194 protein-coding genes, 5 tRNA genes, 3 pseudogenes and 1 riboswitch (1 of these 203 only partly in view) are annotated in these 229,029 nt (G+C 71.5%); of the genes and pseudogenes, 67 read left to right on the top strand and 135 right to left on the bottom strand.

Features of this window, described 5'->3' with window-relative positions; translation table 11 throughout:
• Window positions 1-1,367: the 5' portion of a type VII secretion protein EccB gene (eccB, locus tag AB0E85_RS08620; protein WP_361924022.1), read on the bottom strand. Its footprint begins 160 nt before the window's first position; only the first 1,367 of its 1,527 coding nucleotides appear in the window; its start codon is at window positions 1,365-1,367; its stop codon lies off the left edge, out of view.
• 200 nt (window positions 1,368-1,567) lie between these two features.
• On the opposite strand from eccB, the gene eccE reads away from it, so the two are divergent.
• The 8 genes from eccE to AB0E85_RS08580 all read left to right on the top strand — a co-directional run bounded on the left by eccE (window position 1,568) and on the right by AB0E85_RS08580 (window position 14,046).
• Window positions 1,568-2,884, top strand: a complete 1,317-nt coding sequence (gene eccE / locus AB0E85_RS08615) for a type VII secretion protein EccE (RefSeq protein ID WP_361924020.1) — start codon at window positions 1,568-1,570, stop codon at window positions 2,882-2,884.
• A 5-nt stretch (window positions 2,885-2,889) separates the two neighbouring features.
• Window positions 2,890-3,669: a hypothetical protein gene (locus AB0E85_RS08610; RefSeq protein WP_361924018.1), complete on the top strand. Its 780-nt coding sequence runs from the start codon at window positions 2,890-2,892 to the stop codon at window positions 3,667-3,669.
• Between the two features lie 335 nt (window positions 3,670-4,004).
• Window positions 4,005-7,832 carry an SCO5717 family growth-regulating ATPase gene (locus AB0E85_RS08605; protein WP_361924016.1) on the top strand — a complete coding sequence of 1,276 codons (3,828 nt, stop codon included), beginning with the start codon at window positions 4,005-4,007 and terminating at the stop codon, window positions 7,830-7,832.
• A 295-nt stretch (window positions 7,833-8,127) separates the two neighbouring features.
• Window positions 8,128-9,981, top strand: a complete 1,854-nt coding sequence (locus AB0E85_RS08600) for an ABC transporter substrate-binding protein (protein ID WP_361924014.1) — start codon at window positions 8,128-8,130, stop codon at window positions 9,979-9,981.
• Window positions 9,982-9,999: 18 nt separating this feature from the next.
• Window positions 10,000-11,049, top strand: coding sequence for an ABC transporter permease (locus tag AB0E85_RS08595; RefSeq protein WP_361924012.1), 1,050 nt, complete (start codon window positions 10,000-10,002; stop codon window positions 11,047-11,049).
• Window positions 11,046-11,960 (top strand): ABC transporter permease, encoded by a 915-nt coding sequence (locus AB0E85_RS08590; protein WP_361924010.1) that lies wholly within the window; start codon window positions 11,046-11,048, stop codon window positions 11,958-11,960. The genes AB0E85_RS08595 and AB0E85_RS08590 overlap by 4 nt, the downstream gene beginning before the upstream one ends.
• Window positions 11,957-12,976, top strand: a complete 1,020-nt coding sequence (locus tag AB0E85_RS08585; protein ID WP_361924008.1) for an ABC transporter ATP-binding protein — start codon at window positions 11,957-11,959, stop codon at window positions 12,974-12,976. Before AB0E85_RS08590 ends, AB0E85_RS08585 begins: the two co-directional genes overlap by 4 nt.
• Window positions 12,973-14,046 (top strand): ABC transporter ATP-binding protein, encoded by a 1,074-nt coding sequence (locus AB0E85_RS08580; protein WP_361924006.1) that lies wholly within the window; start codon window positions 12,973-12,975, stop codon window positions 14,044-14,046. The genes AB0E85_RS08585 and AB0E85_RS08580 overlap by 4 nt, the downstream gene beginning before the upstream one ends.
• On the opposite strand, the gene AB0E85_RS08575 is transcribed toward AB0E85_RS08580, so the two are convergent.
• The 9 genes from AB0E85_RS08575 to rimP form a co-directional block, all read right to left on the bottom strand.
• Window positions 14,043-14,999, bottom strand: a complete 957-nt coding sequence (locus AB0E85_RS08575; protein ID WP_361924004.1) for a bifunctional riboflavin kinase/FAD synthetase — start codon at window positions 14,997-14,999, stop codon at window positions 14,043-14,045. The two genes, AB0E85_RS08580 and AB0E85_RS08575, sit on opposite strands and share 4 nt — an antisense overlap.
• A gap of 168 nt (window positions 15,000-15,167) precedes the next feature.
• Window positions 15,168-18,569, bottom strand: coding sequence for a trypsin-like peptidase domain-containing protein (locus tag AB0E85_RS08570; protein ID WP_361924002.1), 3,402 nt, complete (start codon window positions 18,567-18,569; stop codon window positions 15,168-15,170).
• A 261-nt stretch (window positions 18,570-18,830) separates the two neighbouring features.
• Complete coding sequence (truB, locus tag AB0E85_RS08565) at window positions 18,831-19,736, bottom strand: tRNA pseudouridine(55) synthase TruB (RefSeq protein WP_361924000.1); 906 nt, start codon at window positions 19,734-19,736, stop codon at window positions 18,831-18,833.
• On the bottom strand, window positions 19,733-20,185 hold the full coding sequence (gene rbfA / locus AB0E85_RS08560; RefSeq protein WP_033313042.1) for a 30S ribosome-binding factor RbfA: 453 nt from the start codon (window positions 20,183-20,185) through the stop codon (window positions 19,733-19,735). Before rbfA ends, truB begins: the two co-directional genes overlap by 4 nt.
• A 32-nt stretch (window positions 20,186-20,217) precedes the next feature.
• Window positions 20,218-20,511 carry a DUF503 domain-containing protein gene (locus tag AB0E85_RS08555; RefSeq protein WP_030853207.1) on the bottom strand — a complete coding sequence of 98 codons (294 nt, stop codon included), beginning with the start codon at window positions 20,509-20,511 and terminating at the stop codon, window positions 20,218-20,220.
• A 132-nt stretch (window positions 20,512-20,643) separates the two neighbouring features.
• Complete coding sequence (gene infB / locus AB0E85_RS08550) at window positions 20,644-23,757, bottom strand: translation initiation factor IF-2 (RefSeq protein ID WP_361923997.1); 3,114 nt, start codon at window positions 23,755-23,757, stop codon at window positions 20,644-20,646.
• Window positions 23,758-23,902: 145 nt separating this feature from the next.
• Entirely contained in the window at window positions 23,903-24,199 is a 297-nt protein-coding gene (locus AB0E85_RS08545) for a YlxR family protein (RefSeq protein ID WP_107459168.1), read from the bottom strand.
• A 102-nt stretch (window positions 24,200-24,301) separates the two neighbouring features.
• Window positions 24,302-25,300 carry a transcription termination factor NusA gene (nusA, locus tag AB0E85_RS08540; RefSeq protein ID WP_361923995.1) on the bottom strand — a complete coding sequence of 333 codons (999 nt, stop codon included), beginning with the start codon at window positions 25,298-25,300 and terminating at the stop codon, window positions 24,302-24,304.
• A gap of 2 nt (window positions 25,301-25,302) precedes the next feature.
• Complete coding sequence (gene rimP, locus AB0E85_RS08535) at window positions 25,303-25,803, bottom strand: ribosome maturation factor RimP (protein ID WP_361923993.1); 501 nt, start codon at window positions 25,801-25,803, stop codon at window positions 25,303-25,305.
• A gap of 217 nt (window positions 25,804-26,020) precedes the next feature.
• Between rimP and AB0E85_RS08530 the strand changes: the two genes are divergently transcribed.
• Genes AB0E85_RS08530 through AB0E85_RS08520 form a run of 3 tightly spaced genes read left to right on the top strand, consistent with a single transcriptional unit; the run spans window position 26,021 to window position 27,963 of the window.
• A complete protein-coding gene (locus AB0E85_RS08530) occupies window positions 26,021-26,554 on the top strand; it encodes a hypothetical protein (RefSeq protein WP_361923991.1) in 534 nt (177 codons plus the stop codon).
• A complete protein-coding gene (locus AB0E85_RS08525; protein WP_361923989.1) occupies window positions 26,551-27,015 on the top strand; it encodes a ferritin-like domain-containing protein in 465 nt (154 codons plus the stop codon). The genes AB0E85_RS08530 and AB0E85_RS08525 overlap by 4 nt, the downstream gene beginning before the upstream one ends.
• 48 nt (window positions 27,016-27,063) lie before the next feature.
• Entirely contained in the window at window positions 27,064-27,963 is a 900-nt protein-coding gene (locus AB0E85_RS08520) for an aminoglycoside phosphotransferase family protein (RefSeq protein ID WP_361923987.1), read from the top strand.
• 79 nt (window positions 27,964-28,042) lie between these two features.
• Here AB0E85_RS08520 and AB0E85_RS08515 read toward each other — a convergent pair whose 3' ends face one another.
• The 7 genes from AB0E85_RS08515 to AB0E85_RS08485 form a co-directional block, all read right to left on the bottom strand.
• The gene (locus AB0E85_RS08515; RefSeq protein WP_361923985.1) at window positions 28,043-29,743 is read right to left on the bottom strand and encodes a proline--tRNA ligase; all 1,701 of its coding nucleotides are present in this window, start codon (window positions 29,741-29,743) and stop codon (window positions 28,043-28,045) included.
• A 69-nt stretch (window positions 29,744-29,812) separates the two neighbouring features.
• Window positions 29,813-30,343 (bottom strand): GNAT family N-acetyltransferase, encoded by a 531-nt coding sequence (locus AB0E85_RS08510; RefSeq protein WP_361923983.1) that lies wholly within the window; start codon window positions 30,341-30,343, stop codon window positions 29,813-29,815.
• Between the two features lie 114 nt (window positions 30,344-30,457).
• The gene (locus AB0E85_RS08505; protein ID WP_361923981.1) at window positions 30,458-31,306 is read right to left on the bottom strand and encodes a GNAT family N-acetyltransferase; all 849 of its coding nucleotides are present in this window, start codon (window positions 31,304-31,306) and stop codon (window positions 30,458-30,460) included.
• Window positions 31,307-31,484: 178 nt separating this feature from the next.
• A complete protein-coding gene (gene ispG, locus AB0E85_RS08500) occupies window positions 31,485-32,642 on the bottom strand; it encodes a flavodoxin-dependent (E)-4-hydroxy-3-methylbut-2-enyl-diphosphate synthase (RefSeq protein ID WP_352096987.1) in 1,158 nt (385 codons plus the stop codon).
• A gap of 168 nt (window positions 32,643-32,810) precedes the next feature.
• The gene (locus AB0E85_RS08495) at window positions 32,811-34,103 is read right to left on the bottom strand and encodes a site-2 protease family protein (protein WP_361924068.1); all 1,293 of its coding nucleotides are present in this window, start codon (window positions 34,101-34,103) and stop codon (window positions 32,811-32,813) included.
• Between the two features lie 8 nt (window positions 34,104-34,111).
• Complete coding sequence (gene dxr, locus AB0E85_RS08490) at window positions 34,112-35,368, bottom strand: 1-deoxy-D-xylulose-5-phosphate reductoisomerase (protein WP_361923978.1); 1,257 nt, start codon at window positions 35,366-35,368, stop codon at window positions 34,112-34,114.
• A gap of 95 nt (window positions 35,369-35,463) precedes the next feature.
• Window positions 35,464-37,404, bottom strand: coding sequence for an acyl-CoA dehydrogenase family protein (locus tag AB0E85_RS08485; RefSeq protein WP_361923976.1), 1,941 nt, complete (start codon window positions 37,402-37,404; stop codon window positions 35,464-35,466).
• A gap of 349 nt (window positions 37,405-37,753) precedes the next feature.
• Here AB0E85_RS08485 and AB0E85_RS08480 point away from each other — a divergent pair, with 349 nt between their 5' ends.
• The 3 genes from AB0E85_RS08480 (at window position 37,754) to AB0E85_RS08470 (ending at window position 42,192) form a co-directional block, all read left to right on the top strand.
• Window positions 37,754-38,767: a LacI family DNA-binding transcriptional regulator gene (locus tag AB0E85_RS08480; protein ID WP_361923974.1), complete on the top strand. Its 1,014-nt coding sequence runs from the start codon at window positions 37,754-37,756 to the stop codon at window positions 38,765-38,767.
• A 94-nt stretch (window positions 38,768-38,861) separates the two neighbouring features.
• A complete protein-coding gene (locus AB0E85_RS08475; protein ID WP_361923972.1) occupies window positions 38,862-40,904 on the top strand; it encodes a glycoside hydrolase family 31 protein in 2,043 nt (680 codons plus the stop codon).
• A 100-nt stretch (window positions 40,905-41,004) separates the two neighbouring features.
• The gene (locus tag AB0E85_RS08470) at window positions 41,005-42,192 is read left to right on the top strand and encodes a sulfotransferase (protein ID WP_361923970.1); all 1,188 of its coding nucleotides are present in this window, start codon (window positions 41,005-41,007) and stop codon (window positions 42,190-42,192) included.
• Window positions 42,193-42,224: 32 nt separating this feature from the next.
• Here AB0E85_RS08470 and AB0E85_RS08465 read toward each other — a convergent pair whose 3' ends face one another.
• The 7 genes from AB0E85_RS08465 to AB0E85_RS08435 form a co-directional block, all read right to left on the bottom strand.
• The gene (locus AB0E85_RS08465) at window positions 42,225-42,938 is read right to left on the bottom strand and encodes a hypothetical protein (protein ID WP_361923968.1); all 714 of its coding nucleotides are present in this window, start codon (window positions 42,936-42,938) and stop codon (window positions 42,225-42,227) included.
• Window positions 42,939-42,973: 35 nt separating this feature from the next.
• A complete protein-coding gene (locus tag AB0E85_RS08460; protein WP_361923966.1) occupies window positions 42,974-43,201 on the bottom strand; it encodes a hypothetical protein in 228 nt (75 codons plus the stop codon).
• Complete coding sequence (locus tag AB0E85_RS08455) at window positions 43,198-45,165, bottom strand: beta-galactosidase (protein WP_361923964.1); 1,968 nt, start codon at window positions 45,163-45,165, stop codon at window positions 43,198-43,200. The genes AB0E85_RS08460 and AB0E85_RS08455 overlap by 4 nt, the downstream gene beginning before the upstream one ends.
• Window positions 45,165-47,363 (bottom strand): 1,4-beta-glucanase, encoded by a 2,199-nt coding sequence (locus AB0E85_RS08450; RefSeq protein ID WP_361923962.1) that lies wholly within the window; start codon window positions 47,361-47,363, stop codon window positions 45,165-45,167. The genes AB0E85_RS08455 and AB0E85_RS08450 overlap by 1 nt, the downstream gene beginning before the upstream one ends.
• A 110-nt stretch (window positions 47,364-47,473) precedes the next feature.
• The gene (locus AB0E85_RS08445; RefSeq protein WP_361923960.1) at window positions 47,474-48,424 is read right to left on the bottom strand and encodes a carbohydrate ABC transporter permease; all 951 of its coding nucleotides are present in this window, start codon (window positions 48,422-48,424) and stop codon (window positions 47,474-47,476) included.
• The gene (locus tag AB0E85_RS08440) at window positions 48,421-49,458 is read right to left on the bottom strand and encodes an ABC transporter permease subunit (RefSeq protein ID WP_361923958.1); all 1,038 of its coding nucleotides are present in this window, start codon (window positions 49,456-49,458) and stop codon (window positions 48,421-48,423) included. Before AB0E85_RS08440 ends, AB0E85_RS08445 begins: the two co-directional genes overlap by 4 nt.
• A 26-nt stretch (window positions 49,459-49,484) precedes the next feature.
• The gene (locus AB0E85_RS08435; RefSeq protein ID WP_361923956.1) at window positions 49,485-51,167 is read right to left on the bottom strand and encodes an extracellular solute-binding protein; all 1,683 of its coding nucleotides are present in this window, start codon (window positions 51,165-51,167) and stop codon (window positions 49,485-49,487) included.
• A 323-nt stretch (window positions 51,168-51,490) separates the two neighbouring features.
• Here AB0E85_RS08435 and AB0E85_RS08430 point away from each other — a divergent pair, with 323 nt between their 5' ends.
• Window positions 51,491-54,328 (top strand): glycoside hydrolase family 3 C-terminal domain-containing protein, encoded by a 2,838-nt coding sequence (locus AB0E85_RS08430; protein ID WP_361923954.1) that lies wholly within the window; start codon window positions 51,491-51,493, stop codon window positions 54,326-54,328.
• A gap of 97 nt (window positions 54,329-54,425) precedes the next feature.
• Here AB0E85_RS08430 and AB0E85_RS08425 read toward each other — a convergent pair whose 3' ends face one another.
• From AB0E85_RS08425 to AB0E85_RS08415, 3 genes are all read right to left on the bottom strand, one after another.
• On the bottom strand, window positions 54,426-55,871 hold the full coding sequence (locus tag AB0E85_RS08425; protein WP_361923952.1) for an aldehyde dehydrogenase family protein: 1,446 nt from the start codon (window positions 55,869-55,871) through the stop codon (window positions 54,426-54,428).
• Window positions 55,872-55,993: 122 nt separating this feature from the next.
• On the bottom strand, window positions 55,994-57,667 hold the full coding sequence (locus AB0E85_RS08420) for a PucR family transcriptional regulator (protein ID WP_361923950.1): 1,674 nt from the start codon (window positions 57,665-57,667) through the stop codon (window positions 55,994-55,996).
• Between the two features lie 118 nt (window positions 57,668-57,785).
• The gene (locus AB0E85_RS08415; RefSeq protein ID WP_361923948.1) at window positions 57,786-59,918 is read right to left on the bottom strand and encodes an ATP-binding protein; all 2,133 of its coding nucleotides are present in this window, start codon (window positions 59,916-59,918) and stop codon (window positions 57,786-57,788) included.
• A gap of 252 nt (window positions 59,919-60,170) precedes the next feature.
• Between AB0E85_RS08415 and gabT the strand changes: the two genes are divergently transcribed.
• Window positions 60,171-61,505 (top strand): 4-aminobutyrate--2-oxoglutarate transaminase, encoded by a 1,335-nt coding sequence (gabT, locus tag AB0E85_RS08410; RefSeq protein ID WP_361923946.1) that lies wholly within the window; start codon window positions 60,171-60,173, stop codon window positions 61,503-61,505.
• 328 nt (window positions 61,506-61,833) lie between these two features.
• Window positions 61,834-62,049 (top strand): annotated as a pseudogene (locus tag AB0E85_RS08405) (phosphoesterase); the annotation flags it as partial.
• Between the two features lie 8 nt (window positions 62,050-62,057).
• Here AB0E85_RS08405 and AB0E85_RS08400 read toward each other — a convergent pair.
• Window positions 62,058-62,231 (bottom strand): hypothetical protein, encoded by a 174-nt coding sequence (locus AB0E85_RS08400; protein ID WP_361924066.1) that lies wholly within the window; start codon window positions 62,229-62,231, stop codon window positions 62,058-62,060.
• Between the two features lie 147 nt (window positions 62,232-62,378).
• Between AB0E85_RS08400 and AB0E85_RS08395 the strand changes: the two genes are divergently transcribed.
• On the top strand, window positions 62,379-63,050 hold the full coding sequence (locus AB0E85_RS08395; protein ID WP_361923944.1) for a phosphatase PAP2 family protein: 672 nt from the start codon (window positions 62,379-62,381) through the stop codon (window positions 63,048-63,050).
• Here the strand turns inward: AB0E85_RS08395 and AB0E85_RS08390 are convergent.
• The 7 genes from AB0E85_RS08390 to AB0E85_RS08360 form a co-directional block, all read right to left on the bottom strand.
• Entirely contained in the window at window positions 63,032-63,502 is a 471-nt protein-coding gene (locus AB0E85_RS08390) for a hypothetical protein (protein ID WP_062929348.1), read from the bottom strand. The two genes, AB0E85_RS08395 and AB0E85_RS08390, sit on opposite strands and share 19 nt — an antisense overlap.
• A gap of 142 nt (window positions 63,503-63,644) precedes the next feature.
• Window positions 63,645-65,063, bottom strand: a complete 1,419-nt coding sequence (locus tag AB0E85_RS08385) for an FAD-dependent oxidoreductase (RefSeq protein WP_361923942.1) — start codon at window positions 65,061-65,063, stop codon at window positions 63,645-63,647.
• 20 nt (window positions 65,064-65,083) lie between these two features.
• Window positions 65,084-65,884 carry an ABC transporter permease gene (locus tag AB0E85_RS08380; protein ID WP_107459217.1) on the bottom strand — a complete coding sequence of 267 codons (801 nt, stop codon included), beginning with the start codon at window positions 65,882-65,884 and terminating at the stop codon, window positions 65,084-65,086.
• Window positions 65,885-66,814, bottom strand: a complete 930-nt coding sequence (locus tag AB0E85_RS08375) for an ABC transporter permease (protein ID WP_361923939.1) — start codon at window positions 66,812-66,814, stop codon at window positions 65,885-65,887.
• A complete protein-coding gene (locus AB0E85_RS08370) occupies window positions 66,814-67,959 on the bottom strand; it encodes an ABC transporter ATP-binding protein (RefSeq protein WP_361924064.1) in 1,146 nt (381 codons plus the stop codon). The genes AB0E85_RS08375 and AB0E85_RS08370 overlap by 1 nt, the downstream gene beginning before the upstream one ends.
• Window positions 67,960-67,964: 5 nt before the next feature.
• Complete coding sequence (locus AB0E85_RS08365; RefSeq protein ID WP_361923937.1) at window positions 67,965-69,212, bottom strand: spermidine/putrescine ABC transporter substrate-binding protein; 1,248 nt, start codon at window positions 69,210-69,212, stop codon at window positions 67,965-67,967.
• Between the two features lie 57 nt (window positions 69,213-69,269).
• The gene (locus tag AB0E85_RS08360) at window positions 69,270-70,805 is read right to left on the bottom strand and encodes a gamma-aminobutyraldehyde dehydrogenase (RefSeq protein WP_361923935.1); all 1,536 of its coding nucleotides are present in this window, start codon (window positions 70,803-70,805) and stop codon (window positions 69,270-69,272) included.
• A gap of 199 nt (window positions 70,806-71,004) precedes the next feature.
• Between AB0E85_RS08360 and AB0E85_RS08355 the strand changes: the two genes are divergently transcribed.
• Complete coding sequence (locus AB0E85_RS08355; protein WP_361923933.1) at window positions 71,005-71,580, top strand: NADAR family protein; 576 nt, start codon at window positions 71,005-71,007, stop codon at window positions 71,578-71,580.
• A 52-nt stretch (window positions 71,581-71,632) separates the two neighbouring features.
• Here AB0E85_RS08355 and AB0E85_RS08350 read toward each other — a convergent pair whose 3' ends face one another.
• Together AB0E85_RS08350 and AB0E85_RS08345 are read right to left on the bottom strand one after the other, a co-directional pair.
• A complete protein-coding gene (locus tag AB0E85_RS08350; protein ID WP_361923931.1) occupies window positions 71,633-72,097 on the bottom strand; it encodes a DUF4190 domain-containing protein in 465 nt (154 codons plus the stop codon).
• Window positions 72,098-72,166: 69 nt separating this feature from the next.
• The gene (locus tag AB0E85_RS08345; RefSeq protein WP_361923929.1) at window positions 72,167-72,802 is read right to left on the bottom strand and encodes a DUF4190 domain-containing protein; all 636 of its coding nucleotides are present in this window, start codon (window positions 72,800-72,802) and stop codon (window positions 72,167-72,169) included.
• 112 nt (window positions 72,803-72,914) lie between these two features.
• Here AB0E85_RS08345 and AB0E85_RS08340 point away from each other — a divergent pair, with 112 nt between their 5' ends.
• A complete protein-coding gene (locus AB0E85_RS08340) occupies window positions 72,915-74,105 on the top strand; it encodes an adenosine deaminase (RefSeq protein WP_361924062.1) in 1,191 nt (396 codons plus the stop codon).
• On the top strand, window positions 74,102-74,827 hold the full coding sequence (locus tag AB0E85_RS08335) for a glycerophosphodiester phosphodiesterase (RefSeq protein WP_361923927.1): 726 nt from the start codon (window positions 74,102-74,104) through the stop codon (window positions 74,825-74,827). The genes AB0E85_RS08340 and AB0E85_RS08335 overlap by 4 nt, the downstream gene beginning before the upstream one ends.
• On the opposite strand, the gene AB0E85_RS08330 is transcribed toward AB0E85_RS08335, so the two are convergent.
• From AB0E85_RS08330 to AB0E85_RS08320, 3 genes are all read right to left on the bottom strand, one after another.
• Complete coding sequence (locus tag AB0E85_RS08330; RefSeq protein WP_361923925.1) at window positions 74,772-76,445, bottom strand: sigma-70 family RNA polymerase sigma factor; 1,674 nt, start codon at window positions 76,443-76,445, stop codon at window positions 74,772-74,774. The two genes, AB0E85_RS08335 and AB0E85_RS08330, sit on opposite strands and share 56 nt — an antisense overlap.
• Before the next feature lie 128 nt (window positions 76,446-76,573).
• A complete protein-coding gene (locus AB0E85_RS08325) occupies window positions 76,574-77,110 on the bottom strand; it encodes a hypothetical protein (protein WP_361923923.1) in 537 nt (178 codons plus the stop codon).
• Window positions 77,111-77,213: 103 nt separating this feature from the next.
• Entirely contained in the window at window positions 77,214-78,653 is a 1,440-nt protein-coding gene (locus AB0E85_RS08320; protein ID WP_361923921.1) for a gamma-aminobutyraldehyde dehydrogenase, read from the bottom strand.
• 164 nt (window positions 78,654-78,817) lie between these two features.
• Here AB0E85_RS08320 and AB0E85_RS08315 point away from each other — a divergent pair, with 164 nt between their 5' ends.
• From AB0E85_RS08315 to AB0E85_RS08285, 7 genes are all read left to right on the top strand, one after another.
• On the top strand, window positions 78,818-79,357 hold the full coding sequence (locus AB0E85_RS08315) for an Lrp/AsnC family transcriptional regulator (protein ID WP_361923919.1): 540 nt from the start codon (window positions 78,818-78,820) through the stop codon (window positions 79,355-79,357).
• A 13-nt stretch (window positions 79,358-79,370) separates the two neighbouring features.
• On the top strand, window positions 79,371-80,738 hold the full coding sequence (locus AB0E85_RS08310; protein ID WP_361924060.1) for an aspartate aminotransferase family protein: 1,368 nt from the start codon (window positions 79,371-79,373) through the stop codon (window positions 80,736-80,738).
• A 206-nt stretch (window positions 80,739-80,944) separates the two neighbouring features.
• Window positions 80,945-81,694 (top strand): ATP-binding cassette domain-containing protein, encoded by a 750-nt coding sequence (locus AB0E85_RS08305; RefSeq protein WP_361923916.1) that lies wholly within the window; start codon window positions 80,945-80,947, stop codon window positions 81,692-81,694.
• Window positions 81,676-83,265, top strand: coding sequence for a hypothetical protein (locus AB0E85_RS08300; RefSeq protein ID WP_361923914.1), 1,590 nt, complete (start codon window positions 81,676-81,678; stop codon window positions 83,263-83,265). Before AB0E85_RS08305 ends, AB0E85_RS08300 begins: the two co-directional genes overlap by 19 nt.
• Before the next feature lie 129 nt (window positions 83,266-83,394).
• Window positions 83,395-83,802 carry a VOC family protein gene (locus tag AB0E85_RS08295; RefSeq protein ID WP_361923912.1) on the top strand — a complete coding sequence of 136 codons (408 nt, stop codon included), beginning with the start codon at window positions 83,395-83,397 and terminating at the stop codon, window positions 83,800-83,802.
• A gap of 24 nt (window positions 83,803-83,826) precedes the next feature.
• Window positions 83,827-84,948 carry an LOG family protein gene (locus AB0E85_RS08290; RefSeq protein ID WP_361923910.1) on the top strand — a complete coding sequence of 374 codons (1,122 nt, stop codon included), beginning with the start codon at window positions 83,827-83,829 and terminating at the stop codon, window positions 84,946-84,948.
• A 155-nt stretch (window positions 84,949-85,103) separates the two neighbouring features.
• Window positions 85,104-85,796, top strand: a complete 693-nt coding sequence (locus AB0E85_RS08285; protein ID WP_361924058.1) for an LAETG motif-containing sortase-dependent surface protein — start codon at window positions 85,104-85,106, stop codon at window positions 85,794-85,796.
• A gap of 61 nt (window positions 85,797-85,857) precedes the next feature.
• Here the strand turns inward: AB0E85_RS08285 and AB0E85_RS08280 are convergent, their stop codons facing one another.
• The 5 genes from AB0E85_RS08280 to rlmN form a co-directional block, all read right to left on the bottom strand.
• Complete coding sequence (locus tag AB0E85_RS08280; RefSeq protein ID WP_361923908.1) at window positions 85,858-86,655, bottom strand: maleylpyruvate isomerase family mycothiol-dependent enzyme; 798 nt, start codon at window positions 86,653-86,655, stop codon at window positions 85,858-85,860.
• Between the two features lie 24 nt (window positions 86,656-86,679).
• Window positions 86,680-87,699, bottom strand: coding sequence for an ABC transporter ATP-binding protein (locus AB0E85_RS08275; protein WP_361923906.1), 1,020 nt, complete (start codon window positions 87,697-87,699; stop codon window positions 86,680-86,682).
• Window positions 87,699-89,363, bottom strand: coding sequence for an iron ABC transporter permease (locus AB0E85_RS08270; protein WP_361923904.1), 1,665 nt, complete (start codon window positions 89,361-89,363; stop codon window positions 87,699-87,701). Before AB0E85_RS08270 ends, AB0E85_RS08275 begins: the two co-directional genes overlap by 1 nt.
• On the bottom strand, window positions 89,339-90,376 hold the full coding sequence (locus AB0E85_RS08265) for a thiamine ABC transporter substrate-binding protein (protein ID WP_361924056.1): 1,038 nt from the start codon (window positions 90,374-90,376) through the stop codon (window positions 89,339-89,341). The genes AB0E85_RS08270 and AB0E85_RS08265 overlap by 25 nt, the downstream gene beginning before the upstream one ends.
• A 124-nt stretch (window positions 90,377-90,500) precedes the next feature.
• Window positions 90,501-90,607: riboswitch (TPP riboswitch) on the bottom strand.
• Between the two features lie 24 nt (window positions 90,608-90,631).
• Window positions 90,632-91,738, bottom strand: a complete 1,107-nt coding sequence (gene rlmN / locus AB0E85_RS08260; protein ID WP_361923902.1) for a 23S rRNA (adenine(2503)-C(2))-methyltransferase RlmN — start codon at window positions 91,736-91,738, stop codon at window positions 90,632-90,634.
• A gap of 168 nt (window positions 91,739-91,906) precedes the next feature.
• Here rlmN and AB0E85_RS08255 point away from each other — a divergent pair, with 168 nt between their 5' ends.
• Entirely contained in the window at window positions 91,907-92,095 is a 189-nt protein-coding gene (locus tag AB0E85_RS08255) for a hypothetical protein (RefSeq protein ID WP_361923900.1), read from the top strand.
• Between the two features lie 15 nt (window positions 92,096-92,110).
• On the opposite strand, the pseudogene AB0E85_RS08250 reads toward AB0E85_RS08255, so the two are convergent.
• The 3 genes and pseudogenes from AB0E85_RS08250 to AB0E85_RS08240 all read right to left on the bottom strand — a co-directional run bounded on the left by AB0E85_RS08250 (window position 92,111) and on the right by AB0E85_RS08240 (window position 94,047).
• Window positions 92,111-93,039: pseudogene (locus AB0E85_RS08250) on the bottom strand (IS5 family transposase).
• A 49-nt stretch (window positions 93,040-93,088) separates the two neighbouring features.
• Window positions 93,089-93,673, bottom strand: a complete 585-nt coding sequence (locus AB0E85_RS08245) for a hypothetical protein (protein ID WP_361923898.1) — start codon at window positions 93,671-93,673, stop codon at window positions 93,089-93,091.
• A complete protein-coding gene (locus tag AB0E85_RS08240) occupies window positions 93,670-94,047 on the bottom strand; it encodes a PadR family transcriptional regulator (RefSeq protein ID WP_086854660.1) in 378 nt (125 codons plus the stop codon). Before AB0E85_RS08240 ends, AB0E85_RS08245 begins: the two co-directional genes overlap by 4 nt.
• Before the next feature lie 220 nt (window positions 94,048-94,267).
• Here AB0E85_RS08240 and AB0E85_RS08235 point away from each other — a divergent pair, with 220 nt between their 5' ends.
• The gene (locus AB0E85_RS08235; protein WP_361923895.1) at window positions 94,268-94,441 is read left to right on the top strand and encodes a hypothetical protein; all 174 of its coding nucleotides are present in this window, start codon (window positions 94,268-94,270) and stop codon (window positions 94,439-94,441) included.
• Between the two features lie 23 nt (window positions 94,442-94,464).
• On the opposite strand, the gene AB0E85_RS08230 is transcribed toward AB0E85_RS08235, so the two are convergent.
• The 6 genes from AB0E85_RS08230 to rpsB all read right to left on the bottom strand — a co-directional run bounded on the left by AB0E85_RS08230 (window position 94,465) and on the right by rpsB (window position 99,741).
• Window positions 94,465-94,914 carry an SRPBCC family protein gene (locus AB0E85_RS08230; protein WP_361923893.1) on the bottom strand — a complete coding sequence of 150 codons (450 nt, stop codon included), beginning with the start codon at window positions 94,912-94,914 and terminating at the stop codon, window positions 94,465-94,467.
• 124 nt (window positions 94,915-95,038) lie between these two features.
• Window positions 95,039-96,166, bottom strand: coding sequence for a phosphatidate cytidylyltransferase (locus AB0E85_RS08225; RefSeq protein WP_361923891.1), 1,128 nt, complete (start codon window positions 96,164-96,166; stop codon window positions 95,039-95,041).
• Complete coding sequence (frr, locus tag AB0E85_RS08220; protein ID WP_006136598.1) at window positions 96,166-96,723, bottom strand: ribosome recycling factor; 558 nt, start codon at window positions 96,721-96,723, stop codon at window positions 96,166-96,168. The genes AB0E85_RS08225 and frr overlap by 1 nt, the downstream gene beginning before the upstream one ends.
• Window positions 96,724-96,886: 163 nt before the next feature.
• Entirely contained in the window at window positions 96,887-97,645 is a 759-nt protein-coding gene (pyrH, locus tag AB0E85_RS08215; protein ID WP_003993277.1) for a UMP kinase, read from the bottom strand.
• A gap of 184 nt (window positions 97,646-97,829) precedes the next feature.
• The gene (gene tsf / locus AB0E85_RS08210) at window positions 97,830-98,666 is read right to left on the bottom strand and encodes a translation elongation factor Ts (RefSeq protein WP_351631616.1); all 837 of its coding nucleotides are present in this window, start codon (window positions 98,664-98,666) and stop codon (window positions 97,830-97,832) included.
• Between the two features lie 184 nt (window positions 98,667-98,850).
• Window positions 98,851-99,741 (bottom strand): 30S ribosomal protein S2, encoded by an 891-nt coding sequence (gene rpsB, locus AB0E85_RS08205; RefSeq protein ID WP_361923888.1) that lies wholly within the window; start codon window positions 99,739-99,741, stop codon window positions 98,851-98,853.
• Window positions 99,742-100,014: 273 nt separating this feature from the next.
• Between rpsB and AB0E85_RS08200 the strand changes: the two genes are divergently transcribed.
• Window positions 100,015-100,605 carry a M23 family metallopeptidase gene (locus AB0E85_RS08200; protein WP_361923886.1) on the top strand — a complete coding sequence of 197 codons (591 nt, stop codon included), beginning with the start codon at window positions 100,015-100,017 and terminating at the stop codon, window positions 100,603-100,605.
• 60 nt (window positions 100,606-100,665) lie between these two features.
• Here the strand turns inward: AB0E85_RS08200 and AB0E85_RS08195 are convergent, their stop codons facing one another.
• The 18 genes from AB0E85_RS08195 to proS form a co-directional block, all read right to left on the bottom strand.
• Window positions 100,666-101,223, bottom strand: a complete 558-nt coding sequence (locus tag AB0E85_RS08195; RefSeq protein ID WP_107459265.1) for a TetR/AcrR family transcriptional regulator — start codon at window positions 101,221-101,223, stop codon at window positions 100,666-100,668.
• Between the two features lie 93 nt (window positions 101,224-101,316).
• Window positions 101,317-102,159, bottom strand: coding sequence for an RNA polymerase sigma factor WhiG (gene whiG / locus AB0E85_RS08190; RefSeq protein ID WP_361923884.1), 843 nt, complete (start codon window positions 102,157-102,159; stop codon window positions 101,317-101,319).
• Between the two features lie 272 nt (window positions 102,160-102,431).
• Window positions 102,432-103,592 carry a DNA-processing protein DprA gene (gene dprA, locus AB0E85_RS08185; RefSeq protein ID WP_361923882.1) on the bottom strand — a complete coding sequence of 387 codons (1,161 nt, stop codon included), beginning with the start codon at window positions 103,590-103,592 and terminating at the stop codon, window positions 102,432-102,434.
• Entirely contained in the window at window positions 103,589-105,208 is a 1,620-nt protein-coding gene (locus AB0E85_RS08180; protein WP_361923880.1) for a YifB family Mg chelatase-like AAA ATPase, read from the bottom strand. The genes dprA and AB0E85_RS08180 overlap by 4 nt, the downstream gene beginning before the upstream one ends.
• Window positions 105,209-105,610, bottom strand: coding sequence for a YraN family protein (locus AB0E85_RS08175; protein WP_361923878.1), 402 nt, complete (start codon window positions 105,608-105,610; stop codon window positions 105,209-105,211).
• A 58-nt stretch (window positions 105,611-105,668) separates the two neighbouring features.
• Window positions 105,669-105,977 (bottom strand): DUF2469 domain-containing protein, encoded by a 309-nt coding sequence (locus AB0E85_RS08170; protein WP_161368193.1) that lies wholly within the window; start codon window positions 105,975-105,977, stop codon window positions 105,669-105,671.
• Window positions 105,978-106,033: 56 nt separating this feature from the next.
• On the bottom strand, window positions 106,034-106,558 hold the full coding sequence (locus AB0E85_RS08165) for an NUDIX hydrolase (RefSeq protein ID WP_361923875.1): 525 nt from the start codon (window positions 106,556-106,558) through the stop codon (window positions 106,034-106,036).
• Window positions 106,548-107,327, bottom strand: coding sequence for a signal peptidase I (lepB, locus tag AB0E85_RS08160; protein WP_361923873.1), 780 nt, complete (start codon window positions 107,325-107,327; stop codon window positions 106,548-106,550). The genes AB0E85_RS08165 and lepB (AB0E85_RS08160) overlap by 11 nt, the downstream gene beginning before the upstream one ends.
• Window positions 107,328-107,378: 51 nt before the next feature.
• The gene (gene lepB, locus AB0E85_RS08155) at window positions 107,379-108,341 is read right to left on the bottom strand and encodes a signal peptidase I (RefSeq protein ID WP_361923871.1); all 963 of its coding nucleotides are present in this window, start codon (window positions 108,339-108,341) and stop codon (window positions 107,379-107,381) included.
• Window positions 108,229-109,320, bottom strand: coding sequence for a signal peptidase I (gene lepB, locus AB0E85_RS08150; protein WP_361923869.1), 1,092 nt, complete (start codon window positions 109,318-109,320; stop codon window positions 108,229-108,231). The genes lepB (AB0E85_RS08155) and lepB (AB0E85_RS08150) overlap by 113 nt, the downstream gene beginning before the upstream one ends.
• Window positions 109,313-110,038, bottom strand: a complete 726-nt coding sequence (lepB, locus tag AB0E85_RS08145) for a signal peptidase I (protein WP_361923867.1) — start codon at window positions 110,036-110,038, stop codon at window positions 109,313-109,315. The genes lepB (AB0E85_RS08150) and lepB (AB0E85_RS08145) overlap by 8 nt, the downstream gene beginning before the upstream one ends.
• 45 nt (window positions 110,039-110,083) lie before the next feature.
• Window positions 110,084-110,434, bottom strand: coding sequence for a 50S ribosomal protein L19 (gene rplS / locus AB0E85_RS08140; protein WP_053668736.1), 351 nt, complete (start codon window positions 110,432-110,434; stop codon window positions 110,084-110,086).
• Window positions 110,435-110,568: 134 nt separating this feature from the next.
• Window positions 110,569-111,402: a tRNA (guanosine(37)-N1)-methyltransferase TrmD gene (gene trmD, locus AB0E85_RS08135; protein WP_361923865.1), complete on the bottom strand. Its 834-nt coding sequence runs from the start codon at window positions 111,400-111,402 to the stop codon at window positions 110,569-110,571.
• A complete protein-coding gene (gene rimM / locus AB0E85_RS08130) occupies window positions 111,402-111,944 on the bottom strand; it encodes a ribosome maturation factor RimM (RefSeq protein WP_184564768.1) in 543 nt (180 codons plus the stop codon). Before rimM ends, trmD begins: the two co-directional genes overlap by 1 nt.
• 84 nt (window positions 111,945-112,028) lie before the next feature.
• Window positions 112,029-112,268, bottom strand: coding sequence for an RNA-binding protein (locus tag AB0E85_RS08125; protein ID WP_003973401.1), 240 nt, complete (start codon window positions 112,266-112,268; stop codon window positions 112,029-112,031).
• A gap of 2 nt (window positions 112,269-112,270) precedes the next feature.
• On the bottom strand, window positions 112,271-112,690 hold the full coding sequence (rpsP, locus tag AB0E85_RS08120) for a 30S ribosomal protein S16 (RefSeq protein WP_184850422.1): 420 nt from the start codon (window positions 112,688-112,690) through the stop codon (window positions 112,271-112,273).
• Between the two features lie 292 nt (window positions 112,691-112,982).
• On the bottom strand, window positions 112,983-113,585 hold the full coding sequence (locus AB0E85_RS08115) for a hypothetical protein (RefSeq protein ID WP_031107038.1): 603 nt from the start codon (window positions 113,583-113,585) through the stop codon (window positions 112,983-112,985).
• A 250-nt stretch (window positions 113,586-113,835) separates the two neighbouring features.
• Window positions 113,836-115,251, bottom strand: a complete 1,416-nt coding sequence (gene proS / locus AB0E85_RS08110; protein ID WP_361923862.1) for a proline--tRNA ligase — start codon at window positions 115,249-115,251, stop codon at window positions 113,836-113,838.
• A gap of 199 nt (window positions 115,252-115,450) precedes the next feature.
• On the opposite strand from proS, the gene AB0E85_RS08105 reads away from it, so the two are divergent.
• Together AB0E85_RS08105 and AB0E85_RS08100 are read left to right on the top strand one after the other, a co-directional pair.
• Window positions 115,451-116,305: a methyltransferase domain-containing protein gene (locus AB0E85_RS08105; RefSeq protein ID WP_361923860.1), complete on the top strand. Its 855-nt coding sequence runs from the start codon at window positions 115,451-115,453 to the stop codon at window positions 116,303-116,305.
• Between the two features lie 136 nt (window positions 116,306-116,441).
• Complete coding sequence (locus tag AB0E85_RS08100; RefSeq protein ID WP_361923858.1) at window positions 116,442-117,044, top strand: hypothetical protein; 603 nt, start codon at window positions 116,442-116,444, stop codon at window positions 117,042-117,044.
• Between the two features lie 76 nt (window positions 117,045-117,120).
• Here AB0E85_RS08100 and ffh read toward each other — a convergent pair whose 3' ends face one another.
• The 5 genes from ffh to AB0E85_RS08075 all read right to left on the bottom strand — a co-directional run bounded on the left by ffh (window position 117,121) and on the right by AB0E85_RS08075 (window position 124,747).
• On the bottom strand, window positions 117,121-118,671 hold the full coding sequence (gene ffh, locus AB0E85_RS08095) for a signal recognition particle protein (protein ID WP_361923856.1): 1,551 nt from the start codon (window positions 118,669-118,671) through the stop codon (window positions 117,121-117,123).
• 81 nt (window positions 118,672-118,752) lie between these two features.
• On the bottom strand, window positions 118,753-121,200 hold the full coding sequence (locus AB0E85_RS08090; RefSeq protein ID WP_361923854.1) for a [protein-PII] uridylyltransferase: 2,448 nt from the start codon (window positions 121,198-121,200) through the stop codon (window positions 118,753-118,755).
• 38 nt (window positions 121,201-121,238) lie between these two features.
• On the bottom strand, window positions 121,239-121,577 hold the full coding sequence (locus tag AB0E85_RS08085) for a P-II family nitrogen regulator (protein ID WP_003993253.1): 339 nt from the start codon (window positions 121,575-121,577) through the stop codon (window positions 121,239-121,241).
• Window positions 121,574-122,914 (bottom strand): ammonium transporter, encoded by a 1,341-nt coding sequence (locus AB0E85_RS08080; protein WP_361923852.1) that lies wholly within the window; start codon window positions 122,912-122,914, stop codon window positions 121,574-121,576. Before AB0E85_RS08080 ends, AB0E85_RS08085 begins: the two co-directional genes overlap by 4 nt.
• 336 nt (window positions 122,915-123,250) lie before the next feature.
• On the bottom strand, window positions 123,251-124,747 hold the full coding sequence (locus tag AB0E85_RS08075) for a hypothetical protein (RefSeq protein WP_361923850.1): 1,497 nt from the start codon (window positions 124,745-124,747) through the stop codon (window positions 123,251-123,253).
• A gap of 445 nt (window positions 124,748-125,192) precedes the next feature.
• Between AB0E85_RS08075 and AB0E85_RS08070 the strand changes: the two genes are divergently transcribed.
• The gene (locus tag AB0E85_RS08070) at window positions 125,193-125,858 is read left to right on the top strand and encodes a bifunctional DNA primase/polymerase (RefSeq protein ID WP_361923848.1); all 666 of its coding nucleotides are present in this window, start codon (window positions 125,193-125,195) and stop codon (window positions 125,856-125,858) included.
• A 132-nt stretch (window positions 125,859-125,990) separates the two neighbouring features.
• Here the strand turns inward: AB0E85_RS08070 and ftsY are convergent, their stop codons facing one another.
• Entirely contained in the window at window positions 125,991-127,190 is a 1,200-nt protein-coding gene (gene ftsY, locus AB0E85_RS08065) for a signal recognition particle-docking protein FtsY (protein ID WP_361924054.1), read from the bottom strand.
• A 151-nt stretch (window positions 127,191-127,341) separates the two neighbouring features.
• Here ftsY and AB0E85_RS08060 point away from each other — a divergent pair.
• Window positions 127,342-128,298 (top strand): annotated as a pseudogene (locus tag AB0E85_RS08060) (LLM class flavin-dependent oxidoreductase); the annotation flags it as partial.
• 197 nt (window positions 128,299-128,495) lie between these two features.
• Here the strand turns inward: AB0E85_RS08060 and AB0E85_RS08055 are convergent.
• The 4 genes from AB0E85_RS08055 to AB0E85_RS08040 all read right to left on the bottom strand — a co-directional run bounded on the left by AB0E85_RS08055 (window position 128,496) and on the right by AB0E85_RS08040 (window position 134,827).
• Window positions 128,496-129,914 carry a sugar porter family MFS transporter gene (locus AB0E85_RS08055; protein ID WP_361923846.1) on the bottom strand — a complete coding sequence of 473 codons (1,419 nt, stop codon included), beginning with the start codon at window positions 129,912-129,914 and terminating at the stop codon, window positions 128,496-128,498.
• Window positions 129,915-130,136: 222 nt separating this feature from the next.
• Window positions 130,137-133,742: a chromosome segregation protein SMC gene (smc, locus tag AB0E85_RS08050; RefSeq protein WP_361923844.1), complete on the bottom strand. Its 3,606-nt coding sequence runs from the start codon at window positions 133,740-133,742 to the stop codon at window positions 130,137-130,139.
• A 221-nt stretch (window positions 133,743-133,963) separates the two neighbouring features.
• Window positions 133,964-134,167 (bottom strand): hypothetical protein, encoded by a 204-nt coding sequence (locus AB0E85_RS08045; protein WP_030852030.1) that lies wholly within the window; start codon window positions 134,165-134,167, stop codon window positions 133,964-133,966.
• A gap of 378 nt (window positions 134,168-134,545) precedes the next feature.
• Window positions 134,546-134,827, bottom strand: coding sequence for an acylphosphatase (locus AB0E85_RS08040; RefSeq protein ID WP_031138144.1), 282 nt, complete (start codon window positions 134,825-134,827; stop codon window positions 134,546-134,548).
• 161 nt (window positions 134,828-134,988) lie between these two features.
• Here AB0E85_RS08040 and AB0E85_RS08035 point away from each other — a divergent pair, with 161 nt between their 5' ends.
• Together AB0E85_RS08035 and AB0E85_RS08030 are read left to right on the top strand one after the other, a co-directional pair.
• Window positions 134,989-136,128 (top strand): CAP domain-containing protein, encoded by a 1,140-nt coding sequence (locus tag AB0E85_RS08035; RefSeq protein ID WP_361923841.1) that lies wholly within the window; start codon window positions 134,989-134,991, stop codon window positions 136,126-136,128.
• A gap of 84 nt (window positions 136,129-136,212) precedes the next feature.
• Window positions 136,213-136,611 carry a helix-turn-helix domain-containing protein gene (locus tag AB0E85_RS08030; RefSeq protein WP_361923839.1) on the top strand — a complete coding sequence of 133 codons (399 nt, stop codon included), beginning with the start codon at window positions 136,213-136,215 and terminating at the stop codon, window positions 136,609-136,611.
• On the opposite strand, the gene mutM is transcribed toward AB0E85_RS08030, so the two are convergent.
• The 8 genes from mutM to AB0E85_RS07990 all read right to left on the bottom strand — a co-directional run bounded on the left by mutM (window position 136,601) and on the right by AB0E85_RS07990 (window position 145,051).
• Window positions 136,601-137,461, bottom strand: coding sequence for a bifunctional DNA-formamidopyrimidine glycosylase/DNA-(apurinic or apyrimidinic site) lyase (gene mutM / locus AB0E85_RS08025; protein ID WP_361923837.1), 861 nt, complete (start codon window positions 137,459-137,461; stop codon window positions 136,601-136,603). The genes AB0E85_RS08030 and mutM overlap by 11 nt on opposite strands.
• Before the next feature lie 105 nt (window positions 137,462-137,566).
• Window positions 137,567-138,415, bottom strand: coding sequence for a ribonuclease III (gene rnc, locus AB0E85_RS08020; protein ID WP_033313178.1), 849 nt, complete (start codon window positions 138,413-138,415; stop codon window positions 137,567-137,569).
• 7 nt (window positions 138,416-138,422) lie between these two features.
• Window positions 138,423-138,596 (bottom strand): 50S ribosomal protein L32, encoded by a 174-nt coding sequence (rpmF, locus tag AB0E85_RS08015; RefSeq protein WP_003951102.1) that lies wholly within the window; start codon window positions 138,594-138,596, stop codon window positions 138,423-138,425.
• A 2-nt stretch (window positions 138,597-138,598) separates the two neighbouring features.
• Window positions 138,599-139,249: a YceD family protein gene (locus AB0E85_RS08010; RefSeq protein WP_359637518.1), complete on the bottom strand. Its 651-nt coding sequence runs from the start codon at window positions 139,247-139,249 to the stop codon at window positions 138,599-138,601.
• A gap of 124 nt (window positions 139,250-139,373) precedes the next feature.
• Window positions 139,374-140,486 carry a cell division initiation protein gene (locus tag AB0E85_RS08005; RefSeq protein WP_361923834.1) on the bottom strand — a complete coding sequence of 371 codons (1,113 nt, stop codon included), beginning with the start codon at window positions 140,484-140,486 and terminating at the stop codon, window positions 139,374-139,376.
• A gap of 120 nt (window positions 140,487-140,606) precedes the next feature.
• The gene (gene coaD / locus AB0E85_RS08000) at window positions 140,607-141,086 is read right to left on the bottom strand and encodes a pantetheine-phosphate adenylyltransferase (protein WP_361924052.1); all 480 of its coding nucleotides are present in this window, start codon (window positions 141,084-141,086) and stop codon (window positions 140,607-140,609) included.
• 26 nt (window positions 141,087-141,112) lie between these two features.
• A complete protein-coding gene (gene rsmD, locus AB0E85_RS07995) occupies window positions 141,113-141,700 on the bottom strand; it encodes a 16S rRNA (guanine(966)-N(2))-methyltransferase RsmD (protein ID WP_361923832.1) in 588 nt (195 codons plus the stop codon).
• 111 nt (window positions 141,701-141,811) lie between these two features.
• Entirely contained in the window at window positions 141,812-145,051 is a 3,240-nt protein-coding gene (locus tag AB0E85_RS07990; protein ID WP_361923830.1) for a helicase-related protein, read from the bottom strand.
• 187 nt (window positions 145,052-145,238) lie between these two features.
• Here AB0E85_RS07990 and AB0E85_RS07985 point away from each other — a divergent pair, with 187 nt between their 5' ends.
• Complete coding sequence (locus tag AB0E85_RS07985; protein WP_361923828.1) at window positions 145,239-147,077, top strand: HSP90 family protein; 1,839 nt, start codon at window positions 145,239-145,241, stop codon at window positions 147,075-147,077.
• The gene (locus AB0E85_RS07980; RefSeq protein ID WP_361923826.1) at window positions 147,074-150,031 is read left to right on the top strand and encodes a tetratricopeptide repeat protein; all 2,958 of its coding nucleotides are present in this window, start codon (window positions 147,074-147,076) and stop codon (window positions 150,029-150,031) included. The genes AB0E85_RS07985 and AB0E85_RS07980 overlap by 4 nt, the downstream gene beginning before the upstream one ends.
• Window positions 150,032-150,566: 535 nt before the next feature.
• Here AB0E85_RS07980 and AB0E85_RS07975 read toward each other — a convergent pair.
• Entirely contained in the window at window positions 150,567-152,279 is a 1,713-nt protein-coding gene (locus tag AB0E85_RS07975) for a DAK2 domain-containing protein (protein ID WP_361923824.1), read from the bottom strand.
• Between the two features lie 267 nt (window positions 152,280-152,546).
• On the opposite strand from AB0E85_RS07975, the gene rpmB reads away from it, so the two are divergent.
• Window positions 152,547-152,732 carry a 50S ribosomal protein L28 gene (gene rpmB, locus AB0E85_RS07970; RefSeq protein WP_003993230.1) on the top strand — a complete coding sequence of 62 codons (186 nt, stop codon included), beginning with the start codon at window positions 152,547-152,549 and terminating at the stop codon, window positions 152,730-152,732.
• A 123-nt stretch (window positions 152,733-152,855) separates the two neighbouring features.
• Here the strand turns inward: rpmB and thiD are convergent, their stop codons facing one another.
• Window positions 152,856-153,653, bottom strand: a complete 798-nt coding sequence (gene thiD, locus AB0E85_RS07965) for a bifunctional hydroxymethylpyrimidine kinase/phosphomethylpyrimidine kinase (RefSeq protein ID WP_361923822.1) — start codon at window positions 153,651-153,653, stop codon at window positions 152,856-152,858.
• On the bottom strand, window positions 153,650-154,615 hold the full coding sequence (locus tag AB0E85_RS07960; RefSeq protein WP_361923820.1) for a thiamine-phosphate kinase: 966 nt from the start codon (window positions 154,613-154,615) through the stop codon (window positions 153,650-153,652). Before AB0E85_RS07960 ends, thiD begins: the two co-directional genes overlap by 4 nt.
• 206 nt (window positions 154,616-154,821) lie before the next feature.
• Between AB0E85_RS07960 and AB0E85_RS07955 the strand changes: the two genes are divergently transcribed.
• On the top strand, window positions 154,822-155,055 hold the full coding sequence (locus tag AB0E85_RS07955) for an Lrp/AsnC ligand binding domain-containing protein (protein ID WP_031106939.1): 234 nt from the start codon (window positions 154,822-154,824) through the stop codon (window positions 155,053-155,055).
• Between the two features lie 20 nt (window positions 155,056-155,075).
• A complete protein-coding gene (locus tag AB0E85_RS07950) occupies window positions 155,076-155,594 on the top strand; it encodes a DUF3515 domain-containing protein (RefSeq protein WP_361923818.1) in 519 nt (172 codons plus the stop codon).
• A 17-nt stretch (window positions 155,595-155,611) separates the two neighbouring features.
• Here the strand turns inward: AB0E85_RS07950 and AB0E85_RS07945 are convergent, their stop codons facing one another.
• From AB0E85_RS07945 to AB0E85_RS07935, 3 genes are read right to left on the bottom strand one after another with little or no spacing between them, the layout of a single operon-like run.
• The gene (locus AB0E85_RS07945) at window positions 155,612-156,769 is read right to left on the bottom strand and encodes a D-alanine--D-alanine ligase family protein (protein ID WP_361923816.1); all 1,158 of its coding nucleotides are present in this window, start codon (window positions 156,767-156,769) and stop codon (window positions 155,612-155,614) included.
• Between the two features lie 59 nt (window positions 156,770-156,828).
• Window positions 156,829-157,839 (bottom strand): NAD(P)H-dependent glycerol-3-phosphate dehydrogenase, encoded by a 1,011-nt coding sequence (locus AB0E85_RS07940; RefSeq protein ID WP_361923814.1) that lies wholly within the window; start codon window positions 157,837-157,839, stop codon window positions 156,829-156,831.
• On the bottom strand, window positions 157,836-158,627 hold the full coding sequence (locus AB0E85_RS07935) for a lysophospholipid acyltransferase family protein (protein WP_361923812.1): 792 nt from the start codon (window positions 158,625-158,627) through the stop codon (window positions 157,836-157,838). The genes AB0E85_RS07940 and AB0E85_RS07935 overlap by 4 nt, the downstream gene beginning before the upstream one ends.
• Window positions 158,628-158,786: 159 nt before the next feature.
• On the opposite strand from AB0E85_RS07935, the gene cofC reads away from it, so the two are divergent.
• Both cofC and AB0E85_RS07925 read left to right on the top strand, forming a co-directional pair.
• Window positions 158,787-159,425, top strand: coding sequence for a 2-phospho-L-lactate guanylyltransferase (gene cofC / locus AB0E85_RS07930; RefSeq protein WP_361923810.1), 639 nt, complete (start codon window positions 158,787-158,789; stop codon window positions 159,423-159,425).
• A 9-nt stretch (window positions 159,426-159,434) separates the two neighbouring features.
• The gene (locus tag AB0E85_RS07925) at window positions 159,435-159,638 is read left to right on the top strand and encodes a hypothetical protein (protein ID WP_361923808.1); all 204 of its coding nucleotides are present in this window, start codon (window positions 159,435-159,437) and stop codon (window positions 159,636-159,638) included.
• A 72-nt stretch (window positions 159,639-159,710) separates the two neighbouring features.
• On the opposite strand, the gene AB0E85_RS07920 is transcribed toward AB0E85_RS07925, so the two are convergent.
• From AB0E85_RS07920 to leuC, 4 genes are all read right to left on the bottom strand, one after another.
• Window positions 159,711-160,352 carry an HU family DNA-binding protein gene (locus AB0E85_RS07920; protein ID WP_361923806.1) on the bottom strand — a complete coding sequence of 214 codons (642 nt, stop codon included), beginning with the start codon at window positions 160,350-160,352 and terminating at the stop codon, window positions 159,711-159,713.
• A gap of 136 nt (window positions 160,353-160,488) precedes the next feature.
• Window positions 160,489-160,719, bottom strand: a complete 231-nt coding sequence (locus tag AB0E85_RS07915) for a hypothetical protein (RefSeq protein WP_361923804.1) — start codon at window positions 160,717-160,719, stop codon at window positions 160,489-160,491.
• 277 nt (window positions 160,720-160,996) lie between these two features.
• Window positions 160,997-161,590 (bottom strand): 3-isopropylmalate dehydratase small subunit, encoded by a 594-nt coding sequence (leuD, locus tag AB0E85_RS07910; protein ID WP_361923802.1) that lies wholly within the window; start codon window positions 161,588-161,590, stop codon window positions 160,997-160,999.
• A 6-nt stretch (window positions 161,591-161,596) separates the two neighbouring features.
• Entirely contained in the window at window positions 161,597-163,027 is a 1,431-nt protein-coding gene (gene leuC, locus AB0E85_RS07905) for a 3-isopropylmalate dehydratase large subunit (RefSeq protein WP_361923800.1), read from the bottom strand.
• Window positions 163,028-163,222: 195 nt separating this feature from the next.
• Between leuC and ndgR the strand changes: the two genes are divergently transcribed.
• Window positions 163,223-163,939 (top strand): IclR family transcriptional regulator NdgR, encoded by a 717-nt coding sequence (gene ndgR / locus AB0E85_RS07900; RefSeq protein ID WP_003993203.1) that lies wholly within the window; start codon window positions 163,223-163,225, stop codon window positions 163,937-163,939.
• 178 nt (window positions 163,940-164,117) lie between these two features.
• Here ndgR and AB0E85_RS07895 read toward each other — a convergent pair.
• The 9 genes from AB0E85_RS07895 to AB0E85_RS07855 all read right to left on the bottom strand — a co-directional run bounded on the left by AB0E85_RS07895 (window position 164,118) and on the right by AB0E85_RS07855 (window position 168,268).
• Window positions 164,118-164,190, bottom strand: a tRNA-Glu gene (locus AB0E85_RS07895).
• A gap of 44 nt (window positions 164,191-164,234) precedes the next feature.
• Window positions 164,235-164,306: transfer RNA gene (locus AB0E85_RS07890), tRNA-Gln, on the bottom strand.
• 20 nt (window positions 164,307-164,326) lie between these two features.
• A tRNA-Glu gene (locus tag AB0E85_RS07885) sits at window positions 164,327-164,399 on the bottom strand.
• Window positions 164,400-164,439: 40 nt separating this feature from the next.
• Window positions 164,440-164,512: transfer RNA gene (locus AB0E85_RS07880), tRNA-Glu, on the bottom strand.
• Between the two features lie 21 nt (window positions 164,513-164,533).
• Window positions 164,534-164,605, bottom strand: a tRNA-Gln gene (locus AB0E85_RS07875).
• 89 nt (window positions 164,606-164,694) lie between these two features.
• A complete protein-coding gene (locus AB0E85_RS07870) occupies window positions 164,695-165,426 on the bottom strand; it encodes an HAD family hydrolase (RefSeq protein ID WP_361923798.1) in 732 nt (243 codons plus the stop codon).
• 226 nt (window positions 165,427-165,652) lie between these two features.
• Entirely contained in the window at window positions 165,653-167,137 is a 1,485-nt protein-coding gene (gltX, locus tag AB0E85_RS07865; protein WP_361923796.1) for a glutamate--tRNA ligase, read from the bottom strand.
• The gene (locus tag AB0E85_RS07860; protein WP_361923793.1) at window positions 167,130-167,906 is read right to left on the bottom strand and encodes a fumarylacetoacetate hydrolase family protein; all 777 of its coding nucleotides are present in this window, start codon (window positions 167,904-167,906) and stop codon (window positions 167,130-167,132) included. Before AB0E85_RS07860 ends, gltX begins: the two co-directional genes overlap by 8 nt.
• 170 nt (window positions 167,907-168,076) lie before the next feature.
• Window positions 168,077-168,268: a hypothetical protein gene (locus tag AB0E85_RS07855; RefSeq protein ID WP_184564998.1), complete on the bottom strand. Its 192-nt coding sequence runs from the start codon at window positions 168,266-168,268 to the stop codon at window positions 168,077-168,079.
• A 603-nt stretch (window positions 168,269-168,871) separates the two neighbouring features.
• On the opposite strand from AB0E85_RS07855, the gene AB0E85_RS07850 reads away from it, so the two are divergent.
• From AB0E85_RS07850 to AB0E85_RS07815, 8 genes are all read left to right on the top strand, one after another.
• Window positions 168,872-172,717, top strand: coding sequence for a nitrate- and nitrite sensing domain-containing protein (locus AB0E85_RS07850; RefSeq protein ID WP_361923791.1), 3,846 nt, complete (start codon window positions 168,872-168,874; stop codon window positions 172,715-172,717).
• Window positions 172,718-172,726: 9 nt separating this feature from the next.
• Window positions 172,727-173,140: a roadblock/LC7 domain-containing protein gene (locus tag AB0E85_RS07845; protein WP_031138073.1), complete on the top strand. Its 414-nt coding sequence runs from the start codon at window positions 172,727-172,729 to the stop codon at window positions 173,138-173,140.
• 110 nt (window positions 173,141-173,250) lie between these two features.
• A complete protein-coding gene (locus tag AB0E85_RS07840; protein WP_361923789.1) occupies window positions 173,251-173,646 on the top strand; it encodes a DUF742 domain-containing protein in 396 nt (131 codons plus the stop codon).
• On the top strand, window positions 173,627-174,202 hold the full coding sequence (locus tag AB0E85_RS07835; protein WP_104781463.1) for an ATP/GTP-binding protein: 576 nt from the start codon (window positions 173,627-173,629) through the stop codon (window positions 174,200-174,202). Before AB0E85_RS07840 ends, AB0E85_RS07835 begins: the two co-directional genes overlap by 20 nt.
• 375 nt (window positions 174,203-174,577) lie before the next feature.
• Complete coding sequence (locus AB0E85_RS07830; protein ID WP_361923787.1) at window positions 174,578-177,910, top strand: nitrate- and nitrite sensing domain-containing protein; 3,333 nt, start codon at window positions 174,578-174,580, stop codon at window positions 177,908-177,910.
• Between the two features lie 10 nt (window positions 177,911-177,920).
• Window positions 177,921-178,334, top strand: a complete 414-nt coding sequence (locus tag AB0E85_RS07825; RefSeq protein ID WP_004983065.1) for a roadblock/LC7 domain-containing protein — start codon at window positions 177,921-177,923, stop codon at window positions 178,332-178,334.
• 94 nt (window positions 178,335-178,428) lie between these two features.
• Window positions 178,429-179,007, top strand: coding sequence for a DUF742 domain-containing protein (locus AB0E85_RS07820; RefSeq protein ID WP_029181511.1), 579 nt, complete (start codon window positions 178,429-178,431; stop codon window positions 179,005-179,007).
• Entirely contained in the window at window positions 178,988-179,569 is a 582-nt protein-coding gene (locus AB0E85_RS07815) for an ATP/GTP-binding protein (protein ID WP_014675207.1), read from the top strand. The genes AB0E85_RS07820 and AB0E85_RS07815 overlap by 20 nt, the downstream gene beginning before the upstream one ends.
• A gap of 215 nt (window positions 179,570-179,784) precedes the next feature.
• Here AB0E85_RS07815 and AB0E85_RS07810 read toward each other — a convergent pair whose 3' ends face one another.
• From AB0E85_RS07810 to AB0E85_RS07795, 4 genes are all read right to left on the bottom strand, one after another.
• Window positions 179,785-179,979, bottom strand: coding sequence for an acyl-CoA carboxylase subunit epsilon (locus AB0E85_RS07810; protein ID WP_361923784.1), 195 nt, complete (start codon window positions 179,977-179,979; stop codon window positions 179,785-179,787).
• Window positions 179,980-180,014: 35 nt separating this feature from the next.
• The gene (locus AB0E85_RS07805) at window positions 180,015-181,598 is read right to left on the bottom strand and encodes an acyl-CoA carboxylase subunit beta (RefSeq protein WP_361923782.1); all 1,584 of its coding nucleotides are present in this window, start codon (window positions 181,596-181,598) and stop codon (window positions 180,015-180,017) included.
• Between the two features lie 154 nt (window positions 181,599-181,752).
• Window positions 181,753-184,152 carry a polysaccharide lyase 8 family protein gene (locus AB0E85_RS07800; RefSeq protein WP_361923780.1) on the bottom strand — a complete coding sequence of 800 codons (2,400 nt, stop codon included), beginning with the start codon at window positions 184,150-184,152 and terminating at the stop codon, window positions 181,753-181,755.
• A 550-nt stretch (window positions 184,153-184,702) separates the two neighbouring features.
• Window positions 184,703-185,560: an SDR family NAD(P)-dependent oxidoreductase gene (locus AB0E85_RS07795; RefSeq protein WP_107459353.1), complete on the bottom strand. Its 858-nt coding sequence runs from the start codon at window positions 185,558-185,560 to the stop codon at window positions 184,703-184,705.
• 401 nt (window positions 185,561-185,961) lie between these two features.
• On the opposite strand from AB0E85_RS07795, the gene AB0E85_RS07790 reads away from it, so the two are divergent.
• The gene (locus AB0E85_RS07790) at window positions 185,962-186,570 is read left to right on the top strand and encodes a YceI family protein (RefSeq protein ID WP_361923778.1); all 609 of its coding nucleotides are present in this window, start codon (window positions 185,962-185,964) and stop codon (window positions 186,568-186,570) included.
• 218 nt (window positions 186,571-186,788) lie between these two features.
• Window positions 186,789-187,574, top strand: a complete 786-nt coding sequence (locus AB0E85_RS07785; RefSeq protein ID WP_107459356.1) for a serine protease — start codon at window positions 186,789-186,791, stop codon at window positions 187,572-187,574.
• Between the two features lie 110 nt (window positions 187,575-187,684).
• Here AB0E85_RS07785 and AB0E85_RS07780 read toward each other — a convergent pair whose 3' ends face one another.
• Both AB0E85_RS07780 and AB0E85_RS07775 read right to left on the bottom strand, forming a co-directional pair.
• Window positions 187,685-188,260, bottom strand: a complete 576-nt coding sequence (locus tag AB0E85_RS07780; protein ID WP_361923776.1) for a YdeI/OmpD-associated family protein — start codon at window positions 188,258-188,260, stop codon at window positions 187,685-187,687.
• 39 nt (window positions 188,261-188,299) lie between these two features.
• Entirely contained in the window at window positions 188,300-188,884 is a 585-nt protein-coding gene (locus AB0E85_RS07775; protein WP_361923774.1) for a TetR/AcrR family transcriptional regulator, read from the bottom strand.
• Between the two features lie 72 nt (window positions 188,885-188,956).
• Between AB0E85_RS07775 and AB0E85_RS07770 the strand changes: the two genes are divergently transcribed.
• A complete protein-coding gene (locus AB0E85_RS07770; protein ID WP_361923772.1) occupies window positions 188,957-189,895 on the top strand; it encodes a DMT family transporter in 939 nt (312 codons plus the stop codon).
• A 172-nt stretch (window positions 189,896-190,067) separates the two neighbouring features.
• Window positions 190,068-191,240, top strand: a complete 1,173-nt coding sequence (locus AB0E85_RS07765; RefSeq protein WP_361923770.1) for a Cmx/CmrA family chloramphenicol efflux MFS transporter — start codon at window positions 190,068-190,070, stop codon at window positions 191,238-191,240.
• A 352-nt stretch (window positions 191,241-191,592) separates the two neighbouring features.
• Here the strand turns inward: AB0E85_RS07765 and AB0E85_RS07760 are convergent, their stop codons facing one another.
• Window positions 191,593-192,948: a hypothetical protein gene (locus AB0E85_RS07760; RefSeq protein ID WP_361923768.1), complete on the bottom strand. Its 1,356-nt coding sequence runs from the start codon at window positions 192,946-192,948 to the stop codon at window positions 191,593-191,595.
• Between the two features lie 141 nt (window positions 192,949-193,089).
• On the opposite strand from AB0E85_RS07760, the gene AB0E85_RS07755 reads away from it, so the two are divergent.
• Window positions 193,090-193,749, top strand: a complete 660-nt coding sequence (locus AB0E85_RS07755) for an SLATT domain-containing protein (protein WP_361923766.1) — start codon at window positions 193,090-193,092, stop codon at window positions 193,747-193,749.
• A gap of 31 nt (window positions 193,750-193,780) precedes the next feature.
• Here AB0E85_RS07755 and cimA read toward each other — a convergent pair whose 3' ends face one another.
• From cimA to ureA, 6 genes are all read right to left on the bottom strand, one after another.
• A complete protein-coding gene (cimA, locus tag AB0E85_RS07750) occupies window positions 193,781-195,385 on the bottom strand; it encodes a citramalate synthase (RefSeq protein WP_361923764.1) in 1,605 nt (534 codons plus the stop codon).
• A 301-nt stretch (window positions 195,386-195,686) separates the two neighbouring features.
• Entirely contained in the window at window positions 195,687-196,934 is a 1,248-nt protein-coding gene (locus AB0E85_RS07745) for a hypothetical protein (protein WP_361923762.1), read from the bottom strand.
• A 144-nt stretch (window positions 196,935-197,078) separates the two neighbouring features.
• Window positions 197,079-197,678, bottom strand: coding sequence for a TetR/AcrR family transcriptional regulator (locus tag AB0E85_RS07740; protein ID WP_361923760.1), 600 nt, complete (start codon window positions 197,676-197,678; stop codon window positions 197,079-197,081).
• 8 nt (window positions 197,679-197,686) lie between these two features.
• Complete coding sequence (locus AB0E85_RS07735; RefSeq protein ID WP_361923758.1) at window positions 197,687-198,724, bottom strand: agmatine deiminase family protein; 1,038 nt, start codon at window positions 198,722-198,724, stop codon at window positions 197,687-197,689.
• A 9-nt stretch (window positions 198,725-198,733) separates the two neighbouring features.
• Window positions 198,734-200,443, bottom strand: a complete 1,710-nt coding sequence (locus AB0E85_RS07730) for an urease subunit alpha (RefSeq protein ID WP_361923756.1) — start codon at window positions 200,441-200,443, stop codon at window positions 198,734-198,736.
• Window positions 200,440-201,147, bottom strand: coding sequence for an urease subunit gamma (gene ureA / locus AB0E85_RS07725; RefSeq protein ID WP_361923754.1), 708 nt, complete (start codon window positions 201,145-201,147; stop codon window positions 200,440-200,442). Before ureA ends, AB0E85_RS07730 begins: the two co-directional genes overlap by 4 nt.
• 114 nt (window positions 201,148-201,261) lie before the next feature.
• Here ureA and AB0E85_RS07720 point away from each other — a divergent pair, with 114 nt between their 5' ends.
• The gene (locus tag AB0E85_RS07720; RefSeq protein ID WP_361923752.1) at window positions 201,262-202,713 is read left to right on the top strand and encodes a cytosine permease; all 1,452 of its coding nucleotides are present in this window, start codon (window positions 201,262-201,264) and stop codon (window positions 202,711-202,713) included.
• Between the two features lie 49 nt (window positions 202,714-202,762).
• Here the strand turns inward: AB0E85_RS07720 and AB0E85_RS07715 are convergent, their stop codons facing one another.
• Both AB0E85_RS07715 and AB0E85_RS07710 read right to left on the bottom strand, forming a co-directional pair.
• Window positions 202,763-203,851: a branched-chain amino acid aminotransferase gene (locus tag AB0E85_RS07715; protein ID WP_361923750.1), complete on the bottom strand. Its 1,089-nt coding sequence runs from the start codon at window positions 203,849-203,851 to the stop codon at window positions 202,763-202,765.
• A gap of 242 nt (window positions 203,852-204,093) precedes the next feature.
• Window positions 204,094-205,137, bottom strand: a complete 1,044-nt coding sequence (locus AB0E85_RS07710) for a 3-isopropylmalate dehydrogenase (RefSeq protein ID WP_184564653.1) — start codon at window positions 205,135-205,137, stop codon at window positions 204,094-204,096.
• Between the two features lie 154 nt (window positions 205,138-205,291).
• Between AB0E85_RS07710 and AB0E85_RS07705 the strand changes: the two genes are divergently transcribed.
• On the top strand, window positions 205,292-206,872 hold the full coding sequence (locus AB0E85_RS07705) for a metallophosphoesterase family protein (RefSeq protein ID WP_361923747.1): 1,581 nt from the start codon (window positions 205,292-205,294) through the stop codon (window positions 206,870-206,872).
• A 55-nt stretch (window positions 206,873-206,927) separates the two neighbouring features.
• On the opposite strand, the gene AB0E85_RS07700 is transcribed toward AB0E85_RS07705, so the two are convergent.
• The 4 genes from AB0E85_RS07700 to AB0E85_RS07685 all read right to left on the bottom strand — a co-directional run bounded on the left by AB0E85_RS07700 (window position 206,928) and on the right by AB0E85_RS07685 (window position 210,536).
• The gene (locus tag AB0E85_RS07700) at window positions 206,928-207,059 is read right to left on the bottom strand and encodes a hypothetical protein (protein ID WP_104781486.1); all 132 of its coding nucleotides are present in this window, start codon (window positions 207,057-207,059) and stop codon (window positions 206,928-206,930) included.
• A gap of 248 nt (window positions 207,060-207,307) precedes the next feature.
• A complete protein-coding gene (locus AB0E85_RS07695) occupies window positions 207,308-207,850 on the bottom strand; it encodes a GNAT family N-acetyltransferase (RefSeq protein ID WP_361923745.1) in 543 nt (180 codons plus the stop codon).
• A gap of 73 nt (window positions 207,851-207,923) precedes the next feature.
• Window positions 207,924-209,555 carry an L-glutamate gamma-semialdehyde dehydrogenase gene (gene pruA, locus AB0E85_RS07690; protein ID WP_361923743.1) on the bottom strand — a complete coding sequence of 544 codons (1,632 nt, stop codon included), beginning with the start codon at window positions 209,553-209,555 and terminating at the stop codon, window positions 207,924-207,926.
• Window positions 209,556-209,609: 54 nt separating this feature from the next.
• Entirely contained in the window at window positions 209,610-210,536 is a 927-nt protein-coding gene (locus AB0E85_RS07685) for a proline dehydrogenase family protein (RefSeq protein WP_361923741.1), read from the bottom strand.
• 191 nt (window positions 210,537-210,727) lie between these two features.
• On the opposite strand from AB0E85_RS07685, the gene AB0E85_RS07680 reads away from it, so the two are divergent.
• The 4 genes from AB0E85_RS07680 (at window position 210,728) to AB0E85_RS07665 (ending at window position 214,219) form a co-directional block, all read left to right on the top strand.
• On the top strand, window positions 210,728-212,050 hold the full coding sequence (locus AB0E85_RS07680; protein ID WP_361923739.1) for a helix-turn-helix domain-containing protein: 1,323 nt from the start codon (window positions 210,728-210,730) through the stop codon (window positions 212,048-212,050).
• A 14-nt stretch (window positions 212,051-212,064) separates the two neighbouring features.
• Window positions 212,065-212,709: an HAD family hydrolase gene (locus tag AB0E85_RS07675; protein WP_361923737.1), complete on the top strand. Its 645-nt coding sequence runs from the start codon at window positions 212,065-212,067 to the stop codon at window positions 212,707-212,709.
• A gap of 74 nt (window positions 212,710-212,783) precedes the next feature.
• On the top strand, window positions 212,784-213,437 hold the full coding sequence (locus AB0E85_RS07670) for an oligopeptide/dipeptide ABC transporter ATP-binding protein (protein WP_361923735.1): 654 nt from the start codon (window positions 212,784-212,786) through the stop codon (window positions 213,435-213,437).
• The gene (locus AB0E85_RS07665; RefSeq protein WP_361923733.1) at window positions 213,434-214,219 is read left to right on the top strand and encodes a dipeptide/oligopeptide/nickel ABC transporter ATP-binding protein; all 786 of its coding nucleotides are present in this window, start codon (window positions 213,434-213,436) and stop codon (window positions 214,217-214,219) included. The genes AB0E85_RS07670 and AB0E85_RS07665 overlap by 4 nt, the downstream gene beginning before the upstream one ends.
• Here the strand turns inward: AB0E85_RS07665 and AB0E85_RS07660 are convergent.
• Window positions 214,104-214,682 (bottom strand): TetR/AcrR family transcriptional regulator, encoded by a 579-nt coding sequence (locus AB0E85_RS07660; protein WP_361923731.1) that lies wholly within the window; start codon window positions 214,680-214,682, stop codon window positions 214,104-214,106. The two genes, AB0E85_RS07665 and AB0E85_RS07660, sit on opposite strands and share 116 nt — an antisense overlap.
• 86 nt (window positions 214,683-214,768) lie before the next feature.
• Between AB0E85_RS07660 and AB0E85_RS07655 the strand changes: the two genes are divergently transcribed.
• Window positions 214,769-216,310: an MFS transporter gene (locus AB0E85_RS07655; protein WP_361923729.1), complete on the top strand. Its 1,542-nt coding sequence runs from the start codon at window positions 214,769-214,771 to the stop codon at window positions 216,308-216,310.
• Window positions 216,311-216,336: 26 nt separating this feature from the next.
• Here the strand turns inward: AB0E85_RS07655 and serA are convergent, their stop codons facing one another.
• The 6 genes from serA to AB0E85_RS07625 all read right to left on the bottom strand — a co-directional run bounded on the left by serA (window position 216,337) and on the right by AB0E85_RS07625 (window position 226,516).
• Window positions 216,337-217,926 carry a phosphoglycerate dehydrogenase gene (gene serA / locus AB0E85_RS07650; RefSeq protein ID WP_033313244.1) on the bottom strand — a complete coding sequence of 530 codons (1,590 nt, stop codon included), beginning with the start codon at window positions 217,924-217,926 and terminating at the stop codon, window positions 216,337-216,339.
• A gap of 434 nt (window positions 217,927-218,360) precedes the next feature.
• The gene (gene ilvC, locus AB0E85_RS07645) at window positions 218,361-219,359 is read right to left on the bottom strand and encodes a ketol-acid reductoisomerase (RefSeq protein ID WP_184564627.1); all 999 of its coding nucleotides are present in this window, start codon (window positions 219,357-219,359) and stop codon (window positions 218,361-218,363) included.
• Window positions 219,360-219,480: 121 nt separating this feature from the next.
• Window positions 219,481-220,005: an acetolactate synthase small subunit gene (gene ilvN / locus AB0E85_RS07640; protein ID WP_361923727.1), complete on the bottom strand. Its 525-nt coding sequence runs from the start codon at window positions 220,003-220,005 to the stop codon at window positions 219,481-219,483.
• 36 nt (window positions 220,006-220,041) lie between these two features.
• Window positions 220,042-221,892 carry an acetolactate synthase large subunit gene (locus AB0E85_RS07635; protein WP_361923725.1) on the bottom strand — a complete coding sequence of 617 codons (1,851 nt, stop codon included), beginning with the start codon at window positions 221,890-221,892 and terminating at the stop codon, window positions 220,042-220,044.
• Between the two features lie 224 nt (window positions 221,893-222,116).
• The gene (locus AB0E85_RS07630) at window positions 222,117-225,128 is read right to left on the bottom strand and encodes an EAL domain-containing protein (RefSeq protein ID WP_361923723.1); all 3,012 of its coding nucleotides are present in this window, start codon (window positions 225,126-225,128) and stop codon (window positions 222,117-222,119) included.
• A 437-nt stretch (window positions 225,129-225,565) separates the two neighbouring features.
• Window positions 225,566-226,516, bottom strand: coding sequence for a 2-hydroxyacid dehydrogenase (locus AB0E85_RS07625; protein ID WP_361923721.1), 951 nt, complete (start codon window positions 226,514-226,516; stop codon window positions 225,566-225,568).
• Window positions 226,517-226,593: 77 nt separating this feature from the next.
• On the opposite strand from AB0E85_RS07625, the gene AB0E85_RS07620 reads away from it, so the two are divergent.
• Together AB0E85_RS07620 and AB0E85_RS07615 are read left to right on the top strand one after the other, a co-directional pair.
• Window positions 226,594-227,592 (top strand): aldo/keto reductase, encoded by a 999-nt coding sequence (locus tag AB0E85_RS07620; protein ID WP_361923719.1) that lies wholly within the window; start codon window positions 226,594-226,596, stop codon window positions 227,590-227,592.
• A gap of 124 nt (window positions 227,593-227,716) precedes the next feature.
• A complete protein-coding gene (locus tag AB0E85_RS07615) occupies window positions 227,717-228,889 on the top strand; it encodes a PQQ-dependent sugar dehydrogenase (RefSeq protein WP_361923717.1) in 1,173 nt (390 codons plus the stop codon).
• Window positions 228,890-229,029: the final 140 nt, after the last annotated feature.

Here is a 229,029-nt window from a genome sequence, read left to right as displayed (position 1 = left end):
GCCGTCGTACCGATGCCGGCGTCGTCCGCGCCGCTGTCGGCGTTGGACTGCAGGACGTAGCGCAGGCCGGTGTCGGTGACGAGGAAGACGGGGCCGGCCTTCGTCTCCCTGCCCTGGAACTGGCGGTAGAGCTGGCCGGAGCCGGGCGTGACGTAGGCGCTGGAGGAGCCGGTGGGGAGCTTGGCCGGGAAGTCCGTGCCGGCCCAGGTGCTCAGGGTCGTGGCCCCCGAGCCGGCGTCGACGCCGCGCAGGACGTTGCAGACGGTGCCGCGGCTTCCTGCGGTTCCGGAGGCATCGTTGACGGGCTGGGGGTCCTCGGTCGGCCAGCGGTACTCGGTGCCGAACGGCTTGCCGGGGACGATCGCACCGGGGCTCATGCCCTTGGCTTGGCCGGCCTGGCCGAGGGCGGCCAGGTCCTCGCTGAACAGCAGGAGTTGGGCGACGAAGGCCGAGACGGGGGCGACCCGGCCGGGCAACACCACGTAGTACTGGTCGCTGTTGAGGTCGGACGCCTTGAGGACCATGCCGACCCTGTCGGTCTTGTCGTCCAGTTGACCGGGGGCGTCGGCCGCGGCACCGATCTGGGCGGGGATCTTCGGGAAGGAGATCGGGTCGCCGGTGTGCAGGGTCTCCAGCCACTCGTCGGAGACTTTCTGGGGCTTGCGTCCGGAGCCGACGACGGCGCGCAGCAGCAGTTCGTTGCTCTTGTCGACGAGGTAGGAGCGTCCCCTCGCGTCCACCACGTGGTGCTTCCCGTCCGGGGCCACGACGTAGAGCAGTTGCCCGCCCGTCAGTTTCTCGCCGTTGCCCTCGGTCGCTTTCAGGTCGCGGGAGGCCAGGACCAGGGCCGCCTTCTGGATGGACTCGCCGCCCGCGCTGGGGCGTTCGCAGACCGCCCAGCGCTTCTCGCCGCCCGCCTCGGACGCCGAGGGGAGACGGTCGGGCGCGTACGGGATGCCGATGGTGGCCCCGTGGGGGATCTTGCCGTTGTCGAGGACGGACTCGGCGACGGTCACCACATCGCCCTGGCCCTCGTTGAGGAGCAGCTTCGCGGACGCCATGTTGAGGACCGGGTGCAGCTGGACCTGTTTGCCGGTCTTCAGGACGACGTAGCGCGTGGTCGAGTCGCTGGCGACGATCACTTTGGCGTTGGGCTCGTCCCAGCCCTTGGGCGCGGTGGGCTTGAACATGCCCCAGGCCCCGAACACGGCCATGACGATCACACCCACGATGACGCCGGGGACGACCGCGCGCAGTGGACGAGGTGCCCCCTCCTCCGAACCGTCGGGCGACGACTGCAGGAAGGCCGCGAGCATGCGGCGCTTCGCGAAGGTGTAGGCATTGAGCTGGTCGCGCCGAGATGCCATCTCTGCTTGTCTCTCCCCGTGTTCACATGTGCCGCGCTCGCCTGGTGTGACATGGCCGCCCGCCCCCGGTGTCAGAGCGGCCCCCTACTATGCCTGGTATCCGTGGGGAGTTGTGGAGCGGGTAGGGTGCCCAGGCCTTCACGGCCAGGGTGCGGTGCTGAAACACCGGCGAGTTGTCAGCAGAACGGGGGGATGGAGTGATGGCTTCCGGAACGCGCGTCCGGTCTCGTGACCGATCGCGGGCACGGGGCGCGTCGGCGTCCCGGCAGGGGCAGGCGCAGCGATCGGCTTCGCGGGGCACACTCCACTCCAAGGTGCGTTCGGGTCATGCCGGGGCATTCCGGTTGCAACGCCTGGTCCTGATCGAGGTCGCGGCGGCCATCCTGCTCGTCGGGTGGATGATCGATCCCGTGGCCGTGGTGCCCGCGGCTGTCCTCGCGGGCTGTCTGGTGCTGCTCTCCTTCCTCCGTCGCCGCGGGCGTTCCCTGCCCGAGTGGCTGGCCACGGCTCAGGCGTTGCGTGCACGGCAGCGGCGGGCCGCGAGTACGCCGATACCGGAGGGCACGGAGCCAGGGCTGGCGCCGGCCGTGGAGTGCGACCCGAGTCTGCGGACGTACACGTACACCGGCCGTGACCGCCGACCCGTCGGAATCGTCGGGGACGGTACGTTCGTCACCGCCGTCCTGCTGGTCGAGGCCGACGCCACCGCGCTGCGGGCCGAGCGGAACCAACAGCCGTTGCCGCTCTCCTTGGTGTACGACGCCCTGGAGGTGGACGGTATCCGGCTGGAGTCGGCGCAAGTCGTGCTCCACACGCAGCCCGCGCCGGCGATCCATCTGCCCCGGCAGTCCGTGGCGGTCGCCAACTACGCGCCCTTGCAGGAGCAGACGGGTGCGCCGGCCGTACGCATCACGTGGATCGCGTTGAAGCTCGATCCGGAACTGTGCGCGGAAGCGGTGGCCGCACGCGGGGGCGGTCTGGTCGGGGCGCAGAAGTGCGTCGTGCGCGCCGCAGATCACCTCGCGAGCCGACTCAGCGGATCCGGATTCCGGGCGACCCTCCTCGACGAGGAGCAGCTGACCTCCGCCATCGCCACGTCGGCCTGTGCCAACCCGCTGGTGACGGCGGAGGCCGGGCGGACGGACACGCGGGAGCGCCGGACCGAGGAGTCAGGCCGGAACTGGCGCTGCGACAACCGCAGACACACCACGTACTGGATCCGTCGGTGGCCCGCCCTGGGTGGGGAGAGGGCGCCGTCACTGCCGCAGCTCGTCGCTCTGGTCACGGCCGTCCCCACCCTCGCCACCACCTTCAGCCTCACGCTCAGACGGGGGGAGCGCAAGGAGGTGTCCGTCTGCGGGCACCTTCGGGTGACGGGGCGCAGCGACGACGAACTCGTCGCCGCCCGGCGCGCGGTGCAGGCCGCGGCCCGGCACACGGGCATGGCCCTGGCCCGCCTCGACCGGGAACAGGTACCGGGCATGCTCGCCACTCTGCCGCTCGGAGGTGTCCGATGACGGCGATGTCCCCGCGCGTAGGACAGGCGGCGGCCTCCGGGCGGGGGGAGCCGCAGACCTCCGCCCCCGAGCGGGCGCGTGAACTACTGCGCCGCGGCTTCGGACTGATCGGCCCGAGACACCCGCGGCACTCCGTGACCGTCGACCAACTGGACTCCCTCGCCCTTCCCGTGGCCGACGACGGCGTCGTCATCGGCGTGGACGCGGAGAACCGGCCCGCGGTACTCGGGCTCAATCGGCCGCTGCCGTACGACGTCGTACTCATCGGCGGTCTGTGGACCGTGCAGGTCATCGCGCTCAGGGCGGCGGCGACGGGGACACGGGTCGCGGTGGAGACGGGGCGGGCTCAGGCCTGGATGCCGATGGTGCACGCCATGGGGGGCGGTCAGAACGGGATGGCCGTGTACGACGTCGGGCGGGTGCCGCCGCTGGGCGCCTCGGCCGGTACACCCGTACTGGTGGTACGGGACTGCGGGATGCGGCCGCCTCGCGGTCGCGTGGTCTCCGGGCCCTGGCAGTCGGTGTTGACCCTGTTGCCTTACGTCAGCCCGGTCGCTCCGCGGCTCGTGCGGCAGGCGCGGCTGGTCGGGATCCAGCGGGTATCACCGGACGAGGCCACGGAACTGGGCCGCACGATGGCGCTCACCCGGGCCGAAGTGGACTCCCTGCCGGGGCTCTCCGACGGCCTCACCCTGTGGTGTACCGACCGCGATCGGCAGTACGTGATGGCGCAGCCCACGGATGCGGAGACCGGGTTGTTGGGTACGCCACGTCGGATGGACTGACGGTCCTCGCGGCCAAAACCGCTCGTAGCACCCGGTTTGGCGACTGTTGCGCCGGAAATTACATCACTTTTGCCTGGTTTTCGAGGTCCAGCGTTGCAGTGGAGGGGCAGACGGGCCTGCCGGGTCGGGGCGTGTGGTGATTAGGCTGGGACAGGGCTCGACGTCAGACCCCGTGGAGTAGGCGTCGGCGTCCCAGGGGGAAGCGGGGGAGCCTGTGGAGCGGACGACCTCGGACGACCCCTGTACGCCTCAAACGACTTCGCACGACGTCGGACGACAAGCAAGGGTCGCCCCAGCACGGCATGAGGGTGCTCGACCACACCAGGAGGAACACTGTGAGCAGCGATCGGGACGGGAACCGCGGGGGCTGGGCGACACCCGGCGATGACCAGCCCGACGCGGAGTCCGCAGCGGAGATGACGGGCGAGTTCACCATCGACTACGCCCCGCCCGCCTGGTACACGCAGAACGCCTCGGGGAGCTCGTCCTCGGGGCAGGGGGCGGCGGGGGCCGGGGCCGGTGCGTCCCAGGATTCCAGTGCCTCCTCGGGTACGCCCGGGGCTTCCGGGGTCAACTCGAGTTCCGGGACTCCGGGGGCTGCCGGCCCGCCCGGGGGCCCCGGCAGGCCGAAGGGGCCGGTGCCGCCGCTGCCGGGCCTGACTCCGCCGCCGCACGCCAACCCTTCCGGTGGGCCGTCGTCCCTGCCGACGTCGCTGCCGGGACAGGCCTCCGCTCCCGCTCCGGCCCCCGGGGCGCCCTTCAGCCCGCCCGCGCCGGCGCCCGCGCCGGGCGCTCCGTTCACGCCTCCCGCTCCCGCGCCCGGGACGCCCTTCACGCCGCCGGCGCCGCCCGCGTCGTCTTCCGGGGGTCCCTCGGCCGTGCCCAGGCTTCCGATGGGGAGCGGGTTCGAACCGCAGGGCTCGCAGCCGGAGGGCCGGCCTCAGGGGCAGACCGAGACGCCCTCGGCTGACGCGGCCTCTCCCGGGGCCGTCCCGAACATCCCCGTCGGCGGCTACCAGTCGTGGACACCGCCGGCTCCGCCGGAGGCACCGCCCGTTCCCGAGGCTCCGGCGACTCCGCCCGCCGCTCCGGAGGCTCCGGCCACTCCGGAGGCTCCGGCCGTCGCGGCTCCCGTCGATGCCGCGGAGCCGGAGAACGGCGATCTGGAGAGCGGTGCCACCATGCGCTTCTCCGCCGTCGCCCTGAAGCGGGAGATCGAGGAGCGCGCCGCGGAGGCGGCTTCCGCGCCCGAGGGGCCCGAAGCCACCGGGACGGAGGACACGGACGGGGACGGCGCTGCCCGTGCCGATGCCCTGCCGGAGGACGAAGACCCCGGTGTGGAGGGCGACGACTCCGCCACGGTTTCGGAGTACGCGCTGGACGCGGACGCCTTCACCGATCTGCCGCCGGCCGAGAAGGCCGAGCCGGAGGACACCCGGGCGGAATCCGAGGACGCGGCACCCGAGGCGCTTGAGCCGCAGGCCGCAGCGGCCGAGGACACCGGGGCCCAGGACACCGGGGCTCAGGACACCCAGCCCGAGGACACCGAGATCCAGGACGCCGGCCCGGAAGACCCCGAGTCCAAGGACGTCGAGGCCGACGACGCCGACGACGCCGACGCCGAGACCGAGCAGGCACAGCCCGAGGACGCCCAGTCCGAGAACGCGCTGCCCGAAGCCGACGAGCCCGCGGACGCGGTGCAGGCCGGAGCCGACCAGGAGCCCGAGGACTCGGTGGCGCCTGCTGCCGGGCCGGCCGACGCGCCCCCCTCCGGCGGCACGCCCGCGCAGGACGAGCCGGAGGGCGCCGTACCGGCCGTACCGGTCTCGCCCGATGCCCGGCAGAGCACGCCGTCCGACTCCACTCCCCCGCCCCCGCCGGGCGTGCCGCCGCTGCCGCCGTCGTACCAGCCGGCCGCTCCGGCTCCCGCGAGCGAGTGGCCCGCCCCGCCGCCGCAGCAGCCCCCGGCGCAGCCCTCGGACGCGAACCCGCCCGCCCAGCCGCAGCCGACGGCCGCCCAGGGACAGCCTCCGGTGCCGCCGCAGCCCTACGTGCCGGCCCAGCAGCCGCCGTTCCAGCCTCAGGCGCCGCAGCCCGCGCCTGCCGCGTGGAACCAGCAGCCCGCACCGACGCCGCCCGCCCAGCCCGCACCGCAGCCCGGGGGCTACGGTTTCCCGCACCCGGGAGCCCCGGCCGCGCCGAACGCGCAGGACGGCTACGGCTTCCCGCACCCCGGTGCCCCCGCCCCGGCCGCACAGCCCCCGGCCCAGCAGCCGGGCGGCCCGCACGCGCCCCACGCGCAGGACGGCTACGGCTTCCCGCACCCCGGTGCCCCCGCCCCGGCCGCCCAGCAGCCCCCGGCCCAGCACCCCGCCGCTCCGCCCGTTCCCGCACCGACCCCGCAGGACGGCTACGGCTTCCCGCAGCCGGGCGCCCCCGCCCCGGCCGCGTCCGCCCCCCAGGACGGTTACGGCTTCCCGCAGCCCGGCGTCCCCGACGCCCAGGGCGGGTACGGCTTCCCCCAGCCGCCGGTGCAGCAGCCGCAGCCCCAGGCGCAGCCCGGTGTACCCCCGCAGGTCCAGCCGCAGCCCGAGGCCCGGCCCCCGCACGCCGGGCAGCCCGCCCCGTCGGGACAGCCGCACCCGGGGCAGCAGCCCCCGCAGCAGCCCGTGGATCCCCGTACCGGTGCCGCCTGGCCGCAGCCCATGCAGCACGACCAGCGGCAGCCGACCAACCCCGGGGCGGCGCCGCTCGGTTACACCGCTGCCGTGGAGCTGTCGTCCGACCGGCTGCTCAACAGCAAGAAGCAGAAGGCGAAGAGCAGCCGTCCGGCGGCCGGTGGCGGCCGTTTCAAGATCGGCGGGAAGAAGGAGGAGGCCGAGCGGCAGCGGAAGCTGGACCTGATCCGCACGCCCGTGCTGTCCTGCTACCGGATCGCCGTGATCAGCCTCAAGGGCGGTGTCGGCAAGACGACCACCACCACCGCGCTGGGCTCCACGCTCGCCACCGAGCGGCAGGACAAGATCCTCGCGATCGACGCCAACCCGGACGCGGGCACCCTCGGGCGCCGCGTGCGGCGCGAGACCGGGGCGACCATCCGTGACCTGGTCCAGGCGATCCCGTACCTCAACTCGTACATGGACATCCGGCGGTTCACGTCGCAGGCGCCCTCCGGTCTGGAGATCATCGCCAACGACGTCGACCCGGCCGTGTCCACGACGTTCAACGACGAGGACTACCGGCGCGCGATCGACGTGCTGGGCAAGCAGTACCCGGTGATCCTCACCGACTCCGGTACCGGCCTGCTGTACAGCGCCATGCGCGGTGTGCTGGACCTCGCCGACCAGCTCATCATCATCTCGACGCCGTCCGTGGACGGGGCGAGCAGTGCGAGCACGACGCTGGACTGGCTGTCCGCGCACGGGTACGCCGACCTCGTCTCGCGGTCCATCACCGTCATCTCCGGGGTGCGCGAGACCGGCAAGATGATCAAGGTCGAGGACATCGTGTCGCACTTCGAGACGCGCTGCCGTGGCGTCGTCGTCGTGCCCTTCGACGAGCACCTGGCCGCCGGCGCCGAGGTCGACCTCGACATGATGCGGCCGAAGGTGCGGGAGGCGTACTTCAACCTCACGGCGATGGTCGCCGAGGACTTCATCCGCCACCAGCAGGCGCACGGCCTGTGGACGTCCGACGGCAACCCGCCGCCGGTCGCGGCCCCGCCGCTGCCCGGCCAGGCCGTGCCGGGTCAGCCCGTGCCCGGTCAGCCCTACGCCCAGCCGGGGCAGCCGCCGTACCCCGGACAGCAGCAGCCGGCTCCCGGTCAGCCGGGCCCGTACCCGCAGCAGCCGCAAGCCGGGCAGCCGGCCCCGTACCCGCAGCAGCCGCAGCCCGGCCAGCCGTACGCCCAGCCCGGTCAGCCCTACGCCCAGCCGGAGCAGCCGCAGCAGCAGCCGTACCAGCAGGCCGCGGGTCAGCCGCCCTACCCCCAGCCGGGCCAGCCTGGCCAACCGGGGCAGCCCGGGCCCGGGCAACCGGCGGCCCACCCCGGCCAGCCGTACCCGCAGCCGGGGCAGCAGCCCCCCGCCGCTCCCCCGCAGCCCGGCTACGGCTACCCGCAGCCCGACGGGCAGACCCCGCCGCCCCCGCCTCCGACGCAGTAATCGCCTCACCCGATCGGCCCCTTCTCAGAGGCTGGTCCCGCCCGGCCCGCGCCGTTCCGACTCGGCGCGGGCCTCGGCGCGTTCAGGGGCCGATTCCGTTGCCAGGCCCTGGCCAGGAGCGCTTCAGTGGTCTCGACCAATGAGTGCGAAAAGCTCGCCAATTCGTTATTTCCGCAGGCCACAAGGGGTGAACACGCCGTTGACGGGCGGAGACGGCCGCTGGTACACACACATCACGCATCTGACACCTGATCAACCCGTCCTTCCCGTCCGAGCGATGACGCGAGGTCCGACCATGGGCACGAACGATCAGAAACGCAGCCTCCCGCACGGCCTCCGCCTCGTCGCCCTGGCCGGGGTCGCCGCGCTCACCCTCACCGCCGGTCTCGCGACCCCGCTCGACCCGGCACCCCAGCAGGCCCGGGCGGCCGACGACGGCAAGAAGGTGCTGACCGTCGCCGTGGCGCAGAGCGTGGACTCGCTCAGCCCGTTCCTGGCGGTCCGGCTGCTCAGCACGAGCGTCCACCGGCTGATGTACGAGTACCTGACGAACTACGACCCCAAGGACAACCACGCCATCGCGGGCCTGGCCACCAAGTGGGAGCCGTCGGCGGACAAGCTGACGTGGACGTACACGATCCGCGACAACTCGAAGTGGTCGGACGGCGAGCAGGCCACCGCCGAGGACGCGGCGTGGACCTTCAACAAGATGATGACCGACTCCGGCGCGGCCACGGCGAACGGCAGCTACGTCGGGAACTTCAAGAAGGTGACGGCCCCGAGCCCCACCAAGCTGGTCATCGAGCTGAAGAAGCCGCAGGCCACGATGGCCGCGCTGGACGTGCCGATCGTGCCGAAGCACGTGTGGGAGAAGGTCTCGGACTTCTCCGAGTTCAACAACGACAAGAGCTTCCCCGTCGTGGGGAACGGCCCGTTCGTGCTGAGCGGCTACAAGGCCGACCGCTACGTCCGGCTCAAGGCCAACAAGGACTTCTGGCGCGGGTCGCCGAAGTTCGACGAGCTGGTCTTCCGCTACTACAAGGACCAGGACGCGGCCGTCTCCGCGCTGCGCAAGGGCGAGGTCTCCTTCGTCGCCGGGTCCCCGTCCCTGACGCCCGCTCAGGCGGAGTCGTTGAAGGGCGCCGACAACATCCAGGTCAACGACGCCCCGGGCCGCCGCTTCTACGCCCTCGCCACCAACCCGGGGGCCAGGGCCAAGAACGGCGAGAAGTTCGGCGACGGCCACCCCTCCCTGCTGGACCAGCGGGTGCGCAACGCGCTGTTCCGGGCCGTGGACCGCGAGGCCATCATCGACAAGGTGTTCCGGGGCCACGCCGTCGAAGGCGAGGGCTACATCCCGCCGCGCTTCCAGGACTACTTCTGGAAGCCGTCCGCGAGCCAGAAGCTGTCCTACGACCCGGCCGAGGCGGCCCGGCTGCTCGACGAGGCGGGGTACAAGAAGAACGGCGACGGCAAGCGCGTCGGCAAGGACGGCAAGCCGATCACCTACCGCGTGCTGTGCCACGCCACCGACCCGAACGACAAGGCCGTCGGCAAGTACCTCCAGGAGTGGTGGGGCGAGCTCGGCATCGGCGTCCGGCTCAACTGCCTCGACAACGTGACCGACCCGTGGCTGGCAGGCAAGTACGACCTGGCGTTCGACGGTTGGTCGGTCAACCCCGACCCCGACTTCGTACTGTCCATCCACACCTGCGGGGCTCTTCCGGCAACCCCCGAGGAGACGGGCGCGACGGACAACTTCATCTGCGACAAGAAGTACGACGAGCTCTACGCCCGCCAGCTCACCGAGTACGACCCCGCCAAACGGGCGGACATCGTCCAGCAGATGGAGTCGCGGCTGTACGACCTCGGGTACATGAACGTCATGGCGTATCCGAACGCGGTCGAGGCCTTCCGGACGGACCAGATCAAGTCGATCACGACCATGCCGGCCAAGGCGGGCAACATCTACGGCCAGGACGGCTACTGGAGCTGGTGGTCGGCGGTCCCCGCGGACTCCGACGGCTCCTCCGACAACGCCTCGTCGACGGGGGTCGTGGTCGGGATCGTCGCGGGTGTCGTGATCCTCGGCGGGCTCGCGGCCTTCGCGGCGATGCGGCGGCGGGCCACCGCCGAGGAACGCGAGTGAAGCGGCGAGCGGGTACTCATGACCGCTGACGCGACCCCCGCGCTGGTCGAGGACAAGCAGCCGGCGGCGGCTGGGCCGCGGGTACGCGGGAGTTCCGCGTACCCGCGGTACCTGGCGGGCAAGGTGGCCGGTGCCGCCGTGTCGCTGCTGGCCGTCCTCGTAACCAGCTTCTTCCTCTTCCGGCTGATCCCCGGCGACCCGGTGAAGACCATGACGGGCGGCCGTCAGGTGTCGGCGGAGCAGCTGGCCGCCTACCGCGAGGAGTTCGGGCTCGACCTGCCGTTGTGGCGGCAGTTCACCGATTACTGCGGCAAGGCCCTCACCGGTGACTTCGGGACGTCGTACCAGTTCCGTGCCCCGGTCGTGGACAAGATCACCGAGGCGCTGCCCAACACCCTGCTGCTCACCGGTACCGCCTTCGTCCTCTACACGGCGCTGGGCATCTTCCTCGGCACGCGCTCGGCGTGGCGGCACGGCAGGCTGGGCGACCGCCTCAACACGGGCCTCGCGCTGACGCTGTACTCCATCCCGTCCTTCTGGCTCGGACTGCTGCTGATCATCGTGCTGTCCGTGGGCATCGGCCCACTGCCCGGCATGTTCCCGACCGGCGGCATGGAATCGGGCGGCGAGCAGGGCTTCGCGTACGTGCTCGACGTGGCGCACCATCTGGTGCTGCCGGTGGTGACGCTGGTGGCGGTGGAGTACGGGCAGACGCTGCTGGTCACGCGTTCGGCGCTGCTGGACGAGATGGGCAGCGACTATCTGACGACCGCGCGGGCCAAGGGGCTGCGCGACGACCTCGTACGCCGCCGCCACGCCGTGCCGAACGCCATGCTGCCCACCGTGACGCTGATCTTCATCAACCTCGGCCGGACGGTGGCGGGCGTGATCCTGGTGGAGACGGTGTTCTCCTGGCCGGGGCTGGGCGGGCTGTTCTACCAGGCGCTGAGCGTGCCCGATCTGCCGCTCGTGCAAGGGCTGTTCTTCGTGTTCGCCGCCGCGGTGATCCTGATGAACACCCTCGCCGACCTGGTCTATCCGCTGCTGGACCCCCGGGTGGCCCGATGACGACGACGACCGAACCGGCCCCGAGCCCGCGCGCCCTCGCCCGGCAGCGGCGCCGGGCCTCCGTCGCCCGCTTCTGGCGCCAGTACCGCTCGGAACGGGCGGGGCTGTACGGGCTGACCGCGCTGTCGCTGTGCGCGCTGCTGGCCCTGTTCGCCCCGCTGTTCGTCGGCTCCGACGTGAGCAGCGTGACCGACGCGCCAGGACGTCCGATGCAGAGCCCGAGCGCAGAGTTCCCGCTCGGCACCGACCAGTTCGGGCGGGACCTGCTGGGCCTGGTGATCTGGGGCTCGCGGGTGTCGCTGCTGGTCGGGCTGCTCGCCGCCGTGCTGTCGGTCGCGATCGGAACCCTGATCGGGGTGACGGCGGGGCACTTCAAGGGCTGGTACGCGACGGTGATGATGCGGGTCACCGACTGGTTCCTGGTGATGCCGACGCTGGTGCTGGCGATCGCCCTGGCGACCGTGATGTCCCGTTCCCTGACCACGACCGTCGTCGCGATCGGCGTCACCACCTGGCCGACCACGGCCCGGCTGGTGCGCGCCCAGACCCTCGCCGTGGAGACCCGGCCGTACATCGAGCGGGCGCAGGCGCTGGGCGGCGGGCACTGGCACATCATGTCCCGGCACGTGCTGCCCAACGTGATGCCGCTGGTGCTGGCCCAGACCACCCTGATCATCTCCTCGGCCATCCTCGCGGAGGCGACCCTCGCCTTCCTGGGCCTCGGCGACCCGACGGTCGTGTCGTGGGGCGGGCTGCTCCAGGACGCGCGGGAGGCGGGCGCGGTCAGTGCCGGGGACTGGTGGTACCTGGTGCCGCCGGGCATCGCCATCGCCGTGGTGGCGCTGGCGTTCACGCTGTGCGGGCGGGCCGTGGAGTCCGTCCTCAACCCCAGGCTGGGGGTGTCGCGTTGAGCCTGCTCGACGTCAGGAACCTGACCGTGACGTACGCGGGCGGGGCGGCCGCCGTGCGCGGGGTCGATCTGCGCCTGGAGGCGGGCCACAAGCTCGGCCTCGCCGGGGAGTCCGGTTGCGGCAAGTCCACGCTGGCGCTGGCGCTGCTGCGGCTGCTGCCGGCGGGCGCCCGGATCACCGGGGAGGTGCTCCTCGACGGCGAGGACGTGCTGGCCATGAAGTGGGGCCGGGTCCGGGCGGTCCGCTGGGCCGGGGCCTCCGTCGTCTTCCAGGGCGCGATGCACTCCCTCAACGCGGTGCACCGCATCGGCGACCAGATCGCCGAGCCGATCCTGCTGCACAAGAAGGCCACCGCGGCCGGGGCGAAGAGGAAGACGGGTGAACTGCTGGAGCAGGTCGGTCTCCCGGCGGCCCGCGCCGACGCCTATCCGCACGAGCTGTCCGGCGGCCAGCGCCAGCGCGTCATGATCGCGATGGCCCTGGCCTGCGATCCCCGGCTGATCATCGCCGACGAGCCGACGACCGCGCTCGATGTGATGATCCAGGCCCAGATCCTCCGGCTCATCGAGCAGCTCGTCGCGGACCAGGACCTCGGCCTGATCATGATCAGCCATGACCTGGCGGTCCTCGCCGACACCTGCGACCGGCTCGCGGTGATGTACGCGGGCCGGGTGGTCGAGGAAGGCCCGGCCGCCCAGGTGTACGAGGACGCCCGGCACCCCTACGCCCGGGCCCTGTCGGCCGCGTTCCCGCGCATCGGCGACCCGGCGTCCCGGTTCGCGCCGCAGGGCCTGGCGGGCGACCCGCCGGACCCTGCCGCGCTCCCGTCCGGATGCACCTTCCATCCGCGCTGCCCGGTGGCGCTGGAGTCGTGCCCCGAGCAGGACCCGCTGCTGCGGACCGCGGGACCCGAACGCCGGGCGGCGTGCGTGCTGGCAGGACCACCGGTGGATACGCCCCTCGGCGCCCGAGAGGAACCAGAGCCCCTGGAGGAAGCGAGGCCCGGCACACCATGACCACATCGCCCACGGCCCCCGAGGTCACCACGGCCCCCCTGCTGAGCGCCCAGGGCCTCTACGTCACCTTCCCCGGACGGCACGGCGGCCCCCGGGCCCGCGCGGTGGACGGCGTCGACCTCGACATCCGCCCCGGCGAGATCGTCGCGCTGGTCGGCGAGTCCGGCTGCGGCAAGACGACCCTGGCCCGCAGCCTGCTCGGGCTGGTCGAGCCGACGGCGGGCCGGGTCACGTTCGACGGCCGCCCCCTGGACTACTCCGGCCGGTCCCTGAAGGCCTACCGCAAACGCGTCCAGCTGGTCCTCCAGGACCCGAGCGGCTCGCTCAACCCCAGGCACACGGTGTACGACGCGGTCGCCGAGGGCCTGCGCATCCACGGCTGCGGCGGCGACGAACGCACAGCGGTCGCCGAGGCGCTGTCCCGGGCCGGACTGCGCCCCCCGGAGCGCTTCTTCCTGCGCTACCCGCACGAACTGTCCGGCGGGCAGCGCCAGCGTGTCGTGATCGCCGGGGCGCTCGTCCTGGAACCCGAACTCCTCGTCGCCGACGAGCCGGTGGCTTCCCTCGACGCCTCGGTACGCGGCGAGATCCTCGCCCTGCTGCTCCGGCTGCGCGCCGAGCTGGGCCTGTCCGCCCTGGTCGTCACGCACGACCTGGGCCTGGCGTGGAACATCGCGGACCGGGTCGCCGTGATGTACCTGGGCCGGATCGTGGAAACGGGCCCGGTGGAACAGGTCCTGACGGCCCCACGGCATCCCTACACGCAGGCGCTGCTGTCCGTGCTCCCGGAGGCCCCGGGCACCCCGGTGGTCCTCACCGGCGAGCCCCCGGACCCGTCCCGCGTCCCGAGCGGCTGCCGCTTCCACGCCCGCTGCCAGATCCTCGCCAGTGGTGAGGCGGAGGCAGCGGGAGTGGCGGACACGTGCAGGGGCCAGGACGTGCCGGTGCTGAGCGGGGGCGGTCAATCACAGGTGGCCTGCCACTGGGCAGCTCCGCAGGCGCCCCTCAGGGGCGCGGGGAACTGCGCGACCAGCCACAACCCACCCGCAGACGGCCCACAAGGAGACTAGGCAGACCGCTCTGCCGCCGCCACCAACGCCGTGCACTTCTCGACGTCCTGCCCCATCTGAACCAGCAGCGCGTCCAACGTGTCGAACTTCGCCTGCCCCCGCACGAACGCCAGGAAGTCGACCGCGACATGCAACCCGTACAGATCGAGCCCCACCCGGTCGATGGCATACGCCTCCACCGTCCGCTCGGTCCCCTCGAACTGCGGATTCGTGCCCACGGAGATCGCGGCCGGCATCGCCTCGCCCTGGGCGTGCAGCCAGCCCGCGTACACACCGTCGGCCGGGATGGCCGTGTGCGGCAGCGTCTCGACGTTGGCCGTAGGGAAGCCCAGTTCGCGCCCGCGCTGGGCACCCCGGACGACGACGCCCTCCACCCGGTGCGGCCGGCCGAGGATCTCCGCCGCACCCTCGACGTCGCCCTCGGCGACCAGCCGCCGCGTCAGCGTGGAGGAGAACGGCTCGCCGCCGCCCGCCGCACCGGTCACGTACAGGTCGACGACCTCGACCTCGAAGTCGTAGGTCTTGCCCTGCGTGGCGAGGAACTCCACGTTCCCGGCGGCCTTGTGGCCGAAGCGGAAGTTGGGGCCCTCGACGACCGCCTTGGCGTGCAGCTTGTCGACCAGGACCTTGACGACGAAGTCGGCCGGGGACAGCTTCGAGAAGTCGGTCGTGAAGGGGAGGATGAGCACCGCGTCCACGCCCAGGTCGGCCATGAGTTCGGCGCGGCGGTGGTGCGGGGCGAGCAGCGGCGGGTGGCTGCCGGGGCGGACGACCTCGCTGGGGTGCGGGTCGAAGGTGACGACGACGGCGGGCACGCCCAGTTCCCGGGCGCGGTCCACGGCATGCCGGATGATCAGCTGGTGCCCGCGGTGCACTCCGTCGTAGGAGCCGATGGTGACGACGCTGCGCCCCCAGTCCTGGGGGATGTCCTCCAAGCCACGCCAGCGCTGCACTGTGCCTGCTCCTTGTCGAAAGCTCGTCGAACCCGTGTCCGGTCGGTTGTCCGTGATTGCCTCGTGCGCAGGTCTAAGGGTGCCATGCCGGGTGCCTCCTGCCCGCATCGGCATGGGGGTGTGACAGGGCGCACGGCACCGTACTGCGGCCCGGCGCCCTGCGGCCGGTCACACGGGGACGCCCTCGCCGGCGAGGTTCTCGATCATCCGGTGGGAGCTCGGCCCGACCAGCGCCGCCCACTCCTCGGGCGCCTCGGCCAGCCAGGCGGCCGCGCGGGCGGCGAAGCCGGGCACGTGCCGGCCCAGGTCGACCAGGGCGCGGTCGAAGCGGGTCGCGCCCTCCGGGGTGCGCACGAGGAGCAGTGCGATGCGGTGGACGAGGTCGCGCAGGTCGTCCCCGCCGTTGCGGGCGGCGGCGTGCAGCAGCGCGTCCAGGACGTCGGTGTCGTGCTCGCGGGCGAGGAGCGCGTCGCGCAGTTCACGGCGCAGCGGACGTGAGGCGGGGATGCCGGGCGGGGTGAGGACGGCGGCCAGGGCACAGCGCAGCCGCACCGGGCCGTCCTCCAGCAGGGCCGTGACCAGCGGCAGGAGCACGGGCCGGGCGGCGGGGCCCCGGTCGAGCCGCTGGTCGGCGTATGCGGCCGTGGGCCCGGCGAGCTCCGGCCGCTGCCGTGCCGCCCGGCACAGCACGGCGGCGACCCGCCGGGCCAGGCCGGGCGGGGCGGCGTCGGCGAGTGCGCGCAGGGCCTCCTCCGCGTCGGGTCGCTCCAGCCGGGCTGCGAAGGCCGTGAGAACCGGCTCGGGGTCGGTCAGGAGGGCTCCGGCCAGCGCGTCCGGTGAGAATCGCGGGTCGCCCGCGGCGAAGTGTTCCAGCGCCCGCGGGAGGTAGCGGGCGCGGGTGTGGGGGTCCTGGACGAGCAGGGCGAGGGCGCCGCCGTGCAGGGCCCGGTCGGCGGGACGGGCGAGCAGGGTGAGGGCCGCGTAGCGCAGGAGGGCGCGGTCGCCTCCGGTGCTCACGTGCGGCGCGACGCGCAGTCCGTGCGCGACCGCGGCGTTCCGGCGCGCGGGCCGCTCGTCGCGCGCCCAGCGGTCGACGGCCCGGCACACCCCCGACGGCTCCTCCTCGGCCAGCACGGCGAGCAGTTCGTCGGCCCGCCGGTGCGCACAGTCGACGAGCACGTCCGTCAGCCCGTCCAGGGCGCCGTGGCGGTGGGTGTGCAGCAGCGCCTGGGCGGCCGTGGCCACGGTCGCGTGCGGGGTCGCGGGCAGTGGCTCCTCGTCGTCGAACCAGCGGGCGAGCTGTGGCTGCACGGCGGCGGGGCCGGCGGCGAGGAGTGCGGCGACGGCGTCGAGGAAGCGGGGTCCGGCCTCGCACGGCGGCCCGTCGGCGTGGACCAGCCGCCGCAGCAGGGCGCAGCGGACCTCCTCCGGGAGCCTGACGCCGGTCCAGAAGGCGGGCCCGAGCTCCCCGGGGACGGGCCGTCCCTGCCGCCGCCAGGCCACGATCCGGTCGGCGAGCAGCCGCAGCACCTCCGTGTACGGCGCCGCGTCGGGGAGGGCCGACAGCGTCCCGGCGAGCAGGCGGGGGGCCCACCAGGAGCGCGGATCCGCGTCCAGGGCGTGGACCAGGTCGGCCAGGCGGGAGGCCAGCCGACAAGGGCCGTGCTGGCGGCCGAGGTACAGCAGGGCCTGGACGACCGGCCCGATGCGGTGGTGCGGCACGGGCTCGGACGGGGCGTCCTCGGCGCGGTGGACGAGGGCGTGCAGGGCTTCGTCGAGGTCGAGGTGCATGCCCTGGAGCCAGTCGGCGAGCCCTTCGTGTGCGAAGCGGTAGCCGGGTCCGGCGGGTACGAGCAGGCCCTCGGCGAGCACGGCCGACGCCCAGCCGCTGCCGCCGCCGAGCCGCTCCGGGGCGGTCCCCCACGCGAACACGTCCGCGAAGACCTCCGGGTCCAGGTCTCCCGGCCCCGGCCCGAGGCTGCGCCGGGCGGCCTCGTGCACCTGCCCGGCGACCTTCGCGGCCAGGCGGCGTACGGCCGTGCCGTGCAGGCCGTCGCCGGCGGCCAGGCGCTGGGCGATCCGCAGGGACATCAGGTCGAGGTAGGCCGCGAAGACGTCGTTCCGGTCGATCTCGGTCGCCTCGGGGGGGTCGGTGAGGGCCGCCCGGACCTCGGCGAGCAAACCGAGGGTGAGGGGGTGCCGGGCGTCGGCCGGGGCGAGGGCGTGACCGGCGAGGCCGTGGCGCCGGTACGCCTCCCGCGCCTCGTCGTCGGTGAGGTCGCCGAGAACCACGCGCGGCTCCGCGGGGAAGGGCGCGGTCTCCCAGTACTCCGCCCGGCAGGCCACCACCAGCCGGGCTCCCGTCTCCCACAGCCACCGCGTGGTCCCGTCCGCCCAGTCCTTCGGACGGCGGGCCAGGGCCGGGGGCATCTCCTCGGGGCCGTCGAGCAGGAGGAGCAGCGGGCGGCCCTCGGACCGGGCGAGGTGGGCCAGGCGCTCGGGCGTGATGTCACCCGGGCCGGCCGGGGCGGAGGTGGTCACGACGGAGGCGGCCCGGTTCAGCGCCCGGTGTGCCGCGTCCGCCACCGACGCGTCGCCGTCCCGCAGTTCGCTGCCGCGCAGCCAGAGCGTGGGCTGCCCGTCCCGCCGGCGCCGCGCGGCGAGCGCCGCGAGTTCCGTCGTACGACCGCTGCCCGGGGGGCCGACGAGGCCGAGTACGGCCGCCGGGCCGCCGGTGAACGCGTTGATCTCGGCCGCCACGGCCGCCCGTTCGACCGGTTGCGGGAGACCGGGGCCGCCGGGCGGGTCCTCCAGGGCCACCGAGGCGGCGGTCAGGTCCAGCACCCCGGCCAGATTGAGGTCCGCGCCGTACGCGGGAACCGTCGCCGCGTTCTCCGCGAGCACGTCGGCCAGCGGCTGCGCGGCACAGGCGAGCCGGGAACGCAGCGGTACGGCGAACCCGACATCGCGGTGATCGGAGCTGAGGGCGGTGCCCAGCACCCCCACCACGGCGCCGGTCCCGGCGTCGAGGACCGGGCCGCCGGCTGCCCCGCCGCCCAGCCGCAGCGCGTCCCGCCCTGCCGTGCCGACCGCCAGTTCCAGCGCGTCGTCGAGGCGGTGGAGGCGGTCCGTGGCCGCGTACGTCACGGAGGCCGAGCCCAGCAGCCGTGCCTCGCGCCAGACGCCGGCGGCGATCCGCACGTAGGTGCCGGTCCTGGCCCCCTCCCGCACGGTGACGGGCAGCGGCGGCACACCGAGCCCCTCGGTCCGTACGAGGGCCAGGTCCAGCGCGGGCAGCGGGGTGACCGCCTCGGCGGACACGACCCGGCGGCGGCCCCCGGCGCCGTACAGGACGAGCCGGGGCAGACCGTCGACGGCCTCGTGGCTGGTGATCAGTGTGCCGCGGTGGTCGGCCAGGAAGCCGGTGCCGCGGGGGCGGCCGGCCAGGTCGTGGATGCGGACGAGGGCGTCGCCCGGGACCGCCCCGTCCTCGTGCCGTGCTGGTCCGGGGAGGTCCGGGGAGCCTTGTGGGCTGTCGTCCGTCTCCCGGGACCGGTTCCGCGACGCCATCGTCGAGCCTCCCCGCCGTACACCCGTGCCCTTGTGTTCGACAGTAGGGGCGGGATGATCAGCGGGACAGATCGCTCTGCGAAAGCGCCCCCTTCCGCTCCCCCGGTTCACTCCGAGCGCCCGCACGGACGGGTGAAGGATCGGGGGCGGCTGGATACACCCTAGGGGTGGGGGAACCGAGGGGGACCGTGGAGCGGTGGCAGTGGAGGTACCCCGTGGCTGCCGCTCCACGGGCGGACACCGGGCCCCCTGGTTCCTCCGTCAGGCGAAGACGGCCAGGCTCTTGGCCTTGCCCCGGTGCTCCTCCACGAGCGCGAGGAAGCGGCCCTCCGGGTCGAAGACGGCGACCGGGCCGGAGCCCGCGTACGTCTCGGGCATGTCCAGCCGCACGCCGTTGGTGAGCAGCTTGGCCCGCCGGGCGTCGACGTCCCAGCGGGGGAACGCGGCCGTGGCGGCCTCGGCGATCGGCATCACGGTCAGCTCCTGCTGGAGCTGGTCGAGGGTGCGGGCCGCGTCCAGCTTGTAGGGGCCGACACGGGTGCGGCGCAGGGCGGTGAGGTGACCGCCGACGCCCAGGCCGGTGCCCAGGTCCCGGGCCAGGGCGCGGATGTAGGTGCCCGAGGAGCAGACGACCGAGACGACCAGGTCGAGGACGGCCGTGCCGTCGTCGGCGACGGCGTCCCGGACGTCGTACACGCCGAAGGAGGAGACCGTCACGGGCCGGGCCGGGATCTCGAACTCCTCGCCTTCCCGGGCCCGCTTGTACGACCGCACGCCGTTGATCTTGATGGCGCTGACCTTGGACGGCACCTGCATGATGTCGCCGGTCAGCGCGGCGATGCCGGCGTCGATGGCGTCGCGGGTGACCTTCGAGGCGTCCGTGGAGGAGGTGATCTCCCCCTCGGCGTCGTCCGTGAGGGTGTTCTGCCCGAGCCGGATGGTGCCCAGGTACTCCTTCTCGGTCAGCGCGAGGTGGCCGAGGAGCTTGGTGGCCTTCTCGACGCCGAGGACGAGGACGCCCGTGGCCATCGGGTCGAGGGTGCCCGCGTGCCCGACGCGTCGCGTTCTGGTGATGCCGCGCATCTTGGCGACGACGTCGTGCGAAGTGAAGCCCGACGGCTTGTCGACGATGACAAGGCCGTCGGGCGTGGTGTGCTTCTGGGTCATTCTGCGCCGGTGTCCGTCTCGTCGTCCTCGTCGGGCTTGCGGTACGGGTCGGCGTCGCCGGCGTACTTCGCGCCCGCGGACGCCTCGCGCACCTTCTCGTCGGACTGGCGCGCCTTGTCGAGGAGGTCCTCGATGGTGCGGGCGTTGTCCGGGAGGGCGTCCATGACGAAGGCCAGGGTCGGCGTGAACTTCACACCGGCGGCCCGGCCCACCTCGGAGCGCAGGATGCCCTTGGCGCTCTCCAGGCCGGCGGCGGCCGCCGCGCGCTCCTCGTCGTCCCCGTACACCGTGTAGAAGACGGTCGCTTCCCTGAGGTCGCCCGTGACCCGGGTGTCCGTGATGGTGACGTGCGAGCCGAGCCGCGGGTCCTTGATCCCACGCTGCAGCTTCTGGGCCACCACCTCTCGGATGAGGTCCGCCAGCCTCTTGGCACGCGCGTTGTCGGCCACTGGTCCGTCTCCTTAAGTGCTTACTTGTTGCTTCAGTCTTCGTCGCTGTGGAGCCTGCGTCGAACCGAGAGCAGTTCGACTTCGGGCCGCCCCGCGACGAGCCGCTCACAGCGGTCCAGGACGTCGGTGAGGTGTCCCGTCTCCCCCGAGACCACCGCGAGCCCGATCTCGGCCCTGCGATGGAGGTCCTGGTTCCCCGTCTCGGCCGCGCTCACCCCGTACTTGCGCTGGAGCTCGGCGACGATCGGGCGGACCAGAGAGCGTTTCTCCTTGAGCGAGTGGACGTCGCCGAGGAGCAGATCGAAGGACAGAGTCCCCACGTACATGTGTGATCCGGATGTCCCGCCGGTTCGGGGTACGGGCGCCACGCTTCGACGCCGATACGGGAACCGTACACGCAACGGCCGGGGCCGATCGACGGAATAAGTCCCGCCGATCGGCCCCGATCGTGACTCAGGTCAGACGCGCGGCTTCTCGCGCATCTCGTACGTCGCGATGACGTCGTCGACCTTGATGTCGTTGAAGTTGCCGAGGTTGATACCGCCCTCGAACCCTTCGCGGATCTCGGTGACGTCGTCCTTGAAGCGACGCAGGCCCTCGATGTTGAGGTTCTCCGCGACCACCTTGCCGTCGCGGATGAGGCGCGCCTTGGTGTTGCGCTTGACCTCGCCGGAGCGGATGAGAACACCCGCGATGTTGCCCAGCTTGGACGACTTGAAGACCTCGCGGATCTCCGCCGTGCCGAGCTCGACCTCTTCGTACTCCGGCTTGAGCATGCCCTTGAGGGCCGCCTCGATCTCCTCGATCGCCTGGTAGATGACCGAGTAGTACCGGACGTCGACACCCTCGCGCTCGGCCATCTGCTGCGCACGCCCGGCGGCGCGCACGTTGAAGCCGATGACGATGGCGTCGGAGCCCATGGCCAGGTCGATGTCGGACTCCGTGACCGCACCGACGCCGCGGTGCAGGACGCGGATGTCGACCTCTTCGCCGACGTCCAGCTGGAGCAGCGAGGACTCCAGGGCCTCGACCGATCCGGAAGCGTCACCCTTGATGATCAGGTTCAGCTGCTGGACCTCGCCGGCCTTGAGCACCTTGTCCAGGTCCTCCAGCGACACGCGGCGCGTGCGCTTGGCGAACGCGGCGTTGCGCTCACGGGCGGCGCGCTTCTCGGCGATCTGACGGGCCGTACGGTCCTCGTCGACCACCAGGAAGTTGTCGCCCGCACCCGGGACGTTGGTCAGGCCCAGGACCTGAACCGGCGTCGAGGGACCGGCCTCGGCGACGCTGTTGCCGTTGTCGTCGTGCATCGCCCGGACGCGGCCGTACGCGTCGCCGACCACCATGGTGTCGCCGACCCGCAGGGTGCCGCGCTGGACGAGGACCGTCGACACGGCACCGCGGCCGCGGTCGAGGCGGGACTCGATCGAGATGCCCTGCGCGTCCTGGTGCGGGTTGGCCCGCAGGTCGAGCGAGGCGTCGGCCGTGAGGATCACGGCCTCCAGCAGGGAGTCGATGTGCAGACCCTGCTTGGCGGAGATGTCGACGAACATGGTGTCGCCGCCGTACTCCTCGGCCACCAGGCCGTACTCGGTCAGCTGACCGCGCACCTTGGTCGGGTCGGCGCCCTCGACGTCGATCTTGTTGACCGCGACGACGATCGGGACCTCGGCCGCCTTGGCGTGGTTGAGCGCCTCGACCGTCTGCGGCATGACGCCGTCGTTGGCCGCGACGACGAGGATCGCGATGTCCGTCGACCGGGCACCACGGGCACGCATGGCGGTGAACGCCTCGTGACCCGGGGTGTCGATGAAGGTGATCTTGCGCTCTTCCTCGTTGACCTCGGTCGCGACCTGGTAGGCACCGATGTGCTGGGTGATGCCGCCGGCCTCGCCCGCGATGACGTTCGTCTTGCGGATGGCGTCGAGGAGCCGGGTCTTACCGTGGTCGACGTGACCCATGACGGTGACGACGGGCGGGCGGACCATCAGGTCCTCCTCGTCGCCCTCGTCCTCGCCGAACTCGATGTCGAAGGACTCCAGGAGCTCGCGGTCCTCCTCCTCGGGGCTGACGATCTGAACCGTGTAGTTCATCTCGTCGGCGAGGAGCTGGAGCGTCTCGTCGGAGACGGACTGCGTGGCCGTGACCATCTCGCCGAGGTTCATCATGACCGCGACGAGCGACGCCGGGTTGGCGTTGATCTTCTCCGCGAAGTCGGTGAGGGAGGCACCGCGCGACAGGCGAACGGTCTCGCCGTTGCCGCGAGGCAGCATCACACCGCCGACCGACGGGGCCTGCATGGCCTCGTACTCCTGGCGCCTCTGCCGCTTCGACTTGCGACCGCGACGCGCGGGACCACCGGGACGGCCGAAGGCACCCTGCGTGCCACCACGGCCACCGGGACCGCCGGGACGACCGCCGAAGCCGGGACGGCCACCGCCGCCGGGACCACCGGGACGGCCGGCGAAACCGCCGCCACCGCCACCGGGACCACCGGGACGGCCGGCGAAACCGCCACCGCCGCCACCGGGACGGCCGGCGAAGCCGCCGCCACCCGGACGACCGCCGCCGCCACCGGGACGACCGCCGCCACCGGGACCGCGGCCGCCGGGGCCACCGCCGCCGGGACGCGGGCCGGCAGCAGGACGCTGCGGCATCATGCCGGGGTTCGGACGCGGGCCACCGGGACCGCCGCCGGGACGCGGGCCACCGCCCTGCGGGCGGGGCATGCCGCCCGGGGTCGGACGCGCGCCGCCCGGAGCCTGCGGACGAGGACCGCCGCCGGCGCCCTGCGGACGGGGGCCGCCCTGGCCCTGGCCCTGCGGACGCGGGGCGCCACCGGGCGCACCGGGGCCGCCCGGACGCGGGGCACCGCCCGGACGGGGCGCCTGCGGGCGCGCCATGCCGGTGGAGCCACCAGAGGTGAAGGGGTTGTTGCCCGGGCGGGGACCCGCCGGACGGGCACCGGGGCGTGGGGCGCCGCCACCCGGACGCGGGGCGCCGGGACGGTCACCGCGGTCACCACGGCCCTGGCCTCCCTGGCCGGGACCGCCCTGGCGCGGAGCACCCGGACGCGGCGCCTGGCCGGCCGGACGCGGGGCGCCCGGACGCGGGCCGGAGCCCTGACCCTGGCCCTGCGAGGCGGCCGGTGCGGCGGGAGCCGCCGGGGGTGCCGTGAACTCGGGCGTGGTCGGAGCCGGGGACGCCGGGGCGGGCCGCGGCGCGGGCTTCGGGCCCGGGGTGGGACGGGGGCCGGGAGTGGCCGGCGCGGCCGGAGCCGCGGGCTTCTCTGCGGCGGCCGGCTTGGGGGCCGGCGGGCGCGGGGCGGCCGGACGGGCAGCCTGCGCGGGAGAGGGGGCGCCCGGCTTCGCCGGGGCAGCCTTGCGGGCAGGGGCGGGCTTGCCGCCACCGCTGCCCTGCTGGAGGGCGTCCGTCAGCTTGCGTACAACAGGCGCTTCGATCGTCGAAGACGCCGAACGGACGAATTCACCGAGTTCCTGGAGCTTGGCCATGACGACCTTGCTCTCGACGCCGAACTCCTTGGCGAGTTCGTAGACCCGGACCTTAGCCACTTCGCTCCTTTGAGGTCCGGGTTGCGTCCGGACCGTCGCTAGTTCATGGGCGTACTCATCGCGTACTCATCGAGTGCTCATCGCAATCTCGACCTGCTTTCGACTCGCGAGGTACCTAGCCGTACGGGGTTCCGCACGGCACGTCTTACGGTGTTGCCTGCTCGGCAACTGTTGTCTGCTCGACGTATCGACGCAACGCCTTTGTGTCGAGCGGCCCCGGGACGCGCAGTGCCCGCGGGAACGCCCGGCGGCGTACCGCCTGGTCGAGACAGACCGGTGCGGGGTGAACGTACGCACCCCGGCCGGGCAGCGTACCGCGTGGATCAGGGACGCACTCGTCCTTGATCGCTACGATCCGCAGCAGTTCGGCCTTGGCCGCTCGCTCCCGACACCCCACACAGGTGCGTTCAGGGCATGCGCGGGCGCGCGTCCGGCCAGACACTGTTAAGTCTACCTCCCCGTACGCCCCTCACCCCTTTGGGGCAGGGATCGAACAGTTGCCGCGCGGGAACCTGTCGCGTTCTGAACGACGCGCGGCTTGGATCTATTCCTCGGAGCCGTTCCCGGCCTGCTCGGTGTCCGGACGGATGTCGATCCGCCAGCCGGTCAGGCGGGCCGCGAGGCGGGCGTTCTGCCCTTCCTTGCCGATGGCCAGCGACAGCTGGTAGTCGGGCACGGTCACCCGGGCCGACCGGGTCGCCATGTCCACGATCTCCACCTTGGAGACCCGGGCCGGCGACAGCGCGTTCGCCACCATGTCGCCCGGGTCCTCCGACCAGTCGACGATGTCGATCTTCTCACCGTTCAGCTCGCCCATGACGTTGCGCACGCGGCCGCCCATGGGGCCGATGCAGGCGCCCTTGGCGTTCAGGCCGGAGCGGGTGGAGCGGACGGCGATCTTCGTGCGGTGACCGGCCTCACGGGCGATCGCGGCGATCTCCACCGAGCCGTCGGCGATCTCCGGCACCTCCAGGGCGAAGAGCTTCTTCACCAGGTTCGGGTGCGTGCGCGACAGCGTCACGGACGGGCCGCGGACGCCCTTGGCGACCCGGACGACGTAGCTGCGCAGGCGCATGCCGTGCGGGTAGGTCTCCCCCGGAACCTGCTCCTGCACGGGCAGGATGGCCTCCAGCTTGCCGATGTCGACCAACACGTTCTTCGGGTCGCGGCCCTGCTGGACCACGCCGGTGACGATGTCACCCTCGCGGCCGGCGTACTCGCCGAGCGTCGCGTCGTCCTCGGCGTCGCGCAGGCGCTGGAGGATGACCTGCTTGGCCGTGGTGGCGGCGATACGACCGAAGCCGGACGGGGTGTCGTCGAACTCGCGGGGCTCCTGGCCCTCCTCGAGGTCGTCGGGGTCCTCCTTCGCCCACACGGTCACATGGCCGGTCTCCCGGTTGAGCTCCACGCGCGCGTGGCGGCGGCTTCCCTCGGTGCGGTGGTAGGCGATGAGGAGGGCCGACTCGATCGCCTCGACCAGCAGGGGAAAGGAGATCTCCTTCTCCCGAACCAAGCCCCGCAGGGCGCTCATGTCGATGTCCACGGCTACGCCTCCTCTTCCTTCTTGTTGTCCTTGCGGCTGAATTCGACCTGGACACGTGCCCGGACGATGTCGTCGAAGGCGAGTCTGCGGGCGGTGGCCTTGCGGCCCTTCACCCCCGGCACCTCGGTGTCGACACCCTCGTCATCGACCTTCAGGATCCTGGCGACCAGCTCGCCGCCCTCGGCCAGCTGGAACTTCACCAGCCGCTCGGTGGCGCGGACGTAGTGCCGGTGTTCCGTGAGGAGGCGCTCCGCGCCCGGGGTGCCCACTTCGAGGGTGTACTCGCCCTCGCCCATCGCGTCCGTCTCGTCGAGCTTCGCCGAGAGCACGCGGCTCACATCGGCGATCTGGTCCAGGTCGGCGCCCGTGTCCGAGTCGACGACGACGCGCAGCACACGCTTGCGTCCGACGGAGTCCACCTCGATCTCTTCGAGATCCAGGCCCTGGGAGCTGACGAGCGGTTCCAGTAGCTCTCGCAGCCTCTCGCTCTGGGTGGTGCTCATCCGGGTGACTCCTCGGCCGCGTGTGCTGTTGTGGGATGGGTCGCGTGTCTGGTCAAAGGGTATCCGGTCGCGGGGAGTGTTGCCGTCCACCCGGTCACGAACGGTGCCGCTGAGTGATGCGGGGCGGGGGCCCGGGTACCGTGATCACGGGCGTGCCGCCCTTCGCAGTCCCTTCTTTCTCGAATGTTTCTCGAAACGAGCCCCGAGGACGTCTGACGTGCCGTTCCCCCCATCGCCGCGTGCCCGCTCGGGTCCGCGCAGAAGGAGCCTGCTCGCCGTCGCCCCGGCGGCTCTCGCCCTGACGGGCTGCACGGGCGGGCATTCCGGTGACCCGGCCGGGGACGGCCAGCCGGCCGCCGACCGGGCACGCGCGCGTGCGGCCCGGGACAGCGAGGCGCTGGTGGAGCGCTACGACGCGGTGATCGCCGCCCGGCCGGGACTCGCGGGCCGGTTGCGGCCGCTGCGCGAGGAGGTCGTCCGGCACGCACGAGCCCTCGGCGGTGGCCGGAAAGCATCGCCCTCGGCGTCCCCTTCGGCACCGGTGTCCTCGTCGGCCCCGGCCTCACCGTCCGCGGCCGTGCCGGACAACGACAAGGACGCCCTCGCCGGGCTCGCCGCGGCGGAGAAGGAACTCGCCGACCGGCGGGCCAAGGCGCTGGGCGGGGTGCCGGGTGAGCTGGCGCGACTGCTGGCGTCGGTGGCGGCGGCCGGAGCGGTGCACGTGTACCTGCTGACGGAGGAGGCCGCGTGAGCGAGGAGAAGGACCGGGAGCTGCGGGCCCTTCAGACGGCGCTGGCGGCCGAGCACGCGGCGGTGTACGGCTACGGCGTGGTCGGCGGGAGGATCGCTGACGGCCGCCGCACCGAGGCACTCACGGCGTACGACGCGCACCGGGCACGCCGGGATGCGCTGGTGCGTGAGGTGAAGGACCTGGGGGGCAGGCCGGTGGCCGCGTCCGCCGGTTACGCGCTGCCGTTCCAGGTGCCGGACTCGGCGGCGGCCGTGCGGCTCGCCGCCGAGCTGGAGGACCGGGTGGCCGGGGTGTACGCCGACCTGGTGCGCGCGGCGGGCGGGGGGCGGCGGGCCCTGGCCGCGGAGGCGCTGCGGGAGGCGGCGGTACGTGCGGTGCGCTGGCGCGGCGAGAGCGTAGCCTTCCCTGGGCTCGCGGAGCGGGCCGGAACGGCCCCGCCCTCGGCGGCGCCGACGGCGTGACCCGCGCGGGGCACGCACCGAGGACGGCACGAAGGGAACGACTCGCTCATGGTTTTCGAACCGCCGAAGCGCCTGGTCAGGGCGCTCGGTGAGACGGCACCGGACGGTGACGACTGGCTGGAGAAGCTGCCCGGGGCGGCGCAGCGGGCCGTCGCGCTACGCGAGTTGACCGTGGAGCGGGTGCAGGTGCCCGGCGGGCGCAGCAGCCTGGTCGTGCTGGTGCGGGCGGCGGACGGGACGCCGGCCGTGCTCAAGCTGGCGCCGGGCCGGGCCCGCCCGGAGGCGGAGCGGGCCGCGCTGGCGCACTGGGCCGGGCGGGGTGCGGTGCAGCTGCTCGAGGAGTCCTCCACCGAGGGCGTGCTGCTGCTGGAGCGGCTGCATCCGGACGTGTCGGTGCGGTCGCTGCCGGAGGCGAAGGCGCTGCTGGAGGCGGCGGGGACGTTGCGGCGGCTGTGGGTGGAGCCGCCCGCCGGCGTCCCCTTCGAGACCGTGGCCGAGCGGACCGGGCGGCAGGCGGAGGCGATGCGGGCGCGCGCACAGGCCGCTCCCGAGGTGGCGCCCCTGGTCGACGTGGCGCTCGCGGCGCGCGCGGAGCTGCTGGCCGCGCCGCCCGAACAGCGGTTGCTGCACGGCACGTTCCGGCAGAGCAAGGTGCTCGCCGGGGAGCGGATGCCGTGGCTGGCCGTGGGGCCCGACCCGGTGGTGGGCGAGTGCGCCTTCGATCTGGCCCGGCTGGTCCGGGACCGGGTGGAGGACCTGATCGCCCAGCCGTCCGGCGCGGCCACGACCCGGCGCCGGGTGAAGCGGCTCGCCGAGTCCCTGGACGTGGACCAGGAGCGGCTGCGGGGCTGGACGCTGTTCAGGGCCGTGGAGTCGGGCGTGCGGGCGGGACGGGTCGGCCGCCCGCGCGACGCGGAGCTGTTGCTGGAGTTCGCGAGCTGGCTGTAGGGCTTCGGGCCGCCGACTCGGTCTTTGTCGTCGAGCACCGGGCGGACTGTTTCGGCCAGTCCGCCCGGTCCTGTCGGTGCTACGCCGTGAGGCGGGCGACGGCTTCCTCGACCGTCAGTTCCTCGCGCTCGCCGGTGCGGCGGTCCTTCAGTTCCACCACGCCGTCGGCCGCGCGCCGGCCGGCCACCAGGATCTGCGGTACGCCGATCAGCTCGGAGTCCGTGAACTTGACGCCCGGCGAGACGCCGGGGCGGTCGTCGACCAGGACGCGGACACCGGCGGCGGCCAGCTTCTGGGAGATGTCCAGGGCCAGTTCGGTCTGGAGGGCCTTGCCCGCGGCGACCACGTGGACGTCGGCCGGGGCGACCTCGGCGGGCCAGCACAGGCCCTTGTCGTCGGCGCTCTGCTCGGCCAGGGCGGCGACCGCGCGGGAGACGCCGATGCCGTAGGAGCCCATGGTGACGCGGACCGGCTTGCCGTTCTGGCCGAGGACGTCGAGCTTGAGGGCGTCGGCGTACTTGCGGCCCAGCTGGAAGATGTGGCCGATCTCGATGGCGCGGTCGAGGACGAGGCCCGTGCCGCACTTCGGGCAGGGGTCGCCCTCCTGCACGACGACGACGTCGACGTACTCGCCGACCTCGAAGTCGCGGCCCGCGACCACGTTCTTCGTGTGCGTGCCGGCCTTGTTCGCGCCCGTGATCCAGGACGTGCCGGGGGCCACGCGCGGGTCGGCGATGTAGGTGACCTTCTCCAGGCCCCGCGGTCCGACGTAGCCCCGGACCAGGTCGGGGCGGGCCGCGAAGTCCGTCTCGGTGACCAGTTCGACGGCGGCCGGGGCGAAGTGCGCCTCGACCTTGTCCATGTCGACCTCGCGGTCCCCGGGGACGCCCACGGCGACGATCTCGCCGTCGACCTTCACGAGGAGGTTCTTCAGCGTGGCCGAGGCGGGGACGCCGAGGGAGGCCGCGAGGGTCTCGATGGTCGGGGTGTCGGGGGTGGGGATGTCCTCGGCGGCCGGCACGTCCGAGCCGTCGACGGACTTCAACTCGTACGTGATCGCCTCGGTGTTCGCGGCGAAGTCGCAGGTGGGGCAGTCGGCGAAGGTGTCCTCGCCGGCCTCGGCCGGGGCCAGGAACTCCTCGGACTTGGAACCGCCCATCGCACCGGCCGTCGCGGCGCAGATGCGGTAGTCGAGGCCGAGGCGCGCGAAGATCTTCTGGTAGGCCTCGCGGTGCAGGGCGTAGGACTTCGCGAGGCCCTCGTCCTCGGTGTCGAAGGAGTAGGAGTCCTTCATCAGGAACTCGCGGCCGCGCAGGATGCCGGCACGGGGCCGGGCCTCGTCGCGGTACTTGTTCTGGATCTGGTAGAGGATGACCGGCAGGTCCTTGTAGGAGGACGCCTGGTCCTTCACCAGGAGGGTGAAGATCTCCTCGTGGGTGGGGCCGAGGAGGTAGTCGCCGCCCTTGCGGTCCTGGAGGCGGAACAGCTCGGGGCCGTACTCCTCCCAGCGGCCGGTGGCCTCGTAGGGCTCGCGGGGCAGGATCGCGGGGAGCAGGACCTCCTGGGCGCCGACGGCGTCCATCTCCTCACGGACGATCCGCTCGACGTTGGCCAGCACCTTCTTGCCCAGCGGCAGCCAGCTCCAGATGCCGGCGGCGGTGCGGCGCACGTAGCCGGCCCGCACGAGGAGCTTGTGGCTGAGGACCTCGGCGTCCGCCGGGTCGTCGCGCAACGTCTTCGCCAACAACTGGGACATGCGCTGGACCGGTACGTTCGCCATGGTTCCTCTGCTCCTGCGTGTAGGTGATGGCAGGAGGTTAGCCGGGGGGTGCGGGGCGGTGGAAATCGGTTAGCGGCGCAGGAGCGGGAGCGGGGCTCCCATCACCGCGTACGGCTTCGGGGCGCTCGGGAAGAGGACCTGGCGGGCGAGGTCCTGGTAGCCGAGGGAGCGGTAGAGGGCGCGGGCGGGGCTCTCGGTGTCGATCGCGGACAGGATCGAGCGGGGTTCGGCGGCGCCGTCGGTGATCGTGGTGATCAGGGAGCGTCCGAGGCCGCGGTTCTGGTACGCGGGGTGGACGTGCAGTTCGGTGATCACGAAGCTGTCGTCGAGCCAGTGGTCGTTGTCCTGGGCGCGGAGGTAGGGCTCGACGACGGTGGACCACCAGTGGGTGCGGTCGTTGGGCATGCCGTAGACGAAGCCGACGAGGCTGCCGTCGGCTGTGGCGCCGAGGGCGCGGGCCCCCGGGTACGTCATGTGACGCAGGACGATCTGGCGTCGGACGGCCACCTCGTCCGGGCCCAGGCCGAAGGCCACGGCTTGGACGGCCAGCGCCTCGTCTACGTGGGCGGAGAGGTCGAGTGGGCCGATCACCAGGTCCATGCGGGGAGCCTACAGGGGGCTTTCGGTTGTCACCCGGGTCATGGTGGTCTTCGGCTGAGCGCGCCCACGCGGCGGAGCCGCACATGGACAAGGCCCCGCGCCCCGAGGGGCACTTCAGAACAGGACGCTCATGAAAGCTCCCACTTCCTGGAAGCCCACCCTCTGATAGGCCTTCCTGGCCGCCGTGTTGAAGTCGTTGACGTAGAGGCTGACCACGGGGGCGACGTCGGCCAGGGCGTAGCGCAGCACGGCCGCCATGCCGGGGGCCGCCAGGCCGGTGCCCCGGTACTCGGGGGCCACCCACACGCCCTGGATCTGGCAGGCGCGGTCCGTCGCGGCGCCGATCTCGGCTTTGAAGACGACCTTGCCGTCCGCGTCGAAGCGGGCGAAGGCGCGGCCGGAGCCGACGAGTTCGGCGACGCGGGCCTGGTAGAGCAGGCCGCCGTCGCCGGCCAGCGGGGAGACGCCGACCTCCTCGGTGAACATCGCGACGCACGCCGGCATGATCGTCTCCATCTCGTCCTTGCGGACGCGACGGACGTAGGGATCCGGGGTGATGCCGGCCGGGAGGCGGTCGGTGACCATGAGGGGCTGGTGCCGGCGGACCTCGCGGGCCGGGCCCCACTGGGGTTCCAGCAACCGCCACAGGTCGGAGGTGGCGCCGGAGGGGCCGACGATGGAGGAGCAGCGGCGGCCGGCCCGGCGGGCACGGTCGGCGAAGGCGCGGACGGCGCGCGGGCCTGCGCAGATCGGGACCAGGTTGGCGCCCGCGTAGCACAGGGAGGTGAGTATGCCGTCCTCGTACCAGCCCCACATCTCGCCGCCGAGCCGCCACGGGTCGAGTCCGGCGACCTGTACGCGGGACGTCACGAAGGCGTTCGCGACCGGCTCGCGGTCGAGGACGGCGAGCGCCGCGTCCAGGTCGCTCGGTTCGAGGACCCGTGAGGTGGTCTGCGTCAACACGTGCGGGCCTCACGAACTGGGGTTGCTGGTCTCCGCACTATAGCTGCGCTGCTTGGGTGGGGCGCCTGGGAGCCCGCGGGGAACGGTTCGGCGGCGTGTGCGGGTCCGATGTGGCTGGGCGCGCGGTTCCCCGCGCCCCTGAAAGACGGGGCACCGGGGAACCGCCGATCGAAGGGGCTCAGCCCGCGACCGCCACCGACGGCTCGCCCGAGATCACGCCGTCCTTCTCCATCTGCTCGGCCAGCTTCATGGCCTCTTCGATGAGGGTCTCCACGATCTTGGACTCGGGGACGGTCTTGATGACCTCGCCCTTGACGAAGATCTGACCCTTGCCGTTGCCGGAGGCGACGCCGAGGTCGGCCTCGCGGGCCTCGCCGGGGCCGTTCACCACGCAGCCCATGACGGCGACGCGGAGCGGGACCTCCATGCCGGTGAGGCCGGCGGTGACCTCTTCGGCCAGCTTGTAGACGTCGACCTGGGCGCGGCCGCAGGACGGGCAGGAGACGATCTCCAGGCCGCGCTCCTTGAGGTTCAGCGACTCCAGGATCTGGATGCCGACCTTGACCTCCTCGGCCGGCGGCGCGCTCAAGGACACCCGGATCGTGTCGCCGATGCCCTGGCTCAGCAGCGCGCCGAAGGCCACCGCCGACTTGATGGTGCCCTGGAAGGCCGGGCCCGCCTCGGTGACGCCGAGGTGCAGCGGGTAGTCGCACTGGGCGGCGAGCTGCTTGTACGCCTCGATCATGACGACCGGGTCGTTGTGCTTGACGGAGATCTTGATGTCCCGGAAGTCGTGCTCCTCGAAGAGGGACGCCTCCCACAGGGCCGACTCGACGAGGGCCTCGGGGGTCGCCTTGCCGTACTTCTGGAGGAGGCGGCGGTCGAGGGAGCCCGCGTTGACGCCGATGCGGATCGGGGTGCCGTGGTCCCGGGCCGCCTTGGCGATCTCCTTGACCTTGTCGTCGAACTGCTTGATGTTGCCGGGGTTGACGCGGACCGCCGCGCAGCCGGCCTCGATGGCGGCGAAGACGTACTTCGGCTGGAAGTGGATGTCCGCGATCACCGGGATCTGCGACTTGCGCGCGATGGTCGCCAGGGCGTCGGCGTCGTCCTGCGTGGGACAGGCGACCCGGACGATCTGGCAGCCGGAGGCCGTCAGTTCGGCGATCTGCTGGAGCGTCGCGCCGATGTCGGAGGTGCGGGTCGTGGTCATCGACTGCACCGAGACGGGGGCGTCTCCGCCGACGGCCACGGATCCGACCTGGATCTTGCGGCTCTTCCGGCGCTCGGCGAGCTTGGTCGGAACGGACGGCATGCCGAGAGAAATCGCAGTCATCTGCTGTGCAACCCCAAGTCGTGGATCAAGGTCCGGTCCCGTGAGCAGCGGGCTCCGAGCTCCGAGATTACGGCACATGCCTCGGGGCGGGCACATCCCACCCACCGTGCCACCCAATGGGAGGCGGCCCGGCGAAAAGCATGCCGGGCCGCCACGAACGCCGTATGACTAGGAGATTCTCACCGGGTTAACCACGTCGGCGATCAGGACCAGGATGGTGAAGCAGATGAAGATCCCGGCGACCACGTAGGCGACGGGCATGAGCTTCGCCACGTCGAAGGGGCCCGGGTCCGGCCGGCGCAGCACCTTGGCCGTGTTGCGGCGCAGCGACTCCCACAGGGCGCCCGCGATGTGACCGCCGTCGAGCGGCAGCAGCGGGAGCATGTTGAACAGGAACAGGGAGAGGTTGAAGCCGGCGACCAGCATGAGGGCCATGGCCAGCTGCTGGGTGGGCGGGATGTCGAGGGTGAAGATCTCGCCGCCGACGCGGGCCGCGCCGACCACGCCCATCGGGGAGTCGGCCTCGCGCTCGGCGCCGTCGAAGGCCGCGTTCCACAGCGCCGGCACCTTGCCCGGGAGGGCGGCGAGGGAGTCGACGGCCTCACCGATGCGGTCGCCCATCCAGGTCACCGAGTCGCCGAAGTCCTGCTTGACCACGCCGGTGGCGGCGCTGAAGCCGAGGAAGCCGGCCTGGACGTACTGGCCCTCGACGATCTGGCCGGAGGCGTCCTTCTTGGCGACCTGGTTCGTGGCGATCTTCGCGTGCAGGGTGACGTCCTGGCCGCTCCGCTCGACGACGATCGGCACCTCCTTGCCGGGGGTGGCGCGGATGAGGTCGGACAGCTTGTTCCAGTCGTCGGTCTTCACACCGTTGAAGGAGACGATCTTGTCGCCCGCCTTGAGGCCGGCGGCGGCGGCCGGGGCGGCCGGGTCGCCCTTCTCGCACTTGTCGCGGTTCTCGTTCTGCGCGATGACGCACTGGGAGACCGAGCTGACCGTGGTGGTCTGCTGGGTGATGCCGAAGCCCATCAGGACGGTGAGGAACAGCGCCACCGCGAGGACCAGGTTCATGAAGGGGCCCGCGAACATCACGATCACGCGCTTCCAGGGGGCGCGCGTGTAGAACATGCGGTTCTCGTCGCCCGGCTTGAGCTCCTCGTAGGCGGCGGTGCGGGCGTCCTCGATCATGCCGCGCCAGGGGGAGGTGGAGCGGGCTTCCATCCGGCCGTCGGGGCCCGGCGGGAACATGCCGATCATGCGGATGTAGCCGCCGAACGGGATGGCCTTGATGCCGTACTCCGTCTCGCCCCTGTTGCGCGAGAAGAGGGTGGGGCCGAAACCGACCATGTACTGCGGCACGCGGATGCCGAAGAGCTTGGCGGTGGACAGGTGCCCCAGCTCGTGCCACGCGATCGAGAACAGCAGGCCGACCGCGAAGAGGAGTATGCCGAGGATGAACATCAGGGTCGTCATGCACGGGCCTCCGCCGTCTGTGCCGCCAGTTGCCGGGCCCGGGTCCGCGCCCAGGTCTCCGCTTCGAGGACGTCCGACACCGTGAGTGAGGTTCCCGTACCCGGGGTGCCGTGCTCCTCGACGACCCGGGTGACGGTGTCCATGATCCCGTCGAAGGGCAGCGCGCCCTGACGGAACGCCTCCACGCACTCCTCGTTGGCCGCATTGAACACCGCCGGGGCGGTGCCCGCGAGCTCACCGACGTGCCGGGCGAGGTTCACCGAAGGGAAGGCCTCGTTGTCGAGCGGGAAGAACTCCCAGGTCGAGGCCTTGCTCCAGTCGAAGGTGGGCGCCGCGTCGGGGACGCGCTCGGGCCAGCCGAGGCCGATAGCGATGGGCCCGCGCATGTCGGGCGGGGTCGCCTGGGCCAGTGTCGATCCATCCGTGAACTCAACCATCGAGTGGACATACGACTGGGGATGCACGACGACCTCAATGCGGTCGAAGGGAATGTCGTAGAGGAGGTGTGCCTCGATGACCTCCAGGCCCTTGTTGACGAGGGTCGCGGAGTTGATCGTGATGACCGGGCCCATGGCCCAGGTGGGGTGGGCGAGGGCGTCCTCGACGGTGACGTCCGCCAGCTCGGCCTTCGTGCGGCCGCGGAAGGGGCCGCCGGAGGCGGTGACGACCAGCTTGCGGACGTCGGCGCGGGTGCCGGCGGCCAGGGCCTGGAAGAGGGCGGCGTGCTCGGAGTCGACCGGGATGATCTGCCCGGGCTTGGCGAGGGCCTTGACCAGCGGGCCGCCCACGATGAGCGACTCCTTGTTGGCGAGCGCGAGGGTGCGCCCCGCCTCCAGGGCGGCCAGGGTCGGGGCGAGTCCGATGGAGCCGGTGATGCCGTTCAGGACCGTGTGGCAGTCGGAGGCTGCGACCTGGGACGCCGCGTCCGGGCCGGCGAGGATCTCGGGGAGCGGCTCGCCCGTGCCGTACTGCGCGGTGAGCGCCGCGCGCAGGGCCGGTACGACGTCCTCGCGGGCCACGGCGACCGTCCGCACCCGCAGCCGGTACGCCTGCTCGGCGAGGAGGGCGACCCGCCCGCCGTTGGCCGAGAGGCCGGTGACCCGGAACCGGCCGGGGTTGCGCAGCACGAGGTCGATGGCCTGGGTGCCGATGGACCCGGTGGAGCCGAGGATCACCACGTCCTTGGGGCCGTCGCCCGCTACGGGGTCGTAGACGAGGTGCGGGTCGGCGAGGGGGGCTGGACTGTCGCTCATTGCTCCATTGTTGCCGTAAGGCCGGTGTGTGAGGACAGCGCATCCCCTTCCCGGGGGCGCGCGCCACCTCCTTGCGCGCCCCCGGGAGGCCGGGGCTACCGGATCGGCCGGTGGACGTTCTCCTTCCGGCTCGGGCCCGGTGTCGCGTCCGCGATCCAGGGGCCGTCGCCCGACGGGTCGACGATGCCCTGCTCCAGCCATGTGTACGTGCCGGACAGGACGCCCTTGACGACCTTGCGGTCGAGGTCGTCGGTGTTGGTCCACAGACGGGTGAAGAGCTCCTCGACGCGGATCCTGGACTGGCGGCAGAAGACGTCGGCGAGCTGGTAGGCCTCGCGGCCGTGGTCGCCCTGGCCGCGCAGGAGTTCGGCCCGGACGCAGGACGCGCTCATGGCGAACAGCTCGGCGCCGATGTCGACGATCCGGCCGAGGAAGCCCTGCTTGGACTCCATGCGGCCCTGCCAGCGGGACATGGCGTAGAAGGTGGAGCGGGCGAGCTTGCGGGCGGTGCGCTCGACGTAGCGCAGGTGCCCGGAGAGGTCCACCTCGTGCTTGAACTCACCGTAGGAGGCCGGCAGCTGGCCGGGTCCCGCGACCAGTTTCGGCAGCCACTTGGCGTAGAACACGCCCGCGTTGGCGCCGGCCCTGGCCTTGTCTCCGAGGGTCTTCTCGGGGTCGATGAGGTCGCCGGCGACCGACAGGTGGGCGTCGACGGCCTCGCGCGCGATCAGCAGGTGCATGATCTCGGTGGAGCCCTCGAAGATGCGGTTGATCCGCAGGTCCCGCAGGAGCTGCTCGGCGGGGACGCCGCGCTCACCGCGGGCCCTCAGCGACTCGGCCGTCTCGAAGCCGCGGCCGCCGCGGATCTGGACGAGTTCGTCGGCCATCGTCCAGGCCATCTCGGAGGCGTAGAGCTTGGCGAGGGCGCCTTCGATGCGGATGTCGTTGCGGTCCTCGTCGGCCATCTGCGAGGCCAGGTCCGTCACGGCCTCCAGGGCGAAGGTGGTCGCCGCGATGAAGGAGATCTTGGAGCCGACCGCCTCGTGGTGCGCGACGGGCTTGCCCCACTGCTCGCGTGCCGCCGACCACTCCCGGGCGATCTTCAGGCACCACTTGCCGGCCGCGACGCAGGACGCGGGCAGGGAGAGCCGTCCGGTGTTGAGCGTGGTCAGGGCGATCTTGAGGCCCTGACCCTCCTCGCCGACGCGGTTGGCGGCGGGGACGCGGACCTGGTGGAAGCGCGTGACGCCGTTCTCGATGCCGCGCAGGCCCATGAAGGCGTTGCGGTTCTCGACGGTGACGCCCGGCGCGTTCGTCTCCACGACGAAGGCCGTGATGCCGCCGCGGTGGCCCTCGCTCTTCGGCACCCGGGCCATCACGACCAGCAGGTCGGCGACCACGCCGTTGGTGGTCCACAGCTTCACGCCGTCGAGGACGTACTCGTCGCCGTCGGGGATCGCGGTGGTGGCGAGGCGGGCCGGGTCGGAGCCGACGTCGGGCTCGGTGAGCAGGAAGGCGCTGATGTCCGTGCGGGCGCAGCGCGGCAGGAAGCGCTCGCGCTGCTCCTGGGTGCCGAACAGCTTGAGCGGCTGGGGCACGCCGATCGACTGGTGCGCGGAGAGCAGCACGCCGATCGCGGGACTGGCGGAGCCGGCCAGGGTGAGCGCCTTGTTGTAGTAGACCTGCCCGAGGCCGAGCCCGCCGTACTTGGTGTCGATCTTCATGCCGAAGGCGCCGAGTTCCTTCAGCCCGTCGATCACGTCGTCGGGGATCCGGGCCTCGCGCTCGATGAGGGCACCGTCGACCTTGGTCTCGACGAAGTCGCGGAGCTTGGCGAGGAACTCCTCGCCGCGCTGGGACGCCTCGTCGTCCGGGAGGGGGTGGGGATGGATGAGGTCGAGCCGGAAGCGGCCGAGGAACAGCTCCTTGGCGAAGCTGGGCTTGCGCCAGTGCTGTTCCCGGGCGGCCTCCGCCACCTCACGGGCCTCCCGCTCGGTGACGGCGGGACGGGAAGAAGGGGTGGTGGAAGCGGACATGAGGGGCACCTCGCCGCAACTAGAAGATGGAGGACCGTTTCGTTACCGACCAGTGCTACTGGATCGTTGGTACCCGAATCCGGACGCTCCCACCAGTCCTCGCGCGTCCGTTCAGCCGAAGGGGGGCGGGGCGGCCCCGGCACTTGTCGCGCGTCCGACGACGGTGTTGCATCGAGGTGCCGTCCCGGCGGCCGCTCCGGGCTCTGAGAGCGCTCCGGGAAATACGCGTCGAAGCGCTTCGATAACCTATGGACACCCACTCCTGCTGGGGCTACTGTCGAACCACCCCCACCCACCGTTATCAGCTACGCGCACTGTCGAAGCGCTTCACAAGAGCTTGGAGAGCTGGATGGTCACCCTTGCCGAGGTCGCCCAGCACGCCGGAGTCTCGGCGAGCACGGTGAGCTATGTCCTCAGCGGCAAGCGGTCCATCTCCGCGAACACCCGGCAGCGGGTCGAGCGGAGCATCCGCGAGCTCGGCTACCACCCGAACGCCGGGGCCCGTGCCCTGGCCAGCAGCAAGTCGAACATCATCGCGCTGATGGTCCCGCTGCGCACGGACATGTACGTGCCCGTGATGATGGAGATCGCCATCGCCGTGGCGACCTCCGCCCGCGCCCACGGGTACGACGTGCTGCTGCTCACCGGCGAGGAGGGCCCCGACGCGGTGCGCCGCGTGGCGGGCAGCGGCATCGCCGACGGGATGATCCTGATGGACGTCGAACTCGAAGACGAGCGGCTGCCGTTGCTGCGGGAGACGGACCAGCCGTCCGTGCTGATCGGACTGCCCGCCGACACCTCGGGCCTGACCTGCGTCGATCTGGACTTCCGGGCGACGGGCGCCCTGTGCGTGGAGCACCTGGCCAAGCAGGGCCACCAGGACATCGCCGTCATCGGGGAGGCTCCGGCCGTCTACGAGCGGCACACCGGCTTCGCCGAACGCACCCTGGACGGACTCAGGTCCCGTTCCCGGGAGCTGGGGGTCCGGCTGCTGCACCGGCCGTGCGAGGGCGGCTACGACGCGATGGCGGTGACCCTCGCCCGGATCCTCGACGAGCGCCCGGACACCTCGGGGCTCATCGTGCAGAACGAGTCGGCGGTCGAGCCGCTGCTCGCGCTGCTGCGACAGCAGGGCCGGGCCGTGCCGGAGGACGTGTCGGTGGTCGCGATCTGCCCGGACCAGGTCGCGATGCAGGCCTCCGTGCGGCTCACGTCGGTCGCCATCCCCGCGCAGGAGATGGGGCGGCACGCCGTGGACCACCTGGTGGCCAAGCTCGACGGGCGCGGCAGCGACGAGGTCGTGCTGATCGCGCCCGAGCTGACGGCACGGGGGAGCACGGGACCGGCGCCGAGCCGGTCGTAGTCACTCCCCGTCATTGAGTCTCCGTCACTCCCGGCATTGAACAGCGCCCCTTCCGGGGCACCCCCATGTCTGCTTCCGCACAGGAGCCCACCCCGTGAATCAGCCTGCTGAAACCCAGCCCCAGGTGAGCCTGGCGCAGTCCTCCCCGACCGTCGGCACGTTCCGCGAGCGGGACGGCGCGCTGGAGTGGAGCGGCCGCCAGGAGACCGTACGGATCGAGCCATGGGGTCCGGACGCGGTCCGGGTCCGTGCCCGGCTCGGCGGCCCCGTCCTCGAAGGGCTGCCGGGCGCCCTGCTCGACGAGGCTCCCGCGACACCGTCCACGGTGAAGACCGAGGACGGCCGGGGACTGCTGACCGTCGGCGCGCTCACCGTCGAGGTGAGCGCCGAGGGCCTGATCCGCTTCCTGCGCACGGACGACTCAACCGAGATCCTCGCCGAGGACCGCGCCCACTTCTGGTGGCCCGGCTCCCGCCTCTACACGGCCGTCGGCAACGGCCACCACCGCCTGGAGCAGCGCTTCGCCGCCTACGACGACGAGAAGCTGTACGGCCTCGGCCAGCACCAGCACGGGCGCCTGGACCAGAAGGGCCTGGTGCTGGACCTGGTCCAGCGCAACGCCGAGGTCGGCATCCCGGTGCTCAGCTCCAGCCGGGGCTACACCCTGCTGTGGAACAACCCGGCGATCGGCCGCGTGGAGCTGGCACACAACGGCACCCGCTGGGTCGCCGACTCGGCCCGGCAGATCGACTACTGGATCACGGCGGGCGACCCGGCCGACGGACAGCGCCGCTACAGTGCGGTGACCGGCCGGCCCCCGATGCTGCCGGAGTGGGCGGCGGGCTTCTGGCAGTGCAAGCTGCGCTACCGCACCCAGGACGAGCTGATGGCGGTGGCCCGGGAGTACAAGCGGCGGGGACTGCCGATCTCGGCGATCGTCTGCGACTTCTTCCACTGGACGCACCTCGGCGACTGGAAGTTCGACCCGAAGGAGTGGCCGGACCCGGCGGCGATGGTGCGGGAGCTGGAGGAGCTCGGCATCAAGCTGGTGGTGAGCGTCTGGCCGTCGGTGTCGCCCCTGAGCGAGAACCATCCGGTCCTGGAGCAGCGCGGCTGGTTCATCGGCACCCAGTACGGCCCGATGGCGCACGCCGACTGGCCCGACAAGGAGGTCGCCTCCACGGTCCAGGTGGCCTTCTACGACGCCACGAACCCCGAGGCCCGGGAGTTCGTGTGGTCGAAGGTGAAGGAGAACTACCTCGACCCGTACGGCATCACGGCGTTCTGGCTGGACGCCTGCGAGCCGGAGCTCAAGCCCGGCTTCCAGGAGAACCTGCGCTATTGGGCGGGCCCGGGCCTGGAGGTCGGCAACGCCTACCCCGCGGAGAACGCCCGCACGTTCTACGAGGGTCTGCTCGCCACCGGCGAGGAGGAGATCGTCACCCTCAACCGCTCGGCCTGGGCGGGCAGTCAGCGCTACGGCGCCGCCCTGTGGTCCGGTGACATCGGCACGGACTTCCCGACCCTGCGCCGCCAGATCGCGGCGGGCCTCAACACGGCCCTGTCGGGCATCCCGTGGTGGAACACCGACATCGGCGGCTTCCACGGCGGCGACCCGGACGACCCGGCGTACCGGGAGGTGATGGTCCGCTGGTTCCAGTTCGGCGCGCTGTCCCCGCTGATGCGGCTGCACGGCTTCCGCGACCCGGGCATGCCGCTGGGCCCGGAGATGACGGGCGGCCCGAACGAGGTGTGGTCGTACGGCGAGGAGGCCGGGGCGATCCTGGAGCGGTACCTGCGGCTGCGCGAGCGGCTGAAGCCGTACGTGCTGGACGTGATGCGGGCGGCCCACGAGGAGGGCCTGCCGGTGATGCGGCCGCTGTTCCTGGAGTTCCCCGACGACCGGGCGGCCTGGTCGGTCGACGACTCCTACCTGTTCGGCCCCGACCTGCTGGTCGCCCCGGTGCTGACGGCCGGCGCCACCGCCCGTACGGCGTACCTGCCGGCCGGGGCGTCCTGGACGGACGCGTGGACGGGTGAGGCGTACGAGGGCGGCCGGTCCGTGACGGTCGACGCCCCGCTGGACCGCATCCCGCTGTTCCTGCGGGACGGGGCACGGCTGCCTGTGGCGGAGTAGCCGTGGCCGTGGGGCGGCCGGTGCGTGACGTGCCGGTCGGATTCCGGCCGTCCCTCGGCATGCGTGCGACATGGGGCAGTTCGGTCGATAGGGTCTTGTCGTGTCCTCTTCACCGCTTGCCCTCACCGTGGCCGGTCTGCTGCTGCGGCCGGCCTTCGGGTCCCGTCGTGATCCCGGCCGGATCTTCGACCGCATCGTGGTGGAGGCCGGCGAGGCCCCGGGAGACCGGGAGTTCGTCGACGGCTTCCGGGACCTGCTGGGCTGGTGGGCGAAGGCGGAGCACCTCACCCCGGTCGGCTGGCAGGCCGCGCAGGGGCACGTCCGGCGGCACCTCGCCAACCGGGCGCGGGTGCGGCGGCTGATCGCCGAGCACCCGGAGATCGAACGGGAACCCGTCGAGAAGCCGGTGTTCGTCGTCGGGCTGCCCCGCACCGCGACCACCGTCACCCACTCGGTGCTGTCGGTCTCCGCGGAGCACCGCAGCCCTCTGCTGTGGGAACTGCTCGCGCCGGACCTGGAGTTGCCGCCCCGTGAGCGGCGCAGGGCGATCGCGGCCGGGCGGCGGATGGTCCGGGGCACGGACCTGTTCGCGCCGCGCTTCCGCGACATCCACGCGATGGCGGCCGAGGGCCCGGAGGAGTGCACCTTCGCGCTGCCGCACGCCCTGATGCCGTTCTCCCAGGCGCGCATCCCCGAGTACCAGGCCTGGCACTGCGCGCGGGACTTCACCGCCGACTACCGGTACCTCAAGCAGGTCTACCAGGTGCTCCAGTACGGCCGTCCGCGGCGGCGCTGGATGCTCAAGTCCCCCATGCACCTGGAGAATCTGGACGCGCTGCTGACGGTGTTCCCCGATGCCACGATCGTGTGGTGCCACCGCGATCCGGTGACCGCCGTGGCGTCCTTCTGCTCCCTGATCGAGCACGGCATGGCCGTCAGCACCCGCCCCGTCGACCCGGCCGGCATCGGAGCCACCTGGCTGGAGCTGCTGAGCCGGGCCATGACCCGCGGTCTCGCGGCCCGGGCCGCCATCCCCCCGCAGCAGTTGGTGGACGTCCCTTACTCCTGGCTCGGTTCCGACCCGGCGTCCGGCGCGCCGAAGCTGTACGCCGCCGTCGGCGCCCGGTGGACCGAGGCCGAAGCGTCCCGGCTCGCCGCGGCCGTCGCCCGTCCGAAGGGCACCCGCAAGCACACCTACGACCTGTCCCGTTACGGTCTGACCCGCGGCGAGGTCGAGTCGGCCTTCGCGGAGTACGACGCGCTGCGGGCCGGGGTCGAGCGCACCTGACGGCACGACCCGGCCCCGGCCCCCGGGACGGATCAGCTGCTGCTGACCGTCAGGTTGTTGGTGGTGAAGTTCAGCCCGCCGGACGACGAGGTGACCTCGTAGCCGAACTGCACGTCACCGATCGTCTCGTTGCCCATCCACTTCTTGGTGTCCTTGATCCACTTCAGGATCGGCAGGATGTTCACGGTGCCGGAGCTGGAGTTGGAGGTGCGGATGAACGAGAACACCTCGTTGGCTCCGTTGGTGCCCTTGAAGACGTTCCAGGAGTGGCCGCCCAGGCTGACGGTGCCCTGCGAGCTGCCGAGCGGGCCGACGGGTCCGGTCTTGTTGACCCAGAGCATGATCTCGTAGTCGTGGTCCGTGTCCCAGATGTCGTACGACGTGTTGTACGCGCCGGACGACGGGACGCTGACGTTGTAGCTGCTGGAGAGCGAGCCCAGCGAGGTGATCGACTTGTTGATCGCCTTCGTCTGGTTGGGGTACGACTTGATGCCGCCGGTGTTGGGGTGGTTGGCCCAGACACCCCAGTTGGTGCCGGAGTTGGCCCAGATGCACTGGCTGCCTGCGCCGGAGCCCCAGATGTTGTTGTAGAGCGTGTAGCCGTTCAGGTTCGTGTTGCCCCACTGATCGCAGGAGTTCCAGACGGCGGCGGAGGCGGGGGCGGAGGCGAGGCCGATCGTGGCGCCGAGTGCCAGGGTGGGGGCCAGCAGGGCCTTGGTGACCCGGCGCAGCGTGCTTGATGCCATGGTGTCCCTTCCATGGGTGGGGGGGGTGGGGGGAACTACCACGTCCTCAGGGTGAGGACGTGGCCCTCTCCGGCGACCAGGTGGAGGGATTCTGTGCCGGAGGGAGCGCGGAGTTCGACGCGGCGGGTGACGACGGCCCGCTCGGCGTGCGGATCGCCGCAGACCAGGGCGCCGTGCCGGCCGTCGCCGGTGGGGAAGGCGCCCTCCCAGCGGGCGGCCGGCTGCGGTTCCCGGGTGCCGTGGACGGGAGCGGAGGCGGTCATGGCCGGAGCACCGCCGCCTCGTAGCGGCCGAGGGTGACCCGGTCGGTGACGTCGGTACCGGTCAGCAGGTCGCGGTGGGTGCCGGGCACATCGACGGTCACCGGCTCGCGGCCGTGATTGAGCACGAACAGCACCTCGCCCCGGCGTACGGCCTCGACCTGCTCGGGGAGACCGTCGAGCACCGGCCGGACGCCCACGCCGTCGGCGATCGCGGCCAGCAGGCCGCGCAGCGCCCCGGGCTCGGGGAGCGTGGAGACGTACCAGGCCCGGCCCTTGCGCAGGACGGCGGGCAGCCCGTCGAGTTCACCGCCCTGGTAGGGGATGGTCTCCTCGGCGGTGCCGTCCCCCTCCAGTTCCTCGGACCACAGCGTGCCGCCGAAGCCCTCGCAGGCGACGGTCTCCCCCTCGTCCAGGGGCCACCATTCGTGCAGCGTGCGGATGCCGAACAGTGCGCGCAGCCGGGCGTCCATGCCGCCGGGGCGGACCCGGTCGTCCTCGTCGGCGACACCGGTCTGGAACCCGCAGACGAGGGTGCCGCCCTGCCGTACGTAGGCGAGGAGGTTGTCGGTCGCGGTGTCGGTGAGGGCGTACAGCTGCGGCGCGACGACCAGCGAGTACGGCGTCAGGTCGTGCTCGGGATGGGCGAAGTCGGTGGTGAGGTGCGCCTGCCACAGGGCCCGGTGCCAGGCGCGCAGGACGTCCGGGTACTCCACCCGGCTGGACAGGCGGCCGTCCTGGGCGCCGGCCCACCAGGCGTGCCAGTCGTGCAGGACGGCGACGTGCGCGGCGAGGTTCCGGCCGGTCACCTCGGGCGCGATCCGCTCCAGGTCGGCGCCGAGCCGCTTGACCTCCTGGTACGTCCGCCCCTCCTCCCCCGCGTGGCTGACCATGCCGGAGTGGAACTTCTCCGCGCCCTGCCGGGACTGGCGCCACTGGAAGTAGCAGACGGCGTCGGCGCCGCGGGCCACGGCCTGGAGGGACCACAGCCGGTTGAGGCCGCGGGGCTTGGGGTGGTTCACGCCCCGCCAGTTGACCGGCCCGGCCGCCTGTTCCATGAGCATCCACGGGCCGCGCGCCTGGGAGCGGGTCATGTCCTGGACCAGGGCGCCGTGCTGGGCGCCGAGCGGGTCGCGCGGGTCCGGGTAGAGGTCGACGGAGACGACGTCCTCCTCCTCGGCCCAGCGCCAGGCGTCCTGCCCGAACCACAGCGGCATGAAGTTGCTGGTGACCGGCAGGTGCGGGGTGTGCCGCCGGACGATGTCCCGCTCGGCGGTGCAGCACTCCAGGAGCATGTCGGAGGTGAAGCGGCGGAAGTCCAGGACCTGGCCGGGGTTGCGCAGGTAGTGCGGCAGGCGGGGCGGCAGGATGCCGTCCCAGGTGTCGTAGCCCTGGCTCCAGAAGGCGGTTCCCCAGGCCTCGTTGAGGGCGTCGAGCGTGCCGTACTTCGCGCGCAGCCACCGCCGGAAGGCGGCTGCGGCCTCGTCGCCGTAGTCGTAGGTGCAGTACTCGTTGTTGATGTGCCACATGGTGAGGGCCGGGTGGCCGCCGTAGCGGGCGGCCAGGTCCTCTGTGATGGCGGCGGCGTAGCGCCGGTAGGTGGCGCTGGAGTGCGAGAAATGCTGCCGGCCGCCCCACCACTCGGTGCGGCCGTCCTCGGTGACGGGCAGGGTGTCGGGGTGCAGCCGGCCCATCCAGGGCGGCGGCGAGGAGGTCGGGGTGGCGAGGACGACCCCGATGCCGTTCTCGTGCATCAGGTCCATCAGGGTGTCGAGCCGGCCGAACTCCCTGGCTCCCGGCTCTGGTTCGAGTGTCGACCAGGAGAAGACACCGAGGGTGACCGAGTTGACGCGGGCGGCCTTCATCAGCCGCACGTCCTCGTGCCAGGTCTCCTCGGGCCACTGCTCGGGGTTGTAATCCCCGCCGAACAGCAACCGGCCCCCGGTCACCTCACTCAGGTCGGGCATCAGACGGGCTCTCCGTACTGCACGCCGCGTCCGTTGGTGGCGACGTAGACCCGTCCGTACACGCGGGGGTCGCCGGTGACGGCGGCTCCTGTCCAGCCCCACTGGTGGCGGTCGTCGTTGATCCGGGTCCAGGTCTTCGCCTCGTCGTCGGAGCGGTACACGGCGGTGACGGTGTGCGTGGCGCCGACCATGTAGAGCGCCGGGTAGGAGGCGCCCCTGGCCGCCTTGCCGAAGCCCAGGGTGTGTGAGGCGTGGCAGCTGCCGACCTTGGTGACGGTCGCGCCGCCGTCGGTGGAGCGGTAGAGCCCGTTGCCCTTGAGGCTGAGCCACAGGTCGCCGGTGCGGCCGGGTGCCGCGACCAGCTGGTACTCGGTGTCGCCCGAGCTGAGGCCGGTGGCCCGCGCGGTGAAGGTCTGTCCGCTGTCGGTGCTGGCGAAGAGTGTGCCGGTGGTGGTGTCGAAGGCGTAGCAGCGGGTGGGGTCGAGGGGGTCGGCGACGGGTGCCGCTCCCTTGGGGAAGGTGGGGATCTCGGTCCAGGTGGCGCCGTTGTCGGTCGAGCGGTGGGCGGGGTTGGCGGTGCCGAAGGACCACAGGAGCGCGCTGCCGTCGGCGTTGGTGGCGATCGGGCCGGGTGCACTCCTGGCGGGGTCCGGCTGGGTCTTGAAGGGGGTCCAGGTCTTTCCGCCGTCGTTCGACCAGGCGCCGTTGCCGTGGTCCCCCCAGCCGGCCCGGACCACGTAGGAGGGCTTGGCGGTGGCGAGGGACAGGCCGGTGCTGGTGCCGAAGACGGGGTTCGACGCCATGCCGCGCGAGGGTGAGGCCGTGAGCCGCTCGTGGTACATCACGCCGATGTCGCCGGAACCGCTGAGCAGGTGGGCCTGCCCGGTGGGGGGCGAGATCAGCTGGCGGACGGACGCCTCCTCCACACCACGGATCTGCGGGGCCCAGCGCTTGAGGTCGCGGGTGCCGTAGAGGGTGGCGCCGGTGCCGTAGACCACGTGCCGGGAGTCGAACGGGTCCAGTCCGACGGCCTGGATCCACCAGCCGAACTTCGGCTTGTCCGCGCCCCACTTGAGGTACGGCGTCTCGGACACGTCGAGGACGGCCCTGTCCTTCAGGGACGTCCAGGTGCGGCCGCCGTCGGTGGAGCGGAAGACGGTGTCGATGTCGGCCCAGCGGTTGTTGGTGGAGACGACGAGCGTGCCGGGCCGGCGGGCGTCGACGGCGACACCGCCGTAGCCGAAGGAGTCGGCGGAGCCGTCGGCCGTCGTGCCCCCGGGCTTCACCGGGGTGACGTCACTCCACTTCCCGCCGCTGACACGCAGTTTGTGCACGCTGCCGTCGGACTGCCCGTTCGGGCCCGGGGCGTTGGCGTAGGTGACGTACAGCTCGCGGGTGAGCCGGTCGTAGGCGGCCCGGATCGGGACCTTGGCGGCGGTGCCGGTCGGCTGCCCCGGGACGGCCTCCCAGGTGGCGCCGTCGGACGTGCGGTAGAGGTTCGCGGAGGTGCCGTCGGAGTCGCCCCAGCCGGCGTAGACGCTGCGGCCCACGGCGACCAGGAGCGTTACCCCCTGGCCGGTGGCGCTCGGGACGGCCGGAAAGCTCACGGCCTTCCAACTGGCGCCCCGGTCGGTCGACTTGAGCAGTCCGTCGTGCCGGGTGCCCAACCACAGGGTGTCGCTGTCCCGGGGATCGACCAGCAGCCGCTCGCCGCAGCCGCGCCCGTCCTCGTTGGCCCCGAGCTGCACGGTGAGATCGGTGCGCTTCCAGGTCGCGCCGCGGTCCTCCGAGCGCAGCACGGCCCCGTTGCCGGCCCAGGACTGCGCGTACGTGCCGAGGGCGAGGTAGACCCGGTCCGGATGCGCCGGGTCGACGGCCATGGCCTCCACGCCGAGCAGGTTCCAGTCGTCCCAGCCGATGTGGTCGGTCAGCGGGATCCAGCGGTCCCTGCGATCGTCCCAGCGGTAGGCGCCGCCGATGTCGGTGCGGAGGTAGGCGAGCCCCTTGACGGAGGGGTGGAACAGCACCCCGGTGATGAAGCCCGTGCCGCCCTGGACGGCGTTGCGCCAGCGGTAGCCGCTCTGCGCGGGGGCCTGGGCAGCCTGCGCCACCCCTTGTGCCAAAGGAAGGGAGACGGCCGCTGCGGCGGCAGCGGTCCCGGCCAGGACGGCTCTTCTGCTGAGGCGGGACGCGTGCATGACACATACCTCGATCTACGAGAAGGGGTGGGGGAGACATACCTCAGGGGCGCGGGGAACTGCGCGATCGGCCACGACGCCGCCGCAGTGACCTTCCGGCCGGAGGGCGTTCAGCCCTTGACGGCCCCCGTGAGCATGCCCTTCTTGAAGTGCTTCTGGACGAACGGGGAGATCACGGCCACCGGCAGCAACGCCATCACCATCACGGCCATCTGGATCGCCAGCGCGGAGATCTGCCCGGTCTTGATCGCCTGACTCACCCCGACCGGTGCTTCCTGCTTCTGCACCAGCTGGATCATGACGTTCTGGAGCGGCATCATGCTCTGGTCGCTGAGGTAGATCGACGCGTTGAACCAGGCACTCCAGTACCCCACCGCGTAGAACAGCGTGATCACCGCGATGACGGCCCGTGAGAGCGGCATGACGATCTGCCAGAGGATCCGCCAGTCCCCCGCCCCGTCGATACGCGCACTGTCGATGAGCTCCGGCGAGATGCCCATGAAGAACGCCCGCAGCACGAGGATGTTGAAGACACTCACGGCACTCGGCAGGATCAGCGCGAGATACGTGTCGGTCAGGCCGAGGGACTGCACCAGCAGATAGGTCGGGATGAGCCCGGCCCCGAAGAACATCGTGGCGAGCAGCGTCATCAGCAGCCAGCGGTGCCCCAGCGACCCGCTGCGGGACAGACCGTAGGCGGCCAGCACCGACACCGCCATGGAGAACGCCGTGCCGGCCAGTGTGACGCACACGCTGACGATGGCGGCCCGGGTCACCTGCCCGCCGCTCAGCAGTTCCTGGTAGGCGACGAAGGTGATGTCCTTCGGGATGACCACCAGCCCGCCGGCCGCGTTGATCGTCTGCTTCGAGGACAGGCTGGTGACGATGACGATCCACAGCGGGAAGAGGACGGCGAGGCAGGCGGCGGCCAGGACGATGCCCTTGCCCGCGACTCCGGCCTTGCTCGGCTCGTCCTCCCAGACGGGCCTCGGCGGAGCCTCCCACCAGCGGGGCTCGCGCGCCGCCTCGTCGAGGGCGGCCTTGTCGATGACGGCGGTCACTTCTTGTACACCCCCTGCTCGCCCATGAAGTGGGCCACCTTGTTCGCGGCGAGGACGAGCGCCACGCTCACCAGACCCTTGATGAGTCCGGCCGCCGCCGCGTAGCTGAAGTCCTGGTTGCGGACGCCGTTCCACCACACGTAGGTGTCGAGGACCTCCGCCGCCCCCGGCCCCACGGCGTCGCGTTGCAGCAGGATCTGCTCGAAGCCGACCGTGAGCGCGTCACCGACCCGCAGCACCAGCAGCAGGGCGATCACGGGGCGCAGCGCGGGCAGCGTGACGTGCCACATCCGGCGCCAGCGCCCGGCCCCGTCCATGGCCGCCGCCTCGTACAGGTCGGGGCTCACGGAGGCCAGCGCGGCGAGGAAGACGATGATGCCCCAGCCCGCGTCCTTCCAGACTCCCTCCGCCGTCACCAGGAACTTGAAGATCCCCGGGTCGGTCATGAGGTCGAAGCCCTCGTAACCGTGCCGGCGCAGGGTCTGCGCGATGATGCCCGCCCCGCCGAAGATCTGCTGGAAGACGGTGATCACCAGCACCCAGGAGAAGAAGTGCGGCAGGTACAGGATCGCCTGCGACACCGCCCGGATCCGGGGCCGGATCACGCTGTTGATGAGCAGCGCGAGCACGATCGGGATGGGGAAGAACAGCACCAGCTGGAGGCCGAACAGCACGAGCGTGTTCCGTACGGCGTCCCAGAACGCCGAGTCCGCGAAGATGCGCTGGAACTGCTCGACGCCCACCCAGGGGCTCTCCAGCATGGCGACGAAGCCGTTGTCGCTGACGTACGGGTCGTACTCCTGGAAGGCGACGACGTTGCCCAGGATCGGTATGTAGTTGAAGACCAGGACCAGCACGACGGCCGGCAGGGTCATGAGGATCAGCGTGCGGTCGCGGCGGAGCCGCAGCCGGAGGCTCAGTCTGCCGGAGAGTTTCCTCTTGCCCGGCTGCTCCCCGGTGGCGTCCGCCGCCCGGGAAGCCGTCTCGGTGGTCTCCGCCTCGGCCCTGCTGCGAGGCACCGTGCTGTTGGACACGGATTCCTCCTTGCCTCAGCGCCGGGTCACTGTGCCGAACCGTTGGTGTCGTGCAGCTTCTGGTACCAGTCCCGCAGCTTGTCGCCGCCCTGCTTCTTCCAGTCGGAAACGGCTTGCTGCATGTCGCTGATCTTCTTGCGGCCGCGGACGATGTCGTCCTCCAACTGCTCGAAGTCGTTCGAGAGGTTGGTGTAGCGGGCCGGTTCGGTGATCTGCATGCCCCAGAAGGTGGACTTCTTGGTGAAGGCGCCCATCCGCTGCTGCCACTCCACCTGCTCCTTCGCGATCTCCGGAAGGTCCGGGTGCGCGATGGTCGGGGCGGGGCTGGCGAGCATCACATAGGCGTTGATGACCTCCTGATTGCCCTTGTCGTTCTTGGTGGGCACCCCGTCCTTGACGGTGTAGTGCGTGCCCTCCACCCCGTAGTTGGTGAGCATGTACTCCTTGGTGCCGTACGGGGCGGCGGTGACGTTGGCGGCGGCGAGGACGTCCTCGACCACGGCCTTGGAGGCCTTCTTGTTGACGAAGGCGAAGATGCCCGCGGGGGATCCGGCCCACAGCTGGGGGTCGCCGCCGTCGGCGCCGAAGATGTCCATGCCGGAGATGCGCAATGCGGAGTTCCGGCCCGCCTGCTCGGCCATCTTGCCCCACCAGTCCGAGATGTTGCCGTTGTAGATCAGCACCTGCCCCGCGGTGAACCGGTCACCGGGCGTGCCCTGGACCGCCTTGGCGTCCGGGTGGACCACACCGGCCGCGTAGAGCTTGCGCGTCCACTCCAGGGCCTCCAGGAACTCCTCGGTTTCCACCCGGTAGATCATCTTGCCGTCGGTCAGGTTCCAGCCGAGCGGCTTCTCGCTGCCTGAGAGCACGCCGAAGAACTGGAAGGCGGACCACTTCATGTCGTCACAGGCCCACACCTTGGACTTGGGCCGGCTGATCTCCTTGGCGAGAGTGAGGAACTCGTCCGGGGACTTGGGGAGCTCGTAGCCCTCCTTGTCGAAGACGTCCTTGCGGTAGAAGGGCACGATGCCGGTGACGGAGGGGGCGGGCTGGGGCAGGCCGCGCAGCTTGCCGCCGAAGATGGAGTACTGCCAGGCGCCGCTAGGGATGGCCGCGAGGTTGGGGTACTTCTTGATCGCGTCCCCGGACAGATACGGGCCCAGGTCGGCGAACTTGCTGATGATGGCGCTGGGTATCTTGCCGCCCATGTTCCAGCTCGGGATGACCACGACGTCCGGCAGGTCGCTGGAGGCGAGTACCGCGCCCAGCTTCTCGTCGTAGGTGTTGCCGTCCTGGTTCTGCCACGTGATGTCGACGCCGATCAGGTCGTTCATCGTCGTGTAGTAGGGGTTGGTGCCCTTCGGCGGTGTGCCCCAGAACGGCGACATGATCTTGATGCGGCTGCCCTTGCCGAGCTTCTTCGGCACCGAGGTCTTGAGGCCGGCCAGGTCGAGCTTGGCGGTGAAGCCCATGGCCGAGCCGTTCTTGGACGGGATGTCCGGCGAGACCACGTTGCTCGCGACGTAGGCCGGCAGCAGCTTCTTGGCGCTCTTGCCGGACGTCGTGCCGTCCTTCGACCCACCCTCCGACCCGCCGCACGCGGCGAGCAGCGGCATCCCGCCCGCCACGGCCGCGGTGGCCACTGCCGTGGAGGCGAGGAAACTTCTCCGGCTCGGTCCGGAGGAGGCGGAGGCGGCGTTCGGCGTCATTGCGTCAACCCTTCATGGCGCACCAGGACACCCGGCGGAAGGCCGTCGGCTGCGGTGTCTCGAGTGGAACTGGCTGAGCAGAAGCGACACTTCGACCAGAGGGGCTTCATCAGTCGAAGCGCTTCGATGTTGCTGTGAGGTTAAGTGAACACCCCAGGGCGCACAAGGGTCGTCCCCAAACTTCCTCGCAGGCGCGGGAAGGGACCGTTCCTCATGCCCGACTTGAAGTGACGGCGCCTGCTCTTGACACCCACCCCGTCGTCGACCCAGCATCGAAGCGCTTCGAAAGCGCCTCGCCGATCCATCGCAGGGGGGACCCCCACGTGACCGCACACCCGCCGCCCACCGAACCGTTCCGCGATCCGCAGCTGCCGTTCGCGAAGCGCGTCGACGATCTGCTGGGGCGGCTCACCCTCGACGAGAAGACGTCCTTCCTGCACCAGTTCGCCCCCGCCGTCGAGCGGCTCGGCCTCGCCGCCTTCCGCACCGGCCAGGAGGCCCTGCACGGCGTGGCGTGGATGGGCCCGGCGACGGTGTTCCCGCAGGCGGTCGGTCTCGGCGCCACCTGGAACCCGGACCTGGTGCGGCGCGTCGGCGACGCGGTGTCCAAGGAGATCCGCGCGATGCGCGCCCAGGACGACCGGGTCGGCCTCAACGTCTGGTCCCCGACGGTCAACCTGCTGCGCCATCCCTTGTGGGGCCGCAACGAGGAGGGCTACTCGGAGGATCCGAAGCTCACCTCGGCGATCGCCACCGCCTACACCCACGGGCTGCGCGGCGACCACCCCACCTACTGGCGCACGGCGCCCGTGCTGAAGCACTGGCTGGCCCACAACAACGAGACGGACCGCTCCACGACGTCGAGCTCGGTGCGCCCGCGCGTGCTGCACGAGTACGACCTGCGGGCCTTCCGCGACACCGTCGAGGCGGGCGCGGTGGCCGGGGTGATGCCGGCGTACAACCTGGTCAACGGCCGCCCGAACCACGTGTCGCCGTACCTGCGCGAGCACTTGCGCGCCTGGACGGACGAGGAGCTGCTGGTCTGTTCGGACGCGGGCGCGCCGAGCAACCTGGTCGACTCGGAGCACTACTTCGACACCCACGAGGAGGCCACCGCCGCCTCCCTCGTCGCGGGGGTCGACAGCTTCACCGACCACGGCACGGACTCCTCGCAGATGACCGGGCGGCTGCGCGGTGCCCTGGAGCGCGGTCTGCTGACCGAGGCCGATGTCGACACGGCCGTCCGCCGGCAGCTCTCGGTCCGTTTCCGGCTCGGCGAGTTCGACCCGGGCCACGACCCGCACGACGCCACCGGCGCGTTCGACACCCCGGCGCACCGCGCCCTCGCCCAGGAGGCCGCCGAGCAGGCGATCGTGCTGCTCGAGAACGACGGGGTGCTGCCGCTCGCCCCGGACACCCGCGTGGCGGTGGTCGGGCTGCTCGCCGACGAGTGCAAGCTCGACTGGTACAGCGGCACGCTCATCCACCGCTCGACCCCGCTGGAGGGCCTGTACGAGCGGTTCGGCGCGCAGCGGGTGGAGTTCGCGGAGGGCGTGGACCGCGTCCGGCTGAAGACCTCCACCGGTGCGTTCCTGCACGTGCCGGTGACCGAGGGGGCGGCCGCCGAGGCGCGCGGGGCCGAGGGCGCACTCGACCCGGCCCTGCTCACGGGCCGCACCGACCTGCCCGCGCTCACGACCGACGCCGAGGGCACCGAACTGGCGCTCGCCGAGTGGGGGCAGGGCGTCCTGACTCTGCGCGCCCCCGACGGCCGCTACCTCTCGGTCGCCGAAGACGGCTTCCTCCGGGCCTCCGCCGACCAGCCGGGCGGCTGGATCGTGCAGGAGACGTTCCGTCTGGAACCGCACGGGAACGGGCACCTCCTCAAGCACCTGGGGACAGGTCGCCACGTGTGTGTCTCCGCCGACGGCGTGAAGGTTGCCGACGCGGACCCCGAGGTCTTCGAGCTGGTCGTCGCCGAGCGCGGCGAGGAGGCGGCGGCGCGTGCCGCCGCGGCGGCCGACGTGGTCGTGGTGGTCGCGGGCAACGACCCGTACATCAACGGCCGGGAGACCGAGGACCGCACGACCCTGCGCCTGCCGGACCACCAGGAACGGCTGCTGCGGGCGGCCCGCGCGGCGAACCCGGCCACTGTGCTGGCGCTGGTCTCCGCCTACCCCTACGCCGTCGACACCGCCGCGCTCCCCGCGGTGCTGTGGACCGCGCACGGCGGCCAGGCGGCCGGCACCGCCCTGGCCCGCGTCCTGGCCGGTGACGTCTCCCCCGCCGGCCGCCTCCCGCAGACCTGGTACGCCGACGACGCCGACCTGCCCGGCCTCCTCGACTACGACGTGATCGGCTCCGGCCAGACGTACCTCTACTTCGGGGGGACACCCCTGTACCCCTTCGGGCACGGCCTGTCGTACGCGTCGTTCACGTACGGCGCCCTGACGGCCCGGGTCGAGGACGGGGCGGTGCGCGCCTCCTTCTCGGTCACCAACACCGGTGACGTCACCGCCGACGAGGTGGCCCAGCTCTACGGACGGGCCGTCGACCCGTCCGTGCCGCGTCCGCGCCGCGAGCTGCTGGACCACCGGCGCGTCACCCTCGCCCCGGGGGCGAAGGCGGAGCTGAGCTTCGAGATCCCGCAGAACGCCTTCGCGTTCTGGGACGTCGCCCAGGACCGGTGGCGGGTGGAGCCCGGCACGTACGAGCTGCTGGCGGGGGCGTCCAGCGAGGACGTCCGGCTGCGCGCGACGGTCACGCTCGACGGCGAGCCGGCCCTGCCCCGCGCGGTCGTCGCGCACGGCCTCCCGGCGGCCGGGTTCGACGAGTACAGCGGCATCGAGATCGTGGACCGTACGAAGGTGTCGGGGGACGCGGTGACGGCGGCGGGCGAGGCTCCCGGTGAACTGGTCTACCGGCGCTGCGACTTCGGGCGAGGTGTCACCGGGGTGAGGGTGGAGGTGGCGGGCGAGGGCTCGGTCGAGCTGTCCCTGGACGGCGGTCCGGTGCTCGCGGTGCTGTCGACCCCGGCTCCCACCCCGGGCCCGTACGACTACGTCCTCCTCGACGCCCCCGTCGTCGCGGCGGGCGTCCACGACGTGCGCCTCAGGCTGCGCGGCCCGCTGCGGCTCGCGCACGTCGGCTTCTCCGGTTGAGGGTCCGGAGCGGGCCGGCGTAAAGAAGGGGCCCGGCACCGGAAGGCATCGGTGCCGGGCCTCTTCACGGAGCTTACATGAAAATGGTTCTCATGAGCTAGAGGTTGATGCCGGTGAGGACCAGCACCCGCTCGTACGTGTAGTCCTCCATGGCGAACCGCACGCCCTCACGGCCCACGCCGGACTGCTTGACGCCGCCGTACGGCATCTGGTCGGCGCGGTAGGACGGCACGTCGCCGATGACGACACCGCCGACCTCCAGGGCCCGGTGCGCGCGGAAGGCGGTCTGGAGGTCGTGGGTGAACACGCCCGCCTGGAGGCCGTACTTGGAGTCGTTGACGGCGTCGAAGGCCGCGGCCTCGCCGTCCGCCTTCTGCACGGTGAGGACCGGCCCGAAGACCTCCTCGCAGGAGATCGTGACGTCGGCCGGGACCTCGGCCAGGACGGTGGGCGCGTAGGAGGCGCCGTCGCGCTTGCCACCGGTGAGCAGCTGCGCCCCGGCGTCCACGGCCTCCTGGACCCACGTCTCGACGCGCTGGGCGGCCTCCTCGCTGACCAGCGGGCCGACGTCGGTGGCGTCGTCCTCCGGGTCGCCGGTGACCTGGGCCTCGACGGCGGCGACGATGCGCGGCAGCAGCCGGTCGTACACCGAGGCGTCGGCGATGACCCGCTGCACGGAGATGCAGGACTGGCCGCCCTGGTAGTTGGAGAAGGTGGCGATGCGGTTCGCCGCCCACTCCAGGTCCTCGTCGCTCGCCCAGTCGGCGAGGACGACGGCCGCGCCGTTGCCGCCCAGCTCCAGGGTGCAGTGCTTGCGCGGCACCGAGTCCATGATCGCGTAGCCGACCTTCTCGGACCCGGTGAAGGAGATGACGGGCAGCCGCTCGTCCTGCACCAGGGCCGGCATCTTGTCGTTGGCGACCGGCAGGATGCTCCAGGAGCCCGCGGGCAGCTCGGTCTCGGCGAGCAGTTCGCCGATGACCAGGCCGGACAGCGGGGTCGCCGGGGCCGGCTTGAGGATGATCGGGGCGCCGGCGGCGATGGCCGGGGCGACCTTGTGGGCGCAGAGGTTCAGCGGGAAGTTGAAGGGCGCGATGCCGAGCACGACGCCCTTGGGGAAGCGGCGGGTGAGGGCGAGCCGGCCCTGGCCGCCGAGGTCGGTGTCGAGCCGCTGGGCCTCGCCGCCGTTGAACCGACGGGCCTCCTCGGCGGCGAAGCGGAACACCGACACGGCCCGGCCGACCTCGCCGCGCGCCCACTTCATCGGCTTGCCGTTCTCGGCGGAGATCAGCCGGGCGATCTCCTCGGTGCGCTCGACGAGGCGCTTGCTGACGTGGTCGAGCGCGGCGGCCCGGATGTGGGCGGGGGTGGCGGCGAACTCGTCCAGAACGGCGTGCGCGGCGGCCACGGCCTCCTCGACCTGTGCGTCCGTCGGCACGCTCACCGTGCCGACCGGCCGCCCGTCCCAGGGGGAGGTGACGTCGAAGGTGTCCTCGCCGGTGGCCTGGCGGCCGGCGAGCCAGAAGGCGTGGGTGGAGGTCATGTGGGTTCCGGCCCTTCGGCGTTGGGGGTGATCCTGTGCTACGGGATCAACGGTAGGCGCGAGGGGGCCGAACGGCGTTTGTCCGAGCCGTAGCAGTGGGGGACGCGGACACTCCGGTTTGGCTACTCGGTGGTGGCCGCCTTCAGGGCGAGCCACAGCTCCATCCGGACGTCCGGGTCGTCCAGGGACCGGCCGAGGATCTCCTCGACCCGGCGCATGCGGTAGCGCAGGGTGTGCCGGTGCACGCCGAGGTCGGCCGCCGCCGCGTCCCACTGGCCGTGCTTGGACAGCCAGGCGCGCAAGGAGGCGACGAGGTCGCCGCGGCCCGTGGCGTCGTGCTCGTACAGCGGCCGCAGCATGCCGTCGGCGAAGGCCCGCACCGCGTCGTCCGCCAGCAGCGGCAGCACCGATCCGGCCGCCATCCGCTCGTGCTCCACGAGGACGCGCCCGCGCCGCCGCGCCACCGACAGCGCCTGCTCGGCCTGCTTGTACGCGGCGGACGCGGCGATGGGCCCCGCCGGTGCCGACAGGCCCACGACCAGTTCGTCCTCCTCACCGCCCGGCACCTTCTCGCGTATCCCCGCCCGGGCCGCCTCCAGGGCGGCCGCGTACTCCCCGCAGGCCGCCGCGGCGGCGCCGCCGTCCGCGGCCAGCACCACCAGCCGCTCCCCCTCCGGCACCACCAGCACGGCCTCGCCGGCCCGGGCCGCCGCGGACTCCACGACGTCGGCGAGGGCCGCGAGGGGGTCGCCTCCGGGGTCGGCCGCGGCGAGCGCGGCGGCCGAGTGCCGCTCGGCGGGGGCAGCGCCCTTGCGCGCCTCGGCGCGGGCCAGCGCGGCGGACGCCGACACCGGCACCCGCTCCGCGACCATCATCCGGAACGGCGCGTCCAGCAGCTCGCCGTACAGGTCACCGGCGACCGCGCGGGCGTGGTCCGGCTCCCCGGCCAGCAGCATGCGCAGCACCGCCGCACCGACCCGCTGCTCGGCGGCCTGGAGGGACCGGGAGCGTTCCGTGGTCAGGGTCAGCAGCGCGATGGCCGAGTGGACGGCGTAGCGCTCGGCGGTGCCCGGTGCGGCGGCCGTGCCGACGGCGAGGGCCGCCCGGGGGCGGCGGCCGGTGCCGAGGGTGTGCAGCTCGACCCGGTCCTCGTTCTCCGGGCCGCCGACCACGGAGGAGGCGGGCGCGGGACGGTCCCGCAGCTTCTGCACGTCGCCGGTGAGCCGCGCGGCACGCCGCCCCGCCCACTCCGGTGCCGTGGCGACGACCGCGCCCGAGGCGTCGTACAGCGCCGCCCAGCCGTCGACCTGCGCGGCCAGCGCGGCCAGCAGCCCCTCCGGCCCGCCGGTCTGGGCCTGCCGGGTCAGCTCCCGCTGGGCGGCGAACCCGGCGGTGACGGCCCGGTACTGGTCGGCGGCGATCGCGGCGGAGACGGCCTTGCTGATGGCGAGGAACGGGGTGCGGCGAGGGACCTCCAGCAGCGGCAGGCCCTCCTTTTCGGCCGCGTCGACGAGCGCGGCGGGGATCTCCTCGTAGTTGACGCCGACGGCGAAGCCGAGCCCGGCCACTCCGGCCCCGGCCAGCCGCCGCACGTAACGGCGCATGGCCTCCGGGTCCTCGGCGTCCAGCTTGAGCGCGGTGATCAGCAGCAGTTCCCCGCCCTCCATGTAGGGGACGGGGTCGGCGAGCTCGCTGGGGTGCGCCCAACGGACCGGCACGTCGAGGCGGTCCCGGCCCGCCCGCACGGTCAGCTTCAGCGCGGAGTGGTGGACGAGCGAGGCGAGCGTCGGGGGCATGAGGCCTTCTGCGTCAGGGCGGTGTGATCACTGTGTCTTTTGGCCGCCGCGTATGAACGACCTGTGACGATTCTGCCTCACCGTACGGTCCCTTCGCGCCCTCGCGGGTGGGAAGGGGTCAGCCCCGCAGGTCCACCAGCAGCGGAGGCGCGTGCTCACCCTTGACGTCGGTCAGTGACAGCACCGCGTGCCCCGCCGGTACGCCGTGCGCCAGCTCGGAGGCGGACCAGCGTTCCCGCTCGACCTGCCGCACGGTCACCGCCCGTGCGGTCGGGGCCTTGCCGGTGATCACCCGGCGCAGCATGTGCACGGCCTTGCCGGCCGGGGTCTCCGCGATGATCTGCCGGTCGGTGACATCGCGGGCCTCGGTCCACTCCTTGCCCCACACCTCGGCGAAGTCCTGCCCGTCCCAGGGGGTGAGTCCCGACAGCGCCATCCGGCAGCCGGTCGCGCCGAGCAGCGGGCCGCGCAGCGGCCGGGCCACGTCGTCCAGGGTCCGCAGGGTGAGCACGACCCCGGCGTTGCCGGACCGCAGTCGCTGGATGCCGCGCACGGCCTCGGGCGTCACCACCCCGGTCGCGTCGTCCAGCAGGAGGCAGGCGAACAGCGACCGGTCCTCGCGCACGGCGACACTCGCCGTGAACTGCGCGAGCACGAGCCGCGCCAGCATCCTGGAGGCGTCCGCGTGGCCGCGCTGCGGCAGGTCGATGCGCACCCGCACGGGATGGTCGAGGGCCTTGAGCGTGAAGGGCCGGGACTGCCCGGAGGTGTCGAAGAACCCGGCGAAGGCGGGCCGGTCGAGCAGCGCGACGCGATCGCCGAGCACCCCGCCGACATCCCCGGGCTGCCCCATCTGCCGCTCCCGGGCGTCGAGCTCCCGCAGCAGCGACTCCTGCCCGGCGTCCTGGAGCCCCTGGCGCAGCGCGGCGAACGGCCCGGGCGCGCCGTCGAGCAGCTGCCGCAGCTCAGGTACGGAGGGGAAACGCCCGTGCACGGCCCGGAAGGGCCCGAGCAGCTGGGCGAGGACGGTGGTGGACCGGCGGCTGTCGCTGCCGGGGTGCGGATCGGCCAGGTCGCCTACGAGCGCCTCGGCGAGCACGGCGGCGGCCTCGTCCGGGTCGGTGCTGCCGCCGTAGAGATCGAGGTCGTACTCGGAGTCCTGGTTCCCGATCCGCACGACCACGTCGTACGCGTCGGCCGGTCCGAGCCCCGCGCCGGCCGCCCCGACGACGACCACGGCGGCGCGCCCGGCGAGGGCGTGCAGACAGAGCGACTCGGCGAGGGGGCGGACGACGGTGCCGGTCTTGCCGGATCCGGCGGGGCCGACGGCGACGAGCGAGGTGCCGAGGAGGTCGGGCCCGAGGGCGAGCCCGGTGCCGCGGTAGGCGTACGGGTTGCGGGCGTCGTCCACGGTGGTGCCGAGCCGCACCTGCCCGGTGACGAGGTCGTGCCGGGCGAGCCGGGCGGGCAGGTCGCGCTCCCCGGAGGGGTGCAGGCACGCGGCGGCACCGTCCTTGAGCACGGCGCCGCTGAACGTGGCGAGGCTGTGCCGCCCCGTACGCACGCCCTGCCAGGCACGGAGGATCCGGGCGTGGTCGACGTCCCGCATCAGCCCGGTGCGGGCCTCGGCGGCGAGCCGCTCGGCGGCGTCGGCGGCCCCGGCGGCGCGCAGCTCGTTCCACTGGGCCGGGTCGTCCTCGGGCGTCGTACGGCTCTCCTGCGCCGCCGGCCGGCGGAAGCGGGGGGTGACGAAACGGCGCCACACCTCGCCCCAGCGGCCGAGCCGGGCCGCCCCCACCATGATCGCCAGGGCGACGAGCAGCTCGTAGCCCTGGTAGACGACGAACGTCCCGGTCTCCCCGAGATCGCTGTCGCCGCCGCGCCAGGCGTCGGGGACGATGAGGTCGAACGGCACCCACCACCAGGTGCCGAGGTAGCCGTTCTGCAGCAGCGACCAGATCAGCCACCCCACGAGGAAGGCGATCAGCGCCCCGCTCAGCAGCTGCCGGTTCGGGATCTCCTCCGGTTCCTCGGCGGGCCGCGGCCGGTGCCCGAACCGCCACACGCCCGGCGCGGCGTCGGGGCGCGGCGCGCGCAGCCAGGTGAGGAACGCCGACCCGTCCGGCAGCGGCGGTGTCCCCGGCGCCCGGGGCGGCAGGGGAGGCATCGCGGGCACCTGAGGAGGTCCCGCCGGGCGCGGCACGGGACTCGCATGCGTACCCCGCGCGTCCTGCGTCCCGTCGCTGTCCATCGCCCTTGCCCCCTGACCAGCCGCTCCGTCCACCATCAGCGAGCCAATCTAACGCCCTCTCCTGGGGAGTTCACCGCTTACACGGCCGGGTCGTGGGCACCGGTCCGTCAGAGTGCCATGTCCACCCCGGACAAGGCGCTCCGCCGACAACGCCCACATGGAGCATGCCCACCCCCCTTCCCCCGCCCTAGCCTGCGAGAAAAGAAGCCAAGCGTCCGTCGAGACCATCCGCACCACCCCCAGGAGCCCCGCATGACCGCACTTCCGCAGGAGCGCCGCGTCGTCACCGCCATTCCCGGTCCGAAGTCGCAGGAGCTTCAGGCCCGCCGTACCGCCGCGGTCGCGCAGGGCGTGGGGTCCGTGCTGCCCGTGTTCACGGCGCGTGCCGGTGGCGGGATCATCGAGGACGTCGACGGGAACCGGCTGATCGACTTCGGGTCGGGCATCGCCGTGACGTCCGTGGGCGCCTCCGCCGAGGCCGTCGTACGGCGGGCGTCGGCGCAGCTGGCCGACTTCACCCACACCTGTTTCATGGTCACGCCCTACGAGGGGTACGTCGAGGTCGCCGAGGCGCTCGCCGAGCTGACCCCCGGTGACCACGCCAAGAAGAGCGCCCTGTTCAACTCGGGCGCCGAGGCCGTCGAGAACGCCGTGAAGATCGCGCGGGCGTACACCAAGCGGCAGGCCGTCGTGGTGTTCGACCACGGCTACCACGGGCGCACCAACCTCACCATGGCGCTGACCGCGAAGAACATGCCGTACAAGCACGGCTTCGGCCCGTTCGCCCCCGAGGTGTACCGGGTGCCGGTCGCGTACGGCTACCGCTGGCCGACCGGGCCCGAGAACGCCGGCCCCGAGGCCGCCGCGCAGGCCATCGACCAGATCAGCAAGCAGGTCGGCGCCGAGAACGTCGCCGCGGTCATCATCGAGCCGGTGCTCGGCGAGGGCGGCTTCATCGAGCCGGCCATGGGCTTCCTGCCGGCCATCCGCAAGTTCACCGAGGACAACGGCATCGTCTTCGTCGCCGACGAGATCCAGTCCGGCTTCTGCCGCACGGGTCAGTGGTTCGCGTGTGAGGACGAGGGCATCGTCCCGGACCTGATCACGACGGCCAAGGGCATCGCCGGCGGTCTGCCGCTCGCGGCCGTCACCGGACGCGCCGAGATCATGGACGCCGCGCACGCCGGCGGCCTGGGCGGCACCTACGGCGGCAACCCCGTCGCCTGCGCCGGTGCGCTCGGCTCGATCGAGACGATGAAGGAGCTCGACCTCAACGCCAAGGCGAAGAACATCGAGGCGGTCATGAAGGCCCGCCTCGGTGCCATGGCCGAGAAGTTCGACATCATCGGCGACGTGCGCGGCCGCGGCGCGATGATCGCCATCGAGCTGGTGAAGGACCGCGCCACCAAGGAGCCGAACCCGGAGGCGACCGGCGCGCTCGCCAAGGCCTGCCACGCTGAGGGCCTGCTGGTCCTGACCTGTGGTACCTACGGCAACGTGCTCCGCTTCCTGCCCCCGCTGGTGATCGGCGAGGACCTGCTGAACGAGGGCCTCGACATCATCGAGCAGGCGTTCTCCCGCATCTGAGCCGCCGACGCGCGCATCCGAGCCCTCGTCGGGGCGGGTGAGCCGCCCCGGTTCCGCTACCGGGGCGGCTAGGGGGCTTCTGATGGATCTACGTGGAAGAAGGAGCGGCGTCCGGTGCGTGCGATCGGCGTGCGCCGTGAACGGTCATGTGGCGGAGCCACCTGTCCGTTCGCGGCGTGCGGCGAGCGTGCGTGCCGGACGTCGTGACGCCGCGGAGATCCATCAGAAGCCCCCCAACGGCAGAGGGTGTGAAGAAGGTGTGCGAGGTGGATGACAGGGTGCCCTACGGCCTGTCCTGCGCCCCGCCCCTGTCGTAGGTTCTACCCAGATGAGAGATACACCCCGCCCACAGGGGACTGTGGGTGACATCAGGCCGGGGCCTCCCCAGCTTCGACCTGGTCGTGCCCTCGCGCACACAACCGGAGCCTGAGGCTCTGGATCTCCTCACCGATCGGACGGTCGCCCGCCCCAAACCCCCCGGGGCGCGCGACGTTCCGGTCCGGACGGCCGCCCCGGAACCACCCCCCCTGTTCCGGGGCGGCCGACCTCCCTCTACGCCCCCTTCCTGAGCATCTCGGTGAGTGCCGAGACGCTGAGCGGGCCGTGACCCGCCTCGGCCGCCCGCCGCAACAGGTCGGTCAGGGGAGCCGGCCAGGCGGTGTCGACGTTCGCTTCCTGCGCGAGGTCCGCGCCATGGGCCGCGCCCGCGAGCCTCGATGCCGCGATGGCGCCGCCCGGGCGTTGGTCCGAGGCCGGTCCGGCGAAGAGCCACCGGCAGTGCTCGAAAGTGGCCGTCGTCGAGTGCCGGGTGGTTCACGTGATCCTCCGCAGGGGCCGCGAGTGGACGTCGGTGCTCGTGCCAAGCTGTGCCCCATGCCGATCACCGCGAACCAGGAACGCGCCGCGCTCCCGGGCTCCGCCGCCCTCCTGCTCTCCCTTCCGGCGCTCCTCTTCGCCCTGATCACCTGGCAGGTCGTCGCCGACGGCCCGCTCGTCCGGCTCGACGAACGGCTCAGCCGCGTCCTGGTGAACCCGGACCGCTGCTCCGAACTCCTCTCCGACCTGGGCAACGTCCCGGTCGCGGTGCCGGTCCTCGCCGTCGCGGCCGGGTACGTCGCCGTGCGCAACCGCCGCGCGGGCGTGGACCAGTGGTGGCTGCCCGGCGCCGCGGCGGCCCTCCTCCTGGCCCTGGTCCCGGCGCTGGTCGTCCCGCTGAAGGTACTCACCGACCGCCCGGGCACCCCGGCCGTCCCGCCCGGCACCGGCTACTACCCCTCGGGCCACACCGCCACCGCCGCCATCGCCTACGGCTGCGCGACCCTGCTGCTGCTCCCCTGGCTCCGCACGGCCCCGGCCCGCCGCACCCTGATCACCCTCTGCGTCGCCCTGGTCCTCGGCACGGGCTACGGCCTGGTCCGGCGCGGCTACCACTGGCCCCTGGACGTGGTGGGCAGTTGGTGTCTGTGCGCGGTGCTGCTGACGTCGCTGTGGCTGTTCCTCCGGACGGTGACGACGCCCGGCCGGTCTCAACCACCGGGGCCCTGACCGTCGTTCTCCGTCGCCAGCCCCGCCGCCGCCTCGTGCATGGCCAGTTCCAGCAGGGCCGGGTCGGTCAGCAGGCCCGAACCGTCGGGCGGTACCAGCCAGCGGACGCCACCGGGCGAGGAGCGGCCCGGGTACGGCACGACGATCCAGGTGCCGGCGCCGGCCGTGCGGATGCCTGTGCCGAGCCAGCGGGCCGCGGTGCCCGGGGGCACGAAGAAGCCCATGCGTGCGTCGCCGAAGTCGACGAGCACGGGCCCCTGCCGGTCGAGGACGCGGCTCAGGACGTCCAGCGTGGCGTAGCCGAGTTCGCCGGGCAGGATGAGCACGTCCCAGGCGCTGCCGGCCGGCAGCAGCGCCACCCCGAGCGGGTTGCGCTCCCACTCCCAGCGGCAGGCCTCGGGATCGGGTGCGACGGATGCGAGCCACTCGACCGCCGTCTTCGCACCGGTCATCGTCAAAGACCCCCTTCTCTCTCGCGAACCTCACGCACGCGCGGGGCGTCCGGAGGGCATCACGAGGGAGAAGGGGGTGTCCCCCCGGCCATTACGCGGGTTCCGGCACCCCTTTGGAGTGAACCGGATCACACCCGGTCGGTCAGCTGTCGAATCCCAGCCCCAACCGGTCCATCGTGCGCAGCCACAGGTTGCGACGGCCGCCCTGGGCGTCCGCGCGGGCCAGGGACCACTTGGTGAGGGCGATGCCCGTCCAGGCGAACGGCTCGGGCGGGAACGGCAGCGGCTTCCTGCGGACCATCTCCAGCTCGGTGAGCTCGGTGCGCTCCCCCGCCAGCAGGTCCAGCATCACCTCGGCGCCGAAGCGGGTGGCACCGACCCCGAGGCCGGTGTACCCGGCCGCGTAGGCCACCTTGCCCTGGTGGGCGCTGCCGAAGAACGCCGAGAAGCGGGAGCAGGTGTCGATCGCGCCGCCCCAGGCGTGGCTGAAGCGGACGCCCTCCAGCTGCGGGAAGCAGGTGAAGAAGTGCCCGGCGAGTTTGGCGTAGGTCTCGGGGCGGTCGTCGTACTCGGCGCGGACGCGGCCGCCGTAGGGGTAGATCGCGTCGTAGCCGCCCCACAGGATCCGGTTGTCGGCGGAGAGGCGGAAGTAGTGGAACTGGTTGGCGCTGTCGCCGAGGCCCTGGCGGTTCTTCCAGCCGATCGCGTCGAGCTGCCCGGGCGTGAGCGGCTCGGTCATCAGGGCGTAGTCGTAGACCGGAACGGTGTACGAGCGGACGCGTCTGACCAGGTTCGGGAAGATGTTCGTGCCGAGGGCGACCCGGCGGGCGCGGATCCGGCCGTAGGGGGTGCGGACGGCCATGCCGGGGCCGTACGGCTTCAGGGTCAGGGCGGGGGTGTGCTCGTAGACGCGCACGCCCAGTTCCACGCAGGCCCGCTTCAAGCCCCAGGCGAGCTTCGCGGGGTTGAGCATGGCGACGCCCCTGCGGTCCCACAGGCCCGCCTGGAAGGTGGGTGAGTTCACCTGTTCCCGTACGGCGTCGGCGTCCAGGAACTCGACGCCGTCGGCCAGGCCCCGCCGGGCGGTCTCCTCGTGCCACTCCCGCAGTTCGCGCGCCTGGTAGGGCTCGGTGGCGACGTCGATCTCACCGGTGCGTTCGAAGTCGCAGTCGATGCCGTGCCGGGCGACGGCGGCCTCGATCCCGTCGAGGTTGCGGTCGCCCAGTTCCTGGAGCCTGTGGATCTCGTCGGGCCAGCGGGTGAGGCCGTTGGGCAGGCCGTGGGTGAGGGAGGCGGCACAGAAGCCGCCGTTGCGGCCGGAGGCGGCCCAGCCCACCTCGCGGCCCTCCACCAGCACCACGTCCCGCTGCGGGTCGCGCTCCTTGGCGATCAGCGCCGTCCACAGCCCGCTGTAGCCGCCGCCGACGACCAGCAGGTCGCAGGTCTCGGAGGTGGTGAGGGCGGGTTCGGGCCGGGGCCGGCCGGGGTCGTCCAGCCAGTACGGGACCGGCTGGGCGTCGGAAAGCGAACGGGTCCACTGATTCATGGCGCTCGGGGCCATGATTTCAACTCCCTACGGGGTTATGCCTTCTGCCTGTTGCGGCGGTTTCCGGCAACCATGGAAACCAGGACGAACAGTACGGCGACGACGAACATGGTCGTGCCGATGACATTGATCTGAACGGGCGTTCCGCGCTGCGCCGAGCCCCACACGAACATGGGGAACGTGACGGTCGAGCCGGCGTTGAAATTCGTGATGATGAAGTCGTCGAAGGAGAGCGCGAAAGCGAGCAGCGCGCCCGCCGCGATTCCCGGTGCCGCGATCGGCAGGGTGACCCGGACGAAGGTCTGGAACGGGCCCGCGTACAGGTCCCGTGCCGCCTCCTCCAGTTTCGGGTCCATCGACATCACACGCGCCTTGACGGCCGTGACCACGAAACTCAGGCAGAACATGATGTGGGCGATGAGGATCGTCCAGAAGCCCAGCTGCGCGCCCATGTTGAGGAACAGGGTGAGCAGTGAGGCGGCCATGACGACCTCGGGCATCGCCATCGGCAGGAAGATCAGCGAGTTCACGGCACCACGGGCGCGGAACCGGTAGCGGACCAGGGCGAAGGCGATCAGGGTGCCCAGCAGCGTGGCGCCGAGCGTCGCCCAGAACGCTATCTGGAGGCTGAGGGACAGCGACCCGCACAGCCCGGAGACCCCGCACGGGTCCTTCCAGGCGTCCAGGGAGAACTGCTGCCATTCGTAGTTGAAGCGCCCCTTCGGTTTGTTGAAGGAGAACACCGTCACGACGACGTTCGGCAGGAGCAGATAGCCGAGGGTCAGCAGTCCCGCCAGGACGACGAGATTTCTCTTGAGCCAGTTGACGAAGGGCATTTAGACCAGATCCTCCGTCCCGGACCTGCGGATGTAGAGGGTGACCATGAGCAGGATGGCCGCCATGAGGATGAAGGAGAGTGCCGCGGCCGTCGGATAGTCGAGGACTCTCAGGAACTGTGTCTGGATGACGTTTCCGACCATGCGGGTGTCGGTGGAGCCGAGCAGATCGGCGTTCACGTAGTCACCGGCCGCCGGAATGAAGGTGAGCAGGGTTCCGGAGACGACGCCCGGCATCGACAGCGGGAAGGTGACCTTGCGGAAGGTCGTCCAGGGCCGGGCGTACAGGTCGCCTGCCGCCTCGTGGAGCCGTCCGTCGATGCGCTCCAGCGAGGTGTAGAGCGGCAGGATCATGAACGGCAGGAAGTTGTACGTGAGACCGCACACCACCGCGAGCGGGGTGGCGAGGACGCGGTCGCCTGCGGTCATGCCGAGCCAGTCGGTGACGTCCAGGACGTGCAGCGTGTTGAGCGCGCCGACGACCGGTCCGCCGTCGGCGAGGATCGTCTTCCAGGCCAGGGTGCGGATCAGGAAGCTGGTGAAGAACGGCGCGATCACCAGGATCATGATCAGGTTCTTCCAGCGGCCGGCGCGGAAGGCGATCAGATAGGCCAGCGGGTAGCCGAGCAGCAGGCACAGGACCGTCGCCGTGCCCGCGTAGAGCACCGAACGGACGAACTGCGGCCAGTAGGCGGACAGCGCGTCCCAGTAGGTGGCGAAGTGCCAGGTGACCTTGTAGCCCTCCTCCAGGGAGCCCGTCTGCACGGACGTGGAGGCCTGGTAGATCATCGGCAGCGCGAAGAACACCAGCAGCCAGAGGATGCCGGGGAGCAGCAGCCAGTACGGCGTGAAGCGGCCCCGGCGCTGGGGAGGCTTCCGCTCGGGAGCCTGCGGCGCGAGGGGCGGTGGCGCCTCGGTGAGTGTCGACATCAGGCCGCCTCTTCCACTCCGGCCTCGGCGTCCTGCGTGGCGTCCAGACCGAAGGTGTGGGCCGGATTCCAGTGCAGGACGACCTCGGCGCCGGGCACCAGGCGGGGGTCGCGGTCGATGTTCTGGGCGTAGACCTCGAAGTCGGAGCAGACCGGGCTGTCGACGACGTACTGGGTGGAGACGCCGATGAAGCTGGAGTCGGCGATCCGGCCCGTGATGCGGTTGCGGCCCTCCGGTATCTCGCCGGCGTCGTCGGCGTGGCTGAGGGAGATCTTCTCCGGGCGGACGCCGGCCAGCACCCTGCCGCCGGTCGCGGTGGGCGCGGAGCAGCGCGCCTCGGGCAGGACGAGCTTGCCGCCGCCCGCCTTCAGCACGATCTCCTCGCCGCTCCGGGAGTCGACCTCGGCCTCGATGAAGTTGGAGGTGCCGAGGAAGTTCGCGACGAACGTCGTGCGCGGGTTCTCGTAGAGGTCGGTGGGTGCGCCCAGTTGCTCGACGCGGCCGGCGTTCATCACGGCGACCGTGTCGGCCATGGTCATGGCCTCCTCCTGGTCGTGCGTGACGTGGATGAAGGTGATGCCGACCTCGGTCTGGATGCGCTTGAGCTCCAGCTGCATCTGGCGGCGCAGCTTGAGGTCGAGGGCGCCGAGCGGCTCGTCGAGCAGGAGCACCTTCGGGTGGTTGATCAGCGCGCGGGCCACGGCGACGCGCTGCTGCTGGCCGCCGGAGAGCTGGTGCGGCTTCTTGCGGGCCTGCTCGCCGAGCTGGACGAGGTCGAGCATCTCGTCGACCTGCTTCTTCACCGACTTGAGGCCGCGCCGGCGCAGGCCGAAGGCGACGTTCTCGAAGATGTCGAGGTGCGGGAAGAGGGCGTAGGACTGGAAGACCGTGTTCACGGGCCGCTTGTACGGCGGGAGGGCGGTCACGTCCTGGTCACCCAGGTGCACGGTGCCGGCGGAAGGTTCCTCCAGGCCGGCGATCATGCGCAGGGTGGTGGTCTTGCCGCAGCCGGAGGCGCCGAGCAGGGCGAAGAAGGAGCCCTGCGGCACGGTCAGGTCGAGGGGGTGGACGGCGGTGAAGGAGCCGTAGGACTTGGCTATGCCCGTGAGGCGGACGTCGCCGCCGGGGCCGGTCTGGTTCGTCATGGTGGTCACGCCCCCGTCAGCTTCGCGAACTTCGCTTCGAACTCGGTCTCTTCCTTCGAGCTCAGCGAGCGGAAGGCGTGCGACTTGGCGGCCATGGCCTTGTCGGGAAGGATCAGCGGGTTGTTCGCCGCGTCCTTGTCGATCTTCTCCAGCTCGGCCTTCACGCCGTCGACGGGACACACGTAGTTGATGTACGCGGCGAGTTCGGCGGCGGCCTTCGGCTCGTAGTAGAAGTCGATGAGCCGCTCGGCGTTGGTCTTGTGCCGGGCCTTGTTGGGGATCAGCAGGTTGTCGGTGGACGTCACGTAGCCGCTGTCCGGGATGAGGAAGTCGATGTCGGGGCTGTCCGCCTTGAGCTGGACGACGTCACCGGCCCAGGCGACACAGGCCGCGAAGTCGCCGCTGGTCAGGTCCGAGGTGTAGTCGTTGCCGGTGAAGCGGCGGATCTGACCCTTGTCGACGGCCTTCTGGAGCCGCGCGATGGCCGCGTCGTAGTCGTCGGCGGTGAAGTCCGCCGGGTCCTTGCCCATGTCGAGCAGGGTCATGCCGATGCTGTCGCGCATCTCCGACAGGAAGCCGACCCGGCCCTTGAGCCTGGGGTTGTCCAGCAGGTCGGACACCGACTTCACCTCGACGCCGTCGAGGGCCTTCTTGTTGTACGCGATGACGGTCGAGATGCCCTGCCAGACGTACGAGTAGGCGCGGCCCGGGTCCCAGTCGGGGCTGCGGAACTGGGCCGACAGGTTGGCGTAGGCGTGCGGCAGGTTGCTCGGGTCCAGCTTCTGCACCCAGCCGAGGCGGATGAGGCGGGCGGCCAGCCAGTCGGTGAGGACGATCAGGTCGCGGCCGGTGTCCTGGCCCGCGGCGAGCTGCGGCTTGATCTTGCCGAAGAACTCGTTGTTGTCGTTGATGTCCTCGGTGTACTTGACCTTGATGCCGGTCCGCTTCGCGAACTGGTCCAGCGTGGGGTGGTGCTTGCCGCTGTCGTCGACGTCCATGTACTCGGTCCAGTTGGAGAAGTTCACCGTCTTCTCCTTGGCCGAGTGGTCCTCTGCCGAGACGCCGCCCTTCGACTGGCCGGCCGCCGGGATGCCGCAGGCGCTCAGCGTCCCCAGTCCGGCGGCCGCGAGCGCCCCGCCCGCGGAGGCGCGCAGCAGGGACCGCCGGGTGAGGGCGGCCCTGCCGTTCCTGAAACTGCGCCGCATGGCGGCCACTTGGGCCGTGGACAGGCGGTCGGGCTCGTACTGCTCCATGCGCGTGGTGCCCTTTCGGAGGGTGGACGGCCGTTGGTCAGGCGGCCTGCATAGCGGCTATCGGTCCCCGAACACGGTGCGGTGCCAGTCCTTGGCGGCCACCCCGGTGTTGTCGAACATGACGTGCTTGATCTGGGTGTACTCCTCGAACGAGTACGAGGACATGTCCTTGCCGTAGCCGGAGGACTTGTGGCCGCCGTGCGGCATCTCGCTGATGATCGGGATGTGGTCGTTGATCCAGACGCAGCCGGCCTTGATCTCGCGGGTGGCCCGGTTGGCCCGGTAGACGTCCCGGCTCCACGCAGACGCGGCCAGGCCGTACGGGGTGTCGTTGGCGAGCGCGAGGCCCTCGTCGTCGGTGTCGAACGGCAGCACGACCAGGACCGGCCCGAAGATCTCCGACTGGACGACCTCGCTGTCCTGGGCCGCGTCGGCGATCAAGGTGGGCTGGTAGTAGGCGCCCTTGGCGAGCTCCCCCTCGGGTGCCTCACCGCCGGTCACCACGCGCGCGTAGGCCCGCGCGCGGTCCACGAACCCGGCGACCCGGTCCCGCTGCACGTGGGAGATCAGCGGGCCGAGGTCGGTGCCGGCGGCGAAGGGGTCGCCGAGCCGGACCGTCTCCATGAGCGCCGCGGTCCGCTCCACGAAGGCCTCGTACAGCGGCCGCTGCACGTACGCGCGCGTGGCGGCCGTGCAGTCCTGCCCGGTGTTGATCAGGGAGCCCGCGACCGCGCCGTGCGCGGCGGCCTCCAGGTCGGCGTCGTCGAAGACCACGAAGGGCGCCTTGCCGCCGAGCTCCAGGTGGAGCCGCTTGACGGTGGCGGTGGCGACCTCGGCGACGCGCTTGCCGACCGCGGTGGAGCCGGTGAAGGACGTCATGGCCACGTCGGGGTGGCCGACGAGGTGCTCCCCGGCCTCCCTTCCGGTGCCGGTGACGATGTTGATCACGCCGTCCGGGATGCCGGCGTCGGTGGCCGCCTGGGCGAAGAGCAGCGAGGTCAGCGGGGTGAGCTCGGCGGGCTTCAGGACGATGGTGTTGCCCGCCGCGATCGCCGGGAGGATCTTCCAGGCGGCCATCTGGAGGGGGTAGTTCCAGGGCGCGATCGATCCGACGACGCCGATGGGCTCGCGCCGGACGTAGGAGGTGTGGTCGCCGGAGTACTCACCGGCGGACTGCCCCTGGAGATGCCGTGCGGCACCGGCGAAGAACGCGGTGTTGTCGATGGTCCCGGGGACGTCGAACTCGCGGGTCAGCTTCAGCGGCTTGCCGCACTGGAGCGACTCCGCGCGGGCGAAGTCCTCGGCCCGGTCGGCGAGGACCGCCGCGAACCGGTGCAGGGCGTCGGACCGCTCGCCGGGGGTGGCTCCCGCCCAGCCGGGGAAGGCCGCGCGGGCGGCGGCGACGGCCCGGTCGACGTCGGCCGGGCCGGCCAGCTCGTAGGTGAGGACCTCCTCGCCGGACGCCGGGTCGACGACGGCGTGCGTACGGCCGGAGGTGCCCCTGGTCAGGTGGCCCGCGATGTACTGCGCGCCCTGCGCGAAGCGCTCCTCCGCCGGGAATCGGTCCGGGATGGCAGTGCCCGGGTTGTGCATGTCGCTCTCCTCCGTGTCCCCTGATGGGGCCGGCGTGGCTCAGGCTCGATTTGAGTGCCGATCCTGACAGAGGTATGGCATGCCAACAAGTGATTCCGTTGTTGATTTTTGGTTACGCGACGGAATCTGTCGACCAGGTGTCGAGTTCACCGCGAAAAGGCAGGACGCTGTGTCAGTGGTGCGTGCCACACTCGCGTGCATGGAGAAGATCACGGGGGCGGTCGGCTCGAGGGAGGCCCTGATCAGGGCGGTCCGCGCGGGGGCCAGGGTCGGGTATCTGCACTTCTGGGGGCACCGGCCGCGGCCGGACGGCCGGATCGGGGCGAGCTGTCTGAGCCAGTGGTGGCCCTCGCCGTTCACGGTGGACGGCGAGGCCTACGCGACGGCCGAGCACTGGATGATGGCCGGGAAGGCCCGGCTCTTCGAGGACCCGGCGGCGGAGCATGCCGCGCTGGCCGCGGGGCATCCCGCCGAGGCGAAGAAGGCCGGGCGGCTGGTGCGCGGGTTCGACGAGACGACCTGGGCCCGGGAGCGGTTCCGGATCGTCGTCGAGGGCAGCGTCCACAAGTTCGGCGCGCATCCCGAACTCATGGCGTACCTGCTGGGCACGGGTGACCGGGTGCTCGTCGAGGCGAGCCCCGTGGACCGGGTGTGGGGCATCGGGCTGGCCGCGGACGACGCGGCGGCGATGGATCCGGAGCGGTGGCGGGGGCCGAACCTGCTGGGGTTCGCCCTGATGGAGGCGCGGGAGCGACTGCGGACGGCGAGAGCATGAGTGAGGGGCCGGTCCCCCTGGACCGGCCCCTGCCGCACTCCACGCGTCCCGCTCAGGACGCCGCGCCGAGCCCGCCCATGATGCCGGCGAACAGCAGGAAGCCCAGCAGCGGCAGGATCACGGTGGCGATGATGCCGCAGACCAGGCCCGCGGTCGCCGCGCCCTTGTTGGTGGCCTCACCGCGGGTGGCCTTGCCGCGGCCGATGGCACCGAAGATGATCGCGAGGATGCCCAGGATCACGCCGAAGAACCACATGATGAACGTCAGGCTGCACACCACGCCGATGATGCCCAGCACCAGGCCCGTGGTTCCCATGCCGTTGCTGGGCTGGGCGGGCATCCCGTAGCCGGGCGCCTGCGGGTAGCCCACGGGCGGCGCGGCCGGGTAACCGGGGCCGCCCTGGGGGTAGCCGTAGCCCGGGCCGGACTGCTGCGGATAGCCGTAGCCCGGGGCCGGCTGCTGCGGCGGCTGGGCCGGCGGACCGAAACCACCCGGGGGCGGGTTGATGTTGGACATGGACGCTCTCCCCTCCGTTGTCAGACCAGGGCATCGTAGTGGCCAAGTCGGCGGCGGGGGGCGGCTGTTTCAGCGGTGGGACAGGGCGGTGGCCACCGGACCGGCGGCGCCGTAGTACGGGTCGTCGTTGCGGTCGCTGTTGATCGCGGCCGTGATGCCGACGGCGATCAGGACGATCACCGTGATGCCGAGGATGATCCCGATGATGCCCATGATCAGCCCGGCCTGCGCCTGCCCGTGGTTGGTGGCCACCCCGGCCTCGGCGCGCTTGCGGCCCTTGATGCCGAAGACGACGGCGAGGATGCCGGTGACCAGGGAGACCACGCCGTACATGCAGAAGAGGGTGCAGGAGATGATGCCGAGCACCATCGCGGCGACGCCCATGCCGTTCTGCGGGGCCATGGGCATGCCCGGCCAGCCGTAGCCGCTCTGGGGGTAGCTCCCCGGGTATCCGTAACCGCCCGGCGCCGCTCCCGGTCCGGTGGGAGCCACGGGCGGGGGCGGCACGGCGCCGGTGCCCGAGGGGTCGAACTGCGGGGTGCCGGCGGGCGGGGTGAAGCCCGGCATGGAGGTGACCGTGGCCTGGTCGTGCACGGACGGCTGCTGCGGCCTCTGGTTCTTGTCGAGCGAGGGCTTGTTCTCCGGGGGCGCCCACGGGTCGTGGCCGGCGCCTCCGCCTCCGTCGGGCTGCGTCGCGTCCGTCATCCTGTTCCCCCCTGGGTCGATCGTGTGGTCATGCTACGGGGCGGTTCGGTGCGTGCCACAGTGCGGGTGCGTGAGGGCCGGTCGCGCCCGCGCGGTGGAGCCGCACCTCGACATGGCCCGCGCCCCGGGAGGAAGGGCGTTGCACCGCACCGCATACGATGAATTCGCGTCAATCGATCAGCCGATCACCCGCGCCCCGCCCGCCTCAGGCCTGCGGCGGCGCCGTTCCGGGGAGGAACCCTTGACCGAGCATCTTGTCGACCCCCGCGCCCCACGCGACGTGAAGGCCTTCATCGCCGGACTGCCCAAGGCCGAACTGCATGTGCACCACGTGGGATCCGCCTCCCCCCGGATCGTCTCCGAACTGGCCGCGCGGCACCCCGACTCGAAGGTGCCGACCGATCCCGAGGCCCTGGCCGACTACTTCACGTTCACCGACTTCGCGCACTTCATCGACGTGTACCTGTCGGTCGTCGACCTGATCCGCACCCCGGAGGACGTCCGGCTGCTGACGTACGAGGTGGCCCGGGACCTGGCCCGGCAGCAGGTGCGCTACGCCGAGCTGACCATCACCCCCTTCTCGTCCACCCGGCGCGGCATCGACGAGCGGGCCTTCATGGACGCGATCGAGGACGCCCGCAAGGCCGCCGAGGCAGAGTTCGGGACCGTGCTGCGCTGGTGCTTCGACATCCCCGGCGAGGCGGGTCTGGAGGCCGCCGAGGAGACGGCCCGGCTCGCCACCGACGACCGGCTGCGCCCGGAGGGCCTGGTCTCCTTCGGTCTCGGCGGCCCCGAGGTCGGCGTGGAGCGGCCGCAGTTCAAGCCGTACTTCGACCGGGCGATCGCCGCCGGGCTGCACTCCGTGCCGCACGCCGGTGAGACGACCGGACCGCAGACGGTGTGGGACGCGCTGACCCACCTGCGGGCCGAGCGCATCGGGCACGGCACCAGCTCCGCGCAGGACCCGAAGCTGCTCGCGCACCTCGCCGAGCACCGGATCCCGCTGGAGGTGTGCCCGACCTCCAACATCGCCACCCGCGCGGTGCGCACGCTCGACGAGCACCCGATCAAGGAGTTCGTGCGCGCCGGGGTCGTCGTCACCGTCAACTCCGACGACCCGCCGATGTTCGGCACCGACCTCGACAACGAGTACGCGGTCGCCGCCCGGCTCCTCGACCTCGACGAGCGGGGCCTGGCCGCACTGGCGAAGAACGCCGTCGAGGCGTCCTTCCTGGACGCGGCGGGCAAGGCCCGCATCGCCGGCGAGATCGACACCTACACCGCTCAGTGGCTCTCCCGGTGACGCCCGCCCCGGTCGCGGTGGCCCACCGCGGCGACCCCTACCGCGTCCGGGAGAACACCGTCGCCTCACTGCGTTCCGCGCTGCGCCGGGGCGCGGACGCGGTGGAGATCGACGTGCGGCTCACCCGGGACGGCGTGCCGGTGCTGCTGCACGACGCGACGCTGAAGCGGCTCTGGGAGCACGAGCGGCCCCTGCGAGCGCTGTCGGCCGAGGAGGTGCGCGGGCTGACCGGCGGCGGTGTGCCGACGCTGGCCGAGGCCCTCGCCGCGACCGACGGGCACCGGGTGATGATCGACCTGCCCGCGTCGCCCGATGTCCGGGCGGTGCGCCGGATCATGGGCGTCGTGGCGGAGGCCGGGGCGACGGAGCGGGTCTACTACTGCGCGGGCGCCGATGCCATGCTCGCCGTACGGGCGGCGGACCCGGCCGCCGAGATCGCCCTCACCTGGACGACCCTGGCCCCGCCCCGGCCCGTACTGCTGGAGGCGGTCCGCCCGCGCTGGCTCAACTACCGCTTCTCGCTGGTGGACCGCCCGCTCATCGAGCGCGTGCACGCGGGCGGCCACCTCGTCTCCGTCTGGACCCCGGACACCCGCCGCTCCATGCGGCGGCTGCTGGAGGCGGGGGTGGACTCGATCACGACGAACCGCGTCGACGTGCTGTGCGCTACACGCGCGAGCGCTGCGGCACCGTCGCCGGATCGGCCGGGGTCTCACGCGTGACGTACTGCGGCACCGGCGCGCTGTCCGTGCCGGTGTCGCGGACGAGCCCGTAGCGGATGGCGCCCTGCGGTGGGCCCTGATCGATGTCCTCGACCACGGCGTCCCGGTCCGACGGGAAGACGATGAGGCCGTAGTCGCAGCCCCGTTCGTTCTGGGTGAGGGTGACGGTGCCGTCGAGGTAGAAGTACTCGTTCTGCCACATCTGCTGGGTGCCGGGCGGGAGGACCGCGTAGCCGATGTCCGGGCCGCCCATGCCGGTGGCGTAGCCGTTCGGGGCGCCGGGCAGCGGGTCGTCCATCCGCCGCGAGCCACCGGACGCCACATGGAACAGCCTGCCCTTCAGGCCGGTCCAGGACGGCATGACCAGCGCGCCGGGCCGGGACCCGGGTGAGATCTGCCAGCGGACCAGGACGTATCCCCGGCCGGTGAGCGTCACCCGGTCGCCGCGGTGCTGCATGACCGCCTTCGGGCCGCCGGTGCTGGTGATGCCGGACTCGGGGCGGCGCGACAGCGCGGCGGGCCGAGTGTCCGGGTCGGGGGCGCGGTCGACGGCGTCGACGACGGTGCCGTACGAGTCGGTCCTCTTCGTCACCGACGGCGGGGACGTGCGGGTGACGGTCGGCGTGGGAGCGGGGGCCTGGGCGGGCGGTGCGGATGGCCGCGGCGGTTCGGAAGCAGCCGTGGCCGTGGGCGCCACGGCGGCCCGGGGCGGCGGGGCGCCCGGCGGCTGGGTGACGACGTAGGCGCCGCCCGCGACGATCGTCGCGCCCGCCGTCACCGCGACGGCCGGCTTGGTGAGCGCGCCGAGCAGCTTGGCGGACCAGCCGGCGGAGGTGGCCGAGGCGGTGGCCACGGCCGTCTTGCCGCCGAAGGCGAGCGACAGGGTGAACCCGACGGGCAGCGGGACCAGGGCGATGCCGACCAGGAGGCGTTCGGCCGGTACGACGGCCTCTCGGGTGCCGCCGCAGGAGCGGCAGCCGCGGATGTGCCGGGCCAGCCGCTTGCGCCACACCGAGTCGGGCCGGCCGTCCCAGCGGCCGCTCAGCTCGCGCAGGCCGGGGCAGGCACCGTCGAGGGCGCGCACGATGCCGCGCGAGGTCTCCAGGCGCTCCTTCATCCGCTGGACGCGCACGGCGGCGTGCTGCCGGGTGATGCCGACGGCGGCGGCCAGTTCGCGCCGGGTCAGTTCGCCCGCGACCTCCAGCCACCACAGCGACAGCAGCTGCCGGTCCTCGTCGTCGAGCCACCGCACGGCCTCGGCGACCTCGCGCCGCTGCCCTTCCAGCTGGAGCCGCAGCACGGTCAGGTCGGCGAAGTCGCAGGCCGGTACCTCCTCCAGCCGGTCCGGGGTCGTGCGCCGGGCCCGGTCGCGGATCTGCCGCACGGCGATCGCCACCAGCCAGGACCGGAAGCTGTCGGGGTCGCGCAGCGAACCCAGGTTGCCGACGGCGCGCAGCATGGTCTCCTGCACGACGTCGTCGACGTCGGCGTGGCCGTTCAGGGCCCGGCCCACGATGTTGTAGACCAGCGGCAGCCAGCCCGCGACCAGCTCGTCCAGCGCCCGGCGGTCGCCGGCCTGCGCGGCCGTGATGACGGCGCGCCAGTGCTCACTGTCCACGGGAGCCCCTCACCGGCCGGGATCGGTACGTCTGCGCACGCACCCTCTCAGGCGGGACGGGGGTTTTGGCTATGTGGGGGATCACATGCGGGGAGACGGCGTGAAGGTTCCCCGGATAACAGTTTTCCTCAGCCGCCGAACACCGGGGCGGACGCGGAGGCGGACGCGGGCGCGGTCAGCGCCTCCAGCCGCTTGATCCGCTGCCGGACGACATACAGCGGGATCACTCCGAACACCCCGAAGGCCATGTCGATCACCGACCACCAGAACGGGATCCCGCGGAGCGGTCCGCAGATCAGGGCGAGCGGGATGATCCCCGCGCAGGCGATCATGCCGAACTCGACGACCCAGATGTTGCGGACGGGGTCGCGGTAGGGCCCGTAGAAGGCGACCGCGATCACCAGGTGCGCGAAGGCCAGCCAGTCCGTGCCGTAGAGGAGGAAGGGGTACTCGGCGTCGGCCTGGTCCAGGCCGGCCCGGACCCGCCCGATCCACTCCGTCAGCCCGGGCAGGTGGTCGCCGACGGAGAGCGCGCGCAACAGATCCTCGGTCCAGCGCAGTTCGTGCACCAGGGGAAAGGCCGTGGCGCCGCTGAGCACCAGGCACACGACGAAGACGACCAACCAGGCGCGGATGCCCTTCACCAGGGCGGCTCTGTCGTTCATGGAGGCACTCTACGCCCATGTTGAACATGTTCAAAAAAGGGGGCCGGGGTAGCGGAACGGCCCCGGGCGGCAGCGCCCGGGGCCGTCACGGCCGAACGTGTGGTTACGCGTCCAGCGACGTCATCACGTGCTTGATCCGCGTGTAGTCGTCGAAGCCGTAGCCCGAGAGGTCCTTGCCGTAGCCGGACTTCTTGAAGCCGCCGTGCGGCATCTCGGCGACCAGCGGGATGTGCGTGTTGATCCACACGCAGCCGAAGTCCAGCTTCTTGGACATCCGCATGGCGCGGCCGTGGTCCTTGGTCCACACGGAGGAGGCGAGCGCGTACTCGACGCCGTTGGCCCACTCCACGGCCTGCTCCTCGTCGGAGAAGGACTGCACGGTGATGACCGGGCCGAAGACCTCCTTCTGGATGATCTCGTCGGTCTGCTTCAGGCCCGAGACGACGGTCGGCGCGTAGAAGTAGCCCTTGTCGCCCACCCGCTTGCCGCCGGCCTCCACGCGCGCGTGCGCGGGCAGCCGGTCGATGAAGCCCTCGACCTGCTTGAGCTGGTTGGGGTTGTTGAGCGGGCCGAACAGCACGTCCTCGTCGTCCGGCTGCCCGGTCTTCGTCTCGGAGGCGGCCTTGGCCAGCGCGGAGACGAACTCGTCGTGGATGGACTCGTGGACGAGCACGCGCGTGGCGGCGGTGCAGTCCTGACCGGCGTTGAAGTAGCCGGCGACCGAGATGTCCTCGACGGCCTTGGCGATGTCGGTGTCCTCGAAGACCACGACCGGCGCCTTGCCGCCCAGCTCCAGGTGGACGCGCTTGACGTCCTTGGAGGCGGACTCGGCGACCTGGATGCCGGCGCGGACGGAGCCGGTGATGGAGGCCATCGCCGGGGTCTCGTGCTCGACCATCAGGCGGCCGGTGTCGCGGTCGCCGCAGATGACGTTGAAGACGCCCTTGGGGACGATCGAGCCGATGATCTCGGCCATGAGGACCGTCGAGGCCGGGGTGGTGTCGGACGGCTTCAGCACGACGGTGTTGCCCGCCGCGATCGCCGGGGCGAACTTCCACACGGCCATCATCATCGGGTAGTTCCACGGCGCGACCTGCGCGCAGACGCCGACCGGCTCCCGGCGCACGATGGAGGTCAGGCCCTCCATGTACTCACCGGCCGAGCGGCCCTCGAGCATCCGCGCCGCGCCCGCGAAGAAGCGGATCTGGTCGACCATCGGCGGGATCTCCTCGGAGCGGGTCAGCCCGACGGGCTTGCCCGTGTTCTCCACCTCGGCCGCGATCAGCTCCTCGGCGCGCTCCTCGAAGGCGTCCGCGATCTTCAGCAGGGCCTTCTGGCGCTCGGCGGGCGTGGTGTCGCGCCAGCCGGGAAAGGCCTCGGCGGCCGCCGCCATCGCGGCGTCCACGTCCGCCTGCCCGGACAGCGGAGCGGTCGCGTACGCCTCGCCCGTCGCGGGATTGACCACCTCGGTGGTCCGTCCGTCGGCGGCGTCCTTGAACTCACCGCCGATGTAGTTGCGCAGACGACGCAGCTCGGTGCTCACTGCCGGCCCTCCAGTTCGGATGTCCAGTACTTGAGACACCCACCCTAGTCGGCCGACCCACGTTTTCAACACCCCCGCTCCCTTCGATCGTGCGGAATCCGCAGGAGTAGACGACTCAAACAACGGATTTCATCGATCCAGGCTTGCGGAAGTGTCGAGACCTCGTGCACAGTGACCTCGTGGCCAGTCGAAGCGCAGAACAGAAGGGCCCGCGGGAGTCCCGCGAGCCCTCCCGCGAGTCCAGGAACGGCAGCTCGCCGCAGCTGGACGCCGTCTCCCTCGCCATCATCGAGCAGCTCCAGGAGGACGGCCGCCGGCCGTACGCCGCCATCGGCAAGGCCGTCGGCCTGTCGGAGGCGGCCGTGCGCCAGCGCGTCCAGAAGCTGCTCGACCAGGGCGTGATGCAGATCGTCGCCGTCACGGACCCGCTCACCGTGGGCTTCCGCAGACAGGCGATGGTCGGGGTCAACGTCGAGGGCGACGTGGAGGCGGTCGCGGACGCGCTGTCGGCCATGTCCGAATGCGAGTACGTGGTGATGACCGCAGGCTCCTTCGACCTGATGGTGGAGATCGTCTGCGAGGACGACGACCACCTCCTGGAGGTCATCAACAAACGCATACGGGCCGTGCCCGGAGTGCGCTCCACCGAGAGCTTCGTCTACCTCAAGCTCAAGAAGCAGACCTACATGTGGGGAACCCGATAACCGTGAGGACCCGATAGCCGTGAGCAAGGACCTCTCCCAGTCCGCGTACGACCACCTGTGGATGCACTTCACGCGCATGTCGTCGTACGAGAAGGCCCCCGTCCCCACCATCGTCCGGGGCGAGGGCACGTACATCTACGACGACAAGGGCAAGCGCTACCTGGACGGCCTCGCCGGCCTCTTCGTGGTGCAGGCCGGGCACGGCCGGGTCGAGCTCGCCGAGACCGCCTTCAAGCAGGCGCAGGAGCTGGCGTTCTTCCCGGTGTGGTCCTACGCCCACCCCAAGGCCGTCGAGCTGGCCGAGCGCCTCGCCGGGCACGCCCCGGGCGACCTGAACAAGGTCTTCTTCACCACCGGCGGCGGCGAGGCGGTGGAGACCGCCTGGAAGCTCGCCAAGCAGTACTTCAAGCTGACCGGCAAGCCCACCAAGCACAAGGTCATCTCCCGCGCGGTCGCCTACCACGGCACCCCGCAGGGCGCCCTGTCCATCACCGGCCTGCCCGGTCTGAAGGCCCCCTTCGAGCCGCTGGTACCGGGCGCGCACAAGGTCCCGAACACCAACATCTACCGCGCCCCGCTCTTCGGTGACGACCCGGAGGCCTTCGGCCGCTGGGCCGCCGACCAGATCGAGCAGCAGATCCTCTTCGAGGGCCCGGACACGGTCGCCGCGGTCTTCCTGGAGCCGGTGCAGAACGCGGGCGGCTGCTTCCCGCCCCCGCCCGGCTACTTCCAGCGGGTCCGCGAGATCTGCGACCGGCACGACGTGCTGCTCGTCTCGGACGAGGTCATCTGCGCGTTCGGCCGCCTGGGCACGTACTTCGCCTGCGACAAGTTCGACTACGTGCCGGACATGATCACCTGCGCCAAGGGCATGACCTCGGGCTACTCCCCGATCGGCGCCTGCATCATCTCCGACCGCCTGGCCGAGCCGTTCTACAAGGGCGACAACACCTTCCTGCACGGCTACACCTTCGGCGGCCACCCGGTCTCCGCGGCCGTGGGCCTGGCCAACCTCGACCTGTTCGAGCGCGAGAACCTCAACCAGCACGTCCTGGACAACGAGGGCAACTTCCGCGCCACCCTGGAGAAGCTCCACGACCTGCCGATCGTCGGCGACGTCCGCGGCAACGGCTTCTTCTACGGCATCGAGCTCGTGAAGGACAAGAACACCAAGGAGTCCTTCAACGAGGAGGAGACCGAGCGCGTCCTGTACGGCTTCCTGTCCAAGGCGCTGTACGACAACGGCCTGTACTGCCGGGCCGACGACCGCGGCGACCCGGTCGTCCAGCTCGCCCCGCCGCTGATCTCCGACCAGTCGACGTTCGACGAGATCGAGCAGATCCTGCGCGCCACCCTCTCGGAGGCGTGGACCAAGCTCTGACCCGCGTCGCTCCGATCGTCTTCCTGGATGATCAACAACGGCCCCGGTGCCGCCCGTTCGAGTGAGAAACGGCGGCCCGGGGCCGCGTGCTGTCCGGCGCCCCGCCGCCTTCTGCCTAGCGTGCCCAGTGACCGATCGGCCCTGCCTTCGTTCCCCCGCACGGGGGATGGCACGGGAACTACGGATCTGAACCGAGGTGTACGCGCATGGAGGCCCCGCCGGACAACGACGTGCTCTGGGCACGCGCCCTGCACTTCCAGCACGACGACGGCTCGCCCGCGCTCTGCGGCGTCTCGCTCGGCGTGCGCGAGGGCGAGATCCTCGCCCTGAGCGGCCCGCGCGGCAGCGGCAAGACGACCCTGCTGCGGTGCCTGTCCGGCCTGGTGCCCGTCCGGCGTGGCGAGGTCTGGTTCAACAGCGTGCCCGTGCACACCATGGGCCCTCTCACCCGCGAGCGGCTGCGCCGCGACCGGTTCGGCTGGATCGACCCGACCCCTTCGCTGGTGCCGGAGCTCAACGCCTGGGAGAACGCCGCCCTGCCGCTGATGCTGCGCGGCACCAGCAGGCGCCGCGCCAAGACCACGGCCTTGGAGTGGCTGGAGCGCCTGGACATCGGCGACAGCGCCCGCAAACGGCCGCACCAGCTGGTGCAGGCCGAGCGGCAGCGGGTCTGCATCGCCCGCGCCCTGGCCCCCGCCCCGTCGGTGCTGTTCGCCGACGAGCCCACGGCTCCCCTGCACCGCGCCGACCGCGCCCATGTGCTGCGCACCCTCACCACGGCGGCCCGCTCCCACCGCATCACCGTCGTCCTGGCCACCCACGACGCCGAGACGGCGGCCCTCGCCGACCGCACGGTCTCCCTGCTCGACGGGCGGCGCGTGCAGACGGTCCACCTGCCGCCGGTCGCCGAGACCAGCGAACCGGAAGGCCGGGCCGCGTGCTCGCTCTCCGTCTGACCCGCGGCGCCCACCCGGCCGTCCAGCTGCGCCGCCTGATGGTCACCGCGGCCTCGGCGGGCACGGGCTTCCTGCTGCTCTGCGCCCTGGGCTACGCGATGGGCCACCCCGGCTCCCCCGGCGCCGCCGCGCTGCGACTGGCCTGGTGCGCAGCCCCGCTGGCCGCCACGGTGTACTTCGCGGTCGCGGTGGCCCGTACCGACCCCGGCACCAAGCCCCGCTCCGGCCTCTCGGCCATCGGCCTGGGACCGGTCCGCATGATGGCCGTCTCGGCGACGACGACGGCCCTGTCCTGCACGCTGGGTTCGATGCTGGCCCTGCTCGTCTTCCTGCACCTGCGGGGCGATCTGACGGGCATGCCCTTCGACGGCGCCGCCGCCGACTCCCTCGCCGCGGGCCGGCCGCTGCCGCTGCCGGGCGCCCTGACCCTGCTGGCGTTCGTGCCCGTCGGCGCGTCGGTGGCGGTGGCCCTGGCCCTGCGACCACGCGAGGCGGGGCCCGCCACGCCCCGGGCGGCCCGGATGTACGGCCGCTTCGGCGCTTACCGGCGCACCAGCACCCGCGAGACCTTCGGGGCGTACGGCAGGTTCGGCCGGCAGATCGTCCGGCCCACGGACGGCCGTACCGCCGAGCCCGCCGCGAAGAGCGTCCCGCCGGCGGCCCGGACCGGCGGGTCGGCCCCGGCGGCGGCCACGGGCTCCGGCGGGACGGTGAGCGCGGTCGCGGACCCCGCCGCGGCGAACCCTGACGCCGTGGCCCCGGCCACGGACCCCGCAGCCTCGCACCCGGTGGCACCGGAAGCGGCGGGCGCGTTCGGTCCGGCCGGCGATTCCGCCCGGCGGCTCAGCGCGCACGCGGCGGCGCCGGACGCGGCCGGAGCCATCAGCCCCGCCGGGGCCCTGGCACGGCACCCGGTCCCCGCGGCGCCCGACGTTCCCGGCGAGGCCACCGACACGGCCCTGCCGGACACCATCGCCGCCCCCTCCGGTCTGCCGTGGGGCATCACCGTGCTGGCCGCGGGTCTCGCCGTGGTGAGCTACACGAGCCGTACCGCTCCGACGCCCCCCGACCTGTCCTTCTCCGGCGCCTCCCCGGGTGTGCTGGCGGGCTGGGCGCTGGCCGCCGTCGGCCTGGCCCTGGCCGGTCCGGGCCTGACCCATCTGTGCGGACGGCTGCTCCAGGCGGCCCGCCCCGGCGCCCTGCGGCTCCTGGCCGGCCGCATCCTCATGGCGGAGGCCGTCCGCATCGGGCGCCCCCTCGGCGTCGTCTGCGCGGTGCTGTCCGCCGCCTGGGCCATGGCGCTGCTGCACGCCCCGGACGGGCTCTCGCTCGGCCCGCTCACCAGCCTCGGCGTGCTGCTCGTGACCGGGTGCACCACGGCGACGCTCCTCACGGCGGCCGTCGAGGCCAGGCAGGCCCGCGCCGGCACCACCGCCGCCCTGATGCGGCTCGGCGCCCCCGCCACGACGCTGCGCGCCGCCGCCGCCCTCCGCGCGGGCGCGCTGCTCGCCGTGTTCGGTCCGCTCACCCTGACGGTCGCGGAACTGGCGGCGCTCCCCCTGGCGCGCTGAGTCCCGCGGCCGCCGCCGGGAACCCGCCGGAAAACTCGTGCGAAAAAAATCTCCGAACGGCGATGAGTTCCGGACCGGCCCCCGGTCTATCCCCGCGTAACGACACGGACTTGATGGGAGAGACCTCGCATGTACCAGCAGATGATCTTCGTGAACCTGTGCACCGGCGACCTCGGCGCCTCGAAGAAGTTCTTCACGGAGCTGGGCTTCACGATCAACGAGCAGTTCAGCGACGACACGACCGCCTCGGTCGTCATCAGCGAGACCATCGTGGTGATGGTGCACACCAAGGAGAAGTACGGGCAGTTCACCAAGAAGGACGTCGTGGACTCGACGAAGACCAGCGAGGTGCTGATCGCGCTGAGCGCCGAGAGCCGCGAGAAGGTCGACGAGCTGGTCGAGAAGGCGGTCGCGGCGGGCGGTTCCGTCTCGGGCGAGACGCAGGACCACGGCTTCATGTACGGCCGCGCCTTCGACGACCTGGACGGCCACACCTTCGAGGTCGTGTGGATGGACCCCGCGGCCGTCCAGGGCTGACGGTGTGCGGCCTAGCATGGGCGGGTGCAGACGATGCCCGCCCATGCGGCCCACCACGACGACCGTGAGATAGAGACCCTGGAGGAGTTCGACGCGACCGTCTCGGCGCGCGGCACCCTCGCCGGATACCGCGTCCAGGCCGTCGACCTGACGGACCGTACGCGCGAACTGCTCACCACGGACACCGCGGGCGCGGTCTTCCTCGGCTGCGCGATGCGCGAGGACGCGGACGGAAAGGTCCGAGCCGACGGCGCCCTGGTCTTCCCGCCGGTCCCGGGCCTGCCGTTCGACCCGTACCGCGGCCTGGTCTACTCCCCGGACGAACTCTTCGCGTCGCTGGCCGACGGTTACGAGGCCACGCCCGACGCCCTCGCCTACGCCTGGTTCCAGCGCACGAAGGCGGACCGCGACATCTACGCGTCGATGCTGCGCTCGGTCCACGACGACTCCGTCTCCGACGCCCTCGACGAACTCCTGTCCGGCGCGCGGGTCGTGGGCGTCATGGGCGGTCACGCGATGGCCCGCGGCACCGAGGAGTACGCCGGTGCGGCGCGCCTGGGCCGGGAGCTGGCCCGCGCCGGCTTCACGGTCGCCACCGGTGGCGGCCCGGGTGCGATGGAAGCCGCGAACCTCGGCGCCTACGCCGCCCCCTTCGACGACGAGATGCTCACCGAGTCGCTCGAACTCCTCGGCAAGACACCGCACTTCACCCCGTCGATCACCCAGTGGGCGACGGCCGCCTTCGAGGTACGCACCCGCCGGCCGCAGGGCGGCCGTTCGGTCGGCATCCCGACCTGGTTCTACGGCCACGAGCCGCCGAACGCCTTCGCCTCCCACATCGCCAAGTACTTCGCCAACGCCACCCGCGAGGACGGCCTGCTGGCCCGGTCCAACGCGGGTGTGGTGTTCCTGCCGGGGGCCGCCGGGACCGTTCAGGAGATCTTCGACAACGCGACGCCCAACTACTACGAGTCGCGCGGCGAGCCGACGCCGATGGTGCTGGTGGACCGCGGGCACTGGACGGAGAAGCTGCCCGCGTGGCCGCTGCTCCGGTCGCTGGCGCGGGGCCGCTCGATGGAGGCGCGGATCGAGCTGGTCGACCGGATCGAGGAGGCGCCGGAGGCGTTGAAACGTCTCGGCGGTTAATAAGAAGGCAAAGCAAGTGCTTGCAACCTGCATATGCGTTGACACTACTTATGCAGCGCTTATAGACCTGTGAGCCTCACGGTGGTGCTGATGTCCAGTCAACACTGCCTCAACCCCCCGCTTGAGCAATCCCGTAAAGGACAAACGTGGCAGTTCTGTCCGTATCCCGCCGCGCACGCGCCGTGCGTGTCCTCGGTGTCGTCTCCGCCTCGGCCGCGCTCGCGCTCGGCACCGCCGGCAACGCGCTCGCCTGCGACATCAGCGAGTTCTCCGCCGAGGCGAAGTGCGATGGCGACAAGGGCGTCATCACCGTCACCGACGTGGACCCCGCCGGCATCCCGGCGACGGTCACCGTGTACCTGGAGAACAACGGCGCCGACGTGAAGAAGGTCGGCGAGCAGGAGGTGAAGGGCTCCCGAGAGGGCACCACCATCACCTTCGCCGAGAAGTGGAAGCCGAACGCCGAGTACCGCATCCACGTCAAGGCCGCCGGTTACGTCGACGAGGACATCAAGCCGAACCTCGTGACCCCGGCGACCGCTTGCAAGAAGGAGGAGGAGCCCCCTTCGACTCCTCCGGCTTCGACTCCCCCGGCGACGCCGACCCCGTCGGCCTCTCCCTCCAAGCCCGCCGAGGAGAGCGAGTCCCCGGCTCCGGAGCCGTCGGAGAGCCAGAGCACGTCCCCGGCGGGCAACGTGCCCGCCCCGGCCGGTGACTCCAACCTCGCCGAGACCGGTGCCGACTCCAACACCGGCATCATCGCCGGCATCGCGGCGGCCCTGGTCGTCGTCGGTGGCGGTGCGGTGTTCTTCGGCATGCGCCGTCGCGGGGCGAACAGCGACAGCTGACGCCCGCGGCACACACCATGATGTGGTCCGTCCCCCGACCGGGGACGGGCCACGTCCCGTCTCAGCCGAAGGTGGCCCGCTCCAGCCAGAACTCCAGCAACTCCCGCTCGCCCAGGACCTCCAGCCCCTCGGCGTCGAGCGGGAGCCGGCGGTAGAACGCGAGCAGCACGAGGGTGAGCGGCCCGCGCAGGGCGACCGTGGCCTTCTCGTGGCCCCGGCGCCAGCGGACACCGTCCTCGGTGAGCTCGACGAGCCACTCGGCGTTCAGTTCCGCTCCCGTGTCGGTGGCGTGCAGGTGGATGCTGCGGCCCGGGCCGACCAGTTCCCCCACCACGTCCTGTGGCTCCGTCCGCTGCACGTACTCCACGATCTGGAGCCATTCGTCGATCGCGTCCGCGGCGACCTCGGGCGCGACCTCGTAGGCCGCCCCGGCGGCGAGTGCGGCGTCGGCGCGGTGCACGGTGATCTCGTGGGTCATCCTGCGGGCCCAGAAGCCGGAGGTCTGTATCCCGGCCCAGCCCCATACCTTCGCGTCCGGCCCGGCCTCCCGCAGCGTGGCGACGATCCGCTCGCCCGTCTCCGCCAGCCAGGCGTCCAGTGCGGCGGCGTCACCGACGGCCTCGGGCCCGGCCACACCCGGCACCCGCTCCTCGGGCACCTCCTCCTCGGCCCGGGTCCGCACCATCAGCTCCGCCCAGCGCAGGGCACCGCCCGTGTGCCGGACGAGTTCCTCCAGCGACCAGTCGGGGCAGGTGGGCACCGTGCCGGACAGGTCTGCCCCGGAGGTCACCACCTGCCGCAACAGGCCGACCTGGTGGGCGATCTCGTCGCAGTAGCGGTCGAGCGTGAGTGGTGTCATGCCTCGCACCCTAGGCGGGCACGTTCAGCCGAGCACCACGATTTCCGCCGCGTCGAACTCCACGCCCACCTCGTCCCCGACCTCCGGTGCCGCCCGCAGCGCGCACGCCGCCTCCAAGCGCGGTGCACCCTCGGGCTGGAGGTGCACGGCGACATGCGTGCCGCGGAAGGTGCGCGCGGCCACCGTGCAGCGCAGGCCCGAGTCCGCGGGCACCAGGCGCACCCCGGCGGGCCGCACCAGCAGGGTCCGCGTGCCCTGCGGTGCGCCCTCCGGCACCGGCACCTTCCCCCAAGGCGTGTCCGCGGCCTCCGCCCCGACCGTCGCCTCGACCACGTTCTCGAACCCGAGGAAGCGCGCGACGAACGCGTCGGCGGGCCGCTGCCACACCTCCAGGGGCGCACCCGACTGGGCGATCCGCCCGTCCCGCATCACCACGACCCGGTCGGCCAGCGCGAAGGCCTCGCCCTGGTCGTGCGTCACGGCGAGCACGGTCGTGCCCAACCGGCCGAACAGTTCCCTCAGTTCGACCACCAGCCGCTCCCGCAGCGACCGGTCGAGCTGCCCCAGCGGCTCGTCCAGCATCAGCAGCCGCGGGCTCGGTGCGAGGGCCCGGGCCAGCGCCACCCGCTGCTGCTCCCCGCCGGACAGCATCGCGACGGCCCGGCGGCCCGCGCCCGGCAGCCCCACCAGGTCGAGCAACTCCTGCACCCGCCCGGCCTGTTGCCGCTTCGGCTCGCCGTGCATCCGCAGCCCGAAGGCGACGTTCCCGGCCACGTCCCGCTGCGGGAACAGCTGGTGGTCCTGGAACATCAGCCCGACGCCGCGCCGGTGCGCGGGCACGCCCGCCTGGTCGCGTCCGTCGAGCACCACCTGCCCGGCGTCCAGGGGCTGAAGCCCGGCCACCGCCCGCAGCAGAGTCGACTTGCCGCTGCCGCTGGGCCCGAGCACACACACGATCTCGTGTTCGGCGACCTCCAGATCGACGGCGTCCAGCACCGCCCGCCCGCCGAAACGGACCGTCGCGCCCCGCAGAGCCAGCAGCATCAGAACTCCCCCGTCCGGTCCGTGCGAAGCCTCTCCAGCACCAGCAGGGCCACCGCGCACACCACCATCAGAATCGTCGAAAGGGCCATCGCCTGGCCGTAGTTGAGGTCACCGGGCCGTCCCAGCAGCCGGGCCACGGCCACCGGCAGCGTCGGGTTGTCGGGCCGTGCGATGAACACCGTCGCGCCGAACTCCCCGAGGGACACGGCGAAGGCGAACCCGGCCGCGATCAGCAGCGCCCGCCGCACCATCGGCAGGTCCACCTCCCGCCACACCCGCCAGGGCGAGGCCCCCAGCACGGAGGCCGCCTCCCGCAGCCGCACGTCCACCGCCCGCAGCACGGGCAGCATGGTCCGTACGACGAACGGCACCCCGACCAGGGCCTGCGCGAGCGGCACCAGGATCCAGGAGGACCGGAGGTCCAGCGGCGGCTCGTCGAGGGAGATCAGAAACCCGAAGCCGACGGTGACCGCGGACACCCCGAGCGGCAGCATCAGCAGCGCGTCGAAGCCGCGCACGAACCGCCCGGCGTCCCGGCGGGTGAGCGCGACCGCGGCGAGACCGCCGACCACCACGGCGATGAGCGTGGCGGCGACGGCGTACGACAGGGAGTTGCCGATCGCCTCGATCGGCGGGACCAGGAACACTCCCCCGTCCTCGCGGGTCAGCGCCCGGTAGTAACCGAAGCCCGGCGCGCCCAGGGACCGCTGCACCAGCACGGCGAGCGGCAGCACGAGCAGCACGGCGACGGTGACGAGCACCCCGCCCAGCAGCGCCCACTGCCCCGCGCCGCGCGGCCGGCGCGCGGTCACGGACGCGTCCACCAGCCGCAGCGCGGTCTCCCGCCGCCGCACGGTCCAGGCGTGCAGGGCGAGGACCGCCCCGACCGCGGCGAACTGGATCAGCGTCAGCACGGCCGCCGTGGACAGGTCGAAGATCTCTGACGTCTGCCGGTAGATCTCCACCTCCAGGGTGGAGAAGGTGGGCCCGCCGAGGATCTGCACGACACCGAAGGAGGTGAAGGTGAACAGGAAGACCATGAGCGCCGCGGCACCCACGGCAGGGGCGAGGGCGGGGAGCGTCACCTGCCGCCAGGCCCGCAGCGGCGACGCCCCGAGCATCCGCGCGGCCTCCGCCTGCCGCGGGTCGAGCTGCGCCCAGAGCCCGCCGACGGTCCTGACGACGACCGCGTAGTTGAAGAAGACGTGCGCGAGCAGGATCGCCCACACGGTGGTGTCCAGCCGTACGCCCCACAGTTCGTCGAGGAGCCCGCCCCGCCCGGCGAGTGCCAGGAAGGCCGTACCGACGACGACCGTCGGCAGCACGAAGGGCACGGTCACGACCGCCCGCAGGACCTGCTTGCCCGGGAAGTCGAACCGCGCGAAGACGTACGCACCGGGGAGCGCGACGATCAGCGTGAGCGCGGTGGAGACCAGCGCCTGCCAGGTGGTGAACCACAGCACGTGCCGCACGTCGGACTGCGCCAGCACCTCCCCGATCCGCCCGAGGTGCCAGGTCCCGTCGGTCTTCAGGCCGCGCGCGACGATCGCGGCCACGGGGTAGGCGAAGAAGACCGCGAAGAACGCGACGGGCGCGGCCAGCAGACCGAACCGCGCCGCCGCGCCCCGCCTGCGCGCGGCTACTTCAGTACGAGTGAGGTCCACGACTTGACCCACTGGTCACGGTGGTCGGCGATCTTCGCCGGGGCCATGGTCTCCGGGTCCTTCGCCTGCGGCCCGTACTTCACGAACTCCGGCGGCACCTGAGCGCCCTCGCGCACCGGGTAGACGAACATGTTGAGCGGCATGTCGTCCTGGAACCTCTTACTGATGAGGAAGTCGAGGAGGGCCTTGCCGCCCTTGGTGTTCTCGGCGTTGCTGAGCAGCCCCGCGTACTCGACCTGCCGGAAGCAGGTGCCCTCGGCGACCCCGGTCGGGGCGGCCGTCGGCTTCGGGTCGGCGTACAGCACCTCGGCGGGCGGCGAGGAGGCGTACGACACGACGAGCGGCCGGTCGCCCTTGGCCTTCTTGCCGCTGCTGGAGCCGGAGAACTCCTCGTTGTAGGCCTGCTCCCAGCCGTCGACGACCTTCACGCCGTTGGCCTTGAGCTTCATCCAGTAGCCCTCCCACCCGTCGTCGCCGTACTCCGCGACCGTGCCGAGCAGGAAGCCCAGGCCGGGCGACGACGAGGAGGCGTTCTCGGTGACGAGCAGGTCCTTGTACGCGGGCTTGACCAGGTCGTGGAGGCTCCGCGGCGGCGCCAGCTTGCGGTCGGCGAAGTACTTCTTGTCGTAGTTGACGCAGATGTCGCCGGTGTCGATGGGGGTGACCCGGTGCTTGTCCTGGTCGACGCGGTACTCCGGCAGGATCAGGTCGGATCCCTTCGCCTCGTACGACTGGAAGAGGCCGTTGTCGAGGGCGCGGGACAGCAGGGTGTTGTCGACGCCGAAGAAGACGTCGCCCTGCGGGTTGTCCTTGGTCAGGATGGCCTTGTTCACGGCCTGCCCGGCGTCGCCGTCCTTGAGGACCCGGACCTTGTACCCGGACTGCTTCTCGAAGGCCGCGATGACGTCCTTGGACGCGGCCCACGAGTCGTGGCTGACGAGCGTCACGGTCTTGGAGTCGCCGGACTGCTGGCCGCCGCCGGACGACCCGCAGGCGGCGAGCGTGCCGGCCATGCCGAGCCCGACGACCGCCGCCGTCAGCCGCTGGATGTTGTTACGCACTGGATTCCTCCTGGAGTGACCAGGAGAAGACGCGGCCCCGCCCGGGACTTCCGGGGTCCCGGGCAGGGCGCAACAGCTCGAGTGATGACCGATCTCCCTACCCAGAATGACCTGGGCCAGGTTCGGAGGGTCTGCGGCCGTATGCCGCACTCTCAGCGCTGTGGCGCTCCCCTGTCGGAATATGCAGATGTTCTTACGGCGGTCAGACTACCGTTCGGTGGCCGCGAGCTGACCACACGCCCCGTCGATCTCCTGACCACGGGTGTCCCGGATCGTCACCGGCACACCATGGGCGGCGATCGCCTCCACGAACGCCTTCTCGTCCTCGGGCCGCGAGGCGGTCCACTTCGACCCCGGCGTCGGGTTCAACGGGATGAGATTGACATGCACGGGCTTGCCCTTGAGCAGCCGCCCGAGCCGGTCACCCCGCCAGGCCTGGTCGTTGATGTCCCGGATCAGGGCGTACTCGATGGACAGCCGGCGCCCGGACTTGGCGCTGTACTCGAAGCCGGCGTCCAGCACCTCACGGACCTTCCAGCGCGTGTTCACCGGCACGAGGGTGTCCCGCAGCTCGTCGTCGGGGGCGTGCAGCGAGATGGCGAGGCGGCACTTGAAGCCCTCGTCGGCGAACCGGTGGATGGCCGGGACGAGACCGACGGTGGAGACGGTGATGCCGCGCTGGGACAGGCCGAGGCCGTCGGGCTCGGGGTCGGTGAGCCGCCGGATGGATCCGATGACCCGGTTGTAGTTGGCGAGCGGCTCGCCCATGCCCATGAAGACGATGTTGCTGAGCCGCGCGGGGCCGCCGGGGACCTCCCCGTCACGCAGGGCCCGCATCCCGTCCACGATCTGATGGACGATCTCGGCGGTGGACAGATTCCGGTCGAGGCCTGCCTGCCCGGTGGCACAGAACGGGCAGTTCATGCCGCACCCGGCCTGGGAGCTGATGCACATGGTCACCCGGTCCGGGTAGCGCATCAGCACGGACTCGACGAGCGTCCCGTCGAACAGCCGCCACAGCGTCTTGCGGGTGGTGCCCTGGTCGGTCGACAGATGCCGCACGACGGTCATCAGCTCGGGCAGCAGCGCCTCCCGCAGCCGCCCCCGGGCACCGGCCGGAATGTCGGTCCACTGCTCCGGGTCGTGCGCGTACCGCGCGAAGTAGTGCTGCGAGAGCTGCTTGGCACGAAACGGCTTCTCCCCGACAGCGGCAACGGCTTCCTTGCGCTCGGCAGGAGTGAGGTCGGCGAGATGCCGCGGCGGCTTCTTGGCTCCGCGGGGGGCGACGAAAGTGAGTTCTCCGGGCTTAGGCATGGCGGTACCAGTGTCGCAGATCAACTGCGGCCGCCGGGGCCGGAGTGGGGTGGGGGCGATCACGGCGCCTCGCGAGCCTGAGTGTGCAGGCGTGGCCCCGGGGAGCGGTTGACGGTGAGGACCGCCTGACAGGATGGGGCCGACCATCACAAGAAGCGGGGGTCGAGCATGCTCGTGCTCATACTGTCGGTCGTCGTCCTGCTCCTCATCGGCGGCAGCGTCTGCGTGTTCTGGACAGCCCGGGGTGACGCCCCGCGCTGGGCGCGTGGGGTGGCCAAGGCCACCCTGCTCGGCAGTGAACTGACCCGCAGCGCGAGCCGGGGTTCCCGCTCACAGCAGAGCAGCGAGGACGACTAGGACTTGTCCGGCCGATCATGTGCGGAGCCAGATGACGAGGGCCACCGCAGTGGCCGTGCCGAGGAAAACGTAGCCGCGCTTGTCGTATCGGGTAGCCACGGCCCGTGACTGCTTGAGCATGTTGATCGCCAGCTCGACGGTGTTGGGCTTCTTGTACCGCTCTTCGTCGAAGCCGGGGGCCGTCCGCCGCGTGAGCCTTTGCGCAGGCGGGCGGCCTGACTGTCGGTCTTCTCCGGGATGGTGTGCTGGATGCCCCGGCGCCGCAGTTACTCACGGCAGGGACCGTTGCTATAGGCCTTGTCCGCCGCCAGGCTGTCAGGTTTCTTGCGCGGCCTGCCGCGTCCGGGCCTGGGAACGCGGATCTTCTCTCACCGCCGTGAACTGGGTGCAGTCGGCCCGCTGCCCACCGGTAACGACCACCGATAGCGGACGACAGCGGCCGTCGGCACTCAGGTGGACTTTGCTGGTGAACCCGCCCCGCGAGCGGCCCAGGCCCTCACTTCCTGCGCCACCTCCACCAGGCGGGCGAGCAGGCTCTGCCACGGTGTCTCGGTCTGATGTTCGTCTCCTGCCGCCCCCTTTGATGCCGGAGCCGGCGGCGGATCGGTGCGGGCGCCGGCCGCGTGCTGGTGCGCACGCACGATGGTGGAGCTCACAGCGATGTCCCAGTCGATCCCACCTGCTGCGTCGGCCGCGGCCTGGACCTGCTGCAGCAGACGTTCCCAGGTGCCGTCGGCCGACCACAGCCGGTGGCGTTCATAAACCGTTTTCCATGGCCCGAACCGCTCGGGCAGGTCGCGCCACTGCACCCCGGTCCGCACCCGGTGCAGAATCCCGTCGATTACCTGCCGATGATCACGCCACCGGCCACAACGTCCGTTGCTGACCGGCAGGAACGGCCGCAGCTGTTCCCACTCCGCATCCGTCAAGTCACCCCGCCCCATGCTTGGGACAACGAGACAACAGTTGGATGATGACATGATCGGACGGGTCCTAGTCGGCGTCGGGCGCGGTGTTCTTCCTGCTCCGCGCATCGACGACGGCGTACGGAAGCCCGGGAAGGAGCAGCGCCGGGGCCGCCCACAGTGGCAATGTGAACAGTTCCCCGTCGCCGCCCAGCCATCGGGAGAGCAGAGCTGCGGGCAAGCCGACGGCAAGGGCGACCGCCAGGGTCCTACCGAGACCCAGGTTGCCGCGCCGCAGCTCCCAGGCAACCGTGACCGCTGCGACGACGGTCCAGAAGGCAACATCGTTGACGCTCACGACCCGTTCGGTGGTCCACCGGAGCAGACACGTGGCCAGTATCAGCCAGCCGATCACGAAACAGACCATCGCCGCCGTACGCAGCAGCCGGCGGGCGAACGGAGCGCGGGCCCGGGCCCAGGAGGCGGCGAACTCCTTCACGTCGCTGCCCACGACGTCTTGGGGCGTGCGACCTGCGGCCACCGCCTCATCCAGATGAGCGGAGAGCTCATCGAGCATCTCCCGGATGGATCCATCGTCGATGCCCCGGTATTCCCAATTGCTGCGGCAGACCGCGAGTATCTGCTGGTTAGTCACGGTTTGCTGGTCCGTCATGGTGCGCTTCCCCCCGTGGGTTCGGTAGCGGTCAGGATCCGCCCCACACGCCCGCTGAAGGCGTGCCATACGGCCCGGCCGCTCGCCAATTCGGCACTTCCCGCTTCGGTCAGGCGGTAGTACTTGCGTGGGGCGCCACCACTGGCCGACGGGGCGCGGTACGAGGAGATGAGCCCCTCCCGCTCCAGCCGGGTGAGCAACGGATAGATACTGCCTTCGCTCACGAGATCGAGCCCGTTGTCGGCGAGTGCCGCCACGAACTCGAAGCCGTAACGCGGCCGTTCGGCGATCAGCGACAGCAGGCACAGATCGAGCACTCCGCGCAGCAGCTGACTACGACGCTGGTCACCGGTAGCGGGCAGCCCCTTTGTCATGCGGTACAAGATAGTCAGCCATTGTCATGCGCCGCAAGATACTTGCGGCGCATGACAAGGCTCCGACGGTGCAGGCACTCGTGACAGGTCTGAATCCGCACATGATCGGCCGGACAGGGCCTAGGCGGCCCGCCGCGCCCACTCACACGGCCTGAGCATGGAACCGCCCCCGGCCTGCGGAGCCGTGCGTTCCCCCGGTTGGACAGGGCACGCGCGAGTCATGACCTCCTTCTACGTGACGTACGCGGCCCACTCGGCCCCGGTGCAGCTAGCAGAGAAGTGGCAAGGGCCCCCGTGGTTCAAGTGGGCCTTCCTCGGGGTGTGGGCGCTCTGTGGCGTGTTCGTCCTCTTCAAGCTGCGGCAGAACGGCTGGAAGTTCCCCCGGCGGCGCTGAGCCGAGCCGCCGGAGGGACGCCTTTACCCGGCCGTCCCTTCCAGCCGGTCCTTGAGGAGCTGCTCGTTGCGCGGGAGTTCCTTGCGGACCTGGGGGCGTACGACGAGTGGGACCAGGACCTTTCCCATGCCGTGGCCCTCGAAGTCGATGTCGATCGTGACGTGGGAGCGCCGGCCCTCGTCGTACGGTTCGACCTCGCCGTGCACCTGCGCCCGGACCGGGCCGTCGACACCGCGCATGCCCCAGCTGTGCGGCGGGTCGTACTCGGTGACCTCCATGGTCATCGGCATGACACGACGGCCGATGTGCCGGGTCACCCGGACCTGGGTGCCGACGCCGACGGGCCCTTCGTCGAGGCGCTCAGCGGACACGGCGCTCAACTGCCACTCCGGCATGCGCTGGGTGTCCATGACGTACTGGTAGACCTCCTCCGGACGGCGGTCGACGTCGATGCTCTCTCGGATGATGGCCATGATGGCCTCCTTTGGGAGGTACACCTGAATCGTCCCACTTCAGCCCCCAAGGCGTCTCCCCGAGACGTCAGCGAGCCCCTGCCCGGCCGGGCAGGGGCTCGCTGACGACAACAACCGGTAGGGCTCAGCCGGACCCCACGAACAGCACGAGCAGCAACCACACCACCGGAGCCGTGGGCAGCAGCGAGTCGAGCCGGTCCATGATGCCGCCGTGGCCCGGCAGCAGCGTGCCCATGTCCTTGATGCCGAGGTCCCGCTTGATCATGGACTCGCCGAGGTCGCCGAGCGTGGCGGTGACCGCGACCGCGAGGCCCAGCACCAGTCCCTGCCACCAGGCACCGTCGTCGATGAGGAACTGCATGCACAGCGCCCCCGCGACCATGGCGAAGGAGACCGCGCCGAGCAGGCCCTCGCGGGTCTTGCCGGGGCTGATGCGCGGGGCGAGCTTGTGCCGGCCGAACCGCCAGCCGACGGCGTAGGCCCCGGTGTCGCTGACGACCGTGAGCAGCAGGAAGGTGAGCACCCGCTGCGCCCCGTCGTCCGCGGTCAGCATCATCGCGACGAAGGTCGCGAGGAACGGCACGTAGAACGTCGCGAAGACGCCCGCGGTGACGTCCCGCAGATAGCCCTCGGGCGGTTCGGTCATGCGCCAGACCAGGACGGCCAGTGCCGTGAGCGCCATCGCCACCCACGCGCCCTCGGCACCCCGGACGTACCCGGTGACGATCATCGCGGCGCCGCCGAGCGCGAGCGGCACGAGGGGCGCCCGGATGCCCTTGCGTTCCTCCAGCCGCTTGGTCAGCTCCCACAGGCCCACGACCACGGCCACCGCGACGACCCCGACGAACAGGGCCTTGACGATGAACAGAGACGCGACGATCACGGCACCGAGCCCGACGCCGACCCCTATCGCGGCGCTCAGGTCGCGACCCGCGCTCTTCTTCGGCGGCTTGGGCGCCGGCTGCGAGGCGTCGGGCATGGGCTCCGGATTCGTGTCGTTTCGGACCGGGGTGCCGCTCAGCCGAGCAGTCCCCCGGTCGTCATCCTGGTTTCCGCCGAAGTCGGTCACGTCGGGCACGATGGGCATGGGGCGAGTCTGAGGCGCTTCATACGCATCGTATGCGGGACCCGCCGGAGCGGCCCCTCGGACGTGCCCGGGGCCGGGTCCCTGGGCGTGCCCGTGACCATGCCCTTGGTCGGTGGGCCCCCAGTACCCGGCCTGTGGCGGCGCCCCCCAGGAAGAGTCGTTCATCAGACCTCGAGCAGCTCCGCTTCCTTGTGCTTCAGGAGCTCGTCCACCTGCGCGACGTACTTCGCGGTGGTGTCGTCGAGCTCCTTCTCCGCGCGGCGGCCCTCGTCCTCGCCGACCTCGCCGTCCTTGATCAGCTTGTCGATGGCTTCCTTGGCCTTGCGGCGCACGGAGCGGATCGAGATCTTCGCGTCCTCGCCCTTGCCCTTGGCGACCTTGATGTACTCGCGGCGGCGCTCCTCGGTGAGCTCGGGGAACACCACCCGGATGATGTTGCCGTCGTTGCTCGGGTTGACGCCCAGGTCGGAGTCGCGGATCGCCTGCTCGATGTTGCGCAGCGCGCTCTTGTCGAACGGGGTCACCACGGCCATACGCGGCTCGGGCACGGAGAACGAGGCCAGCTGGTTGATCGGCGTCGGCGCGCCGTAGTAGTCGGCCACGATCTTGTTGAACATCGCCGGGTGCGCACGGCCGGTGCGGATCGCGGCGAAGTCCTCCTTGGCGACCACGACGGCCTTCTCCATCTTCTCCTCGGCCTCGAGGAGGGTCTCTTCGATCACCACTTGCTCCTGCGTGTCTTGAGTAGGCCCGGCTGCGGTTCCATGTGGGGCGGCGGCCGGCTGCGTCGCGTCTTCTTCTGAACGGTTCCCGACCGGCGGGACATTGTCCATCCCCGGCCCGGCTCCGTCCCGTCCGTCCCCCGGACGGGGTGGTTCTCGGGTATCAGTCCCGGCTGCCGGGGTCCCCCACCAGCGTGCCGATCTTCTCACCCTTGACGGCGCGCGCGATGTTGCCCTCCGCCAGCAGCTCGAAGACCACGATCGGGAGCTTGTTGTCGCGGCACAGCGTCACGGCCGTGGCGTCGGCGACCTTCAGGTCGCGCGTGATGACCTCGCCGTAGCCGAGGTGGTCGAACTTCACCGCGTCCGGGTTGGTCTTCGGGTCGGAGTCGTAGACCCCGTCCACGCCGTTCTTGCCCATGAGGAGCGCCTCGGCGTCGATCTCCAGGGCGCGCTGGGCGGCGGTGGTGTCGGTGGAGAAGTACGGCATGCCCATGCCGGCGCCGAAGATGACCACGCGGCCCTTCTCCAGGTGCCGTACGGCGCGCAGCGGGATGTACGGCTCGGCGACCTGCCCCATGGTGATGGCGGTCTGCACGCGGCAGTCCACACCGACCTTCTCCAGGAAGTCCTGGAGGGCGAGGCAGTTCATGACCGTGCCGAGCATGCCCATGTAGTCGGAGCGGGCCCGGTCCATGCCGCGCTGCTGGAGTTCGGCGCCGCGGAAGAAGTTGCCGCCGCCGATGACGACCGCGATCTGCGCACCGTCGCGCACGACGGCCGCGATCTCGCGGGCGATCTTGTGCACCACGTCGGGGTCGACGCCCAGGCCGCCGCCACCGGAGAAGGCCTCTCCGGACAGCTTCAGCAGAAACCGGCCGCGCACTTTGCCGTCGTCGCTCTTCTGGGCCTTGGTGGTCATGGGGGATCCCGCCTCTTTCACGTGTTGCACATACCAAGAAGGCCATTGCCGGTGGGGCGTGTTTCACATCCCATACGGCAATGGCCTCCTTGTCAGATCTGCTGTCGTCCGCCACTCATGTGACGGCGTACGCGGACGACTGCTGTCGACCCTATAGGGGTCGGGCGTCGAGCGCGGTACGGACTCAGATGCCGACCTTGATGCGCGAGAAGCGCTTCAGGGTGACACCGGCCTCGTCCAGGACCTTCTGGACGGACTTCTTGTTGTCCAGCGCGTACGGCTGGCCGAGCAGCGTGGCGTCCTTGAAGAAGCCGTTGAGGCGACCCTCGACGATCTTCGGCAGGGCGGCCTCGGGCTTGCCCTCGGCGCGGGTGGTCTCCTCGGCGACGCGGCGCTCGGACTCGACGACCTCGGCCGGCACGTCCTCCTTGGAGAGGTACTTCGGCGCGAAGGCGGCGATGTGCTGGGCGACGCCCTTGGCGATCTCCGCGTTCGGCTTGTCCAGCTCGACGAGGACACCGATCTGCGGGGGCAGGTCGGGCATCGTGCGGTGCATGTACGCCGTCACGAAACCGTCGGAGTACTGCGCGAAGCGGTCCAGGACGATCTTCTCGCCCAGGTTGGCGTTGGCCTCGTCCACGAACGCCTGGACGGTCTTGCCGGCCTCGATCTCGGAGGCGAGCAGGGCCTCCAGGTCGGCCGGGGAGGTCTTGGCGACGTGCTCGGCGATGGTCTTGGCCACGGCCTGGAACTTGTCACCCTTGGCGACGAAGTCCGTCTCGCACTTCAGCTCGACGAGGACGCCGGAGGAGTTGTCGTCGGCGATGATCGAGACCACGGCGCCGTTCTCGGCGGAGCGGCCCTCGCGCTTGGCGACGCCCTTCTGGCCCTTGATGCGGAGCGCCTCGACGGCCTTCTCGACGTTGCCCTCGGCCTCGTCCAGCGCCTTCTTGCAGTCCATCATGCCGGCGCCCGTGAGCTCACGGAGCTTCTTGACGTCGGCGGCGGTGTAGTTCGCCATGAGTCTGTGAATCTCTCTCGAAGTCTGGAAGATCGAAGATCTGCGGAATCTGCGGTTGCGCCCCCATGGAGCCGGAGGGCGCTGTCCTTCCGCTGACCTACGGGTGAACGGCGGGAGCGGACTTCACCGCGCCGAAGGCGCTGATGATGCAGACCGCTCCCGCCGTCACCACGGGACTGACGGGTCAGGCCTGCTCGGCCTCGGCCGGCTTGTCGCCCTCGGCCGGCTTCTCGGCCTCGGCGGCCGGAGCAGCCTCGGCGGCCGGGGCGGCCTCGGCGGCGGGGGCGGCCTCGTCGGCCTTCTTCTCGCCCTCGAGCAGGTCGCGCTCCCACTCGGCGAGCGGCTCGCCGGCGGCCTTCTCGCCCTTGCCCTCGGTGGCGACACCGCTGCGGGCGATGAGGCCCTCGGCGACGGCGTCGGCGATGACGCGGGTGAGCAGGGTGACGGAGCGGATCGCGTCGTCGTTGCCCGGGATCTTGTAGTCGACCTCGTCGGGGTCGCAGTTGGTGTCGAGGATCGCGACGACCGGGATGTTCAGCTTCCGGGCCTCACCAACGGCGATGTGCTCCTTCTTGGTGTCCACGATCCAGACGGCGCTGGGCACCTTCTGCATCTCGCGGATACCGCCGAGGGTCTTCTCCAGCTTGGCCTTCTCGCGCGAGAGCACGAGAAGCTCCTTCTTGGTCAGACCGGACGCGGCGACGTCCTCGAAGTCGATCTGCTCGAGCTCCTTGAGGCGCTGCAGACGCTTGTAGACGGTCGAGAAGTTGGTGAGCATGCCGCCCAGCCAGCGCTGGTTGACGAAGGGCATGCCGACGCGGGTGGCCTGCTCGGCGATGGCCTCCTGCGCCTGCTTCTTCGTGCCGACGAACATGACCGTTCCGCCGTGGGCGACGGTCTCCTTGACGAACTCGTAGGCGCGGTCGATGTACGACAGCGACTGGAGCAGGTCGATGATGTAGATGCCGTTGCGCTCCGTGAAGATGAAGCGCTTCATCTTCGGGTTCCAACGACGGGTCTGGTGACCGAAGTGGACGCCGCTCTCCAGCAGCTCCCGCATCGTGACGACGGCCATGGCCGTATCTCCTTGGATTTCTCGGTTGTGCCGCGGATGCCGGACGGCTTCCGCGCCTGACGCCCACTGCGCGCCGTTCCACGAGGGACCGAGGGGCGCTGACACGGGCCCGTTGCCGGGGTCCGTGTCGGGGCGTGCGAAGTCGACCCGATGGCTCGGGTCGCCACCAGAAGTGTACGGGACCCGCGGGGCGCCGGGTGACGCCGTTGTCCACAACCGCGCGGCCACCCACAGCCGCGAGCGGTGGCACCGGCACTCCGGGACGCTTTCCGCATGCGAGCGAACCGATGTGTGCGCGTCTGCGCACGCCTGATCCTGCTGCTGATGGTCACGGCGACGGCCCTGCTGGCCCCGCCGCCACCGCTGTTCGCGGCGGACACGCCCCCCGCGGACGCCGACGTGCCCGCGATGGGCCGCACCTGGCCCGTCGGCCTGCGCCCCCGGGTCCTGCGGGGCTGGGAGCCCCCGGTGACGGCCTATGGGCCGGGCCACCGGGGCGTGGACCTGGCGGCGCCCGTGGGCACACCGGTTCGAGCGGTGACCGCGGGCCGGGTCTCCTTCGCGGGCCGGGTGGCCGGCAAGGGGGTCGTCTCGGTGGACCTCACGGGGACGGGCGATCCGCCCTTGCGCACGACATACGAACCGGTGAGTGCGACGGTCGAGGAGGGCGAGGAGGTGGCACCGGGTGCGGTGATCGGCACGGTGGACGCCAGCGGCTCGCACTGCTCGGCGGCCCCGTGCGTCCACTGGGGGCTGCGCCGCGGCGAGGTGTACCTGAACCCGCTGTCGCTGCTGCCGCCGTGGCTCCTGCACCGAGGCCCGTCACGGCTGCTTCCGGTGCCGGTCACCCGGCCGCCCCGCTGAGGGCACCCGGCCCGGCCCCGGCACCGTCAGCCCCCGAGGCCCCGCCCCGGACCAGCGTCGTCAGCCCCGCACACCCCGCAGAGCCATGGAAACCGCCGCGTCGACGATGGCGGCCGGCTCCTCCGCCGCCCCCAGCTCGATCCTCCGTACGGCCGCGTCCACGACCCCCTGCAACAGCATCGCCGCCAGCCGGGGCTGCGCATGCCCCAGCTCGCCGAGTGCCTCGACGATCATCGCGACCAGACCGCCGTGCGCCGCCCGGATCTTCTCCCGCGCCCCCGCGTCGAGTTCACTCGCGGAGATCGCGACCACGGCCCGGTGCCGCCGGTCCCCGACCAGCTCCAGCTGCCGGCGCACATACGCCTCGACCTTGGCCTCGGCCGTCTCCGCGCGCTCCATCGCCGCCGACACGTCCGCCGCCCAGACCGGGAAATCGACCTCGCACAGCTCCTCGACCACGGCCGCCCGCGACCGGAAGTACTCGTAGACGGACGAGCGCGCCAGGCCCGTCCGCTCGGCGAGGGCCGGGAAGGTCAGCGCCTCCGTACCGCCCTCGGACAACAAGGAACGAGCCGCGTCCAGCAGGGCGGCTCGCTGCATCGACCGGTGCTCGGCCACGGAGGCCGCTCGAATCCTTGGCACGTCAACACTCTACGGACGCGTCCCGCCGTACGGGAGTGCTTGACGCCGGCCCGAGAACATCCGGCCTGGTCAGCGGCCGAAGCTCGCCAGCTTCGCTCTCAGCTGGAGCACCGACTTGGTGTGGATCTGACTGACCCGGCTCTCCGTCACACCCAGCACGTTCCCGATCTCGGCCAGGGTGAGGCCCTCGTAGTAGTACAGCGTGACCACGGTCTTCTCCCGGTCGGGCAGGGTGTTGATCGCCCTGGCCAGGAACCTCCTCAGCTCCCGGTCCTCGGCGACCTCGACGGGGTTGTCGGCGGCGGTGTCCTCCAGCGTGTCCATGACGCTGAGCCCGTCGCCGCCCTCACCGCTGCCGTGCAGCAGCTCCTCCAGGGCCACCACGTTGGCCAGCGACAACTGGCTGAACACCGCGTGGAGATCCTCGACGGCGATGCCCATCTCGCAGGCCACCTCGCCCTCGCTCGGGGTACGCCGCAGCCGCGCCTCCAGCGTGGCGTACGCCCGCTCCACGTTGCGGGCCTTCTGCCGCACCGAGCGGGGGATCCAGTCCAGCGCCCGCAGTTCGTCGATCATCGCGCCCCGGATCCGGGTGATCGCGTACGTCTCGAACTTGATCTCGCGGTCGATGTCGAACTTCTCGATCGCGTCGATCAGTCCGAACACCCCGGACGAGACGAAGTCCGCCTGCTCGACGTTGGACGGCAGGCCCACGCTGACCCGTCCCGCGACGTACTTCACGAGTGGCGAGTAGTGCAGGATCAGCTGCTCACGCAGCCGCTCGTCCCCCGTCGCCTTGTACGACCGCCACAGCTCGTCGAGCGTCGAGGGAGCGGGCGGCCGCACGCTGCCACCGTCACGGGCGGCTGGGGGGATCGCCGCCCGGTCGGACCCGGAGGTGTGCTGGGGCATTCGTCGCCTTGTGCCGTTCTGCTGCGGAGTGGTGCTGCTGAGGTGAGCTGTCTGTCTGATGTCGAGTTGCCTGTCCGTGTCGGGATCCTCGTGAGCGTAGCGTGACTGCGGCGTCGCGGTGCGCGAAGGAAGGAGGCCGAGGCGGGCGCGGAAACGTTCCCGAGGGCGTCTCGCGCGGGCCCCGCGGCGGCCCGGTGTGATCACCCGAAGGCCTCAACTGGGCGCATTTCCAAGGGGTGTAGCGGTTCCCCCGGACGGCCGAACAGGCACGGTCAACCCGGCCCGCGACCGTCGCGGACCGACATCACCGCCTGGCGTGTCAACTTCCAGCCGTCGCCGTGTCGTTCGACGTAACCGAGTGCTCGCAGTTCGTACAGTCTCGCGATCGCGTCGTCCTGAGTGGTCTGCGCGGAGCGGGCGATCTCGTCCGGCCGGGCCTCCCCGCGCCCGGGCAGTGCGGCGAGCACCTGCCGGGTGGCGGGTTCCAGCAGGTCCCGGGGCAGGACGGGGCCGCGCCGCTCGGGGGCCAGTTCTCCGATGTCACCGACCAGTTCGACGACGTCCGCGACGTCGGTGACCAGGGCGGCCTCTCCGCGCAGCAGATCGTGCACCCCGGCGGAGAGCCCGCTGGTGGCGGGTCCCGGCACGCCCATCGTGTGCCGGCCGAGGCGCTGTGCCGCCCGCGCGGTGACCAGGGAGCCGCTGCGGTGGGCGGCCTCGACGACGACCGTGCCGCGGGTGAGTGCCGCGATCACTCTGTTGCGCAGGATGAACCGGCTCGGTGTCGGGTGGTCGCCGGGCGGCAACTCGCCGATCACCAGTCCCTGTTCGGCGATCCTGCCGATGAGCTGGGTGTGGCCGCGCGGGTAGGGCCGGTCGACGCCGCAGGCGAGGACGGCGACGGTCGCGCCGCCGGCTCCGAGCGCTCCGCGATGGGCGGCGCCGTCGACTCCGTAGGCGCCGCCGGACACCACGACCCAGCCCTGCTCGGCGAGCCCTGCGGCGAGGGTCGCGGCCATGTGAGCCCCGTACTCGGTGCAGGCCCGGGCGCCGACCACGGCGACCGATCTCAGCGCCCACATCCGCAGACTGGGCCGTCCGCGCACCCACAGCCCCAGGGGCCGGGCATCTCCCAGATCGTCGAGCTGCCCCGGCCACTCCGCGCTCCCCGGAGGTACGAACCGCACTCCGGCGTCCCGGGCGGCCTCCAGGTCCCGGTGCGGCAGGGCTGTCCTCGCCCTGGCCACCAGCCCGGCCCACTTCTTCCCGCTCGCGCCCGGCAGAGGGGCTGCTCCCTCCCCGAGCCGCCGCACCACTTCCGCGACGCCGAGTTCCCGCACCCACCGCCCGCCCGTTTCGTCGCCGGGCTCGATGACGCGGGTGAGCAGGACCCGGGCGAGCAGCTCGCCGCCCGGTTCGTCGTCGAGGCTCATGTCAGCGCCCCGATGGCCATGGGGACGCCTCGCGGGACTCCGGTGCGCAGCTGGAGTGCGAGAGCGACGTCCGTGGCGTCGGGCCGGTCGTGGCCGACCAGGTCGGCGACCGTCCAGGCCACGCGCAGGACACGGTCGAGGCCGCGGGCGGTCAGGACGCCCCGCTCCAGGTTCCGCTCGGCCTCGTCCATCGCGCCCGGCACGGCGTACCAGCGGCTGCGCAGCTCGCGGCCGGGCACCTCGCTGTTGGTGCACCACGGGGTGCCGGCGAGGCGGCCCGAGGCCCGTTCGCGAGCCGCCCTGACCCGGTCGGCGACCGTCGCGGTCGACTCGCCCCTGGCGCCGGAGGCGGTCAGCTGGGTGCGGGTGACGCGGTCCACCTCGACGCGCAGGTCGACCCGGTCCAGCAGCGGGCCGGAGAGCCTGGCCTGGTAGCGGCGGATGGCCGAGGGAGGGCATTCGCACAGGTCGTCGCGCTGCGAGAACCTGCCACACGGGCAGGGATTGGCCGCGAGCACCATCAGGAACTTCGCCGGGAAGCGCACGACTCCCGCACTGCGCGCGATCACGACGTGCCCCGCCTCCAGCGGCTGCCGCAGCGCGTCCAGGGCATGGCTGCTGAATTCCGGCGTCTCGTCCAGGAACAGCACCCCGCGATGGGACAGGGACACCGCGCCGGGCCGCGCGACGCCCGGGCCGCCGCCGACGAGTGCCTGCATGGTGGCCGAGTGGTGCGGCGCGCAGTAGGGCGCGACGTCGATCAGCGGCTTGCCCGGGGGCAGCAGACCCGCCACCGAGTGGACGGCGGTGACCTCCAGCGACTCCTGGCGGCCGAGCCTGGGCAGGATGGCCGGCAGCCGCTCGGCGAGCATCGTCTTGCCGGCGCCGGGCGGCCCTTCGAGGAAGAGGTGGTGCCCGCCGGCCGCGGCCACCTCCACCGCCGTGCGCGCAGACGTCTGGCCCACGACGTCCGCCAGGTCGTGGTCGTGCTGGGCCGCGCCGACGCTGTGCATGCCGGTGACCGCGCCGGCCCCGGGCATGCGCAGCCCGGCGAGCAGGGGGTCCGGGCGGCCCTGCCCGTCCGGATCCTCGTCGGGCACCGGTTCGTCGGCCAGTACGGCGATCAGCTGCCGCAGGCTGCGGACGCCCAGCACCGACACGCCGGGCACGAGCGACGCCTCGGCGGCGGCGCACTCCGGCACCACCACCTGCTCGTACCCGGCGCCGGCCGCGGCGAGGACCGCCGGCAGCACCCCTCGCACCGGCCGCACCCGGCCGTCAAGACCGAGTTCGCCGATCATCACGATGTCGGCGAGGACGCGCGGGTCGATGCGCTCCGCCGCGCCGAGGACCGCCGCCGCAACGGCCAGGTCGAAACCGCTGCCGGACTTCGGCACCGAGGCCGGACTCAGGCCGACGGTGAGCTTCTTCTGCGGCCAGGCCGCGCCGGAGTTGACGACCGCGGCGCGTACCCGGTCCCGGCTCTCCGTGAGGCTCTTGTCGGGCAGCCCCACCAGCGTGAACGCCGCGACGCCGGGTTCCAGATCGGCCTGGACCTCGACGACCACGCCCTCGACGCCCACCAGCGCCACGGAACACGTACGGGCGAATGCCATTCAGGCCACCCCCCGCACGTGCTCGACCACGGCGGCGCCGCGGGCGGGCAGCAGGACCCCGACCACGTCGATGCGGACTCCGCCGGGCGGTGCGCCCCCGTGTGTCTGGATCCACCGTTCGGCCAGGTCCCGCAGCCGCCCCGCCTTCTGCGGGGTCACGGCCGCCATCGGATGCTCGAAGGGACCTTCCCTGCGGGTCTTCACCTCGCAGACGACCAGGACGTCCCCGTCCGTGGCCACGATGTCGATCTCGCCGGTGCGGCCGGAGCGCCAGTTGCGCTCCAGGATCGTCAGGCCGGCCTCGGTCAGCCGCCGCGCGGCCAGACCCTCCCCGTACTTGCCCATGGCACTGCGTGCCAGATGTGCGGTCATGTCGGCACCACCTCCGGTGCCAACGATCACGCAGCCCCGACCAAGAAATTGATCTTGGTGGGTTACTCAGCGGTTGTGGACAACCCCGTCACCCGCTCGGCATCTCCAGGTCGCTCTTGTTCAGCTCCTCGATGTTCACGTCCTTGAACGTGAGGACCCGGACCTGCTTCACGAAGCGGGCCGGCCGGTACATGTCCCAGACCCAGGCATCCGCCATGGACACCTCGAAGAACACCTCACCCTGGACCGAGTGCACCTGCATCTCGTAGTCATTGGTCAGGTAGAAGCGCCGCTCGGTCTCGATCACGTATTTGAACAGACCGACGACATCGCGGTACTCCCGGTAGAGCTTCAGCTCCATCTCGGTCTCGTACTTCTCGAGGTCCTCGGCGCTCATGGCATGTTCCCCTTCAGCCGTGCGATCCCCCCATTGTGCGCCAGTCCCGTGAGCCCCTAGACGATTTCCGGGTCAAGGATCACAGGCCTGGCCGGGGGACCTTCGTCGAGCAGCGTGCGCAGCAGCCCGGCGAGTCTGGTCGGATACACCGTCTCATGTGCCCGGCTCAGTTCCGGACACGTCCACCAGCGCGCTCCGGCGACACTGCGCCGTTCCAGCTCGGTCAGTCCGGTGGCGGCCACCGCCGTACGGTCCGTGCGGGCCAGGTAGTACCACTCGTCCTGGTCCCAGCGGCGTCCGGCGAACGGGAAGGAGCACCTCCGCCGCCACAGCACCGGGCCGAGCTCCACCTCGGTGATGCCCGTCTCCTCGGCGAGTTCCCGCAGGGCGGCCTGTTCACGGGTCTCGTCCCCCTCCACACCACCGCCGGGGGTGAACCACCAGTCGTCGGCCGGATCGTCCGGCTCGTGCCCGTGCAGCAGCAGGATGCGGTCCCGCGGGTCGAGCAGCACGACCCGGGCGACCTTGCGCAATCCGCCCGCGTAGGTGTCCTGGCCCGCTCCCGCAGCCTCAGCGGGCACCTGCGGTCTCCGCGCTCTCCCGTCGGGCCCGGGCGGCGCCGGTGCGCTTGGCGACGGGTCCATAGGCGCCTCCGCCCAGGACGAGCACCGCGCCGGCGATCACGAGGAGCGTGATCGTCCGCAGCGGGCCGGGCGAGGAGAGGGCGCCGAGCGGCTCGAAGCCGGTGGGGCGCTCCAGCATGCCCTTCATCGGCCACACGACGGAGTCGACACGGGCGTCCACGGCCGAGCGCGCCACCGTGCCGCTGGCGGCGTCGGTCAGGTGGGCGGTGGAGTCCACGGAATTGCCGCGCTCGTCACCGAGCAGGAAGAGGCGGCCCTTGGGGACGGTCACGGTCGGGAAGTTGCTCATCTCGGCCGGAGTGCCCTTGGGCAGGTACGTTTCGTCGATCTCCTTGCCGTTGACCTTCAGCCTGCCGTCCTGGCAGCAGGAGACCGTGTCGCCGCCGACGGCGACCACCCGCTTGACCATGGGCGCGTTGGCCCAGGTCGCGTCCTTGAAGACCACGACGTCACCGCGGCGCACCTCGCCACCGTCGACGCGCTGCGCCAGGATCCGGTCGCCCGCGTCGATCGTCGGCGTCATCGAACTGGTGGGGACGGTGTACGGCCGGTAGACCACCGCTCCCCAGGCGAACCCGCCGAGGAACAGCACAAGGCCCAGTGCGACGGCCAGCCCGGACAGTCGCTGTCCGGTCCGGCTGCCCACCGGGCCCGTCCCTGAGCCGCCGCTGCGCGGGGCCGTGTGCGTCATGCTCTCGCCACCCATGGGTCCGCACCCTACCCGGGGGTACCGGCCGGGGTCAGCCCATGGTCGGGATCACTGCTTCCGGCGACGCCAGAGCACCACCGGCACCACGCCGAGGAGCGCGATCCCCTGCGGTGCGACCGGCAGGCCCGCCGCGTTCGGCTGGGCGTTCAGGCCGGACTGGTCGAAGGTGTCCGGCACCGGCAGGGTGTCCCAGCGGTTGATCGGCCAGGCGACGACGACGGCGCGCCCGACGACGTCCTTCACCGGGACCATGCCGTGGTGCTTGTCGGCCTGCTGGTAGCGGGAGTCCCGCGAGTTCTGCCGGTGGTCGCCCATGACCCAGATGAAGCCCTTGGGGACCTTCACCTTGAACTGGCCGCCCTGGTCGTCGACGCTGCACGGCGTGTTGCCCGCGTAGACGTACGACCGCTCGTCCAGCGCCTTGCCGTTGACCGTGAGCGGGCCGGTGCCCTTGCACTCGATGGTGTCGCCGCCGACGCCGATGACGCGCTTGATGAGGTCCTTCTCCTCCGCGGACGGCATGAGGCCGATCCAGCTGAGGAAGGTCTGAAGGGCGTTCGGGTCCGTGGTCGGCTCGCCTGCCAGCCAGTTGTCCGGGTCGTGGAAGACGACGACCTCGCCGCGCTCGGGCTCGGAGCCGAACCAGGGGGTGAGTTTGTCGACCAGGACACGGTCGCCCTGCTGGAGGGTGTTCTGCATCGAGTCGGAGGGGATGGAGAACGCCTGCACCAGGAAGGTCTTGATCAGCAGCGCCAGTACCAGCGCGATACCGATCAGGATGGGCAGCTCCTTCCAGAAGGAGCGCGGCTTCTTCGGTGTCCGGGCCGGTCCGCCCGGCCCCTGGTCCTCGGCTGTCGTGTGTTCGCCCGTCACCCTGCCGTCCTCGGCTGCCCCGGAGTCACTCCCGGAGGTCACGGCGCTGTCCGCGGCCGGGACGGCGGATTCCGCGGGGCGTCCGCGGTGCTCCTCGCCGTCGTGTCCGGACCGTGCGCCAACCGCCACATCCCCCACGCCAACTCCTCACTGTGTGCCGCCGCCTGCCCCATACGCGGCGCAGGCCCACCACTCCCATAACGAGCGGGAGTTCCGCAGGGGTCGGGAGCTGGATCGTTCCGTTCGAATCGTAGGAGGCAACCCTATGCGACAGTTCGGGAGCAGCGGTCGACCCGGTGGCCGAGTCGGACACGGAGGCGTAGGTATTCGGTTCCTCCAGCATGTTCCAGTGTCCGAAGGGCCAGGCGATGACCATGGCGCGGCCCACCACCTCGTCCTCGGAGACCGTGCCCCCGTAGTCGGTGTCCTGGTGGGCGCGGGAGTCCGCGGAGTTGTTGCGGTGGTCGCCCATCACCCACAGCCGCCCCTGGGGGACGGTGATGTCGAACTGCGTGTCGGACGGGGCGATGCCGGGGTACAGGTAGTCCTCGATCAGCGGGACGCCGTTGACGGTCACGCGCCCCTGCGTGTCGCAGCACTTGACGCGGTCGCCGCCGACGCCGACAACCCGCTTGATGAGGTCCTTCTCGTTCTCGGACGGCAGCAGGCCGATGAAGGTGAGCCCTTCCTTGACCTGTTTGATGACGACGGGGTCCGACTTCTGCTTGGTGGGCTGCTCGTCCTGGAGCCAGCCGCCGGGGTCCTTGAAGACGACGACGTCCCCGCGCTGCGGCTTCGAGCCGAACCACGGGGTGAGCTTGTCGACCAGGACGCGGTCGCCGATCTGGATCGTCTGCTCCATGGAGCCGGACGGGATGACGAACGCCTGCACGAGGAACGTCTTCAGCACGAGCGCTATGAGGACGGCGACGCCGACGAGGAGCGGTATCTCCTTCACGGCGCCGCGCCTGCGGCGCCGCTTGACCTTGCGCTGGAGCTTGCGCCGCTCGGCACGCGTCCGGCCGCTGGAGGCTCCTGCGGCGCGCCGGGCGCCGGTGGGCAGCAGGTTCTCCGCGGGGCTCGCGGGGACGCCGCGCGGTTTGCCGCGGTTACCCATGGGCGCCCGCCCTTCCCGCGGCGGGCACGCGCGCGTAGGCGTCGGGGCGGTGCAGCCGGGTGGCGTGGCCGAAGGGCCAGACGATCCAGTCGGCGCGTCCGACGACGTCGCCGACGGGGATCATGCCGCCGCCCGGCGAGCCGAGGTGGTCGCGGGAGTCGCTGGAGTCGCTGCGGTGGTCGCCGAGGACGAAGAGGGTGCCGCCGGGCACGACGACGTCGAAGGGCACCGTGGACGGGCTGTCGCCGGGATACAGGAAGCCCGACTCGTCGACCGGCCGGCCGTTCACCTGGATCCTCCCCTCCCTGTCGCAGCAGACCACGCGGTCTCCCCCCACACCGACAACGCGCTTGATGTAGTCCGCGTGCCCGAAGTACCCGGTCCCGTCGAACACGACGATGTCTCCCCGCTGCGGCACGGCACCGAAACGGTACGCCAACTTATTTACGAGAACCCGGTCCCCGATCCTCAATCCCGGTTCCATGGATCCGCTGGGGATCTGGAACGGGCGCAGCACGAACGTGCTGAGCAGCAGCAGGAACAGCAGGCAGGCGAGCAGGGTGAGGGTGATCCGGCCGCCCGGTACCCAGGAGCCGATACGCGACACCAACGTGAAACGCGACCGGTCCTCCGGCCCTGCGGCCTCCGAGGTGGTTCCCCCGGATGCGGAAGGGCGGGAGGAGCGGTCGCGCTCCGTCGGCTGTGCTTCGGTGTCCATCGGAGCCAGATGTTATCCGGCCCCGGTGTGAACCCCGGAGAGCGCTCAGCTCTCGCGCTTCTCCTTGATCTTCGCGGCCTTGCCGCGCAGCTCGCGCAGGTAGTACAGCTTGGCGCGACGGACGTCACCCTTGGTGACGAGCTCGATCTTCTCCACGATCGGGGTGTGCACCGGGAAGGTGCGCTCGACGCCGACGGAGAAGGAGACCTTGCGGACCGTGAAGGTCTCGCGCACGCCGGCGCCCTGGCGGCGGATCACAACGCCCTTGAACTGCTGCACACGGGAGCGGTTGCCCTCGATGACGCGGACGTGGACGTTGACGGTGTCGCCCGGGCGGAAGGCGGGGACGTCGCTGCGCAGCGACGCGGAGTCGACGGTGTCGAGCAGGTGAGACATGAGTCTGCTTTCCTCGCTGATGCCACAGGTCATCAACGGAAACTAGGTGTTTCGGATCAGGGGTGTGCGGGTCGGGGCGGACGTCGTCTCCCCCTGTGGCAGGGGCGCACGCCGGACGGACGCACAACAGCTGGCTATTCTTCCACGCCGTCGGCCCTGCGCCAAAATCGGCCGTACGGCTCCCCCGCCGGGTCGGGCGCCCAGCCGAGGATGGAGAGCATCTCGCGGTCCTTCTTGTCGAAGGCCTTGGGGTCGCACCGCTCGATGAGGTCGGGCCGGTGCGTGGTGGTGCGCTTCAGGGCCTCGTCGCGGCGCCAGCGGGCGATCTTGCCGTGGTGACCGCTGAGCAGCACGTCGGGGATGTCCCGGCCACGCCACTCGGGCGGCTTGGTGTAGACGGGCCCCTCCAGCAGGCTCGCCATCGCGCCGGGCGCGAAGGAGTCGTCCCGGTGGGACTCGGCGTTGCCCAGGACCCCGGGCAGCAGCCGCGCCACCGCCTCCGTGACGACGAGGACGGCCGCCTCGCCGCCGGCCAGGACGTAGTCCCCGATGGACACCTCGAAGACCGGCATCCGTGTCGCGTACTCGTCGACGACGCGGCGGTCGATGCCCTCGTAGCGGGCCGGGGTGAAGATCAGCCAGGGGCGCTCGGAGAGCTGGACGGCCAGTTCCTGGGTGAAGGGACGGCCGCTGGGCGTGGGCACGATGAGGGCGGGCGCCCGGGAGCCGGTCTCGTAGCCGTCGGCCAGGACGGAGTCCAGCGCGTCCCCCCACGGCCCGGTCTTCATGACCATGCCGGGGCCACCGCCGTACGGGGTGTCGTCGACGGTGTTGTGACGGTCGTAGGTCCAGGAACGCAGGTCGTGGACGTGCACGTCGAGCTGTCCACGCGTGCGTGCCTTGCCGACGAGGGAGACGTTCAGCGGTTCCAGGTACTCGGGGAAGATCGTGACGACGTCGAGGCGCATTACGACTCGTCCCGGCTGGAGGCGATCTCCGCGCGGTCGTCGATCAGTCCCGGCGGCGGGGTGATGACGGCCTTCTGCTCCTCCAGGTCGATCTCCCTGACGATCTCCTCGACGAAGGGGATCATCACCTCGCTGCCGTCGGGGCGCTCCACGATGAACAGGTCCTGGGTGGGCAGGTGCGAGATCTCCGTGATCCGGCCGACCTCGGTGCCGTCCGCGGTGACCACGTCGAGGTCGATGAGCTGGTGGTCGTAGTACTCGTCCTCGCCCTCGGGCAGTTCCTCCGGGTCGACCTCGGCGATCAGGAGGGTGTTGCGCAGGGCCTCGGCGCCGCTGCGGTCGCTGACGCCCTCGAAGCGCAGCAGGAGGCGGCCGCTGTGGACGCGGCCCGTCTCGATGGTGAGGGGTCCCGCGGAGGCGGGATCGGTGGTGAGTACGGCGCCGGGGCCGAGCCTCAGCTCCGGCTCGTCGGTCCGCACCTCGACGGTGACCTCACCCTTGATGCCATGGGCACGGCCGATCCGTGCGACTACCAGCTGCACGTGTCCAATCTCCTGTCATACGACTGCGGGCCGGGAACGGCCCTGTGGCCGTCCCCGGCCCGAGCCGGTGCTGCTGCGAATGCGTCAGCGGACGTGGTCCACGTCGACGAGGTCGACGCGGACACCGCGACCGCCGATGGCGCCCACGACGGTACGCAGGGCGCGTGCGGTGCGGCCGTTGCGGCCGATCACCTTGCCGAGGTCGTCCGGGTGGACCCGGACCTCGAGCACACGGCCGCGGCGCAGGTTGCGCGAGGCGACCTGCACATCGTCAGGGTTGTCGACGATGCCCTTCACGAGGTGCTCGAGAGCCTCCTCGAGCATGCTCAGGCCTCGGTCGAAGCGGACTCAGCGGCGGCGTCGTCCTTCTTCTCAGCCTTCTTCTTCTGGGTGATGGCCTCACCCTTGCCCTCGTCCTCGCCGCCGATGGCCTCGAAGGAGGGGCGCGCGGCCTTCTCCGGCTGCGTCAGCAGCGGAGCCGGGGCGGGCTCGCCCTTGAACTTCTGCCAGTCGCCGGTCTTCTTGAGGATGGCCATCACGGGCTCGGTCGGCTGGGCGCCGACACCGAGCCAGTACGCCACGCGCTCGGCGTCGACCTCGATCACCGACGGGTTGTACGTCGGGTGGTACTTGCCGATCTCCTCGATGGCCCGGCCGTCACGGCGGGTACGGGAGTCGGCGACGACGATGCGGTAGTGAGGCGAACGGATCTTGCCCAGACGCTTCAGCTTGATCTTGACTGCCACGGGAGTGGGTTCTCCTGGTTTTGACGTGGTTGGGCACGGCGGAAACGCCGCGTGGGGTTGCGGTACCCGAGTGCCCGATGGACGCGTCAGCCGGAGGCGAGAGGGTTCCTGTGCGGCTGTCGAGTACAGCTAGCCATTGTGCCACACCCTGGAGGTCGCTCCGGGCCGGGGTCCTGCGCCGGTGTGCAGGCACACCGAGGGCGCACCCGGCGCGGAGGTGGGGCACGACGGGTGCGCGACACGGCCCGAGCCCTCGCCGACGACCGGCAGCCACGAGTTGCCGGTGGAGGCGTCAGCTCGCTACCGCTCCCACGACGTCCGGGATCCGGAACGGCTTGCCGCAGCCGCCGCAGACGATCGGGGCCTGGGCGAGGACCGACGGGACGACCCGGACGTTGCGGCCGCAGTCGCAGACCGCCTTGACGCGGACGCCGCCGCCGGAGGAGCCGTGCCGGGCGGCCGGGCCCCGGAAGGTGCGGGAGGTGTCGGAGGAGGTCGCCGCGGTGTGGGCCTTGAGGGCACGCTGGAGCCGCTCCATCGTCGGGCGGTAGCGGCGTTTGGCCTCGGGGGTGAGCGTGACCAGGGAGAAACCGCTGCTGGGATGCGGTTCCTCGGGGTGGTCCAGGCCCAGCTCCTCGGCGATCGCGAGGAATCTGCGGTTGTGGTAGCGGCCGGCACGGGAGGTGTCGCGGACGCCGCGCGAGGCGGCGATGCCATGGACTGCCTCATGGAGCAGTCGCTCGAAGGAGAGCTCGTGACCGCACGCGGACGACGACTCCCCGATCAGGGACTCTGGCGCGGCAAGGTCGGGCAGCTCGGGGTGGTACCGCTGAATGTCGGCCCACGCCTGTGCCAGCTCTGCGGCGAGAACAGGTGGTGTCTGTGTCGTGCTCACGTAATGACAACGAGCCGGGGTGCCTCAGTGTTCCGATTCCGGGCCATCCCAAATAATTTGCACGTACCCGTCAGTTGCCTCTGATGCGTCCCGACGAGGGCGGGTGCGCTGATCTGTGGAGAAGCCTCGCAGCTCACCACAAGGTGGTGCGTAGTCCCGCGTACGCACCGGCGCGTAAGCGAACCACGCGCGCCGGGGTACCAGAGGTCCGCGGGTACGCAAGAGGCGTTTCGGCCGCCTGGAGCGCTGCTCAGTAAGCGCGTGCGACGACCGCGACGTTACCGGGCGCGTCATCGGCGTCCGGCACCGACCCGTCCTCGGCGACCAGACACCGTACGGTCACCGCGTGCTCGGCGAGTTCGGCCTCGCCCTCCTCACCGAGCACGGCCCACGGGATGCGCGCCCAGCCCCCCGCCGTGGCGGCCTCGACGGCCTCCGCCAGGGTCGAGACCTCGGCCGTACGGGACTCCCGGCGCTCGCGGGACTGCCGGAGCAGCAGCGCCTGGTCCTCTTCGAGGACTTTGGGGAGCAGCCCGGCCAGGTCGTCCAGCGCCACCGGCTCCTTGCCTCCCGGGATGCGGCGGGCCAGCATCGCGGTGCCGCTCTCCAGGTCACGCGGGCCGATCTCGATGCGGACCGGTACGCCCTTGAGCTCCCAGTCGACGGCACGGCGGCCGAAGGGGGTGTCGGTGCGGTCGTCGACATGGACGCGGACGCCGGCCGCCTTGAGCCGGTCGCCGAGCTCGCGGACTTTGGCCAGAACCGCTTCGTCGCCCTTGATCGCCAGTACGACGGCCTGGATCTGCGCCAGCCGCGGCGGGACGCGCAGCCCGTTGTCGTCGCCGTGCATCATGACCAGGGCGCCGATCATGCGGGTGGTGGAACCCCAGGACGTCTGCCAGACCAGCTCCTGCCGGCCGTCCCTGGACAGGTACCGGGTGTCGAAGGCCTTGGCGAAGTTCTGGCCCAGCTCATGGCTCGTCGCCATCTGGAGGGCCTTGCCGTCGCCCATCATGCCTTCGAGCGTGAGGGTGTTGATGGCGCCCGCGAACCGCTCCCTGACGGTCTTGCGGCCGGGGACGACGTCCATGGCGAGGACGTTCAGCATGAAGTCCTCGTACACCTGCCGGTGGATGTGCGCGGCGAAATCGCGCGCCTCCTCGTAGCCGGCGTGCGCGGTGTGGCCCTCCTGCCAGAGGAACTCGGACGTCCGCAGGAACAGGCGGGGCCGCAGTTCCCAGCGCACGACGTTCGCCCACTGGTTGATGAGCAGCGGCAGGTCGCGGTAACTCTGCACCCACTTCGAGAAGTACTCGTTGATGATCATCTCGGAGGTGGGACGGACCACGGCGGGCTCTTCGAGCTGCTTGCCGCCGCCGTGGGTGACCACGGCCAGCTCGGGCGCGAAGCCCTCGACGTGGTCGGCCTCCCGGGCGAGGTACGACTCGGGGATCAGCAGCGGGAAGTAGGCGTTCTGGGTGCCCGTCTCCTTGATGCGGGCGTCCATCTCCGCCTGCATCCGCTCCCACAGCCCGTATCCGTACGGTCGGATGACCATGGTGCCGCGCACCGGACCGTTGTCGGCGAGCTCCGCCTTGGTGATCAAGTCCTGGTACCAGCGCGGGAAATCGTCCGCCCGGGAGGTGAGAACGGGTGCCTTGGCCATGCCGGGATGGTACGGGCCCAGGTTGCCGGAATGTGAAATCTCGCCATAGGCACATGACAACTCACAAGCCCTGCCGCATTCCACTGGACGACAGGTCGAGGGGGGAGTTTCCTGGCATACGGGGGTAGTGCGAGCGCACTGTCACGGGGGCCATGGAATCGGGCAAGAGGCAACTCTCGGCGGATTGGGGCGCTTACTTATGACACCTACGCTCGTGCGGCAGCACCTGCCTCACGCGGGGGCCGCACCCCGCGTGGACCTGCGTGCACGCGCGCGTGACTGGTCCGAGATCCAGGAGCGGATGCTCGTACCGCTCTACGAGGCCGTCTACGAGCGACTGGAAGTGGGTCCTGCCACGCGGCTGCTCGGCCTCGGCTGCGGTTCCGGACTCTCCCTGCTGATGGCCGCCGCCCGGGGAGCGGCGGTCACCGGTGTCGACGCTTCCCCCGAAAGAATGACCCTGGCACGGGAGCGGCTGCTGCCCGGGACGCCGGGCACGCGGACGGGTCCGGACGCCCGGCTGGTCGACGGCACGCCCCGGGACACCGCGGTGCCGGGCGCTCCCGGGTACACCCTGGTGACGGCCTTCGAGCCGATCGGGTGCCTGGCGGGCGACTCGGAGGGGCTGGGCGGGCTGCTCGCGGAGGCGACACCGCTCACCCAGCGCGGTGCGGCCGTGGTGCTGGCCGGCTGGGGGCCGCCGGAGCGCTGCGCCACGGCGTCCGTGATGCGCGTGGCCACGAAGCTGGCGGAGCCGCTGCGCACCTCGGGCAGCTGGCGTCCCGCCTGCCGTGACGACCTGGAGGACGTCGCCCAGCGCGCCGGGCTCAGGCCGGACGGCTCGGGGCGGGTGGCGTGCCCCTTCGGCTACGCCGATGTGGACAGCGCGGTGCGCGGCCTGAAGTCGACGGGACTGTTCGACGCGGCGACGGCGGCCACGGACCAGGTGCAGGTGGACAAGGAGCTGACCGAGGCCCTGCATCCGCACCGGCGCCAGGACGGCACGGTGTGGATGCCGAACGTGTTCCGCTACCTGATCGCCCGGACACCCTGACGAACGGGCTTCCGATGCAGGTGTGAATGGTGTGAAGAAAGCACCAAGGGGTTCTTCTGGTTTCACCAAGTGGATCATGAACGCCTAATGTGATCCACCGCTCGGGGGACCTACACATCTGCATACAGGAGCTGCTGTGCCGCACCATCAGACCGCGCTGCGCCTCGTCGCGCCCGTCGCCGTCCTCGCTCTGACGCTCACCGCCTGCGGAGGCGGCGACGACACCGCCGACGCGAAGAGCACGGGCACCGCCCAGGCCAAGGCCTCGCCGTCGCCGGAGCCCACCTCCGGCGGCGAGATGGGGGCCGGCGAGAGCGCGACGGGCAAGGTCGCGGAGGACCCGGGCGAGGTCACCTACGAGGTCCTGGCGCAGAAGGTCGACGTGGGCACCGAGGCGGAGGCGGCGAAGGCCGTCTCGGAGCCCGGCAAGGTCAAGGGCAAGGTGCTGGCCGTCGCGCACCTGAAGTACACGCACAAGAGCGGGCCCGCCCTCACCGAGGGCTCCGACGTGCACGACGGCACCACGGTCTTCGCCGACGGGCAGCGCGGCACCGTCCTCATCGGCGCCTCCGAGGACGCGGCGGGCTGCGAGGACCCGTACGACGTCGAGAGCTGGAAGCAGGGCGAGAGCCATGTCTTCTGCGAGACGTACGTGGTTCCGGCGAACGCCAAGAGCATCGAGGTCCACTGGGCCGAGGAGGACGGCGAGCCGTACATCTGGAAGTTCCCGAACGGCTGACCGGCGAGCCGCCTGCACCACCGAGGGCGCCCCCCTCCAGAAAGGGGGGCGCCCTCGGTGCGGTTCGGGCGGGACGTCAGCCCATGAACTTCTTGAACTCGTCGGGGAGTTCGAAGTCCTTGCCGCCCTGCTGCGGCAGTCCGAAGGCGCCGCCGCCCTCGGCCGCGGCGGCCCGGCGGGCGGCCTCCTCCTGCTCCTGCTGCTTGCGCTTCATCGGGTTGCCGGAGCGCTGCTTGCCCTTGGCCTGCTTCTGCTTCTTCTTCGTCCGGCCGGGGCCGCCGCCCATGCCGGGCATCCCCGGCATCCCGGGCATGCCGCCGCCCTGGGCCATGCGGGACATCATCTTGCGGGCCTCGAAGAACCGCTCGACCAGGTTCTTGACCGCGCTGACCTCGACGCCTGAGCCCCTGGCGATACGGGCACGGCGCGAGCCGTTGATGATCGTCGGCTCCTGGCGCTCGGCCGGGGTCATCGACTTGATGATGGCGGCCGTGCGGTCGACGTCCCGCTCGTCGAGGTTGTTGATCTGGTCCTTCATCTGGCCCATGCCGGGCAGCATGCCGAGCAGCTTGGAGATGGAGCCCATCTTGCGGACCTGCTCCATCTGGGCCAGGAAGTCGTCCAGCGTGAAGTCCTGGCCCTTCTTGGACGCCAGCTTGGAGGCCATCTTCTCGGCCTCTTCCTGGCTGAACGTCTTCTCCGCCTGCTCGATCAGGGTGAGCAGGTCACCCATGTCGAGGATGCGGGAGGCCATCCGGTCAGGGTGGAAGGCGTCGAAGTCGTCGAGCTTCTCGCCGTTGGAGGCGAACATGATCGGCTTGCCGGTGATCTGCCGGATCGACAGGGCCGCACCACCACGGGCGTCACCGTCGAGCTTGGAGAGCACCACGCCGTCGAAGCCCACGCCGTCGCGGAAGGCCTCGGCGGTGTTGACGGCGTCCTGACCGATCATCGCGTCGACGACGAACAGGATCTCGTCCGGGGAGACGGCGTCGCGGATGTCCGCGGCCTGCTGCATCATCTCCTGGTCGATGCCGAGGCGGCCGGCGGTGTCCACGATCACGATGTCGTGGACCTTGGACCTGGCGTGCTCGAGGGAGTCCTTGGCGACCTTGACCGGGTCACCGACGCCGTTGCCGGGCTCGGGGGCGTAGACGCTGACGCCCGCGCGGTCGGCGACGACGCTGAGCTGGTTCACGGCGTTGGGGCGCTGGAGGTCACAGGCGACCAGGAGCGGCGAGTGGCCCTGCTCCTTCAGCCAGCGGCCGAGCTTGCCCGCGAGGGTGGTCTTACCGGCACCCTGCAGACCCGCCAGCATGATCACGGTGGGGGGCTGCTTGGCGAAGCGCAGACGCCGGGTCTCGCCGCCGAGGATGGTGACCAGTTCCTCGTTGACGATCTTGAGGACCTGCTGGGCGGGGTTCAGCGCCTTGCTGACCTCGGCTCCGAGAGCACGCTCCTTGACGTTCTTGATGAACGTCCGGACGACAGGAAGCGCCACGTCCGCTTCGAGGAGCGCGATCCGGATCTCGCGCGCCGTGGCGTCGATGTCCGCCTCGGAGAGCCGTCCCTTGCCGCGCAGGTTCTTGAAGGTCGCTGAGAGGCGATCGGAAAGAGTATCGAACACGGCGCTCGCGGTCCTCGGGGTCGGTGGCTACAGGGAATCGCCCTCCAGGGTATCCCGGCGTGACAAGTCGCCGGGTCGGCCTCACCCCCGCAGTGTCTCCTCCAGCTTCCGCGCCACCGACGCCGCCTCGTCGCCGGGCAGGGGCGCGCCCTCGGGGCCGGTCACGTAGAAGGCGTCGACGGCGTTGGCGCCGAGGGTCGAGACGTGCGCGCTGCGTACCTGCACGCTCGCGTCCTCCAGGGCGCGGCCGATGCGGAACAGCAGGCCCGGCGCGTCCTGCGAGCGGACCTCGATCACCGTGGCCAGCCGGGAGGCGGCCGGGTGGACCGACACCCGGGCGGCGGGGGCGACCACGCCCCGGCGGCGCGGATAGGCCGCGTCCCGTTCGGCGAGGCGGCCGGCGATGTCCAGGGAGCCGTCCAGGGCCCTGACCAGGTCCGAGCGCAGCCGGGCGGCCTGCGGCAGCGAGCCGTACTCGGCGGCGACCCGCCAGTCCAGCAGCAGCACGGACCCGTCGACGCCGTCGGGGAGATACAGGGAGCGCAGCTCGGCCGTGCGTACGGTCAGCCGGTGCATGGCGAGGACACCGGCCACCGCGGGCAGCACCCCGGGCTGGTCCGGGACGGCGATGAGCAGCTCCACACCGAGGGGCTCCGGGTCGCCGGACGGTTCCTGCCCGGCGGACGGCTCGGTCTGGGCCCGCAGCGAGAGCACCGGACTGCCCGTCGCCGCCGCCTCCAGGGCGAGCCGCTCCTGCTCGGCGGTCGGCGCTGCCTCCTCGGGGTCGTCCGGGGCGTCGCCGGCGAGCACCGCCGAGACCCGCTTGACCAGGTCGGCGACGAGCGAGCCGCGCCAGGACGACCAGGCGGCCGGGCCGGTGGCGAGGGCGTCGGCCTCGGTGAGCGCGTGCAGCAGCTCCAGGGTGCCCTGGGAACCGACGGCCTCGGCGACGGAGCGCACGGTGGCCGGGTCCTCCAGGTCGCGCCGGGTGGCGGTGTCGATGAGCGTGAGGTGGTGCCGTACGAGGGTGGCGATGACGGTCACGTCGTGGCGGTCGAAGCCGATGCGGGCGGCCACGTCCTTGGCGATGATCTCGCCGGCCACGGAGTGGTCCCCGGGCCAGCCCTTGCCGATGTCGTGCAGCAGCGCGGCGACCAGCAGCAGGTCGGGGCGGCTGACCCGGCGGGTGAACTCGGAGGCACGCACCGCGGTCTCGATCAGGTGCCGGTCGACGGTCCACAGGTGCACGGCGTTGCGCTGCGGGCGGCAGCGCACCCGCTCCCAGTCGGGCAGCAGCCGGGTGATCAGCCCCTCGGCCTCCAGCGCCTCCCACACCTCGATGGTGGGGCGGCCGGAGCCGAGCAGGGTGACGAGCTGTTCACGGGCCTCGGCGGGCCAGGGCGTGGGCAGCGGGCGCACGGTGGCCGCCAGGCGCCGCACGGCGTGCAGGGAGAGCGGGAGGCCGGCCTGCGCGGCGGCAGCGGCGGCGCGCAACGGCAGCACGGGGTCGCGCTCGGGGCGCGCGGCGCGGGCGAGCACCACCTCGCCGTCCTGCTCCACCACGCCCTCGGCCAGCGGGGACCGCTCGGCGGTCGGCTTCCCGCCGCCCAGCATGGCGCGCAGCCGGGGACGCACGGCGCGCGAGCGCAGGACGCGCCCCACCTCACGCCAGGTGACGTCGCTGGCGTACGAGACGAGCCGCGCCGCCTCGTACACCTGCCGCAGCAGCGTGTCCGCGTCGAGCAGGCCCAGCTCGGCGGCCACCTGGTCCTGCTCCTGGAGCGCGAGCCGGTCGGTGGCGCGCCCGGTGGCCAGGTGCAGGGCGTCCCGGACGTCGAGGAGCCGGCGCCGGGCGTCGGAGAGGCCCTCACGCGGGGCGTCGGCGAGCCAGGAGGCGGCCACGGCCCGCAGAGCGGTGGCGTCCCGCAGCCCGCCGCGGGCCTCCTTCAGGTCGGGCTCCAGGAGGTACTGCAACTCACCCTGGCGCTCGGCGCGCTCGGCGCACAGCTCCTGGAGTTCGGGGAGGCGCTTGGGCGCCTGGTTGCGCCAGTCGGCCAGGACGGCCGTGCGCAGGGAGGCGGTGAGGCCGAGGTCGCCGGCGATGTGCCGGGCGTCCAGGAGGCCGAGCTGCACCTTGAGGTCCTCGCCGGCGGTCTTGCGGGCCTCGGCGGGGGTGCGGACGGAGTGGTCGAGGTCCAGGCCCAGGTCCCACACGGGGTACCAGAGCCGGTCGGCGAGGGCGGCGACCGCCTTGGTGTCACCGCCGTCGTGCAGCAGGAGCAGATCGAGGTCGCTGCGCGGGGACAGCTCGCCGCGCCCGTAGCCGCCGACGGCGACCAGCGAGGCCCCGCGCAGTCCCTCGGCGCCCGCCGCGAACAGACCGGTCAGCCATTCGTCGGTCAGTTCGGCCAGGGCCGCACGGCGCGGCGGCCCGGACCGCGTCTCCTCGGTGAGGAGACGCAGCCGGGCCGCCGCGTAGCCGCTGGGTCCCGAGTCCTCTGCTTCCTTCTGCACGTCCGTACCCGTCACCCAGCGACTCCTGTTCGGTTTGCCTGCCTCAAGGGCCTTCAGAGCGCGTCGGGACCGCGTTCGCCGGTCCTGACCCGTACCGCCGTGTCGACCGGGATGGACCAGACCTTGCCGTCACCGATCTTGCCGGTGCGGGCCGCCTTGACCACCACGTCGATCAGCTGCTCGGCGTCGTCGTCCTCGACCAGGACCTCGATGCGGATCTTGGGCACCAGGTCGACGGTGTACTCGGCACCGCGGTAGACCTCGGTGTGGCCCCTCTGACGACCGTAGCCGCTGGCCTCGGTGACCGTCAGGCCGTGTACTCCGAAGGCCTGGAGGGCCTCCTTGATCTCGTCGAGCCGGTGCGGCTTCACGACGGCGGTGATGAGCTTCATGCGTCCACCTTCTTGCTCGCGGCCGCGGCGACCGGGGCCGTGGCGGCGGTCTTGGCGGCACCGCCACCGGCGCCGCTGAAGTCGTATGCGGTCTCGGCGTGCTCGGCCTGGTCGATGCCGGCGACCTCGTCGTCCTCGGGGACCCGCATGCCCATGGTCTTGTCGAGGATGAAGGCCAGGATCGCGGAGACGATCAGGGAGTAGGCGAGCACCGCGAAGACACCGGCGCACTGCTTCCAGAACTGGGTGAGGCCGCCGCCGTAGAAGAGGCCCTCGACGGTGGACTGGCCCTTGCCGCTGGCGAAGAGGCCGATCAGCAGGGAGCCGGCGACGCCGCCGACCAGGTGGACGCCGACGACGTCCAGGGAGTCGTCGTAGCCGAACTTGTACTTCAGGCCGACGGCCATGGCGCACAGCACACCGGCGATGGCGCCGACGGCGATCGCGCCGAGCGGGGTGACCGCGCCGCCGGCCGGGGTGATGGCCACCAGGCCGGCGACCGCGCCGGAGGCGGCGCCCAGCGTGGTGAACGCGCCGTGGCGGATCTTCTCGTAGATGAGCCAGGCCAGCATGGCGGCGGCGGTGGCGACCTGCGTGTTGACGAACATCAGCGCGCCCACGCCGTCGTCGTTGCCCAGCCAGGAGCCGGCGTTGAAACCGAACCAGCCGAACCAGAGCAGACCGGCGCCGAGCATGACCAGGGGCAGGCTGTGCGGGCGCATCGGGTCCTTCTTGAAGCCGACGCGCTTGCCGATGACGAGGATCACGCCGAGCGCCGCGGCACCGGCGTTGATGTGCACCGCCGTACCACCGGCGAAGTCGATGACGCCCAGTTCGAAGGCCCAGCCGCCGGTGCCCCAGACCCAGTGCGCGACCGGGAAGTAGACGACCGTGGCCCACAGGGCGATGAACAGCGCCCAGGCGCTGAACTTCACGCGGTCCGCGAGGGCGCCGCTGATCAGGGCGGGGGTGATGATCGCGAACATCAGCTGGAAGACCAGGAACACGAAGACCGGGATGGTGTAGCCGGGCCACAGCTCGGTGAGGCCGATGTTGCCGAGGCCGACCCAGTCGGAGTTCCAGCCGATGAGGCTGCCGGAGTCGGTGCCGAACGCCATGGAGAAGCCGTACAGCACCCACAGGATGGTGACGATCCCGAGGCTGATGAAGCTCATCATCAGCATGTTCAGGGTGCTCTTGACGCGGACCATGCCTCCGTAGAAGAAGGCCAGACCCGGGGTCATGAGCATCACCAGGGCGGAACAGATGAGCATGAACCCTGTGTTCGCGGCAGAGAGCTTGGGCGCCTCTGCGGCAAGGGTGATGGCTGGTGCCATCGGCGTCTCCTCGTCATTGGTACGGCCCCGTGCGGGCGAAGCCTCGAGCGGAATGAGGGGCGGGCCGGTTATGCGCCACGAGATTGGCGCAGCGCGGTTTCGGTCGAAGCCCCTCGTTGTTTCGCGGCCGTGACGAAGGCGCGTTCTGTGTTACGCGTCGATGAACTGCCGGATCGCGGACGAGCCGATCGTTATCGTGGCGCAACCTTCGGCTTCAGGCAGCCGTGGGCACACAGACCGGCCGCGGTCGGCCTTCCGATGACCTGGCATGGGGGAGCCGAGTCGGGCAGTTCGGGAGGGCCGGCCGCGGCCGGGGTTCTGGGGTCCTACGGCTTCTCAGACCGCCTCGGCGGTCTCGGGCAGTTCGGCGGCGAGCCGCTCGGTGAGGTCGACGACCTCACCGAGGTCGCCGAAGTCGCGGGCGGCGGTGTCGACCGTCTTGCGGATACGGGTGTTGACGCGCTCGGAGCGGACCTTCTTGGCGACCTGCATGGCCTCGGTGGCGAAGACCGTGCTCCGCTCGGGCTCGCGCTGGAGGAGGTGCACCGTGGCCATGCCGATCAGGTTCAGCGCGTACGACCGCTGGTGCTCGTCGTCCTCGGCGAAGAGCTGTACGGCCCGGTTCATCAGGGGCTCGGCCAGCGAGGCGTACGTGGGGCTGCGGCCGGCGACGTAGGCCAGGTCGCGGTAGGAGTGGGAGTTCTCGCCGTACAGCTCGGCCTCGGAGAAGAAGCGGATCCAGTCGGGGTCCGGCTCGTCCCACTCGTCGGCCTCGGCGAAGGTGTCCTCGGCCATCCGGACCGCCCGCTTGCACTTGCCGGGCTGCCCCATATTGGCGTAGGCGCGGGCCTCCATCGCATACAGCATCGACTGGGTCCGCGGGCTCGCGCAGTCCCGGCTGCCGTACTGCGCGAGGTGGATCAGCTCCAGCGCGTCGTCGGGCCGGCCGAGGTGGATCATCTGGCGGCTCATGCTGGACAGCACGTACGAGCCGAGGGGCCGGTCACCGGCCTCCTTGGCGGCGTGCAGCGCGAGGACGAAGTACTTCTGCGCGGTCGGCTGGAGCCCGATGTCGTACGACATCCAGCCGGCCAGCTCGGCGAGCTCGGCGGCGACCTTGAACAGCCGGCGGGTGGTGGACTCCGGCTGGGGCTCCTGGAGGAGGTCGGTCACCTCGTGCAGCTGGCCGACGACCGCCTTGCGGCGCAGGCCGCCGCCGCACTGGGCGTCCCACTGCCGGAACATCACCGTCGTGGATTCCAGGAGGTCCAGCTCGGGCCGGGAGAGCCGGCCGCGGGCGCGGCCGGAGCCGCCCGCCGGCTCGGGCTCGGAGCGCGGGGCGGGCGGCGAGGGGACGAGCCAGCGCTGCATGGGCTCGATGAGGGCCGGGCCCGCGGACAGGACCAGCGAGCTCCCGAGGAAGCCGCGCCGCGCCAGCATCAGGTCGCTGCGCGAGAACTCGCTGAGCAGGGCCACGGTCTGCGGGCCCGTCCAGGGGAGGTCGACGCCGGTCGCGGAGGGTGACTGGCGGGCGGTGCGCAGCCCCAGGTCCTCGACGGAGACGACGACGCCGAAGCGCTCCGAGAACAGCTCCGACAGGATCCTGGGGATCGGCTCGCGGGGGTTCTCGCCGTCGAGCCAGCGGCGCACGCGGGAGGTGTCCGTGGAGATGTGGTTGGCGCCCAACTGCCGTGCCCTGCGGTTGACCTGGCGGGCGAGCTCGCCCTTGGACCAGCCGCTGCGCACGAACCAGGAGGTGAGCAGCTCGTTCGGGCGCTTGTCAGCGTGCGTCGCGCTCGCAGCGTTCGTTCCGCTTCCGCCGTTGCCGCTCACTGGAACGCCCCCATCCCTGAGACCACTTGTCGCCGAGTGCGCCAAGCCCTATCAGCATGCCGCTTCGTACGGCCGTCCGTCCGGCCCTTGTCACCCTTCGAACGGAATGACGACTTGCCTCCGGCATACCCACGAGCGCATGTGCCCCCAGGGCTCGTGCACACAAAGTAATCCTACGATCACCCGTCCAGCCACGGCTCACACGGAAACGCCACCATTCGCCACCCCTTCGAATGAACTCACGTACGGCAACGCGCGATTGACTTGACACAGCACGAGCAGGAGCGGGTGCAGTGACGCACTCGGGGGCGCGCATCGTCGGGCACGCAACCGCGGGCGCGTCCGGGCGCCGAATGAACCGACCGCCGCCGGGAAGGCGGAAACAGAGAGTCACGCATCACGATCGCAGCGTAACCACCGGTGCGGCGGACCCGTTGGAGGGGGCATGGGCTTCACGATCGGCATCAGCCGGGGCATGCGCGACATCCGGTCCGGCGCACGCCGCCGCGGCCGCACGTCGGACGGTACGGCCGTGGCCGAGTACACCGGCCTGTGGGGCTGGGACGTGGTGCCCGGCGCGCGGGCCTCGGCGGGCGCCTGCTCCTGCGGCCGCGGCGACTGCCCGGCGCCGGGCGCGCACCCGCTGGACTTCGCGCCGGTTCTCGCCGCCGGGTCGACACTGGACGACGTGACCGACATCTGGGGCGAGTTCCCCGGCGCCTCGGTGATGCTCCCGGTCGGCCGGGCGTTCGACGTCATCGACGTGGCCGAACCCGCCGGCTGCCGTGCCCTGGCCCGGCTGGAACGCATGGGCCTGCCCGTCGGCCCGGTCGCGGCCACCCCGGACGGCCGCGCCCACTTCTTCGTCGCCCCCGGCGCCGCCGCCGACCTGCCCGGCCTGCTCTACCGCATGGGCTGGGACGACCCCGGCTCCCTCGACCTGCGCGGCCTCGGCCCCGGCGCGTACATCACGGCGCCGCCCTCCGACCGCGGCGGCCTCGGCCCGGTCCGCTGGCTGCGCTCCCCCGCCCTGGACTCGGCCTCCCGGCCGCCGGAGGCCCGTCTGGTGTTGGGCACGCTGGCCTACGTGGCGCACCGGTCACGGGCTTAGCGGGCCTGAGAAGGACCCCTGAGACACGGCAAGGACACAGAGCGAAGCGCCCGGCCCCGACTGCACCTCGGGGGCGGGCGCTTCTCGCGCAGGTACGGTTCTTCGCAGGTCGTGCCGCGGCTGGTGCCGAGCTCACTCCCCGATAAGGGCGTCAACGAACGCCTCCGGCTCGAACGGAGCCAGGTCGTCCGCGCCCTCGCCGAGTCCGACGAGCTTGACCGGCACGCCCAGCTCGCGCTGGACCGCGACCACGATGCCGCCCTTGGCCGTGCCGTCCAGCTTGGTGAGCACGATGCCGGTGATGTCCACGACCTCGGAGAAGACCCGGGCCTGGACCAGACCGTTCTGGCCGGTCGTGGCGTCCAGGACGAGCAGCACCTCGTCGACGGGGGCCTGCTTCTCCACGACCCGCTTGACCTTGCCGAGCTCGTCCATGAGACCGGTCTTGGTGTGCAGGCGGCCGGCGGTGTCGATGAGCACGACGTTCGCACCCATCTCCTTGCCCTCCTTGACCGCGTCGAAGGCGACGGAGGCGGGGTCGCCGCCCTCCGGTCCGCGCACGGTGTGGGCGCCGACCCGCTCGCCCCAGGTCTGGAGCTGATCGGCGGCGGCCGCCCGGAAGGTGTCGGCGGCGCCGAGGACCACGCTCTGGCCGTCGGCCACCAGGACGCGGGCGAGCTTGCCGGTGGTGGTGGTCTTGCCGGTGCCGTTGACGCCGACGACCATGACGATGCCCGGCTTGCGGTCCTCCGGCTCGGTCTTGACCGCGCGGTCCATGTCGCGGCCGACCAGCGTGACCAGTTCCTCGCGCAGCAGGGTGCGCAGCTCGTCGGGGGTGCGGGTGCCGAGCACCTTCACCCGCGCGCGCAGCCGCTCGACCAGTTCCTGGGTGGGCTGCACGCCGACGTCGGCCGTGAGCAGCGTGTCCTCGATCTCCTCCCAGGTGTCCTCGTCGAGGTGCTCGCGCGACAGCAGGGTGAGCAGCCCCTTGCCGAGGGCGTTCTGCGAGCGGGAGAGCCGGGTCCGCAGCCGGACCAGACGGCCGGCGGTGGGTTCCGGGATCTCGATCTCGGGGGCTTCGGCGGGCGGTTCCTCGACTACGACCGGAGCCGAGCCGTCCGGGAGATCCACCTCCTCTATCGTGCGCCGCGGTTCCTCCCGCGGCGTCTCGGCCTCGTCGCCGACGTGCGGCTCGGCCGGTGGGGCGGTGATGTCGGGCGCTGCGGGCGGGGGCGGGGGCAGCTGCTTCTTGCGCCGGCTGCCGACGATGAGCCCGCCGAGCGCGCCGAGCACGACCACGGCGATGACTACAGCAAGGATGACGATGTCCATAACGGGTCCAGTATCAGTCATGGGCCCCCGGGGCACCCTGCTCGCACCGCCCCGCGATGCCGCGGGGCGCGGGATCTCCACACCCCTGGCTGTCTGACGCATCGTCAGCTACCGTCCCCCCGACACCCGCCCGGTGGAGGGAGACGCCGCCATGCCCGTCACGGTAGCCCGCTTCAACCTCGTCGCTCCCGGGGCCTCTCCCGCCGAGCTCGCCGCCCGGTACCGGGCGGCTCTGGAGATGGCCGCGTACGCCGACGACCGGGGTGTCACCACGGTTCAGACGGAGGAGCACCACGGGGCCGGGAACAACTGGCTGCCGGCTCCGTTCGCCTTCGCCGGGGCGGTCTTCGGCGCCACCCGGCGGATCGCGGTCACGGTCTCGGCGATCATCGGTCCGCTCCACGACCCGCTGCGGCTCGCCGAGGAGATCGCGGTGCTGGACCTGCTGAGCGGCGGCCGGCTGGTGACGGTCGCCGGGATCGGGTACCGGCCCGAGGAGTACGACCTGTTCGGCGTGGACTTCGCCCGGCGCGGCCGGCTCCAGGACGAACTGCTGGAGACCCTGCTGAAGGCGTGGACCGGCGAGCCCTTCTCCTACCGGGGCCGCACGGTCCGCGTCACACCGCGCCCGTGCACCGACCCGCACCCGCTGCTCCTGGTCGGCGGCTCCTCGAAGGCCGCCGCCCGCCGGGCCGCCCGGCTCGGCCTGCCCTTCTTCCCCAGCGCGCACCTGCCGGAGCTGGAGGCGTACTGCAAGGAGCGGCTCGCCGAGTACGGCACCGAGGGCTGGGTGATGATGCCCGCCGCCGAGACGCCCCTGCTGCACGTGGCCGAGGATCCCGACCGGGCCTGGGCGCGGTACGGGCGGCACTTCCTGCACGAGGCACGGACGTACGCCTCCTGGCAGTCGGGCGGAGTCCGCTCGGCGGTGAAATCGGCCGCCACGACGGTCGAGGACCTGCGCGCGGAGGGCGTGTACCGGATCCTCACCCCGGACGCGTGCGTGGCGCTCGGGCTGGACTCCTACGTCCTGCATCCGCTGGCGGGCGGGATGCCGGTGGAGGAGGGGTGGCGGAGCCTGCAGTTGTTCTGCGAGCGGGTGCTGCCGGGCGCCTGGCGGGCTGACGCCTCTCGGCGTTCCCGAGGGGTGCGACGACCGGGCCGGCTTCGAGGTCCGGCGTCCTGCTCCGGTGAGCGACAGACCGCCGCCCCGGCTCGGGCAGTGGCCGAACCGGGACGGCGGCGGGTTACGGGGAGAGGGGCAGCGGGGACTTTGGCCCCTTCTCCCCGAGTCGTGGGGCGGGCCTAGCCCATCTCCTCCAGGGCCTTGCCCTTCGTCTCCTTGACGAACTTCAGGACGAACGGGATCGAGAGGGCTGCGAACGCGGTGTAGATCACGTACGTGGCGGAGAGGTTCCAGTCGGCCAGCGACGGGAAGCTCGCGGTGATGGCCCAGTTGGCGATCCACTGCGCGGCGGCGGCCACGCCCAGCGCGGCGGCGCGGATCCGGTTGGGGAACATCTCGCCGAGCATGACCCAGACGACCACACCCCAGGACAGGGCGAAGAAGAGGACGAAGACGTGTGCGGCGATCAGGGCGATCCAGCCCTGCGTGGCCGGCAGCTTGCCGTCGACGAGGTGGTAGGAGAACGCCCAGGCCTCCAGCGCCAGGCCGACGACCATGCCGACCGAGCCGATGATCGCGAGCGGTCGGCGGCCGATACGGTCGACGAAGATCATCGCGATGACGGTGCCGAGGATGTTGATGATCGACGTGGTGAAGGAGTAGAAGAACGAGTCCGCGGGGTCGACGCCGACCGACTGCCACAGCGTCGCGGAGTAGTAGAACGCCACGTTGATGCCGACGAACTGCTGGAAGACCGACAGGCCGATGCCGATCCAGACGATCGGCTTGAAGAAGAAGCTGCCGCCGAGCAGGTCCTTGAAGCTCGACTTGTGCTCGCTCTTCATGGCGCCCTCGATCTCGGCGACACGAGCGTCCAGGTCGACGTCCTTGCCCTCGACCTCGGTGAGGATCTCCCGGGCGCGCTCGTGCTTGCCGACGGAGATGAGGAAGCGCGGGGACTCGGGGATGGCGAAGGAGAGCAGCCCGTAGAGGATGGCCGGGACGACCATGACGCCGAGCATGACCTGCCAGGCCTCCAGGCCCATCAGCCGGCCGCGCTGGTCACCGTCGGCGGCGTTCAGCAGACCCCAGTTGACCAGCTGCGACACGGCGATGCCGATGACGATCGCGGCCTGCTGGAAGGAGCCGAGCCGGCCGCGGTAGGCGGGCGGGGCGACCTCGGCGATGTAGGCCGGGCCGATCACGGAGGCCATGCCGATGGCGAAGCCACCGACGACGCGCCAGAAGGCGAGGTCCCACAGGGCGAAGGGGAGCGCGGAGCCGACGGCGCTGACGGTGAAGAGGACCGCGGCGATCTGCATGCACCGGATGCGGCCGATGCGGTCGGCTATGCGGCCGGCGGTGGCGGCGCCGATGGCGCAGCCGATGAGGGCGATGGCGATGACCTGGGCGAGGGCCGCGGAGCCGACGTCGTAGCGGTCACGGATGGCTTCGACGGCGCCGTTGATCACGGAACTGTCGTAGCCGAAGAGGAAACCGCCCATCGCGGCCGCCGCCGCGATGAAGATGACGTGCCCGAGATGATCGGGATGAGCCGTCCTGGCTCCTGACTTGGGTGCCTGCGCTGTGCTGGTCACGTGTACTCCTCGGGCCACCGGCAACGCTGCCGGAGGGGATCTGCCCTTCGAGGTCCACCTGAAGGTACCTGAAGGTAAAAGGAACGTTGCCGAGACTATGCCTTCAAGTTTCGAAGTCAATAGGTCCGCAGCTGTGAATCTGAGGCAGGAGTGTGGCGGCTGTGTGTTCAAGTGTTGAAGCCACGGGGAAGCGCAGGTGAGACCGGTGTAGAGCACACGCATCTAGCGGAGGCGCTGGCTGATGACCTTCGACACACCGTCGCCCTGCATGGAGACGCCGTAGAGCGCGTCGGCGACCTCCATCGTGCGCTTCTGGTGGGTGATCACGATCAGCTGGGAGGCTTCCTGGAGCTCCTGCATGATCCGGATGAGCCGCTGGAGGTTGGTGTCGTCGAGCGCGGCCTCGACCTCGTCCATGACGTAGAAGGGGCTGGGCCGTGCCTTGAAGATCGACACCAGCATCGCCACCGCGGTCAGCGACCTCTCCCCGCCCGAGAGCAGCGACAGCCGCTTGACCTTCTTGCCCGGCGGACGCGCCTCGACGTCCACACCCGTGGTGAGCATGTTGTCGGGGTCGGTCAGGATCAGCCGGCCCTCACCACCCGGGAACAGGCGGGAGAACACACCCTCGAACTCCCGGGCCGTGTCCCGGTAGGCCTCGGTGAAGACCTGCTCGACGCGCTCGTCGACCTCCTTCACCACTTGGAGGAGGTCCGCCCGCGTCTTCTTCAGGTCTTCCAGCTGCTCGCTGAGGAACTGGTGGCGTTCCTCCAGCGCCGCGAACTCCTCCAGGGCGAGCGGGTTCACCTTGCCGAGCTGCTGGTAGGCACGCTCGGCCGACTTCAGGCGCTTCTCCTGCTCGGCCCGCAGATACGGCCTCGGCCGGTTGCGCGGGTGCTCCGGGTCCTCCGGCAGCTCCTCCCCCTCGGCGGGGGGCGAGGGCGGCACGAGCTGGTGCGGTCCGTACTCCGCCACCAGTCCGGCCGGTTCGACACCCAGCTCCTCCAGCGCCTTGGTCTCCAACTGCTCGATGCGCAGCCGCTTCTCGGCGCCGAGTACCTCGCCACGGTGGACCGAATCCGTCAACTTGTCGAGTTCCGCCTTGAGATCGCGCCCCTCGGTGCGGGCGCGGGCGAGTTCCTGCTCGCGGAGGGCCTTGGCGGCCTCGGCGGCCGTGCGCTCCTCGTCGGCACGGGCCAGGGAGACCTCGACGTGCGCGAGCAGCTGCCTGGCCCCCGCGCCGACGGCCTCGGCGACGGCCGCCTCGTGCCGGAGCCTGGCCCGTCGCTGCTCGGCACGCGCGCGTGCCTCGCGTTCCGCGCGAGCGGCCCGGTCCAGCGAGTCGGCCCGTCCGGCCAGGCCCTTGACGCGTTCCTCGTGCGTACGGGCCTGGAGCCGGGCCTCCATCTCGGTCTGGCGTGCGTTGGCGCCGTCCGCGGCGAGCCGGTCCCGGACGGAGGTGTCGGGCTCCTCCTCGATCGGCATCTCCTCGGCGACGGCGAGCCGCTCGGCGAGTTCCTCGACCTCCTGGAGCGCGGTGTCGAGGGCGTCCTGGGCACGGGCCGCGGCGGCGGTGGCACGGTCCGCCTCGCCGGTGGCACCGCGCGCCTGGCCCGCGAGCCTCCCGAGCTGCTGGGCGACGGCCGACTTCTCCCGGTCGGCGGCCCGGCGCCGCTCCCCCAGCTCCTCGACCAGCGCGGCGGCGTCCCTTCGCCGGCCGACGGCCGCGTGCTGGGCCTCGGTGAGTTCCTCGCAGCGCACGGCGAGCTCTTCCAGCTCGGCCGCCGCCTCGTCGACGGAGGCCTGCACTTCGAGGAGGCTGGGGGCGCCGGCGGAGCCGCCGTGGGCGAAGTGTGTGCCGAGGAGGTCGCCTTCGGCGGTGACCGCGGTGAGGTGGGGGTGGCCGTATACGAGGTCTTCGGCGTCTTCGAGGGTGCCGACGACGACGATGCCGTGCAACAGCCGTCGGACGGCCGGCATGAGGTCGGAGGGGCCGCGTACCAGGTCTGCGGCGTAGGTGTGGCGGGCGTCTGCAGGGCCGTTGTGGCTGGTCGCGCCCGCGTGGCGGCAGCCGCATGTCTGACACAGCCACCCGTCCATGAGGGCGTCATCGCCTGCCAGGAGCAGGGTGGCCCGGCCCCCGTCCTGTTTACGGAGGAGCCGGATCGCGTCGGCCGCCGAGGCCGGGGTCGTGACGGCGATCGCGTCGGCTGCCGCTCCGAAGGCCGCGGCGACGGCGACCTCGTGGCCCGGGGCCACCGTCAGCAGCTCCGCCGCCGGGCCCAGCAGGCCGGAGAGGCGGTCCTTGGCCGCGAGCAGTATCCCGGTGCCGTCCTTGCGGCGCAGGCCGAGGGCGAGGGCCTCGTGGCGGGCCTGGGTCGCGGCGCGCTTGCGTTCCGCCGCCGTGGCCGCCTCACGGGCTGCCGTGAGGGCGGCCTCGGCCTCGGTCAGCCGTACCTTCGCTTCCTCGTGCTGCCCCGCCAGTTCCACATCGCCGGCATCGAGGCCGTCGACCTCAGCCTTGAGTGCCTCGTACTCCTCCTGCGCGGCGACGGCACGCTCCCGCGCCTCGTCACGGGCGGCGGCCAGGCGCTCGATCTCGGCCTGGGCGGAGGCGGCTCGGGAGCGGGCGGCGTTGACCTGGCCGCTGAGCCGGGCCAGCCCCTCGCGCCGGTCGGCGATGGCCCGGGCGGCGTCCTTCAGACGCCGTTCCTCCTGGGTGAGCGCGCGTTCCAGCTCGGCGCGGTGGGCGACCGTGTCCTCCAGGGCCCGCTCGGCCGCCTCCAGGGCCGCCTCCAGCTCGGCCTCCTGCTCACGGATGCGGGCGGCCTCGCGCTCCATGTCCTCGGGGTCGCGACCGCGCCGCTCCTCGGGGGGCGCGGAGGTGGCGCTCTTCACCCGGGCGTCGGCCAGCGAGATCGTGCCCCGTACGCGTTCGGCCAGCTGGGAGAGCTCGTACCAGGTCTGCTGGGCGCGCTGGAGCCGCGGGGTGAGCTGCCGTACCTCGTCCTCCAGGAGGGCCTCGCGCTGGAGCGCCTTGCGCAGTTCCCGTTCGGCGGACTCCCTGCGCTCCTTCAGCGCGGCCTCGTCGGCGACCTCGGCCTGGAGGGCTTCCCGGAGCCGCACGAGGTCGTCGGCAAGGAGGCGCAGGCGGGCGTCGCGCAGGTCGGCCTGGATGACGGCGGCCCTGCGGGCGACGGCGGCCTGGCGGCCGAGGGGCTTGAGCTGCCGTCTGAGCTCGTCGGTGAGGTCCTGCACGCGCGCGAGGTTGGCCTGCATCGCGTCCAGCTTGCGCAGCGCCTTCTCCTTGCGCTTGCGGTGCTTGAGGACGCCGGCGGCCTCCTCGATGAAGGCGCGTCGGCCCATGGGATCGGCGTGCAGCACGGAGTCGAGCTGGCCCTGCCCGACGATCACGTGCATCTCGCGGCCGATGCCGGAGTCGGAGAGGAGCTCCTGGATGTCGAGGAGGCGGCAGGTGTCGCCGTTGATCTGGTACTCGCTGCCGCCGTTGCGGAACATGATCCGCGTGATGGTGACCTCGGCGTACTCGATGGGCAGGGCCCCGTCGGAGTTGTCGATGGTCAGGGACACCTCGGCGCGGCCCAGCGGGGGGCGGCCGGTGGTGCCGGCGAAGATGACGTCCTCCATCTTGCCGCCGCGCAGCGACTTGGCACCCTGCTCGCCCATGACCCAGCTGAGGGCGTCGACGACGTTGGACTTGCCCGAGCCGTTCGGTCCGACGACGCACGTGATCCCCGGCTCGAACCGGAGGGTGGTCGCGGAGGCGAACGACTTGAACCCGCGGAGGGTCAGGGCCTTGAGGTGCACGCCGCCGGACTCTACCGCCCGGGTCGGTCTCACTCCATGAACCGACGGTTTCGCCGCTGAACGCGCAGGGCACATCAGACGTTAAAGACGGTGAAAGGATGCGGGGGCAAGCAAGGCAAGAAAGAAGGGACGCCGACAGGGCGTCCCTTGCACTTCAGACAACTAGGCGGTTGTGACGGGCGGCCCAACCACTGCTGTGCTGTTGTGGAGCGGTGCAGTGATCAGGTGAGCGCAGGCTCCGCCTGGTGTGCGTCAACGCTCTCCATGATCCTGTCGTGAGAAGCGGCAGCCGTCAGCGCTTCGTTCTCCGCCTGGATTCGTCCGAGCTCGGATTCCAGGTCCTGGACGCGCTGCTGGAGCCGTCGCATCTCGGCGAGGAGTCGAGGGTCGGAGCCGCCGACGTAACCGAGAAGCGCCTTTGCCATGATGGATGGTCCTCCACAATGCGTGACCGACCGCTGCGGTGTGGGTCGTGAGGGATTCGCACCCGCGGTCTTGGCAGGGCCTGGAGTTGTGCTGCCGTTCAGCCATGCCAAACAGCTAAGGTGCGCGGGGCTTTCAGCGTCTCACCAAAAAGTTTGACGGTCAACACGATCACGCCCCGTATTGGGGGCGGCCCGGGCGCGCGCGGCCTGGAACGGCCGCACTGCGGCTTCTGCGGGGCCCTCGGGGCGTGGCGATCATCTTTGCGGGTGGAGCGGGCCGAAGCAAGCGGTTCTCGGCAATCACCAGCGAGTTTCCGTCCGGGGCGGTCGTCCGCGAGCCTTCCGCGGGCGGCCTCGGGGGCCGCCCGGCGGACGTGCTCAGCGGATGGCGAAGCCGTCGTAGCCGCCGCGGGGTGTGTCCCAGATCTCGGTGACACCGTCCACGCGGCCGGGCGTGTCGTCACTCTGGAGCCACTCCAGGAGCCCCTCGCAGCCCTCGCGCCCGCCCTCGGCGACCACTTGGACCCGCCCGTCGCCCAAATTGAGAGCAAAGCCACTCAGGCCGCCGATCTCCAATGCCTTGGCCCGCGTGAACCAGCGGAAACCCACACCTTGGACGCGTCCACGCACCCAGGCGACCAATCGCACATCCTCGCTCATGACTGCAACCTAACCGCCCAATCTCCCTCCGGGCACTTCCTCCACTTGCGCCATGCGGTACCGTCCCCCCTCAACGAATCTCATATGAAACTCACACGATCGAGTGAGTTTGGTGTTGATCTCGAGGACGAGTCGACCGCCAGGACGAGGAAGGCCAGGACATGGGACGCCACCGACGCTCCGACGCCGGCCGCGCCGCCACGGGCCGCGCCACGGGAATCACCCACGCAAACGGCTTCGCGGAGGGGCACGATCCGCTGTACCCCGCCGCGGACGACGCCCCGACGATGGGCATCGCGCCCTATCTGAACCCGGAGGCGTACGCCGGCACGTACGCGAAGAGTGAGGCCTACCTGTTCGGGGCGGAGGGGTCCGCCGCCGGTGACCGCTTCACCGACACGGCCGTCTTCGCGAGCGACGGCTTCACGCCCGACGGCGGCGCCCGCCGCTCGGGGTCGCACCGCCGTCGCAAGAAGACCGCCCGGCCGATGCGCACCGGCCTGCTCGGCGTCTCGGCGGCCGTCGCCCTCGGCACGGTCGCGGTCGCCACCGGCGCCGTGCCCGGCCTCGACAACTACAAGCTCGGCGGAGGCGGCGGGGCCGACAAGGTCCAGGCCGGGGACACCCCGACGAACACCCCGATCGAGCAGGGCGGCACCTCCGGCAGTGCCGACGGCCGGGACGACACGTCCACCAGTCGGGACGCCGAGCGATCCGGCTCCCCGTCGCCCTCCGCCTCGAAGTCCTCCGCCGCACCGACGAAGACGCCCGAGAAGCCGGAGAAGACGCAGGAGAAGACGCCCGAGAAGACCCCGGAGAAGAAGAAGCCGGCGGCCACCCCGAGCGAGAAGCCGGACAGCACGCCCTCCCGTACGGCCACCAAGGCTCCGAAGGCCCCCGGCGCCTCCGCCGCCCTGGCCGGGGAGTCCGCCGCCGCGGCCCAGGTGCTCAGCCTCGTGAACGAGGAGCGGGCCAAGGTGGGCTGTAGCCCGGTCGCCGCCAACAGCGCCCTGACCGGTCTCGCCCAGAGCTACAGCGAGGACATGGCCGCGCGGGGCTTCTTCGACCACACCGACCCGGACGGCCGCACGCCGTGGGACCGGGCCGAGAAGGCCGGGATATCCAACCTCGGCGGCGAGAACATCGCCCGCGGCCAGGCCGACGCCGCTGCCGTGATGGACGCCTGGATGAACAGCCCCGGTCACCGCGCGAACATCCTGAACTGCGACTTCAAGACGCTGGGCGTCGGTGTCGAGTTCGGCTCGGGCGGTCCCTGGTGGACCCAGAACTTCGGCTACTAGGACGACCCGGAGCTTCCCGAGAAGGCACTAACTCACGGTTAGTGCCTTCTGTCGGTTAGCGCTGTGCTGGCGTACGCTGGGCATATGACCACCACCCAGGAGCTCGCGGAGGGGCTCGACGACCTCCCGTACAACGTGTTCGCCAAGGCCTGCCCGTCGCGCGGCACCCTGGAGCACGTCATGGGCCGCTGGGGCGGCCTCACGCTCGGCGCCCTGTACGAGGGCTCGCTGCGCTTCAACGAGCTGCGCCGCCGTGTCGACGGGGTGAGCGAGAAGATGCTGTCCCAGACGCTGCACGCCCTGGAGCGCGACGGCCTCGTCCACCGCGAGGCCCAGCCGACCAACCCGCCCCGGGTGGACTACGAACTGACGCCGCTGGGACGCCACGTCGCCGAGCGGCTGCTCGCCCTCATCCACTTCGTCGAGGGCAGCATGGACGAGGTCCTGGCGGCGCGCGAGCGGTACGACTCCGCTAGGGCGTGATCCGCGGCGGCCGCTGGCACTTCGGGCAGTAGTAGCTCGACCGGTTCATCCAGGGCCGCCGCCGCATCGGCGTGCCGCAGCGCCGGCAGGGCAGGCCCTCGCGGCCGTACGCGTCGAGCGACCGGTCGAAGTAGCCCGACTCCCCGTTGACGTTGACGTAGAGGCTGTCGAAACTGGTGCCTCCCACGGCGAGGGCCGCGTTCATCACGTCCCGCACGTGCCCCAGGAGCATCAGGGTGCGCGGGCGCGTGAAGGCTGCGGTGGGGCGCTCGTAGTGGATGCGGGCGCGCCACAGGGCCTCGTCCGCGTAGATGTTGCCGACGCCGCTGATCAGCGACTGGTCGAGCAGGGCCCGCTTGATCGTGGACCGCTTGCGGCGCAGCGCCTGGTGAAAGGCCTCGTCGTCGAAGAGCGGGTCCAGCGGGTCGCGGGCGATGTGCGCGATGACGTCGGGCAGGCCGTCGGGAGTGTTCTCGTGCAGCGACAGACCGCCGAAGGTGCGCTGGTCGACGAAGCGGAGTTCGGTGTCCAGGGCGTCGGTGAAGCGGACGCGGATGCGCAGGTGCTTCTCGTCCGGGGCGGTGTGCGGCTGGACCAGGAGCTGGCCGCTCATTCCGAGGTGGGCCAGGATCGACTGATCGGTGTCCTCCAGGGGCAGCCACAGGTACTTGCCGCGGCGGCTGGGGACGCCGATGCGGTGACCCTTCAGGCGGTGTGCGAAGTCGTCGGCGCCCGCGAGGTGGCGGCGCACGGCGCGCGGGTGCCGCACCTCGGTCTCGGCGACGGTCCGGTGGGCGACCCACCGCTCGAGACCGCGCCGTACGACCTCGACCTCGGGCAACTCGGGCATGGGGTCCCCCGTCACAAAGGCGTGTGGATGACGCGAGCGCCCGCCCCGGGCAGGGGCGGGCGCTCGGGTGCGCTGTGCTCGCCGCCCCGGTGCGGGCGGCGGCGGTCAGCCGTCGGCGGAGCCGTCGACGGCTGTGTGGGCGGCCTGAGCAGCTGCCGTCTGCGTCGCCTCGGCGGCCTTCGCCGCCTTGGCGCGCTCGTCCGCCGCGGCCCGGATGGACCGCCATGCGGACTCGGCGGCCTGCTGCTCCGCCTCCTTCTTGCTGCGGCCGGTGCCGGTGCCGTACGAGACGCCTCCGACGCGGGCGGCAGCAGTGAAGGTCTTCTCGTGGTCGGGGCCGGTCTCCGTGACCAGGTACTCGGGCACACCGAGCCCCTCGGTCGCGGTGAGCTCCTGGAGACTGGTCTTCCAGTCCAGGCCGGCTCCGAGGTTCGAGGACTTCTCGATCAGCGGGTCGAACAGACGGTGCACCAGCTCCGCCGCCGAGTCCAGCCCTTGGTCGAGATAGACGGCGCCGATCACCGCTTCGAGGGTGTCGGCGAGGATGGATGCCTTGTCCCGGCCGCCCGTGCCCTCTTCACCGCGGCCGAGCCGGATGAAGGAGCCCAGGTCGAGCCCGCGGCCGACCTCCGCCAGTGCACGCGAGTTGACCACCGCGGCCCGCAGCTTGGCCAGCTGGCCTTCGGGCAGGTCGGGGTGGGTGCGGTACAGCGTGTCCGTGACCACGAGGCCGAGTACGGAGTCCCCGAGGAACTCCAGGCGCTCGTTGGTCGGCAGACCGCCGTTCTCGTATGCGTACGACCGGTGGGTCAGTGCGCGCACCAGAAGGGCGGACTCGAGCTTGTAGCCGAGCCGCCCTTCCAGAAGCGTGTGGGACGAGGCCTGGTTGTCCGCCGGAGCACTCCCGCTCGCACGGGAAGACTTGTTCTTAGGCGTGGACACAGTGCCTCTCACCAGCCGCTCAGACCTCGAGGACCTGGCGCTTGTTGTAGGTGCCGCACGACGGGCACGCGATGTGCTGCTGCTTGGGCTCGTGGCAGCGCTCGCACGCAACCAGGGTGGGGACCGCAGCCTTCCACTGCGACCGGCGGTGGCGCGTGTTGCTGCGCGACATCTTCCGCTTCGGAACAGCCACGGCTACTTCTCCTGCTTCTCGTCGACGCCCGCTTCCGCGTCAGCGCCGCTCATCTCGTCCTTCTCGCCGTCCTTCATGGTGCCGGCGAGTCCCTGCAATGCCGCCCAACGGATGTCGACGGCGTCATGGTGGTGGTCCGGGTCGTCCGCCAGCCGCGCGCCGCACTCGGCGCACAGCCCGGGGCAGTCTTCCCGGCACACCGGCTGCATCGGCAGTGCGAGCACCACCGCATCACGCAGCACGGGCTCGAGGTCGAACAAGCCGTCCTCGAGGAAGAGCCTGTCCTCGTCGTCCTCGGCGTCGTCGCCCGGCTCCGCGATCACGCGGCCCCGGTCGTCGGCGTCAGGGTACGAGAACATCTCCTGGAACTCCGCTTCGAGCTCCTGCTCGAGCGGCTCCAGACACCTTACGCACTCCCCCTCGGCCGCGGCACGGGCGGTGCCTGTGACGAGCACCCCTTCCATGACCGACTCCAGGCGGAGTTCGAGCTCCACCGGGGCGCCTTCCGGCACTCCGATGACTCCCTTGATACCGAGGTCCTTGGGAGCGTCGACCGTGCGGGTCAGGCGCTGCAGCGCACCAGGCCGCCGACCCAGCTCGTGTGTGTCGAACACGAGGGGGTTGCGGTGGTCGAGGCGGGCGTTCAGGGCCATTCCTGCTTTCGGTGAGAACTCGGGGACGCCGCCCTTCGGTGTTCCCGGGCAGCGTTGATCGCGGACGTACACGCGACCGAAGAGCCAGGATACTGGACCTTTCGCTGTCGGCCCAATCCGGTCCTCAGCCCTGACCCCGGCCCTGCTCGTAGGCCCGCAGCTGCTCGGCGCTGATCATGCTGGTGTCGAAGAGGCTGGTCTCGTCGAGGGCGTACCCCTGGTGGCCCTGCTGCCCCGGGGATGCCTGTTGCGGCTGCTGCTGGGCCTGGTTCGGGTCGTAGGCGGCCTGCTGGGGGTCGTAGCCCTGGAAGGGGGCACCTCCCGCCGGAGCGTAGCCGGAGGTGGCGGCGTACGGATCGGCCTGCTGGTAGCCGTAGGGGTCCTGCTGCGCGGCGTAGGCCTGCTGCGGGTAGCCGCCGTAGGGGTCGGGCTGCTGCTGGTAGCCGTACACGGGCTCGGGCTGCTGTGGCTGTGCGTAGTCCTGCTGCTGGGCGGGACGCGCGGCCGGGGGGCTCTGGTCCGCCAGGGCCGCCAGGTCGGCGAGGTAGTCGGCGTCGCTGGAGTGCTGGACGGTGCTCGCGTCGTCGGAGAGGGCTCCGAGGTCGTCGCTGGCGATCCGGCCGTGCAGCTTCTGCCGGCCGCGGCCGACGGCCTCCAGGGTCTTGGCGAGGACCGCCTCGAAGGCGCCCAGCTTGACGTCGACGTACTCGTCGGCACTGCGGCGCTGGGTCTCGGGGTCGTGGCTGCGCTCGGGGGCGTCCTCGTCCTCGTAGCCCTGCTCGTCGGTGCCGGGCCCGGTGCCCAGGAGCTTCTCCCGGCCGCGGCCGACGGAGCCCAGGGTCTTGGTGAGGACGACCTCGAAGTTGGCGAGCTTGGAGTCGACGTACTCGTCGGCCTCGGCGCGGATCTCCTCGGCCTCCTGGCGGGCCTCGGCGAGGATCCGGTCGGCCTCCGCCTGGGAGCGGCGGGCGACCTCGGTGCCGGAGACCAGGGAACCGCGCTCGGCGTGCGCGCCCTCGATGATCCGCTGGGCCTCCTGGCGAGCCTCTTCGACCATCTGCTCGCGGCCGCCGATCAGCTCCTGGGCCTGGGCGAGGGAGTCGGGCAGCGCCGCGCGCACCTCCTCCAGCATCGCGAGCAGGTCGGCGCGGTTGACCACGCACGAGGCCGACATGGGCATGGACCGGGCGCCGGAGACCGCGGAGACGATCTCGTCGAGCTTCTTCTGCACGTCCACCGTGTGCTCGCCACTCTCTACAGATGCGTTGGAGACGGACGGGACGACTGTACGGCCACGGGGTCGGCCGGGAACACCGGGTGACGGGCAGTCAGGCCCCGCGGGGCGTCCGGGGCCGGTTCAGTCCTTCCTCAGGCGCTCGGTGAGGATGCCGAGGACCTCCGGGGGCACCAGGTGGGAGACGTCGCCGCCCCAGGTCGCGACCTCCTTGACCAGGGAGGACGACAGGAAGCTGTAGGTGGGGTTGGTGGGGATGAAGAGGGTCTCCACACCCGAGAGGCCGTTGTTCATCTGGGCCATCTGAAGCTCGTAGTCGAAGTCGCTGACCGCGCGCAGGCCCTTGACGATGGCGGGGATCTCGCGCTGCTTGCAGAAGTCGACGAGCAGGCCGTGGAAGGCTTCCACGCGGACGTTGCCGTACTCGGCGGTGACCCGGCGGATCAGGTCGATCCGCTCCTCGATCTCGAACAGGCCCTTCTTGGCCTGGTTGATCATCACCGCGACGTAGACCTCGTCGTACAGCCTGGAGGCGCGGGAGATGATGTCGAGGTGTCCGTTGGTGATCGGGTCGAACGACCCGGGACAGACGGCGCGGCGCACTTGTGTTCCCTCGCTCTCCGGTCCGGTCATCGTGCGTCTTCGCACGTAGAGGCGGCGCGACCGTACCAAAACGTTCCCTCGCCGTAGCGACGGGCCCGGAGGGGTTCGAAACCCTCGGGCCACCGGAATTCACCGCCTCTGGTGCTGCGCTCCACGGTGACGAGGGCTTCCTCGGCGAGCCAGCCCTCCGAGCGGAGTGTGAGGAGGATCTCCCGAAGATCGTCGTCCGTGACGGCGTACGGGGGGTCGAGGAAGACGAGGTCGTACGGGGCGTCGGGGGGTGATGTGCGGATGATCTGTTCCGCTTTGCCGGATCTGACCTCGGCGCCGGGGAGGCCGAGGCTCTTCGCGTTCTCGCGGACCGTGCGGACGGCTCTGGCGTCGGCCTCGACGAGGAGGGTGTGGCCCGCGCCCCGGGACAGCGCCTCCAGGCCCACCGCGCCCGAGCCGGCGTAGAGGTCGAGGACGCGTGCGCCGTCCAGGGGGCCGCCGAGGAGGGACTGCCAGGTGGAGAAGAGACCTTCGCGTGCGCGGTCGGAGGTGGGGCGGGTGCCGGTGCCGGGTGGTACGGCGAGTCGACGTCCGCCGGCTGTGCCGGCGATCACGCGGGTCATCTGTGGTCCTTGGTCGTGGGCGGCTTCAGGTCCATTGTGGCTGGTCGCGCCCCGGCGGCGGTAGCCGCATACGGATTACGCCCCGCGCCCCTGAAAGAGGGTCAGTCCCCCTCACCCCTTTTCCAGGTACTGCTCCCGCTCCTCGTCCAGGAGGGCGTCCAGTGCCGTGCGCAGGGCCGGGAGGCGGGTCAGCTCCGGGTCGTTCGCGACCACCGCCGTCGCCTCCTCCCTCGCCTCCGCGATGATCTCCTCGTCCTCGATGACCGCGAGCATCCTGAGGCTCGTCCGGGCGCCCGACTGGGCCTGGCCCAGGACGTCGCCCTCGCGGCGTTGTTCCAGGTCGATGCGGGAGAGCTCGAAACCGTCGAGCGTGGAGGCGACCGCGCCCAGGCGCTGGCGGGCCGGGCTCGCCTCGGGCATCTCGGTGACCAGGAGACAGAGGCCGGGGGCCGAACCACGGCCCACGCGGCCGCGCAGCTGGTGGAGCTGGGAGACGCCGAAGCGGTCGGCGTCCATGATCACCATGGCGGTCGCGTTCGGGACGTTGACGCCGACCTCGATGACCGTCGTGGCGACCAGGACGTGCGTCTCGCCGGCGGCGAAGCGGCGCATCACGGCGTCCTTGTCGTCGGGGTGCATCCTGCCGTGCAGGACTTCGACCCGCAGGCCCTTGAGGGGGCCCTTGACCAGCTGGTCGGCCACGTCGAGGACGGCGAGGGGCGGGCGCTTCTCCGCGGCGTCCTCCGGGGACTGCGGCTTCTTCTTGCCGGACTTCTTCGGGTCGTCCTCCTCGTCGCCGATGCGGGGACAGACCACGTACGCCTGGTGGCCGTTCTCCACCTCCTCGCGGACCCTCTCCCACGCGCGGGACAGGAAGTGGGGCTTGTCCGCCGCCGGGACCACATGGCTGGCGATCGGCGATCGGCCCGCCGGGAGCTGGTCCAGGACGGAGGTCTCCAGGTCGCCGAAGACGGTCATGGCGACCGTGCGCGGGATGGGCGTGGCCGTCATGACCAGCAGATGCGGGGGTTGCTTGCCCTTGCCGCGCAGGGCGTCCCGCTGCTCCACGCCGAAGCGGTGCTGTTCGTCGACCACGACCAGGCCCAGGTCGTGGAACTGCACCTTGTCCTCGATCAGCGCGTGCGTGCCGATGACGATGCCGGCTTCGCCGGTGGTGAGGTCGAGCAGGGCGTGCCGCCGGGCCGCCGCTCCCATGGAGCCGGTGAGCAGCACCACCTTGGTGGCCTGCTCGGCCCCGCCCAGCATGCCGCCCTCGGCCAGTTCGCCCATCATCTCGACGATGGACCGGTGGTGCTGCTGCGCGAGCACTTCGGTGGGCGCGAGCATGGCGGCCTGACCGCCCGCGTCGACCACGGCGAGCATGGCGCGCAGGGCGACCATGGTGTTGTGGGTGACCGTGAAGTTGTCGGTGACGTAGGCATGGCTGGGGTGGGCGACGCTGATGCACTGGACGGGCTTGCGGCCCACGTACTCGACGGCCCGGATACCGCGACGGAACGTGTTGTACTTCGGCCTGGTACGCACGCGTTCTGCTTTGCGGGTGAGCCGGAACGGGGGATACGCGTCCGGCAGCGACACCTGCACGTTGTACGCGGCCTTCCTGGGCAGCACGCGTGCCCGGCCGCCCAAAGAGCGCACGAGCCATGCGACGTCCTCCGCGAGCCGGCGAGAAGCCGAGCAGAGGGAGATGCTCAGGCCGTCGGCCTGGACGGTGCCGTCCGTGTCCAGAAGCCCTTGCAGGACGGCGAGACGGTCCTTGATCGAAGCGTTCTTGAAAGCCGGGGGGACGAACTTGTCGTGGGACGTCCTTCCCCAGAGGCCCAACTCGCGCAAGACCTGGATGACCGGATTCCGCACGCCTCCAGCACGTCGCTTGAGCTGGATCGTGTAGTCACAGTGGGACCCCTTCACCGGTACAAGCCGGCAATCAGGCGCCACTGCCGCCGCCACCGCCTCACGAATCTCGTCGTCGATGGTGGAAAGACGGAGATCGTGCCGGAATGAACCATCCCCCAACAGCAGCCCGATCAGGTAAGGGTCGAGGGGCAGCCCGGCGTCGCCACCGAGGTCGACCGGCTGCGCAGGCGGGATGTACCACTTCGAGGACCCGTTGGCCTTGAACGTGTCGAGACGGATCTCCCGGGTCGTCATGACCTTGGGAGTCTGGCCACGGTGCCAACCACCACTCGTGCCGACGATCCAGAGGTGCTCGTCGTCGCACTCGACGGAACTCCCGTCGGACAGGACCAAGCGCCACACGTCGCGCTCACCCTGCGGGAAGACACCATCGATCAGCCCGATGCCTCCGTCCGGCACGACCACCTCGTCACCCACCCGCAGATCTCCCATGCGACGGAAGCCCGTGGGTGTGAGCACCAGCGAGTCGAGGGGCTGGGCCTTGCCCGAACCCACCTCCCCCTGCAACAGTCGGTGCATCGGATGGTCCGTGGCCAGGTCGTCGAAGATCTCCCGGGAGACGCGCTGCTGGCCGTCGGTGAGGGTGAAGGGGAGGCGGGCGTCGAAGGCGGTGAGGAGGCCGTCGGGGGCGGGCCTGCGGGGGACGGCGGGGAGTTGGGCGTCCGCGTGGCGGCGGCGAGCCAGGGCGACCTGGAGGACGAAGGCCTCGTCCCACTTGAGGCGGGAGCGGGCGTCCTCGATGTCGGCCTTGGTCTGCGGGCGGTGGATCTTCAGCAGGGCCTCGGGGAGGGGCACCAGGCCGCGGCCCTCGCGCAGGGACTCCGGGAGCGGCTCGACGGCCTCCCGGGCCGTCGGCAGGACCGTCTGGATCGCCTTGCCGATCTTCCAGGACTCCATCTTGGCGGTGGCGGGGTAGATCGGGATCAGCGCGCCCGCCCACGTCTCGACGGATTCCTCCGGGTCGCCGCGCAGCAACTCGTATGCCGGATGGGCGAGTTGGAGGCGGCGATTGAAGACGGAGACCTTGCCCGCGAACATCGCGCGGGTGCCCGGCAGCAGTTCCTTGTGGGGCTTGTGGACGCCTGCGCCGAAGAAGACCAGTTGGAGCCGGCCGCTGCCGTCCGTGATCGTGACCTCCAGGCGCTGGCCCTTGCCGCGCGGGGCCTTGGCGGAGGCGAACGTGTGCAGGCGGGCGTCGGCGACCTGCGCGACCACCGTGACGTGCTCGTCCATGGGGAGGTCGGCGAGGTGGGTGAGCTGGCCGCGCTCCTCGTATCTGCGCGGGTAGTGGTGGAGGAGGTCGCCGACGGTGAGCAGGCCGAGGTGCTCGGCCATCACCTTCGCGGTGGCGGGGCCGAGCACCGACTTCAGCGGCTGTCGCAGGGGTTCTTCCAGTGCGGGCACGAGATCCATTGCACACCACGCCACTGACAATGGCTCCCAGGCCACGGCCGGATCGCCGTAAAGGTCCCGGAAACCCCTGGTCAGGCGGCTGGTTCGGGCCTTAGGATGACGCGCTCCCGGCCCCCTTCCGCGGTCACCGCCCCACCGGGACCGCCCTACCCCGCGCCGTCGCGAGTCCCCCACCGGCGCCGTGAAGATGGACTCCCAGAGCTCACAGGCATCCCAGGCACCCCATTCGCCCTCCTCACCTCATACGTTCCAGGTCGACCTGCGTGGTCTGGTGGACCTCCTCTCCCACCACCTCTACTCCAGTCCGAAGGTCTATCTGCGGGAGCTGCTGCAGAACGCCGTGGACGCCATCACGGCCAGACGCGCGACGGAACCCGACGCTCCGGCCCGGGTCCGGCTGTACGCCGAGGGCGGTGCCCTGCGGGTCGAGGACACCGGCGTGGGCCTCACCGAGGCGGACGTGCACAGCCTGCTCGCCACCATCGGGCGCAGCTCCAAGCGCGCCGAGGGGCTTCAGGAGGCCCGGTCCGACTTCCTCGGGCAGTTCGGCATCGGGCTGCTGGCCTGTTTCGTCGTCGCCGAGCGGATCCGGGTCGTCAGCCGCAGCGCCCTGACGCCCGGGGCGCCGCCGGTGGAGTGGACGGCCGCAGACGACGGTTCGTACACCGTGCGAACGCTGCCGGACGCCGAGCGGCCCGAACCGGGCACGACCGTGCACCTGGTGGCCCGGGCGGGTGCCGCGGAGTGGCTCTCGTCCGGGCGGGTCGAGGCGCTGGCCCGGGACTTCGGGTCGCTGCTGCCCTACGACGTCCGGGTCGGCGACGAGGCGGTCACCGACCTCCCGGCGCCCTGGGACCGTCCGTATCCGGGCCCGGCCGCCCGGCGCGTCGCCCTCGCCCGGCACTGCCACGGCCTGTTCGGCTTCACACCGCTGGACACGATCGACCTGTCCGTGCCGCTGGCCGGCATCCGCGGGGTGGCGTACGTGCTGCCGTCGGCGGTCAGCCCGGCCCAGCGCGCCGGTCACCGCGTGCACCTCAAGGGCATGCTGCTGACCGAGCGGGCCGAACAGCTGCTGCCCGACTGGGCGTTCTTCGTGCGCTGCGTGCTGGACACGGACAGTCTGCGGCCCACGGCGTCGCGCGAGTCGCTGTACGAGGACGAGACGCTGGCGGCCGTACGGGAGGCGCTGGGCGAGCGGATCCGGGCCTGGCTGACGGGGCTGGCGGCCGGTGATCCGGAGCGGCTGGGCGCGTTCCTCTCGGTGCACCACCTGGGCGTGAAGTCGCTGGCCCGGCACGACCGGGAGATGCTGCGCACGATGCTGCCGTGGCTGCCGTTCGAGACGACCGACGGGCGGCTGTCCCTGGAGGAGTTCGCGCAGCGGCACCCGGTGGTGCACTTCACCCGGACCGTCGAGGAGTACCGGCAGGTCGCGCCCATCGCGTCCGCGCAGGGCATCGGCGTGATCAACGGCGGTTACACCTACGACAGCGAGCTGGTTCAGGCGCTGCCGTCGGTGCGGCCGGGGACCGTGGTCGCCGAGTTGGACGCGGAGACGGTGACCGCGCACCTGGACGCGGTCGACCCGGCCGAGGAGCTGGCCCTGTCCGGCTTCCTGGCGGCGGCCCGGGCCCGGCTCGACCCGCTGGGCTGTGACGTCGTCCTGCGGGCCTTCCACCCGCTGTCCGTGCCCGCCCTGCACCTCGACGACCGGGACGTCCGGCACGAACAGGCCCGCGCGGACGCCGAAGAGCGGGCCGACGACCTGTGGGCGGGCATCCTGGGCTCCCTGCGGGGCAGCGCACCCCGCGCGCGTCTGGTGCTCAACCACCTCAATCCGCTGGTCCGGAGGATCAGCGCGCTGCCCGACCCGGAGCTGATCGGCACGGCCACGGAGTCGCTCTACGGGCAGGCACTGCTGATGGCGCAGCGGCCGCTCAGGCCGGCCGACTCGGCGCTGCTCAACCGCGCGTTCATCGGCCTCCTGGAGTGGGCCACGCACAGCGAGGACGGTCAGGCATGACGGAGATCACGGACTTCGACGCCCTGCGCGCGGCGATGGCGGAGAACTCCGGGCAGCCGGAGGGTCCGGCCCGCAACGCGCGCGCGGAGGAGCTGCTGGCGGCGGCCGAGAAGCTGGACGTCCCGCTCGCCGTCATCGAGGCGCTCGGCCACCAGCTGAAGGTCTACAACTACAGCTCCGAGAAGGGGAAGATGTTCGTCCCCTTCGCGCGCCTGCTGCGCATGTGGGACGAACGGCCCGAGGACTTCGACGAGTACGAGGCCCACTCGCTGCACTGGGTCTTCGAGTGGGTCTCGGCCGGCATGCTCGACCAGCCGCACGTTCCGCTCGCGTCGATCGAGAAGTGGCTCGGCGAGATGGAGCACCGCTACCGGCTCGCCGGGCACTCCGAACGGGCCGTGCGCAGCGCCGAGCACAGTGTGGCCGCGCACGTGGGGGACGTGGCGCGGGCCGAGCGGGCGTACGCCGCGTGGCTTGCGGCCGACCGGGACGGCATGGCCGACTGCCACGCGTGCGAGCTGCACGGGCAGGGCTGGTGGCAGGCGGAGCAGGGGCGGCACGCGCAGGCGCTGGAGCTGTGGGGGCCGGTGCTGGAGGGCGAGTACACCTGCGCCCACGAGCCGCACACGGCCCTCGCCTCGTCCCTGGTGCCGCTGCTGCGTCTGGGCCGCGAGGAGGAGGCCCGGTCCAACCATCTGCGGGGCTTCCGGCTCGTCCGGGCGATGGAGAGCATGCGTGGCGCCTACGCGGAACACGTGGAGTTCTGTGCGCTCACCGGTAACGAGGCGCGGGCTCTGGAACTGCTCGCGGAGCGTCCGTCCTACTTCACCGACGACGGTCATCCGCAGAGCAAGCTGGACTTCATGAGTGTGGTCGCCCAGCTCATGGACCGGCTGACCGGACTCGGGCTGGGCGACCGGCAGGTGCCGGGCCCGGCCGGCCGGGAGTGGACCGCCCGCGCACTCGCCGCGCACGCGCGCGAGGTGGCCCTCACCCTGGCGGCGCGCTTCGACGAACGCAACGGCACGGCGCACGTGAGCGAGCGGGCACGCGCGCGTATGGCGCGGCAACCACTGGTGGAGCGGCTGCCGCTGGGAGTGCGGTCGGTACGGCCGGCGCCGGCTCCCCCGCCCCCTCCCACCGCGACTGCGGGCCCCGCCACCGGGCAGCCGGACCTGCCCGCACTGCTCGCCGAGGCACGGCGGCTGTCGGACACCCTGCGGCCGGGCGCCGTGGAGGCGTGGGCGGCTGCCGCCGCGGCGGCTGGGGACGTCCGGCTCGACCCGCGCGACCGTGCCGAGATGGCCGACCACGAGGCGATGTCCCTCGGCCCCGAGGGCACCGGGCTCTTCGAGCGGGCCGCCGGCCTCTACGCGGAAGCGGGCGACCCGGGCGAGGCCCTCGCGGCACGCGCGCGTGGGGCGTACGTCCGCGCACTCGCGGGTGACGTGGACGACGCCGTCGCGGCGGTGACCGGCCCCTACGACGAGGTCCTCGCGCTGTACGCCGCCGATGGCACGGGCATCCGGCAGACGGCGTCCGTCGTGATGAGCCGGGCCCGGATCCTGACGCGCCGCGCGCACGGCGTCGAGGACGACCCGGCGACCCTCGCCGAGGCCGAGGCCGCCGTCCGGGAGGTCCTCGCACTCGTCGAGGGCCGGGCCGGGGAGGACGTACGGCTGGCCGCCCGGGTCGCCGAGGCCCGGGCGATGCTCGGGGAGCTGGCGGGTCTGGCCGGGGATGTTCAGAGGGCCGCGGAGCTGTTCGCGCGGGGCGCTGCGGCGTTCGTGGCGGCGGGCCTGCCGTGGTTCGCGGTGGAGTACGAGGCCCGGCTCGCCTCACTGGCGCACCACCTCGGCGACATGGCGGAGGCGGAACGGGCGCTGCGGGCCGCCCTGGAGCACGGCGGTGCGCAACTGGAGGCGCCCGGGCGGGCCCAGCTGCACCTTCAGCTCGCCGAGGTGGTCGGCGGCCGGGGCGAGGCCGGGGAGGCCGCCCGGCACGCCCTGGAGGCCGCGCACTGGGCCGACGAGGCCGGCGAGTCGGCGACGCTGGGGGCCTGGGCGCGACAGCAGCTCGGTGGCTTCCTGCTGCGGCAGGGGCGGTGGGCCGAGGCCGCGGAGGTGCTGGAGTCGGCGCTGCCCGACCTGACCGCCGAGACGCACGGCGACGGGGCGGTCGTGCAGACGCAGTGGTGGCTCGGCGACTGCCTGAGCGAGCTCGGCGAGCACCGGGCCGCCGCCGAACGGCGCCTTCAGGCCGCCGAGATCGCCCGGCACTGGCCCGAGCAGCACGACCACGCGACCCTCGCCCACCTGGCCGGGGAGTCCCTCGGGCAGGCCGGGATGGCGGCGGAGGCGGACCAGGCCTACGCGCGCGCGGGCGGCCTGTGGCGCGAACTGGGCAACCCCCACGGCCTGATCCGCTCCCTGCGCGCCCGCGCCTGGCTGGCACTGGGCGCGGAGGACGGGGTGGGAAAGGCGCGCGGCCTGATGGCGGACGCCGTCCGGGAGTGCGAGGCGGCGCGGGAGGCAGCCACCGACGAGGAGTCCCGGCAGCAGCTCGTCGCCGAACTCGGCCACACTCACCGGCAGTTCGGCGACCTGCTGGCCCGCTCCGTCCCCGAGGACGCCCAGGACGCCGAGGACGCCGAGGACGCCCCGGTCCGCGAGGTGTTCGAGGAAGCGCTGGCCCAAGTGGTGCTCTCGGCCGAGGTGTTCGCCACCCTCGGCGACGGTGCCCTGCACAGCCGCACCGGCGCGGAACTCACCGCGGGCCGGCTGGAGGCCGACCTGGGCCGCCCCGCCGACGCGGTGGCACGCGCGCGTGGCGTGCTGGCGGCCTACGAGGGACACGGCGGAGCGGAGGCCGGGGACGGCGAGGGCGAGGCGGTGCGGGCCCGCCGGGCGGAGGCGGAGCAGCTGCTGCGACTGCTGGCGGAGCGGCCGGACTGAGCCCGGCGGCGACCTGGAGGGCCTCGGAGCCCTGCGGCTGTCAGGGTGCGGCTGTTGCCCGCGTACCAGCGGCCGTCGATCCGTTCCGCCCGGCAGGTGTACGCCGGGGTCTCCGACCGCTTCGGCGATCCGGGTGCTGCCGTGGCGGAGGCGGTGAGCGGGGCCGCCGCGGCCTCTCCCGCGCCGTCCGAGCCGCACGGCCAGCAGGATCGCCGAGCACACGGCCAGCACCAGGGCGGCCGAACCGGCGACGAGCGTGATGCGCAGGGCCCGGCCGTGGTGCCCGGGAGCGTCCGCACCGGCCGGTGTTCTCTGCCGGGTGGTTCGAGAGGGATTTGCGGGGCCGGTGCGCCGAGCTGGTCGGTGCCGTGGCGGGCCCGCGGCGGCCACGGCCGGCTCCGGGAACACCGTGGCGGGCACGAGGGCGGTCCCGGCTACGGCCTGGCCGGCGGGCCAGAGCGGGTCGGCGACGGCGAGGCGGCCGGCGAGCACCAGCCCGCCGCATCCCGTCGGTTCCGTCGAGGCGGCCCCGGCCCTACTCCACGCCGATGAGGAGCAGGGCCCCCTGCCGGCCGCCCCGGTAGACGACCGTGTCGACGGCGAGGTACCCCTCGCGGACCCGGCCCTCCAGACGCTCGGCGACGGCGTCGGGGACGTCGTCGCCGAGGACCAGGGTGACCATCTCGCCCCCGGCAGAGAGCATGCGGTCGAGCACGGTCTCGGCGGTCTCGGCGACGTCCGAACCGATCACGGCCACATCCCCGTCGATGAGACCCAGGACATCGCCGGCCTGGCAGATGCCGGCCATCGTCCAGGACTGGCGTTCGGCGACGGTGACCTCGGCGTAACGGGTGGCCCCGGCGGCGGAGGTCATGGACACGACGTCCTCGTCGAAGCGGCGGTCCGGCTCGTGCACGGCCAGTGCCGCGATGCCCTGGACCGCCGAGCGGGTCGGGATCAGGGCGACCCGGATGCCCTCCGTGCGGACCTGCTCGGCGGCCGCCGCGGCGGTGTGACGCAGATCGGCGTCGTTGGGCAGCAGCACGACCTCGCGCGCGTGGGCCCGCCGTACGGCCTGGACGAGCTCGCCGCTCGCGGGCGGCTCCCCGGGGCGTGCGAGCACGGTCGTCGCGCCGGACTCGGTGTACAGCCCGGCCAGCCCCTCGCCGGGCACGACGGCCACGACGGCCCGCTGGGCCCGTTCCCGGGGCGGCCGCTCGGCGCCGGTGGTGTGGACGTCGCCCGCGCCGAAGTGGGTGATGCGGATCCGGTGGGGCCGCCCGGCCTCGATACCGGCCTCCACGGCGGCGCCCGCGTCGTCCACATGGACGTGCACGTTCCACAGCCCGTCGCCGCCGACCACGACGAGCGAGTCCCCGAGGGCGTCGAGCCGCTCCCGCAGCCGCTCCACGGCCCGGTCCCCGGCCTCCAGGAGGTAGATCACCTCGAAGGCCGGCCCTTCCCCGCCCGGCACGGCAGCGGCGCCGTCGGCGCACTCGTCCGGGTCGCCGTCGACCGGCGCGCGGTCCGTCGCCGGGTCCACTCGGCCTTCGGAGGGGCTGGGGCAGGCGCTCCCCACCACCGCCCGCGCCTTCTCCCCCGTGAACGTCTCCACCAGCGCTCCCAGCACCGCCACGAGTCCCCGCCCGCCGGCGTCGACCACTCCGGCGCGCTCCAGGACGGGCAGCTGGCCCGGGGTCGCGGCGAGGGCCGCGCGGGCTCCGTCGTAGGCCGCGCGGGCCACGGTCCCGCAGTCGCCCCGGGCATCGTCCGCGGCGTCGGCGGCGGCCGAGGCGACCGTGAGGACGGTGCCCTCGACGGGATGGGCGACGGCCCGGCGGGCGGAGTCGGCCGCCTGCCGCAGGGCGAGCCGCAGGCCCCGGCCGTCCGCGTGGGCGGGCTCGTCCTCGGCCAGCACCTGGGCCATGCCGCGCAGCAGCTGGGCGAGGATCGTCCCGGAGTTCCCGCGGGCGCCGATGAGCGCCCCGTGCGCCATCGCCCGGGCGGCGTCGGCGAGCGTCGGCCCGTCGGGGCCGGAGCCCGCCGCGTGCCCGGCGAACACCGCCTCGACCGCCGCGACCGCCGACTCCACGGTCAGATACAGGTTGGTGCCGGTGTCGCCGTCCGCCACGGGGTAGACGTTGATCGCGTCGATCTCCTCGCGCGCCCGCCCCAGGGTCTCCAGCGCGAGACCGCACCAGGTGCGCACCGCGAGAGCATCGAAGAATGTCTGCGGCACCTGCGCCACTACGCCTCCCTGAGCTGCTGGACGTGGCTCGCAGCGTAGACCCCGGGGCGGTGTGGACCGGAAGTGGGAGGGGCCGGGCCCCTGAGCTGCCATGGTAGTTTCGTTCTACGGGTGCAGCCGTTGTATGCTGCTCCGGTTGCCCGATCTGATCGGGCCTTCCCCCTGGCAACGCCACTCAGATTTCGACCGGCTCCGCGGAGCCCGAGAATCTTGATCCCGGCCTGCCGGGATCAACCGTAAGTGCATCTGAAGTCTTTGGAGTGACCCGTGGCTGCCAACTGCGACGTCTGCGGCAAGGGGCCGGGCTTCGGCAACAACATCTCGCACTCGCACCGCCGTACGTCCCGCCGCTGGAACCCGAACATCCAGCGAGTGCGTACCGTGGTGGGCGGGACGCCGAAGCGCGTGAACGCTTGCACCTCGTGCATCAAGGCCGGCAAGGTCTCGCGCTGACGCTCAGCTAGCGCGCGGCCACTGCTGGTTCGCTGCAGAGCCGGTCCACCAATGGTGGACCGGCTCTTTGCCATGCTCGGACACCAGCGCCCGGCTCCGCGCCTCAGCACTCGGCCACGCATCTCAGCGCTCCGGCCCCGCCCGGAAACGCCAGCCGTGATCCACCGGGCCGATCCCGCCGCCCAGCGCGAACCCGGCCGCGACGGCCCCGGTGACGTACTCCTTCGCCGCCGCCACCGCCTCCGGCACGGACTGCCCCTTGGCGAGCTGGGAGGCGATCGCCGAGGCAAGGGTGCAGCCGGTGCCGTGGGTGTGGCGGTTGTCGTGCCTGGGCGCCCGCAGCCAGTGCTCCTCGGATCCGTCGGTGAGCAGATCGACGGCGTCGCCGGGCAGGTGCCCGCCCTTGATCAGCGCCCAGCGCGGCCCGTACGCGAGGACGGCCGCGGCGGCCCGCCGCATGTCCGCCTCCGACTCGACCCGTACGCCCGTGATCTGCGCCACCTCGTCGAGGTTCGGTGTGGCGACGGTGGCCACCGGCAGCAGCTTCGTACGGACGGAGTCCAGCGCGGAGGCGGCGAGCAGGGCGTCGCCGTGCTTGGAGACGCCCACCGGGTCGATCACGGCGGGTGCGTCCGTCCCCGCGATCAACTCGGCGACCGCCTCCACGAGTTCCGCGGAGGCGAGCATCCCGGTCTTGACCGCGTGGACGCCGATGTCGTCCACGACGCTGCGGTACTGGGCCCGCACGGCCTCCACGGGCAGTTCCCAAGCCCCCTGCACGCCGAGTGAGTTCTGCGCGGTCACCGCCGTGACGACGCTCATGCCGTGCACGCCGAGCGCGAGCATCGTCTTGAGGTCGGCCTGGATGCCCGCGCCTCCGCCGGAGTCGGAGCCCGCCACCGTCAGGACGTTCGGGATCATGACTCTATGTCCCCGAAGTGGTCCCAGCCGCCCTTGCTGGTCCACGGCGCCCCGTCGACCGTCACCTGGGGCAGGGCCGAGGGGTTGAGGACCTCGCCGATGACCTTCCAGCGGGCGGGCAGCTTCACGTCCGGCGGGAAGGTCGCCACGATCGCGTGGTCCTCTCCCCCGGTCAGCACCCACTGCATGGGGTCGACCCCGACGGCCTGCCCGATGTCGTTCATCTGGGACGGGATGTCGATCGCCCCGGAGCGGACGTCGATCCGCACCTTGCTCGCCTCGGCGATGTGCCCGAGGTCGGCGATCAGCCCGTCACTCACGTCGCACATCGCGGTGGCCCCGAGCCCGGCGGCGGCCGGACCCGCGTGGTACGGCGGCTCGGGCCGCCGGTGGGCCTCCACGAACGCCCGCGGCGAGCGGAACCCCCGGGACAGCACCGCGTACCCGGCGGCCGACCAGCCCAGCCAGCCGGTCACCGCGACGCGGTCGCCGGGCCGCGCTCCGGCCCGGGTCACCGGCTCCTGGTTGCGCAGATCGCCGAGCGCGGTGATCGACACCATGATCGAGTCGCCGCGCACGACGTCACCGCCGACCACGGCGGCGCCCGCCACCTGGCACTCGTCGCGCAGGCCGTCCATCAGCTCGCTCGGCCACGTGACCGGCAGTTCGGCCGGGACGACCAGGCCGAGCAGCAGCGCGGTCGGTACGGCGCCCATGGCGGCGATGTCGGCGAGGTTCTGCGCGGCCGCCTTGCGGCCCACGTCGTAGGCCGTCGACCAGTCGCGCCGGAAGTGCCGGCCCTCCACCAGGATGTCCGTGCTCGCCACGACCCTGCGGTCGGGGGCGGCCACCACGGCGGCGTCGTCGCCGGGGCCGACCCGGACCGCCGGGGTGGTGGTCAGACGGGAGGTGAGCTCCCTGATGAGCCCGAACTCACCGAGCTCACCAACAGTGCCCTTCATTGCCCTTTCTCCCCTTCTGTCCCTGTCCGTGCCCGGTCGCGAGGCATCTCGGTCCTCGCTACGGTCGAAGTGACCGTCAAGTTCTGCCGGACCTGCACCTCGGCGCGCAAGACCCGGTCCCCGCAGGTCTCCCCGCGGCGAGCGGCGACGCGATACCGTGGCGTTCCTTTTCCCCACATGATCCTCGTGGCCGCCCTGGAGGTTCCGTGGTACAGGCGTACATCCTGATCCAGACCGAGGTCGGGAAGGCCTCGGTCGTCGCCGAGACGATCAGCAAGATCCCTGGGATCATCCAGGCCGAGGACGTGACGGGCCCGTACGACGTGATCGTGCGGGCGCAGGCCGACACCGTCGACGACCTCGGCCGCATGGTGGTCGCCAAGGTCCAGCAGGTGGACGGCATCACCCGCACCCTGACCTGCCCGGTCGTCCATCTGTAGCCCCCGTCTACCCTGTGCCGGTGAACTCTTTCCGTCACCGGCACCGTTGTGTCCTCCGCGTGTTCCGCCTGCCCGCTGTCGCGCTGTTGATCACTGTTACGGGCTGCTCCTCAGCAGACGACAGCGCGTCGGCGGCGGTTCCCAGTCCGGACGCGAAGGTCGCGGAACTGTGCCGGAACCTGGACAAGGTACTGCCCGCGAAGGTGAACGGTGAGCGCCGTGAGGATCCCGAGCCCGCGTCGGCGCTGACGGCGAGCTGGGGCAGCCCGGCGATCATACTTCGCTGCGGTGTGCCGCAACCGCCCGAGATGGTCGACCCGAAGGTGGCGGAAGGTCGGAATCCGGATGCGGTCGCCGGGGGTGTGAACGGGGTCGACTGGCTGATGCAGAAGCAGGACGGCGGGGGGTACCGGTTCACCACGGCCAACCGTGAGGCCTACGTCGAGGTCCGGGCGCCGGAGGGCGTGGACAGCTCGGGGGTGCTGATCGATCTGGCCGCCGCCGTGAAGAAGGCGATCCCCAAGGGGATCGCCTCCTGAGCGCCGGGCGTCGATGATCAGCGCAGACCGGTCGACCTGCGCAGTGCCGCCCGCACCAGCAGGTCGATCAGCTCCGGGTAGCTCACCCCGCTCGCCTGCCACATCTGCGGATACATCGAGATGGGCGTGAAGCCGGGCATGGTGTTGATCTCGTTGATCACGAACTCGCCGTCCTCGGTGAGGAAGAAGTCCGCGCGGACCAGGCCCTCGCAGGACGCAGCGTCGAAGGCGTCGACCGCCAGGCGCTGGACCTCGGCCGTCTCCTCGGGGGTGAGGGGCGCCGGGACGAGACCCGGGGTGGAGTCGATGTACTTGGCCTCGAAGTCGTAGTACGCCTGCGCCTCGGGCGGGGGGATCTCCGCGGGCAGGGAGGCCCGGGGGCCGTCCTCGAACTCCAGGACACCGCACTCGATCTCACGGCCGCGCAGCGCGGCCTCCACGAGGATCTTGGGGTCGTGCCGCTGGGCCTCGGCGACCGCCTCGTCGAGGCCGGAGAGGTCGTCGACCTTGGTGATGCCGATCGACGAACCGGCCCGCGAGGGCTTCACGAACAGCGGCCAGCCGTGCTCGCCGGCGAAGTCGACGATCTTCTTGCGGGCGGCCGCCTGGTCCTGCTCCCACTCCCGCGGGCGGATCACCACGTACGGGCCCACCTTCAGCCCGAACGAGGTGAACACCCGCTTCATGTACTCCTTGTCCTGGCCCACGGCCGAGGCGAGCACGCCCGAACCCACGTACGGGACGCCGGAGAGCTCCAGAAGGCCCTGGAGGGTGCCGTCCTCGCCGTACGGGCCGTGCAGCACCGGGAAGACCACGTCGACCTCGCCGAGGGCCTTGGGTACCGATCCCGGCTCGCTGTAGACGACTTCACGGCTGGCGGGGTCGACCGGGAGGATCACCGCACCCTCGGCGGACTCGGCGAGCAGGTCGACGCTGGGCGGACGCCGGTCGACGATCGCCATCCGCTCCGGTTCGTCCGCCGTGAGCGCCCAACGCCCGTCCTGCGTGATGCCGATCGGCAGGACGTCGTACTTCGTCCGGTCGATGGCCTTGAGGACGGCGCCGGCCGTGACCACGGAGATCCCGTGTTCGGAGCTGCGCCCGCCGAACACGACGGCCACACGCGGCTTGCGAGGCGGCTGCTCGGGGCTCTGGGGGAGGTTCTCGGTGCTCATATCGCGTTGAGAGTACCCGTTGGTAGTGCCGCTAGTAAGCGTCGCCGGCCTCGCGTCGCTCAGCGTCGTTCCGGCTTCGCGCTGCGCGACATCAGCTCCTTGAGGGCCACCACCGGGGGCTTGCCCTCGTGCACGATGCCGACGACCGTCTCCGTGATCGGCATGTCGACGCCGTGCCGGCGGGCCAGATCCAGCACCGACTCGCAGGATTTGACGCCCTCGGCGGTCTGCTTGGTGACCGCGATGGTCTCCTGGAGGGTCATGCCCTTGCCGAGGTTGGTGCCGAAGGTGTGGTTGCGCGACAGCGGCGAGGAGCAGGTGGCCACCAGGTCGCCCAGGCCCGCGAGTCCGGAGAAGGTCAGCGGGTCGGCGCCGAGCGCCATGCCCAGCCGGGTGGTCTCGGCGAGGCCGCGGGTGATGAGCGAGCCCTTGGCGTTGTCGCCCAGGCCCATGCCGTCCGCGATGCCCACGGCGAGTCCGATGACGTTCTTCACGGCTCCGCCCAGTTCGCAACCCACCACGTCCGTATTGGTGTACGGGCGGAAGTAGGGCGTGTGGCAGGCGGCCTGGAGGCGCTGGGCGACGGCGTCGTCGGTGCAGGCGACCACGGCCGCGGCCGGCATCCGCGCGGCGATCTCCCGGGCCAGGTTGGGCCCGGTGACCACGGCGATCCGGTCCGGGCCGACCTTGGCGACGTCGTCGATGACCTCGCTCATCCGCATCGCGGAGCCCAGCTCGACGCCCTTCATCAGCGACACGAGGACCGTGTCGGGGGCCAGCAGGGGGCTCCACTCGGCGAGGTTGCCGCGCAGGGTCTGCGAGGGGACCGACAGGACCGTGAAGTCGGCGTCCGCCGCGGCCTGCGCGGGATCGGTGGTGGCCCGCACGTTCTCCGGGAGCTCGACGCCCGGGAAGTAGTCGGGATTGGTCCGCGTGGAGTTGATCGCCTCCACGACCTCCGGGCGGCGCGCCCACAGGGTGACCTCGCACCCCGCGTCGGCGAGCACCATGCCGAAGGCCGTACCCCACGAACCGGCGCTCAGCACCGCCGCCTTGACCGGCTTGCTCACTTGCCCAGCCCCTCTTCCTGCACGGTCTGCCCGGACTTCTGATGCGTCTGTGTCTGTGACTGCGTGCGGCGCCGTTGCTCGATCCGCTCCCGGCGCGGGTCGTACGGCGTCTCGGGCGCCTTCTCGCCGCGGATCTGCTCCAGCTGGGCGGTCACGGCGGCCATGATGACCTCCGTGGCCTCCTTCAGGAGGTCCGCGGTCATCTCCCGGTCGTAGAACCGCGCGAGGTCCACGGGCGGCCCGGCGAGCACGCGGTGCGTCTTGCGCGGCAGCAGATGCGGCTTCTTCGCGTACGGCGGCAGCAGCTCGTTGCAGCCCCACTGGGCCACGGGGATCACCGGGCACTTGGTCTGAAGGGCGACGCGCGCGGCCCCCGTCTTGGCCGTCATGGGCCAGCCGTCCGGGTCGCGGGTGAGGGTGCCCTCGGGATAGAAGGCGACGCATTCCCCGCGGTCCACGGCGTCGATCGCGGCACGGAAGGCGCTCAGCGCGTCCGTGCTCTCGCGGTAGACGGGGATCTGCCCGGTACCCCGCATCGCGGCCCCGACGAATCCCTTCTTGAAAAGCCCGCTCTTCGCGAGGAATCGCGGGACGCGCCCGGTGTTGTACTGAAAGTGCGCGTAAGCGAAGGGGTCGATGTGCGAATTGTGGTTCACCGCGGTGATAAATCCACCCTCGGCCGGAATGTGCTCCATTCCACGCCAGTCCCGCCTGAGCAGAACCACCAGCGGCGGTTTGCAGATCACCGCGGCGAAGCGGTACCAGAAGCCGATTCTGCGGCGGGGCACGCGGACACCTTCCTCTAGGGCCTGAAAGCCGGGGCCACGGGGGGCCGCACAAGTGTCGCCCCAGGCCGCCGGTCTGTCGAGAACACCGTACGCCCCGGCACGCCGCCCGCCCGATGCCCCGGGTGACAATGACCGCGACAAGAGGAGGACGGAACACCCGTGCAGTGGACCCTGGTCGTACCCCTGAAGCCCCTGGCCCAGGCCAAGAGCAGGCTTGCGGACACCGCGGACGACGGGCTGCGGCCGGACCTGGCGCTCGCCTTCGCCCAGGACACGGTGGCGGCCGCGCTGGCCTGCCCGGCGGTAGGGGATGTGGCAGTCGTCACGGACGACGCCCGGGCGGGCCGCGAGCTGGCGGCCCTGGGCGCCGCGATCATCCCCGACGAGCCGGGCGGCGGCCTCAACGCCGCCCTCGCACACGCGACGCGGGTCGTACGGTCGGCCCGCCCGGCCCGTGCCGTGGCAGCGCTGAACGCCGATCTGCCGGCCCTGCGCCCCGCGGAATTGTCCCGTGTACTGGAAGCCGCCGCTGAATTCCCGCGCGCATTTCTCCCGGACGCGGCCGCAATCGGCACGACCCTGCTGACCGCCGCTGCGGGACTCGAATTGCGCCCGGCCTTCGGCGCGGATTCCCGGGCCCGGCACCGCGCGTCCGGCGCCGTGGAACTGCCCCTCGCCGCGGTGGATTCCGTACGCCAGGACGTGGACACCGGCGAGGACCTGCGCAGCGCACTGGCCCTGGGGGTCGGCCCTCATACGGCCGCGGCCGCCGCGCGATTGCTGATACCCGGGCAGTAGGCTGCGGCCATGCAGGCGACCGCGTACACGTACGACCCCGAAAGCCGTAGCGGGCAGGTGCTCCTGGACGACGGCACCCCGGTGCCCTTCGACGCGGCCGCGTTCGACGCGGGGGGCCTGAGGCTGCTGCGTCCGGGCCAGCGGGTGCGCATCGAGGTGGAGGGTGCGACGGACGCGCCCCGGATCACTCTGGTGACCCTCCAGACCCTCTGACCACGGGCCTGAACACGCCGCGGGCCGGACTCCGTGCGGAGTCCGGCCCGTCGCGTGAGTACTCCGGCGCCCTTACTTCTTGCGGGCGGTGGTCTTCTTGGCGGTGGTCTTGCGCGCCGTCGACTTCTTGGCGGGCGCCTTCTTGGCCGTGGCCTTCTTCGCCGGGGCCTTCTTCGCGGCTGTCTTCTTCGCGGCGGTGGTCTTGGACGTCGCCGTGGTCTTCTTGGCGGGCGCCTTCTTCGCCGTGGTCTTCTTCGCGGCCGCGGTCTTCGTGGTGGCCTTCTTCGCCGTCGTCTTCTTGGCGGTGGTCTTCTTCGCGGCGGCCGACTTCGTGGTCGCCTTCTTCGCGGCGGCCTTCTTGACCGTCGCGCCGGCACCGCCGGTCAGGCTGCCCTTGGGCGCCTTCTTGACGGAGACCTCGCCCCCACGCGGGAGCTTCTTGGAGCCGCTGACCAGGTCCTTGAAGCCCTGACCGGCGCGGAAGCGCGGAACGGAGGTCTTCTTGACCCGAACCCGCTCGCCCGTCTGGGGGTTACGGGCGTACCGGGCCGGACGGTCGACCTTCTCGAACGAACCGAAGCCGGTGACCGAGACCCGCTCACCCGAGACGACCGCGCGGACGATGGCGTCCAGTACATGGTCGACAGCATCGGCGGCCTGCTGGCGGCCGCCCATCTTGTCGGCAATCGCTTCTACGAGCTGCGCCTTGTTCACGTCTTCCCCTTCGGAGACATCGCCAGAACGAATGTGTTCAAGCTTTTTCGCACGTTAGGCAGATATATACCGCAAATCAAACACGAAACGGGCTTATCACCCTTGTGCCGCAACGAACTCGACGGTGTCGCGGGGTTCAGCGTTCCTCTTCGGGGATTCGTCCCTCGTCGAGGTCCGCGGAGAACCGCTCCAGCCGCCTTGCCGCGTCGGCGAGATCGTGCTTGGCCGCGGCCGTAATGACCAGCAGCTTCCGGGTCAGCGCCATCCGTACGCCCTCCGGGACTTGCAGTGCGCGCACCCTTGTGTGCGCTTCCTTGAGTTGGTCCGCGACTGCCGCATAGAGCTCGAGTTGGCCGTCGTGTTCCATGCACAGATTGTGCCATCTGGGGCGAGTTGTCGCCTGCGCAGGGGACAACTGGCGCCTCAAACGGCCTTCCGGGCACACGTGGAAGTCACGGCTGTACCCCTCGCGTACCCCGGCAACCACCGGCATAACGCGGGAAGTTGGCAGCTGAACAGTGGGTGGGCAGGGCCGTTCGGGTGCAGACACAGCTGTACCCCCGATCGGGCTGATCGGGGGTACAGAGGGGGTGTTGCGGTGGCCGAAAGTCGCCTTGTTCAGAGGCGACGGACCGTGCCTGGGGTCAGACCGGGAGGGTCCGCGGCTTGAACGCCGGGCGCTTGGCCTCGTAGGCGGCGATGTCGGCCTCGTTCTGGAGGGTGATCGAGATGTCGTCGAGGCCGTTCAGCAGCCGCCAGCGGGAGTTCTCGTCCAGCTCGAAGGAGGCGGTGATGCCCTCGGCGCGCACCTCACGGCGCTCCAGGTCGACGGTGATCTCGGCCTGCGGGTCCTGTTCGGTGAGCTCCCACAGCGCGTCCACGGTCTTCTGCTCCAGAACGACCGTGAGCAGGCCGTTCTTGAGGGAGTTGCCGCGGAAGATGTCGGCGAAGCGGGAGGAGATCACGGCCTTGAAGCCGTAGTTCTGCAGCGCCCAGACGGCGTGCTCGCGCGAGGATCCGGTACCGAAGTCGGGGCCGGCGACCAGCACGGTCGCACCCTGGCGCTCGCTCTGGTTGAGCACGAACGTCTCGTCCTTGCGCCAGGCCTCGAAGAGTCCGTCCTCGAACCCGTCCCGCGTGACCTTCTTGAGCCAGTGGGCGGGGATGATCTGGTCGGTGTCGACGTTGGAGCGGCGCAGCGGCACGGCCCGGCCGGTGTGCGTGGTGAATGCTTCCATGGCTGATCAGACTCCAGCGGGCGTGGGGGCGTCGGCGGCGGACAGGTCGGCCGGGGAGGCCAGGTGGCCCAGGACCGCGGTGGCGGCGGCGACCTGCGGGGAGACCAGGTGGGTGCGGCCACCCTTGCCCTGCCGGCCCTCGAAGTTGCGGTTGGAGGTGGACGCGGAGCGCTCACCGGGGGCCAGCTGGTCGGGGTTCATGCCCAGGCACATCGAGCAGCCCGCGTGCCGCCACTCGGCGCCGGCCTCCTTGAAGACCACGTCCAGACCTTCGGAGACGGCCTGCAGACCGACCCGCGCGGAGCCCGGGACGACCAGCATCCGTACGCCGTCGGCGACTTTGCGGCCCTTGACGAGTTCAGCGGCGGCACGCAGGTCCTCGATGCGGCCGTTGGTGCACGAGCCTACGAAGACGGTGTCCACCTTGATGGAACGCAGCGGCTGCCCGGCCTCCAACCCCATGTATTCCAGGGCCTTTTCGGCGGCGTAGCGCTCCGAAGCGTCTTCGTACGAAGCAGGATCGGGGACGGAGGCCGAAAGCGGTGCGCCCTGCCCGGGGTTGGTGCCCCAGGTGACGAACGGCGACAGCGCGGCGGCGTCGATGACGACCTCGGCGTCGAACACCGCGTCCTCATCGGTCTTCAGCGTCTTCCAGTACGCGACGGCCGCGTCCCAGTCGGCGCCCTCGGGGGCGTGCGGGCGGCCCTTGAGGTAGGCGAAGGTGGTCTCGTCCGGGGCGATCATGCCCGCGCGGGCACCGGCCTCGATCGACATGTTGCAGATGGTCATCCGGGCTTCCATCGAGAGCTTCTCGATGGCCTCGCCGCGGTACTCCAGGACATAGCCCTGGCCACCGCCGGTGCCGATCTTCGCGATGATCGCCAGGATCAGGTCCTTGGCGGTGACGCCCTCGGGCAGTTCACCGTCGACCGTGATCGCCATGGTCTTCGGGCGGGACATCGGCAGCGTCTGGGTGGCCAGCACGTGCTCCACCTGGGAGGTGCCGATCCCGAACGCCAGCGCGCCGAAAGCGCCGTGCGTGGAGGTGTGGGAGTCACCGCACACCACGGTGGTGCCCGGCTGGGTCAGACCCAGCTGCGGACCCACGACGTGTACGACACCCTGCTCGACGTCGCCCAGCGGGTGCAGGCGCACGCCGAAGTCGGCGGCGTTCTTGCGCAGCGTCTCGAGCTGCACCCGCGAGACCGGGTCCGCGATCGGCTTGTCGATGTCGAGGGTGGGGGTGTTGTGGTCCTCGGTGGCGATGGTGAGGTCGAGGCGGCGCACGGTGCGGCCGCTCTTGCGGAGGCCGTCGAAGGCCTGCGGGCTGGTCACCTCGTGCAGCAGGTGCAGATCGATGAAGAGAAGGTCGGGCTCGCCCTCCGCGCGCCGGACGACGTGGTCGTCCCAGACTTTCTCCGCGAGTGTCCTACCCATCGCTGTTCCCTCCGGCCGGCTACGGTCCGCCGACCCAACTAGAGATCCTGAGGAGGCGGCGCCCGTTCCCCTGATACCGGGCACACGCCACCAGGCCCTTACGTCACGGGCCGTTGTGACTTCGTGATTCCAGGGTGGCGCGTTCCACGGAAATTTGAACTTGCGTTTCACAGAGTGAGACGCGAGTATCGTTTCATGGACAACAGTAGCGGCGTCGGCGTTCTGGACAAGGCGGCCCTCGTCCTGAGCGCTCTGGAGTCCGGCCCGGCCACCCTCGCGGGACTGGTCGGTGCCACCGGACTGGCACGACCCACGGCCCACCGCCTGGCCGTGGCCCTGGAACACCACCGCATGGTGGCGCGCGACATGCAGGGCCGTTTCATTCTCGGCCCCCGTCTGGCAGAGCTGGCCGCGGCTGCGGGTGAGGACCGTCTCCTCGCCACCGCCGGCCCGGTGCTCACGCACCTTCGTGACATCACGGGCGAGAGCGCGCAGCTCTATCGCCGTCAGGGCGACATGCGCATCTGCGTCGCCGCGGCGGAGCGCCTGTCCGGTCTGCGGGACACGGTCCCGGTCGGTTCGACGCTCACGATGAAGGCCGGCTCCTCGGCGCAGATCCTGATGGCCTGGGAGGAGCCCGAGCGGCTGCACCGCGGCCTCCAGGGGGCGCGGTTCACGGCGACGGCCCTGTCGGGTGTGCGGCGGCGGGGATGGGCGCAGTCGATCGGTGAGCGGGAGCCGGGCGTCGCGTCGGTGTCCGCGCCGGTGCGGGGGCCGTCGAACCGGGTGGTGGCCGCGGTGTCGGTGTCCGGGCCGATCGAGCGACTGACCCGTCACCCGGGGCGGATGCACGCGCAGGCTGTGATCGATGCGGCCGGGCGTCTTTCCGAGGCGTTGCGGCGCACGGGCTGAACGGACGGAGCGTTTCGGGGAAGGTCGGCCTCAACGCCGCGGCAGACCTTTCCCGACCACGCGCCAGGGCACGGACGGTTGATCGTCGCGTGCGGGCCGGTGGTGGCTGCTCGCGCAGTTCTCCGCGCCCCTGAAAGCCGAGAAGGCCCTCCACCGAAGTGGAGGGCCTTCCCTGTTGTACCCCCGACCGGATTCGAACCGGCGCTACCGCCTTGAGAGGGCGGCGTGCTAGGCCGCTACACAACGGGGGCGTGGATCCTGCAGGCGTTTAGTGCTACACCGCCGCAGGTCCGAGCTGGTCTACCTGGACTCGAACCAAGACTAACTGAACCAGAATCAGTCGTGCTGCCAATTACACCATAGACCAATGTGGTTTAGACCAGTCAGTACCCCCGACCGGATTCGAACCGGCGCTACCGCCTTGAGAGGGCGGCGTGCTAGGCCGCTACACAACGGGGGCCCTAGCAGTTCCGAGATGATCGTCGATCGTTCGGAACCAGTACCCCCGACCGGATTCGAACCGGCGCTACTGCCTTGAGAGGGCAGCGTGCTAGGCCGCTACACAACGGGGGCGATGCAGATGAGCTCTGCGAGCTGGCCTACCTGGACTCGAACCAAGACTAACTGAACCAGAATCAGTCGTGCTGCCAATTACACCATAGGCCACTGGAACGCAAGCCCCCGAAGGGGTTTTGTTCTAGTTGTGCGCCTGGGGTTCCGGCCTTCCGGCCCGCTCCCGCGGCGCAGGAAGAACATTACCCGAAGGTGGACGGGGCTCCAAAACGAGTATCCGAGCCGAGCAGGGACGGCAGTTCGGCGAGGGAGGCGATGCGGTGCGGTCCGACGGGCGGGTCGATCGTGGCGTAGAGGCCGCCGCGGTCGATCCACACCGACAGCAGTCCGGCGTCGGCGGCACCGCGTCCGTCGATCTCCGGGTGATCACCGACGTAGGCGACCTGGTGCGGTGGGAGGCCGAGAAAATCGCAGGCCGCGAGGAACGCCCCGGCCTCCGGCTTGGAGATGCCGAGCTCGGCCGCGCACAGGATGGTCTCGAAGCGGTCGTGGACGCCGAGGGCGCGCAGCTTGCGGTCCTGGACGTGAAGGCTGGAGTTGGAGAGCACGGCGTGCCGGTGGCTGGCGGACAGGGCGTCGAGGACGGGCAGGACGTCCGGGAAGAGGGACCAGACCGCCTCGTAGTGGGCGATGTACCGCTGGAACCAGGCGTCGGCCTCGTCGTCGGTGAGGTCCCGGTCGAGGAACACCCGCACCCGGTCGCGCCGCTGGGCCTCGAAGGTGGCCTCGCCTGCCGCGAAGCGTGCCCATTGCAGGTCGGTGATCTCCCGCCAGCGGGTGATGGCCTGCTCGACCGTCTCGCGGTCGTCGAGCAGGCCCTCGGCCGTGAGGTGGGCGCGCATGCCGAGGCGGTCGGCGGAGGTGTAGTCGAAGAGGGTGTCGTCGACGTCCCAGACCACGGCGTGGATGCTCATACTCCGACCGTACCCACCGCGTTCCGCTCTCAGCCCGGCTTCATGGTCCCGGAGAGGGTCAGGCCGGGGCCCTGGCCGTCTCGGGGGTGAGCCGTGAGCTGCCAGGTGCAGGGGCCGCCCGGGGCGCCGCCGCCGCTGTCGGTGGTGCTGCGGGTGACGGCCGGGCGGACACCGCGAGGGCGGCGTCCGGACCGGACGCCGCCCTCGCCGCGCGGGGTGTCGCGCGTTACGCGGCCAGCTTCGCCAGCGCCGCGTCGATCCGGGCCAGGGTGGTCTCCTTGCCGAGGACCTCCAGGGACTCGAACAGCGGCAGGCCGACCGTGCGGCCGGTGACGGCGACGCGGACGGGGGCCTGGGCCTTGCCGAGCTTCAGACCGTGGGCCTCACCGGCGGCCAGGACGGCCTCCTTGAGCGACTCGGCGGAGGTCCAGTCGGCGGCCTCCAGCTTCTCGCGGGCCGTGCGCAGCAGGGCGTCCGAGCCCTCCTTCATGGCCTTCGCCCAGCTGGCCTCGTCCTCGGCCGGCTCCGGCAGGAACAGGAAGTCGACGTTGTCGGTGATCTCGGAGAGCACCTTGAGGCGGGTCTGGGCGTGCGGCGCGATGGCCTGCCACTTGGCCTCGTCGAAGGCCTCCGGGGCCCAGGGGGCGAACGGCGCCTGGAGCCACGGACGGCAGCGCTCCGTGAAGTCCTTCACGTCCAGCAGGCGGATGTGGTCGCCGTTGATGGCCTCGCACTTCTTGAGGTCGAAGCGCGCCGGGTTCGGGTTCACGTCGGAGATCTCGAACGCGGCGATCATCTCGTCGGTGGTGAAGATGTCCTGGTCGGCCGAGAGGGACCAGCCGAGCAGGGAGAGGTAGTTGAGCAGGCCCTCCGGGAGGAAGCCGCGCTCCCGGTAGAGGTTGAGGGAGGACTGCGGGTCGCGCTTGGAGAGCTTCTTGTTGCCCTCACCCATCACGTACGGCAGGTGACCGAAGGACGGGATCTCCTTGGCGACGCCCAGCTCGATCAGCGCCTTGTACAGGGCGATCTGGCGGGGGGTGGAGGAGAGCAGGTCCTCGCCGCGCAGGACGTGGGTGATCTCCATCAGGGCGTCGTCGACCGGGTTGACCAGCGTGTACAGCGGGGCGCCGTTGGCACGGACGATGCCGTAGTCCGGGACATTCTCCGGGGTGAAGGTCAGCTCGCCGCGGACCAGGTCGGTGAAGGTGATCGTCTCGTCCGGCATCCGGAAGCGGACGATCGGCTCGCGGCCCTGGGCCTGGTACTCCTCGACCTGGGCGGCGGTCAGCTCACGGCAGTGGCCGTCGTAGCCGGAGGGCTTGCCGGCGGCGCGGGCGGCCTCGCGGCGGGTGTCCAGCTCGTCCTGGGAGCAGTAGCAGCGGTAGGCGTACCCGCCGTCGAGCAGCTTCTGCGCGACGTCCTTGTACAGGTCCATGCGCTGCGACTGGCGGTACGGCGCGTGCGGGCCGCCGACCTCGGGGCCCTCGTCCCAGTCGAAGCCCAGCCAGCGCATCGAGTCGAGCAGCTGGGTGTACGACTCCTCGGAGTCGCGGGCCGCGTCGGTGTCCTCGATGCGGAAGACCAGGGTGCCCTGGTGGTGCTTGGCGAACGCCCAGTTGAACAGGGCGGTGCGCACCAGGCCCACGTGGGGGTTGCCGGTGGGCGACGGACAGAAACGGACGCGTACGGGGGAGCCGGATGCGCTAACCACGCTTGACAACCTTGTTGGTGAGAGTGCCGATGCCTTCGATGGTGACGGCGACCTCGTCGCCGACGTTCAGGGGGCCGACCCCAGCCGGGGTGCCCGTGAGGATCACGTCGCCGGGGAGCAGCGTCATGGCCTCGGAGATGTTGACGATCAGATCCTCGATGGAGTGGATCATCTCGCTGGTCCGGCCCAGCTGGCGCTGCTGGCCGTTGACCGTGAGCTGGATGGTGAGGTCGCTCGCGTCCAGGTCCGTCTCCACCCAGGGGCCGAGCGGGCAGGAGCTGTCGAAGCCCTTGGCCCGGGCCCACTGCTTCTCGCGCTTCTGCACGTCGCGGGCGGTGATGTCGTTGGCGCAGGTGTAGCCGAAGACGACGTCCTTGACGCGCTCGCGCGGAACCTCGCGGCACATCCGGCCGATCACGACGGCCAGCTCGGCCTCGTGGTGCACCTCCTCGGAGAAGGAGGGGTACTGGATCTCGTCGCCCGGGCCGATCACCGAAGTGGACGGCTTGAAGAAGGCGAAGGGGGCGTCGGGCACCTCGTGGCCCAGCTCGCGGGCGTGCTCCGCGTAGTTGCGGCCGAAGGCCACGACCTTGTTGGGGAGCACCGGCGGCAGCAGCCTGACCTTGCTCACCGGCACCTTCGTACCGGAGAGCTCGAAGTCCGCGAACGGGATGCCCTTGATGATGTCCAGGACGAGTTCGTCCTGCTTGTCGCCTTCGATGGCGCCGAAGGCGACGTTCCCGTCGATGGAGAACCTGGCGATGCGCACGGGATGCTTGGCCCCTTGACTGAAGCGGCTGGAGTCTGACGGTCCAGGCTAACGCGGTGAGGTCCCCCGCTGCGCATGGTGAAGGGGCGCCCCGTCACGCGGGGCGCCCCTTCGAAATCCGTGTCCCTCCGCCCTGAGCATCCGGCGGCCGGCACGCGTACTACCAGGTGTCATTCCGCGGCTGCGGCGGCCGCGACGGGGATCTCCATGAGGACGGTGCGCTTGGGGTTTGCGGTCTGGGCCGGGAGGTCGACGGGGTGCTCCGGCTGCTCCGGCGTCTGCAGTTCGTCGGCGTCGTCCAGGTGAGCCAGCGTCGTGCGTCGCGGGTTGGCGATCTTGTGGAACATCGTCGTCGTCTTCACTGTTTACTTGACCCTGTCCTGTGACGGGCGCCGGGAGGGTGTGTGAAACCTCCGCACGGGCGCGGGTTGTCGGTTGTGCCATCGCTGTAAAGCGTCAGGCTAAACATGCGACTCCCCGGCCCGTTCGCGCGAAGGCCATGATCAGCATGTGAGTTTCCTCACGAATCAGAGGGCGAATCGGTCAATCCGGACGCGCTCTGCGCGCCGGAGAAACGGACATTGGCTCACTGAAGCCATCATTCCGCTCCTGATCATGGCGACTGGGACACCCGGCGCCGCTCGGCGACTCGCGGACTAACACCCGAAATGGGCGAACTCGCCTTCCACGACCGGTGATCCGGCACTCACGTGGTGTCACCTACATCACGGCTCGGCCTACGGGCCTTGTTGGAGATCCTGTGCTGTGCTGGAATCTCACGGACCGCCGCAGGATCGAGCCGGCGCACAGGGGGCGCACAGTCGCGCCGAGTGGCGGCGAGAAGGGGGAGCCAGCGCCGGTCACTCAAGACCACCACGGGGGCGTTTTCAGGGCGTCCCCAGAACGCCGACACCGTGCCCCGCCGTTCAGGCGACGGGGTGCCTGGTCCAGAGGTTGCGACGCTAGTGCAGGGACGTTTCAAGAGGGATGGCAACGCTTCGGCGGAGCCTCAGCCGCACGGCGGGACTGGCCCCATGACTGGCGGCCCCTCGCCCCAGCACGCCCAGAACCAGGGCCCGGCCGGTGACGGCGGTGAGCGCTCCGGGCGCCCCGGCACGTCGACCCCCTCGGGGTCCGCGAGCCCGTCCCCGGCGCTGAAGCCGCCCACGGGCCCGACCGGCCCCGGGCCGCGAATAGCCCTGCGCAACTGGCGCATCTCCACGCGACTGGTGTCGCTGCTCGCCCTCCCGGTGGTCGCGGCCACCTCGCTGGGCGCGCTGCGTATCAACCAGTCCATGGACGACATCCAGCAGCTCGACAACATGAAGCTGCTGACGGACATGACCAAGCAGGCCACCGAGCTGTCGGCCGCGCTCCAGGAGGAACGCGACCAGTCGGCCGGCCCGCTCGCGCACGGCGGCAAGGCGACGGACTTCACGGTCAAGGGGCTTCGCGAGAAGACCGACCGGGCGATGAAGAACTTCCTCGACAGTTCCGAGGAGATCGACGGCGCCAGCAAGGACGGCAACCTCAAGGGTGTCCGCGAGTACCTCGTCCAGCTCGCCGGCGAGCTGGGCGACCTGGAGCAGATCCGCAAGGGCGCCTACGCCTCCGAGGGCAACTCCACGCAGACGATCGAGGCGTACCACCGTCTGATCGAGAACCTGATCGACCTCTCCCAGGACATGGCCGAGGCGACCAGCAACCCGGACATGATCCAGCGCACGCGTGCGCTCGCGGCGTTCTCCTCCGCCAAGGAGTACTCCTCGATCCAGCGCGCGGCCCTCGCGGCGGCGCTGCCCGCGAGCAACACCACGGCCGGCAAGCTCTCGCCGAACGACCGGCTCTACGCCGAGTCGGCCCTGGAGAGCCAGAACTCCGAGATCCGCAGCTTCAAGAGCATCTACGGCGAGGACTCCGCCGCCGAGCTGCTGAAGCCGATCGAGGACGGCGGCAACTCCACGATCAAGGCGACCGACACCTACGCGGGTCGCGCCCTGGTCTCCGCGAGCGGTCTCGCCCAGCAGGACAAGCGGTCCTACCGCGACTGGCTGGACGACAGCTCCACCAAGATCCAGCAGATGAAGAACATCGAGCACACCCTGCTGGAGGAGATGGAGCAGAAGGCCCGCGAGCTGCGCAGCGCCACCGAGCGCGACGCGATCATCTCCGGTGCCCTGATCCTGATCGTGCTGGGCGTGTCGCTGGTCGGCGCCTTCGTCGTGGCCCGCTCCATGATCCGCTCGCTGCGCCGGCTGGAGGACACCGCGACCAAGGTCGCCTCCGACCGCCTGCCCGAGCTGGTCAAGCAGCTGTCCGAGTCCGACCCGCAGGACGTCGACACGTCCGTGGAGTCGGTCGGTGTGCACTCCCGGGACGAGATCGGCCGAGTGGCCGCGGCCTTCGACGACGTGCACCGCGAGGCGGTCCGCCTCGCCGCCGAGCAGGCCCTGCTCCGGGGCAACGTCAACGCGATGTTCACCAACCTCTCGCGCCGTTCCCAGGGCCTCATCCAGCGCCAGCTCTCGCTCATCTCCGAGCTGGAGTCCCGCGAGGCCGACCCGGACCAGCTGTCCTCGCTGTTCAAGCTCGACCACCTCGCCACCCGCATGCGCCGTAACGGTGAGAACCTCCTCGTCCTCGCGGGTGAGGAGCCCGGCCGCCGCTGGACCCGTCCGGTGCCGCTGGTCGACGTGCTGCGCGCCGCCGCGTCCGAGGTGGAGCAGTACGAGCGCATCGAGCTGGCCTCGGTGCCGACCACCGAAGTGGCCGGCCGGGTCGTCAACGACCTCGTGCACCTCCTCGCCGAGCTGCTGGAGAACGCGACCTCGTTCTCCTCGCCGCAGACCAAGGTCAAGGTCACCGGTCACGCGCTGCCCGACGGCCGCGTGCTGATCGAGATCCACGACACCGGTATCGGCCTGTCGCCGGAGGACCTCGCGGCGATCAACGAGCGGCTCGCCTCTCCGCCGACGGTGGACGTCTCCGTCTCCCGCCGCATGGGCCTCTTCGTGGTCGGCCGCCTGTCCCAGCGGCACGGCATCCGCATCCAGCTGCGCCCGTCCGACTCCGGTGGTACGACCGCGCTGGTCATGCTGCCCGTCGACGTCGCCCAGGGCGGCCGCAAGCCCCAGCCCAAGCAGCCCGGACAGTCTCCCGTCGGTGGCGGTCCCGCCGCCGCGCAGGCCGCCGCCGGTGCGGCCGCGGCCCGGCGTGCTGCCGGGGCCGGCCAGGGGGCCGGTGCCCTCGGCGCCGGTGCGTCCGGTGGTGCCTTCGGTGGCGGTGCCCCCGGCGGTGGCCGGCTCGCTCCCGGTCAGGGACCGCGGGCCGCGCTGCCCGGGCGGGACGGGGACGGTGGCCGTCCCGGAGCGCAGGGCGGTGCGCGCGGACCGCAGGGTCCCGGCCCGTCGTCGTTCGAGCAGAGCGGTCCGCCGCAGGGCCGTCCGTCCCCCAAGCTTCCGGCTTCGTTCGAGCAGGGGGCGCCCTCATCAGCCGGTGCCGGTGGCGGGTTCGGTCAGCAGGCGCCGGGCGCCCCGCAGGGTCTGCAGGCCGCGGGCACCAACGGGCCGCAGCAGGGCCAGGACGCCTTCGGCGGTGGCCGGGGCCGCAAGAAGCAGGGCGGTAACTCCGAGCAGGGCAAGGGCCGCAGGCCGCAGCTGCCGCCGCGCGGTGGTCCGCGGGCCGAGCTGCCCGGTGGCGACGCGCAGCAGCGTGTGCCGAGCTGGAGCGACGAGAACGCCCAGCCGCCGGTGCCGCGTGCGTCGCTGGACACCCCGCGGGGTCACGAGGAGCAGCCGGACGTCTCCCGTACGTCGGCCGTGCCGCGCGTAGACGACCGCCAGGGTCCCGGTGCGAGGGCGGAGATCCCGGCCGTGCCGCGCGACGACGACCGTCAGGGCTTCGGCTCGCCGGCCGACTTCGGTGCCGCCCAGGACCCGTTCGGTCCCGGCGCGAACGCACAGCAGGGCCAGGGCCAGTTCGTCCGCCCGGACGTCTTCGGCACCCCGGGCGGCCGACGCGACTCGGCCACGTCGGGCCAGTACCCGGCGCCGCAGTCCTACGACAACGGCTCGACCGGCCAGTACCCGGCCCAGCGCCAGGACAACGGCTCCACGGGCCAGTACCCGGCGCCGCGCCAGGACAACGGCTCGACCGGGCAGTACCCCGCACCGCGCCAGGACAACGGCTCCGGGCGGCCCACCCTCCCGGGTCCGGCCACGCCGTCCGACCCCGCGGGCACCGGCCGGTACGAGCAGCAGCAGGTCAACGGCGGCCGGGGACCGGCCGACTTCGGCGCCCCGCGGCCGCCCGCCCCGCAGGCCCGGCCCGTCCGGCAGGAGCCCGAGGCCCTGCCGCCGGCGTCCGGTCCGGGCGACGGTCGTACGCCGCTGTACGACACGCTGGAGACCAACTGGTTCCACGGCCAGCAGGAGCAGCAGCCGCAGAACAACGGCTCCGCTCCGGCCGCCCCGCAGCAGCCGCAGGGACCCACCGGTCCGCAGCGGTCCGCCGCCCCCGCCGGGTGGCGCACCTCGCCGAACGACGACCTCGTCCGCCAGGCCGAGCGAGTCCGCCAGCCCGCCGCGGGTGGTGTCACCACCTCCGGCCTGCCGCGCCGGGTTCCCCGGGCGAACCTCGTCCCGGGTACGGCGCAGCAGCAAACCCACCAGAGCGGTCCGCAGGTCTCGCGTGCGCCCGATGACGTGCGCGGCCGGCTGACCAATCTCCGTCGGGGAATCGCACAGGGTCGTCAGGCCGGGTCCACCCAGACCGGCAGCCACCCACGGCCCACTCACCAGCAGGAGCGTTAGTTGAGTCCGATGAGCCAGGCGGCACAGAATCTCAACTGGTTGATCACCAACTTCGTGGACAACACCCCCGGGGTGTCCCACACCGTCGTCGTGTCCGCCGACGGTCTCCTCCTGGCGCTGTCGGAGGGCTTCCCGCGCGACCGCGCGGACCAGCTCGCGGCCGTCGCCTCGGGTCTGACGTCGCTGACGGCGGGCGCTTCCCGGATCTTCGAGGGCGGTGAGGTGGCGCAGACGGTCGTGGAGATGGAGCGCGGGTTCCTCTTCCTCATGTCCGTCTCGGACGGCTCGTCCCTCGCGGTCCTCGCCCACCCCGAGTGCGACATCGGCCTCGTCGGCTACGAGATGGCGCTCCTGGTCGACCGCGCGGGCGCGGTTCTCACCCCCGACCTGCGAGCTGAGCTCCAAGGCAGTCTGCTCCACTGATCGGCCCCGGCACCACCCGTCTCACCACATCACCGTCCGGCTGCCACACACCCCACACAGGCCCCGTCAGACGGCTTGCTGACCGACTTGCTGTCCCGCCCGGAGGACCCATGACCCCGCCCAGCGCCTCTCATGATCCGTACGCTGAGCCGTACGAGGACGAGGGCGACCAGCCGCTGGTTCGGCCCTACGCCATGACCGGCGGCCGGACGCGGCCGCGCTATCAGCTGGCCATCGAGGCACTGATCAGCACGACCGCGGACCCCGCCGCGCTCATGGGGCTCCTCCCGGAGCACCAGCGGATCTGCCACCTCTGCCGTGAGGTGAAGTCGGTGGCCGAGGTCTCGGCGCTGCTCAACATGCCGCTGGGTGTGGCACGGATCCTGGTCGCGGACCTCGCCGAGGCCGGTCTCGTCGCGATCCACCAGCCGGGCGGCGACGACGCCACCGGCGCACCGGACGTGACACTGCTCGAAAGGGTGCTCAGTGGACTTCGCAAGCTCTGACGCGGGTCGATCGACCACCTCCGCGAAGATAGTGGTGGCGGGCGGCTTCGGCGTGGGCAAGACCACGTTCGTGGGTGCCGTCTCGGAGATCAACCCGCTGCGCACCGAGGCCGTCATGACGTCCGCTTCGGCCGGCATCGACGACCTGACCCACACCGGGGACAAGACGACCACCACGGTCGCCATGGACTTCGGCCGTATCACCCTGGACCAGGACCTGATCCTGTACCTCTTCGGTACGCCGGGCCAGGACCGCTTCTGGTTCATGTGGGACGACCTGGTGCGCGGCGCCATCGGCGCGGTGGTGCTCGTGGACACCCGGCGCCTGGCCGACTGCTTCCCGGCCGTCGACTACTTCGAGAACTCGGGCCTGCCGTTCGTCGTGGCCCTCAACGGCTTCGACGGGCAGCAGCCCTACCAGCCCGAAGAGGTGCGCGAGGCGCTGCAGATCGGACCGGACACCCCGATCATCACGACGGACGCCCGGCACCGGGCCGATGCGAAGAGTGCCCTGATCACGCTGGTCGAGCACGCTCTGATGGCACGGCTGAGGTAGCACCCAATTCAGGAGCGCCATACGGCAGTTGTCGTAGATACACCGGAGCCGACTGTGTCCTTTGACACGGTCGGCCAAGGTGTTCATAACGTTTCGGCAGAGGAATCGGGTGGTACGGCCACGCGTCGCGCACATCCGGTCTCGCTGCGCGCACAACGGCCCCGCCTTTTGGCGGGGCTCGCTCTTTATGACCGTTTTATCTGGGGCTTACATCACGCCGATTCCCCCTCCCGGACTGTTTGGAAGAGCGCAGGTCGTCGTGCTGGAATGCCTGAACTGCCCAATAGTCAATGACGTACGCGTCCGTCGTGGCGTCTTGGGCTCTGAACACTGCGGCACAACGTTGGTGCCGACCGCCGAGAGGTTGTTGGTCGAGTGAGGCGAAGCAAGAACAGTCCCGAGCCGTCGGCCCGGGGCAACTTCACCCCGCCGCCGCGCACAGCGGCGCCCGCCCCCGTGCCCGGTTCGGAACCGACGGCCGCGCCCGCCGAGAGCGGCGGCCGTCTTTCCCCGCGTAACTGGCGCGTGGCGACCAGGCTGAACGCGATCCTGCTCATACCCGTGCTGGTCGGCCTCGTCATGGGCGGCTTCCAGGTGAAGAGCTCGATCGACACCTGGCAGGAGGCCGAGGACGCGGAGAACACCGCGCGCCTGGTCCGCGCCTCGCTGCTCTACGCCAACGCCCTCTACATCGAACGTGACGCGTCGGCGGCGCCGCTGCTGAAGGGCAGCGCCCAGAGCGCCCAGGACAAGGCGACCGTCACCCAGGTCCGCAAGGCCACCGACGAGGCGGCGGACGCCTTCGACGCCGCGGCGCAGAACATGCCGGGCAAGCCCGGCCTGGAGCGCCGGCTGGACCTCTTCCGCAAGGTGGAGCCCAAGCTGGCCACCCTGCGCCAGGTCGCCTACACCTCCAAGCTCAAGGGCGTACAGACCGAAGAGGGTTACGTCGAGGTCGCCCACCCGCTGACGGAGTTCGCCAACGAGCTCGGCCTCGGCACCGGCAACATCACCAGCTACGGCCGGACCGTGTACGCCATCGAGCTGACCAAGGCGGCCCTGTCGCTCCAGCGCTCCATCGGCATGCACATCCTGGTCAAGCCGGGGCCGGACGCCGGCAACCTGGCCAGCCAGCGCATCGCCCTGTCCTCCTACGCCTACCTCGAGCGCATCGCCGTGCAGGAGTACATCGGCGGTGGCACCGAGCAGGACGCGGCCAAGCTCAAGGCGGCCGAGGCCAAGATCAAGGCCGACGGTGCCGCGATGGCCCGGGAGGCCAAGGCCAAGAACCCGGACTACGTCCCGCCGCCCGCCAACCCGACGACGATGATCTCGGGCGTGGCCACGCTCCAGAGCACGGACCCGAGCGCGCGCGCCGCACTCGCCGAGCGGGGCATCACCGCCGAGAACTGGTGGGCGGTCAACACGCTCAAGTTCAACGCGTACGAAAAGATCGAGACGGACCTGGCCGACAAGGCCGTGAGCGAAGCGTCCGACATCGCCGACGACGCCCAGCGTGACGCCTACATCACCGGTGCCGCCGTCGTGGTCGCCCTGCTCCTCGCCTTCATCCTGGCCGGCGCGGTCGCCCGCCAGATGAGCCGCTCGATGCGCCAGCTGCGCAACGCCGCCTTCGGTATCGCCGAGCAGCGTCTGCCGATGCTGGTCGACCAGCTCTCCCGCACCGACCCCGGCCGCGTCGACACCCGCGTCCAGGCCATCCCGATCGCCACCACCGACGAGATCGGCGAGGTCGCCCGCGCCTTCGACCAGGTCCACCGCGAGGCCGTCCGGCTCGCCGCCGAGCAGGCCCTGCTGCGGGGCAACATCAACGCGATCTTCACCAACCTGTCGCGCCGCAACCAGTCGCTGATCGAGGGCCAGCTGACCCTGATCACCGACCTGGAGAACAACGAGGCCGACCCGGACCAGCTGGAGAACCTCTTCAAGTTGGACCACCTGGCGACCCGTATGCGCCGCAACGGCGAGAACCTCCTGGTCCTCGCCGGCGAGGAGCCCGGCCGCCGCTGGGACCAGCCGGTGCCGCTGGTCGACGTGCTGCGCGCCGCCTCCTCCGAGGTGGAGCAGTACGAGCGCATCGAGCTGTCCGGTGTCCCGGAGGCCGAGATCCACGGCCGCGCCGTGACCGACCTCGTGCACCTGCTCGCCGAGCTGCTGGAGAACGCCACGACGTTCTCCTCCCCGCAGACCAAGGTCCGCGTGACCGCGACCCGTCTCCCCGACGGCCGCGTGATGATCGAGATCCACGACAAGGGCATCGGCCTCACGGCCGAGGACTTCGCGGACATCAACCACAAGCTGGCCAACCCGCCGACCGTGGACGCCGCGATCTCGCAGCGCATGGGTCTGTTCGTGGTCGGCCGGCTGTCCGACCGGCACGGCATCCGGGTCCAGCTGCGCCCCTCGGGCGAGCAGGCCGGCACCACCTCGCTGGTCATGCTGCCGGACGCGATCACCCACGGTGGTGGCGGCGAGCAGCACGTGGACCGCGACGAGTTCACCGTCTCGCAGATCATCCCGGAGCAGAACTTCGGCGGCGGCGAGAACTTCGGCCAGCCCATGCGCACGGCCGCGGAGCTCGGCTTCGACGACAGCCGCTACTCCGACGTCCCCGACGACATACGCGAGCTGGACCCCGTCGGCCGCTCCCTGATGCGCGAGGAGCGCCGGGCGGCCCTCGAATCGCAGTCGCACGAGCAGCCCGCGCTGCCCCAGCAGAGCAGCCAGGAGCCCTCCCAGGCGACCGGTTACCACGACGAGTACAACGGGCAGCAGCAGGGCTACGACGCCGGGCAGGCCTACGACACCGGCCAGTCCGGCTACCCGGAGCAGCAGCCGTCCGCGTACGACCGCCAGGCGCCGTACGAGGAGCAGCAGGCGTCGTACCAGGAACAGCAGGCGTCGTACCAGGAGCAGCAGCAGGCGCCGTACGAGGAGCCGCAGCGGTCTGCGTACGACGAGCAGTACTACGGGCCGAACGGCGGTCAGCCGCAGAACGACACGTTCTCGCAGAACGGCGGCTACCCGGAGCCCTCCTATGCGGAGCCGGTCCAGGAGAAGCCCTCGGCTCCGGCCGCGGGCGGGCAGGGCGGTTTCGCCGCGTTCGAGCAGCGGCGCCACCAGGACGACTGGCCGCAGCAGGACGGTTACCAGAACGGTTACCCGAGCCAGTACCCTGCTCAGGCCCCGGAAACGGAATCTGCGCAGGCCGCTGACGCAAGTGAGCAGGACCGCGTAGGCTTCGACCGTCCGGGATCGGGCCCCTCCGCCGCTCACACGATGACCGACGCCGGGCTTCCCCGCCGTGGATCCACCGCGAGCGGTGCGAACGGTACGGGTGGCGCACGGCATGTGAGCCAGGAGCCGCCGGCCTCCGCTCCGGAGAGCAACGGCGACGACTGGCGCTCGGCCAACGACGAGCGGTGGCAGCAGGCTTCGCAGCTCCGGAAGCCCAAGGCGGGCGGGGTCACCTCCTCCGGCCTGCCGAGGCGGGTTCCCAAGGCCAACCTGATCGAGGGAGCCGCCGAGAGCACCCCCCAGGGAGGCCCACAGGTCTCCCGCGCCCCGGAGGACGTCCGGGGCAGGCTGAGCAACCTGCGTCGGGGCGTCCAGCGCGGACGCAGCGCAGGCAGTGAAACGAACGGCCAGGGCTTCGGTCCTGACAGCACCTACAACCAGGAGCGTTAGTGTGAGCCCGATGAGCCAGGCGGCACAGAACCTGAACTGGTTGATCACCAACTTCGTGGACAACACCCCGGGGGTGTCCCACACGGTGGTGGTCTCCGCCGACGGACTCCTTCTGGCGATGTCCGAAGGCTTCCCCCGCGACCGCGCCGACCAGCTCGCGGCCGTCGCCTCCGGTCTGACGTCTCTGACGGCAGGCGCCTCCCGGATCTTCGAGGGTGGCAGCGTGAACCAGACGGTTGTGGAGATGGAGCGGGGATTCCTGTTCATCATGTCCATTTCCGACGGTTCGTCCCTCGCCGTTCTCGCACATCCGGAGGCGGACATCGGCCTCATCGGGTACGAGATGGCGCTGCTGGTCGACCGAGCCGGTACGGTCCTGACACCGGACCTTCGTGCAGAGCTCCAGGGGAGCCTGCTCAACTAACAGACGGACGGTGCGTTTTGGCGTCCCGTGGCCGTAAGGTTTCGGGACGCGGCTCCACAGCGATGGGTGCCAGGCACAGTCGGAGGAGGAGAAAGTGGCAACACCCCCAGGCGGTTCGTCTTCGGGCAACTGGTCGTACGGCCCTGCCCAGGGCCAGGGCGACGGTGGTCAGAACCCGAACCGTTACAACTTCCCCTCCGCACCGAGCCACCGGCAGCCGTACGCGCCGCAGGGCCCCGGCCCGTCACCGTACGACCAGCCGCCGGCCCCGCGTATCCAGCCTGTGCAGCCGCAGCGCCGCACCCCCGAGCCGGCGCCCGCCGGGGCGTCGAACAACCCCCTGGTGCGTCCGTACGCCATGACCGGCGGCCGGACCCGCCCGCGCTACCAGCTCGCCATCGAGGCGCTGGTGCACACCACTGCGCAGCCGCACCAGATGCAGGGCCAGTTGCCCGAGCATCAGCGGATCTGCAACCTCTGCCGGGAAATCAAGTCGGTCGCCGAGATCTCGGCGCTCCTCACGATCCCTCTCGGCGTGGCCAGGATCCTCGTCGCCGACTTGGCGGAGGCGGGACTGGTCGCCATCCATCAGCCCGGCGGCGACGAGAACGCCGGCGGCCAGCCAGACGTGACACTGCTCGAAAGGGTGCTCAGTGGACTTCGCAAGCTCTAGCGGAGGGCCTTCCCGCTCCACCACGTCCGCGAAGATCGTGGTGGCTGGCGGCTTCGGCGTGGGCAAGACCACGTTCGTGGGTGCCGTCTCGGAGATCAACCCGCTGCGCACAGAGGCCGTCATGACGTCCGCTTCGGCCGGCATCGACGACCTGACCCACACCGGGGACAAGACGACCACCACGGTCGCCATGGACTTCGGCCGTATCACCCTGGACCAGGACCTGATCCTGTACCTCTTCGGTACGCCGGGCCAGGACCGCTTCTGGTTCATGTGGGACGACCTGGTGCGCGGCGCCATCGGCGCGATCGTGCTGGTCGACACGAGGCGGCTCGCCGACTGCTTCCCCGCCGTCGACTACTTCGAGAACTCGGGTCTGCCGTTCGTCATCGCCCTCAACGGCTTCGACGGCCAGCAGCCGTACACGCCCGACGAGGTCCGCGAGGCGCTCCAGATCGGCCCCGACACCCCGATCATCACGACGGACGCCCGCCACCGCGCGGACGCGAAGTCGGCGCTGATCACGCTGGTCGAGCACGCGCTGATGGCTCGCCTGCGGTAGTTCTCCGTTGCTGTGGGACAGCCCCTGGCGGCCTTTGGGCTGCCGGGGGCTGTTGCGTTGCCGGGGGCTGTTGCGTTGCCGGGTGCGGGTTTGTGGGGGCTTGTCGCGCAGTTCCCCGCGCCCCTGACGGCGCGCCCCCCAGGGCATCGATAACCCCCAGGGCATCGATAAAGGGGGCCCCTCCGTGTGGAGGGGCCCCCTTTATCGAAGGTGGGTCAGCGCCAGCTGTGCGGAGCCCTGAAGCCCGGCTCGCGTTCCAGGCGGCGCCAGCCGGCCTTGATGCGGCCGCGGTGGGTCGGGGTCGGGTCCGTGGGGCGGGCGGCGGCGCGGGCCAAGAGGATGGCCGTGATGGCGGCGACTTCCTCGGGCTCGGCGTGGCCCTTCTCGACGCGGATGTCAGGCGATTCCATGGGTGTCAGTCTCCGTGAGGAAGATGTCCGCCGGGTTACTGCGGCGGGTTGCCGTGCTTGCGGGACGGCAGGTCCGCGTGCTTGCTCTGGAGCATGGCGAGGGACTTGATGAGCACCTCGCGGGTCTCGGCGGGGTCGATGACGTCGTCGACCAGGCCGCGCTCGGCCGCGTAGTAGGGGTGCATCAGCTCGGACTTGTACTCCTTGACCATGCGGGCCCGCATGGCCTCGGGGTCCTCGGCGTCGGCGATCTGGCGGCGGAAGATGACGTTGGCCGCACCCTCCGCGCCCATGACCGCGATCTCGTTGGTCGGCCAGGCGTAGGTGAGGTCCGCACCGATGGACTGGCTGTCCATGACGATGTACGCACCTCCGTAGGCCTTCCGCAGGATCAGGGAGATCCTGGGCACGGTCGCGTTGCAGTAGGCGTAGAGGAGCTTCGCGCCGTGGCGGATGATGCCACCGTGCTCCTGGTCGACGCCCGGGAGGAAGCCGGGGACGTCCAGAAGAGTGATGATCGGGATGTTGAACGCGTCGCACATCTGGACGAAGCGGGCCGCCTTCTCGGAGGCCTCGATGTCCAGCACACCCGCCAGCGCCTGGGGCTGGTTGGCGACGATGCCGACGACCTGGCCGTCCATCCGGCCCAGGGCGCAGATGATGTTGCGGGCCCAGCGCTCGTGGACCTCCAGGTAGTCGCCGTCGTCGACGATCTCCTCGATGACCTTGGCCATGTCGTACGGCCGGTTGCCGTCCGCCGGGACCAGGTCCAGGAGGATGTCCGAGCGGCGGTCGGCGGCGTCCGAGGACTCGTGGCGGGGCGGGTTCTCGCGGTTGTTCTGCGGGAGCATCGACAGGAGGTAGCGAACCTCTGCGATGCAGGTCTCTTCGTCGTCGTAGGCGAAGTGGCAGACACCGGACGTCTCGGCGTGGACGTCGGCGCCGCCCAGGCCGTTCTGGGTGATCTCCTCGCCGGTGACCGCCTTGACGACGTCGGGGCCGGTGATGAACATCTGCGAGGTCTCGCGGACCATGAAGACGAAGTCGGTCAGGGCGGGGCTGTAGGCCGCGCCGCCGGCGCACGGGCCGAGCATCACCGAGATCTGCGGGATCACGCCCGAGGCCTTGGTGTTGCGCTGGAAGATGCCGCCGTAGCCGGCGAGCGCCGAGACGCCCTCCTGGATGCGGGCGCCGGCGCCGTCGTTCAGCGACACCAGCGGAGCACCGGCCGCGATGGCCATGTCCATGATCTTGTGGATCTTCGTGGCGTGGGCCTCGCCCAGGGCGCCGCCGAAGATGCGGAAGTCGTGCGCGTAGACGAAGACCGTGCGGCCCTCCACCGTGCCCCAGCCGGTGATCACTCCGTCGGTGTAGGGCTTCTTGGCCTCCAGGCCGAAGCCCGTGGCCCGGTGCCGACGCAGCTGCTCGACCTCCCGGAAGGAGTCCGGGTCGAGGAGGAGTTCGATGCGCTCCCGCGCGGTCAGCTTGCCCTTGGCGTGCTGCGCGCTGGTCGCCTTCTCGCTCGGTCCGGCCACCGCCTGCGCACGGATCTCGTGCAGTTCTGCCACGCGTCCGCGCGCGTCGGTCGGCTCACCCGGCGCCTCATCCAAAACGGTCATGTAGTGACCTTACGAAGCCGAGCGAGGAATGCGGGCCGTCGACTCCTCACAGTCTCCGGCGTGTTTTCCTGGTACCCCTGAACAGAACCGAGGCCGGGTTGAGCCTTTCCGACTGCTCAGGGGGCGTGTCGCTTGTAGGGGTCACACAAAGCGGTCAGGCGAGAGTCACCTCACAGACGTGGGTGGCACATGCCTCCCCCGGGGTGACGAGCACGCGCAGTCGGCGGCCTGTGGAGAGAACCTCGACGGTCTCGTCCGCACGGTCGACCCGGCGGACCGGGTGGTCCCAGACGACCTCCAGCGGTGCGCCCGTACGGGGCGGTTCGCTCACGCAGAGGGTAGCCGTACGGTCCCGGCGGACGACCAGCACGCTCGCGCCGCCGGAGGCGGAGAGCGGGCCCGCCGTCCCCGCCCGCCAGAAGGTGGCGGCCGTACAGCCGGCGGAAGGCACGGCGACCGCCTGGCGGCCGGCGTCGTTGGCGAGGACCGACAGCCAGCGGCGGTCGGTGGCGCGGCGCGCGACCGCGCGGCGGGAGGCCCCGGGCATCAGGACGTAGGCGTACGTGGCGTCCTCCGGGTCGGTGCCGTGGTGGAGCCAGAGGGTCTGCCAGCGGCGGGTGCGCCGCTCCGGCGTGGAGCCGGTGTTGATGTCGGACCAGGCGCCGGTGCGGTCCTCGCGCAGCGCCTTCGGCTCGCGGCCGAGCAGGATCCAGCCGCCGTGGTCCTCCAGATGGGCCCAGTTGGGGCCCTTGACGAAGCGCTGGGTGCCCGATGCGCCGAGGTTGCGGTTGTCGACGATCGTCTCGACCGGGACGCCGTCGGAGCAGGTGATCCCGGCACCGAGGCAGATCACCGCGTCGCCGACGCAGAACCAGGACTTGCGGGCTTCGAGGGTGGAGCCGAGGCCCTTGAGGTGCTGGCCGAGGGCCGCGCAGGTGCCGTCGGTCGTGCCGCCGACCCAGCGCGCGTCCGGGCGGGCCGTACCCCACTCGCCGCCTTCGCGGTCGGCGAGCCGCTTGGTCGAGACGGTGGTACCGGGCAGGCGGTACCAGTCGACGGTCGGCCAGAACCAGTCCGTGTACTGGTCGCCGGTACCCTCCGCCCACCAGCTGACCATGCCGGCGCCGGTGTGCCAGCCGCGGGGGTTCTCGCCGTTGCCGCACTCGTAGTGGGCGATGCGGTCGCTGGCCATGGCGATGCTCACGGTGAACCCGGGGCCGCGGTGGACGGCACGGTCCATGGCGGCGAAGAGGTGGTGCCCCGGCGGTTCGGGCGCGGCCGGGGCGGGTGAGGCGGCGATGGCGTGCAGCCGGGCCAGGTCGGCGACGTCGAACTGGGGCGCCGTCAGGATCGGGGCCACGGTGTCGCGTTCGATCCAGCCCTTGACGCGAGCGTGCCAGCGCTCGCGTTCCGCGGGGCTCGCGCCGGCCGCGAGCAGGGCGATCGCGGCGATGAGCCGGTGGCCGTGGTAGTGGTCGCTGCGCAGCAGCTTGCGGTCGTCGGCGGTGAGGTGACCGCGGCTGATGGCACGGCCGTTGACGCTGTCCATGACGAGCCCGTCGTGGATGAGCGGGGCGTAGGCGCGCTCGACGCTGTCGAGGACGATCTGCCGGTTCGGGTCGGTGACCTCCCAGTCCGAGCCGGCGAGCAGGGCGAAGAGCCGGCCGAGTCCGTCGAGCATGACCTGGCCGTAGGTGCCCGAGTAGGCGACCCAGGTGTGCTGGACGAACGAGCCGTCGGCGTAGAGCCCGTCGCCCCGGGTGACGTGGGGGAAGACCGGGGAGAGGGCGTCCCGGGCGAGGGCGATCCTCGCGGGGTCGCGGCCGAGGATGCCGCGCAGGGTGACGGAGCGGCACAGGTCGACGCGGTTGGCGCCGGTGGAGGTGCCGCTGTAGTCGGCGAGGGCCGAGTCGGGGACGAAGTGGTCGACGGCGGCGCAGGCGGCACCGACCCGGGCCTCCCCCAGCTCCTCGTACAGGGCGGCCGTGATGTCCGTCAGCAGGCGGGGGCTGCCGATCTGCCACTCCCACCAGTTGCCGTAGCGGGTGGTGGAGGGGTTGTAGACGGTGGCGGAGAGGTGGTCGAGGCCGCGCAGGATGGCGTCGAGGAGGGCGGGGTCGGCGGTCGAGCCGGTGCCCGGCTGGACGTAGGCGCGGGTCATGGTCCAGAGCCGGCCGTAGCTGAGGGTGATGCCGGCCGGCGGATCGAAGGGGTGGCCGGGCCAGAGGGAGCCCGCCGCCGGGGCCATGCTCGCGCGCAGGTCCCGGGCGAGTGCGCCGGTCTCGGCGAGGCGGGTGGCGTAGGGCTCGGCCGTCGGGTCGTAGCCGGTGCCGAGCGCGATGCCGAGCCAGCGGCTGCGCAGGGTGTCGTACGGATCGCCCGGCACGTCCGTGCTCCGGTCCACCGGGCCGCCGTCGGTGCCGCGTGCCCCGAAGGCCGCGGTCCCGGTCGCCGCCAGGGCCGCGGCGGCCAGCAGCAGGGCGCGGCGGCTGGGGCGGAGCAGGGCGGCGGCCCCGGCCGTACGACGGGGGAAGACGCGGCGCTGGGGAGTCATGCCCATGCCCTACCACGGGGAGGCGGTCACCTGAACAGTGGATCCGGCCGGAGTGACCGGAACGGGGGAACGGCCGGTGAGGGCCAGCCCGTCGCCGCTCGGCGCCCTCCGGGGCGGGCCAGGGCCGGCGCCGTCCCGGCTGGGGGACAGCACGCCCGGGCCTGTCGCTCGGATCAGCCCGCCGACGCGGGGCCCGGCGCTCGGGCATCTGCGGCGTTGTCGACGGTTGTCGGCTCCCTCACGCTCGGCTCCCCCACGCTCCCCCACGCTCGGCTCCCCCACGCTCCCCCACGCTCGGCTCCTCCACGCTCCCCCACGCTCGGCTCCCCCACGCTCCCCCACCCTCGGCTCCCCCACGCTCCCCCACCCTCGGCTCCCCCACGCTCCCCCACCCTCGGCTCCCCCACGCTCCCCCACGCTCGGCTGCGCTCGCGCGGGAGGGGCCGGTCGCGCCGCCGCCCTTCTCCGCCTTGCAGCTCCATGCGCCAAGCGCCGCACCGGCGTCGGGAGGATCCGCCGATTCCCTTCGGCCTGATCCCGACGAAGGGCCCTAGCCGAAGCGGTTCAGCAGGCGGCGGTACAGGCCCGGCGCGAGGCCGCGGACCCGGCCGGGGACGGTCAGCCAGGTGGGGACGTAGGCCTCGTCGCGGTTCTGCCGGACGGCCTCCCAGATGGTGCCGGCGACGCTGCCGGGCGAGAGGAGGCCGGTGCGGGTGCCGTCGTAGGGTCTGCCGCGGCGGGTGTGGAAGGGCGTGTCGACGGCTCCGGGCACGACGAAGGTCACGCCCACGCCCGTGCCGCGCAGTTCCTGGCGCAGCGCCTCGGCGAAGGCGGCCAGGCCGGCTTTGGCGGCGGAGTACACCGCCTCCTCCCGCAGTCCCACACAGCCGGCGACCGAGCCGAGCAGCACCACGCGGCCGCGTCCCGCCGCGATCATGGAGGGCAGCACCTCGCGCACAAGGTGGAGGGTGGCGTTGAGGTCCAGGGTCAGCACCCGGTCGATGTCGGTGTGCGGCATGGTGGCGAAGGGGCCCGCCCAGCCCATGCCCGCCCCGGCGACCAGGACGTCGATCCGGCCGGTGGTGTGCAGCGCGGACTGGGCCAACAGGCGCGGGCCGTCCGGGGCGGCGAGGTCTGCGGGCAGGACGACGGCCGTGGTGCCGGAGGCCGTCTGCTCCAGGCGGTGCCGGTCGCGTCCGCTGAGGAGCAGCTGCCAGCCGTCCATCGCGAACCGGCGGGCCGTGGCCGCCCCGATACCGGAGGAGGCACCGGTGACCAGGGCGACGCGCCGGTCGAGACGTCGTGGCGGCCCGTACTGGTTCACCCGGACCGGGACGGGGGCCGTGGAGCGGCGCGGGGCGGGGTCCGCCGGTGGGTCGTAGGCCGAGCCGGAGCCGGTGAGTGTCACGAGTCGCTCTCCCCTGCGCTGTGCGTCCGCCGTGGTCTCGTCTGTCTCCATACGGTCACTGAAAACGGAACCCCCTCTCGCCGGACGCCGCCACCGCAGGGTGCGCCGGCCGGGCCCGGGTGGCCCGGCCCGGCCGGCCTCCGGCCCGTGGGAGGACCGCGTGCCGGGGCGCGGTGCGCCGCGTCCGGCAGGACCACTCCCGCGAGCCGGGGGATTCGGCCAAGCGGGCGTACCGGAGTGCGCGCGGCGATCCGGGCGCGGACACCTCCGCCTCCGCAGCCGCCAGGGGCACACCTGCCGACACACCCACCAAAGATGTTGAACATTGAACGGAATGGGTCTACGGTGGGTCGCGTTGGAGTAGTTAAAGATTCAACATCACACGCAGGAGGCGTAACCCCATGAGCATCTTCAGCCGCAACGACGCCCAGACCGCCACCGCCACCGCCACCGGTGCCGTCAACCCCGAGCTGGCCGCCCTGACCGGCGACTACACGATCGACCCCGCGCACTCGACGATCGGCTTCGTCGCCCGGCACGCCATGGTCACCAACGTCAAGGGCGGCTTCCAGGACTTCACCGGCACGCTCCACCTCGACGGCAGCGACCCGTCGCGGTCGACGGCTGCCATCGACGTCGTGATGGACAGCATCAGCACGGGCAACGCCGACCGCGACGGTCACCTCAAGAGCGCGGACTTCTTCAAGGCGGACGAGTTCCCGGCGATGACGTTCCGTTCCACCAAGGCGGAGGCCCTCGGCGGTGACGACTACCGGATCACCGGCGAGCTGACGATCCTCGGCACCACCCGTCCCCTCGCCATCGACCTGGAGTTCAACGGCGCCGCCAAGGACCCCTTCGGCAACGAGCGCGTCGGATTCGAGGGCAAGGCGGAGATCCTGCGTTCCGAGTGGGGTCTGACGTGGAACGCCGCACTGGAGACCGGTGGCGTCCTGGTGTCGGACAAGATCAAGCTCAACTTCGACATCTCGGCCATCCGGAACGCGTGAGCCTCGCGAGACCGGCCCGGTGACATCACCCCGGGCCGGTCTGGCCGGTTCCCGCCCCTTGTGCAAAGTCTGTCGGCGTTCTCATAATCCAGCAGCGCTATTTTGACCAGTCCATGCCAGCACATGGACGTTCTTTTTGCTCCTGCTGCTGTCATGTGCTCGTCAATTTGATGCTTCGGTTGCACCTCCCCAGTCAACCCCCCACGGAAGGCATCACGTTGAAGAGACTCCTCACGGCTCTCAAGAGATGCGCGGTCCTCGGCGCCGCCGCGCTCGCGATCGCCAGTCTCCAACCCGTTTCCGCCGCGCAGGCCGCACCGTCGCCCGTCGTCGGCGGGACCCGGGCCGCGCAGGGCGAGTTCCCGTTCATGGTCCGGCTCTCCATGGGCTGCGGCGGCGCGCTCTACACCCAGCAGATCGTGCTCACGGCCGCGCACTGCGTGGGCAGTTCAGGCAACAACACGAGCATCACCGCCACCGCGGGGGTCGTGGATCTCCAGTCCACCAGCGGCCGGGTCCAGGTCCGCTCCACCAAGGTGCTGCGCGCCCCCGGCTACAACGGGACCGGCAAGGACTGGGCGCTCATCAAGCTCGCCCAGCCCATCAACCTGCCGACGCTGAAGATCGCCACGACCACGCAGTACAACACCGGTGACTTCACCGTCGCCGGCTGGGGCGCCAACCGCGAGGGCGGCTCCCAGCAGCGCTACCTCCTGAAGGCGACCGTGCCCTTCGTCAGCGACGCCGCGTGCAAGGCCTACGGCGGTCTGTACAGCGGCCTCGTCGCCAACGAGGAGATCTGCGCCGGCTTCGACGCGGGCGGCGTCGACACCTGCCAGGGCGACTCCGGCGGCCCGATGTTCCGCAAGGACAACGCCGGTGGCTGGATCCAGGTCGGCATCGTGAGCTGGGGCGAGGGCTGCGCCCGGCCGGAGGCTCCCGGCGTCTACACGGAGGTCTCCACCTTCGCCTCCGCCATCGCCTCGGCGGCGTCGACCCTCTGACCGACGGCTTTTCCGGGCCCGACACCGTGCGGTGTCGGGCCCGTCCGGTGCGGCGGCCTGTGCGGTGTCCACGAACTCATCGTGCTCGCGCCCCGACCGCCCCTTGGGGGTCAGGGCGTTTGGGCGCGGGCTTCCAGCTGCTTCACCGCCGCCACCTGCGCGGCGCGGCTTCTCGTCGTCCTGGCACGGAGTACGCCGAGCATCGACAGGTAGCGGTCCGTGCGGCCCAGGGTCTCGAAGGCCGCGGCGGCCCGGGGGCTGCGGGCCAGGGCAGCCGCCAGGTCGGCCGGGACCTCGGCCTCCTTCTGGGAGGCGTACGCCGCGTCCCAACGGCCGTCCGCCCGGGCGGAAGCCACCTCCGCGAGGCCGCCGGGCCGCATCCGCCCGGCGGCGGTCAGTTCCTCGACGCGCCGGACGTTGACCATGGACCAGAGGCTGCCGGGGCGGCGCGGGGTGATCCGCTGGAGGTAGTGCGACTTGTCGAGTCCCTTGCGCTGCCCGGTGATCCAGCCGTGGCACAGCGCCACGTCGTTGACGTCGGCGGCGCTGACGGAGGGGACGCCCGAGCCCTTCTTCGCGACCCTGACCCAGAGGCCGGGGTGCGGGGCCGGGTGTGCCGTCAGCCAGGTGTCCAGGTCGGCCACGGTCTCGAAGGAGAGCGGGCCGGAGCCGTCGGAAGTGGTCATGGCATCACCGTAGGGATCAATGAGGACAGGTGCCGTCCGCTATGCGAGCAGCAGGCGCGCCTGTTCGCGGGCCTGGGGGATGGCGTCCGGGAAGACGCCCAGGCCATGGGCGACCAGGGCGCCCTCGTGCAGCAGCATCAGCGTCCGGGCCGTCGCGTCCGCCGTCGCGGGCGTGATCTCCTCGGTGAAGCGGGTGAACAGGGCGAGCATCCACCGTTTCTGCCCGGTGATGATCGGGTGGGCCGGGTGGGCGGGGTCGCTGATCTCCGCATGAGCGTTGACCATGCTGCATCCCCTGGGGCTGAACTCCTCCGCCCAGGCGCGCGAGGCGTCGAACACGGCCAGGACGCTCTCACGGGGGTCCGGGCCCACCGCGTCGAGGCGCTCGCCGAGGAAGGCCCGCCAGCGCTCGTCGCGGTCCGCCAGGTACTCCACGACGATCTGCTCCTTGGAGCCGAACCGGTCGTAGAGCGTCTTCTTCGTGACGCCGGCCTCGGCGGAGATGAGGTCGACGCCCACGGAGTGGATGCCGCGCTCGTAGAACAGCCGGCCGGCGGCCGTCAGGGCACGGCGGGCAGCGGGCGTCATCGTGATCCGGCGCGGGTTCTGCGTGGTGGTCCCCATGGCACTGGAGTATACCGATCTGTATAGTGGCGGGAGAACGGGTAAACCGATCTGTCTACTGGTTGTGATGTCGTGAACATCCTGCTCTCCCTCGCCTTCGTCCTGTGCTGGAGTTCCGGCTTCATCGGGGCCAAGCTCGGCGCCGGCGGCGCGTCCGCGCCGACGATCCTGATGTGGCGGTTCCTGCCGCCGGCCGTCGTCCTGGTCGCCGTCGCCGTCCTCACACGATCGGCGTGGCGGGGCCTCACCACCCGGGACCTGACCCGGCAGACCATGATCGGCGTGCTCTCGCAGAGCGGCTACCTGCTCAGCGTCTACTACGCCATCCAGCTCGGCGTCTCCAGTGGCACGACGGCCCTGATCGACGGGGTCCAGCCCCTGGTGGCCGGCGCCCTCGCCGGACCGCTGCTGGGGCAGTACGTCTCGCGCCGGCAGTGGATCGGTCTGGGCCTGGGACTGGGCGGCGTCGCCGTGGTCACGCTGGCCGACGCGGCGGCGGGCGGCGATGTGCCCTGGTGGGCGTACGCCGTGCCGCTGCTCGGCATGCTGTCCCTGGTCGCGGCGACGTTCCTTCAGAGCCGTTCCCGCTCGCGGGTCACCCCGGCGGTGTCGCTGACCGTCCACTGCGCGACCAGTGCCGTCCTCTTCTCCCTACTGGCCCTGGGTGCCGGCGTCGCCGCGCCGCCCGGCCGGTGGGACTTCTGGGTGGCGGTCGCCTGGCTCGTGGGGCTCTCCACGTTCGGCGGGTACGGGCTGTACTGGCTCATCCTGAAGCGCTCCGGCGTCACCGAGGTCAACACGCTGATGTTCCTGATGGCCCCGGTCACCGCCGTCTGGGGCGCGCTGATGTTCGGCGAGCCGTTCGGCGCGCAGACCGCCCTCGGGCTGGCCGTCTGTCTCGCCGCGGTCGTCATCGTCCATCGCGGCGGCGGCCGCGGGGACACGACCCGGACCGCCGTCCGGGCGGAGCCGGAGGAAAACCGGTGGACCCGGTCGCCCGGGTCCGCCTAACCTGCCACCCATGTCCAGCCCAGAGGCGTCCAGACTGCGGCCACCGGCTCTCCGGTGGCTGCCTGTGACGCCGATGCCGGGCCGCTGAGGCCCGCCCGCTCGTTCACTCCGCTGCCGGTCTGCCGTCCGACCTGTCGTGTCCGACGTCGACCTGTGGGTGCGGAGTCTCTTCATGCCGTTCGCTCTTCTTCTGCTGGGCCTTGCCGTGTTCGCGCAAGGCACGTCCGAGTTCATGCTGTCCGGGCTGGTGCCGGACATCGCGCGGGACCTGGGGGTCTCCGTCCCCGCGGCGGGGGCCCTGACCTCCGCCTTCGCGGCCGGGATGATCGTGGGGGCGCCGCTCGTGGCGGGGCTCGCGCGGCGCTGGCCGCGGCGGGGCGCGCTTCTGGTGTTCCTCGTCGTCTTTCTCGCCGTTCATGTCGTCGGTGCACTCACCGGCAGCTTCGCGGTCCTGCTCGCCACGCGGGTGGTGGGGGCGTTCGCCAACGCCGGGTTCCTCGCGGTCGCCCTGGTCGCCGCCGTGGACATGGTCCCGGCCGATGCGAAGGGGCGGGCCGCGTCCACCCTGCTGGGCGGGGTGACGCTGGCTTGTGTGGCCGGGGTTCCGGCTGGTGCCGTGCTCGGCGAAGTATGGGGCTGGCGTGCGGCGTTCTGGGCCGTGGCGCTGGTGTCACTGCCCGCGCTGGTGGCGGTGGCGCGGTCCGTGCCGGGCGGTGCGGCGAAGAGCGCGCCGCCCGCGTTGCGCGGTGAACTGCGGTCGCTGCGCAACCCCCGGCTGCTCGTCACCCTGCTGCTGGGCGCCCTCGTGAACGGCGCGACGTTCTGCACCTTCACGTTTCTCGCGCCGCTGTTCACCGAGGTCACGGGGCTGGGCAGCAGCTGGGTCCCAGGGGTCCTGGCGCTGTTCGGCGCCGGGGCGTTCACAGGGGTCGCCGCCGCGGGGCGTTTCGCCGACCGGCGGCCCGCGCCAGTCCTCGTCGGCGGTGGTCTGGCGCTGGGCGCGGGCTGGTGCGCCCTGGCCCTCGGAGCCGCACACCCCGTCCCGGCACTCGCGCTCGCCTTCGTCCAGGGCGCCCTGTCCTTCGGCGTCGGCTCCACGTTGATCGCCCGGGCGCTGTACGCGGCGCAGGGGGCGCCGACCCTGGCGGGGGGTTTCGCGACGGCCGCGTTCAACGTGGGTGCGGCGGTGGGCCCCTGGGCCGGGGGTGCGGTGATCGGCGCGGGGTTCGGGTACCGCGCGCCGCTGTGGGTCAGCGCGGCCCTGGTGGCTCTGGCGTTCGCGGTCGCCGGGGTGGCGGGACGGCGGCGCGAGGGTGCGTCGGCGCGGGAGACGCTACGGCGTTGATCTCGCGCACGCGATCGCCTCGGGTTCCGGCCGGGGCCGGGTCCGCTGCCGAGCACCGTGGAACTCAGGCCCTGGTCAGGGCGCCGCTCCGAGCACCGTGGATCTCAAGCCCTGGTCAGGCCCGCCGCACCGAGCACCGCGGAACTCAAGCCCTGGCCACGCCCGCCGCACCGAGCACCGCGGAACTCAAGCCCTGGCCACGCCCGCCGCACCGAGCACCGCGGAACTCAAGCCCTGGCCACGCCCGCCGCCCCGAGCACCGTGGAACTCAAGCCCTGGCCACGCCCGCCGCCCCGAGCACAGTCGACTCACCCTCGGTCGGGGCCTGCCCGCACTGCGGCTCCCGCCGGCGTCAGAACCCGCCCCCGAAGTCCCCTCCCCCGCTGAAGCCTCCGCCGCCGCCGAAGTCTCCGCCGCCGAAGCCGCCACCGAAGTCGCCGGTGTCGAAGTCGGCCCCGGAGACGTCACCGCCCTCGTAGCCGCCGAAGTCGCCGTAGCCCGAGCCGTAGTCGGCCGCGTAGGCGGGCCCGGCCATCATGCTGCCGAGCATGGTGCCGACGAGGAGGCCGGGCAGCAGTCCGCCGCCGAAGTAGCCGCCGGCCCAGGGGCCGTACGCCGGTCCGGCCTCCCAGTAGGGGCGGCGGCCGTAGTCGGTGTCGACCTCGCGGATCGCCGGGTCGCGGCCCTCGGCGAGACGCCTCTCGTCGGCCGCGCAGACCGGGACCTCGCGGGCTGCGCCGCCCGGGGGCGTCCAGTTGGCGTCGGCGACGGAGGGGCCGTGGCGCGGGTCGAAGAAGCAGGGCGGGCGGCGCTCCGGCAGCGCGCCGCCCTCGCGGCGGGCCGCGAGCCTGGCCAGGGAGAACCGGCCGTCCTCCACGGCCTGGGTGACGGCACGGACGTCCTCCGGTTTGGCCGCCGCCGCCATCAGGGACTTGGCCTGCTCGTAGGAGTCCAGGGCGCGCTCGTAGTCGGTGCGCATCGCGTCGTCGGCACCGGGCTCCCCGGGGTGGAAGTCCAGGCGGTCGAGTTCCTCGCCGAACGCGGTGATGTCCTCGTCGACGACCACCCGCAGCTTCTCCAGCGCGGCCCGCTGCTCCTCCTCGTGGCGGCGCCGGTTGCGGCGGACCAGGGCGTAGGCGCCCGCGCCGCCGGCCGCGACCAGCGCGCCGACCGTGATCAGGCCGCCGACCGGTACGTCGGTACCCGCGCCGTCGCTCCAGCTGCTCGGGGCCGAACCGCCCACGTTGCGCAGGGCGTCGTCGACGAAGTCGTTCAGCTGGGCCTTGGTGTCGCCCGCGTCCTGCACGGCCGTGACCAGGTTGGACACCGCCTGCCGGCTCATCACCGAACTGTCGGCACGGGCGTCGAACCGGTCACCGAGGTGGATGCCGTAGAGGCCGGTGACACCGGTCTGCGTGCGCAGGTTCCGGAAGAGGTCCTGCGTGGGGTAGTCGGCCGGGAGGACCGCCACGAAGACGGGCTTGTCCGCGTCCTTGATCTTGTCGGCGAGCGCCTCTGCGTCGGACGCGGCCAGTTGCCCGGAGGCCTCCGGATCGACGTAGACGGGGTTCTCGCGCAGTTCCTGGGCGACCTCCGAGAGGTCGGTGGCCGCGTGCGCACCCGGCGCACCGGCCAGCAGCACCGCCAGTACGGCGGCGACCGGCACGATCAGCAGGCGTACGACGGTACGCACCAGTGCGGCCTTCATATGTTCGAAGCTACCTGAAACCACCCATAAAGGGTTATCCGTCGAGGCAGGGATTTGCGGCCGGGGCTGGGCCTAGGATGCCTCTGGCCATCCAGGAAGGGCGGTAACAGGGGCATGTTCGGAAGACGCAGGGCCGCGGACATGACGGTGTCCGAACTGACCGAGCTGGACCGCTCGCGCACGCGGGCCGACCTGCTGTGGGAGCTGTTCCGGCATGCCGAGGCGGAGGTGACGTCGGCGATCGGCTGGTACCTGGCCCGCCGCCGGGGGCCGTCGCTGTGGTCGCGTTCGCTGCGGGCGCTCGCCACGCTGCTGGGCATCGTCGGCACGATAACGCCGCTGGTGCACGCGGCCTCACCCACGGCCGTGCAGCCCGAGTGGGGTTTCGTGTTCCTGGCCGGCGGGGCGGGGTGCGTGCTCTTCGACCGGATCTTCGGATTCTCGGCGTCCTGGACCCGCTACATCCGCGCCGAGACGGCGTTGCAGCAGATCCTCAAGAAGGCGCAGTCCGACTGGGCGCAGGCGTTCCTGAGGACCACCGACTCCCCCAGCGACAAGGAGCAGGCCGCCCTGCTCGGGGTGATCGAGCGGCTGCGGACCGACGCGCAGCGGATCATCGAGGACGAGGGCACGGCGTGGGTCGGCTATCTGGCCGACGGCGTCGAGGAGCTGACCCGCTCGACCACCACCGCCGGCGGCCAGCGCCCCCACACCGCGGGCCTCTTCCGCCTCGACCGGACCACCGGGCGCGAGCGGGGCGGCGAGGTCCCGGTCCCGCGGTCCCGGGACACGGCGATGTGACACCCGCCCCGGGCACCCGGCCGGGCCGCGGCTACTTCGCCGGTGCGACTCCCGCCCGCAGCAGCCCGTAGGTGTACGCATCCTCCAGGGCCTGCCAGCTGGCGGCGATGACGTTGTCGGCGACGCCCACCGTCGACCACTCGCCCGTGCCGTCGGACGTGGAGATCAGCACGCGGGTCGTGGAGTTGGTGCCGTGCTTGCCCTCCAGGATGCGGACCTTGTAGTCCACCAGCTCCAGCTTGGCGAGCTGCGGGTAGATCTTCTCCAGCCCCACGCGCAGGGACCGGTCGAGGGCGTTGACGGGGCCGTTGCCCTCGGCGGTGGCGACGATGCGCTCGCCCTTGGCCCACAGCTTGACCGTGGCCTCGTTGGCGTGGGAGCCGTCGGGCCGGTCCTCGACGATGGCGCGCCAGGACTCGACCTCGAAGTAGCGCAGCGGCCCGCCCTGGACTTCGGCGCGCAGCAGGAGTTCGAAGCTCGCGTCGGCGGCCTCGTACGTGTAGCCCTTCAGCTCGCGTTCCTTCACGCGCTCGACCACCCGGCCGACCAGTTCGCGGTCGCCGCCGAGGTCGATGCCGAGTTCCTTGCCCTTGAGCTCGATGGACGCGCGCCCGGCCATGTCGGAGACCAGCATGCGCATGGTGTTGCCGACCTGTTCGGGGTCGATGTGCTGGTACAGGTCCGGGTCGACCTTGATGGCCGAGGCGTGCAGTCCGGCCTTGTGGGCGAAGGCGGAGAGGCCGACGTAGGGCTGGTGCGTGGAGGGGGTGAGGTTGACGACCTCGGCGATGGCGTGCGAGATGCGGGTCATCTCGCGCAGGTGCCCGTCGGGCAGGACCTTCTTGCCGTACTTCAGCTCCAGGGCCGCCACGACCGGGAAGAGGTTGGCGTTGCCGACGCGCTCGCCGTAGCCGTTGGCCGTGCACTGCACATGCGTCGCGCCCGCGTCGACGGCGGCCAGGGTGTTGGCGACCGCGCAGCCCGTGTCGTCCTGGGCGTGGATGCCGAGCCGGGCACCGGTGTCGGCGAGGACCGTGGAGACGACGGCCTGGATCTGCGCCGGGAGCATGCCGCCGTTGGTGTCGCACAGGACGACGACGTCCGCGCCGGCCTCCGCCGCCGTGCGGACGACCGCCTTGGCGTACTCGGGGTTGGCGCGGTAGCCGTCGAAGAAGTGCTCGCAGTCGATGAAGACGCGGCGGCCCTGCTCCTTGAGGAAGGACACGGTGTCGCGGACCATCGCCAGGTTCTCGTCCAGGGTGGTGCGCAGGGCGAGTTCGACATGGCGGTCGTGCGACTTGGCGACCAGCGTGATCACCGGCGCTCCGGACTCCAGGAGCGCCCTGACCTGCGGGTCCTGGTCGGCGGTGGTGCCGGCGCGGCGGGTGGAGCCGAACGCGACGAGCTGGGCGTGCCGGAAGTCGATCTCCTGCTGGGCGCGGGCGAAGAACTCGGTGTCCCGGGGGTTCGCGCCCGGCCAGCCGCCCTCGATGAAGCCCACGCCGAAGTCGTCCAGGTGCCGTGCGATGGCCAGCTTGTCGGCGACGGTGAGGTTGATGCCCTCCCGCTGGGCGCCGTCGCGCAGGGTGGTGTCGAAGACGTGGAACGAATCGTCGAGTTCGCTGGTAGCGGTCATGGTCTCAAGGCTCCTGAGGATGGGATCTCGGTCGTACCGGAATGACCGGCTCCACCGCCCTCACATACTCCCTCGCGCTCTCGCCTCCGGCTGTGGGTGGGCCAGAAATGCGAAAAACCTCTCGCGGGTGCGAGAGGTCTGCGCGCGGGTCGAGGACGACGGTGTCCACCCGTACCTGGTCGTACGTGGTGGTCACTGCGGACCGGCGCGCCTGCTGCCAATAATCATGGCGAACGAGAGCACGGGGGCAGTCTGGCACAACCCCCGCGCTTCGCTCACGGTTGTCTCAGGATGCGGTCGGTCACCTCGTGTGGCGGACGTAGACGTGCGAGGTGTCGTACGTGTCGCCGGGCACGAGGTCGGGTGAGGCGCTGCCGAAGGCGATGGTGCGGCCGTGGCGGTCGGTCACCGGGGCGGACACGCTCTGGTCATTGGCGCCGCCCTGGGCGTCCGGGCTGGCGAGGACCGTGGTCCCGGTGCGCAGGTCGCGGACGTAGGCACGGGTCGTGCGGTTCGCGTCACCCGGGTCGGCCGAGACGAAGGCCAGGTGGCGGTTGTCGGCACTGAGGCTCGGATACGCGGTGAAGGCGGCCGGGTCGGTCGCGTCGATCCGGCGCACCTCGCCCGTCTTCAGGTCGCGGATGAAGGCGTTGTGCCCCTGGTTGGTGTCGCCCGGAGTGAGCCGCGAGTCGAGGGAGCTGAAGACCGCGTACCGGCCGTCCGCGCTGACCTGCGGGAACTCGCTCTGCCCGTCGGAGGCCCGGCCGTCCGGGGCCCGGTCGGCCTGGATCAGCTCGCCGCTCGGGACGTCGCGGACGTAGGCGTCGCTCCAGTCGCCCGAGGCCGGATGCGGCACGAGGAACTGGAAGCCGACGCGCTTGCCGTCGGCGCTGATGGACGGGTTGGTGGCGGCGGTCTTGCGGTCACCGGCGGCGGGCACCTGGCTGACGCGGACGGTCTTGCCGCCGGTGCGGTCGACACGGTAGACGCGGCCCCAGCGGTCCTCGCCCTCCCCGGGACCGGACCGCTGGGCTACGAAGGCGACGTAGCGGCCGTCGGCGCTGATGGCGGGCTGCCGGCCGGTGTCGTAGCCGGTGTCGACGGTGTCCTCGACGCGCTGTACGGCGCCGGTCCTGAGGTCCGCGACCCAGATGTGGCTCAGGCCGTCGCCGGGGTCGGTGGCACTGAAGGCCAGGTACCGGCCGTTGCCGCTCAGGGCGACGTCGTCGACGGAGCCGTCCACCGACCTGCCGGCCGGTCGGGTCGTACCGGTCCTCAGATCCCGGACGAAGGCGTCGGCGGTGCCGTCGGTGTCCCCGGCGACGAGGTTGTCGGCGCTGGAGACGAAGGCCAGAAGGCGGCCGTCGGTGCTCAGGCTCGGCCCGCCGGAGGGGGCGTTGCCGTCGGTGCCGTCCGGGGCGATGCTCGCCTTCTCCGTCCGCGGCGCCGGTGCGGGCGCGGCGGTCGCCGGCAGCGCGGCGACGGTGCCGAGCGTGACGGCCAGGGCCACGCCGAGCGCGACGGACGTGGCCCTCCTGGTGCTGATCATGTGCTGTTCCCCCTGTGTTCCCCGTGTCCCCGTGTGTCCCCGTGGACGCGTTTCCCCCGGCCCCGCGCCGAGGGCTCCCCAGAGCCAACATCACCACGGCCCAGCGGGTCAATCCGTCGTATTGAGTACAACCCGGGCGGGCGTTCAGGTGTCCGCGAGGAGGCTGTCGGCGAGGAACTCGCCGACGTGAGCGAGGACTTGGGTCCGGTCGGTGCCGCGCAGGCCGATCGCCACATGAATGGAGAAGCCGTCCAGCAGCGCCCGCAGCCGGGTGGCGAACCGGTCCGGGTCGACCCGGCGGAACTCGCCGCGCGAGACGCCCTCGGCGAGCAGCGCGACGAGGTCACGGTGCCAGGCCCCCTCGATGGCGGCCTGCCGGTCCCGGGCGTCGGCATCGGCGTTCTGCGAGCGGTTCCAGACCTCCAGCCACAGCGTCCAGTGCGGGTCGCGGTGACGGTCCGGGACGTACAGGTCGACGTAGGCGTCGAGGCGTTCACGGGCGGGCGCCGTCCGGGTCAGCAAGCGCCCCCGCTCGGCCCCGAGCCGGCCCTCGCTCCACTCCAGGGTGCGCAGCAGCAGCTCGTCCTTGGAGCCGAAGTAGTAGAGCAGGTGGCCGCTGCTCATGCCGACCTCGCGGCCGAGCGCCGCCATGGTGAGCTTCTCCAGGCCGCGCTCGGCGATCATCTCCATGGCGGCGGCGAGGACGTCCTCGCGGGGCGGGGCCTGCCTGCGCCCACCGGCCATCTGCGCTCCTAGGTCCTCGGCTGCTGCTGGGTGATGCAGTGGATGCCTCCACCGCCCGCGAAGATCGTACGGGCGTCCACCAGCGTCACGGTCCGCTCGGGGAAGAGGCGGCGGAAGACACCGGCCGCGATCTCGTCACGCGGGTCGCCGAAGCCGCACAGGACCACGCCGCCGTTGCAGAGGTAGTGGTTGATGTAGGAGTAGTCGGCCCAGTGGCCGTCGGCCTCCAGGACGGTCGGGGCGGGAACCTCGACGACCTCCAGACGCCGGCCGCGCGCGTCCGTCTGCGACGTCAGCAGGCCGATGACCTCCCGGGTCACCTCGTGGTCGGGGTGGGCGGGGTCGGGCTGGGAGTGGGCCACGACGACGCCCGGGCGGGCGAAGGCGGCGACGATGTCGACGTGGCCGAGGGTGCCGAAGAAGCGCGGAGGGTAGTCGCCGGTCAGGCCGCGGGGCAGCCAGATCGCCTTGCGAGTGCCGAGCTGCGCGTGGATCTCGGCCTCGACCTGCTCGCGGGACCAGCCCGGGTTGCGCTCCGGGCCGAGCTGGACGGTCTCGGTGAGCAGGACGGTGCCCTCGCCGTCGACGTGGATCGCCCCGCCCTCGTTGACGAGCTTCGAGGCGTACGTCCGCGCCCCCGCGAGGCCGGCGACGTACCCGGCGATCTCCGCGTCGTGGTCCCACCGGGCCCACTCCTGGGCACCCCAGCCGTTGAACGTCCAGTCGACGGCGGCCAGTCCGCCGTTCCCGTCGGTCAGGAAGGTCGGGCCGATGTCGCGCATCCAGGCGTCGTCGAGGTCGCGTTCCACGGTGTCGACGCCCGGGCCGAGGAGGGCGGCGGCCTCGGCGGCCTGCCCGGGCCCGCACACCACCGTCACCGGTTCGAAGCGGCGCACCGCGCGGGCGACCGACGCCCAGGCGATCCGGGCGGCGGCCAGGTCCTCGGGGTCGTCGAAGGTCGGGTTCGGGCCCGGCCAGGCCATCCAGGTCCGCTCGTGCGGGACCCATTCGGCGGGCATGCGGAAGCCGTCGGCGGCTGCGGACATCGTTGATCCTCAGAGGAAGTAGAGACGGTTCAGGGAGACGGAGTCGGCGGGTTCGGAGCGCAGCGGCTCGCCGTCGAGGGTGACGAGACCGCTGCGCTGGTCGACGTCGACGGCTCCGGTACGGGAGTTGCGGCGCAGGTCGGCCGGGCCGATGCCGCGGGTGCCGCGCACGGCGACCCTGCGGCGCCGGGTCGGCAGCGTGTCGTGCCCCTGGTCGAGCGCGGCGCGGGCGACGAACGCCACCGAGATCTCGGCCGGTGTCGCCCCGTGCGCGCCGAACTGCGGGCCGAGAACCAGGGGTTCACAGGTGTCGGTGGCGGCGTTCGGGTCGCCGGTCACGCCGTACGCCGGGAAGCCGGCCTTCAGCACCAGTTGCGGCTTGGCACCGAAGTACTCGGGCCGCCACAGCACGAGGTCGGCGAGCTTGCCGGTCTCGATGGACCCGACCTCGTGCGAAAGCCCGTGCGCGAGGGCGGGGTTGATGGTCAGCTTGGCCATGTACCGCAGGACGCGCTCGTTGTCGTGCTCGCCCGGCGCGCCGAACTCGGCCTTCATCTTGCCGGCCATGGCGAACGTACGGCGGACCGTCTCGCCCGCGCGCCCCATGCCCTGCGCGTCCGACGAGGTGATGCCGATCGCGCCCAGGTCGTGCAGGACGTCCTCGGCGCCCATGGTGCCGGACCGGATGCGGTCCCGGGCCATGGCGGCGTCGCCGGGCAGGTCGGTCTTGAGGTCGTGGACCGAGACGATCATGCCGTAGTGCTCGGCGACGGCGTCCCGGCCGAAGGGCAGGGTCGGGTTGGTGGAGGAGCCGATGACGTTCGGCACGCCCGCCATCTTCAGCACGTTCGGCACGTGACCGCCGCCGCAGCCCTCGATGTGGAAGGCGTGGATCGTCCGGCCCTCCAGCACCCGCAGGGTGTCCTCCACCGACAGGCATTCGTTCAATCCGTCGCTGTGCAGGGCGACTTGGACGTCGTGCTCCTCGGCGACGCGCAGCGCGGTGTCCAGGGCGCGGGTGTGGGCGCCCATGTCCTCGTGCACCTTGAAGCCGCTCGCCCCTCCCTCGGCGAGGGCCTCCACAAGGGGCGCCGGGCGGGAGGACGAACCCCGGCCCAGGAAGCCGATGTTGACGGGCCAGGCGTCGAACGCGCCGAACGCGTGCCGCAGCGCCCAGGGCGAGTTGACGCCGACGCCCCACACGGGCCCGAACTCCTGCCCGATGATCGTGGTCACGCCGGACGCCAGCGAGGCCTCCATGACCCGCGGCGACAGCAGGTGGACATGGGTGTCGACGGCCCCGGCGGTGGCGATGAGGCCCTCACCGGAGACGATCGACGTGCCCGTGCCGACGACCACGTCGACCCCGTCGAGGGTGTCGGGGTTGCCGGCCCTCCCGATCGAGCAGATCCGGCCCTCGCGGATGCCGATGGAGACCTTCCGGACGCCCTGCACGGCGTCGATCACGACGACGTTGCTGACCACGACGTCACAGGTCTCCCGGACCGCGGCGGCCTTCAGGTGCAGGCCGTCACGGGCGGTCTTGCCGAATCCGGCGAGGAACTCGTCGCCGGTCCGCTGAGAGTCGGACTCGACCTCGACGACCAGCCCCGAGTCGCCGAGACGGATGCGGTCCCCGGCGCGGGGCCCATGGGTGGCGGCGTACTCGTACGGGGTGAGGCGGCGGGCCTCGGCGGGGTGGCCTCCTGGGCGGCTCATCGTTCGACCTCCTGATCGGCTGCTGTTCCCGGTACGCCGAGATAGCCGCAGGCGGCGGCGCGCCGCAGCGCCTCCTCCTGCGCGCCCGGAGCGTCCAGCGGCCCGTCGACGAGCCCGGCGAACCCGATCGCGATCCGCTCTCCCCCGATCGGGACCAGCCCGACCTCGGCGCTCTCCCCCGGCCCGAACCGCACGGACGAGCCGGCGGGCACGGCCGGCCGCATGCCGTAGGCCCGCCCGCGGTCGAAGCGGAGCCGCGGGTTGGCCTCGAAGAAGTGGAAGTGGGAGGTCACGGAGACCGGCACGGTCGCGGTGTTGGTGACGGTCAGCCGTACGGCCGGCTCAGGTTCGGGCTGCCCCGGTCCGGGCAGCAGGGCGCCCGGGGCGTCGGGCCCCGAGCCGCCTGCGATGGGGTCGGAGACGACGGCGAGCCGTGAGCCGTCGTCGAAGACGGCCTCGACGTGCACCTCGGTGACGACGTCGGCGACACCGGGCAGCACGTCACCGGCCGCGAGGACGGACCGGGCGGCCTCGACGGCCTCCGCGAGCCGCTTGCCGTCCCGGGCGGCCTCACACACCGTGTCGGCGATGAGCGCGGTCGCCTCGGGGACGTTGAGCCTCAACCCCCTGGCCCTGCGGGCGCGGGCCAGCTCGGCGGCGCCGAAGAGCAGCAGCCGGTCGCGTTCGGTCGGGGTCAGCCGCATGTCACTCCCTCCATTTAGAGCATCACTCTAAACATAGATCCCTGATGCCGAAAGGTTGACGACGATGGTCCGGCCACATCACATTGAACGTCGCTCTAACCGAGGGAGACCAGCATGCCGATCGAACAGCGCGGAGTCGACACCATCCCGGAGGAGGAACGCACGAGCGGGCCACCCGACCTCGTCTCGATCCTGCTCGGCTCCAACCTCTGCCTGGGCGTGATCGTCTTCGGCTGGCTGCCGCCGTCCTTCGGCCTGGACTGGTGGTCGTCGGTCGGCGCGGTGCTCGCGGGCACGGTGGCGGGCGTGCTGTTCACGGCCCCGCTGGCCCTGGTGTCGCTGCGCACCGGCACCAATCTGTCGACCTCCTCCGGTGCCCAGTTCGGGGTCCGCGGGCGGCTGGTCGGCTCCGTCGTCGGGCTGCTGCTGGCCCTCGGCTACACGGCGCTGACCGTGTGGATCGGCGGGGACGTGATGGTGAGCGTCCTGGGCCGGCTGGCCGGACTGCCACAGGGCGGGGTGTCGTACGGCGTCGTCTACGGGCTGCTCACCGCGGCCACCGTCGCGGGCGCCGTCCACGGCTACCGGGTCCTGCTGGCGATGTCGCGGGTGCTGGCGTTCGGCATGACGGCCCTGCTGGTACTGGGCGTGATCGCCTACGCCCCCGGCTTCACCACGGCCGCGCTACCGGAGGCCGGCGGCTATCTGCTGGGCGGGTTCTGGCCGACCTGGCTGCTCGCGGCCGTGGCCGCCGGGCTGTCCGGGCCGGTCGCGTTCATCACGCTGCTCGGCGACTACACCCGCTACATCTCCCCGGTCCGCCACTCCCCCCGCCGGGTGCTGCACGCGACCTGGCTGGGGCTGATGCTGGGCCTGCTGGTCCCGCAGCTGTTCGGCACGTTCACGGCCTACAGCGCAAGGGCGGCCCTGGACTACGCGGGCCCGCTGGTGGACGCGGCCCCGTCCTGGTACCTCGTGCCGCTGCTCCTCGCCGCCTCCGCCGGGTCGGTCGGCAACGCGGGGCTGATGCTCTACTCGATGGGCCTCGACCTGGACGCGATCCTGCCGCGGGCCTCCCGCGCCAGGGCGACGTACGTGGTGGCGGCCGTCGCCACGGCCTGTGTCTTCGCCGGGCACTACTACGCGACCGCGCAGGACGCGATGACGTCCTTCGTGCTGCTCCTGACGGCCATCGGCACGCCCTGGGCCGTCATCACCCTCATCGGCTTCGCCCGCTGCGGCGGCGTCTACGACGCGGACGCCCTCCAGGTCTTCAACCGCCGCGCCCGGGGCGGTCGGTACTGGTACCACGCCGGCTGGAGCGTCCCGGCGACCGCCTCCTGGGCGGCCGGCGCGACCGTCGGGGTCCTGGCGGTGTCCCTGCCGTCGTACGAGGGTCCGCTGCTGTCCCTGACCGGCGGGGTGGACTGCAGCTTCCTGCTGTCGGGGGTGGTGGGAGGGGCGGCGTACGCGCTGACGGCCCCGGGTTCCGTGCGTCAGGAACCCGGGGCCGAAGAGGCAAGTCGTGCTTCCAGCCCAACCGCTTCGGGCGGTGGGTGGGCATAGGTCCGGGGGTCCGGGGTCCGGGGGCGGAGCCCCCGGAAAGCCGGGCCGGTCAGCCCAGGCGGTGCATCCAACCGTGGGCGTCAGAGGCCGTACCCCGCTGGATGTCCAGCAGCGCCTGGCGGAGGCGGAGCGTGACCTCGCCCGGCTCTCCCCCGCTCTGCTTCCACTCCGCCCCGGCCCGCTTCACCGTACCGACCGGGGTGATCACCGCGGCCGTACCGCACGCGAAGACCTCCGTCAGCGACCCGTTCTCCGAGTCCCGCTGCCACTGGTCGACCGAGACCCGGCCCTCCTCCGCCTCGTACCCGAGGTCACGGGCGACGGCGAGCAGGGAGTCGCGTGTGACGCCCTCCAGGATCGAGCCGGTGAGCGAGGGCGTCACGATCTTGTCGCCGTACACGAAGTACAGGTTCATGCCGCCCAGCTCCTCGACCCAGGTGTGCTCCACGGCGTCGAGGTAGCAGACCTGGTCGCAGCCCTTCGTGGCGGCCTCGGCCTGTGCGAGCAGGGAGGCCGCGTAGTTGCCGCCGGTCTTCGCGTCGCCCATGCCGCCCGGGACGGCCCGGACCCGGTCCTCGGAGACCCAGATGGAGACCGGCTTCACACCACCGGGGAAGTACGCCCCGGCCGGGGAGGCGATCACCAGGAACAGGTACTCGTTGGCCGGCTTCACACCCAGCCCGACCTCGGTGGCGATCATGAACGGGCGCAGGTAGAGGGATTCCTCACCGCCGTGCGCCGGCACCCATGCCTTGTCCTGCTTCACCAGGGCGTCGCACGCCTCGATGAACGTCTCGACCGGCAGCTCGGGCATCGCGAGCCGGCGGGCGGAGCGCTGGAACCGCTCGGCGTTCTTCTCGGGGCGGAAGGTGGCGACGGAGCCGTCGGGCTGACGGTAGGCCTTGAGCCCTTCGAAGATCTCCTGGGCGTAGTGCAGGACCGTGGTGGCGGGGTCGAGGGAGATCGGCGCGTACGGCACGAGCTGGCCGTCGTGCCAGCCGCGGCCCTCCGTCCACTTGATCGTCACCATGTGGTCGGTGAAGTGGCGGCCGAACCCGGGGTTGGCCAGGATCCCTTCGCGTTCCGCGGCGGAGAGCGGGTTGGCGGAGGGCTTGAGCTCGATCGTGGGCGTCGTCATGGGTTGATGTCCTTCACCGGTTGTAGTGACGGGCCGCGCTCGGTACTGCTCTGATGGTGACCAGTGCTAGGACGTCCGAGCATTCCCTCATTCCGCGGCCTCGCGTTCGATTATCGCCCGGGGGCGGCGGCGGAAGGAACGGGGTGAATGCGGCCCGGTGGTCGATGGTGACACCCGGCGGGAACATGCGGAAGCCGCCGGGTGCGGTTGCGACCCGGCGGCTTGCGGTGTGCAGCGGCGGGTCAGCCGGCTACGCGTACGGCGAGCGCGTCGCCGATCTCCGAGGTGGAACGGGCGGGCTTGCCGGTGCGCTCCGACAGGTCGGCGGCGACCGCGTCGTCGATGCGGGCGGCCTCGGCCTCGTAGCCGAGGTGGCGCAGGAGCAGGGCCACGGACAGCACGGTGGCGGTCGGGTCGGCCTTGCCCTGGCCGGCGATGTCCGGGGCCGATCCGTGCACGGGCTCGAACATCGAGGGGAAGTCGCCGGAGGGGTTGATGTTGCCGCTCGCGGCGACGCCGATGCCGCCGGAGACGGCCGCGGCGAGGTCGGTGACGATGTCGCCGAAGAGGTTGTCCGTGACGATCACGTCGAAGCGCTCGGGCTGCGTGACGAGGTAGATCGTCGCCGCGTCCACGTGCATGTACTCGGTGGTGACCTCGGGGAACTCCTCGGCCACCTTGTTGAAGATGTTCGTCCACAGGTGACCGGCGAAGGTCAGCACGTTGTTCTTGTGGATCAGCGCGAGCTTCTTGCGCGGGCGGGCCTGGGCCCGCGCGAAGGCGTCCCGCACCACGCGCTCGACACCGAAGGCCGTGTTCACGGAGACCTCGGTGGCGACCTCGTGCTCGGTGCCCTTGCGGATCGTGCCGCCGTTGCCGGTGTACGGGCCCTCGGTGCCCTCGCGGACCACGACGAAGTCGATCTCCGGCTCGCCCGCCAGCGGAGTGGCGACACCCGGGAGGAGCTTCGAGGGACGCAGGTTGACGTGGTGGTCGAAGGCGAAGCGGAGCTTGAGCAGGAAGCCGCGCTCCAGGACGCCGGAGGGCACGGACGGGTCGCCGATCGCGCCGAGCAGGATGGCGTCGTGCCGCTTCAGGGCGTCGAGGTCGGCGTCGGTGAGGGTCTCACCCGTGGCGTGGTAGCGCCGGGCGCCGAAGTCGTACTCCTCGGTCTCCAGCTTCACATCCTGCGGAAGGACGGCGGAGAGGACCTTCAGACCTTCGGCCACGACCTCCTGGCCGATGCCGTCACCGGGGATCACTGCGAGATTGATGCTGCGAGACATGCGGGCACCCTACTCCTCGTCCCATGGGATGACACGAGGTGTCCGTGATGCGGACAGCGGGACGGCACCCGCCCGGGGGACGGCACGCGCCCGTCGGCTCGCGTTCACCCGTACGTGGTGGGGACGTTGGGCTCCGCTGGGAAGTTCACTCGACATGGAGATCCCCCACTTCGGCATCCCGCCCGAGCTCGCCCGCCGGATGAGCATGGCGGAGCAGCACGAGTACCTGCGGACGAAACTCTCCCGGCGGCGCACCCTGGTGACCGCGGGCGCGGTGGCGAGCGGGCTGCTGACCGGCTGCTCCGGTTCCGGCTCCCGGTCCGGGCAGGGCGGCGCCACGACGGCCGGGAGCCCGTCGCCGGGTACCTCGACGGCGCCCGGCTCCCTCGTCACGCCCTTCGGCCGCCATCTCGCGTTCGGCGCCGACCCCAAGACGCAGATGCGGATCTCCTGGCAGGTGCCGCTCGCGGTTCGGAAGCCCTACGTCCGGGTGGGCCTGCGCCCGGACGACCTCGGCCGCAAGGTCGAGGCGGAGCTGCGCGACCTGCACACCCCGGAGCTGAAGGGCGTCCGGGCGGCGGTCGACCAGTACTACCTGCACGCAGCGCTGGACGGCCTGCGCCCGGACACCACGTACTACTACGGCGTCGGCCACGAGGGCTTCGACCCGGCCTCCCCCGGGCACCGGCGGACCGTCACGTCCTTCCGCACGGCACCGGCGAGCCCGCCGGAGCGGTTTGTGTTCACCGCGTTCGGCGACCAGGGCGTGGGCGACGAGGCGGCCCTCAACGACCGTACGCTGCTGGGCCGGGAGCCCGCCTTCCATCTGCACGCCGGCGACATCTGCTACGCGGACCCGACCGGAAAGGGCAAGGAGTCGGACGTCTTCGACGCGAGCCAGTGGGACCGGTTCCTGAGGCAGACCGAGCCGGTGGCCAGGTCGGTGCCGTGGATGGTGACGACCGGCAACCACGACATGGAGGCCTGGTACTCACCGGACGGCTACGGCGGCCAGCTCGCCCGCTTCTCCCTGCCGGACAGCGGCTTCGACGCGCGTACGGCGCCGGGCGTGTACGCCTTCACGTACGGCAACGTGGGCGTGATCGCGCTGGACGCGAACGACGTGTCGTACGAGATCCCCGCCAACTTCGGCTACACGGAGGGGAGGCAGACGAAGTGGCTGGACGGCAAGCTGGGTGAGCTGAGGTCATCGAACGACGTCGACTTCATCGTCGTCTTCTTCCACCACTGCGCGTACTCGACCTCCACGCACGCCTCCGACGGCGGAGTGCGGGCCGAGTGGCTGCCGTTGTTCGCCCGGCACGAGGTGGACCTGGTGATCAACGGGCACAACCACGTCTACGAGCGGACCGACGCGATCCGGGGCGGCGAGGTGGGCCGGCCGGTGCCGGTCGGCGGGACGACGGATCCTCGGCGGGACGGGATCGTGTACGTCACCGCGGGCGGCGGCGGCAAGGAGCTGTACGGCTTCCCCGACGGCGTGAAGGAGAGCTACGAGGGGAACACCGCCGACCACGAGCCGGTCACGACGTTCCGCTGGACCAAGTCCCGGGACACCAAGGCTGAGTCGGCGCCGTGGTCGCGGGTGCGCTACCGCGGCTTCTCGTTCCTCTCGGTGGAGGCGGTCAGCGACGCCAGGCCGGAACTGAAGGTGTCGGCGCTGACGTCGAGCGGTGCGCGGATCGACCACTTCGAGGTGCGGCGCGGGGCGTGAGGCTCCGCACCGCTCCTCGTCGGGCGGCTCCCGGTCCTGTGGCGCTGTGCGCGGCTCAGTGGCCGCTGGATCCGCCGTTGTCCCTGCGGTCGAGGGCGCGCTGGAGCGCGGCGGCGGCGTTCTTGCGGTCGGACTCGGTCGTACGGGAAACGTGACGGACTCGGCGGCGGACGGTCGTCTCGGCCATGGGAAATCGACTCCTTCGACAGCACGGAGTGCACAGGGAGGTATACGAGACGCCGGAGGGGGCGGGGAGCGGTGCCGCAGGGGTTGCCTGCACGGGGCCCGGCTCACGACCGCCATTCGCTTGGTCGAGCGAGACGTTCGGCTCCTACAAAGCTAAGGGAGCGCGGAGCGTCTGTCTCCACAATTACTCGGACTTCCTACTATCTGAGACGGTGGACTGGGTCACACCGCTCTGACCTGCGGTGATTTCTAAAGCACGTCACCGTCGCGCCAGTCGAAGATCAGTTCCTGCCCGTGGTCGAGGGGGCCGGCCAGGGCGGTACGGACGTAGGTGCTGCCCTCTTCGTCCGGCAGGCGGACGACGCCGTCCCGGGGGCTGAGGGCGTGCACGTGCCCGGGCCACGGCTCCCAGCCGCGGGAGGTGTAGAGCCGAGCCCCGTCGTCACTGGCGGAGAGGGCGCCGAGGTCGTAGGCGCGGTCGACGACGCGTTCCAGCTCGGCCATGACCTGTCCGCCGAGTCCGGTGCGCCGTGCGTCCGCACGGACGGCGACGTTCTCGACGTAGCCCGTACGCAGCCACCGGCCGCGGTGCCGCACCCGGCGCATCACGACCGCCCCGTGCGCGGCGAGGCCGGAGTCGTCGTGCACGAGGGCGTGCAGACCGCCGAGACCGTGGTCCCAGTCCTCGTCACCGAAGTCGCCGTCGAAGGCGGCGTCCAGCAGGCCTCGTACGGCGTCGAGTTCGGCGGGGGTCAGATCGGCGGTGTGGGCGGTGCGCACTCGGATGCTCATCGGCCCAGTCTTTCCCCGGACATGGCGACGGGCCAGGTCTTTTCGACCTGGCCCGTCGGTGCGCCGCGGGGTGTCAGCCCATGTGCGGGTAGGTGTAGTCCGTCGGCGGGACCAGCGTCTCCTTGATGGCGCGGGTCAGGGTCCAGCGCATCAGGTTCTGCGGGGCGCCGGCCTTGTCGTTGGTGCCGGAGGCACGGCCGCCGCCGAAGGGCTGCTGGCCGACGACGGCACCGGTCGACTTGTCGTTGATGTAGAAGTTGCCGGCCGCGTAGCGGAGCTTGTCGGCCGTGTAGGCCGCCGCCGCGCGGTCGTTCGCGATGACCGAGCCGGTCAGGGCGTAGTCGGAGACGGACTCCATCTGGGTCAGCATCTCGTCGTACTGGTCGTCCTCGTAGACGTGCACGGCGATGATCGGGCCGAAGTACTCGGTGCGGAAGACCTCGTTCTCCGGGTCGGTGCACTCGATGACGGTCGGCCGGACGAAGTAGCCCACGGAGTCGTCGTAGGTGCCGCCCGCGACGATCGTGCAGGAGGCGTCCTCCTTGGCGCGGTCGATGGCGGCCTTGTTCTTGGCGAAGGCACGCTCGTCGATGACGGCGCCGATGAAGTTCGACAGGTCCGTGACGTCGCCCATCTTGATGCCGTCGACCTCGGCGGCGAGCTCCTCCTTGAAACCGGAGTTCCAGATGGAGGCGGGGATGTACGCCCGGGAGGTGGCGCTGCACTTCTGACCCTGGAACTCGAAGGCACCACGGGTGAACGCCGTCTTCAGGATCGCCGGGTCGGCCGAGGGGTGGGCGACGAGGAAGTCCTTGCCGCCGGTCTCGCCGACGAGGCGCGGGTAGGTGCGGTACTTCTCGATGTTCGCGCCGACCGTCTTCCACAGGTACTGGAAGGTGGGCGTCGAGCCCGTGAAGTGGATGCCCGCGAGGTCGCGGTGGACCAGGGCGACCTCGGAGACCTCGATGCCGTCGCCGGTGACGAGGTTGATGACGCCCTTGGGCAGCCCGGCCTCCTCCAGCAGCTGCATCAGCAGCACGGCGGCGTGCGTCTGCGTCGGGGACGGCTTCCAGACGACGACGTTGCCCATCAGGGCCGGGGCCGTCGGCAGGTTGCCCGCGATGGCGGTGAAGTTGAAGGGCGTGATCGCGTAGACGAAGCCCTCCAGCGGGCGGTGGTCCAGACGGTTCCAGACGCCCGGGGAGTTGGCCGGCGGCTGCTCGGCCAGGAGCTTGCGGGCGTAGGAGACGTTGAACCGCCAGAAGTCGATCAGCTCGCACGGCGTGTCGATCTCGGCCTGCTGGGCGGTCTTGGACTGGCCGAGCATGGTCGAGGCGGCGAGCGTCTCGCGCCACGGGCCGGACAACAGCTCGGCGGCGCGCAGGATGATCGCGGCGCGGTCGTCGAAGGACATCGCGCGCCAGGCGGGGGCGGCGGCCAGGGCCGCGTCGATGGCGTCCTGGGCGTCCGCCCGCGTGGCGTTGCGGTACGTGCCGAGCACGGCCTGGTGGTTGTGCGGCTGGACGACCTGGAAGGCCTCGCCGCCGCCCATCCGCTTCTCGCCGCCGATGGTGCAGGGCAGGTCGACGGGGTTGTCGGCCAGCTCCTTCAGCCGGGCCTCCAGGCGGGCCCGCTCGGGCGAGCCGGGGGCGTAGCCGTGCACCGGCTCGTTGACGGGGGTGGGGACCTGGGTCACAGCGTCCATGTTTTCCGTAACTCCTTACTGAGCGGTGTGTCGGTCTCAGCCCTCGTGGGGCTGTCAGCCCTTGGTGAGCATGCTGCGGGCGAAGAAGCGCAGGTTGGCAGGCTTCTCCGCGAGACGGCGCATGAAGTAGCCGTACCAGTCGGTGCCGTACGCGGTGTAGACGCGCATCCGGTGGCCCTCGGCGGCCAGCCGCAGGTGCTCGTCGGTGCGGATGCCGTAGAGCATCTGGAACTCGTACTCGTCGGGCTTGCGCCCGGCCTGGTGGGCGAGTTCCTGGCCGATCGCGATCAGGCGCGGGTCGTGGGACCCGATCATCGGGTACCCCTTCCCCTCCATCAACGTCCGCAGAATACGAACGTATGCCCGGTCGATCTCGTGTTTGTCCTGGTACGCGACCGCGGCGGGCTCCTTGTACGCGCCCTTGACCAGGCGGACCCGGCTGCCGCTCTCCGCGAGGCGGCGGGCGTCGGCCTCGGTGCGGAAGAGGTAGGCCTGGATGACGCAGCCGGTCTGCGGGAAGTCCTTCCGCAGTTCCTCGTGGATGGCGAACATCGAGTCGAGGGTGGTGTGGTCCTCGGCGTCGAGCGTGACCGTCGTGCCGATCTCGGCGGCGGCCTCGACGACCGGGCGGACGTTCTTCAGCGCCAGCTCGTGGCCGTCATCCAGCGCCTGCCCGAACATCGACAGCTTCACCGACATCTCGGCGCGGGTGCCGAGCTCCAGCGGCTTGAGGCGGTCGACGAGCTCCAGGTAGGCGTCCCGGGCGGCGGCGGCCTGCGCGGGGTTGGTGATGTCCTCGCCGACGACGTCCATCGTCAGTTCGAGGCCGTGGTCCGCGAGGTCCCGGACGACGGGGACGATGTCGTCGACGTCCTCGCCCGGGATGAAGCGGTCGACGACCTGCTTGGTCACCGGGGCCGCCGAGATCAGGCGTCGCATCCGGTCGCTGCGTGACGCGGCGAGAATCACGGGACCCAGCACGGGGCACCTCCAGAGCACAAGCAACGTGATGGCCGGACCCCGCGCGGATGACGCGTCGGGTACGGCACGGAGAACCACCGTGAAACCTAAGGATCCCTCCGATCGTCGGCCATCGACAGCTGTCACGCATTCGTGCCGCAGATCTCAGACAGATGTATGAAGGGGTCCGGGAAGTGCGCGACAATGCCCGGGTGACGTCGGAACACAGGGGCGACTACGAGGAGCTGGTCGACGAGATCTCGGAGCTGCTCGGCGCACCCGCGACCCTGGAGAACCGGGACTTCGAGCTGATCGCCTTCGGGGCGTACGACAGTGAGGGCGACCTCGATCCGTCGGCCCTGGACCCGGTGCGCACCCGCTCGATCCTCACCCGCCGCTCGACCGCGGCGGTCCGGGCGTGGTTCGAGGGCTTCGGCATCACCCGGGCGACGGGCCCGGTCCGCATCCCGCCGACCCCGGAGGCCGGGGTCTACCGGGGCCGGATCTGCCTCCCCGTCCGCCACCGGGGCGTGGTGCACGGCTACGTCTGGCTCCTGGACGACGATCCCGGTCCGAGCGAGCCCCGGCTCGACGCCGCCATGCGGGTCACGGCCCGCATCGGCGCCCTCCTCGCGGACGAGGCCCAGCACGGCGCCGACCTCAGCCGCGAACTGAGGGCGGTGCTCACCGCCGGGCCCGGCTGGCAGAGCGACATGGCGATCGCGGAGCTGCGCACCGCCCTCGTCTCCCGCGCCGACGGCCCCCACACGGTGGTCTGCGTCGCCCCCTGGCCCTCGGCCGACCCGGACGACGCCCCGTCGGTCCGCACGATGCCGGGCGCGACGGCACTGTGCACGTTGCCGTGGGGGGCGACGGCCCAGTGCCTGGCGCTCCTGATCCGCCTGCGCTCCCCGGACGTCCTCACCCCGGCGACGACGGCGGCGGGGCGACTGCTGGAGCGGGCGCGAGGGGGAAGCGGCGCGTGGAGCGCGGCCGCGCGTGGGGCGGGCGGCAGCGGCCCGGGCGGACACACCACCGGCGGCACCGGCGGCTCCTCCACGGGCACCGCGGGTGCAGCGGGCACGGCAAGCGGAACAGGCACCGAGAGCAGAGCAGGCGCAGCCGGGCCCGCCGCCGGTGTCGCCACCCCCCGCTCCGGCCTCACCGACCTGGCGACCGCCTGGGCGGAGGCGTCGGCGGCCGCCCGGGCGGCACTGGCCGAGGCGCGGTTCGGGCCGGTCGCGCAGTGGGCGTCGATCGGGCCGTTCCGGCTGCTCACGGCCCTGCCCCCGGAGGTCGCCCACGACCCTGTCGCCCGCACGCTGCTCACCCCGGTCCACCACGAACTCGCCCGGACCGCCGAGGTCTACCTGGACTGCGCCGGCCAGGCCGCCCGGGCCGCCGCCGAGCTGGGCATCCACCGCCAGACCCTGTACTACCGCCTGTCCCGGATCGAGAAGCTCACCGGCCTCGACCTGGACGACGGCGAGGACCGTCTGCTGCTGCACATGGCCCTGAAGGCACACCGACTCTGAGGACCGGCCCGCCCATGCCCCTGCTGCTGCTCGACCTCGACAACACCCTGATCGACCGGGACGCGGCGTTCCGCGGCGCGGTGACGGCGTTCCTCGCCGGGCACGCGCTGCCCCCGAGCGACGTCGAGTGGGTGATGACCCTCGACGCGAGCGGATACACCCCCCGCCATGAGGTCGCCCAGGCCCTGGGCAGCCGGTACGGCGTCGACCAGGAGGCTGTCCGTTCCTTCCTCGACCGGGGCGCGGCCGACCGCGTCGTCCTGGACGGCCCCACGCGCACCGCGCTCGGCCGGGCGGTCACCGGCGGCTGGACCCTGGTCATCGTCACCAACGGCCGTACCGCACAGCAGGAGGCGAAGATCCGGAACACCGGCCTGGACGAGCTGACCCACGGCTGGGTCGTCTCCGAGGCGGTCGGCCACAAGAAGCCCGCGCCGGAGATCTTCCACGCCGCTGCCGCCGCCGTCGGCTCCACCCTCGACGGCGCCTGGGTGATCGGCGACTCCCCGCACGCCGACATCGCCGGCGCCGCGGCCATCGGCGCCCACAGCGTCTGGGTGTCGGCCGGGCGCCCCTGGCCCGGCACTCCCCGCCGCCCCACAAGGAGCTGCTCCGACGCCGCCTCCGCCATCGAGTCGGTCGTCCGCACTCCCTTGTGATCCGCACACCGCTGTGATCGCACTCCCCTGTGATCCCATGGGGTGGGCGACCAACTCGCCGCGCCGTACGGTCGATGGCCGGAGTGTCCCGCAAGGAGGCGCGGACCCGGGCGGTCGCGGGCCTGGACCGGGTCGGCATCCCGGACGCGGCCCGCCGGTCACGGGCGTTTCCGCACGAGTACTCCGGCGGCATGCGGCAGCGCGCGGTGATCGCCATGGCGACCGTCAACGAACCGGACGTCGTCGTCGCCGACGAGCCCACCACCGCTCTCGACGAGGAGCGGCGCGACCAGGTGCTGCGGCTGCCGGCGGAGCAGCGAGAAGCCGTCGGGGCCGCGCTGGTCCTGGTGACGCACGACATGGACGTCGTCGGCGGCCACGCGGACCGTGTGCCGGTCATGTACGCCGGGCGGCTCACCGAACTCGGCGCGGCGGACGAGGCGCCGGCCCGCCCCCGGGCCCCCTGCACGGCCGGCCTGCCGGCGTCGCTCCCCCGGAACGCGCTCCCCGAGCGCCATCTGCCCGCCCTGCGGGGCACGCCCCCCGTCCCGGGCGCGCTTCCGACGGGCTGTGCCTTCGCCCCGCGCTGCCCGCTCGCGGCGGACGCCTGCCGCACGGCGGAACCGGAGCCCCGGGAGGTGGACGGACGGCTGCTCGCCTGCCACCGCGCCGAGGAACTCCCCCATCCCGCCCACGCGTTGTTCCTGAAGGAGCCCCGGACCGCATGACCGACGACCTCCTGCTGGACGTCCGGGACCTGGTCGTCCGCTACGGCCCGGTCACCGCCGTCGACGGCGTCTCCTTCTCCCTGGCCGCCGGCGAGACCCTGGCCCTGAACGGCCCGTCCGGCTGCGGCAAGTCCCCCACGGCCCCGGCGGTGCTCCAACTGCGCCGCCCGGCCGCGGGCCAGGTGCGTTTCGAGGAACGGGAGTTGACGAACCTCTCCGATCGCGAGCTGCGTCCGCTGCGCCCCCGCCTGCAACCGGTCTTCCAGGACCCCTACGGCACTCTCAGCCCCCGCCACCGCATCCGGGACGCCATCGCCGAACCCCTGAAGGTCCAGGGCCGCTGGCATCCCGTCGAGGGCCCCGCCCGGGTCGCCGAACTCCTCGACCGGGTCGGCCTCGACCCGGCGTACGGCGACCGCCGGCCGCACGAACTCTCCGGCGGCCAGTGCCAGCGGGCCGGCATCGCCCGCGCCCCGGCCTCCGGCCCCCGCCTGCTGGTCCTCGACGAGCCGGTGTCGTCCCTCGATCCGTCGGTGCGGGCGGGCGTGCTGAACCTGCTCGCCGATCTCCAGGACGACCTGGGCCCGGGCTACCTGTTCATCTGCCACGACCGGGCGGTCGTACGGCACTTCGCGGACCGGGTGGTCGAGATGCGCGAGGGGCGCGTCACGTCCGGGCAGCGCCCTCGATCGCCTGGCGGAGCCCCGCGGCGAGCTGACCGGCCTCGGGTGCGCTCTCGGGATCGAAGGTCCACTGCGCCATCAGCCCCATCATCAGGGTGAGGTAGAAGTACCCGAGGGTGTCCACCCGCTCCTCGGGGACGTCCTCCTCGCGTCCGCCGTGGAAGAGCGTGACGATCCCGCGCGCCCCCTCGCGCTGTGCCCGCGCCAGATGCTCCCGCACCTCCGGCAGCTGGTCGCCCATGGCCACGATCTCCATGCTGAGCCGCCAGAGCGAGCCGGGCTCCCGCATGGTCTGGATGATGTTCGCCCACACCTCGGTGAACCGCTCCAACGACCCCGGCTCGCCCCGCAGTTCGCCGCCGCCCTCGAAGGCGTCGGACATGCCCTCCACCATCTCGACGTACGCCCGCGCCAGCAGCGCGTCCTTCGAGCCGTAGTGGTAGCCGATCGACGCCAGGTTGGTCCCCGACTCCTTGACGATGTCGCGCGCGGTCGTGCGCAGGAAGCCCTTCGCCAGCAGGCAGCGCTTGGCGCCCTCCAGCAGATCCTCACGGTGTCCCATGGCACGCCACCCTACCCCGGTGTCCAGACGAGCGTCTTAAACGCCCGTACTAGACAAGCGTTTAAGACGCTCGTACAGTCCTGCTCATGACGACGACACCCCACCCCCCGGCCCGCGCGGGTGGCCGCGAGTGGACCGCTCTCGGCGTGCTGATGCTGCCGCTGCTGCTGGTCTCGATGGACGTCTCGGTCCTCTACTTCGCGGTCCCGGCGATCAGCGCCGACCTGGAACCCAGCGCCACCGAGCAGTTGTGGATCTTCGACATCTACGGCTTCGTGCTGGCGGGTCTGCTGATGACGATGGGCGCGCTCGGCGACCGCATCGGCCGCCGCAGGCTCCTGCTGATCGGCGCCGCCGCCTTCGGTACGGCGTCCCTGCTCGCGGCCTACGCGAACAGCGCGGAGACCCTGATCGCGGGCCGCGCCCTGCTGGGCATCGGCGGCGCGACGCTGATGCCCAGCACGATGGCGCTGGTCCGCACGATGTTCACCGACCCCGGGCAGCGCGCGAAGGCCATCGGCCTGTGGTCGGGCGTGATGACGGCCGGCATCGCCCTCGGCTCGGTGCTGAGCGGCGTCCTCGTCGAGCACTTCTGGTGGGGCTCGGTCTTCCTGGTCAACCTGCCCGCGATGGTGATGCTCCTGGTCCTCGGCCCCCTCCTGCTGCCGGAGTCCAGGAACCCGCACCCCGGCCGCTTCGACTGGCCGAGCGTCCCGCTGTCCATGGCCGCGGTGCTCCCCGTGATCTACGGCCTGAAGGAGCTGGCCTCGGAGGGCTGGGACGTGCGGTACGCGCTGTCGGTGTCGGCCGGACTGCTCTTCGCCGCGCTGTTCGTGCAGCGTCAGCGCACGGCGGTGTCCCCGCTCATCTCACCGGAGCTGTTCCGGCGCCCCGGCTTCAGCCCGGCCATGGCCCTCAACCTGGTGGCGGCCTTCGGCATGATGGGCTCGGCGTACTTCACGACCCAGTACATCCAGTCGGTCCTGGACAAGAGCCCGCTGGAGGCGGCGCTGTGGAGCCTGCTGCCGTCGGTGCCCATCGGCCTGGCCGCCCCGGTCGCCGCCCGGCTGGTGCAGCGGGGCGTGCCCCGGGCGCACGTCGTCGGCGGTGGCTTCGCTGTCACCGCGTGCGGCTATGTGCTGCTGGCCCTGACCGGGACGGACTCCCTCTGGCTGCTGCTGGCCGCCTGCGCCGTCCTGGCCTGCGGCATCGTCACCGTCATGGCTCTGGTGGTGGACCTGGCCATGAGCGCCGCTCCGGTGGAGAAGGCGGGCGCCGCCTCGTCCCTGATGGAGACCGGCACGGAGTTCGGCGGCGCGCTCAGCATGGCGTTCCTCGGTTCCATCGGCACGGCCGTCTACCGCCACGAGATCCCCGCCTCGGCACCCGCCACGGCCCAGGAGACCCTGGGCGGCGCCCTGGCGGTGGCCGGCCGGATGCCGGGGCGCGCGGGAGACGCCCTGGCGACGGCGGCCCGCGAAGCCTTCACCAGCGGCATGCACGCGGCCGCGGTCACCGGGACGGTGCTGATGGCCGTGGCGGCGGCAGCGGCGGTGGTGACCCTGCGGCGGGGCCGTGCAGCGGAAAACGCCGGACGAGCTGATCAGCTCAGCTCGTCCGGCGTCTGAGGTCCGGGGCCGGAGCCCCGGGAAGGTCAGGCCAGGTTCACCGACCGGGCCGAGGTCGCCCCGATCTCCGCGGCCACCTCGGCCAGTACGGTCGCCGTCACCGTGTCGTCCACAGTCAGCACCGCCAGCGCCTCGCCTCCGGCCACCGACCGCGACACCTGCATACCGGCGATGTTGAGGCCCGCCTCACCGAGGATGCGGCCCACCGTGCCGACGACACCGGGGCGGTCCTCGTACTTCAGCACGATCATGTGGTCGGCGAGTGCGAGGTCCACGTCGTAGTCACCGACGGCGACGATCTTCTGGAGGTGCTTCGGGCCGGCCAGCGTGCCGGACACCGACACCTCCTCGCCGTCGGCGAGGGTGCCGCGCACCGTGACGACGTTGCGGTGCTCGGTCGCCTCGGAGCTGGTGGTGAGACGCACCTCGACCCCGCGCTCCTGCGCGAACAGGGGGGCGTTGACGTAGGACACCGTCTCGTCGACGACGTCCTCGAAGACGCCCTTGAGCGCGGACAGCTCCAGCACCTTCACGTCGTGCTGGGTGATCTCGCCGTACACCTCGACGTCGAGGCGGACCGCGACCTCACCGGCGAGCGCGGTGAAGATCCGGCCCAGGCGCTCGGCGAGCGGCAGACCCGGCTTGACGTCCTCGGCGATGACGCCGCCCTGCACGTTCACGGCGTCCGGCACCAGCTCACCGGCGAGGGCGAGCCGCACCGAGCGGGCCACGGCGATACCGGCCTTCTCCTGCGCCTCGTCGGTGGAGGCACCGAGGTGCGGGGTGGCGACGACCTGGTCGAACTCGAAGAGCGGGGAGTCCGTGCAGGGCTCCTTCGCGTACACGTCGAGACCGGCACCGGCGACCCGGCCCTCCTTGAGGGCGGAGTACAGCGCCTCCTCGTCGACGATCCCGCCGCGCGCGGCGTTGACGATGCGCACGCTCGGCTTGACCTTGCGCAGCGCCTCGTCGCCGATCAGACCGAGGGTCTCGGGGGTCTTGGGGAGGTGGACGGTGATGAAGTCGGAGACCTCCAGCAGCTCGTCCAGCGACAGCACCTTGACGCCCATCTGCGCGGCGCGGGCGGGCTGCACGTAGGGGTCGTAGGCGACGACCTTCATGCCGAAGGCCGACATGCGCTGCGCGACGAGCGCGCCGATGCGGCCGAGGCCCACGACGCCGAGGGTCTTCTCGGCCAGCTCGACGCCGGTGTACTTGCTGCGCTTCCACTCGCCGTTCTTCAGCGCGGCGTTGGCCTGCGGGATGTTGCGGGCCGTGGCGACGAGCAGACCGCAGGCCAGCTCGGCGGCGGTCACGATGTTCGAGGTGGGGGCGTTGACGACCATCACGCCGGCCTTGGTGGCGGCGGAGACGTCCACGTTGTCCAGGCCGACGCCGGCTCGTGCGACGACCTTCAGCTTGTTCGCGGCGGCGATCGCCTCGGCGTCGACCTTGGTGGCCGAGCGGACCAGGATCGCGTCCACATCGGCGATGGCCGGGAGCAGCTCGGCACGGTCCGCGCCGTTGCAGTGCCGGATCTCGAAGTCCGGGCCCAGCGCGTCGACGGTGGCGGGCGACAGCTCTTCAGCGATGAGTACGACAGGTTTCGAGCTCACGTGAGTCCTCACAAGTCCAGTGCTGCGGACGGCCGTCCCGACGGCCGCAGGCGGTGGAGGGATGGAGCGGCGCCGGAGTGGTGCGGGTGCGCTCCCGCGTCGTTCGGTGCGTGCTCTCGCCGTGCCGGCCGGAGGTCCTCGTAGCGCGGAGCTACTAGGGCCTTCGGCCGGTGCGGTGAGAGCGCGTGCCGGGCGGCGTGGGGGCGTGCCTGCACTACTCCGGTGTCGCTAGGCCGCGTGGAAGACGCACGACGCTGTGGGCCTGACGCGTATGTGTGCAGCAGTCTAGTGGCGCACCTGGCGTCGTCTTGTGCCGCTGCGGAAGGATCACCCGTCCGTGGCCGGACGGGATGGACAACGCCGTACCACCGACGTTACCCGGAGTTCGCCGAAGGGGCCGGAGCGGGATACTCCGGCCCCTTCGGCCGTGAGGCTTACGCCTCCTCGTCGACCCAGCTCATGAGCTTGCGCAGCTCCTTGCCGGTGGTCTCCAGCAGGTGCTCGGAGTCCTGCTTCTTGTACTCGCCGTACTTCTTCAGGCCGCCGTGGTACTCGTCCATCCACTGCTGCGCGAAGGTGCCGTCCTGGATCTCGGCGAGGACCTTCTTCATCTCGGCCTTGGTGGCGTCCGTGATGATCCGCGGGCCGGTGACGTAGTCGCCCCACTCGGCGGTCTCGGAGATCGACCAGCGCATCTTCTCCAGGCCGCCCTCGTACATGAGGTCCACGATCAGCTTCAGCTCGTGCAGGCACTCGAAGTAGGCGATCTCCGGCTGGTAGCCGGCCTCGGTCAGGGTCTCGAAGCCCGCCTTGACCAGCGCCGCGGTGCCACCGCAGAGGACGGCCTGCTCACCGAACAGGTCGGTCTCGGTCTCCTCGGTGAAGGTCGTCTTGATGACGCCGGCGCGGGTGCCGCCGATGCCCTTGGCGTACGACAGGGCCAGCGCGAAGCCGTTGCCCGTGGCGTCCTGCTCGACGGCGGCGATGCACGGAACGCCGCGGCCCTCCTCGTACTGGCGGCGGACCAGGTGGCCCGGGCCCTTCGGGGCGACCATGCAGACGTCGACGCCGGCCGGGGGCTTGATGAAGCCGTAGCGGATGTTCAGGCCGTGGCCGAAGAACAGGGCGTCGCCGTCGTTCAGGTTGGGGGCGATGTGCTCCTCGTAGACCTGGGCCTGGATGGGGTCCGGGACGAGGATCATGATGACGTCGGCCTCGGCGGCGGCCTCCGACGGGCTCACCACGCGCAGGCCCTGCTCCTCGGCCTTGGCCTTGGACTTGGAGCCCTCGTGCAGACCGACGCGGACGTCGACACCCGAGTCACGGAGCGACAGCGCGTGGGCGTGGCCCTGGCTGCCGTACCCGATGACCGCGACCTTGCGGCCCTGGATGATGGACAGGTCGGCGTCGGCGTCGTAGAACAGCTCGGCCACTTTGGGTTCTCTCCTCGGGAGTGCAGGTGTTGCGTCCCACCGTATGACGGGGGGCGGAAGGGAAGTCTGAGGGTCTCGGAATACGGGCGGCCGACGGCGCGCCGACCGCCCGCTTTCCGTCTTACGCCGACCGGTCCAGGGCGCGCAGCGACCGGTCCGTGATGGAGCGGGCGCCACGGCCGATCGCGATCGTGCCGGACTGGACGAGCTCCTTGATGCCGTACGGCTCCAGCATCTTGAGCATCGCGGTCAGCTTCTCGCCGGATCCGGTGGCCTCGATGGTGACGGCCTCCGGGGAGACGTCGACGGTCCTGGCGCGGAACAGCTGGACGATCTCGACGATCTGGGAGCGCGTCTCGTTGTCGGCGCGCACCTTCACCAGAACGAGTTCGCGCTGCACCGCCTGCGACGGCTCCAGCTCGACGATCTTCAGCACGTTGACGAGCTTGTTGAGCTGCTTGGTGACCTGCTCCAGCGGCAGGTCCTCCACGCCGACGACGATGGTGATGCGGGAGATGTCGGGGTGCTCGGTGACGCCGACCGCGAGCGAGTCGATGTTGAAGCCGCGGCGGGAGAACAGGGCGGCGATCCGGGCGAGGATGCCGGGGGTGTTCTCCACCAGGACGGAGAGCGTGTGCTTGGACATGATCTGCTTCCTCTGCTTGAAAGTCCTGGGTGGCTCTCAGTCGTCTTCGTTGTCGCCGAAGTCGGGGCGGACGTCCCGGGCGGCCATGATCTCGTCGTTGGAGGTGCCGGCGGCGACCATCGGCCAGACCATCGCGTCCTCGTGGACGATGAAGTCGACGACGACCGGGCGGTCGTTGATCGAGTTCGCCTCCTCGATGACCTTGTCGAGGTCGTCCGGGGACTCGCAGCGGATCGCGTAGCAGCCCATGGCCTCCGACAGCTTCACGAAGTCGGGGACGCGGGTGCCGCGGGCCTCGGGGTTGACGTCCTCCGGGCCCGAGTGCAGGACCGTGTTGGAGTACCGCTGGTTGTAGAAGAGGGTCTGCCACTGGCGGACCATCCCGAGGGCGCCGTTGTTGATGACGGCGACCTTGATCGGGATGTTGTTCAGGGCGCAGGTGGTGAGCTCCTGGTTGGTCATCTGGAAGCAGCCGTCGCCGTCGATGGCCCAGACGGCCCGCTCGGGGGCCCCGGCCTTGGCGCCCATGGCGGCCGGGACGGCGTAGCCCATCGTCCCGGCGCCGCCGGAGTTCAGCCAGGTGCCCGGCTTGTCGTACTCGATGAAGTGCGCAGCCCACATCTGGTGCTGGCCGACGCCCGCCGCGAAGATCGTGCCCTCGGGGGCGAGCTGACCGACGCGCTCGATGACCTGCTGCGGGGAGAGCGAGCCGTCGTCGGGCTGGTCGTAGCCGAGCGGGTAGGTGTCACGCCAGCGGCTCAGGTCCTTCCACCAGGCGCTGTAGTCGCCCCGGTGGCCCTCGCTGTGCTCCTTCTGGACGGCCTGGATCAGGTCGGCGATGACCTCGCGGGCGTCACCGACGATCGGCACGTCGGCGGCGCGGTTCTTGCCGATCTCGGCCGGGTCGATGTCCGCGTGGACGATCTTGGCGAACGGGGCGAAGCTGTCCAGCTTGCCGGTGACGCGATCGTCGAAGCGGGCGCCGAGGGCGACGATCAGGTCGGCCTTCTGCAGACCGGTGACGGCGGCCACCGAGCCGTGCATGCCGGGCATGCCCAGGTGCTGCGGGTGCTTGTCGGGGAACGAGCCCAGCGCCATCAGCGTGGTGGTGACGGGCGCGCCGGTCAGCTCGGCGAGGACCTTCAGCTCGGCGGTGGCCTTGGCCTTGAGCACGCCGCCGCCGACGTACAGCACCGGCCGCTTGGCCTGGGTGATCAGCTTGGCGGCCTCGCGGATCTGCTTGGCGTGCGGCTTGGTCACCGGGCGGTAGCCGGGCAGGTCCATGGCCGGCGGCCAGGAGAACGTGGTCTTCGCCTGGAGGGCGTCCTTGGCGATGTCGACCAGGACCGGGCCGGGGCGGCCGGTGGAGGCGATGTGGAACGCCTGGGCGATGATCCGCGGGATGTCCTCGGCCTTGGTGACGAGGAAGTTGTGCTTGGTGATCGGCATGGTGATGCCGACGATGTCCGCCTCCTGGAAGGCGTCCGTGCCGATCGCCTTGGAGGCCACCTGGCCGGTGATCGCGACCAGGGGCACGGAGTCCATGTGGGCGTCGGCGATCGGGGTGACCAGGTTGGTGGCGCCGGGGCCCGAGGTGGCCATGCAGACGCCGACCTTTCCGGTGGCCTGCGCGTAGCCGGTGGCGGCGTGACCGGCGCCCTGCTCGTGCCGGACCAGGACGTGGCGCACCCTGGTGGAGTCCATCAGCGGGTCGTAGGCCGGGAGGATCGCACCGCCGGGAATGCCGAATACCGTGTCGGCGCCGACCTCCTCGAGAGAGCGGATGAGGGACTGCGCGCCCGTCACCTGCTCGGGGGCGGAGTGTCCTCCGGATCGGGGCCGGGGCTGCGGGTGGTGGGCCCCGGTGGCCTGCTCGGTCATCGGCATTCTCTTCTCAGATGCTGAGGGTTTTTGCGAGGTTTGTACGGTCTTCGGCTGTTGCACGAGAGGCGCCTGTGCAACAAAAAACCCCTCGTGCCATAAGGCAAGCGAGGGGAGCGCGCCGGGTGGGGTCGCTGAGCGGTCGAGGCTCAGCGTCAGCCGACGCGCTTTCCAAGTACGAGAATTCGGGTGCGCATGGCACTGACCCTCCCCCCGGCACGCACTCACTGTCAAGTGGGTGGGACGGGAGTCTCATTATGTGAGCGGAGGGTCGTACCGCCTCCGATGACGGCGGACACACCCGAAGTGAACACCCGCGGGGCGCCACCCGCGAACGCCGGTTCGACCGGCCCGTCGGGCACCGGATAGCGGCCGCCGACGAGGGCCCGGCGCAGCCGGTACTCGTCGAGCGGCCCGGAGAAGGCCATGCCCTGCCCGTGCGTGCAGCCCATCGCGCGCAGGGCGACGACCTGCTCGGGCAGATCCACCCCTTCGGCCACGGACTTCAGCCCGAGGTCGCCCGCGATGCGCAGCAGCCCGCTGGTGATCTTGTGCAGGCGCGCCGACTCGACGACACCCTCGACCAGACCACGGTCCAGCTTCAGGACGTCGACGGGAAGCCGCCTCAGGGCCGTGATCGCCGCGTAGCCGCTGCCGAACCCGTCGAGCGCGATCCGGACACCGACCCGCCGCAGGGCGCCCAGACGCCGCTCCAGCTCGTCCAGCGAGACCCTGGGGTCGGCATCGGACAGCTCGATGATCAGCGAGCCGGACGGAAGCCCGTGCCGCGTGAGCAGCGCCTCGATCGTGCCTAGCGGCATCGACCGGTCCAGCAGTCTGCGGGCACCCATCCGCACCACGACCGGTACGGACAGCCCGGTGGCGTGCCGCTCGGCGGCCTGCCCGACGGCCTCCTCGATCAGCCACCGGCCCAGCTCGGCGGTCTTGTCGCCGTCCTCGGCCACGCGCAGGAACTCCGCCGGGGTGAAGAGCACCCCTTGCGAGGAGCGCCAGCGCGCCTGCGCGGACACCGAGGTGATCCGGCCGTCCTCCAGGGACACCACCGGCTGGTGCAGCAGGGCGAACTCCCCGTCGTGCAGGGCGGCCCGCAGGCGGGTGGCGAGCTCGGCCTTGCGGGCGACGTCCTGCTGCATCTGCGGCTTGTACAGCTCGACCCGGCCCTTGCCGCCGGCCTTGGCCCGGTACATGGCCAGGTCGGCGTTGCGCAGCAGTTCGCCCGCGCCGAGGCCGGCTTCGGCGAAGGCCACGCCGATGGAGGCGTTGACGCGGACATCGTTGCCGTCGATGAGGTAGGGCTGGGACAGCGTCGTCCTGAGGCGGTCGGCGAGCTCCAGGATGTGCCGCTCCCGGGCGTCCCGGTCGCGGGTGTTGTCCCCGGCGATCAGGGCCGCGAACTCGTCCCCGCCGAGCCGGGACGCGGTGTCGCCGTGCCGGACGGAGTCCTGGAGCCTGCGGGCGGCCTGGACGAGCAGTTCGTCCCCGGCCTGGTGCCCGATGGTGTCGTTGACGGCCTTGAAGCCGTCGAGATCGATGAACAGCACGGCCGTGTTCCGCAGGGCCACGCCCCGGTCGGAGGCCCGGCGGCCCGAGAGGGCGTGCTGGACGCGCTTGGTGAACAGGGCGCGGTTGGGCAGGTCGGTGAGCGGGTCGTGCTCGGCGTTGTGCTGCAACTGGGCCTGGAGCCGCACTCTTTCGGTCACGTCGCGGCTGTTGAAGATGAGGCCGCCGTGATGACGGTTGACCGTCGACTCGACGTTCAGCCAGCCGTCGTCCCCCGAGCGGAAACGGCACTCGATGCGCGTGGTGGGTTCCTCGACCGGGTTGGCGGCGAGGAACCGGCGCACCTCGTGCACGACGCAGCCCAGGTCCTCGGGGTGGATGAGGTGGGCCAGTTCCGTGCCCACCAGTTCCTCCGCGGGACGGCCGTACACCCCCGCGGCCGCCGGGGAGACGTAGCGCAGGACACCGCTGGGTGCGGCGATCATGATGACGTCGCTGGACCCCTGCACCAGGGAGCGGAAGTGGTTCTCCTTCTGCGCCAGTTCCTGGGTGAGGGTGATGTTGTCGAGCAGCATGATGCCCTGGCGCACGACGAGCGCGAGCACGACCGTGCCCCCGGTCAGCAGGACCACACGGTCGACGCTGCGGCCGTTGAGGACGTTGTAGAGGATCCCCAGGGTGCACACCGCGGCCGCGAGGTAGGGCGTGAGCGCGGCCAGGGAGCCGGCGATGGGCCGGGCGGCCGGGTACCGGCTGTGGTCGGCGCCCGGCAGGGGCACGAGGGGGTGGGGGCCGCTGCGCTGTCCCGGCACGTGCTCGTGCACCACGCGGGTGTGGCCCGTGGCGCCGTGCCGGTCGGTGCCGTGCCGGTCGGCCTCCGCGCGGGGCCCGGCCCACGGGGCGTACGCCAGCAGCAGCGAGCCCGCGAACCAGCCGGCGTCGAGCAGCTGGCCGGAGCGGTAGTCGTGGTGCATGAGCGGCGAGGTGAACAGGGCATCGCACATCACGGTCAGCGCCAGGGCGCCGATAGCGGTGTTGACGGCGGAGCGGTTCACCGCGGACCGCCTGAAGTGCAGGGCGAGCACCATGCTGACCAGCGCGATGTCGAGCAGCGGGTACGCCAGCGACAGCGCGGTGTGCGCCACGCCCGGCCCTTCGGACTTCGCGGCCTGGGCGAGGGCGAGGCTCCAGGCCAGCGTCAGCAGCGAGCCGCCGATCAGCCAGGCGTCCAGCCCCAGGCAGACCCAGCCGGCCTTGGTGACCGGCCGTTTGGCGAGCACGAGCAGTCCGACGATGGCGGGCGGCGCGAAGCAGAGGAAGAACAGGTCGGCGTAGCTGGGGCTGGGCACGGGCAGCCCCAGGACCACCTCGTACCACCCCCAGACCAGGTTGCCGAGGGCGGCCATGGCCGAGGAGAGGCCGAACAGCAGCCAGGCGGGCCGGAACCCGGGGCGGCGGCTGCGGGCGTAGAGGAAGCACGAGACGGCGGCGGTGCCGGCCGCGGCACTGAGCCCGAAGTCGCCCATGATCAGGGCCAGCTCGGTCGAGCCCCAGCCGAACGCGGCACCGGCGGCGTATCCCGCGCAGACCAGGGTGAGGACGAGCTGGAGGGCCAGGCCCGGCCGGTGGCCGGTGACCTGCGTACGGGGCAGCAGCGCGCCCGGGGACGAAGGCTGAGCCCGCAGCGCTCCGTCCAGCGTGGGGGTGGGGGGCGCGCTCACCGGACCCTCCCGGTCCGCCGCGCTCCCGGGCCCCGCGGGTCCCGGCGGGCCGGCTGGTCATGCCTCCTGCGGCTGCCGGGCCTGCGGTGGTGATGGCTCTGTTCGCTGTGGTGCCCGCTGTGGCGTTTGCCGTGGCGGGTGTGGTGGCCGACGTGATCGGCGTGCCGTCCGCGGCTTCCCGCGGCCGTCCGCCAGGGTCGCCGCCGGCAGCCCCGCCCCGTCGGATCGCTCGTCCAAAGGCCGTGCATCGCCTGTCGCCCCCCTCACAGTCCGAAGTGTCCATCCCCGGCGCCGGAACGGTCCCCGGCGCTGCCCCTGTCGGGACGATACACCAGTCTCGTCACTCAGGGACATAGGTTCTCTACGCTCCGTGACGATCAACAGATATATGAGTACCCACCGCACCCGGAGGATTGCGGACGGTACTCGAAGGTGTCTCAGTCGGTTGATGCACCCGTCGTAAGGATCACGTTGCGGAGCGGCTCCCGGTTCACATAACGGTTCAACTGGTCCACCAGGAGCCGCTTGGCGCGCGGGAGGAACGCGGAGGTGGGTCCGCCGACGTGCGGGCTGATGAGTACCCCCGGCGCACGCCACAGGGGGTGTTCGCGCGCCAGCGGCTCCGGGTCGGTGACGTCGAGGGCTGCGGTGATGCGGCCGGTCTCCAGCTCGGCGAGCAGGGCCTTGGTGTCGACGACGGGGCCACGGGCGACGTTGACCAGGAGCGCGCCGTCCTTCATCCGGGACAGGAAGTCGGCTCCGGCCAGGCCGCGGGTGGTTTCGCTGAGCGGCGTGGACAGGATGACGACGTCCGCCTCCGGCAGCAGCGCGGGGAGTTCGGTGAGCGGATGCACCGGACCGCGCGCCGTGGTGCGCTCGGAGCGCGCGACGCGCGCCACCCGCGCCACCTCGAACGGAACGAGCCGGTCCTCGATGGCCTCGCCGATCGAGCCGTATCCCACGATGAGGACGTTCTTGTCGGCGAGGGCGGGCCGGAAGCCGCCGAGCCACTCCCCCCGGTCCTGCGCGCGCACGAAGTCGGGGATCCCGCGCAGCGAGGCGAGGATCAGCGCGAGGGTGAGCTCGCCGGTGCTGGCCTCGTGCACCCCGCGCGCATTGCACAGCCGCACGCCCGCGGGCAGCTGCCCGAGCCCCGGCTCCACGTGGTCGATCCCGGCGGAGAGGGTCTGCACGACCTGGACCTTGCTCATCCGCCCCAGGGGACGCACGCACAACGGGCTGGGCTTCATGTAGGGGACGACGTAGAAGGCGCAGTCGGCCGGGTCCGCGGGGAAGTCCTCCCCGCCGTTCCAGAAGCGGTAGTCCGGGCCCTCGGGGAGTCCGTCGATCTCGTCCGGCGGGATGGGCAGCCACACGTCAGCAGTCATGCTCTGGAGGCTATGTCAGGAGCGTGCGACGGCAGAGGTTAGGTTGGGGTGGCTCGAACAGGGAGGGTCACGACCAGGTGGAGCGCAGGACGATCGGCGCGGCGGCGCTCGCGGTGGGGGCCGTCGGACTCGGGTGCATGCCGATGAGCTGGGCCTACAACGCGTCGAGGCGGCGCGGCGACGAGTCGCTCAGGGCGGTGCACCGGGCGCTCGACCTGGGCGCGTCCCTGCTGGACACGGCCGACATGTACGGCCCCTTCACCAACGAGCTGCTGGTGGGGCGGGCGTTGAAGGAGCGCCGGTCCGACGCGTTCGTGTCGACGAAGGTCGGGCTGCTCGTGGGCGACCAGCACATCGTCGCCAACGGCCGCCCCGGATACGTGAAGCGGGCCTGCGACGCGTCGCTGCGGCGGCTCCAGACGGACGTGATCGACCTCTACCAGCTGCACCGGGCCGACCCCGAGGTGCCGGTCGAGGAGACCTGGGGCGCGATGGCGGAGCTCGTCCAGGCCGGGAAGGTGAGGGCGTTGGGCCTGTGCGCGGTGGGCGCGCGGGCCGGCCGCCGGGCCGGGGCCCGGCTGCACGACGGGACGATCCGGCAACTGGAGCGGGTGCAGCAGGTCTTCCCGGTCAGCGCGGTGCAGGCGGAGCTGTCGGTGTGGTCGCCGGAGGCGCTGGAGACCCTGCTGCCCTGGTGCCGGACGCGGGGGGTCGGTTTCCTCGCCGCGATGCCGCTGGGCAACGGCTTCCTGACCGGCCGGCTGCGGCCCGGCGCGGGCTTCGAGGCGGACGACCCGCGCGCCCGGCACCCCCGCTTCACGGCCGAGATGATGGCCGCGAACCAGCCGGTCGTCGCTGGGCTGCGCCGCGTGGCCCGCCGGCACGGCACGGACGTCACGCCCGCCCAGGTCGCCCTCGCGTGGGCGCTGGCCCAGGGCCCGCACGTGGTCCCGGTCCCGGGCACGAAGCAGGAGCGCTGGGTCACGGAGAACACGGCCGCGGCGTCACTGCGCCTGTCCCCCGGCGATCTGAAGGAGATAGCGGAGCTGCCCCCCGCCCGGGGGTCGTGGGACTGAGGCCCGGTTCCGCCCGGTGCGTTTCGGGCAAACCCCGTGTTCCCGGTTCGGCGTTGCGTGATCGGGAACCTGGGAGCCGCGAGCGGTGTATGACAGGGAGAGGACCCGCCCCGTCGAAGGGACCATGATCGTGCAACGTCGAGCCGTGCCGACCGTGTTGGCCGCCGCCGCACTCCTGCTGACGGCCGGGTGTTCGTCCGACGGCGGAGGGTCGTCGGGCACCGACGGGGGCGCCTCCCCGAGCCGTAGCGCACCGGGGTCGTCCGCGCCGCCGCGCCAGGCCGCCGAGGAGACACCTCCCGCCAAGGGCTCGGTGAAGGTCGTGCGTACCGTCGCCGAGGGGCTGGACTCCCCCTGGGGCCTGGCGCCGCTGCCGGGCGGCGGCCTGCTGGTGTCCTCCCGGGACGACGGGACGATCGTCCGGGTCGACGAGAAGACCGGCCAGAAGACCGAACTGGGTGAGGTACCGGGGGTATCCGCGGCGGGCGAGGGCGGCCTCCTCGGAATCGCCCTGTCCCCCGACTACGCCTCGGACCGCATGGTCTACGCGTACTTCACCTCGGCCTCCGACAACCGCATCGTCCGCATGATCTACGACGGGCAGAAGCCCTCCGGCCAGCAGCTCGGCGCGCCCGACACGGTCTTCCGGGGCATCCCCAAGGGCTTCATCCACAACGGCGGCCGCATCCAGTTCGGCCCGGACAAGATGCTGTACGTGGGCACGGGCGAGAGCGGCGACACCGGCCTGTCCCAGGACAGGGACTCCGTGGGCGGCAAGATCCTCCGGCTGACCCCGGAGGGCGAGCCGGCGCCGGGCAACCCGTTCCCGGACTCGCCCGTGTACTCGTACGGCCACCGCAACGTGCAGGGCCTGGCCTGGGACGGCAAGCAGCGGCTGTTCGCCTCGGAGTTCGGCCAGGACACCTGGGACGAGCTCAACGCGATCAAGCCGGGCGACAACTACGGCTGGCCGGAGGCCGAGGGCCGGTCCGACGACGGGGAGTTCCACAACCCGATCGACCAGTGGACCACGGCCGAGGCCTCCCCCAGCGGCATCGCCTACGCCGAGGGGTCGGTTTGGATGGCGGGCCTGCGCGGCAAGCGGCTGTGGCGCATCCCGCTGAACGGCACCGAGGCCTCGGCCGAGCCGCAGGCCTTCCTGGAGGGCGAGTACGGCCGGCTGCGCACGGTGGTGCCGGCGGGCGGCGACCGGCTGTGGCTGGTCACCAGCAACACGGACGGCCGGGGCGACCCGAAGGACGGGGACGACCGGATCCTGGAGCTGCGGGTGACGTAGCCCATCCGTCCCGGCCCAGTGCCGCGTCAGCCACGGTCTGCCCGCTGAGGAGCGGCGTCCGGTGCGTGCTCTCGGTGTGCCGGCCGGAAGCCCTCGTACTGGACGTACTCGGGCTTTCGGCCGGTGCGGCGAGAGTGCGT

Origin of the sequence: Streptomyces sp. NPDC029044, from assembly GCF_040637495.1 — a bacterium.
Taxonomy (GTDB): domain Bacteria; phylum Actinomycetota; class Actinomycetes; order Streptomycetales; family Streptomycetaceae; genus Streptomyces.
Note: the sequence above shows the minus strand (reverse complement) of the source record. Positions and strands in the feature narration are given on the sequence as shown.

Bases quoted from the DNA above. Each gene is read 5' to 3' on its own strand.
- eccE (WP_361924020.1), top strand. From the start codon at position 1,568: ATGGCTTCCGGAACGCGCGTCCGGTCTCGTGACCGATCGCGGGCACGG.
- AB0E85_RS08610 (WP_361924018.1), top strand. From the start codon at position 2,890: ATGTCCCCGCGCGTAGGACAGGCGGCGGCCTCCGGGCGGGGGGAGCCG.
- AB0E85_RS08600 (WP_361924014.1), top strand. From the start codon at position 8,128: ATGGGCACGAACGATCAGAAACGCAGCCTCCCGCACGGCCTCCGCCTC.
- AB0E85_RS08595 (WP_361924012.1), top strand. From the start codon at position 10,000: ATGACCGCTGACGCGACCCCCGCGCTGGTCGAGGACAAGCAGCCGGCG.
- AB0E85_RS08590 (WP_361924010.1), top strand. From the start codon at position 11,046: ATGACGACGACGACCGAACCGGCCCCGAGCCCGCGCGCCCTCGCCCGG.
- AB0E85_RS08580 (WP_361924006.1), top strand. From the start codon at position 12,973: ATGACCACATCGCCCACGGCCCCCGAGGTCACCACGGCCCCCCTGCTG.
- AB0E85_RS08570 (WP_361924002.1), bottom strand. From the start codon at position 18,569: ATGGCGTCGCGGAACCGGTCCCGGGAGACGGACGACAGCCCACAAGGC.
- truB (WP_361924000.1), bottom strand. From the start codon at position 19,736: ATGACCCAGAAGCACACCACGCCCGACGGCCTTGTCATCGTCGACAAG.
- AB0E85_RS08555 (WP_030853207.1), bottom strand. From the start codon at position 20,511: ATGTACGTGGGGACTCTGTCCTTCGATCTGCTCCTCGGCGACGTCCAC.
- rimP (WP_361923993.1), bottom strand. From the start codon at position 25,803: ATGAGCACCACCCAGAGCGAGAGGCTGCGAGAGCTACTGGAACCGCTC.
- AB0E85_RS08520 (WP_361923987.1), top strand. From the start codon at position 27,064: ATGGTTTTCGAACCGCCGAAGCGCCTGGTCAGGGCGCTCGGTGAGACG.
- AB0E85_RS08515 (WP_361923985.1), bottom strand. From the start codon at position 29,743: ATGGCGAACGTACCGGTCCAGCGCATGTCCCAGTTGTTGGCGAAGACG.
- AB0E85_RS08510 (WP_361923983.1), bottom strand. From the start codon at position 30,343: ATGGACCTGGTGATCGGCCCACTCGACCTCTCCGCCCACGTAGACGAG.
- ispG (WP_352096987.1), bottom strand. From the start codon at position 32,642: ATGACTGCGATTTCTCTCGGCATGCCGTCCGTTCCGACCAAGCTCGCC.
- AB0E85_RS08495 (WP_361924068.1), bottom strand. From the start codon at position 34,103: ATGTTCATCCTCGGCATACTCCTCTTCGCGGTCGGCCTGCTGTTCTCG.
- dxr (WP_361923978.1), bottom strand. From the start codon at position 35,368: ATGAGCGACAGTCCAGCCCCCCTCGCCGACCCGCACCTCGTCTACGAC.
- AB0E85_RS08485 (WP_361923976.1), bottom strand. From the start codon at position 37,404: ATGTCCGCTTCCACCACCCCTTCTTCCCGTCCCGCCGTCACCGAGCGG.
- AB0E85_RS08480 (WP_361923974.1), top strand. From the start codon at position 37,754: ATGGTCACCCTTGCCGAGGTCGCCCAGCACGCCGGAGTCTCGGCGAGC.
- AB0E85_RS08465 (WP_361923968.1), bottom strand. From the start codon at position 42,938: ATGGCATCAAGCACGCTGCGCCGGGTCACCAAGGCCCTGCTGGCCCCC.
- AB0E85_RS08460 (WP_361923966.1), bottom strand. From the start codon at position 43,201: ATGACCGCCTCCGCTCCCGTCCACGGCACCCGGGAACCGCAGCCGGCC.
- AB0E85_RS08455 (WP_361923964.1), bottom strand. From the start codon at position 45,165: ATGCCCGACCTGAGTGAGGTGACCGGGGGCCGGTTGCTGTTCGGCGGG.
- AB0E85_RS08450 (WP_361923962.1), bottom strand. From the start codon at position 47,363: ATGCACGCGTCCCGCCTCAGCAGAAGAGCCGTCCTGGCCGGGACCGCT.
- AB0E85_RS08435 (WP_361923956.1), bottom strand. From the start codon at position 51,167: ATGACGCCGAACGCCGCCTCCGCCTCCTCCGGACCGAGCCGGAGAAGT.
- AB0E85_RS08425 (WP_361923952.1), bottom strand. From the start codon at position 55,871: ATGACCTCCACCCACGCCTTCTGGCTCGCCGGCCGCCAGGCCACCGGC.
- AB0E85_RS08420 (WP_361923950.1), bottom strand. From the start codon at position 57,667: ATGCCCCCGACGCTCGCCTCGCTCGTCCACCACTCCGCGCTGAAGCTG.
- AB0E85_RS08415 (WP_361923948.1), bottom strand. From the start codon at position 59,918: ATGGACAGCGACGGGACGCAGGACGCGCGGGGTACGCATGCGAGTCCC.
- gabT (WP_361923946.1), top strand. From the start codon at position 60,171: ATGACCGCACTTCCGCAGGAGCGCCGCGTCGTCACCGCCATTCCCGGT.
- AB0E85_RS08395 (WP_361923944.1), top strand. From the start codon at position 62,379: ATGCCGATCACCGCGAACCAGGAACGCGCCGCGCTCCCGGGCTCCGCC.
- AB0E85_RS08390 (WP_062929348.1), bottom strand. From the start codon at position 63,502: ATGACCGGTGCGAAGACGGCGGTCGAGTGGCTCGCATCCGTCGCACCC.
- AB0E85_RS08385 (WP_361923942.1), bottom strand. From the start codon at position 65,063: ATGGCCCCGAGCGCCATGAATCAGTGGACCCGTTCGCTTTCCGACGCC.
- AB0E85_RS08380 (WP_107459217.1), bottom strand. From the start codon at position 65,884: ATGCCCTTCGTCAACTGGCTCAAGAGAAATCTCGTCGTCCTGGCGGGA.
- AB0E85_RS08375 (WP_361923939.1), bottom strand. From the start codon at position 66,814: ATGTCGACACTCACCGAGGCGCCACCGCCCCTCGCGCCGCAGGCTCCC.
- AB0E85_RS08370 (WP_361924064.1), bottom strand. From the start codon at position 67,959: ATGACGAACCAGACCGGCCCCGGCGGCGACGTCCGCCTCACGGGCATA.
- AB0E85_RS08365 (WP_361923937.1), bottom strand. From the start codon at position 69,212: ATGGAGCAGTACGAGCCCGACCGCCTGTCCACGGCCCAAGTGGCCGCC.
- AB0E85_RS08360 (WP_361923935.1), bottom strand. From the start codon at position 70,805: ATGCACAACCCGGGCACTGCCATCCCGGACCGATTCCCGGCGGAGGAG.
- AB0E85_RS08355 (WP_361923933.1), top strand. From the start codon at position 71,005: ATGGAGAAGATCACGGGGGCGGTCGGCTCGAGGGAGGCCCTGATCAGG.
- AB0E85_RS08350 (WP_361923931.1), bottom strand. From the start codon at position 72,097: ATGTCCAACATCAACCCGCCCCCGGGTGGTTTCGGTCCGCCGGCCCAG.
- AB0E85_RS08345 (WP_361923929.1), bottom strand. From the start codon at position 72,802: ATGACGGACGCGACGCAGCCCGACGGAGGCGGAGGCGCCGGCCACGAC.
- AB0E85_RS08340 (WP_361924062.1), top strand. From the start codon at position 72,915: ATGGCCCGCGCCCCGGGAGGAAGGGCGTTGCACCGCACCGCATACGAT.
- AB0E85_RS08325 (WP_361923923.1), bottom strand. From the start codon at position 77,110: ATGAACGACAGAGCCGCCCTGGTGAAGGGCATCCGCGCCTGGTTGGTC.
- AB0E85_RS08305 (WP_361923916.1), top strand. From the start codon at position 80,945: ATGGAGGCCCCGCCGGACAACGACGTGCTCTGGGCACGCGCCCTGCAC.
- AB0E85_RS08295 (WP_361923912.1), top strand. From the start codon at position 83,395: ATGTACCAGCAGATGATCTTCGTGAACCTGTGCACCGGCGACCTCGGC.
- AB0E85_RS08280 (WP_361923908.1), bottom strand. From the start codon at position 86,655: ATGACACCACTCACGCTCGACCGCTACTGCGACGAGATCGCCCACCAG.
- AB0E85_RS08275 (WP_361923906.1), bottom strand. From the start codon at position 87,699: ATGCTGCTGGCTCTGCGGGGCGCGACGGTCCGTTTCGGCGGGCGGGCG.
- AB0E85_RS08265 (WP_361924056.1), bottom strand. From the start codon at position 90,376: ATGGCCGGCACGCTCGCCGCCTGCGGGTCGTCCGGCGGCGGCCAGCAG.
- rlmN (WP_361923902.1), bottom strand. From the start codon at position 91,738: ATGCCTAAGCCCGGAGAACTCACTTTCGTCGCCCCCCGCGGAGCCAAG.
- AB0E85_RS08255 (WP_361923900.1), top strand. From the start codon at position 91,907: ATGCTCGTGCTCATACTGTCGGTCGTCGTCCTGCTCCTCATCGGCGGC.
- AB0E85_RS08245 (WP_361923898.1), bottom strand. From the start codon at position 93,673: ATGACGGACCAGCAAACCGTGACTAACCAGCAGATACTCGCGGTCTGC.
- AB0E85_RS08240 (WP_086854660.1), bottom strand. From the start codon at position 94,047: ATGACAAAGGGGCTGCCCGCTACCGGTGACCAGCGTCGTAGTCAGCTG.
- AB0E85_RS08235 (WP_361923895.1), top strand. From the start codon at position 94,268: ATGACCTCCTTCTACGTGACGTACGCGGCCCACTCGGCCCCGGTGCAG.
- AB0E85_RS08230 (WP_361923893.1), bottom strand. From the start codon at position 94,914: ATGGCCATCATCCGAGAGAGCATCGACGTCGACCGCCGTCCGGAGGAG.
- AB0E85_RS08225 (WP_361923891.1), bottom strand. From the start codon at position 96,166: ATGAACGACTCTTCCTGGGGGGCGCCGCCACAGGCCGGGTACTGGGGG.
- pyrH (WP_003993277.1), bottom strand. From the start codon at position 97,645: ATGACCACCAAGGCCCAGAAGAGCGACGACGGCAAAGTGCGCGGCCGG.
- tsf (WP_351631616.1), bottom strand. From the start codon at position 98,666: ATGGCGAACTACACCGCCGCCGACGTCAAGAAGCTCCGTGAGCTCACG.
- rpsB (WP_361923888.1), bottom strand. From the start codon at position 99,741: ATGGCCGTCGTCACGATGCGGGAGCTGCTGGAGAGCGGCGTCCACTTC.
- AB0E85_RS08200 (WP_361923886.1), top strand. From the start codon at position 100,015: ATGCGAGCGAACCGATGTGTGCGCGTCTGCGCACGCCTGATCCTGCTG.
- whiG (WP_361923884.1), bottom strand. From the start codon at position 102,159: ATGCCCCAGCACACCTCCGGGTCCGACCGGGCGGCGATCCCCCCAGCC.
- dprA (WP_361923882.1), bottom strand. From the start codon at position 103,592: ATGAGCCTCGACGACGAACCGGGCGGCGAGCTGCTCGCCCGGGTCCTG.
- AB0E85_RS08180 (WP_361923880.1), bottom strand. From the start codon at position 105,208: ATGGCATTCGCCCGTACGTGTTCCGTGGCGCTGGTGGGCGTCGAGGGC.
- AB0E85_RS08170 (WP_161368193.1), bottom strand. From the start codon at position 105,977: ATGAGCGCCGAGGACCTCGAGAAGTACGAGACCGAGATGGAGCTGAAG.
- lepB (WP_361923873.1), bottom strand. From the start codon at position 107,327: ATGGGTGGCGAGAGCATGACGCACACGGCCCCGCGCAGCGGCGGCTCA.
- lepB (WP_361923869.1), bottom strand. From the start codon at position 109,320: ATGGGTAACCGCGGCAAACCGCGCGGCGTCCCCGCGAGCCCCGCGGAG.
- lepB (WP_361923867.1), bottom strand. From the start codon at position 110,038: ATGGACACCGAAGCACAGCCGACGGAGCGCGACCGCTCCTCCCGCCCT.
- rplS (WP_053668736.1), bottom strand. From the start codon at position 110,434: ATGTCTCACCTGCTCGACACCGTCGACTCCGCGTCGCTGCGCAGCGAC.
- trmD (WP_361923865.1), bottom strand. From the start codon at position 111,402: ATGCGCCTCGACGTCGTCACGATCTTCCCCGAGTACCTGGAACCGCTG.
- AB0E85_RS08125 (WP_003973401.1), bottom strand. From the start codon at position 112,268: ATGCTCGAGGAGGCTCTCGAGCACCTCGTGAAGGGCATCGTCGACAAC.
- proS (WP_361923862.1), bottom strand. From the start codon at position 115,251: ATGGCCAAGGCACCCGTTCTCACCTCCCGGGCGGACGATTTCCCGCGC.
- AB0E85_RS08105 (WP_361923860.1), top strand. From the start codon at position 115,451: ATGACACCTACGCTCGTGCGGCAGCACCTGCCTCACGCGGGGGCCGCA.
- AB0E85_RS08085 (WP_003993253.1), bottom strand. From the start codon at position 121,577: ATGAAGCTCATCACCGCCGTCGTGAAGCCGCACCGGCTCGACGAGATC.
- AB0E85_RS08080 (WP_361923852.1), bottom strand. From the start codon at position 122,914: ATGGCACCAGCCATCACCCTTGCCGCAGAGGCGCCCAAGCTCTCTGCC.
- AB0E85_RS08070 (WP_361923848.1), top strand. From the start codon at position 125,193: ATGGGCTTCACGATCGGCATCAGCCGGGGCATGCGCGACATCCGGTCC.
- ftsY (WP_361924054.1), bottom strand. From the start codon at position 127,190: ATGGACATCGTCATCCTTGCTGTAGTCATCGCCGTGGTCGTGCTCGGC.
- AB0E85_RS08045 (WP_030852030.1), bottom strand. From the start codon at position 134,167: ATGGCAAAGGCGCTTCTCGGTTACGTCGGCGGCTCCGACCCTCGACTC.
- AB0E85_RS08040 (WP_031138144.1), bottom strand. From the start codon at position 134,827: ATGAGCGAGGATGTGCGATTGGTCGCCTGGGTGCGTGGACGCGTCCAA.
- AB0E85_RS08035 (WP_361923841.1), top strand. From the start codon at position 134,989: ATGGGACGCCACCGACGCTCCGACGCCGGCCGCGCCGCCACGGGCCGC.
- AB0E85_RS08030 (WP_361923839.1), top strand. From the start codon at position 136,213: ATGACCACCACCCAGGAGCTCGCGGAGGGGCTCGACGACCTCCCGTAC.
- mutM (WP_361923837.1), bottom strand. From the start codon at position 137,461: ATGCCCGAGTTGCCCGAGGTCGAGGTCGTACGGCGCGGTCTCGAGCGG.
- AB0E85_RS08010 (WP_359637518.1), bottom strand. From the start codon at position 139,249: ATGGCCCTGAACGCCCGCCTCGACCACCGCAACCCCCTCGTGTTCGAC.
- rsmD (WP_361923832.1), bottom strand. From the start codon at position 141,700: ATGACCCGCGTGATCGCCGGCACAGCCGGCGGACGTCGACTCGCCGTA.
- AB0E85_RS07990 (WP_361923830.1), bottom strand. From the start codon at position 145,051: ATGGATCTCGTGCCCGCACTGGAAGAACCCCTGCGACAGCCGCTGAAG.
- AB0E85_RS07985 (WP_361923828.1), top strand. From the start codon at position 145,239: ATGGACTCCCAGAGCTCACAGGCATCCCAGGCACCCCATTCGCCCTCC.
- AB0E85_RS07980 (WP_361923826.1), top strand. From the start codon at position 147,074: ATGACGGAGATCACGGACTTCGACGCCCTGCGCGCGGCGATGGCGGAG.
- thiD (WP_361923822.1), bottom strand. From the start codon at position 153,653: ATGATCCCGAACGTCCTGACGGTGGCGGGCTCCGACTCCGGCGGAGGC.
- AB0E85_RS07960 (WP_361923820.1), bottom strand. From the start codon at position 154,615: ATGAAGGGCACTGTTGGTGAGCTCGGTGAGTTCGGGCTCATCAGGGAG.
- AB0E85_RS07945 (WP_361923816.1), bottom strand. From the start codon at position 156,769: ATGAGCACCGAGAACCTCCCCCAGAGCCCCGAGCAGCCGCCTCGCAAG.
- AB0E85_RS07925 (WP_361923808.1), top strand. From the start codon at position 159,435: ATGCAGGCGACCGCGTACACGTACGACCCCGAAAGCCGTAGCGGGCAG.
- AB0E85_RS07915 (WP_361923804.1), bottom strand. From the start codon at position 160,719: ATGGAACACGACGGCCAACTCGAGCTCTATGCGGCAGTCGCGGACCAA.
- leuD (WP_361923802.1), bottom strand. From the start codon at position 161,590: ATGGAAGCATTCACCACGCACACCGGCCGGGCCGTGCCGCTGCGCCGC.
- leuC (WP_361923800.1), bottom strand. From the start codon at position 163,027: ATGGGTAGGACACTCGCGGAGAAAGTCTGGGACGACCACGTCGTCCGG.
- ndgR (WP_003993203.1), top strand. From the start codon at position 163,223: ATGGACAACAGTAGCGGCGTCGGCGTTCTGGACAAGGCGGCCCTCGTC.
- AB0E85_RS07870 (WP_361923798.1), bottom strand. From the start codon at position 165,426: ATGAGCATCCACGCCGTGGTCTGGGACGTCGACGACACCCTCTTCGAC.
- AB0E85_RS07845 (WP_031138073.1), top strand. From the start codon at position 172,727: ATGAGCCAGGCGGCACAGAATCTCAACTGGTTGATCACCAACTTCGTG.
- AB0E85_RS07840 (WP_361923789.1), top strand. From the start codon at position 173,251: ATGACCCCGCCCAGCGCCTCTCATGATCCGTACGCTGAGCCGTACGAG.
- AB0E85_RS07825 (WP_004983065.1), top strand. From the start codon at position 177,921: ATGAGCCAGGCGGCACAGAACCTGAACTGGTTGATCACCAACTTCGTG.
- AB0E85_RS07810 (WP_361923784.1), bottom strand. From the start codon at position 179,979: ATGGAATCGCCTGACATCCGCGTCGAGAAGGGCCACGCCGAGCCCGAG.
- AB0E85_RS07805 (WP_361923782.1), bottom strand. From the start codon at position 181,598: ATGACCGTTTTGGATGAGGCGCCGGGTGAGCCGACCGACGCGCGCGGA.
- AB0E85_RS07800 (WP_361923780.1), bottom strand. From the start codon at position 184,152: ATGACTCCCCAGCGCCGCGTCTTCCCCCGTCGTACGGCCGGGGCCGCC.
- AB0E85_RS07790 (WP_361923778.1), top strand. From the start codon at position 185,962: ATGAGCATCTTCAGCCGCAACGACGCCCAGACCGCCACCGCCACCGCC.
- AB0E85_RS07780 (WP_361923776.1), bottom strand. From the start codon at position 188,260: ATGACCACTTCCGACGGCTCCGGCCCGCTCTCCTTCGAGACCGTGGCC.
- AB0E85_RS07775 (WP_361923774.1), bottom strand. From the start codon at position 188,884: ATGGGGACCACCACGCAGAACCCGCGCCGGATCACGATGACGCCCGCT.
- AB0E85_RS07765 (WP_361923770.1), top strand. From the start codon at position 190,068: ATGCCGTTCGCTCTTCTTCTGCTGGGCCTTGCCGTGTTCGCGCAAGGC.
- AB0E85_RS07760 (WP_361923768.1), bottom strand. From the start codon at position 192,948: ATGAAGGCCGCACTGGTGCGTACCGTCGTACGCCTGCTGATCGTGCCG.
- AB0E85_RS07755 (WP_361923766.1), top strand. From the start codon at position 193,090: ATGACGGTGTCCGAACTGACCGAGCTGGACCGCTCGCGCACGCGGGCC.
- cimA (WP_361923764.1), bottom strand. From the start codon at position 195,385: ATGACCGCTACCAGCGAACTCGACGATTCGTTCCACGTCTTCGACACC.
- AB0E85_RS07745 (WP_361923762.1), bottom strand. From the start codon at position 196,934: ATGATCAGCACCAGGAGGGCCACGTCCGTCGCGCTCGGCGTGGCCCTG.
- AB0E85_RS07740 (WP_361923760.1), bottom strand. From the start codon at position 197,678: ATGGCCGGTGGGCGCAGGCAGGCCCCGCCCCGCGAGGACGTCCTCGCC.
- AB0E85_RS07735 (WP_361923758.1), bottom strand. From the start codon at position 198,724: ATGTCCGCAGCCGCCGACGGCTTCCGCATGCCCGCCGAATGGGTCCCG.
- AB0E85_RS07730 (WP_361923756.1), bottom strand. From the start codon at position 200,443: ATGAGCCGCCCAGGAGGCCACCCCGCCGAGGCCCGCCGCCTCACCCCG.
- ureA (WP_361923754.1), bottom strand. From the start codon at position 201,147: ATGCGGCTGACCCCGACCGAACGCGACCGGCTGCTGCTCTTCGGCGCC.
- AB0E85_RS07720 (WP_361923752.1), top strand. From the start codon at position 201,262: ATGCCGATCGAACAGCGCGGAGTCGACACCATCCCGGAGGAGGAACGC.
- AB0E85_RS07715 (WP_361923750.1), bottom strand. From the start codon at position 203,851: ATGACGACGCCCACGATCGAGCTCAAGCCCTCCGCCAACCCGCTCTCC.
- AB0E85_RS07710 (WP_184564653.1), bottom strand. From the start codon at position 205,137: ATGTCTCGCAGCATCAATCTCGCAGTGATCCCCGGTGACGGCATCGGC.
- AB0E85_RS07705 (WP_361923747.1), top strand. From the start codon at position 205,292: ATGGAGATCCCCCACTTCGGCATCCCGCCCGAGCTCGCCCGCCGGATG.
- AB0E85_RS07700 (WP_104781486.1), bottom strand. From the start codon at position 207,059: ATGGCCGAGACGACCGTCCGCCGCCGAGTCCGTCACGTTTCCCGTACG.
- AB0E85_RS07695 (WP_361923745.1), bottom strand. From the start codon at position 207,850: ATGAGCATCCGAGTGCGCACCGCCCACACCGCCGATCTGACCCCCGCC.
- pruA (WP_361923743.1), bottom strand. From the start codon at position 209,555: ATGGACGCTGTGACCCAGGTCCCCACCCCCGTCAACGAGCCGGTGCAC.
- AB0E85_RS07675 (WP_361923737.1), top strand. From the start codon at position 212,065: ATGCCCCTGCTGCTGCTCGACCTCGACAACACCCTGATCGACCGGGAC.
- AB0E85_RS07670 (WP_361923735.1), top strand. From the start codon at position 212,784: ATGGCCGGAGTGTCCCGCAAGGAGGCGCGGACCCGGGCGGTCGCGGGC.
- AB0E85_RS07665 (WP_361923733.1), top strand. From the start codon at position 213,434: ATGACCGACGACCTCCTGCTGGACGTCCGGGACCTGGTCGTCCGCTAC.
- AB0E85_RS07660 (WP_361923731.1), bottom strand. From the start codon at position 214,682: ATGGGACACCGTGAGGATCTGCTGGAGGGCGCCAAGCGCTGCCTGCTG.
- AB0E85_RS07655 (WP_361923729.1), top strand. From the start codon at position 214,769: ATGACGACGACACCCCACCCCCCGGCCCGCGCGGGTGGCCGCGAGTGG.
- ilvN (WP_361923727.1), bottom strand. From the start codon at position 220,005: ATGTCCAAGCACACGCTCTCCGTCCTGGTGGAGAACACCCCCGGCATC.
- AB0E85_RS07635 (WP_361923725.1), bottom strand. From the start codon at position 221,892: ATGCCGATGACCGAGCAGGCCACCGGGGCCCACCACCCGCAGCCCCGG.
- AB0E85_RS07625 (WP_361923721.1), bottom strand. From the start codon at position 226,516: ATGACTGCTGACGTGTGGCTGCCCATCCCGCCGGACGAGATCGACGGA.
- AB0E85_RS07615 (WP_361923717.1), top strand. From the start codon at position 227,717: ATGATCGTGCAACGTCGAGCCGTGCCGACCGTGTTGGCCGCCGCCGCA.